Source organism: Paenibacillus sp. Paensp38 (assembly GCF_059491915.1).
Window position 1 is genome coordinate 4,088,015 of sequence record NZ_CP168516.1, and the last position, 230,686, is coordinate 4,318,700.

Below are 230,686 nucleotides of genomic sequence, written 5' to 3' on the forward strand. Positions count from 1 at the left end.
TGGCGCTTCACACTTGTACCGATTCCAGCCGCGGTCTCGTCACCCAACGACAGGTTATTCAGACTGCGCGTCTGCGACAGAACGTAGGGTAATACAATGACTAACCAAGGCAGCAAAGCTGCTGCATGTATCCAGTCCCGGCCCCAAACGCTGCCAGCCAACCAACGTGCGGTAAATGCGTATGTATCCTCATCCAGCCGCAAGGACCAATACAGCGTTATAGCGCTAAGGCCCGAGGCTACACCGATACCGGACAAAATCAGACGCACTGGCACGATTCCTCTGTTACGGCTATAGGACAACAAAACAATCAGCACCGCCGCAATGACACCTCCTGCAAAGGTAAACAAGGGGATCAGGACGGCGGCCGAACCGTCCAAGTCGCGAAAAAAGCTAACGAACATTACCAGTCCCAACGCAGCCCCTGCATGAAGACCGAGCACTCCCGGATCAGCAAGTGCGTTCCGCGACAAGCCTTGCATGACCGCCCCGGCTGCGCCTAGTCCCGCTCCAGCCAGCACCGTTACAGCAATACGAGGCAGACGATACTCGAACAGAACGATATGATCACGTCCGCTGCCACCGCCAAACAACGTATCCAGCACGCGTAGCGGTGGAATACGAATCGTTCCGGTATTCAAACCCAAAACAAGGACGGCAAAGCTGATTCCCGCCAATACCAAACAAACGAGCCAAGCCTTTTTCGTTCTCGTGTCTCCAATCCCTAAAGAGCGACTCACTATAAATCCCTCCTTTCCTTACGGGCGAGAAAGAGGAAAAAGGGTACTCCGATAAAAGACACCATAATTCCAATTGCTAGCTCCTCTGGCGGATTTGCCATTCTCGCTCCCAAATCTGCCAGCACCAGTAACACGGCTCCCAATAACGCAGACAGCGGCACGATCTGGCGATAATTTACACCGATTAGCTTGCGAGCGATATGTGGGATAACCAAACCTACAAAGCCGATGGCTCCAGCAGCCGATACAGAGAGTCCCGCCAGTACCACTACGGTCAGCAGACCCAAAAGCCGAATGCGCCTGAGATTCAACCCAAGGTTTAACGCCACCTCATCGCCCATCGAAATCAGCGAAATAGAACGTGCCAGCCCCATAGACCAGGCGATCACAATAAGCAAAATCGGTGCAAGAATCTCAAGCTGCGACCATTTGATCCCGGCTACACCACCCGCATACCAGAAGGCTAAATCCTGACTTAAATCAAAATAAATCGCAATCCCCGAAGTCATGGAACCTAACAGGGCAGCCGTCACAGCTCCAGACACCGTCAGTCTCATAGGTGTCAATCCACCAGGCGCAGATGCTCCCAGACCAAATACCAGTAAGGTACTCATCAGCGCCCCCAGGAACGACAATACTATTAACGTCCCATAAGGAAGATCGGGAAAAAAGGCAAAACTCACTGCAACTACAAACATCGCTCCTGCGTTAATGCCCAGCACACCTGTATCTCCCAGCGGGTTGCGCGTAATGCCCTGAATCAGAGAACCTGCAACCGCAAGCGCAGCTCCAATAACAGCTGCACCGAGTACACGCGGCAATCTCAACTCATGAATGATCTGATGTGTCATCAGCGAACGATCATAGTGAAATACTGCCGACCACACGGTGCTTACGGTCAAGTCCTTGGCTCCGAGAGAAATGGCGGCGAATATGGCCAAACCCAACAATACAGCCGAAGCTGTGAACAACAACGCCTGCCGAATCCTACCCGCTCGAAGTACTGGACGTGCTGTTATGACTACTTCAGGAACTGCCCTCTCTGTCCGAGCTGTATGTTTGTCCATGCTGTCTTTAGACTGCATTTGATGAGGTCACTCCCTCCGTACCTGAAAAAATCATTACGTTTTCCAAAATGATAACGATAATGATAATTATTATCAACTTGATACATAATAGCATGTTTCTATGACATTGCAAGCCAAAAACTGTTCCCCATAAGAGGAACAGTTTTTGAATATATCTATATGATTTTACTACATAGGTGACTCCAAACGGTCCTCTCTTTAGTACGTAGGCCAGCCTGCCGAATCCCATTTCAAATCACTAATCAGAAGTTTTGGATTTCCTTTATCAGTGGCATCATAGGCATGACGCGCAATGACACTGTTGTTATAGACGGATTGGCCGCCAGGTCCCTTCCAACGGTCATTCCCCGCATCCAGTATCGTTCCGCCGCCGTCCATCAGGCTTTCGCCGCTCTTGTCCACATACGGTCCGGTAATACTAGTAGAGCGCCCGTAAATAATCTTATAATTACTGTCTACGCCTTTGCAGCAGTTATCAATGGAAGCAAACAGATAATAATAGCCGTCCCGGTATGTAACATGTGGCGCTTCCAAACCACCAGCCGTACGCTTGGCGATAGAATAGATCTGGCCCGTAGGCTTCATCGTATTTTTATCCAGTCGAGTCACTTTCAAGCCTGAATTCCATGAACCAAAGGAAAGCCACGGGTTACCGGAAGCATCAATGACGAGATTCGGGTCAATCGCATTATAATCGTTGGCATCCGTCGTACGCAGCACGAGTCCATCATCTCTCCAGCTTCCCGCACCAATGCTTGTTGCTGAAGTTAATCCAATGGCCGAAGTGCGCGACCCGAAAGTTGAAATGGAATAGTAAACCCAGACACGTCCATTGTACTTCTGAGCGTCCGGTGCCCACACATCGTTAGGCTTTTGCTTAGGTACATACGATTTCCACCATGATGGCGGCGACAGGAATATTTGCGGCAATCTGTAAAAATTGCGTCCGTCGTCCGATCTTTGAACCTGTATCCCCTGCCCTGTGGAGAAAATATACCAAGCGTTGCCTTCCTTCGTAATGGACGGATCATGTACTGCCACATCACCAGTTAACGCCCAGTGCTCTGCGGATGCAGATGGCATCACTGAAAGTAACAAAGCAGCCGAGCTTACAGCAGCAAACGCCGTTCGGGTCAATTTACTCCGTACTGATTTTTTCCATGCTTTCAACATTTCTTTCGCACCTCCGAATGAGTATCTTATAATGAAATTCAGGTGACACACCTATTACATTAGTGTTTATACTTATGAAGTTACCCATATATTAACCTATCACATTCTGTTTTGTAAACGCTTTATTTCAAATAAAAAGAAATTTATAAACTACGCATAACGCTTTACATACGAGGATTTTGCAAAATCCTGATACAAAAAAAGGAGCCCGCAGGCTCCTTTTCAAATTAGCATATTAAATAGATTTTCGTTTTTATTCAGTTCCGTATATTTAAGCCCCTTGCGGTTCATTCGTTCAATTAAAGGAAAATAGTCTTCCTTGTGGAACAGCTCAATGCCGACCAGAGCTGGTCCATTTTCCTTATCATTCTTTTTCGTATATTCAAACCTAGTAATATCGTCGTCCGGTCCAAGCACATCCTGTAGAAACTCACGCAGTGCCCCAGCTCTTTGCGGGAAATTCACCATAAAATAATGCTTCAGTCCTTCGTAAATTAGGGACCGTTCCTTAATCTCCTGCATTCGATCTATATCGTTGTTACCACCGCTGACGATACAGACAACCGTTTTGCCTTGAATCTGCTCGCGGTACAGATCAAGTGCTGCAACAGGCAGTGAACCCGCAGGCTCCACAACAATCGCATTTTCATTATACAGCTCCAGAATCGCGGTACATGCTTTACCTTCCGGTACCTTCACAATATCGTCCAAGGTATGTTTACAAATATCGTATGTCAGCTGACCCACACGCTTCACCGCAGCTCCGTCAACAAACTTGTCTATTTGATCCAGTGTAACCACCTTGTGTAAACGCATCGCTTCCGTCATCGACGCCGCGCCAAGGGGTTCCACACCAATTACCTTGGTGGATGGACTCACGGTTTTAACATACGTACCTACGCCTGCCGCCAAACCGCCGCCGCCAATCGTTACGAACACATAGTCCATAGGTGTATCTAGACTCTCCATCACTTCCATCGCAATCGTACCATTGCCCGCAATAATTTTCGGCTGATCAAACGGATGGATGAAGGTCATTGCCTGCTCGCTACACACCTTCATGGCCTCATCATAGGCATCGTCAAACGTATCTCCAGTCAAAATGACCTCTACACTGCTTCCCCCAAAGCGACGAACCTGCTTCACTTTCTGATTAGGCGTTGTACTCGGCATAAATATTTTACCGTGGATACCAAGTGCATTACATGAAAAAGCCACACCTTGCGCATGATTCCCTGCACTCGCACACACGATGCCTTTTTCCATTTGTCCGGGAGTCAAGCTACGAATCATGTTGTAAGCACCACGGATTTTAAAGGACCGCACGACTTGGAGATCCTCTCTTTTCAGATACACATTACAGTTATATTTGGCCGATAGGACGGCATCCCTCTGTAAAGGTGTACGTACAATCACCTCACGCAGCATATGATGCGCCCGTACAATATCCTCCATGCCAACGGTTGACGCCATGTCCGGGTCAGTTTTCTGGGTTTCTGTTGGTTCCATAGGTTCTCCACGCTCCGCCTGAATATTTCTGTATTTGAAATCTTTCAAATATCATACCACGTTACCCATAGCTTGTGCAGATGATAGCATGAAAATGAGAATGAAAATCAATCGAATCTAAAAAAAGGCAGACCGGGATCAATGCCCGATCAGCCTTTTCTGACGTTGCACATTTCTTGTATTCAATCGCTCCATTGAATACCTTTCCGATTACCCTTTTACTCCACCTGCCGTCATTCCTTCAATAAAGTAACGCTGGAAGAATAGAAACACGACCAGAATCGGTAAAATAGCCAAAACGGAGCCCGCAATCAGCACATCATAATTGTTGCCATATGGCGTCAGCAGACTGGACAGTCCAATGGGCAGTGTCAGCATGTCGTTGGTCCGCAATACAATCATCGGCCACAGGAAGTTATTCCAACTGTTCATCGCCTGCAAAATAGCCATTGCCGCAAATGCAGGCGCCATTAGAGGCATCATAATGCGTACGAAAATGCCATATTCTGAGCAGCCGTCAACCCGCGCAGCATCCATAAAATCCTTGGGTACTCCACTCAAATATTGACGGAAGAAAAAGATTGGGATCGGCGCGACGACGAAGGGTAGAATTACACCCCATACTGTATTAATCAGCTTCATGCCGATCATTAGCTTGTAGAGCGGCAGCATGATAATTTCTACCGGAATCATCATTACAACCAGCACCAGTGTGAAAATCACATTTTTCAATCTAAAACGGTACATCTCCAGACCATAGCCCACCATCGCGGACAATATCAGACATAACACCGTAAACAAGACGGTAATAACAATACTGTTCCAGTACCATTGAAAATAATCCGTCGTCCCCTGAAAGATGAACGCATAGTTTTTCAAGGACATGATGTCCCACTCCAGCTTAAGATTCAAGCCGTAGCGCAACAGCTCCGTAGATGGCTTGAACGAGGCAAGCGTCACGGCAAATAGCGGAAACAGGGCAAACCCGGCAAACAGAATAAACAGGACAACGAGCAATGCGGATAATGAGCCTTTTTGTTTCTGAGCCATCGCTTAATCCTCCTTCCGGAACATGCCGAAAAATTTGAGCTGGATCAGGTTCAGCACGAGTGTAAATACGAGCAATACAATGCCCACCGCAGCTCCGAAGCCCATACTGTTCTGCTCCAGACCTTGGCGATAGAGATAGCCAACAATCGTTAAACCAATATCGTTCGGGGAGTTATTTCCGTTCCACAACATGTAGCTTTCCGTGAACATGGACAACCCCGCATAAATGCTAATCGTAAATACGTAGATCGTCACTGGTTTCAGCATAGGAATCGTAATCCGCCAAAATGAATCGAATCGACTGGCTCCATCAATCTGCGCAGCTTCATACAACTCGGGGGGAATGTTCTGGAGTCCCGACATGTAGTACAGCATATTTACGCCCAACCATCTCCACAAGGCCAGCACGATCAACGCTAAAAAGCCGGTGTTGGCGTTCATTAGCCATTTATACGGCTCCAGACCGAAGACCCCCAACAGGGAGTTCATCAGCGAACCATCCAATTCCCCGAACATGAGGCGGAAGATCGTTCCTGCTACCACCACCGAGGTTAGTGCAGGTATAAACATCACGGAGCGAAACAACCCTCTGCCCGGCATTTTAGGCGAATTCAGCAATACTGCCAATACCAGCGGCAGAGGAATCAGCACGACCAGTGTAAGCAGCGTGTACAGGACGCTATTCAATATCGCCTTTCCAAACGTAGGATTGATTAAGTCCTTATAATTTTCCAGTCCAACATAAGTTGTTATCCCTGGCAGGACTTCCTGGAAGCTCATAATGACCGTCGAGATGACCGGATAGGCAAAAAATAACGCAAAGGACAGTAAAAATGGAAGGACAAACACATACGGTGCCGTACGACTGGAATGAATAAATCGGCTCCATTGGCTTCTGGCCGGACGCTGAGTTTTTGGCGGCTGACCTGTCGGTACATTAGCGTTCGTATGAACGGGCGTTGCCATGAATCTCACTCCCTTTCCTGTTGGGGTCTATCTCAGTTCATCTGCTAGCTCATGCAGCACCGTGGCTGGATCTTCGCCACTCTGTAGTGTCCGATAAAGTATTTTATTGCGTACAGCACTGGCGATGTCAGGCGTTTTCGGTCCAATATGCACCGCATTGATCTCATCTTTGACTTCGATCAGCGTGTCAAAAATATTTGTTCCGAAATACTCCGTAAATTTGTTTTTGGCTTTGGCTTCCGGCATTGTCCACACTTCACTGCGGATGGGATCAAACCCTAGCTGCTTCCAAATCTCCACATTCCCTTGCTTGGACAGCTTGGCAAAGGCTAGAAAACGCATCGCCAGATCCTGGTGCTCTGATTGGTTCGTGACTACCGTTCCGGTTCCGCCCATACCCGCTGAGCGATAGCCGCCTTTTTCCCACGCCGGCATGGGTCTGATGATAATTTTACCTTTCAGGTCAGGCATGTAATCCGTAAAACGCCCCATGTACCACATCGGCATCCATACCGAAGCAGCCCCGCCTTTGTTCATAAACCCGTAGTATTCCTCCATATGATGCCCGCCGCCCGGTGAGGGAATAGCGACTTTGTCTTTTACCATCTGTTGAAGAAACTCAAGTGTTTTAATATTGGTTTCGTTATCCAACGTCAACTCGCCCTTGTCATCCAGAAAATCTGAATTTTGCTGGGAGATCATCGGCCAATAGCTCCACAGGTCATTCGTTTCTAAGGTCGCCATTGGCTTGCCTGTTTTCGCAAGTACTTGCTTGCCTGCAGCAGCATAGTCTGCCCAGGTGACGATGGAATCCGGGTTTACCCCCGCCTGGTCCATAATCTCTTTATTGTAATACATCACTTCGGCTCCAACGTGGAAGTCAATGCCGTAATATTTACCGTCTTTGCCGTAAATCTGTACTCTGGAAGGTACAATGTTATTGATCTCGGGGTCAATCACCGGATTGAGCGGGACCAGTTGCGGTATCCCTTTGAGGAAATTACCGATCTTGTTCACCTCAATATCCGCGATATCCGGCGCTCCCACCCCCGATTGCAGCGCAATCGACAGCTTGCTGTGATGGTTGTCATAAGGAAATGTATTCGCTTTCAAATTAATCAATTCATCAGGGTGCTGTTGGTTCCATTGGTCAGCCATTTGCAGAAAAAACTTCTCATGCAGTTCATTGAACGTCCATAATACAAGTTCTGTTCCCGGCCCTTCCTTTTCATCGGTCTTGAAAGAACAGCCTTGCAGCAGTCCAGCCATCAAAACCACCGCCATAAGCATCAAAGCCATGCTTTTTCTTCGCAGCAGCATATCCTTCCCCCTTCGCATGATGAAATCCTAATTCATAAATGATTGCGCTTTCTTTTATTATTTAACATCAATACAAATTAGTTTACAACAACATTATTTATAAAATTTTTATTTTCAACGAAGATTAGCGTCTCCACTGCATTATAGGGGGCAATTGAAATGAATACAGTTATGATGATTTTTGCATAAAAAAAAGGCCCCACCCGAATTAAAACTCGAAGTTGGGCCTCTCTATTTTTACTGCTCTTGGGAATGAGCTGCTTCGTCCTTCACTTCTTCGCGAAATGATCTAATACTTTCTTTACGACGATTATTTTTTTCTTCGATCTGCTGACGCTCCTCGTTGCTGATTTCAGAGGAAAATTCATTTAGATATCCTTCAGCTTCACGCAGGTTCTGCTGTGTGTTCTGAATACTTTGTTGCAAGTGTTCAACATTATCGGCTCGATTATCCGGTTTTGCCATTGGTTTGACGCCTCCTAATATAGAATCGCTCACGGGAGCGCTAAACCGTAGCTTGATCGTTATCGAGTTATTTTATACATTAAAATGCTTTCCAAACCATTGGCCTGCGGCGGCAGCTTCTGTACGGGTCAATTGATGACCATTGCGTTCCCAATATGCTTCCACCTGCGCTCCGGCTCCCTCCAATAATGCTTGCAGCTCCCGGGATTCCAAAGTCGGAACAATCGGGTCATTTTCACCGGAAGACAGAAATACAGGGACACCATTCAATTCAGGCAAGTCCAGCCCACGCAACGGCACCATTGCATGGTGCAAAATAGCTCCGCGTAACGCTTTTGCATCGTGAAAGAGCATGCTGGCGGCTATGTTTGCACCATTGGAATAGCCCAGAGCCACCACGTTATTACGGTCAAAATCGTATTGCTCTGCAGCTGTGTCCACAAATTCGCTCAGTTCTTTGGTACGAAATACGAGATCCTCAATGTCGAACACTCCTTCTGCCAAACGGCGAAAGAAACGCGGCATCCCATTTTCCAGCACATTTCCTCTTACGCCTAACACAGAAGCTCCCGGTGCTACCATCTCAGCCAAAGGTATTAAGTCTTGTTCATTCCCGCCTGTACCATGCAACAGCAAAATAACCGGGGCTTGCGGATCATTTCCTTTACGAAAGACGTGTTTCATATCTATTCCCTCCTCTAATTAAATTTAAATTAAGAATCTTATTTTTGTATAAATTGATTATAGCCCATTTCACTACTTTATACAAACATAATTGACCTCGTTAATTTTTTCTAAAATGATGTCTTGTTCCATTGACATGTAGTATAGCTGTATTTTACTATGGTGTTAGATATTTAGAATATTATCTAAATATCTAAAGGAGGAAATGTATTTTGAACGATGCCTTCAAAGCTTTGGCTGATCCGACCCGGCGTACAATCTTGCAGCTTTTAAAGGAAAAAAGCATGAGCGCAGGCGAAGTAGCTGAACATTTTCAAATTAGCAAACCCAGCATCTCCCACCATCTCAATATCCTAAAGCAGGCTGGGCTGGTGCTGGATGAACGACAGGGGCAAAACATTATATACACCCTGCATACAACGGTTGTGGCGGATGTCATCGGTTGGATGTTCAGTATAGCCCACTCCGATACCCCTGCCAGGAAAAATGTGAATCATATTAAGGATGGGGAGGAATCTGAATGAAATTTCGAACACCTTGGAGCTTGACGGATGTTTTGACAACTTTGATTGCCTTATCACCCGCCATAGGCGCTATACTGCTGTACGACCGGCTTCCCAATGTTCTAGCCTCGCATATTAACTTTAACAATACAGCAGACGGATATACGAGCAAAAGTGGTTCTATTATCATGCTCGTGTTGTTGGGCCTAGTCCCGCTGGTCATTCGATTGGCACGCCACATGGACCCCAACAGAGCTAATTATGAGAAATTTTCAAAAGCCTATGAAGTTACGCGTGCAGGTGTTTCTGTAGTTCTCGCTGTAGCTGGATGGGGAATGCTGCTGTATAACCTGAATATACGACTGCAAATGAATGCTATAATTTTAGGGTTAATAGGCCTGATGCTGATGGTGATGGGGAATTATATGACTCAGGTACAGCCGAACTATACGTTCGGTATCCGCACGCCGTGGACTCTGTCTAACCCCGAGGTATGGCGTAAAACGCACCGTTTCGGGGGGCCTATGATGATGCTTGGCGGTGCTTCAGCGTTGGTGGCGGCATGGATCGGTGGAATGGCGGGAGTAGTCATTTTCCTAACCGTACTGATCATATCCGTTATCTCTCCTGTACTCTATTCTTACTTGTTGTATCGTAAGCTAAGCAAGTAAATAGACAAAGCCACACCTGAACCTAAAAAAGGAACCTCCCAAACCGCGATAAACGCAGAATGGGAGGTTCTTTTTACAAGTGAATATTTATTTAAAACAACAGCTTATCGGGATGGGTGCCTACACGCTCATCCAGATGAAGACCATTAATTCGGTCAATATCCTCAGTCGTTAGTTCAAAATCGAATAAATCAGCATTTTCGCGAATACGATGCGCGGTTACCGATTTGGGAATCGTCACAATCCCCCGATCCAGATGCCAACGCAAAATGACCTGCGAAGAGGTTTTACCGTATTTGGCAGCAATCTCAACGATGTCCGCTTGCTCGGTTAATTTCCCCTTCATCAGCGGGCTCCACGATTCTAGCTGAATCTGGTGCTCCCGGCAGTATTGATGCAGCTCTTGTTGTGTCAGACGTGGGTGAAGCTCCACTTGATTGATGACAGGAACCATGTTGCTATCTTGGAGGAGGTCTTCGAGATGGTGAACTTGGAAGTTACTAACGCCGATAGCGCGTACACTTCCTTCTTCATACAAGCGTTCAAATGCTTTCCAGGTTTCCTTGTACTTATCCTTACCAGGCCAATGAATGAGATACAGATCAATGATATCCAGACCCAGCCGTTTACGACTTTCCTCAAAGGCACGCAGTGTTGAATCGTAGCCCTGATCCTGATTCCATAGCTTGGTGGTTACAAACAGATTTTCTCTAGCCGCTCCACTATCACGAATGGCTTGTCCAACCAGTTCCTCGTTGCCGTAGATCGCCGCTGTATCAATGTGACGGTAACCGACCTCAATAGCTGTTTTGACCGCTTCGTAGACCTCATTACCTTCCGCCTTGTAGGTACCAAAACCAAGCCAAGGCATCTGAACTCCGTTATTCAGTACAGTTGTATCTGCAATGTTCCCCATGTCTATTCCTCCTGTTCCTGATTATGAATTATCCAACGGGATGGTTACAGTTTAGTTGCATCCTGAAAAGCATTCACTTGAAGCGGAGCAGCCAACAATTCTTTAGCGGCGGCAACAAATGCCTGGAAATGGGCAGAATTATTATGGAAATCTACAGCAGCAGCATCTTTCCACTCTTCAACCATCGTAAATGCGTTGGGATCATTCAGATCCTGCATTAACGTGTAACGTACATTGCCTTCTTCAGCTTGGGATGCGCTGATCAGCCCTTTGGTTTGTTGCAAAAAAGTTTCTCTTTTCTCAGGTAAAACTTTCATATCGGCATGAATAATAATCATATTATGTTCCTCCTCGTATTATGTAACTATTTCTATTATAGACCATTCTTTCGATAGAATAAAAGTGCGGGCGTTTCTGTAATGCAGTAAAATGGATCGTATGAAGGAGATTATCGGCTGATTCGTTCCTCCTATATTTTGTTTAACGGCGGTGAAGGCATGTGCGTTTTCAGACAAAACTAATAGTATTTATATCCCTTTTAGTACTGGTAGTTACCGGGCTGTTGGGATTATCCTTTCGATATATGATCACCTCCGCTCTATATGATGAAATCGGAAAAAGGGCGCTAACCGTCGCCAATACCCTCGCCGTAGATGCGCAGGTCAGAGACGCTCTGGAGCGGACCGAGACGACGCAATTGCGTTCGCGTATCAACGAGGCCATAAAGCCCGTCCAAGCCAGCAGCGGAGCTGATTTTATTACTATTGCTGATCGCCATCTCATCCGGCAGTGGCATGTAAACCCGGAGCGCATCGGCACGCCTATGATAGACCCCATGAATGATAAGGTACTGCAAGGGCAGTCCTTGATCACTGAATCGACGGGCTCTCTTGGACCGTCAATACGCGCCAAAACAGCCGTTTATGATCAGCAAGGTAAGGCCATCGGGCTCGTCTCTGTAGGTTTTTTAATGACAGATGTGCAGCAAAATATTCGTACATACACATATGCATGGCTCTGGTTAATGGTGGGTGCTCTGATGATCGGCATATTGGGAAGCCTGATTATAGCGCAACGGGTACGCCGCGCACTGCATGGACTGGAGCCAGTGGAGATCGGACGGTTGTACCAGGAAAAGCAAGCCATTATTGAGTCCATCGGCGAAGGAATTATTGCGGTGAATAGCCATGGACAAATCACACTTGCCAATCCACAGGCAGCTCGCTTGATCGGACTCCCGTCGGAAACCTCTATCTACGGATGCGACCTTCGTCACTTGACTGGTGTTCCGGATGTACTGGTTGATATGCTTGTTGCCGATTACACAGTAGAGCATTCAACGACGGGGCCAGATCAGGGACAGTACATATGGAATGAGGAAATTGAAGTCCAGCAGCGAATTGTAGTCGTCAGCCGTGTGCCGATCCAGGATCGTTCCGGTCGCATCATGGGCACGGTTGCCAGTCTACGTGACAAGACCGAACTGCTCCACATGACACAACAGTTGACAGAGGTCAAAGATTACGCGGAAGTACTGCGATCACAAACACACGAATACGCCAATCGGCTGTATCTCATATCCGGCCTGATTCAGTTGGAGTGTTATGACGAAGCGGTGGACTTTATCACCCAGGAATCAGAGGAATATCGTGTACACAGGCCGATTGCCACTGCTCTCCTGCCCGATTCAATCATCGCCAGCCTACTGATCGGCAAGAAGAAACAGGCGCTGGAAAAAGGGATCTTACTCCATTCTGATATTAAAGGAGCATTCTCAACCCAGTCTCCTACGTTGGAGTGGTCCTTTCTCGCTTCCATAGTCGGAAACCTGCTGGACAATGCCATGGAAGCTGTTGCGATGTCCTCTATCTCTGATGGACAGGTCTGGTTCCGGCTTGAAGAAACGACTGAAGCCATCATCGTCGAAGTTGCAGATAACGGATCGGGAATTTCGGACGATATCCAAGAAAAGCTGTTTGTCAGAGGAGCTTCGACCAAAGCAGAAGCAGGACATGGATATGGCCTTGCTCTCGTGCAGGAGTACACTGAACGAATGGGCGGCTCTATAGAAGTGCACGAACGGCCTGGTGGTGGAAGTATTTTTGAGGTATACATTCCTTTACATAGAACTGATACGAGTAATGATGCAAAAGGAGATTATGCCCATGAATGAGCGGGTTTTATCGGACATTGAGGTTCTTATTATTGAAGATGATCCACGAATTGCGGAGATTAACCGCCGATTTATTGAAAAGGTGGACGGGTTCACCGTATGTGCAATCGCGACAAACGAATTTGAGGCAAAACTTCAACTGGACGTGCTCCGTCCTCCTCTAGTCGTGCTAGATGTTTATTTTCCTGATACGGATGGTCTAACCCTGCTATCGTTCATCAAGCAACACTATCCGGGTACAGATGTTATTATGCTGACTGCCGCCAAAGAAGCTGAAACAGTGGTACAAGCCGTTCGTGCAGGTGTGTTTGATTTTATCGTGAAGCCGCTTGTATTTGAGAGATTGCGTGCTACCTTGAAGGAATACGCCCGGTTTCGGCGACAAGTCACAACATGGCAGGAAGAACAATCCACGGTGGAGCAATCGGAAATTGACAGTTTGCTTCAAAGCGCGGGCACCGGTCGGATGGCAGGGAACGGAGTTGGAGAACTATGGGCCAAAGGCATCGATAAAGTGACTTGCGACAAAGTGCTAGATCTCCTGAATCGACGGGGTGAGGTGACTACAGGTACAGTGGGAATTGAGCTGGGTATGAGCCGTTCTACAGCCAGAAGGTATCTGGAGTACTTAGTGGAAAGTGGCGATGCGCACCACGATCAGGTGTACGGAACCGTTGGCAGACCAGAGCGTATCTATCGCCGACAGCGGGGAGAGGCATAAACCATCCATCTCTGATGTCGGTACTTCCCCCTCCTCTTATTCGTAATTTTAATGAATTTAATTCATTTAATCGATCAAAACGGTTTAAATGACCACATTATTTACGTCCTCCTTCCCGATTGCTAGAATGATCATCAGTTGGTTAATTGATAATGATTATCAGTTTCTCTGATAAGCATACTTGGAACGGGGGATAACATATGGCAACACCGAAACAACCACTGCGCACAGGCATGCTGCTTGCAGTGATCCTGGCACTACTGACGGTCATTATGGCGGGATGTGGAAGCCAGTCACAAGATAACAGCGCAGCAGCACCTCAAGCAACAGGCGACACTCGAATGATTAAACATGAGATGGGAGAAACCAAAGTTACGGGTACACCCAAAAGAATCGTAACCTTGGAATTCTCTTTTGTCGATGCTACAACCCAACTGGGCGTAACACCTGTCGGCATAGCTCAGGAAAATGACGATGATATTGAGGGGCTGCTCGGCAAGAAAATCGACTTCACACCAGTAGGCACGCGCAAACAGCCAAACCTGGAGACGATCAGCTCCTTGAAGCCGGATTTGATTATTGCCGATCTGAATCGTCATAAAAGCATATACAAAGAACTAAGCGAGATTGCTCCGACCATTGTTCTAAAGAGCCGCAATTCCTCCTATGAACAAAACCTGGCATCCTTCAGTGTCATCGCCGATGCGTTGGGTGAGAAGGAAAAAGGCGAGCAAATTCTCGCGGCGCATAAAGCTACAATGAAAAAGTTGAAAGAAGGCATCCAAGCGGGTGAGCCACGCAGCGTATTGCTAGGGGTATTCCGTTCTGATTCACTATCGGCTCACGGCGCTTCATCCTTTGATGGACAACTGCTGGAGCAAGCAGGTATCCACAACGCCCTTCAAAATACAAGCGAACCTACCGTCAAGCTTACGCTTGAACAGATTTCACAAGCGGATCCTGATGTGATCTTCTTGGTGGAAGCCGATGAGAAGCTGATTGCGGAATGGAAGCAAAACCCGCTTTGGCAAAACATTACGGCCGTCAAAAAAGGGGAAATTTACGAAGTAAACCGGGCACTGTGGACCCGGTACCGTGGACTCGGCTCAGCCGAAAAAATACTGGAGCAAGCCATTTCGCTTCTGTATCCCGCGCAAAGTAAAGGAGACGGCTCCCGTTGATCGGACAAGCCTCACGCGACCGGCTGAATAAGCCGGTCTTCTTTGCACTTATCGCTGCGTTGCTGGCTGGATTGCTGCTCAGCGTGGCGATTGGCCCAGTCAGGATGGACATCCCCACCATGCTGACTGCGCTGTTCACCGAGCACCCGTCCAAGGATCAGCTCATTGTCTTGACGGTACGCCTACCGCGTGCCGTTATTGGCCTAATCGTCGGGGCCGGGCTTGCCGTGGCAGGAGCCCTGATGCAGGCCATCACACGCAACCCGCTGGCTTCGCCGCAGGTATTCGGGGTCAGCTCAGGCGCTTCGCTGGCTGTCGTGCTGTCCGTCGTGCTGCTGCCGAATATCGGATCGTCCGGCAGCATTTATTTTGCTTTCGCCGGGGCCATCGCAGGCGGCTCCTTCGTATATGCGCTGGCCGGAACGGCGGGCATGACGCCGGTCAAGCTGGCCCTAGCCGGGATGGCCGTGCATCTGCTGCTGGCCTCCATCACCCAGGGACTGCTCGTGTTTAACGAGCAAATATCTGATGTGCTGTATTGGCTCGCCGGAGCCATCGACGGGTCGACTTGGGCCGACACGCGTCTGGTGCTGCCATGGTTCGCCGTGGGTATGATTCTTGCACTGGCGCTAGCCCCTTCGCTATCTGTGCTGAGCCTCGGGACGGAGGTCGCACAGGGATTGGGACAAAACGTACGTCTTGTCCGTCTACTGGCCTCGGCCTCAGTGATTATGCTGGCAGGCTCTGCCATAGCGGTAGCCGGGTCCATCGGCTTTGTGGGCCTGATGGTACCGAATATCATCAAGATGTTTACAGGCGACAATTACAGACGGATCATCCCCCTGTCTGCAATCTGCGGAGGTCTTCTGCTGACCTATGCAGACGTGCTTGGACGATTTATTGCATTTCCTTATGAATCGCCCGTTGGCATTGTAACCGCGCTGGTGGGTGCGCCCTTCTTTTTATATCTAGCGCATAAGAACGGGAGGGCTTCACGATGAAAAAACTGTGGATTTTACTCGCGCTCATTCTGAGTGTTGCTTTTATAGCTATAGGCGTAGGCAGCACCTACATTACGCCCTCTGAGCTGATCGCGGCTCTGACTGACCGGAATGCTTCTTCCTGGTTCATCGTTCACCATTATCGGCTGCCGCGCGGCCTACTGGGCATCATGGCAGGAGCTGGGCTGGCAGTAGCCGGTGTTCTGCTGCAAGGTATGATCCGCAACCCGCTAGCCTCGCCAGATGTGGTAGGTGTATCCAAGGGGGCTGGCTTTGCGGCGGTTCTCGTCATCGTACTGCTGCCCTCATCCCCAGTGGCGCTGTTGCCTGTAGCCGCCTTTGTCGGTGCCGGGCTAGCTGCACTGTTGCTCGTACAGCTTTCGATGAAGGGAGGCATGCGTCCCAACATGCTAGCCTTGACCGGACTGGCGGTGGGCGCTATTTTTCAGGCTGCGACCGACTATATACTGGTCAAGTATCCACTCGAAGCCAGCGACACGCTCACTTGGCTAGCTGGAAGTCTGTGGGGCAAAGGCTGGGACGAAGTGTATGGGCTACTGCCGTGGTTAATCGTGTTACTACCTCTCGCCTATGCACTACAGCGCAAGCTGGATATTATGAGCCTAGATGAGGAAAGCTCTGCTGGGCTGGGACTTAGCGTGAAGCGTGTGCGTACAGGACTGCTAGCCGTGTCAGTCGCCTTGGCTGCCTCCTGTGTCGCTGCCATCGGCTCCATCGGATTTATCGGACTGCTGGCACCGCATCTGGCACGACGGTTATTTGGCAATCGCCACCGCTATCTATTGCCCGGCTCGGCGATGATCGGCGCGCTGATTCTCGTCCTCTCCGACGCGCTCGGACGGGGTCTGAAGCCGCCGCTCGAAATTCCCGCTGGCATCGTGACAGCCGTCATTGGCGCGCCATATTTTTTGTATCTATTACTGCGGGAACGCAAACAGAAAGGCAGCGGATAGGATGAGGATCAGGAGTTGCGCATCGCAGTTAAACGCTGCATTATACCGTAGCGTTTAGCTGCGTTACCTTCTCACCTGTACACCGATACGCTGATTAATTTCTTTTGTAAACGATTTATCATGTAGTAATCTCTTTTTAAAATCATTTATCATTTCAGGCAAGCTGGCATTTGTGTTAGGATCCAAATCGTTAAAAAAGACAGCTAGCTCTGTCAAATGCCCTTCCTTATCTGTTGCATACATTGTCAGTGTCAAAACGTAAGCTGTGGTGCCACCTTTTTGCCCAGTATGTTTCAAAAATTGCTGGTTTTCAGGAAGAACCATAAGTGGTTTCTCCATGACCTCGGACAATAACTTTTGCTCAACTTTTGTGAACCCTTGACGGCGGTTCAGCTTACTCATTAAAAAGGCATAATCGGCTGTCGTTGAAGCTATAAAACGATCCGTATTGATACGGTCATAATCCTGGTCATACCAGTTCTTAATATCTGCGTTTCTCTTGTAAGAACCACTCACATCACGGCGCAGCTTGTTATGAATCACACGGGCATATCGGCGAAACTCCGTGCCAGACATCGCCTGGATGGCTTCTTTGGCAGAAATATTATTCTTTGTATTATTCCAATTCTCACCTTGGCTCTCCTTCATACGTTCGTAAGGAATCAGAATAGAGGATACAAAAGGATAAATAGGATCATGATTTTGCAAACCCAAGTTGGCTCTCGTCCGATTGATCGCTTCCAACCCCAGTTTGTCCATTAAATACTCCGCATTGGCGTTGGAACTGAATTGAATCATCCCCTTGGCAACCTCGCGTACAGATACAGTTTCATTCTGTATCCGCCCTTTAGCTTCCATATCCTGTAGCCACGCCGCATGAGCACCACCATCCAAACCCGGCAAATAAAACCTTTCCAGCGAAATCAGCTTCACTCTCTTATCCGGGTTAATCTGACCCACCGCCGCTTGCTTGGCATATTCAATCGCAATGATCGTTTTGACGGTGCTCGCCAAAGGCATCATACGGTTCTCTTCTTGGCCTGCCAGCTTTTTTCCATCTCTCAGAATCGTAATCGAAACCTTTTCTGCATTCGCCTCCACAAAATGAAGTAAACGCGTGGCAGCATCCTGTTCCTTCGTTTCTTCCTTAACGTCAGCTGCAATCGCAGTTGTGGGTCGGACGGTATTCGGGGGATTAGCCACTTGATTCTGCACGAAAGATAGTAATCCTGTTGTCACACCCATAACGATGAGCACTGTAGCCACAATAGTTGCTATTATGATAAGGCACTTTCGTTTCACTATAACCTCCCCCTGTATGCATTTCATACATAGGTTTATTTTCCCATTTTTATATTTCAATTTCTATTTTAAACGAAAACACAGTACAAAAAGTTTCATTACGTGTCATATTTTCAAATAACATAAAAAAGAGAGTCTCCTGTATATAACACAGGCTGACTCTCTTTCATTATTCTTCAACACTTATGCTGGATAGGGTACTTCGGTTCCATTCAAAATGAGGTGCATTCGAATTTCCGCTTTTAAGGAATCGGATACGGCACAATATTTTTCCTTACCCATCTGAATTGCTTTCCATACGCGGTAATCCGGAATATCTCCATCTACGTGGAATGTCAGATCAATCGCTGTAAAGCCTGTCGGCGTTTCTTCCTTGCGCGTACCTTCTGCGTCAATATCAATGCGAGTAATGTCTGACAAGAAACGATCCAAAATCATTGTGATATCGATACCCATACATCCTGCCAGACCTGCCAATAGCAGTTCCATGGGTGTCATTCCTTTACCATCACCGCCATAAGCCGCCGTAGCATCCATCCCTACAGAATAACCGGATGGTCCCTCCGAAGTAAACGCGCGTTTGCCGTGCCAAGTTGTAGATACTTTCATGTTCAAAGGCCTTCTTTCCATTTTAATAATCTATGATTCATCCTCGATCTTATTTTAAAATTCACTGATTTGGCGTAAAAATTTCTGTGTTCTCTCATGCTGGGGAGTATCAAAAAACGCCTGTGGCGCTGCCTCCTCCAAAATGATACCATCTGCCATAAATACGACCTTGTCCGCCACCTCACGAGCAAATTTCATCTCATGGGTAACCACGACCATCGTCATCCCGTCTTGAGCCAATTCTCGCATAACACCCAGCACTTCCCCTACCAGCTCGGGATCAAGCGCCGATGTCGGCTCGTCGAACAGCATAATCGTCGGGTCCATCGCCAGCGCACGCGCAATGGCTACCCGTTGCTGCTGTCCACCGGACAGACGTGAAGGATGTACATCCTGCTTGTCCGATAACCCCACCCGCTCCAACAACCGTTGTCCGATGGACATAGCCTTGTCGCGCGGCATTTTTTTTACGGTCAGCAGTCCTTCAATGACATTGCCGATGGCGGTTTTGTGCGGATACAGATTGAATTGCTGGAACACCATCCCCGTCTGTTTGCGAATATCACGAATGGCTGCTTGGCGGATACGAACGGGAGCTGTAGCATCGACCTCAATCCCATTCACCTCAAACTTGCCGGAAGACAGCTCTTCTAGACCGTTCAGGCACCGCAGCAAGGTACTTTTACCTGAACCGCTCGGGCCGAGTAATACGACGATTTCACGAGCGGCAACCTGAAAATCAATGCTTTTCAGAACCTCTACCTGTCCGAATCGTTTACCTAAACCGTTTGTTGTTATCATCATCTATCATCTCCACCTTAATAAGCTCGAGCCAGACGCTTTTCCACCCGCTCCAGTATAGCGGAGAATCCAATGCTCATAATCCAGTACATCAGGCCAATTTCGAGCAGAAACGGCATGTAGAGCAAATACTGTGCTTGTAAAAGCTGGGCCTGTCGCATCAATTCACTGACCCCGATCACCGACACCAGCGATGTTTCTTTAAGCATACCCACAAATGTATTCCCCATCGGTGCAATTGCAATGCGTACCGCCTGAGGAAGAATAATACGCCACATCGTTTGACCGGGCGACATTCCCGTCGCATAAGCTGCCTCAGTCTGTCCCTGGGGTACGGCCAAAATAGCTCCACGGAACGTCTCCGACAAGTACGCACCTGTATTAATACTGAGTGCCAGACAAGCAGCTGTCAGCGATCCGAATGATATTCCATAATCATCCAGTCCATAATAAATGACCGCAATCTGCACTAAAACCGGCGTTCCCCGAATGATCGATACATACATGCGCGCCAGCCATCGAACGGGTCGACTCCCCTTCAACCGGGCCACAGCAACAACCAAACCAAGGATTAGGCCAAAAAACATAGAGACAATCGTAATATATAGCGTATAATAAGCGCCCTTTAATAAAAAAGGGACGTTCTCCCACATTAATTCAAGCATCGGTTATATCCCCTTCTTTCAGACGAGTGGCCCCATGTCAGCTTAAAAGCCAAGACTGGAGCCAGACGCCTCTAACAGGCTTACGTTATTCTTTTGGCTCCTCGCCAAACCATTTTTTGAAAATTGTTTTGTAAGTGCCGTCTTCCTTCATTTCCTTCAAAGCCTTATTCAAGGCTTCTTTGAGCTCAGGAGTTTTCTGGTTAATGGCTACACCCGCTTGATCCGATTTAATTGGCTCGCCTACGGCTTTAATTTGAAACCCGTTTTTATCGATAATGGGCTTGAGAGCATACAGATTGTTAATGGTTGCGTCAATACGTCCAGAGTTTAGATCCTTCAAGGAAGTAATGACATCATCATACGTTTTAATCTCAAAATCGCCTACCTTCGGCAGTACCTCATTCCGCAGATAAGATTCATCATTCGTTCCCAGGCCGACACCAATGGTTTTGCCTTTAAAGTCCTCCAGCTTGGTAATATCATTTGTTTTGCTGTTTACGATAATGTTTACATTGTTTGTGATATAAGGCTCTGTGAAGTCAATGGCCTTCTTACGATCCTCTGTAATCGTCACCTGACTAATCACTGCATCGAATTTTTTCTTTTGCAAACTTGGAACCAGTCCCGAAAATTCTTGTGCCGTGAACTCCGGTTTCACTCCAATCCGCTTCGCCAATTCTTTGGCAATATCTACATCAAATCCGTCCAATTCCTTGTTATCGTTCAAAAAATTGTACGGCGGATAGGTGCCCATCATGCCTACCTTCATTACACCAGCCTTTTTGATTGCTTCGAGCTGGTTACTCGCTGCCACATTACTGCTACCCGCTCCATTGCTAGTATTAGAAGCTTCTGGCTTAGTACCGCAAGCGCTCAGCACAAGGCTGAACAATGCCAGAGCCATAAGTATAGTTACCAAGAACCCTTTTTTACGTGTTTTCATGTATCCTTCTCTCCTGTCTGGATGTAAATGATTGAGTTCATATATGTGATTTGGCTATATTATTTGTTGCCAACTACCCATTCATGCGATGTTGACCCTCTAGCTTTGACCTAATAATCCGTAAAATTCAAAATTAGCCGCTTCTTCTGCCAATCTTTTAGCAGTTATCTGCGTGATGTGGTCATGTGTTCCCTCTGAACCGAATAGCCAGCGTGTAATGACACCTTCGATCATGCTCATGAGTAGTGCCGCCCTTAATTCGACATCCAATTCAGCAGGCAACATGTTCAGCTCGATCGCTCTTTCCATATTGCGCCGGAATGCCAGCTCCATCGCAGCCCTTGTCTCTCGGATACTCTGGCGCACCGGTTCATCGACACCGCTGCCGATCAGCAGCAACCCCATCAGATAGCGGTTCTCCAATGCAAAATCAAATAATCGAACAAACAGCGCTTCCGAAGCCTTAACCATATCAGCCAGCGTTCCCGCATCACGGCGATATCCCTGTCCAATCGCTGACAGTAGTTGTTCACGACCGGTGGCGATAATCTCCAGCGCCAGTGCCTCTTTGCTTTTAAAATGCCAATAAAACGTGCCTTGGGCTACTCCCGCCTCTACCACGATATCTGAAATCTTCGTTTGGTGGTAACCCTGCTCGGCGAACCGCTTTAATGCAATGTGAAGAAGCTGTGTTCTGCGGTCTGTTTCTTCTCCCGCATGCTCAGCAGGTTGGTCATTTGAGTCAATCTCGGACTGCTTCGCCTTCCGTGGCTGCATGGATTTCCTCCTCCCGATTGATCAGTCAGTCAGTTTTGTATTTTTAATCCTATAGGATAAGTATACTTTTGTCAAAGAAAAAAGTGTCAGAAGAAAATAAAGTTTTGCTGCTCCAAGCGGCTTTTAAATTTTAAAAACCGACAGATCCCATAAAATAAGTATTAGACTGGCGCCAACAAAAAAGACAGCGGCAGTCTCAGACTACCGCTGTTTTATTAAACTAACGTTTCTCGTTAGCGTAATGGGTTCTGTCATTAGCCTCAACCGCTTACTTGTTTGCTCAGACTCCTGGCAACAGCTGGGGCATGATGCTTTTGCCATAATCCAAGACGTACTTATTAATCTCTGAGACAAGTTTTGTGTCCTTAGTTTTGTAGTGCATCTTGTTAATTACGAAGTAACCTGTACTAGAATATTGCTCATCACTCGAAAACATCAACGTAAAACGATAAAACAAAAAAGCCGCTAAAATAGCGACTTCAAATGGGACTATGCTCTTGTCCCCCGACAGTTAATCCAGATACAAAATCTCAATCTCGCCCGGAGCGAAGGATTGCTCTGCGTAATTCCCCCCCCAATCACAAAGCGATCTCAAAATGGGTTCAAGTGATTGACCCAGTTCCGTCGTTGAATATTCCACCTTAGGCGGTACCTGATTGTACATCTTTCTGCGAATTAATCCGTCTGTTTCCAGTTCCCGAAGAGTTTGAATCAGCATCTTTTGCGATATATTATGAACGAGTCGCTTAAGCTCTCCCGTCCGTTTAGGTCCTTTTATTAAATAGTACAGAACAAGCCCCTTCCACTTTCCTCCGATAACCTCTAGTGTAACTTCCAGTTCACAGAAAAATGTTTTCATATCAATACACCATCTCCCGATCTAAGAATATCCCCTTCATGTATCGCTTGATCCTTCAAGGATCACTGAAGGAAAAATTGAACGTTACATGGAGGGGATAATACAATCGCCTTTAAGTTGATTTAAAAATCTTTGTCGTTTGAAAATTACTATGTCCTGGTTAAACTTGAGCTACTCCGCCATCTACGAATAATTCAACGCCGTTCATATAGCTGCTTTCATTAGAGGCTAGGAACATGACAGCATTGGAGATCTCTTCAACCTGCCCCACTCTGCCGAGCGGAATATCATTTTTTGCCTGTTCCAGTAAATGATCTAGTTCAGAGCCAAATAACTCATCGTACGCCGGCGTTACGATTGTTCCCGGACTAAGGATGTTTATACGAATTTCGGTCCCTCTCATATCAAGAATCCAGCTGCGGACGAGCTGTCTGATCGCTGCCTTGGATGCACCATAGATACTAAACGCTGGCATTCCCGTCGAGCCAGCAGTGGATCCCGTTAGAATAATCGAACCTCTTTTATTTGGAAACAAAGCTAATGCCTTTTGTACTGTAAAGATGGTTCCTTTCACGTTGACATCGAAAGTCTTGTAGTATTGTGCTTCTGTAATTTCTCCTAATGGAAGCAATGACCCTAGTCCGGCATTTGCAAAGAGAATGTCCAAGTGTCCCTTTTCTCGCTTAACTGTTTCAAATAATATATCTAGATCTTCCGATTTAGATATGTCACCTCGGACACCTGTAACATTCTTTCCGATCTGCTTTACTGCTTCATCCAGTTCACGTTGTCTGCGTCCCGTGATAAAAACGTAAGCCCCTTCTTTTACGAACTGTTGTGCCGACGCGAGACCGATGCCGCTTGTACCTCCGGTTACAACTGCTACCTTCCCGTCAAATTTCCCCATTCTATTACACTCCTTTTATAATGATTTATATGGTATAGGATGCTCTGTCTGCTTCATGAACCTCCTATGAACGATAGTATGGGGGAAAAGTTACAAGAAAAACAGTACCCACTTTTTTGTGATATAGTCACCAAAAAGTGATAATTGAGGCGGCACAAGCGTTTGTTTTTACAGCCTAACAGATGGAAGTGAGCTCCATTAAGTTTGAGATTGTATATGTGCTTTTAATTTCTGCCGGACTTCTTTGTCCGGTTCTGTTGACCCAACAGGTGTCAATGCCCGACTGAAGACCACCATCTGAAATATGACTTATGACGTAATTGAAAAATTCTCCCTTCGGTTTTTGATAACCAATGCTTTGCGAATCAAAGATATCCTCGAAAAACTTATATAGCCCAGACTGCTTCAAGCGTTTGATTTGCGTGTGAGTGATACCATACGTGATTACGAACATTCGATGGGTCTTTGATAAGCGATGACAGACATCCATTGCGCCTTCCATAAGCAATTGGTTTCCATCTCCCAACAATTCTCTATACAAACCTTCCCATTCCAAGCCGACCACGATTTCCCTCATTCTCAACATTGTAAAAGAGGGCTCCATTAATTACTCACCACATGATACCACGTATTTGAACTATCCTGCCCGTTAGCTTAAACAAGTACCGGCAGTCTAATGTGGTGTAGTGCTTATGAAAAGTAAATAAGCCCATAACCGTATTTGGAAGCAAATGAATTTTCCAATTTATAAGGGTATGGGCTCTCTTTGATCCTAAATAAGGCAGTGTAGGTTCTTATCACTTATAAAACATCATCGTCTGCTAATATACATTAGCATGTTGCTCTTATATGGTAAAAGCAATTTGTTGAGATATCGTACCCGTCGTTCAATGCCAATCCCATTCCGAATAATGGTGATTATTAGGCCCTGTTAGAGCCTCGCGAACGTGATGTAATCGACTTGGACAGGCTCTACCGATTCGATCCGAAGCGCCCGGTTGATCTGTCCCCGGTGATATTGCCCATGTAAGAGGACCTGTGACAGGATGTCCCGGACGGACGTTTGGAACGGAACCCCGCTCTGATTCGCATAGTCGATCATCTCGTCCAACTCGGATTCCTCAAGTCCTTCGATATAGACGCGATATTGCTCGGCGTTTTCTTCGAACATCGTCCGGATCGCCGTCAGGTCTTCTGCTTCCTCCCACAACGAATATTGGGCGCTGCCCTTGCCCGGCAATCGGGACAGCCAGACTCGTTCCGCGACCGCGACGTGCCGAACCAGCTTCAGAAGGTCCTTGTTCTTCGTCTCACTCTTCTCGAGCGCGTCCAGGATGCGTCCGTCCGCCCAGTACAGGTGGTCCATCATGCACTTGATCGTCTTCATTTCGGTTTCCCCTCTTCGTCTCATCGATTACTTGAACCTACTATTAACCGTTAGTTTAAGCATTTAAATGAACTAAAACAACCTTTACACCAGCCTCATTTTTACGTTCAGCCTTGAAAAATCTTTGATACTTTAATTTCATAACTCTTCTCAGGCAGTGCCTTTTTTAAAAAAAATCATTTGGCTAGGTCTATTTTGTTATTGTCTTTTTCGGGTTTTTAGCTGCTTTAACTTTCATGGGAGTTCAATAAAAAAGGAAGCTCCAGCGCCAAATATTAATTAAAGAACATACGCGGGTAGCATGTAGTGCTTCTAAAGGAGCCTTATATTAATCCAAGCACTAAGAAAACGCTTTATTTGCTCAGTCTACAACTTTATTTTCTTTAAACAAAAAGAGAACCTCCACAGAGGTTCTCTTTATCCTATATGTTGCTGCTACAGCAATGCTTTTGCCGCAATATCCGTACGGTTTTGTTTACCTTCAAAGGTAATACGATCCGCCTGTTCGTAAGCTTTGTCACGTGCCTCGGCAATGTCACGCCCCAAGCCAACCACGCCTAGTACGCGTCCTCCGTTCGTTACCCACTCACCCTGTTCGTTGATGCCCGTTCCAGCATGGAATACAATAGCTTCGTCTACCTGTTCCAATCCGTGGATAGGTACGCCTTTGGCGTAAGCTGCAGGATAACCTCCGGATGCCAGCACCACGCACACCGCCGCTTCATCCTTCCACTCAATCTCCACCTGATCCAGCGTGCCATTTACAGCAGCGAGAAAAATATCGAGCAGATCGGATTTCAAACGAGGCAGAACTACTTGAGTTTCCGGATCACCGAAACGTGCATTAAACTCAATGGTCTTCGGCTTGCCGTCCGGCGAAATCATCAATCCGGCAAATAATACACCTCGGAATGGACGCCCTTCAGCAACCATGGCCTTGGCCGTCGGCTTAATAATCGTCTCAATAGCTTCCTCAATAATGGAATTGGCTATGTGAGGCAATGGAGAATACGTACCCATGCCGCCTGTATTTGGCCCTTTGTCATTATCAAAAATAGGCTTGTGGTCTTGCGCCGCGGCCATCGGACGAACCGTTTCACCATCGACAAAGGAGAGAATCGACATTTCCTGACCAGCCAGAAACTCCTCAATCACGACTTGTGCCCCGGCTTCGCCAAACACCTTGGCCACCATAATGTCAGAGAGAGCCTTTTCCGCTTCCTCCATCGAGTAAGCGACCGTTACCCCTTTGCCTGCCGCCAGTCCGTCTGCCTTAATGACGACCGGGATCGGTTGCTCCTTCAAGTATGCATGTGCTTCCTCGTAAGTATAAAACTTGCGATAGGTGGCTGTTGGAATATGATATTTATGGAGCAAATCCTTCATGAAGATTTTGCTACCTTCAATTTCCGCTGCATTTTTACGCGGTCCGAATACGGGAATGCCTTTCGCTTCAAAAGCATCCACAATGCCATCTGCCAGCGGATCATCGGGGCCAACCACGACAAGTCCGACCTTTTTGGATTCCGCCAGTTCTGTCAGCGCGTCAAAGTCACTCACCGGAATCGGCACACACTCCGCTAACTGTCCGATACCAGCATTGCCTGGTGCGCAATAGATTTGTCCGGCCTTGGGGCTTTTCTTCAGCGACCACACAATTGCATGTTCGCGGCCGCCCCCTCCGATAACCAAAATATCCATTCAGGTGATTCCTCCCGCTCCCATTAAGATTGTTCAGGTGAAAATGCTGCTGCATCCTCAACTCATACAAGTTAGTGCTTGAAATGACGTACGCCTGTAAAGACCATGGCAATGCCGTATTCGTTAGCAACCTTGATGGACTCTTCGTCTTTGATGGAGCCGCCGGGCTGAATAACTGCCGTGATGCCTGCTTTAGCCGCCAACTCCAATGTATCGCCCATCGGGAAAAATGCATCGGATGCCAGTACGGCACCTTTTGCTTTGTCACCAGCCTGCTCGATAGCAATCTTGGCCGCACCGACACGGTTCATTTGTCCAGCGCCTACGCCAATGGTCATATTATCTGCCGCCAGTACGATGGCGTTGGATTTCACATGCTTAACCACTTTCCAGCTAAACAAAAGCTGTTTCAGTTCTTCCTCGGATGGTGCCCGCTCCGTTACAACTATAAGTGCATCCGAGTCTACAGCGTGAATGTCATTTTGCTGAACGACCATGCCGCCTTCAATGGAAGTCACGACGAAACGGCTCTCTGCCTGTTCAGACCGGGAAAGCTCACCCAAATCAAGCAAACGAATATTTTTCTTTTTCGTTAAAATCTCCAAAGCTTCTTTCGTAAAGCCCGGTGCCAGTACAATTTCCAAAAAGATTTCACTCAGCTTATTTGCTGTATCACCATCAATAATCCGGTTAGCCGCTACGATGCCGCCAAAAATCGAGGTTGGATCAGCTGCATACGCCTTGCTGTACGCTTCATAAATACTGCCGCCAATTCCCACACCGCAAGGATTCATATGCTTAACTGCTACTACTGTAGGTTCGCTGAATTCTTTGACAATTTGCAAAGCTGCATTAGCATCATTGATGTTATTGTAAGACAGCTCTTTGCCGTGAAGTTGTTTCGCTGTTGTCAGTGTACCCTTTGCCGCCAATGGCTCACGGTAAAATGCCGCCTGCTGATGCGGATTTTCGCCATAACGCAAATCCTGGATTTTTTCATAGGTTACAGTGTAACGCTCAGGCAACGGCTCACCTGTCACATTCGACAAATAATCGGATATCAAAGCGTCGTATGACGCCGTATGGCGGAACACTTTTGCAGCCAAACGCTTACGGGTATTCAGCTCCGTATCGCCATCCTTACGGATTTCCTCCAACACTGTGCTATAGTCATCAGCATCAACCACCACACTGACAAAAGCATGATTTTTTGCCGCAGAACGAAGCATCGTTGGACCGCCGATGTCGATATTTTCAATCGCGTCCTCATAAGTTACACCGGGTTTGGCAATCGTTTCCGCAAAAGGATACAGATTCACAACGACCAGATCAATATAACCCAATCCAAGCTCTTTCATCTGACGCTGATGCTCTTCATTATCCCGAACAGCCAGCAAGCCGCTGTGTACCGCAGGGTGGAGTGTTTTAACACGTCCATCCATAATTTCAGGAAAACCCGTTACCTCGGAAATGCCGATGACAGGAATGCCCTCCTTCGACAACAAGCTGCTCGTTCCCCCTGTCGAAACGATCTCCACACCCAATTTGGACAACTCGCGGCAAAATTCCACGATCCCTCGCTTATCCGATACGCTGACGAGCGCTCTTTTAATACTCACCCTGTCTCCTCCTTTAGCTCTTTCAGAATTTTGCAAAATTCTCTTTTATCATTTTATTTCCCGAGAAATATCGGAAAATGCCTGTACAGCATCCTTGATATAACAATGATATGACAAATTACAATCATTCTTAGAGAAGTGAAATCACTTTGCGACCATTTAATTGGATTTTGCCTTGGGCCAATTTGCCAACTACTTCTGGATATAGCTGACGTTCTACGGATTGAATGGCTGCGGATAAGGATTCCGCAGTATCATGGTCGCTAACCTCCACGACACGCTGGGCAATAATAGCTCCCGTATCCATGCCCCCGTCCACAAAATGAACGGTGACGCCACTTACCTTGACACCATAGGTCAATGCCTGTCCAACAGCATCTTTCCCTGGAAATGCCGGAAGTAGTGACGGATGAATATTAATGATTTTTCCTGCGTAGGCATCGACCATGACGCTGGATAGCAAACGCATGTAGCCAGCTAACACGATGAGATCAATTGATTTCTGCTCCAGTAAAGCCACCAGTTCACGCTCATAGTCTTCTCGAGAAGGATATTCCTTGGGTCGAAAGGTATGGCACGCAACTCCAGCTTTCTGTGCTCTAGCTACGGCAGGAGCCGCAGGCTTGTCACAGATGAGCAATTCTACCGAGGCATCGCCCAGTTCTCCTCGCGCAGCGGCATCCACCAGTGACTGAAAATTCGTCCCTTCGCCTGATGCAAAAACAGCAATCCGGTACTCGTTCATTACACCTCGGCTCCCGTAAAGGTCACGATAGAACTGCCTTCCGTTACTTTTCCGATCACATAGGCAGCTTCGCCCTGTTCCTTCAGAACTTCCAGTGCAGTCTGTGCATGCTCTTCGCCTACAACGATTACCATGCCAATCCCCATATTAAAGGTTGTGAACATGTCTCTGTTGGAGATTGCACCTTTTTCCTGCATGAGCTGGAAGATTGGCAAAATCGGCCAAGTGCCGTATTCAATATCCACATTGACGTGATCCGGTAACACTCTTGGGATATTTTCAATAAAACCACCACCTGTGATATGCGCCATACCTTTTACTTTTACCTTGTCCAGCAATGCCAAAACGGATTTCACGTAAATTTTCGTCGGCTCCAGCAGTACATCGCCCAGTTTGCCGTTTAAGCCTTCGATTTCATCATGCAAATCATAGCCCTGCTGTTCCAATAACAGCTTGCGAACCAGTGAGAAGCCATTACTGTGAACTCCACTGGAGGCCAGCCCAATAACGGTATCTCCAGGGGCAACGGAGCTGCCGTTGATGATTTTACTTTTATCTACAATCCCTACCGTGAATCCGGCAATATCATATTCACCCTCGCTATACATCCCTGGCATTTCTGCGGTTTCACCGCCGACCAGCGCACAGCCCGATTGATGGCATCCCTCTGCGATTCCAGCGACTATAGCTTCAATTTTCTCGGGCACAACCTTGTCACAAGCGAGGTAATCCAGAAAAAAGAGTGGCTCCGCGCCCCCGACGACAATGTCGTTTACACACATCGCAACCGCGTCAATACCAATGGTGTCATGACGATCCATTGCGAAAGCAAGCTTCAGCTTCGTGCCGACACCATCGGTACCGGAAACGAGTACAGGCTCCTCGTACTTATCCTTATTCAGGCCGAACAACGCACCGAATCCGCCCAAGTCCGTCAGCACTTCGGGACGGAAGGTACGTTTAACGTGCTTTTTCATCCGTTCTACTGCTTCATTACCGGCAGCGATATCTACCCCTGCATTTTTGTATGCTTCGGACATTCATGAACACTCCTTCAAATGATTGACCCTCCTAAGTCCTCCCTAACAGAGAGGATTCCATGGGGCTGCTCCCCCTGGACCTCTCAAGAGTCGGTCAGATGCGTAGGGTTGGGTGCTGCTTGGTGTATGGTTCGTGCTGTGAGTCGCGTGCTTTCCTTTGTGAATTGCGGGGCATTCCCGCAATTCACAAGGACACGCTTTGGTGCGTTGCCGCCTTCACGGCGGCGGGGGCACGTCCCGGGCTGTTTGCTTCGCAAAGGCGGGGACGTGCCGGGCAAAGAAGTGAGCAGCGCCAACGGGCGGCTTACTTCTTTGCCCTTTGAGGCAGGCAGCTTTGCCTTGCCTGCTATTGAGCTTCGCTTCGCGGCTCAACCTTACAAGAGCAGGGTGACTTTTTACGAGTCACCGCTCCGCTAAAAACTCATGGCATGAAATAGTTATGCCATGAGTTTTTAACTGCCTTACCTATCCTCTTCTTGGTGGGAACCAAAGAGGTACAGGCACTGCTGCAATAATGCTGCATACCTGAGAAACGCAGCGGGTGGAAGGATTCTGGAGAAGCGAAAGCGTTCGCCTTTGCAGCTGGATTCCAACCCTGTAAGGGATTATTTCAATCCAGGAATCCAGCGGCAACAGCGATAGTAAGAACCTTCCACACGCGGAGTAGCCCCCTCAGAACCGCATTATATGGCGCTAGTACCTCTTTTGTTCCCTATACTAACAACTACATCCGAACTTCTCTTCGCCTTTGAAATCTACCTGAGTCGGGTAATCATTATCGAAACAAGCTAGGCACAAGCCGCCTTTGTAATCCTGTTCGTTATATCCACCTACAGCGGCAATCAAACCCTCGGCGCTCATAAAGTAAAGCGAATCCGCGTTAATTTCCTCACGAATTTCCTCGACGGTTTTAGATGAAGCAATCAGTTCCCGGCGATCCGGCGTGTCAATACCGTAGAAGCACGGGTTTTTGAAAGGCGGCGAGGTAATACGTACATGTACCTCCAACGCTCCCGCATCACGCAGCATATTCACGATTCGACGGGATGTAGTGCCCCGGACGATAGAATCGTCGATCATAATGACTCGTTTACCTTCAACAACGCGGCGTACAGCGCTCAGCTTCATTTTCACACCCTGCTCGCGCAGCTCCTGACTCGGCTGAATGAAGGTACGTCCAGTGTATTTATTTTTAATCATGCCCAGCTCATAAGGAATACCTGTCTGCTCTGCATAACCAATCGCAGCCGAAATACTGGAGTCCGGTACACCGGTAACCAAATCTGCATCAACAAAAGCTTCCAGCGCCATCTGGCTGCCCATTCTTTTGCGTGCAGCATGAAGATTAGAACCATTCAAGTCACTGTCAGGCCGGGCAAAATAAATATATTCCATCGCACATAGCGCTTTACGGTGCTTTTCTTCCGTGTAACGATCTTCATGCAGTCCATTTTTGTCCAACACCAACAGCTCACCCGGTTCGATATCGCGCAGCAACTCTGCCCCAATCGTTTCCAGGGCACAAGACTCGGATGCGAACAGATAAGCATCTCCCAGTCTGCCCATCGTGATTGGACGCAGACCATTGGGGTCGGAAGCCACGAGCAGCTTGTCGTTGGTCATAATAAGGAAAGCAAACCCGCCGACAATACGCTTCAATGCATCCTTAGCGGCCTCCACCAAATCCTTGGACGATCGTGCGATCAAATGTGCTACTACTTCTGTATCGCTGGTCGTTTGAAAAATAGACCCGCCCTGCTCCAGCTCATGCCGGATTTGCAAAGCATTCACTATATTCCCGTTCGTCGCTACTGCCAAATCGCCATCACGATACTTGAACACCAAAGGCTGTGCATTCGTCAGCTTACTGTCTCCACTTGTCGAGTAGCGCACATGTCCTATGGCAATATCGCCTGTCAGCGAAGCCATCAAATCTTTATTGAATACTTCTTTTACAAGACCCATACCACGATGATAATGGAACTCGTCACCACTGCTCACACAGATGCCTGCACTTTCCTCCCCACGATGCTGGAGCGCATGCAATCCGTAATATGCTAGGGAAGCGGCATCGGAGTGTCTATACACACCGAATACGCCGCATTCCTCTTTTAATTTATCAAACAGCCCCTCTTTACCAGAGCCTTCATTATAATAATCTCCAGTCCACAACGTCCGTGCTGTTATTTCATCAGACATGGAATGACATCCTCCCAGATTTGCTTCAAACTGGCGACTGCCTCGTTCAAAGCGGGTTGTCCGTTCACCTCAACTGTCAATTGTGATCCTTCAACTTTTCCTAATACGGTAACTGGCACTTCCAAACCACGTAGATGTGCTTCCAGCGCAGACGCTTTATCCGGCGATGCAGATAACAAAATACGGGATTGGCTTTCGCTAAACAAAGCATGGTCAGGACGCAAAGTCGTTTCTACGTTGACCTGTGCTCCCAATCCGCCGCTAATCCCGGATTCCGCAAGCGCTACAGCCAATCCGCCCTCTGCCAAATCATGCGCAGATTGTACCAATCCGCCCTGAATCGCTCCCAGTACCGCAGTCAACAGTTTTTTCTCTACGTTCAAATCCAGCTCAGGAGGGCGTCCCTCGGATACACCGTGTACGACAGCTTGGAACTCACTGCCACCCAGCTCGGCTTTCGTTTCCCCCACCAAGAAAATCACATCACCCTCGGCTTTGAAGCCTTGTGTCGTAATATGATCTGTATCATGTACCAGACCTACCATACCAACAACAGGCGTCGGATAGATGGAGCCTTTGGTATTTTCGTTGTACAAGCTGACATTACCCCCGATAACAGGTGTATCCAGTACACGGCAAGCTTCAGCCATACCATCTACGGCTTTTTCCATTTGCCAGAAAATATCCGGCTTTTCAGGGTTACCGAAGTTCAGGTTATCTGTAATCGCCAAAGGCTCGCCGCCAGAACATACAATGTTACGTGCTGCTTCGCTAACTGCAATCCGTCCGCCTACCTCTGGATCCAGGTATACATAACGTCCGTTACAATCTGTCGTCATGGCGAGCCCCTTACGAGTTCCACGCACGGTTACTACAGCTGCATCCGATCCCGGACGAACGGCTGTACTCGTGCGAACCATGTAGTCATACTGCTCGTATACCCATTTCTTACTAGCTACACTTGGTGAAGACAGCACCTTTTTCAGCGCACCGTTCAAATCTGTCACTTCTGCATAACGAAGTGTGTCAATAGCAGCATTTTGCTCATAATAAGCGGGGATTTCGGAAGGCTTGTCATAAATCGGGCATTCATCAACCAGTGCCGTCACTGGCATATCTCCGACCACTTCATTGTGATGGAACAAACGCAAACGACCGTCATCCGTCACTTTACCGACCTTGGCACAAATAACGCCCCAGCGCTCGAAAATTTCCAGTGCCTGTGCTTCATCCTTAGGCTCTACTACGAACAGCATCCGTTCTTGTGATTCAGACAGCATCATTTCATAAGGTGTCATACCCTCTTCACGCTGCGGTACCTGATCCAGATACAGCTCCAGGCCGTTGCCAGCTTTACTCGCCATCTCCGCGCTGGAGCAGGTAAGTCCTGCGGCACCCATATCCTGAATACCCAGCACAATACCACTATCGATCAGTTCCAGACATGATTCCATAACCAGCTTCTCCATAAAAGGATCGCCTACTTGAACCGCAGTCCGGTTCGCTTCAGATTCTTCTGTCAGCTCAACCGATGCGAATGTCGCTCCGTGAATCCCATCACGACCTGTCGGTGGGCCCACATAGAACACCGGGTTACCGACCCCTTTAGCAACACCACGCTGGATTTTATCATGGTCAATCAGTCCGACACACATTGCATTAACGAGCGGGTTGCCTTCGTAGCTTTCATCAAATACAACCTCGCCACCTACAGTCGGAATACCGATACAGTTCCCGTAGCCCGCAATACCAGATACCACATGCTCGAACAAATATTTCACACGGTCGCTCTCCAGCTTGCCAAAACGCAGAGAGTTCAACACCGCAACGGGTCTTGCACCCATGGAGAAAATATCACGGATGATACCGCCTACCCCAGTCGCTGCCCCTTGAAAAGGCTCCACAGCCGACGGATGGTTATGGCTTTCGATTTTAAATACAACCGCTTGGTTATCACCGATATCTACAATGCCTGCGCCCTCGCCGGGTCCCATCAGCACTCGTGGACCGCTCGTTGGAAAACGACGCAATAACGGCTTGGAGTTTTTGTAAGCACAATGCTCTGACCACATGACACTGAATACACCAATCTCCGTATAATTCGGCTGACGTCCCATGAATTCACAGATCAACGCATATTCGCTATCCGACACACCCATCTGCTGGTACAGTTTATGCTCGGCAACCTGCTCTGCCGTTGGTTCCTTAGCGGACACTTGCTGCGCCATGTCGATCCCTCCATGCGTTCAAAATAGATGTAAACATACGTTTGCCGTCATCCGTTCCGAGCAATGCGTCCACCGCGCGTTCAGGGTGAGGCATCATGCCCAGCACGTTTCCTTGTTCATTACAAATCCCTGCGATATCCGTCATGGAACCGTTTGGATTATCTTTATACGTAAATACGATCTGGTTATTCGCCTGCAAGCGAGCCAGCGTCTCATCATCACAGTAATAGTTGCCTTCGCCGTGTGCGATCGGAATGACGATCTTTTCACCAGCAGCGTAATCTTTAGTAAAAGGTGTTTGGTTATTCGCAACCTGCAACACCGTATCCCGGCATAGGAATTTCATCGACAGATTACGGCGTAAAGCCCCTGGCAACAGACCGGCTTCGGTCAGAATTTGAAAACCGTTGCAAATACCCAAAATATATTTGCCCTCGGCAGCCGCTTTCGCAACTTCCTTCATCACTGGAGCAAACCGGGAAATCGCGCCGCAACGCAGGTAATCCCCGTAGGAGAAGCCTCCTGGAACAAGAATACAATCATAAGGCGACAGATCCGTCGCAGTATGCCAAACATAATCGACAGGTTCACCGACCGTGTCCTCTACCGCCTTATAGCAGTCAATATCACAGTTGGAGCCCGGAAAAACCAGAACTGCAAATTTCATGGAATCAGCCCTCCAGTTCGTAGCGGTAGTCTTCAATGACCGTGTTGGCCAACAGCTTTTCACACATCTCAATGATGCGCTTTTCAGCACTCTCGCGGTCTGTTGTATCCAGATTCAATTCCATATACTTACCAATTCTGACGCTGTCCACTTCTCCGAAACCCATAGAATGCAGTGCGCCTTGCACCGCAACCCCCTGCGGGTCCAAAACGCTTTGCTTAATCGTGACATAGACTGTTGCTTTCATCATGTTCCTTCAGTTCCTCCTCCGAATGAGTGAATCCTATTGGTTGAATTATGATTACTATTTACTGTGCCGTCAGACGCCGCCAAATATCCGTATATCTTGCAGTTGTTTCTTCTACGACCTCAGCAGGCAATGGATCGGGCTCGCTATTCTTGTCCCAACCAGATGATGCCAAATAGCTTCGTACCGGCTCCTTGTCCATGCTGTCAATCTCAACATCCAGCTCATACTTTTCCTGGGCCCAAAAACGGGATGAATCTGGCGTGAAAATCTCGTCAATCAGAATCACCTTACCGTTAACAAGACCAAACTCAAACTTGCAATCGGCTAAAATAATCCCCCGCTTCTCGCAGAAAGCACGTGCAAATTCGTACAACGCCAAGCTCTTTTCCTCAAGCTCACCTGTTAGTTCCACCCCGACCAGTTCTTTCATTTGATGAAGTGAAATGTCCTCGTCGTGTCCAACATCATTTTTTGCAGCTGGTGTAAATAAAGGCTTGGGAAAGCGCTCATTTTTACGTAGCCCCTCTGGCAATGGAATGCCGTTCACCTCACCGTTCTGCTCATACTGACGCCAGCCGCCTCCGGTAATATATCCGCGCACCACACACTCAATGTCGATGCGTTCAGCCTTCAGCGTGACCATGATCCGGTCCTTCAGCAACTCTTTATTCTGTTCGTCGATCACATGCCCGAGCTTGTTCACATCAGTGTGCACGACATGGTTTTCCAACAAGTCTTTCGTCTGCTCAAACCAGAAAGCGCTGAGCTTATTCAGCACATTTCCCTTTTCGGGCACGGGTGGCTCTAACACATAATCAAAAGCCGAAATTCGGTCCGTCACGACAATCAGAAAATGCTCTCCGAGATCATACAGTTCACGCACCTTGCCTTTGTACAAGAGCGGCGCATGGATCAGACCTTCGGCAGTAGACAATGACATTTCATTACACCTCTTTCATAGAAGTTGCCCCTCCTAAATCAACCTTTGCCCCTCCTAAATCCTCCCCTCAGGGAGAACTCCCAGGGCTGCTGCCCTCGGGACTCCCGCAAGGTTGGCTGGTGAGCCGGGTGAGGGCGTTTATTATGTGACTCGAGTGGTATGAGCGCGTTTCGCCGGATGAAGGCTTGTTGGCACAAGCTTTCATCCAGCAACGCTTTTACGTCGGTACAAAATAGCGTTTTTACGCGTATGCCGCCGCAATACCATTCGGCCCGTGGCCGTAGCACGGCATGCCGTGCAGCGAGCATTCTGGCTTCGCCTGTTGTGCGCATGTGTTACGCTGCGCACGGATACGGTGGCTCAAGGCTTCACTTCTTGAGCCTGCGCGTTCTCGGGAGGGCAGCGGGCTGTTTGCTGCGCAAATTCGGCAGCCCTCCCGAGAACGTTGCCTGCGATAGAAAGCAGTGGAACGCGCTTTTCCATCGCCTTTGGGGAGGTGCGGCATCTTATGTGCCGCACCTTCCCAAGTTCTGCTCCCACACGAAGGTTGGTGCTGGAAGCAGCGGAGCGGACGGAATCGTTCTGGAGAAGCATTAGCGCTTGCCTTTGCCTCTGGATTCCAACCTTTGCAGGTTTTCCAATTCAGGAATCCAGGGGCAACAGCAATCGGAAGAATGATCCGTTCGCAGAGCGGCCTCACCACGCAGCAACCTTCCCTCCTACTCCCCTAATCCCAGCTTTTTGAAGATCGTATCCACGTTCTTCAGATGCCAGGCTGGGTTAAAAGCATCCTCGATTTCGTCTGCGCTGAGCACGGCAGTAATTTCCGGGGTCGCCTCGACGATATCGCGGAACTGGCGTTGCTCTTCCCACGCCTGCATAGCACGCGGCTGCACGGTATCGTAGGCTTTTTCACGACTAAAGCCTTTATCGATCAGCTTCGTCATAATACGACCGGAGAACGGTACGCCGTACGTACGCGCCATATTGCGCTTCATATTTTCAGGGAAGACCGTCAGATTTTTCACGATATTGCCAAAGCGGTTCAGCATGTAGTTCAACAGCATCGTGGCATCCGGCAGAATAATGCGTTCTACGGAAGAATGCGAAATGTCGCGTTCATGCCATAGGGTTACGTTCTCATACGCCGATACCATATGCCCGCGAATCACACGTGCCAGACCGGAGATGTTTTCACTTCCGATCGGATTGCGTTTATGCGGCATCGCGGAAGATCCTTTTTGACCCTTGGCAAAGGCTTCCTCCACCTCACGGAATTCACTCTTTTGCAGAGCACGGACTTCTGTAGCAAATTTGTCCAACGATGTGGCGATCAACGCTAACGTTGCCATGTATTCGGCATGACGGTCGCGCTGTAGCGTCTGTGTAGAAATCGGTGCAGGCTTGGTACCCAGCTTGCGGCATACAAATTCTTCTACAGACGGGTCAATGTTGGCGTATGTCCCAACTGCACCGGACATTTTACCGTATTGTACTTGGTCAGCGGCAAAACGAAAGCGTTCCAGATTGCGCTTCATTTCCTCGTACCACAATCCCATCTTCAGTCCGAATGTGGTCGGCTCGGCATGCACTCCATGTGTACGTCCCATCATTGGTGTATGCTTGTAAGCCAATGCCTTTTCCTTCAAAATTTCAATAAAATTCAAGATATCGCGTTCCAGGATTTCATTCGCCTGCTTTAACAGGTAGCCCAGTGCCGTATCAACTACGTCTGTAGAGGTTAGACCGTAATGTACCCATTTGCGCTCATCTCCAAGACTTTCAGACACCGTGCGAGTAAAAGCAATAACATCATGTCTTGTCTCCTGCTCAATTTCATATATCCGTTCAATATCAAAACTTGCATTCTTACGTAGAGCCACAGTATCCTCTTTTGGAATAACCCCTAATTCCGCCCAAGCTTCACAGGCACACAGCTCTACTTCCAGCCACGCTTTAAATTTATTTTCTTCCGTCCAAATCGCTCTCATTTCCGGTCTGCTATAGCGTTCGATCATGACTATTTATCCCCCCAAATATTGGTTTGTTCAATCCATTCCAGCGCTTGTTCCGCATCCTGGCACAGTAGATTAATATGTCCCATCTTTCGGCCTGGCTTGGCTTCACTTTTTCCATACAAATGCAGCTTGGGTACAACATCCAACCTTTCAGCTTCAACATCCGATTGCACAAACCGCCGAACCACATCCTCCAAATGCTCACCTAGCACATTGACCATCACGACGGAAGTCAGCAGCTTCGTGCTGCCCAAGGGTAAACCGCAAATCGCACGTATGTGCTGCTCGAATTGCGACGTGGCGCATGCCTCCATCGTGTAATGACCGGAGTTATGCGGTCGTGGTGCCAACTCATTAACGTACAATTGTCCGTCTTCGGTGACAAACATCTCCACAGCGAGCAGTCCCACCGCACCCAGCGACTCTGCCACAGCCAGCGCTAACTTTCGCGCTTCCTCCTGAACAGGTTCTGGCACGCGCGCAGGTACAATCGACGTGTGCAAAATGTTGTTCACGTGAATGTTTTCCGCAGGTGGAAAGGCTTTAGCTTCACCGTTCGTGCTGCGAGCTACAATCACCGAGATTTCGCAGCGAAAACGAATGAACTGTTCCAATACCAGTTCCGCACCGTCTCCTGCCAATTGTTCGTAGGCAGCTAAGGCTTCCTCCGGTTGGCGAATGACCACTTGTCCCTTGCCATCATAACCACCGACTGCTGTCTTGAGCACACACGGTACACCCAGTTCAGCTACCGCTTGGGCCATATCCGCAGGACTACTAATTTCACGATACGGAGCGACAGGGACACCAGCAACTTCAATAGAACGCTTTTCACGAAGACGATGCTGTGTTGTGTACAAAAGACTGCTGCCTTGCGGCACGCTGGATTCCTGTTCCAAAAGTGCAGCCACATCTGCGTCCACATTTTCAAACTCATACGTGATCACATCGCACCGACCAGCCAACTCTCTGGCCGCAAGCTCATCATCATAGGCAGCACGGATTTGTTCTGACACCTGTCCACACGGGCTATCAGGTGCAGGGTCCAGCGTCACAAAACGATATCCTAGGTTTGTCCCTGCTAGCACAAGCATTCTGCCCAGCTGTCCGCCTCCTAGAAGTCCAATCGTTGTACCTGGAGGACGGATGCGACCTGCAGATTCACATGCCTCATTCATAGTGAGTCACTGCCTTCCAGCACCTCATCACGGATACGGTCGCGTCTTGCCACAACCCGCTGACTTATCTTTTCGTCAAAAGCGCCTAATATTTGTGCGGCCAGCAGCCCTGCATTCGTAGCGCCTGCCTTACCGATTGCCACAGTGGCAACCGGAATACCACCCGGCATCTGCACAATGGAGAGCAAGGAGTCTAGACCATTCAGAGCCTTCGACTGGACAGGCACACCAATGACTGGCAAGGATGTCTTCGCAGCCACCATCCCTGGCAAATGCGCTGCCCCACCCGCTCCAGCAATAATGACCTTTAATCCACGCCCGGCGGCCTCTTCTGCAAAACGAAACATTAAATCCGGTGTACGATGGGCTGAAACTACCTTTTTCTCATATCCGATTTCAAGCTCGTCCAGCACAGCACATGCATGCTGCATGGTGTCCCAGTCTGATGTGCTGCCCATAATGACAGCGACCTGCACTGACATGTCCTTCACTCCCTGTTTATCAATAAGCGCCAAAAATCCGGCACTCGAAAATAACGTTATTTTCAAGACACCGGACTACGAAAAAACAAACGACAGAGCCTCTTAAAGGCAAGCCAAAAGCAAGCCTCTTCCACCGCATCCAATGCGGCTTCAGCCGTATGTCTCCCGTAGTCCGGAAATTTAAGGTTTCCAGGTAGAAACTTCCGGGCCATATCCCCGGCATTATACGAGTTAGCATTGTGCCTATTCCATACCCGACGATATTCTTTACAAGTATGATCGCGGTCTGTTTCGGCTCAAACATGTGTACCTTATTAAATTGTACCTAAAGTTCATTTTTTATCGACAATACACTTCCTAGTTTAACAATTCCCTACACCTTATGTCAACTTGAAAACGAACATTACAATAATCATGCAATAGAATGTTCGTGTTTAACAAAATCAACACCCTTATATACCCACAGGTCAGGACTATTGTATTACGTTTAGCTATCTATTACCTATCCTGATAACAGCGAGCGTACCGCATTCCACTGACAAAAATAAAAGTCGGCACTCCCTATACAGGCAGTAAACCGACTTTTACTTTCTTATTCAGTTATTTTACGACCAGCACAGGAATACGCGCATGCTGCACCACATTGTGGCTTACGCTACCCAATACAAATTCACGGATACCACCTAAACCGCGGCTACCGATCACAATCACATCGAAGCCATTCTCATTGGCATAATCCAAAATGACTTCGGCTGGTGAACCTTGAATGAGCTCCACCTTGGCATCTACACCTTGCTCAGCAAGCCGCTTTTTAACTTCTTCGGTAGTTTGTTCGGCCAAATCGTAATATTCTTTATTTATCGAAGCCGGAATTGGCGCCAAACCTTCGCCCATAAAAATCCGTGGAAAATCAAATGCGGTTACCACCTCAAGCTGCGAGGACGATGATGTCTTGACTAATTCGGCTGCCTTCAGCAAAGCCTTGTTGGATGCATCCGAACCGTCATAAGCAAGCAATACTTTTGAAAATAGCATAATACGCACCTCTTCCTCATTCGGTTTGTTGATTCAAAGCCTGAAATATGTACTCCTGTTGTTGTTCATTCCATGACATCACTGGATGGCTGGAATAGTCTTCTCACTCATCATTAAACTTCCCTATGAGAAGCTAAACTCCTCGCCTTACCTTAAAAAATAACCATACAACAATGCGTTCATGAATAGCAACGCCGGAATACCTAATCTGAAACTCATATGCCGTGTTTTATGGCGTTTACGGTACATGGCTATTAGCACGCCTAAGGCTCCCCCGATCAGGGCCAGGAAAAACAACGTCCGTTCAGGTACACGATCACGATGTTTACGTGCTCTCTTTTTATCTTCCGACATTACCAGATAGCCTACTGCATTGATAAACAGCAGCCATACCAACAAGCCTGTCTGCAATGTCTCTCCCCCTTTTGCACACCGTACCAAGTTCAGGTATTAGGCCTTATATATCGTTCTCCCCTCATTATAACCCCACCCCTTTTACAGAAACAACGCCTCCCTTGACTTGGATAGCGTTTTTGCGGAAATAGTAAGGTGGCATAAGGGCGATCCCCGAGTGCATCTATTTCGTCTTAAAGGAGGAACTGCAATGGAAAGCACCCATGAATACGTTGAAAAGCTGCGAGAAAATGCTAAAAAGGCAGAACGCAACCGTAAACAAGGAAAAGGAACTCCCAGCGCCAGCCTGCCGACAAAACAGCATAGCAAAAACCCCTGATCATGGGATCTGTATTCAGCTGTAGAACCATGTTATTAACGTAAAATATCAACTTTACCTTGTCGTTCTCATTGAATGAAGTTAAAGGTAAACTCAGTTGTTCACCTTTCAACAAAAACAACAAGCAGACTCCTTATGAGATTTCTGCTTGTTGTTTTGTTTTTGCAAACATTTTTTATTCAGCCGTGGTCTTTACCTTAAACAACCGACTGTTCATCTTACTACATACACCCACCATACAATAATAAGGCGGTTACATTGATAATGGATTGGTTTTAAAGTTATATTTTCTAACATAGATATTGACTAAAAACATTTTCACACTCTATAATTCGTGATATTAACTTAATCCGACAAAATATTTGTCAGTTAATCTATCATCATATTTGAGGTTTAAGATTGGAGAGGAGCTTTATATGACTAACATGAAAAAAATGACGATGATTCCCCTGTTGGCCAGCTTTATTCTCGGAGGTACCTTATGGAGTGGTGGATTTACCGCCAACGCTGCGGCAGCAGCTACAACCAGCACAACTGCACCTACTTCTACCACTATAACTTCGGACAAATCCGAAAAACCACAAACCAATCATTTACCCAATATTAAAATACTTGCCACAGGAGGGACCATTGCAGGATCATCTGCCGTCAACACGGATACAACCGGCTACAAAGCAGGCGCGTTGGGAGTGGAAACTCTAATCAATGCCGTTCCTGAGATGAAAAGTATTGCAAATGTCAGTGGTGAGCAAGTTGTTAATGTAGGTAGCCCCGATGTTAATAATGAGATCCTCTTAAAACTTGCCAAGCGCACCAATGAACTGCTTGCCAAAGACGATGTAGATGGCATTGTCATTACACATGGTACAGATACATTAGAAGAAACAGCTTATTTCCTCAATCTTGTTATCAAAAGCGATAAGCCAGTAGTTGTCGTTGGCTCCATGCGTCCAGCTACTGCCATCAGTGCCGATGGTCCCTTCAACCTCTATAATGCAGTGAAAGTCGCCGGGGCTTCGGCCTCTAAAGGTCAGGGCGTACTCGTCCTGCTGAACGACCGTATCGGTGCAGCAAGATACATCACCAAAACGAACACAACAGCAGTCGATACGTTCAAATCTGTGGAGCAGGGATACCTTGGAGCTGTTGTGGGCGATCAAGTGTACTACTACAACAAATCCACACACAAGCATACGACTTCTTCTGTATTCGACATCTCTAACCTGACTCAACTGCCACAAGTAGATATTTTATACGAATATCAAAACAATGGTCGCTATCTGTATGATGCAGCCGTAGCAGCTGGTGCCAAGGGTATTGTCGTAGCTGGTTCCGGTAATGGTTCCTTGTCCAAGACCTCCTCAGAAGGCGCAGAGGCCGCAGGTAAAAAAGGAATAATCATTGCCCGCTCCAGCCGAGTGGGAAGTGGAGTAGTGTCCCCGTCAACAAAAGACGCAGCTTCAAACTTTGTATCGACCGATTCGCTTAATCCACAAAAAGCACGGATTTTGCTCATGCTTGCTTTGACCCAAACACACGATGTTAACCAAATTCAATCCTTCTTTAATGAATACTAAGAACATTTATCCCAAATCAAATAAATACAACATCCTTATTATGAAAAAGAAGCAGCGATTACGGTTGATCACCGTAACTGCTGCTTTTTTTTGCAAGACAAGTCTAGCATTAATAACTACTTCATCTAATATCCAATCGTCTTGGTTCTATACAGTAATCCATCGTCCCTCCCACGCAGCATCAAGACTGCTGTTTGGGAATCCCATTCAAGCTTGGAGGATATTTCGCTTGCTTCTCTGGATGAGCAGCAATTTCCTCCTCCAGTATGCTTGATTTATTTTGCTGATTATTGATTTTAAGCGGTTTATGTTTGGGCATAAATACTCACCTCCTCGGATTACCATGCCAAGGAGTGATCGTTTTTATACCGACATGCACCTACTGATTATGTTGACTGCAGCGCTTATGGTCATCCGTTATTTGCCCTGCTTTTGTTCCATCGCTGCTTTTAGCAAATCACCCAAACTGGAGCCAAAAGATTCCTGCTTTTCAAATTGTCTTACTAGCTTTTGCTGTTCCCGTTTGTTTACCCGTTGCTTGTCCTCATCCAACGTCTCGGTAATGCCGCAGGGCAGGCATCTTACATACAATCCTGCTTTGCCCTCTTTCATTTCCATTTTCTTATGACACTGCGGGCAACGTCGATTGGACAAACGTTTTTCCCCTGAACGACGGTAACCGCAATCCGCACTTGGACATACAAGGAACTTGCCTTTCTTACCCTTCTTCTCCAATAGCTTTGTACCACAATCTGGACAATGACTATTCGTCACATTATGAGGCTTGTACTCCGCACTGCTATTTTTCACAGTGGAAACCAGCTCTTTCGCCATAGCACGAATAGAATTCAAAAACGGTTCCGGTTGTCCTTGACCACGAGCAATCCGTTCCAGCTCCGCTTCCCAACGTGCCGTCAGCTCAGGCGTTCGAAGCTGTGGAGCTGCCAGTTCAATCAGTTGCTTACCTTTCCCGGTTGGATGCATCACGTTCCCCTGACGCTCAATCGTATCCGAGCTGACAAGCTTTTCAATCAGATCGGCACGAGTAGCAGGAGTACCCAGTCCATGCTTTTCCATCTGAGCGAGCAGGGCTGCTTCCGTATACCGCTTCGGCGGCATCGTTCGCCCAGCTCGTACAAGACAACGCTGTAACCGGACGGAATCTCCTTTTTGCAGCTCAGGTAAAATAACGCCCCGTCCATTGTTTTCCCGATCCTCTGCTTCTTCATCATCCATATCATAATGGTTCGCGTCATATACAGCACGCCATCCGCTATCTTTTACCGTTGTGCCTTTTACGTGAAACGTCTCCTGCTCCACCGTAACTGATACGGCTACAGCATCATAACGTGCAGGTGGATAGAATAGACTGATAAACCGTCGTGCAATCAGATCATACAGCTTACGTTCCTCTGGGCTCAACTGATTAAGCAATAATGTCTGCTCAGTAGGAATAATCGCATGATGATCCGTGACTTTACTGTCATCCACAATTCGCTTTGTGATTGGTAGGTTGTTACGCAATAACGGACGTGCCAAGGAAGCATATGGACCTACTGCTACACTGCTGAGCCTTTCCTTAAGTGTGTCCACCATATCGGATGTCAGATAACAGCTGTCCGTACGTGGATAGGTCACCAGCTTATGCTGCTCATACAGACGCTGAAGCAGATTAGACGTCTGTTTAGCCGAAAAGCCATAGCGCTGATTAGCATCTCTTTGTAGTTCCGTTAAATCATACGCTAGCGGGTGAGGCTCGTTCTTTTCGCTCTTTTTAACACTGGCAACTGTGCCTTTGGCCCCCTCAAGTCTACGGCGCAAAGCCTCTGCTTGAGTGCGGTCAAACATGCGTGAATCCCCGCTTTCTGCCCGCCAAGTTGCCTGAAAATCGCCGAAGTCCGCCGTCAAAGTATCATATTCCTGAGAACGGAATTCGGTAATTTCTTTCTCACGCTCCATAATCATCCCCAGCGTTGGTGTCTGCACTCTTCCAGCCGAAAGTTGGGCGTTATAACGACAAGTCAACGCGCGAGTTACATTGAGACCAATCATCCAGTCTGCTTCAGCTCTACAGCGAGCCGATTCATATAAACGATCAAACTGCTGACCAGGCAATAGCTTTGCGAAACCTGCCTTAATCGCCTTGTCTGTCTGTGAGGAGATCCATAAGCGTCGGAAGGGCTTTTTCCAGTTTGCCATTTGAATGATCCAGCGTGCCAACAATTCTCCTTCGCGAGCAGCATCTGTTGCCACGATAAGCTCTCCAATGTCCTGCCGCTTCATGAGTTGCTGCACAGCTTTGAACTGATGATTACTTTCACGCAGTACCTTTAACTTTGAACTCTTCGGAAGAATAGGCAGATCCTCCAAATTCCAAGTCGCATACTTAGAATCGTAATCCTCCGGCTCTGCTAAGCCGACCAAATGTCCCAGTGCCCACGTCACTACGTACTGGGGTCCTTCTATATAACTTTTATGCTTCTCGCGGCTACCCATCACACGTGCTATCTCTCTGGCCACGGATGGTTTTTCTGCTAATACCAATACCTTCATGTTACGCTCCTTTCTCTCATAGTGTTAATTATACCATCCTGCCATGATCCGATAAATTCTAATGCAACGGCTCTTATTAACATGTTCGTACATACTATTGCAATTGCTTTACACCGCTTAGGACCAGCTTACAAATCAGGCACACTCCATTTTAATAGCAGACCTGCATAGGTAAGTCCTCCCCCAAATCCATATAACAACACATGTTGTCCATACCGTAAACGTCCATCATCCAAACCACACTGCAAAGCCAACGGGATGGATGCCGCCGATGTATTGCCATACAATTCTACGCTTGTCAGCGTTTTTTCCAAAGGTACTGTACTTCTTTCACATATGGACTCGATCATTCTCAAATTAGCACTATGAGGTACAAACCAGTCAAGATCCTCTTTCTGCATATTTGCCTTATCCAATAATCGTTCGATTCCCGTTGGAACAGAGCGAACAGCCCATTTATAAACCTCACGTCCATTTTGAGCAATAAATCCATGGTCTTGCAGCTTCTCTCCATCCAAATGATCAGATAATCCCACTCGGTAAAGATGTGCTCCCCCATGCCCATAAGTACCTATATCTGAAGTTAAAAATGATCCTTCATCCTCGTCATATTCAACAAGCGCAACCCCTGCACCATCTCCAAAAAGTATACACGTCGTCCGATCCGTATAATCTGTAATTTTGGACAACGTTTCGGCTCCCACTACTAGCACCTTACGATGCAGACCACCCGTAATAAGGCCATTTGCCAAATGAAGTCCATAGGAAAAACCTGCACATGCTGCACTAATATCCATTGACCCTGTATTCGGAATATCAAAATGAGCCTGAATACGTGAAGCCGTGCTCGGAAAGTAGTAATCAGGTGTACTCGTCGCTACAATGATCATCTCAACATCGTTTATATTTACGTCATACAGGTTAATCATACGTGTAATAGCTTGTATGCATAAATCAGATACATATTGATCTTCAGCCGCAATGCGTCTTTCATGCATACCCGTTCTCTGTACAATCCACTCGTTACTGGTATCCACAAGCTTCTCCAAGTCAGCGTTCGTCAAAATCCGTTCAGGTACATAAGTGCCAAAGGCCGTAAGCTTAGCTTTTGAATTCAACAATCTGACCACTCTCCTTTGTAATCCTTATTCACATTATAACACCAGATACTAATACCTGGTACTAAATTATTTTAAAACCGTCTTCTTATTACTAGTTAATATCCACTTATCCAGTTAAACTTATAACAAGCTCAATTTAAATAAAATCCCACTGCCTTTTAACGCAAAAAAAGACCATGATCTTATGAAGATCATAGTCTCTTTTGCTTGTTGCTTGGCGACGTCCTACTCTCCCAGGACCCTGCGGTCCAAGTACCATCGGCGCTGGAGGGCTTAACGGTCGTGTTCGGGATGGGTACGTGTGGAACCCCTCCGCTATCGCCACCAAACATGAATTTGCTACGCAAATTCTTCCGTACGGTTATTCGGTTCACCACTTATCGTGTGAATGAATAGCCATGCGCTTGTCGTATGTCACTTGTACATACCTTCAAGGTTACACCCTGAAAACTGGATCCGAAACTCTTTTGCGTTTTATCTTTAGGATAAGCCCTCGACCGATTAGTATTGGTCAGCTCCATGCATTACTGCACTTCCACCCCCAACCTATCTACCTCGTCGTCTTCAAGGGGTCTTACTAATTGGGAAATCTCATCTTGAGGGGGGCTTCACGCTTAGATGCTTTCAGCGCTTATCCCTTCCGTACATAGCTACCCAGCGGTGCTCCTGGCGGAACAACTGGTACACCAGCGGTACGTCCATCCCGGTCCTCTCGTACTAAGGACAGCTCCTCTCAAATTTCCTACGCCCACGACAGATAGGGACCGAACTGTCTCACGACGTTCTGAACCCAGCTCGCGTACCGCTTTAATGGGCGAACAGCCCAACCCTTGGGACCTACTTCAGCCCCAGGATGCGATGAGCCGACATCGAGGTGCCAAACCTCCCCGTCGATGTGGACTCTTGGGGGAGATAAGCCTGTTATCCCCAGGGTAGCTTTTATCCGTTGAGCGATGGCCCTTCCATGCGGTACCACCGGATCACTAAGCCCGACTTTCGTCCCTGCTCGACTTGTAGGTCTCGCAGTCAAGCTCCCTTCTGCCTTTGCACTCTTCGAATGATTTCCAACCATTCTGAGGGAACCTTGGGGCGCCTCCGTTACTCTTTAGGAGGCGACCGCCCCAGTCAAACTGCCCACCTGACACTGTCCTCGCACCGGATTACGGTACCAAGTTAGAACCTAGATACGATCAGGGTGGTATCCCAAGGATGCCTCCCTTCAAGCTGGCGCTCAAAGTTCGACGGCTCCCACCTATCCTGTACAGATCGTACCCAAATTCAATATCAAGCTGCAGTAAAGCTCCATGGGGTCTTTCCGTCTTGTCGCGGGTAACCTGCATCTTCACAGGTATTAAAATTTCACCGGATCTCTCGTTGAGACAGCGCCCAAGTCGTTACGCCATTCGTGCGGGTCAGAATTTACCTGACAAGGAATTTCGCTACCTTAGGACCGTTATAGTTACGGCCGCCGTTTACTGGGGCTTCGGTTCATAGCTTCGCCCCGAAGGGCTTACCACTCCCCTTAACCTTCCAGCACCGGGCAGGCGTCAGCCCGTATACTTCGCCTTGCGGCTTCGCACAGACCTGTGTTTTTGCTAAACAGTCGCTTGGGCCTTTTCACTGCGGCCCCCTCGGGCTATTCACCCTACCGAGGCACCCCTTCTCCCGAAGTTACGGGGTCATTTTGCCGAGTTCCTTAACGAGAGTTCTTCCGCGCGCCTTAGAATTCTCTTCTCGCCTACCTGTGTCGGTTTGCGGTACGGGCACCTTCTCCTGGCTAGAGGCTTTTCTTGGCAGTCTGAGATCATGACCTTCGCTACTACAATTTTCGCTCCCCATCACAGCCCAGCCTTAACGATGTGCGGATTTGCCTACACACCAGCCTCACTGCTTAGACGGACATCCATCAGTCCGCGTCACTACCCTACTGCGTCACCCCATCGCTCATAACGGATTACGGTGGTACAGGAATTTCGACCTGTTGTCCTTCGACTACGCCTATCGGCCTCGCCTTAGGTCCCGACTTACCCTGAGCGGACGAACCTTCCTCAGGAACCCTTAGGCTTTCGGCGGATCTGATTCTCACAGATCTTTTCGTTACTCATACCGGCATTCTCACTTGAATGCAGTCCAGCGCTCCTTACGGTACACCTTCAACCCGCATTCAACGCTCCCCTACCCCTGATGCAAAGCATCAAGCCATAGCTTCGGTGGTGTGTTTAGCCCCGTTACATTTTCGGCGCAGAGTCACTCGACCAGTGAGCTATTACGCACTCTTTCAATGGTGGCTGCTTCTAAGCCAACATCCTGGTTGTCTGTGCAACTCCACATCCTTTCCCACTTAACACACACTTGGGGACCTTAGCTGATGGTCTGGGCTGTTTCCCTTTCGACAATGGATCTTAGCACTCACTGTCTGACTCCCGGAACTAAATCTATGGCATTCGGAGTTTGACTGAGCTTGGTAACCCTTGCGGGCCCCGCACCCAATCAGTGCTCTACCTCCACGATTCTTCTTTCCGAGGCTAGCCCTAAAGCTATTTCGGGGAGAACCAGCTATCTCCGGGTTCGATTGGAATTTCTCCGCTACCCCCACCTCATCCCCGCATTTTTCAACATGCGTGGGTTCGGGCCTCCAGTGCGTGTTACCGCACCTTCACCCTGGACAGGGGTAGATCACCCGGTTTCGGGTCTACGTCCACGTACTCAGTCGCCCTATTCAGACTCGCTTTCGCTGCGGCTTCAGCTCTTCACCTTAACCTTGCACGGGAACGTAACTCGCCGGTTCATTCTACAAAAGGCACGCCATCACCCGTGATTTTTCCAAAGGAAAATATCATAGGGCTCTGACTTCTTGTAAGCACACGGTTTCAGGATCTATTTCACTCCCCTTCCGGGGTGCTTTTCACCTTTCCCTCACGGTACTGCTTCACTATCGGTCGCCAGGGAGTATTTAGCCTTGGCAGATGGTCCTGCCGGATTCATACGGGGTTTCACGTGCCCCGCACTACTCGGGATCCGTCTCGGAGAGAACCAGTTTTGAACTACAGGGCTTTTACCTTCTCTGGCGGGCCTTTCCAGACCTCTTCATCTAACCGGTTCCTTTGTAACTCCATGTGAGACGTCCCACAACCCCAAGGAGCAAGCTCCTTGGTTTGGGCTAATCCGCGTTCGCTCGCCGCTACTGACGGAATCACTATTGTTTTCTCTTCCTCAGGGTACTTAGATGTTTCAGTTCCCCTGGTCTGCCTCTATTCTGCCTATGTATTCAGCAGAAAGTGACTGTCGATGAAGACAGCCGGGTTTCCCCATTCGGACATCCCCGGATCAAAGCTTGCTTACAGCTCCCCGAGGCTTTATCGTTGTTCGCCACGTCCTTCGTCGGCTCCTGGCGCCTAGGCATCCTCCGTGTGCTCTTTGTAGCTTAACCTAGACTTTTCTTTGATAAAAGAAAATGTCGATGTTCGATAAAGAATGATTTTTGCCAAAGGCAAAAGATCTTTCCTTACCTGCTACCTTTATTTCACTTGTTTACACAAGATCAGCTTAAAGGAATATTCTAAAACGCAATTTCGTTTCGGTATCCAGTTTTCAAGGTGCAATTCGCTTCATCGAAGCGAAACCCGATGAATATTTCGGTTCCACACGGATGTGTGAATGAAGTATTCGTCGAAGCTTGAGAGTTTGAACTCTCAAAACTGAGCAACGAGTGAGTAAGTTCAGGATATTCATTTCATTCACACGAATGTGATGAACCGAATTGAATATCCGGTCGCAGGTACGTTATACCTGCTAATTTGAATGTTTCCATTGCAGGAAACGATTCTCCATAGAAAGGAGGTGATCCAGCCGCACCTTCCGATACGGCTACCTTGTTACGACTTCACCCCAATCATCTACCCCACCTTCGGCGGCTGGCTCCCTTGCAGGTTACCCCACCGACTTCGGGTGTTGTAAACTCTCGTGGTGTGACGGGCGGTGTGTACAAGACCCGGGAACGTATTCACCGCGGCATGCTGATCCGCGATTACTAGCAATTCCGACTTCATGTAGGCGAGTTGCAGCCTACAATCCGAACTGAGACCGGCTTTTCTAGGATTGGCTCCACCTCGCGGCTTCGCTTCCCGTTGTACCGGCCATTGTAGTACGTGTGTAGCCCAGGTCATAAGGGGCATGATGATTTGACGTCATCCCCACCTTCCTCCGGTTTGTCACCGGCAGTCTGCTTAGAGTGCCCAGCTTGACCTGCTGGCAACTAAGCATAAGGGTTGCGCTCGTTGCGGGACTTAACCCAACATCTCACGACACGAGCTGACGACAACCATGCACCACCTGTCTCCTCTGTCCCGAAGGAAAGGTCTATCTCTAGACCGGTCAGAGGGATGTCAAGACCTGGTAAGGTTCTTCGCGTTGCTTCGAATTAAACCACATACTCCACTGCTTGTGCGGGTCCCCGTCAATTCCTTTGAGTTTCAGTCTTGCGACCGTACTCCCCAGGCGGAATGCTTAATGTGTTAACTTCGGCACCAAGGGTATCGAAACCCCTAACACCTAGCATTCATCGTTTACGGCGTGGACTACCAGGGTATCTAATCCTGTTTGCTCCCCACGCTTTCGCGCCTCAGCGTCAGTTACAGCCCAGAGAGTCGCCTTCGCCACTGGTGTTCCTCCACATCTCTACGCATTTCACCGCTACACGTGGAATTCCACTCTCCTCTTCTGCACTCAAGCTCCCCAGTTTCCAGTGCGACCCGAAGTTGAGCCTCGGGATTAAACACCAGACTTAAAGAGCCGCCTGCGCGCGCTTTACGCCCAATAATTCCGGACAACGCTTGCCCCCTACGTATTACCGCGGCTGCTGGCACGTAGTTAGCCGGGGCTTTCTTCTCAGGTACCGTCACTCTTGTAGCAGTTACTCTACAAGACGTTCTTCCCTGGCAACAGAGCTTTACGATCCGAAAACCTTCATCACTCACGCGGCGTTGCTCCGTCAGGCTTTCGCCCATTGCGGAAGATTCCCTACTGCTGCCTCCCGTAGGAGTCTGGGCCGTGTCTCAGTCCCAGTGTGGCCGATCACCCTCTCAGGTCGGCTACGCATCGTCGCCTTGGTAGGCCTTTACCCCACCAACTAGCTAATGCGCCGCAGGCCCATTCACAAGTGACAGATCGCTCCGTCTTTCCTCCCTCTCCCATGCAGGAAAAGGATGTATCGGGTATTAGCTACCGTTTCCGGTAGTTATCCCTGTCTTGTGGGCAGGTTGCCTACGTGTTACTCACCCGTCCGCCGCTAGGTTATTTAGAAGCAAGCTTCTAAATAACCCCGCTCGACTTGCATGTATTAGGCACGCCGCCAGCGTTCGTCCTGAGCCAGGATCAAACTCTCCATTAAAGACCAACCGAAGCTGGTTTATAGAAAGAGCGATAAGCTCATTTTGAAACTGACGAGATAAAAAATATCTCTTGTTTGATTTTGCGAACAAAATCGTTTTACTCACTCGTTGTTCAGTTTTCAAAGATCAAACATTCATTTCGTTAATTCAGCACGTCGCTTCATCAACTCTTATATCATATCATGTCCGAACCAACTTAGCAAGCATTTTTTTAAAACGTTTTTTGTAACACTCGCTCGCAATATTGTATTTCTTGGCCGGAATTAGAATATACCATATACACATCCCGTTTGCAAGCATTTTTTATGTGAAATTCATAATACTTTATTTATTATTCATTTTCCTTCTATATAATAGCTCCGTTGTATCTATCTGCGTCTAACTACAAACAAAGAACCTCTTCCCTTAAGCAACAGGAAGAGGTTCTTTGTTCTATATCTACTAATTACTCAGAGCCCATAAAGGCAAAGCGGATCACTACAATAATAGCAAGCACCCACATGAGCCAGTGAATTTTAACTTTATTGCTGGTAAACAGATTACTGAACACAGCCAGCACAACGTAAGACAAAATACCAGCAGAGATACCATTCGCGATTCCACCTGTGAAAGGCATCAGCACGATAGTCAAAAATGCAGGAAACGCCAACAGGAAGTTGTCCCAGTCAATGTTACGAACCTGACTCATCATTAGGACCCCAACAATAATCAGAGCTGGAGCAGTAGCGGCAGAAGGCACAACCAGAGCCAACGGTGCAATAAACAGGGCCAACAAGAACAGAACACCTGTCGTTACAGCAGTCAGTCCGGTACGTCCGCCTTCTTCTACCCCTGCGGAGCTTTCTACGAATGCTGTAATCGTACTTGTACCCAATACAGCACCGGTACTTACGCCAACAGCATCCACCAGCATCGCTTTACCGATAATTTTCTCGCCTTTTTTCTTATCTTTCATTATACCCGCGCGAGTAGCCGTACCTACCAAGGTACCGAACGTATCAAACAACTCTACAAATGTGAAAATGAAAATGATATCAAACAGACCAATATGCAAAGCTGCTTTCAAGTCTAACTGGCCTACAGCCAAATTACTGAAATCAGGAATCCAGTTGCCTGTTGTCAAGCTACTCAGATTCGTTACTCCCATCGGAATACCGATTAATGTAGTAGCTACGATCCCAATCAGCAATGCACCTTTAACCCGAACGACCATCAGTGCTGCGATAATAAGCAATCCGATTAGGGCCAGCAGTGCATCCTTTTGATGTACCAGACTTCCCAAAATCAAATTAAAAGCATGCCCCGGAACCGGTTGACCAACATCTGTCCCTGGAACGATACTCACCATAACCAGATTACAAAGCTTGAAGCCGACAATCGTAATAAACAAGCCGATACCCACTGTAATAGCTGTCTTTAAATTTTCCGGAACCGCAACAAGCAGCATCTGTCTTACTCGTGTCACGGTTAAAATCAGAAAGACGATACCGGATATAAATACAGCGCCAAGTGCCGCTTGCCAAGTAATCATGCCATTAGAACTCAGGACTACAGTCATAAAATAAGCATTCAAGCCCATACCCGGCGCCATGCCGATCGGCACATTAACGAATAACCCCATCAGGATGGTAACCAAACCTGCACCTACGGCCGTCGCAAAAAAGACAGCTTCACTGGGCATACCTGCTCCAGTCGGACCTAAAAAGGTATTGTTGACCACCAAAATATAAGCCATGGTCATAAAAGTAGTAATCCCCGCTATAATTTCTGTGCGGACGTTCGTGCCATGTTCCTTTAATTTAAAGAAACGCTCCATGAGTCGTAATTCCTCCTACGCAAAGCATACTCGTATTGTTGTCGTTCGTTTGAAGTAATATTCGCATTCAATGCGCTATATTATTACATTCGTTATTTTAGGCTCTCACCTACTGCTTGTCAACAGAAAAAGCGAATGTTACAAATTAAACATATATGTATTGTTCGGAAAACAGAAAACCCGCAAGCTATTATGCAGCTAACGGGTTATCATTTAAGGGAATCAGATGTTTTTGTACTTATCAAATGCATTCGCTGTGTCTGGGATATTCTCCAGATAAACGATCTTACCTTCCGCATCCAGCCGGGCCTTGTCCACTCCAGTAAGTGTATAAACTTCGCCTGTTGCTTTTTTACCACACACTGCCCATTTGGTTTGATAGGTATCAGGTTCTCTGGGTACAGGTTTCCAACCTTCATACATATGCTTGATTTCGAGCGATCCCTCAAAGAACATATTCAAGAAGCTTTTCCAACTGTTCATACCTTGTTTTCGATCACCATTCAATACAAACTCAATCTTCTCAGAAAAAAGGCTAATTAATCGCTCTCTACTCTTCTCGTCATCTTTTGCTAAATCATAGTAGTGAAAATAATCTTCTAAAATCTTCATCGTGCGCAATTCCATTCGTGCTGTATATGTGTATTCATCCTTATGAGAAGGTTATTGCAATTTTTCCAACAGCATGGTGGGTTTCGCTTAAAGCGTGTGCATCATATAAGCCTTTTTGCGAAAAAGGAAACGTCGCTCCCACTACCGATCTTACTTTCTTTTGCTCCAACAGGTCGGCAATTTCCTGCAGTTGCTGTCCGTTGGGCTCCAGCCATATATTTTTGGCCGTTACGTTGGACTCCTTTACCAGCTCTTCGTCAAAATTGCTCACAATGGATATGATCCGTCCAGTGCCCCTTTTCATTACCTTAAAGCTATTCTTCTGAACATCCCCGCCCATCGTATCGAACACCACGTCCACATCAGATAAAACTTCCTCAAAACGAGTTGTGTGATAGTCAATGATTTGGTCGGCTCCCAATGAAGCAAGCAATTCATGATTACGCTCACTGGCTGTAGTAATGACATAGGCTCCGGCTTGTTTGGCAAACTGGATAGCAAACATGCCTACGCCACCTGCACCTGCGTGGATTAATACTTTTTCCCCTTTGGTCAGTTGACCATGTGTAAAAAGCGCCTGCCAAGCAGTCAACCCCGCCAAAGGTACAGAAGCGGCTTCCTCCCAAGAAATTGAGGCAGGTTTACGCGCCAACAGGTGATCATCCACCAAGGTATACTCGGCATAAGTACCGAACCGTGTGGTGTCCGGGCGTGCAAACACTTCATCTCCCACTTTCCAATCGGTGACCTCGCTGCCTACTTCCGAAATAGTGCCGGCTACATCCCAGCCTAAAATAATCGGGAACTCCCAATCCATCATTTGTTTTAAGTAACCTTCACGCAACTTCCAGTCAATTGGGTTGATGGAGGTAGCCGCCACTTTGACTACAACCTGATGAGCCAGTGGTGTAGGAGTAGGCACTTCTCTTTCTTTCAATTCATCCTTGCTTCCATACTGATCTATAACGATGGCTTTCATATTCATTTCCTCCTCACATTTATATATTCTTCACATTGTTGGACATACGCTGTAGTACATCTGTCAAAGCCACAATTTCCTCATCTGTAAACTTACATAGCAGCTTTTCCTGGAAGGCTTGTCTTTGCTCTGACAAAACTTGCAGCTCTTGAACCCCTAATTCGGTCAAACGTATATAGGTCACACGCTTATCCTGCTCTTTTTTACTACGTAAAATCAGACCTTCCTCTTCCAGCCTTCGTAGATGTCGAGTCACTGCTGCACCATCCAGAACGAGCAGATGTTGGAGCTCTAGCTGGCTTAGTTCCTGACGATGGTCAATATGATACAAAATTTCAACCTTGGTAAAACTGGTTTTTAACTGTGCTTCAAAAGCGTTATTCATTTCTTTACACAAAAGATGCATGCGATAAAACAACTGACTTTTTTCAGAGCAATGTTCGATGACAAACCATCCTCCTAATACTTGACCTATCAATTGATATATCAAGTATTATACACCCTCACTAAAAATAAACAAGTCCTGAGACAAGTCTATATAGACAAATCCTACAATTCAAGAATACTCAAGCTAAACAAATAGCCTGAGCATTCTTGAATTGTAGTTAAGGTCATTCGATGAAACGATGAAATAGTCCATACATTACAGTGTATTCATAAATCCGATAATACGAGCCGCCATCCGCTCGTGGCCTGCCTGATTCGGGTGCAGGCCGTCAGGGATACCATTTTCCCCTGTAAAGTACATCTGTTTATGCACAGGCAACAGTGGTTGAATTCCAGCGATATTCCACAGATCGCAGCACGGGAAAGAATACAGTGAGGCCACTTCTCTCACGGCCTGTGCATACGCGCTATAGACTTGACCTGTGATAGCATTAGGCAGATGCTCAGGAACGGTATCACTTGATCCGTGAGGCGGGGTCAAAAAGACGATCAGCTTGTCCGGGTAACGGTTAATTAATCCTTCGGCAATATGCTTGAGCGCACCATAAAACGTACGCGTTTCTGTCGATGGCGTATCCAAGCTACCGAACGATATTTCTCCCATCGAAAAATCGTTTCTTCCCCCCATAAAAAAGATCACGTCCGCATGAGGGTTCATTTTCTCATAACGCTCACACATCGGTTCAAAGCCACCGCTGGCTACACTGCTGCCGGATATGCCATGATTCTCAAAAGTTTGGAATCCTAATACATCACTCACGAGGTGGGGGTATGGCTTTTCTCCATCACGTAATTCATATCCAAACGTAATACTATCGCCCAGGAATACGGCATGGCTACCTTGGTACTTGCCCTGATTATTTGTCAATCTAATTCCACTCCTACTCTATTAGATCGTATTATTGATTTCGATAAATTTATGTTCAATCGCTGTCATTTCGTGATTTGGCCGGGTTATTAAATATGTATCCATGTAGCCAAAGGTTGGGGGAGCGGGCAAATAGGATGTTACTTTGAATTGCCGCGCCAGCCTTTTGGACATGAGGGTGATTCCCATTCCCATCAAGGAAAATTGTACCATCGTTTCAAACACACCAACCTCCACAACCTCGCCATGGGTCAATTGCATGTCCTGATACATCTTCTCTAAATACGTGAGGTACAGGCAGCCATCCGACAATATGATAATAGACGCTCCTTGGAGTACCTGTTTAAGATCCGAGCCTTCATGTATGCCTTTCCCCACCAGTACCAGTTCTTCACGGCATAATTTTTGATAATGAATATACGGGTTAGCGGGATACCCTGTAACAAAAGCAATATCGAGTTCGCCGTCGAGAATCAATCGTTCCATTCCCGTGGTGGTTCCGGTTTTTAATGTAACCGAGGCCTGCGGGTACAGCTCGTATACCTTCGTAAGCGCCCTTGTTGTTTCCCCCGCAACAATGGACTGCATCGTACCGATGCGCAGCTTTTCCTCCTGCGGTCTCATTTTCATCTCCGTGTCTTGCCACAGCAACAACATTTGCTTGAACTGAGCATATAGGATTTCTCCTGCAGGTGTCAGCTCCATACCCCGGGGCTTTCGGTAAAATAGCGCTGTGCCGTAATGGGCCTCCAGCTTCTTTATTTTAGCCGTCATATTCGATTGCAGATGATTCAGCTTTTGGGCAGCTTCTGTCAGGCTTCTCAGCTCTGCCACCGAAACAAATGCCTGCATATTTTCAATATCCATCCCTTCACCTCCCATCAAATAAAATGATACCTATATCATAAACAAGCATTATTATTTATGAGTTAAGTGTATTATATTGACCTTGGACGCTACTTTCCACCCTCATTTAAAAATTAGGAGGTATGGCAACATGGTAATAAAGAAGATTCGTGCAGGTATCGTAGGAGGTTCGATGAATAATAAATGGGCTAGTCAAACGCATATTCCGGCGTTGCTCAAGCACTCAAACCTGGATATCACTGCCGTCGGTACCTCCCGTATGGAGAGTGCACGACAAAGTGCAGAAGAAGTAGGTGCGGCACTGGCTTTTGATGATGCCAAAAAGCTCGCAGCTTCCGAGGATGTAGACATGGTCGTGGTGAGCGTAAAAGTTCCCCATCATTATGAGGCGGTGATGGCGGCAATTCATGAGAGAAAGCATATTTTTTGTGAATGGCCCTTGGGGGCAAACACTGCGGAAGCTGCTGAAATGGTCAAGGCGGCGGCACTGGCAGGCATTCATCATACCGTCGGCTTGCAGGCACGGCAAGATCTTGAAGTGCAAACGATGAAAAAGTTGGTGGAGAGCGGAGAGATTGGTGAAATTCTATCCTGCCATATGCAAGTAGCTACTTCCGGCAAAGGTGGACAAGTAAATCAGGACACTGCTTATTTGCTGAACAGAGCCAATGGCGCTAATCTACTAACGATTAACGGCGGGCATTCTCTGGATGCGCTGCAATACATCGTTGGCGAATTCCGCGAGCTATCGGCCATCACATCATCTCGCTATAATGAAGCCACTATTCAGGAAACGGGTGAAGTCATTTCCAAGGATACAGCCGATCAGATTCTGATTCACGGACTATTGGACAAGGGGGCGCCGATATCCGTTCACATTCAGGGCGGAGTGAATTCTAAGTTTGAGATAGAGATTCAGGGGAAAAAGGGCATTTTGCGTTTGACACAGAATCCTACGCTTGGGCATGTTCAATTTGGGAATCTGACACTCGAAAAACTTGCGTACGATCCAAGCAGTACGCAGAGTCATGGTCCTAATGGGGCGTTTGAACAAATAAGTGTAACTGCTGAGCCTGATGGCGGACTGGATTTTCCAAAACAAGGGGTAACCCTGAATGTAGCCAAGGCTCATCATGTATTTGCCGAGGATATTTTGACGGGCACCCGTCTCGCTCCTGATTTCAACCATGCCTTAAAGCTGCATCAGCTACTGGATCGCATCGAGGAATCGGCTGCAACCGGGAAAAAGATTGTATGGTAAGGTAGAATTATAAAAAAGAACATTCAGTACCACGATGATGTGGAATTGAATGTTCTTTATATTGTAATCAGTTAAAACCCTACTCCACTCGATGGTGGTAATGCAGTGGACTTCCCTCCAGAAAAATTACCTTTTTTTAATGAAGTCATGTGTTCTCAACTTTTATCCTGTCACCTTCAACCAAAATAACTTCCGCGTTGCTGATTGGATATAAATTTAATTGGCTGCCATATTCCTCAATGATGTTCTCCACCGCTTTTTTAAACAGGATGTTCGTATGGTGGGGGACTGGATAGAATTCAATGGTCCCGAGCGCAACAAAGGAATCCAAAGCAGGCGCCTCCTGCACATTGTCCATAAGTTGGGCATATTCGATATTCGGTGATAAAATCATCGAACCTGCCGATTCGCCTATGTATAACTTCCCTGCATTAACTTCATCAGCAATGATTTTGTCAGCCCCGGTTCTTCTTAACTCTTGAAGTAAATAAAATGTGTTGCCTCCGGTAATATAAATATAGTCATTTTCTCTAATTTTACTCTCTATTTCATTCAATGGTGCTGTGCTGATTTCGATTTCATCCACGACTAATCCTAAATTCTCTAATGCTTTTTTCCCTGAATTCACATAAAACTTAACTTTCTCTGGAATACTCGCGGTTGGGATGAAGGTGACTTTTTTTCCTTCTAAGTTTTCACCAGCGAAATGGACTAAGCATGGTGCAACATCCTTAAATGAGGACGACAGAAATAATTTTTTCATCTCTTTATTCTCCTTAGAACAACGTTTAATGAAACGAGATATGTAACAATTTAACCTAGGTACATTATAAAATATATTAGTATCAAAACATGACACCATTAGAGCATGACATGAAAAAGAGGTGAACGTTTAATTTCATACTTGATTTAAGCTATTTATAGCTTGAATCTAATAAAAACATATAAAAAAAGAGATACATTACCATTGAATAATATCTCCTTTTTTTAGCTTCATATTCCGTTTTGCAACCACAAATGACTTCATATCCCGTCCTTGCTTGCCCCCGTAAAAAAGACTCCAACCGCATAGCGATACTTCGCCGATACGGAGGAGTCTTGATGTTGTATTGGTAAATCTTAAAGGATTCATGGTTACGGCGCGGAAGTCTCCACGCTTATTCCCACTCAATCGTAGCTGGTGGTTTGGAAGTAATATCGTACACGATACGATTCACGTTATCCACTTCGTTTACGATACGAACGGAAATTTTCTCCAGCACATCCCAAGGAATACGTGCCCAGTCAGCAGTCATACCGTCGATGGAGGTTACTGCACGAATACCTACAGTGTAAGAATACGTACGAGCATCGCCCATAACGCCAACACTCTTCATATTCGGCAAAGCGGTGAAGTATTGCCAGATTTCCCGGTCCAGACCGGCTTTAGCAATCTCCTCGCGCAAAATGTAATCCGATTCACGAACAATGGTTAGCTTGTCCTCTGTCACTTCACCCAGCACACGAATGGCAAGACCCGGACCTGGGAATGGTTGACGCCATACAATCTCAGCTGGCAGTCCGCATTCTTCGCCGACTTTACGCACTTCGTCCTTGAACAGGGCATTCAACGGCTCGATTAGCTTGAACTTCATGTTCTCCGGCAAACCACCCACATTATGATGGGATTTAATGGTCTGTGCCGTTGCAGTTCCGCTCTCTACAATATCCGTATACAGCGTACCTTGTGCCAGGAAAGTAAAATCGTCGAATTGAGAAGATTCTTCCTCGAACACATAGATAAACTCGTTACCGATGATTTTACGTTTTTGTTCCGGATCATCGACTCCTGCCAGCTTGGACAAGAAGCGCTCACGTGCGTCAATTTTGACAACTTTCATATCAAATTTACCAACGAACGTCTCCATTACACTTTCGGCTTCACCTTTGCGCAGCAATCCATGGTCAATGAACATACACGTCAGTTGGTCACCGATCGCTTTATGAATAAGCATCGCTACAACGGAAGAATCCACGCCACCGCTTAAGGCACACAATACTTTCTTGTCGCCAACCTGTTGACGAATCTCACGAATCTGATCTTCAATGAACGACTCCATCGTCCAGTTGCCTTCACAACCGCACACTTCATATAGGAAGTTGCTGATCATCTCGTTACCTTGAACGGAATGACGTACCTCTGGATGGAATTGCACCGCATACAGATTCCGCTCCAGGTTACTCATCGCGGCAATCGGCGCACTCTCTGTTCCTGCATCCAGTGTAAAGCCGGTTGGCAGATCTGTTACGTGATCCCCATGGCTCATCCATACGGTTTGACGAGAATCCAGTCCTTTAGCCAAGCGGGCATCCTGATTGAATTGCACGTCTGCTTTGCCATACTCACGCTTGCCCGCACGTTCTACCTTACCATCCAGTTGGTGAGCCATCAGCTGCATGCCATAACAAATACCAAAGATAGGAATGCCCAGGTCATAAATTGCCCGATCCACCTGAGGAGCATTGTCTGTATATACGCTGGAAGGTCCGCCTGAGAAAACAATCCCTTTTGGCGCCAGCTCTCTCAGCTTCTCCGCAGGCGTATTGTATGGAAGGAGCTCGCTATATACGCCGAGATCCCGAATTCTTCTTGCGATTAACTGGTTGTATTGTCCTCCAAAATCAAGAACTACAACGATTTCATTAGGCTTATTCATTACCGTGCCTCCCTCAATTGTTCGTTTCATTATACGCAACGATAAAACAAGACGTCAAGAAATCAACCGGAGTTGAGTGGGCATGAAAAGATTGTTAAAATGAATTGATTCTAAAATACTCAATCTGTTCGTAGGAGTGTAAACGATGGATGTGCTGAAGTGGATCGCGCAATTGTTCGAAGAATACGGCTACGGCGTCCTTTTTTTCGGCTTGCTGCTTGAGTTTATTGCTTTACCATTTCCCGGGGAAACCACCATGGCTTATGCGGGATATCTCTCCTATGCCGGTACCCTGGATTTCGGTAAACTGATGCTGCTAGCTTTTTTGGGCACGACCATCGGTATGACTATTACCTACTTTATCGGAAAGTGGGCTGGACTCCCCTTTATTCAGAAATATGGTAAATGGGTTTTGTTATCGCCGGACAAGCTTCAGAAAACACAAAAATGGTTTCAACGATATGGATACTGGCTTATTTTCCTTGGATATTTCATCCCCGGTGTCAGGCATTTTACCGGTTATTTTGCCGGAATTATTGTTCTTTCTTTCCGTAAATTTGTCTTATATGCTTACAGCGGCGCTTTATTCTGGGTCATCCTCTTTCTAAGCATCGGCAAGCTGTTTGGTCCCCAATGGGATGCCATTTTCCATTTGGTAGAGCTGTATGCACTGCGAATTGCGGGAGTCGTTGGGTTCATAATCCTGCTGTATATTATTTACCGGTGGAGAAGCTTCCTATTTAGCTCGCTACGCAAATCCGAAAAGTCGGTGAAAACCAGCAACAAGGATGACACGAAGTAATCACACTCATGCTGCCTTGCGGCTACGAGTCCTTGCATAATAGATCAAAATCACGATAGATATCACAATAAACCCCGCACCTCCAGCCAAACCCAACGTACGCGGCTCCATCATTTCAATCGCCACCCCTGCACCAAGCATAGAACTCCGATGATTCCTTGACTCTACGCCGTCAGCATGCCCAACAATGGACCCTGTAAATACAATGGGGTCTCCCGTATTAATAATGTATCCAGACAAATGGCCCCTACCCCGCAAGCCAACTACCGCTTAATCCATAAGTAAAATCCCCAGCAACAAAAGACATACCAGTCCTCCCTTCACCGGAGCAAATCGCGAATGTCAGACTGCATTCGTTTCTATAATCGCAAGGCATAAATTCATATATTCAGAGCATACTAAGCCAACAAACTCCAATATCGGAGGATTTTACGTATGCCAAATCAGAATAAAAGTTGTCCACTTACTCATGTGTCCTCTAACTTGAAGGATAATGTGAATCATATCGAAAGCTCCTTTGGAAACAGCGGAGATGTAATCATTAAAGAGCTATTATGGATGCAAAAATGGCCAGCAGCTCTATTTTATATTGATGGTCTGGTCAATACTCAATTGCTCCATGATTCCGTTCTCCGTTCATTGATGCGAGTAAATGAACATCATGTACCGGAGGGCGCAGAACCATTCGACTATTTGAAGAATCAAGTTTTGATTGCAGGTAACTCAGGTAGTGTGGACGAAATGGATGCCTTATTCAACCAGATGCTATCTGGCGGTATTATCATTTTGCTGGACGGATACGCAAAGGGCATATGGATTGATGCGGTCGGTTGGGAGGATCGCAGTGTTAGCGAACCCCAATCCCAAAGTGTCGTACGGGGTCCAATGGAGGCTTTTACCGAAAATTTACGTACCAATACCGCTCTAATTCGTAGGCGAATCCGCGATCCGCGCCTGTGGATGGAAACAAGACAGATCGGTCAAGTCACTCATACCAATGTGTCCGTGATGTATATCAAAGGAATTGCTGACGAAGGGGTTATTCAGGAACTGAGAGAACGTTTGGACCGAATTGATATTGACGGAATTTTGGAAGGGGGTTACATCGAAGAGGAAATTCAGGATGAATCCTTCACTCCGTTTCCCACCATTTATAACAGCGAGCGTCCGGATTCGGTCGCTGCCAGCCTGTTGGAGGGGCGGATTGCTATCTTGGTGGACGGTACACCCTTTGTTCTGTTGATTCCTGCGCTATTCGTGCAATTTTTCCAGTCGGCAGAGGATTATTACCAACGTGCTGATATCAGCACGTTGCTGCGTTTGCTGCGTTTCTTTTCCTTTTTTATCGCTTTGCTTGCACCGGCAGTTTATATCGCGGTAACTACCTTTCATCAAGAGATGATTCCTACAAACTTATTGGTCAGTCTCGCTGCACAAAGGGAAGGCGTACCGTTTCCAGCCTTTGTCGAGGCGATGCTCATGGAAATTACTTATGAAATTTTGCGTGAAGCAGGAGTCCGAATTCCGAGGACAGTCGGACAGGCTGTATCTATTGTAGGCACATTGGTCATTGGGCAAGCAGCCGTGGATGCGGGGGTTGTCTCGGCGGCTATGGTCATTATCGTGTCAATCACCGCCATCTCCAGCTATGTTATTCCAGAAAACGGCCTGTCGATAGCGGTTCGTATTATACGCTTCGCCTTAATGATGCTAGCCGCAGCCTTTGGGCTTCTTGGAATATTGATGGGGTTAATCGTAGTTTTGCTGCACTTGACCAGTCTGAGATCGTTTGGAGTATCTTACATGAGTCCGTTTGGCCCCTATGTGGAAAGCGATATGAAAGATACGCTGTTTCGCTTGCCTTGGCCTCATATGACGAAGCGTCCTCAATCCATCTCTATCCAAAATACGATCCGCCAAAAAACGAAAAAAAGACGGATCGGTAATAAATCAAAAGCCAGAAGGGATCAACCATGAAGCAGACCATACATTTGTTCTTCGTCTGGGGACTGATTGCATTACTGTTAGGTGGTTGCTGGGATCGCACGGAATTAAATGAGCTGGGCATAGCTATTGGGATCGGGGTGGACATGGAAGGCGACCAGTATCAGGTAACCGCTCAGGTGGTCATTCCTTCTGCTGTAGCTTCCAAATCTTCACCAAGTGCAGGCCCTCCAGTCGTTACTTATCAGGCCACTGCACCCACGATTCAAGAGGCCATTGAAAAAATGACGAATACAAGTCCGCGCTCCATTTATTTATCTCATATTCGTATGCTGATTTTAGGTGAGGAGTATGCGAGAAAGGGAATTGCTGATGCGATTGAAGCCATGATGCGAGAGCCTTTTACAAGAAGTGACTTTTATATTGCGATAGCCAAGAATAACAAGGCTTCTACGATGTTAAAGATCCCCACTCCAATGGAAAAGTTGCCGGCAAATAAATTATTTGCTTCGTTAGATACCTTAACCAAAACCTGGGCTCCTGCTACCAAAGTAACGATGGATCAACTTCTTAGCGATCTGGTTAATCCCGACATCCAGTCCACTCTGCCCGCATTGGAAGCTGTGGGAGATATAGAGTCGACCAATGAAAAAGGTATGGATGCCACCAAAAGTATATCGCCTGAAACCATATTGCGGTTTTCGGGTAATGGTGTATTCAAAAAAGACCGATTGCTGGGATGGATCAATGAACTTGACAGTAAAGGGCTCAGTTACATCAGGGATAAAGTGGAGTCTACAACGGGGCACACCGATTGTCAGGGTGGGGGTAACATTGCCCTATTAACCTTGAGTAGCGACACTCAAAAAAAAGTAATCATTCGTGATGGAGAACCTGTTATCTCTATATCAGTTACCAACAACAGCACAGTACGAGAAGTCAACTGCCAGCATATGAAGCTAGACAGTATGGACGATATTAAAGAAATTGAAGCCGCAAGCAATGAAAAAATTGTTGAAATTATGAAACATTCCGTAGAGACCGTTCGGCATGAGTTTAAGTCAGACATTTTCGGCTTTGGTCAACTGATTCACCAGTCCAAACCCGAGCTTTGGAAAAGACTAAAAGAAGAAAAAGAAAATCCATTTATGGACTTACAGATTGAATATAAGGCACAGACAAAGATTAAAAAAATTGGTTCCTTGTTTGAATCATTCCAAAAACAAATGAAGGAGTGAGCTGGGTGGAGGAGAAAGGGCGTATCAGCATCAGAAATATAGCCGTACTCGTATTTTTGAGTATTATCGGAGACTGCGTATTGGTGTATCCCTCCCTCATTACAAGCATATCCAAGCAGGATGCCTGGATCAGCTCATTCCTAAGTATCCCAGCAGGATTGGCTGTATTACTGCTACTCCTGCGGGTACATCAGCTATATCCTGATCTCACCTTTATTCAACTCTGCCAGAGAATTTTGGGACCGTGGCTAGGCTCCCTCATCTCGATATGGTATTTGTTCCATTTATTAATGAATTCCGCGATTTATTTAAGAGAGGTCGGGGATTTTATGAACAGCCAGACTTATGTTATGACGCCTCTGCCTGTTATCAATTTACTCTTAATTCTTGCGCTTATGTGGGGGATGTATATGGGATTAGAGCCTATTGCTCGTACGGCTCAAATCTTATTACCATTATGCTTGGCTTTCACTTTGTTTTTAATCCTGTGCTTGCTTCCCCAATGTGAAAGTCAGCAGCTTAAGCCTATGCTGGAGCAAGGTATTCCCAAGATTATGGAAGGCAGCCTATTTGCACTGTCCTACCCATTCGGAGAATTAGCTTTTTTACTCATGATTTTTCCCTATGTGAACAAAAAACCGGGTCTAAAAAAATCGGTTTTGCTAGCCGGACTTACTGCCAGCGTTCTGTTAAGCGTACTACTCTTGGTTTCTCTCATGGTTCTGGGCCCTTTTGTAACCGAACATAGTGTGTATACCTCTTATACGCTATCTAAAAAAATCAACATAGGAAATTTCTTACAGAGAGTTGAATCCATGATGAGCATAGCCTGGATTATCACTACCTTTGTTAAAACCATTTTACACTTCTATGCCTTTACCTTAGGAATGACTCAGCTACTGCGATTAGACAATGTACGGACCTTTCTTGGCCCTAGCTTTATGATCCTGTTTGGTCTGATTATCGTGTCGGCACCCAACATTACTTATTATCTGGATACGATCGTCCACGCTTGGATTTATTGGGATTTGACGGATTCCGTTGTCCTGCCTTTACTGCTGCTTGTCGTATACAAGTTGAGATCGAAAGGCAATCATAGCCTGGGATCTGGTTGAGCCTCACCCTCAAAGGAAGGAGCATCGACATGCTGATTACCACTATCATTATCTGTATCGGCTTAGCCATCGCTGCCAAAGATTTGCCAGGCTTGTACCGAAAGCATCGCTTTAAGGATATGTTCGTGTACATCGTTATGCTCGGATTAGGCACATGGCTTAGTATTCTTGCTGCCAAATTAGAGGTTACGCCAAGTCCGCTGATTCTGATAGAGATCATCTATAACCCTGTTAACGCTTTTATTTCACATGTATTTGGCTTTTAGAAGGGAGGCAGCCACAAATGTCAAAAAAAGAACGTATCAGTGTTCGGCAAGTGACTGTCCTTATGTTTATGTGTTTAATCGGGGATATGCTCTTAATTTATCCGACTATGATTACGCATATTGCTCATCAGGATGCCTGGATCAGCTCTATACTGTCCATACCGTTAGGTTTAATTATTATTTACGTGCTCCTTCGTGTCCATGAACTCTACCCGGGCCTTACACTTATTGAAGCGATCCGTAAAATTTTCGGGCCTGTATTCGGAACCATTGTCTCCTGCTGGTATTTGTTTTATTTTTTAATGAACACCGCTCTTATTGCTAGAGAGGTAGGCGATTACCTGACTACCCAGTTATTTGTACAAACCCCTCTGCATGTCCTGCTCGTTATGGGAATTTCCCTAATGGTGCTTACTGCGCTAATGGGAATTGAAGTTTTCGGTCGTGTTAGCGAGATGCTATTACCAGCATATATATTAATCTTCTCCGGTCTGATCCTTGCACTCCTGCCACAAATTCAGCTTTCTAATGTACGGCCTGTTTTGGAAAACGGGTTAGCTCCTGTTGCTAAAGGAATGGTTCCAGGCGTGGCTATGCCTTTTGCCGAAATGTCTATTATGCTCATGGTTTTTCCTTATGTAAACAAAAAAGCCCATTTTAAAAAGGACATGTTGCTCGCCTCTCTTATAGGCGGATTCCTGATTAGCGTGTTTCTGCTTCTCTCTCTCCTTGTCGTTGGTCCCTTTGTGACCAATTATAGTCCATACATTTCTTCTGCTCTCACAACAAAGATTAACGAGCTCAATTATATTACACGAGTCGAATCGTTAGTAACTTTAACCTGGGCACTTGCTGCCTATTTCAAAGGTGTCCTTTTCTTTTACGCGTTTACTTTCGGAACAACCCAGCTATTCCGAATTTCTAATATCCGCCCCTTTGTCATCCCCGCAGGAGCGCTTGTGTTTGGTATGACCATTTTGATAACCCCAAATGTGTTTTATTATGTAAGAACTCTTGTTTATCCCATGTCTACCTGGCATTATACAAACGGCTTGATCATTCCGCTTGTTTTATGGGGTGTTTATTTCTGCAAGCAAAAGTGGAAGCATCGACAGGGCGTATCCAAAAATTAACAAAAACCTTTTGAAACCGATGCTTAAAGAAGCATAATCCGATTCCAAAAGGTTTTTTTGTTCTTCACTTACGCCATATCCTGAATGTATGCCAGCGCAGCATCAATGTGCCCTTTTACTCTTAAACCACGCCATTCGTGAACTAAGATACCATTTTCATCAATAAGGAACGTAGACCGAACAATGCCCATGTACTGCTTGCCATACATCTGTTTTTGCTGCCATACACCATACGTCTCAGCGACCTGATGCTCTTCATCAGATAACAACTGAAAAGGGAGTCCGTACTTGGCAATAAACTTGTCATGCTGCTTGAGTGGATCAGGGCTTATCCCCAGAATCACCGTGTTCAAACCTTCAAACTCCGTATGTTTATCCCGAAAATCACAAGCCTGTGTCGAGCAGCTAGAGGTCAAGTCCTTGGGATAGAAATATATCAACACCCTACTGCCTCGATAATCTGACAGCTTAACATGCTTTCCCTCACTGCCAGGCAATTCAAAATCCGGTGCCGCTTGTCCAATAACGGTAAATGCCGCGGACATCTCATCATCTCCTATCTTGTGGGGGTTCTTATATAACCTGACCTATGAGCCTGCCCCTCTGTAGCGGCGAATTCCCCAGTTCCATGCCAGTAAGCCCAAGGTCAGAAAGACAATTCCCATCACAGGAGTTAAGAGCGCCATATGGCGCATGTCCTCTCGGTGAAGGAACAGGGAGGCTGGATATACGCCAACAAAAGCAAACGGTAGTATCCAAGTTAGCACAACCTGAATGGCTCGGTTATAGATCGTTACTGGATAACGTCCGTAGCCCTGAATATTGTACATGAGCGGAATAATTCCTGTCGGCGCATCCGAAAAAAACGAAAGGGAAGTCAATATGGTGTATATCCCCGTATAGATCGCCACGGCACTTAGGCTCAAAATGATCAGCGCCGGTATGAACCACCACTCCATAGCCAAGTCCATCTGTGCCCCGCTGATCCCCATAATAATCAGACCGATCACTGAGCCGACCAGTGCGGGCGGGTCCACATTTTCAAGGAAAATCTGGAACAGATTATACGCAGGACGGGTCATTACCCGGTCGAGTTCACCTTTTACAATATAACGCTCGCTAAAGTTCCAAAGGTTGACGAAACAGCTGAATAGTCCGTAAGGAACCATAAAAAATCCATAAACGAACACGACTTCATTTTCACTCCAGCCACCCAAACTGTCTGTGTGCATAAAAATAACCAGGATAAAAATAAGATTCGTGGCCTGAAACAACAGATCTGAAATAACTTCTACCCAAAAGTCGGCCCGATAGGTGAGCCGTGACTTCATGTAATTTTTTAAATATTCGCTAATGAGGCCCAAATAGTACATCATCGGCTTACCCTCCCTGCACGAACAGACGTCTGCGCGCCAGTCGCCAAATGATGATCATCGGCACGAGCAGAACGACCAGCCAAATGATTTGGATACCCAGTACATTCCAAATGCCAACGCCTTTTACACGTCCCGTAAATACAGAGCCCGGCAAATAGGTAATTGCCTGAAACGGCATCCATTGGGCGATTGTCGCCAGCCAGCCTGGGAACAAACTAATTGGCAAAATCAATCCAGAAAACAGATCTACAACTACGCGCTTCATACGCATCATGCCCTCATTATTTTCGATAAAAAAGGCCGTTAATCCAGTAATAATATTGATCTGAGTGTTGATCATAAAGCTGAAAAACAGCATGACCAGAAAACCAACCCAGGCTACCGGATCCGTGGGAAGTTTCACCGGAAATAGCAGCAACGCAATCGCCATACCTGGAATCATAAACAACAGAAAACGGAACATTCCCTCGCCGAGTCCTTGCATAAATTTAACAAGTACATAGTTATAAGGTCGGATCATCTGAATTGCAATGCTTCCATCACGAATATCCGTCGATATCTCACGATCCAGATTGTTAAAATAAAAGGCTCTCGCCATCCACGATACGGCTACATACGTCGTCATCTGAGCAGCGGTAAAGCCTCCAATGCTACCCGCATCGCCATATATCGCTTTGTATGTGAAATAATACACGCCAATATTCATGCAATAAATAAGGATTCCTGAATAATAGTTCACACGATAAGCCAGCATCGTGAGAAATCGAATACGAATAAAATCGGTGTATACGCTAAGCATGAACTTTGGCCTCCACTACCGGATTGCCCTGGCGTTCCGCCGAGCCAGACTGATAGATACTGCGGACGATATCATCCGTGTTGGTTTCAATGATTTTGATATCCGTAATGTCCGTGCGACCGACTACGCAAGCGAGCACATCCGATACATTAATATGAAGAGGAATCCATACCTTGGCAGCCAAATCATTATCCACCGTCCAAGCCAATGGCATATCAGCAGTCCATGCCTGTAATTGCTCCAATTGGGTCGATGTGCCGAACTGGAACCGTACTTCTCGACCTGTACCCCAACGCGCCTTCAGATCCTCAAGACCACCATCATAAATGATATTCCCATCATCCAGCATAATGACGCGCGAGCACAGCGCTTCAATATCCTGCAAATCATGGGTCGTCAGCAAAATAGTCGTACCGTGATCCCGGTTCATGTCCTTCAGAAACTCGCGGATTTCGGACTTCACCATAATGTCAAGCCCAATGGTCGGCTCGTCCAGAAAAACAATAGACGGATTGTGCAGCAAGGCTGCTACCAACTCACAGCGCATCCGTTGCCCGAGACTAAGCTTGCGTACCGGGCGGCTTAGCAGATCCTGCAATTGCAGTCTCTCCACCAGCTCATCCAGCCTGCGTTTGAAGTCAGTAGCCGGAACCTGATATACTTTCCGCAGTAGTTGAAAAGACTCGATCACACCGATGTCCCACCAAAGCTGGCTGCGCTGACCGAAAACAACACCAATGTTGCCTACAAATTTCTCACGTTCCTCATAGGGGACATAACCGCCCACCTTGAGATGTCCCGATGTCGGCACGAGAATGCCTGTCAGCATCTTAATCGTGGTGGACTTTCCGGCGCCATTCTCACCGATATAACCGCATATTTCTCCTTGCGGAATACGGAAAGATATATCTTTGACCGCGGCTACCTCGTTGTATTCGCGGGCAAATAAATCAAGGAAGGCGCCTTTTAAGCCCTCGCGATTTTTTTGAACCTTAAATGTTTTGCGCAGATCCTGCACATCTATTGCCAGCATGTTATACCTCTCAATCAGGATTTGTAAAATCCATAGTTAAATTGATTGTGCTCCAAAAAGAAATTATAATGTAATGAACTGAAAAGCGAAAGGGAGAGCATCCATGACAAGCAGAACCAAAAGGACGATATGGTCGGTTCTAGCCGTGGTAATCGTCGCGATTGTCGGCTTTGCCGTGTACTATTTTACATCTATTTATAATCAGCTGGATAATCTGCATAAAGAGGGTGCTAACTCCCCCTTCAAAAATGTAAAGCAGGTCGATCAGGTTCGTACGCCAGAACCGCCCAAGTGGGAAGGTACCGATATGGTCAATATTTTGCTAATGGGTGTCGATGGGCGCGGTATCCAGAAAGGGGAAGTCCCCCGATCAGACAGCATGATGGTCGTGTCACTGGACCCCGTCAAGAAAAAAATCCACCTGTTCTCTATTTTGCGTGATACGTACGTGGATATTCCCGGTTACGGAAAAAATCGAATTAATACCGCCATTACTCACGGACCCAACACAGCCATGAAGACGGCTGGCGATCTGTTAGGCATTCCGGTGCAATATTATGTGTACACGGATTTCCAGGGTTTTATCAAACTGGTGGATGCCGTAGGCGGGATTGATTTTGAAGTGGAAAAGGATATGCATTATACAAGTAATGCAGATAAACATCAGTACGACATTGATTTGAAAAAGGGTATGCAGCATCTGGATGGCAACACGGCGCTTCAATATGTGCGGTTCCGCCACGATGCGATGTCCGACTTCTCCCGATCAGGACGGCAACGCGCATTTTTGGAGGCCGTAGCCCAGAAAATGCAGACCACGACTTCCATCGCCAACCTGCCGAACATTTTAGAGCAGGTTAACCCGTTCATTGACACGAATCTCAGTGTTAACGATATGTGGAAGCTGGCGAATGTGGGGTACCAAAGCAACTTTGCAGGCAGTGAACAGGTTCCACCGATGAAGATGCTCGGAGAAGAGAATGTGGGCGGCGCGGCAGTTCTTACTGTCCGCGATCCGGAAGAACTGAAAACGTATGTGCAGGATATTTTTAATAATCCACCCACACAAACACAGGAACAAAATAAGGATCAGACCGAAACAAAACAGCCAGACAGTGCATCGTCTACCAAGACGGATAAAGCTTCTTTTACAGGGGGCAGTAAAGCCAGTGATGAGAATGCTTCCAAACAATCAACAACAAAGACAGGTCAAAAAGAGCTATAATGATGTATGCAGGGGCAGCCGTGAACGCTGCCCTTTGGCGTGTGTATACCCTATTTTAATGAACGGAAAGGAAGTTTTTGATGATGAAACGGGAAAACTCCGAAGCACTATATAAAGAAGCCCTGGAGCATATTGTCGGGGGCGTTAACAGCCCTTCACGTTCCTTTAAAGCTGTGGGCGGCGGTGCTCCAGTATTCATGAAACGCGCCCAAGGCGCTCATTTCTGGGACGAGGATGATAATCGGTATATCGATTATTTGGCGGCCTACGGCCCTATTATTACCGGACATGCTCACCCCCATATTACCAAGGCGATCAGCGAAGCGGCCGCGAACGGCGTATTATACGGAACCTCAACGGTATTGGAAATCAAACTGGCCAAGATGCTGAAGGAAGCCATTCCTTCTATGGACAAGGTCCGGTTTGTGAATTCCGGCACAGAAGCAGTCATGACGACGATTCGTGTGGCACGGGCTTATACTGGGCGGAACAAGATCATCAAATTTGCCGGCTGCTACCATGGTCACTCGGATCTGGTACTTGTAGCTGCTGGCTCTGGACCTTCTACACTGGGCATACCTGACAGTGCAGGCATTACAACCAACATTGCGAGCGAGGTCATTACTGTGCCATTCAATGACCTCGACGCGTTGCGCCAAGCTTTGGAGCGCTGGAGCGACGATGTGGCGGCAGTCATGGTCGAGCCTATTGTCGGTAATTTCGGCATGGTTATGCCGCAGCCCGGTTATTTGGAAGGGTTGTGCTCCATGGCGCGTGCGAACGGCTCACTCGTCATTTATGACGAGGTCATTACCGCATTCCGATTCCACTTCGGCTCTACCCAAACGTATGCAGGTTTGGACAACCATGATGCGATTCAGCCAGATTTGACCGCGCTGGGCAAAATCATGGGTGGTGGTCTGCCAATTGGTGCCTACGGTGGCAGCAAACAGATCATGGAGCAGGTTGCCCCACTCGGCCCGGCTTATCAGGCGGGTACGATGGCAGGCAACCCGGCGTCCATCTCGTCAGGCATCGCCTGCCTTGAAGTCCTTCAAGGAGAAGGCGTGTATGAAGAGATGGAACGTCTGGCTGTGAGGCTGACGGACGGTATTCAGTCCTCTGCCGAACGCTATGGCGTGCCATTGACGATCAACCGTATTCGTGGAGCGTTCTCGACGCATTTCTGTGATCATCCGATCACGAATTACGCACAGGCGCAGGATACGGATAGCGAAGCATTCGCATCCTTCTTCCGTCACATGCTGGATCGAGGTATTCATCTGGCACCATCCAAGTACGAAGCCTGGTTCCTCACAACAGCGCATACGGACGAAGATGTAGATGCTACGCTGGAAGCGGCGGACGATTCGTTCCGGGCGATGTCACAAGGGAAGTAAACCCAGCAGTAAGTGATAGAATATGAATTTTGATAAGAGCTGGAAGTAGTCTTAGGGAAGGGTATTCGACCTCTGGGACTTCGTTCCGGCTTTTTTTATTTTACAACTGTACCCGTACAGTTTCAGATTTTATGGATTGTATCATGTTATGCCATCCGGGTATATTGAGAGAACCACAGGTTAAGGTCATGACTACGGAGGTTTATTATGCACAGTCGTTCCAGAAATGGAGCCGCCTATCTGGCAGCTCTCAGCTATGCAGCTATACTTGGATTTTCATTTTTATTTGTAAAATTGACGGTCACAGAGGCGAGCCCGCTGGATGTGATCGCCCACCGCTTTGCGCTGTCTTTTATCGCTTTGACCGTTCCAGTGCTGCTTGGTTGGATTAAGCTCAACATCAAATTGCGTGACATTCTGCGCATTTTACCACTGGCGCTGCTCTCGCCATTAGTGTATTTTCCACTGCAAGCCTTCGGGCTGATGAGCACTTCTTCATCGGAAGGTGGAATTATTCAAGCAACCGTTCCCATCTTTACGTTGCTGTTAGCTTCTTATTTTATTAAAGAGCGTACAACAGTAGTCCAAAAGATTTCCTTACTGCTCTCTGTCTTTGGTGTGGTTTTTATATTTGTAATGAAAAGCGGAGCACCGCTAGCGTCCAATAGCTATGGCGGTATTCTTCTGCTCGTGCTCTCTGCGATATGCCTATCCGGTTATAATGTACTGGCACGGCCCTTAACACAAAAGTACAGCCCCATGGAATTGACCTACGTTACCTCTATTTTGGGATGTATCGTTTTTAACGTGGTGGCACTGGGATATCATGCCATAGACGGCTCCATGAGCGCCTATACCGCTCCACTGGTGAAGCCTGGTTATTGGATGGCACTGATTTATCTGGGCATTCTGTCTACCCTCGTCACCTCACTGTTATCAAGCTTTGCCTTGAAGTGGATCGAAGCCTCCAAAATGAGTGTGATCGGTAATTTATCCACCCTCATTTCCATGATTGCCGGTGCTTACATTTTGAAGGAGCAGCTCGCCTACTATCACATTGTCGGGGCTGTGATGATCATTATCGGCGTGCTGGGTACCAATTTCGGGGGGCGAAAAAACTTCACGCCGATCAAAACAACTTCGGCAAAATCACAAAAAACGGGCTAAAAATAAACACTACATTGCCTGCAAAAAAAAGAAATCTCCCAGCTGCGCAATTCCAGCCGGGAGATTTCTTTTTTCACTTCTTAGTCTTCGTCGGATTAAATAGGGTACGCCATGACACTCATTAACGCCAATTCCGGCTGTGTCGTGTCCAATCTGCTATATTGTACGATGATGGGCACATCGCTAGTGACCGTAATTGCGTAAGGAATGCCTGTGGGAATCCGTTCGCCGGATTTCTCCAACGAGGCTGTTCGGATATGACGGGTTCGTCTTCCTTCCACCACCTCGATCAATCCCTCCAATGGCTCGCGGTCTTCAAAATAGATGTCTATACTTAGATTTGCCACACGGCTCCCACAATTCAGCACGCATATACTCTCATGACTGAGCAGCTCTCCCCGGCTTTCCGGTGGAATATACCCATCGGGGATGACCCAGAATAGGCCGCCTCGCGGCTGATTAGCCACCTTTTCCTGAGAAAGTTCAGCATTTCCCATACTATTGGCCTCCTTCCTTTACCCATAATACTTTTTGGCGCATATGCCCCTTCTTCTAGCCGTACGGATTCTCCTTGGTACGCAACAGTTGAGCCAGAAAAGCAAGCGCCAATCCCTGACCCCAGCCCTGAATGCGTTTGTAGGGGACGTTTCGATAGCCGTCAATATCGTTCATCACAGCGGTTCCAGCGGATACACCCGTTACTGTGCCGTCGTCCTTAATGCGGGAAAGAATACCGTCGATCGCCTTTTGTGTGTATTTGTTAAACAACCGCCCTTGCATAAGCAAGGCAGTCGCGATTCCTGCCGAGCCCGAGGTTTCCAGATAAGAGGTATCATCATTCAGCACCGTATGCCACAGCCCTTCCAGGGATTGCAGTCGCACCAGCGCATTGAGCTGGTCACGCAGCGAGCCATCGATGATCATATAAGATGGATGCTGCACCTCCACAAATTTCAGCGCTTTTGCCATCGTGAGAGCTGCCCATGAATTGCCGCGCGCCCAATATATTCCTGACATCCGGCTTTGATTCGCATGATCCCATCCGTGATAATACAGATTCGTATCCGGGTCCTGCAAAAATTCTTCATGCCCGTGATATTGACGAACCCCATCCTCCCAATACTCTTTGTTGCCCAACAGATGACCGATACGCAGCAAATAATAACCGGCCATAAACATCGTATCCACCCATGCTTGCTGCGGAAATACATCATGAAGTGAGTTCACCGTATGCTGGAAAATGCCGTCGGCAAACCGTTCCGCTTTTTTGGCCAAAAATTCTGCCATCTCGATGGCAATATCAAGGTATTTTTGCTCACCTGTGGCCTGGTAAAGCGTCAACAAACAGTGCCCGACAGAAACGCCGTTCACCGAGAGAGATGGAAGCCCATCCTCAATACTTTCGTCAACCCATTCTTTCAGCTTGATCAAATACTTTTCGTTCCCTGTCGCTTCATACGCTTCGCATACTCCGTAAAAGGCTACTCCACCCGGCCAATCCCAGCTGTAGTGCATTTGAAATGTGCGTTCAACTACCCGGTCGATCACCTGCTTAACTTGTTCTTCATCAAATATCAATGCAGGCATTTCCACGTCCCCCCCTTTGGTAAGTTTCACGTGAGTTACCTCCTTGACGTCCGTATATGAATAGGTCGTCCTTCAACGTAAATACATGCGTAACGGTTGCAAATCCAGTGCCCTCACAGCATCCACCACCATGTCTGCAATACGAACCGCACCATTCTCATGAAAATGTGTGTTATCCTCTAAGCCGCCGGAAAAGTTCATGTATTCACCAGGCAGCAGCCACATAAAAAGCTCTTTACTCTCTTCGGGACCCAGCTGCTCATATAACTCCTGCGTGCGGGCAGACAAATCAATCAGCGGTACATTCGCTTCTTCCGCCAGCTCACGAACCGCTGTTACATAGTCACCATGTGTGTCAGATAGCGTACCATCCTCATTAAAATAGCGACGATGTACGGGCGTGACCAGTACCGGGGTTGCCCCATGGCTTCTTGCGCCGTCGATGTAGAGGCGAAGATGCTCCTTGTAGGTTGTAAAAGGCTCTGTAGCCCGCTCCGGGTCAGGCTTCTGATCATTATGGCCGAACTGGATGAACAGGAAGTCTCCTGCCTTTATTTCGCCCAAAATGGCACCCAGCCGTCCTTCGTCCACAAAGCTTTTGGAGCTTCTTCCCGATACGGCATGATTATCCACGCAGACATCATGCTTGAACAGGGCGGGCAAAGCCTGGCCCCAGCCAGTATACGGATAACCGGATGCGTCCTGATCCGTAACCGTGGAATCTCCGGCTAGGAATAGCCGGAGGGTCTGTGGCGCTGGCGCAATCTCCAGCGCATTGAGCCGTGGCGCGGTGCCTGATACGGTGAGGCGCAGCTTGCCACCCCGGACTGGCACCGCAAACAGGGCTTCGGTGAACTGGCCCGGCAGCGTGTGTACCGGGGGAAGCATGTGCTTGCCTTCACCAGCCTTGAGTCGCGTGAACGTTTCCGCCTGCGAATCGCCGACCAGTATAGTGACGAGATACATTCCGTCCGGCACATCTGCAACAAATGCAGCATTCAGTGGAATACAAAAGCTGTTTCGCAGCCGCGTGAGTGCATCCTTGGCTGCACTCTGCCTTTTTCGACCGTACACATGCTCTGTAGTCTCGAAGCCATAGCCCTGTTCAGTTGTATATGAGCAATCCGGAGACACTCCCTTGTAGCCATCTGCAGGTTCCCCCGGACCAAAATCAAACTTCCACAATTTACTCACCTCTCAGCCATCGCCCTCAAATCCCGACCATTCAATTGTATAAACCCGGATGCCATCCATTTCCACTCGTAAGCTTCATATCCTCACGCTATGGATTTTGGATCTTATCCCTTCAAACCACTTGTACTCATTCCTTCTACAATTTGCTTCTGGAATGCGAAGAATACAGCGATAACTGGAAGCAGGCTTAGGATAGACATGGCGAACATTCCTCCCCAGTTGGAAGCCGACTCGCTATCGAGGAACATCTTGAGTGCAATAGATACGGTATATTTCTCCGGCGAATTCAGATACAGTACCGGACCAAGCAAATCCTCCCACTTCCAGTAGAAGGAGAAGATTGCCGCTGTAGCCAACGACGATTTGAGTAAGGGTAAAATAATTCTGAAATACAGCCGGAACTTGCCGCATCCGTCAATCGTCGCCGCTTCATCCAACTCTGCTGGAATCGTTCGTATAAACTGCACCATCAGAAAGATGAAGAACGGCATCCCGAAAAAGGAGGGTACCACCAACGGTAAGATCGTATTGATCCAACCGAGCTTGGTGAAAATAATATATTGCGGTACCAGTACCACATCCCCTGGTAGCATAAGCGTCACCATCATCAAAGCAAACCACAAGTTACGTCCTTTGAATTTCAAGCGCGCAAAGCCAAATGCGATCAATGAGGAGGAAAGCACGGCTCCAATCGTTGAAATCACCACGATCGTGAGCGAGTTCAGAATGTACGTGCCAAAGTTGTAGCCAGTCGTTCCTTTCCAGCCTGTTACATAGTTTTGCCAGATCCATTCTGTAGGGAAAAGCGAGGATGCCGTGACGAATATCGTCCGACTTTCTTTAAACGAGCTGAACAGCATCCAAAAAACGGGATACAGCATCAGGAGCGCCAGTGCAGCAACCAGTATGTGATAAATTGGCCATTTGACCGTTTTCCATGCCATCGTTATCAGCGCCCCTTTTCCGTTTCATAAAATACCCAGTATCTGGAGGTTATAAATAATATCGCTGTCAGTATCCCAATCATAATGAGCATGACCCAAGCCATGGCTGCCGCATATCCCATGTTGCTGAACATAAACGCCTGTCGGAACAGATACAGTGAATGCAGCATCGTTCCATCCATCGGGCCTCCTTCGCCCTTAGAAATAACATAAGCCGGGACGAAGGTCATAAAGGCGCTGATCGTCTGCATAATCAGATTAAATAGAATAATGGGGCTAAGCAACGGTAGCGTAATACTGAAAAATTTTCGTACTGGCTTAGCGCCATCTACACTGGACGCCTCGTACAATTCAACAGGAATGTTCTTCAAACCTGCCAGAAAAATCAGCATGGAGGAGCCAAATTGCCATACGGACAAGGTGATTAGCATCGTAAGCGAAGCATCCGGGTCACCAAACCACTTCACTGGAGTCGCCCCTAAGGTCGAAAGCAGGCTGTTCACTATGCCGTTATTACTGAAAATGTTCCGCCACATAATGGATACCGCAACACTGCCCCCGATAATCGACGGCAGATAGTACATTGTCCGATAGGTGCCGACCATACGCGATTTGGTATTCAAAATCATAGCCACAAACAGCGCGAAAATCAGTCGCAACGGTACACCGACCAATACATACGTAAACGTGACCCTGATCGAATTCCAGTATTTCGGGTCGCCTGTGAACATTTTTTCGAAGTTACCCAGACCAATCCATTTGGGCGGGGTGAACAGGTTGTAGGTGGTAAAGGACAGATACAGCGAAATAAACATTGGAATTAACGTAAACGCCAGAAAGCCCACAATAAACGGGCTGATAAACGCATATCCGGTCATATTGGCTTTCAAGCTCTGATGATTTCGCAAGCTCATCAAGCCTCCCTTCTGTTGCATTTTAAAGAATTAGCAAAACTTTATAATATTAATAATTCGTTGTTATGTGAATAATATTGTGATGTCTGCAAAGGGTGCTTATGCAGTTGGTTCGTCCAATCAACCGTGCGCAATCATGCTTTGGACTACGCACGGTTAACTTAACGAAACGTTCCTTCGATCTTATGCTAAACAGTATCAGATATCCTAAAGGTCACATTGCGCTCATTATTGCTTGTTATTCGCAAGGATAGTATTCGCATCAGCCCGGAATTTGGCCGCTGCGTCTTCAGGCGTCATCTGTCCGAAATTGACCTGTTCAATATAATCGGTCAGAGTCGCAATCACTTCCGGCGATCCGACTGGCGGCGGCGGGCTCATTGGAGAAGCCTTCGGCTCCATGGAAGCTACAAATTCAAACACCTGCTTCGTAGGCTCGCTCAACTCTGGCGCAACAGCCTCCTTGATTTTGGAGGAAATCGGCACGCCACGTTCGCCTTTAATCAATTTATTCGCTTCTACATCATTCATCCAGAAATCAATAAACTTTGCGGCCTCATCCTTCACCTGTGAACGGGAAGCAACCGTCCAGTACATCGTAGGCTGCATGTATACGCCTTTTTCCATATTCGGCCCAAACATTGGTGCCAGTGCCATGGGGCGGTTAACAACCTGCTGTAAACCTACATACTGATTGGACCACTGCCAAATACCGATGCCTGTTCCTTTTACGATATCGGATTCCTCAAGAATCCCCTTGGTCTGGTTCATAATTTCAGGAGGCGGGGTCGCTCCCTTCTTAATCAGATCAGCCAATCCGCTGAAGAAGTCAACAAACAGCTTATCATCGTCATACCCCAATCCTGTCCCTTCCGCATTGTAGAGAGTCTTTCCTTGCGTACGCAAATAATAGTGGAAGAAAATATCGGCAGCCATTGAGCTGTCAAAGTATACTTTATTGGAAGCTGCCTTTAAAGCCATTTCTTTGTATTGATCCCATGTCCAGTTGTCAGGAATTTTGTCTATGCCCGCTTTTTTGAGCAGCGCCGGATCATACTGGAAACCCAGAACATTGACACCTGTTGGAATACCATATTGCTTTCCTGCTATTACGCCGGTACTGAGTACATTTTCGTTCACGTCAGCGACCTGAATTTTTTGATTTAAGTAAGGCGCGAGATCCTCCAGTTGACCATTTTTTGCATATTGGCTAATGTACGAAATGTCCATTTGCACGATATCCGGTAACTGATTAGCCGCAGCCTGTGGGGCGAGCTTTTTCCAATAGTCATCAAAAGAGGCATATTCCACATCGATCGTTACATTAGGATTTTTCTGCTTATACAAATCAACGACCTTCTGCGTGTATTCATGACGCGTATCCGATCCCCACCAAGCGATACGTAACTTTACTTTCCCGTCTGCACTTGTGCCCGAATTGCCGCCGCCGTCCGCTCCGCTACATGCTGTCGTCAAAACGAGCAGCATAGCTATAATCAGAAACCATCCCTTTTTGCCCACCTATCTCTCCCCTTTTCGCTGTTCTAGAAAGGAGCCAAATTACAAGTGACAACGTATTTACGCATTTTTGATAGCGTTTACATTAGCTCCTGTTGTTATTTTCCCAAAAGCTGAGAAGCATTGGAATACACAAATCAGGTTTCCTGGGTTTAAAAAACAGTGGGACTCCATCAGCTCATCCCCTCTCGTGTGATTTAATGTACTCGGAAGGCGTCATACCTGCCCATTTTTTGAACACCTGGCTAAAATATTGCGCGTTCCCGCCAAAGCCGAACCATTCGGCCAGCTCAAACACCTTTACATCTCCTGTCTCTCGAATATGCTCAGCCGCACGTTCGATCCGATAACGATTGACGTAGTGTGAGAAGTTTTCCCCAGTCACCTTTTTGAAAATCTTCCCTAAGTAGTCGGAATTCATATACAGCATTTGGCCTGCCACTCCGTTCAGCGACAAATCGGATTTTCTGTAGTTTTGCTCAATAATAGTGATCATTTTATCAACGGTAGAAGATTGGCGATACACATTACTTTTATAATAGATTGCGGTCATTCGTTCGGCAGCTTCCTGTACAAAAGATTTGAGACATGCCAGCGTTTTTTGCTCTGCCAGCACCACCATTCGGCTCGTAAACGCCGCACGCTCTTCTTCAGGGCATATACGGATCATAGCGGCATAGAGCTGAAGCACATAAGAGCGGGTCACAGAGATTTCCAGCTTCATCCGGGACAAAATACCGAATAACCGATCCACTTCCTGTGCAACCTCCACCGTATTTCCAGCCTTGATCAGCAGACCGAACTTTTCCTCGTCCAGCTCCAAATCTGCCATCTCCCGGGTATCCTCAGTCGCTAAATCCTCTTTCGTAATCAGACTGCCCTCCCCGGTGTAAAAACGGTGATTCATACAATGCAGTGTCTCCCGGTACATCCCCCGTGAATGCTGCATACTATCCGACTCACTAACTGCGACCGTTACCTCCAGTTTGTAAAAGCGATGAAATGTCGCACGTACCGCTTCAATCTGTTTCATAAACCGTGACGTATCATCCTCGCTTTCCAGCACGATGAGCAATTGCCCCTGCATGGTCGTACTGAGCAAGACATCATCCATCAAATCTGCCGCTATATTTTGCAATGCAAACAGATGCTCCGGCTCATGGGATTCCTCCACCCGCAGCAGCAGCATTCGAACCTGCTTATCTTGCAATTCAATTCCGAATAACCGCTCATAAAATGCGATATCGCGGCTACCGTAAGTTTTATAGGAAATAAACTCCTTCAAAAAGTGTTCCTTCACATGAGGCAGCATACGCTGAAAATCTAGCTTCATCCGGTTTACAAACTGCTTGCGTTCTTCCTGCTCCTCCCGCTCCTGTCCCAACTCGGTCAGAGCCTCATGAATTTGCCGCTCATTGCATGGCTTCAACAAGTAGTGCTTCACCCCGTATTGCATGGCCCGACAGGCATAATCAAAATCTTTGTAGCCAGACAACAGAATGAAACGGACGTCTGGAAAATGCTCCGTCGTTTTGGCAACCAGTCCGATACCGTCTAGTCCTGGCATAGAGATGTCGCTAATCACAAAATCAGGTGGGCTGGCTTGAATCTGATCATAAGCCTCAATCCCGTTACGTGCCGTGCCAACCAATCTCGTGCCCGCTTTCCCCCAATCAACCACCTGTGATATGCCTTCCAAAATCATACGCTCATCATCAACCAGTAGCACCTTGTACACGACCCTGATCCCCTTTCACATATGGAATACAGACATGAATCGACGTTCCTGTTCCTGACTCGCTATGCAGCTCTATCCCCCAAGGTGTACCAAATGTCAGGTTAATCCGTTCCTGAATATTCGTAAGTCCAATGCCCTGCCCACGAGTCGTAACCTGCCCGCTTCGCAGCTTTTCCAAGAAATCCGGCGTCATTCCCGGTCCGTCATCTTCAACTCGCAGAAATAGAGCACCCTCGCTTTCTCTCGCAATAATAGCAATCTGACAGGGTTCAATTCGCGGCTCCAGCGCATAATGAATGGCATTCTCCACCAAGGGCTGAAGCGTTAGCTTCGGAATTTGTGCATCCATCAGTTCTTCCGGAATATCCAGATGGAAAACGAGACGTTCATCAAAACGTGTTTTTTGGATCGTTACGTAGCTCCTTACAATATCCAGCTCTTTTCGAAGCGGAATCAGCTGCTCCTCAAAACTGACCGCACTGCGCAGTAGAAAAGCAAGTGCTTCCACCATCTCTGAAATCCGGTCCTGTTTATTGGCCTTGGCGAGCCAGTTCACGGACTCTAATGTATTGTATAAAAAATGTGGATTAATCTGGGCCTGGAGCGCCTTTAGCTCTGTTTCCCGCAGTAATAGCTGCTTGGCAACATTCTCATTAATGAGCTCACGAATGCGGCGAATCATTTTCTTGTACGTTCGATGAAGCAAGCCTACCTCATCCTGTGTGGAAAGGGGGACCGCACCAAGTGCTTCCTCTTCCAAACGGTCGAGATCGCCTTTTTCTATTTTACGCATGTTCTGGATTAATTGAACGATCGGTTTGGTAATGCTCCCTGACAATCTAGCCCCCAGAGCCAATGCGATAAGAAGCATAATGACAAAAATAGCGCTTACAACTTCTTTGATAATCGTAATGCTGCGAAACATATCATCGAAGGGGGTCATATGCAAATACGTCCAATCCGTATAAGAAGATTTGATTTGAGCAGCGAAAAAGGTTCCTCCTGAGTAGGTCGCAATCCCGTAAGGCTGCTTCCGGCCCAGCTCGGCCTGAATATCACTCTCACTCAAAAGTGGTGTTTCGGGATAAATCATCCGCCTTCCATCTGTAATCATCAGTTGTCCATCACGACCGGAGGTTTGCACACGGTCCGCTACAATCCGGTCAATTCGTACACGAATCGCAAGCGTTCCGAGCCCATTCAGCGTAAAATTGGAATCGGTAAAGGATTTGAACTGCCGAGCTGCCAGCAAGGAGGAATGACCTGCGGCATACCATGCATTGGAACCGTCATGTTCGTCTGCCAGCTCCGACAGGGTGGATCGAAGCTCTTGGGGAATACCTTCGCGGTTGCCCGCACTCATGACCTGTCCCTCTTTGTCGATGACCATCATAGAATAGACATAGGTTTCAGAGCCGGCAAAGGCGACAAGCCTATTCGTTATTTTTTTACGCAGCACCATTTTGGCATAAGGGGATTTCTCTTTTTCCAATTGCAGCAAATAACGTTGAAGCTGCTCGTCCGTTGTTACCTTGAAAGTAACTTTTTCCACATCCTTCAGCTCATTTTCTATACCGATTGAAGAAATATTGAGTACTTCGGATGTTTTTTTGTACATTTGATTATCATAAATGTGAAATACGTACTTAAGTATGACTGCAACAACTGCAAAATTAACCAGCATAAGCACCGTGATCAGCAGTACCATTTTATGATGGATTCCAGCATTTTTGTAAGCGCTTTTAAAGTAGGTAATCAGTGATTGTCGCCTCCTTTATAACATACAAAATACCCCATGCCTTGGTCATTCGGCAAGAGGTATTTGCATTTGCTTAGCGTTGATCGGTTGGTTTCGATTTGTCCGCCTTGCTCATATATTCGTCGTATCGGTCATCAAGTTCCCGTGCCATACTCCGGTATTTACGCGTTTCCTCAACAATGGGATCGATATGAGTCTGAACCCGCACCTCATATTTAGGGCTGAGCCGTTCCCGCTTTTGGGCCTCATTCTCACGAATTTCGCCTTCCGTCAGCAGTTCACTGAGCTGGCGTTCCAATTCTTCGGATTGACTCATCGCGATTTCCTCCTTTAGGGTGATGGTCCCTACGTAGAATTATAACCCGGTTGCGTCAGCTTCTTTCAGCACTTGAATAAGTTGAGAATGAATAGCTGTATTCGTAGCTGCAATATGCCGTACACTCAGGTCATAAGGTCTGCCCAATGTATCGGTAATGGTACCGCCTGATTCCTGCACCAGCAAAGCGCCCGCTGCTACATCCCACGCATTCAAACCAATTTCGCAATAGGCCGATAACCGTCCCGACGCCACATAAGCCAGATGCAATGCTGCCGAGCCCAGCGCCCGAATGCCGCGTACCTGAGGTGTAAGAACCTGCGTGATTTTCATATTTAGCGGTTGTGCATACGTACGATCTGGCGGGAAGCCGATGCACACCAGACTATCTCCCAGTGTTTCTTCTCTTGAGGCTTGCATGCGATTACCATGCACATATGCGCCTTTTCCTTTTTCCGCTACAAACATTTCATCACGGGACGGATCATAAATAACCCCGACAATCACCTCTCCACGATGGGCCAAGGCAATAGACACACTGTAATACGGCAGACTGTGTACAAAATTGGTCGTGCCATCTACCGGATCAATAATCCATAAATATTCCTCTTCACGGGCAGCCTCTAGTGCGCGGGCCGAAGCTTCGGCTCCCGGCTCTACACCTTCTTCACCCAAAATCGCATGATCGGGAAAATGGGTCAGAATCAGTCTGCGAATCATCTGTTCTGCACCTTTATCTACCTCGGTCACTAGATCCGTAGGAGACTGTTTGGTATTCAAATGTTCAACAGTTCCCAGCTTGCTCTTAATCCATTCCCCGGCTTTGGATGCCGCGTTAATAGCCACGGCCGTATAGCTTTTTCCTGATACGATATAGGGAACCTTTTCGTTTTCATGTTCGTTCAACGTGTTCACTCTACTTTCTATATCATTGTTACGTGGTTTACGAAGCTGGCCTACAGCACAGTCTCTTAACCATCTCTGTTTCAGTACAAGTTTGCTAGTTTACACATTCTAGTATACACAATAAACTGCATAAAGTTTCCCCAAATGAGAGCTTTATCCGCAAAATACTACTTTCTAAGGCATAATTTCTACGGAAGCCCCATCCAGCACTTTGACCCCATTATCTTCCTGAAGACGCAGTTCATTCATCAATCCGAATAACGCTTCATCCTTAAGCTTGGCTTCAAGCATGACATCAATCCGATCCGTATATCCAGCAATATTGCGCAGAAAGGTCAGCAACGGCTCCACCAGAACACCGTCTGCATGACCACGAGGGTCTTTTTCACTTTTGGGACTGGAGGCATGAATTTTGGGCGGCAATGGATGATCAGTAGAAGATCCGGCTTGGGCCAATTCCCCTTTCCAGGTATTCAATATGTCCGGCCATAGCTCCCACGGCTTCTCACCCTCGTTATTGACCCATTGATGATGAATATCGAGAACCATCGGCAAGCCCGTTATTTTGCAAGCTTCCAGTGTTTCCACCGCATTGAATGTTTTATCATCATTTTCCAGCGTCAACCGTTCTCTTAACGAAAGATCCAGAGCACTAACCTGCTCTACAAAACGCTGGCCTGAGGTCACCTTATCTCCGTATGCACCACCAATATGAATGTTGTTCTTGGCTTCGGCACCGAGCCCCATGGCCTCCAGCATCGCTTTGTGGTACTTCAAGTCATTAATGGAGCTCTCCAACACCTCAGGACGGGGAGTGCTTAACACTGTAAAATGATCGGGATGAAACGATACCCTCATCCTATTCGCCTTGACATAGTTCCCAACCTCTGCGAAGTCAGTAGCAAGCGCCTGAAACGGGTCCCAATCCCGCAGATCCTGATGGGTCGCGAGCGGAATCAGCTTGGATGAGAAACGATAGACCTGGATATCACTCGCACGATTATGGCGCAGCAGCCTCAATGTATTATGGAGATTTTCGGCTGCTATCCGTTCTAGCTTGCGGATCGCAGCTTCTCGGTCTCCAATCTTGTTAAAGCTGGCCATCGTCATGGTTTTAGAGGGGGATGCATTTTGCACGGTAACCGACATGGCTACATAACCTAACCTTACGATCATAGGGTGTCTTCCTTTCAGTAGTTCGCAGTAGATGGTAAGGCCGCTTTCGTTCTGTGACCTAAAACCCTTTTCTACTGATCATACCCGGAAAAGCACATGCTGATTCGGTGTTATCGTACAAATTGCAAGAAGCAAACAGCTAGGATTGCTGCTGTGCTCCAAAAAACATTTCATCCGCCAATGCGGTCTGAATTCTTGATTCCTCTTCATTCAGCTTACGAATGAGGATCATTTCAACTTCGGTCACTTCATCGCCCTGGAAATTAATTTCGGCGATACAGCCCACAATCTGCACGATGGCTACTGCCACGTTGTCCACGCTGTAAGCAATGACCTTCTGGCCTGTCGGAAACACGCGCAGCCCGGATTTAACCATTTTGCCACGTCCGTATTCCAGCAGTTCGTAAAGCTCTTGTTCGCTCTTGAATTTGCACACGGAGTTAAATTCAGTTTGAAAGCCCATGTGTAGCCGCCACCTTTCATCATTAAGGGTTGAGTGAAATGCTCAAGTAAGTGCCATATATGAACAAAAAGGAGAGTGATCAGCTCCCCTTTGTTTCGTTTATGAGTTCTCGTAGTGCAGTGCCGACCTGCGCTCATAACGCTCCAGTGCAAGAGCAATCATGCGATCCAGCAGACTTGTATAGGATACGCCAGTTTCTCTCCACAGTAATGGATACATACTGAACGGTGTAAAACCAGGCATCGTATTCACTTCATTAATAAGAATATGTCCGTCCGAGCGTCTGACGAAGAAATCGGCACGGGAAATCCCGCAGCCTTCCAGCGCGCGGAATGCTTGTAATGCGGCTTCACGAATCCGATCTGCCACTTCCTCATCCAACGGTGCCGGAATAAGCATTTCCGATTGGCCATCCGTATATTTGGCAGCATAATCATAATAATCACTCGACGATACAATTTCACCCGGTACCGAGGCAATCGGCTCGTCATTGCCAAGTACGCTGACCTCAATCTCACGGGCATCGACGTACTCCTCGACAATCACCTTCAGGTCAAATTGCAAAGCCAGATCTACAGCCTTTTCCAGCTCTTCTCGGTTGCTGGCTTTGGAAATACCGACACTTGATCCCAGATTGGCCGGTTTGACAAAGCAAGGATAACCTAGCTCGGTTTCCATATTACGTACCAGATCATGACTGGTTTGGGCCCACTGTGTACTATTAAAATAACAGTATTTCACTTGCGGCAATCCTGCATGCTCAAACAGCTTCTTCATGACGCCTTTATCCATACCGGCTGCCGAAGCCAACACTCCTGCACCGACATAAGGCATATCCGCCATTTCGAACAGACCCTGAATCGTTCCGTCCTCGCCAAAGGTGCCGTGCAGCAACGGAAACAGCACATCCAGCGTCTGCTCTCCATACAGCTTGCCGAACAACGTATCTAATGCCGCCTTGGTACCGCCCTCTGCACGTTCCAGCTTCAATTGCTCTACAGAAGCCAGAGGAGCGCTTAATAGCGCCCCTCTACGCCAATCGCCAGCCTTCGTAATATAAAAAGGAATAATCTCGTATTTCTCATAGTTAAATGCGTTCATTACCGCATACGCCGTTTGCAGCGAAACCTCATGTTCGCCCGATTTGCCACCGTACACCAGCCCTACGGTCAATTTTTGATTTGCCATGCCTATCCTCCGCTTTCCTACTTTCGTCATTATGACTGATTTGCGTCACTATACCTGTTATCCATCATCTCATTTAAAAATAGTCGGCGATGTGATAAAAGCGATATACCGTGTTGTCGGTCCACGCATACGAATTTTTATAGTCCCAATAACGATGTCTGGAGCTTACCGTATGCGCATTGACTAGCGGCATGCCGCCCGCATCAAAGGCCGTTACCACCGTGCTGTGCTGAAAGGCTCCGTCACCATCCCAATCGTAAAAAATGACGTCCCCCAGCATGAGCTGCTCCGGTCGACTCACCTGCTCAGCAGTCAAACCCCATGAGCTGGAGCCCAAATACCGCTCCAGACTGTTGGAAACTGCCCAACTGTAGCTCCACAGCTCACGTCCGGCGACCCGTCCTTTATACCACCAGCCCGATTCTCTTTTACCAGTATAGTGGATCGGTGCGCCCCCTGCAAAGAGGCATTGCGAGATATAATTGGTGCAATCCACATCAAAACCTTCAAACTCTGGGTTAAAGCTATCCCACCACTGATCTGCATAAGCCGCTGCTTCTTCACGGCGATATCGGCTGGGACGTGCGGACGTACCAAAGCCCAGCACACCGCGATTCAGCAGCGGCAAACTCCCTCCCTGATTAAACGAAGCCTGTTCAAAAGGAACCTCTCCCCCCGCTGGCTTCCTTTCTGCCGGATCTCGCTCAATTCTCGCTACCTGCCAGGCTTCACCCTCGCGTGTGAACGTCAGACGCTCCCGTTCAATCCGATCCTCCCGGTGAGTCATCCCACCCTTCTCATAAAAGAGTCGGACATGCAGTTGTACATCTACCACAGCCTCATCCGGCGTATCCTGCACCATTCGTAGCGGCTTGGCGCGTGTCTCGCTGCGTAGGGGAACAGCATCCCGTTCGTTGTACCACTGCTCCAATCTGGCCGCACGTGCTGCTCGTTCCATCCGCTGCCCCACCTCCAGATACTCATCCGGCTGCGGTACACCATTCACTTCACTGCGATTGTATTGATTCACGTAAGCAAAAAGGGCCTGTTTCCATTCCCGCTCCCCCATCCCAATCCCTCCATATTCGTCCCGCTATCCTTTTCCGGGGATAACCGGAATGATGTATAACTTCCTTTCTTGCCTCTCTGGTCTGAAATGCTCTCTATCTATAAGTATGAATCTCTAAAGCTTGGTATGAACATCGAAACGCGAGGGAGCGGGACGTTTTATTTTCCAATCTGCAACGCATCATTTAGGCCAAAAAAACTTTACGGAACTGTCTGAAAACGGTATACTTAATCCAAAAGCAATCATTTTGAAATCACGTTTCATCTAATGAAACAAATTGCATTCATCACAACCTCTAACACGTTAAGAAGCACTGAAGATGTAATTGAGAACGCAACCAATTTAAACCAACTGGGCAAGACGTCGAAAAAACGACATCCCTATTTTCCCCCAAGCATTCACTTCAAGGAGGTAATACTTATGTCAGGAAAAGATCAATTCTCCATCGCCCGTAGTCTGGAAGTTAACGGGAAGCCTTATCGCTACTACAGTCTTAAGGCACTGGAGGAACAAGGAAAAAGCGGTATCGCCAAGCTGCCTTTCTCCATTAAAGTGTTGCTGGAAGCCGCGGTTCGCCAATTTGACGGACGCGCCATCACTGAAGAACATGTACAGCAGCTGACAGGCTGGGCTGAGGATCGGGACACCAACAAGGAGATTCCGTTCATTCCTGCACGCATCGTGCTACAGGATTTTACCGGTGTCCCCGTGGTTGTCGATTTGGCAGCTATGCGTGATACGGTGAAAAAAGCGGGCGGGGACCCGAAGCAAATCAATCCGCTCGTTCCCGTCGATCTCGTTATCGACCACTCGGTCATGGTCGATGCTTTCGGTACCAGTGATGCGCTGGATTACAACATTAATGTAGAGTTTGAACGTAACGAGGAGCGGTACCGTTTTCTGCGCTGGGCGCAAACGGCGTTCAACAACTTCCGCGCCGTTCCGCCATCCACAGGTATCGTCCATCAGGTCAATCTGGAATATCTCGCCTCCGTTGCCGCTACCAAAACCATTGACGGTGAAACGGTCGTCTTTCCAGATTCCCTCGTAGGAACAGACTCCCATACCACGATGATTAACGGCCTTGGTGTTGTTGGCTGGGGTGTCGGCGGGATTGAGGCAGAGGCGGGTATGCTGGGGCAACCGCTGTATTTTGTCACTCCCGATGTGATTGGCTTCAAGCTGACAGGCAGTCTGACGGAAGGCTCTACCGCCACCGATCTGGCGCTCACTGTTACACAAATGCTGCGTAAAAAAGGCGTAGTTGGCAAATTCGTAGAGTTTTACGGGCCTGGTCTGGCTAACATCAGCTTGGCTGACCGTGCGACAGTTGCCAACATGGCACCGGAATACGGCGCAACGATTGGTTTCTTCCCGGTCGATGCGGAAACACTGGCCTACCTGCGCAGCACTGGACGTTCCGATGAGCAAGTAAGCCTCGTAGAGGAATATTACAAGGCCCAAGGCATGTTCCGCACATCCGATACACCGGACCCTGTGTTCAGCGATACCATTGAGCTGGATCTAGCTTCGGTTGTACCGAGTCTCGCCGGACCCAAACGTCCGCAGGACCGTGTTGAGCTTGGCCGCATGAAAGAAACGTTTGAAGGCATTATTCGTACCCCGGTGGACAAGGGCGGCTATGGACTGAGCGATGAAAAAATCGCACAGAAGATTCCGCTGACCCATCCGGACGGCTCCACCAGCGAGTTAGGTACAGGAGCAGTCGTTATTGCGGCTATCACAAGCTGCACGAATACCTCCAATCCAAGCGTTATGCTCGGTGCGGGCTTGCTGGCCAAAAAGGCAGTGCAGCGTGGGCTCAAAAAGCCAGGCTATGTTAAAACAAGCTTGACGCCAGGCTCCCTCGTCGTGACGGAATACCTGCAAAAAGCGGGATTAATCGGACCGCTCGAAGCCCTCGGCTTCCATGTAGCAGGCTACGGCTGCGCAACCTGTATCGGTAACTCCGGCCCACTTCCTGACGAAGTGAGTCAAGCTATCACAGACCATGATTTAACGGTTGGCGCAGTTATTTCCGGTAACCGGAACTTTGAAGGCCGTGTGCATGCGCAGGTCAAAGCCAACTATCTCGGCTCACCGCCACTGGTTGTCGCTTATGCGCTGGCAGGTACAGTGAACATTGATTTGGTGAATGATCCGCTCGGTTACGATCAGGACAATCAGCCTGTCTACCTGAAAGACATTTGGCCCACTTCCGAGGAAATCAAGGAAGCCATCAGCCTGTCTCTCAGCCCGGATATGTTCCGTCGCAAATACGAAAATGTATTTACTGCCAATGAAAAATGGAACTCCATTCCGGTTCCTGAAGGCGAACTGTATGAATGGGATGAAAAATCAACTTATATTCAAAATCCACCATTCTTTGAAAAACTTCAGGATGGCGTGCAGGATATCAAGGAAATCCGTAATGCCCGTGTGCTTGCCCTGTTGAATGATTCGGTCACGACGGACCATATCTCACCAGCAGGCAACATTGCTCCTTCCAGCCCGGCAGGACTGTACTTGAAGGAGCATGGCGTGGAACGCAAGGATTTCAACTCCTACGGCTCCCGTCGCGGTAACCACGAGGTCATGATGCGCGGTACATTCGCCAACATCCGTATCCGCAACAATGTGGCTCCAGGTACTGAAGGCGGCGTGACCAAATACTTGCCAACGGATGAGGAAATGTCCATCTATGATGCGTCCATGAAATATCAGGCAGCCGATCAGAACCTGATCGTCATCGCTGGTAAGGAATACGGCACAGGCAGCTCTCGTGACTGGGCGGCCAAAGGTACGCTTCTGCTGGGCGTTAAGGCTGTCATTGCCGAAAGCTTCGAGCGGATTCACCGCAGTAACCTAGTCGGCATGGGTGTACTGCCTCTGCAATTCCAGGAGGGCTATGGCTGGTCCAGCTTGGGCCTCAATGGCCGCGAAACCTTCGACATCCTCGGCATTAACAATGACGTGAAGCCTGGTCAAGAGCTTACAGTTGTGGCTAAACGCGAGGATGGCACAAAGTTCGAATTCCCGGTAATTGCCCGTCTGGACAGCACCGTCGATATCGACTACTACCACAACGGTGGTATTCTGCAAACCGTATTGCGTCAAATGATTCAAGAGTAAAGAGCGTATAAATAACAAAATCCCCTCCAAATGCAGTGGAAACTGCACATTGAGAGGGGATTTTTTACATGCTTCAAGCCTTTAAAAGAAAACATATACCCAAGATTGCAAATACGAGGGTTATAAGAAGTGTGAAGAGACCAGGCAGGCTTTCCATGATTGCAGAGCCTTCTTCGCTCTTGAACTGACGACTGAAATAGGGTTGGAGCATAAGCATAATTATAAAAGATATGAGGCTAATTCCACACAACAACCATACCTCAGGGGAGGATTTGTCAACAAAACGGTCAGCCACATCATTGAAATTGTAGTGGATTGCTACATTCCTAGGCATTCTCGGATACATGAAAAGGTAGATAATGAAAGGCAAAACAGAAATAAGAAAAGACAATACATTAGAAAAATTTAATTTACTTCTCATGGAAATCCCCCTAATATGCCAAATCGATCCGCATTATACAGATATCAGCAGTCTATATTTTTATACCTATGGCTTAGAAAGAGAGAAGTAACAAAACTAATCATCGTCGGTAAACAAGAAGCGAGCACCATACACACATTAACTTCTTGTCCTAATCCTATAGCGATCCCGATTAAGCCAAAGGCTATCCAAATATAAGCAGAGATACGATGCGTCTTCTTCCATGCCTTTTCATTCGAAAGCAGCCATGGGAACTTCAAACCAATTAAACGGTTAGGTGTTAATTTAGTGAATGTGATACCTACTGTTAAGTGCGATATCGCTGAAACCAATAAAACTATATTTAAGGGACTGAAGTAAATAGCATCTGAATACAGTAACATTAAAAAAAGAAAAATAAAATTTAGAACAACAAACACACTGGAACATATTTTACGATATGGAACCAAATTATTTTCAGAAAATTGTTCTCTATGTTTCGAGAATTTTGGATACAAGACAACAATAAGAAAAGAGATAATCATCGCTCCTGATGACACAATAAAAAAAGCTAAAGGGAGCTTTAGCGGGTTCATTGAAGGCAATATAATAAATGAATTTATAAAATGCAATATAATAAATAAAATAGAAATCTGAATCCACGGCTTTTTAAATTCTTTTTTTAAATCATAGTTATTCTCCACTCAAAACAACCTCACTTGGAACTGTTTCTCAGTTGATTTTAGAAGTAAGTGTATTTATAATACTTCATTATAAAAAATGAATATATTTTAATAAAATATATATTATTGTCAGATCATAATGCATATTTTTCAAAAAAATAAGAGATCAAAGTCACATTCACAATATTTTTTTACAAAAAATAGCTTTTCTTCTGTTTCGAAAAGAAGTTATTATCTATCTACCTATTTCGATTATTAAAATAAACATCTCAAAGCAAAAAAGCCGATCCCTCAGGACCGACTTCCTACCCTATTCTCCTATAACCTTACCTTCACACCACCAGTTACTTCGAAATATCCAGAAAACCTTCTCCGAACACGTCCCGCACGTCATGAATGGTGATAAACGCTGCTGTGTCGATGGCTTTCACTATCTTTTTAAGCGCCGATACCTCTTGTTTACTAATGACGATATACAGCACTTCTTTTGGATTTTTAGTGTAATAACCGTGGCCTGACAGGACAGTAACTCCACGATCCATTTTCGTAATGACCATCTCGGCAATTTTATCTTGGTGCTCCGAAATAATCATGACCGCTTTTTTGGGGTTCAGTCCTTCGATCATGAAGTCCATCACCTTCGTACCAACGTACAAAATAACGATAGTTAGCATCAATTTTTCCGGGCCAATAATAAAATAGGAAGAGAATGCGACAATCAAATCAAAAAACAGCAGGCCATAACTGATATTCCAATCCAGATACTTGTTGGCAATCCGGGCTAAAATGACCGTTCCCGCCGTTGTGCCACCTACCCGTACGATTAAGCCAATGCCGACCCCCACCAAAACTCCGGCAAAAACGGCATTAATCGTCGGCTCATGCGAATCAATCCGCCAGTTGACTGTTAAATGTAAAAACAGCGAGTTAAAAGCGACCGCAATGATAGTGTACAAGGTCGTTCTCTTGTCTAAAAATTTATATCCGACAATCAGCAGCAAGCCATTAATCACCAGATTAACGATCGAGGGAGACCACTGAAACAGGTAGTACAGGATGATTGTGACCCCTGTAACACCTCCCTCACCAAACTCATTCGGGATCACAAACAGATTAACAGCTAGCGCGAAAAAAAACGCACCCAGAATAATAAATGCGATGTCTGCAATACATTTTTTCATATATGCTCTAATCCTCTCTCTAACATTTCAAAGGATGAATCGCCAGATCGATTGGCTGACTCTTGTTGTCAAAATACGCTGACAACCAGTTCATGGTATCTACTACCAAACATAAAGTCAATACAACTTTGACACTTTAATTCGCCACCAGACTGCCTCAATCCTGACTTGAGGAGTCCGCAAAACCCTCCTTTTACAAGGTTATTCGACAAAAAAAACACAATCCCGACTACTAAACTAAGAAAACGGGCCTCAAGCCCTTGTTTTAGACCTAGGCACATTTTCCCCTAAAACGACCATCCTCCTAATCGGCATTTTGAACACACATGACCATCTTCCTGTTTTATGTCAAAAGCGTTTTACTTTGAAAAAATGTGGGTATAATGATTGAAACATAACCAAGCAACCTACATAGCATTGCGACATCAAGTACATACAAATAGTCCTATACAGACGTCCTAAGCAACTCAATCTGAATTTGACAATATGGAATTGGAGGAATGATCTACATGAATACAATGAACTTAACCGTCCACACCCTGATGCCCTTTCACCACCAATACCAACGTGCCAACGCGGTGAGTATGCAGAAGAAAGAAGATAGCTCGGAGAAGAAGCTCAGCTTTCAGGACATTTTGAATGAAAAAATGGGTAAAAAATAAGGCGCCGTTTATCCGGTTGCATGACTCGCTTTACATAAGCCAAAAAGCCGTAGTTTCCTACATCGACTGTAGAGAACCACGGCTTTTTTTGATTCATGCGTTCCTAAACTCACACATTCGTTTTACTGACCGCCATCCCGATACTGCTCTGCCTTCTCACGCATCCCAGCGGCCACTGCTTCTTCGGTGTTCAGCCCCTTATCCGCTGCATAGGCGCGAATGTCCTGCGTGATGCGCATACTACAAAATTTGGGGCCGCACATCGAGCAAAAATGTGCTTCCTTGGCTCCCTCTGCTGGTAGCGTTTCATCATGGTAGGACAAGGCCCGCTCGGGATCAAGCGACAGATTGAACTGATCCCGCCAGCGGAACTCAAAGCGTGCCTTGGACAAAGCATCATCCCGCTGCTGCGCCCGTGGATGGCCCTTCGCCAGATCGGCAGCATGTGCTGCAATTTTGTAGGTAATGACACCCTCACGGACATCATCCTTATTCGGAAGACCCAAATGCTCCTTAGGCGTAACATAGCACAGCATGGACGTCCCGAACCAACCGATCATCGCCGCCCCGATGGCTGAGGTAATATGATCATATCCGGGGGCAATATCCGTCGTGAGCGGTCCCAAGGTATAGAAAGGAGCTTCCTTACAAATCTCCATTTGCAAATCCACATTCTCTTTGATTTTATGCATAGGGACATGTCCCGGCCCCTCAATCATGACCTGAACATCATGCTTCCATGCGATTTGCGTTAGCTCGCCCAACGTTTCCAGCTCTGCAAACTGTGCTTCATCATTCGCATCATAGATACTACCTGGACGTAGACCATCCCCGAGAGAAAAGGCCACATCATAGGCTTTCATAATTTCGCAGATTTCTTCAAAATGTGTATACAAAAAATTCTCCTGATGGTGCGCAAGGCACCAGGCTGCCATGATCGACCCGCCACGGGACACAATTCCCGTCATTCTATTCGCCGTCATCGGTATATACCGCAGCAATACACCCGCATGAATTGTAAAATAGTCCACTCCCTGCTCCGCCTGCTCGATCAGCGTATCGCGATACAACTCCCACGTCAGCGCTTCTGCTTCGCCGTTCACCTTTTCAAGTGCCTGATACAGCGGCACAGTTCCAATCGGTACAGGAGAATTCCGAATGATCCATTCACGTGTGGTATGGATATTACGGCCTGTGGATAGGTCCATAACTGTATCCGAGCCCCAACGCACAGCCCAGGTCATTTTCTCCACTTCCTCCTCAATCGAGGAGGTAACCGCAGAATTACCAATGTTCGCATTGATCTTCACATGAAAATGACGCCCAATGACCATCGGCTCACTTTCCGGGTGATTGATATTCGAAGGCAAAATGGCTCGTCCAGCCGCCAATTCCTGCCGTACAAACTCAGGCTCCACCCCTTCGCGGATCGCCGCAAATTCCATTTCGGGCGTAATGATCCCTTGCCGTGCATAATGCATTTGCGTCACTGTACGACCTTGCGAAGCACGAAACGGACGGTTGGTCACGCCGGGAAATTCAACTGTCTCCCGTTTGGAGCCAGGTTTCAGTCCATTATCCTCCGGTTTGACGGCGCGTCCCTCGTAAGCCTCCACATCGCCCCGTTCCAGTGCCCAAGCTCGCCGTAATGGAGGCAGGCCCTGACGGATATCGACCTGATAGGCTTCGTCAGTCATGGGACCGCTCGTATCGTACACACGCAATGGCTCATGATGCTCCGTGCCCTGCGGCGTATGTGTAGGATGAAGAGCAATTTCCCGCTCTGGGACGGCAATGTCCGGCCGCGAGCCTTGAATATATACCTTACGGCTCCCTGGAAAGGGCGTTACCCCACTGGCTTGCTCCCCGTTTGTTCTCTCTACCTCAACTTCTTTTGTTGCTTTTGTTCCTTCTACTTCTGTCGGCTTCATTGTCCATTCCTCCTGTTTCGATGAAATGACACACCGATCCGGAACCATTCCCAGGGTGGCGCTGATCTATGCAAAAAAGCCGGTTCCCGAGGGAACCGGCTAATCTAACGAGGCAGCTATCCAGACCGTGCACATGTGGAATAATCCTATTCCAATGCGTCACCGTAGACAGCAGCTGCGTATACATTTCAATGGCCGATTACTTCCCTACGCTGGTATGATCCAGATCAGGTGCAAAGGGTCCGGAATCTTGCACGATTCCATCTCAGCCCGGCATTACAGGCTCCCCCAGTAACTGTGATACTTCTATTCACATGAGGCGGACATAACAGACATCCCGCCATCCTTATCAGATTACTTCAAATTTATGGCTTTGGCAACCCTTCTAGGTTCCATTTAGCAAGGAGACGCTCCTCATCAAATCACTCTGCTTGCTTCAACTGCATTCATTCTTGTTACGGAAGCATAAGCCCCATTTCCTTCGCCGCTTCGATCAAAATCGGAGCAAAGTCATGTAGCGTCTCGGGTGCAAGCCGGCTGACCGGACCGGATACAGATAAAGCCGCAGTGACCTGTCCCTTCCGGTTCACAATTGGTGCGGCCACAGCAGCGGCCCCTGGCTCCCGTTCTTCATAGCTGGTCGCATAGCCCTTCTCGCGAATGTCCTGCAGCTGGGCTTTATAGACCTCCGCGTCTACCGAGGGCGGCCATTCATTCCCGCTTAGCAGGGCTTCCAGCTCCTGCGGCGGCATAAAGGCAGCCAGCACCTTACTGGAGGCTCCTACAGCCAGCGGCATACGCGCACCCACAGGCGCAACCCTGCGGATCGCCTGATTGCTCTGCACGGCTTGTATGCGAATACGCATGTTGCCGTCCCGTAAGTACAAGCTGACCGTTTCGCCCAGACGGTCACGCAGTCCTTCCATTGCAGGCTGTAACAACACCGCCGGCTCGTCACTTTGGGACAAATGTGTGGATAGCTCCCAAATGCGGAAGCCAAGTCGATATTTTTCCGTTTCGGCATTCCGAACGACAAAGCCCCGATCCTCCAACGTAGTCAGCAGCCGATGAACCGTGCTTTTATGTAGACCAATTTTGGAGGCAATCTCCGTTAGGCCAAGATCCGAATCTGCGGTAAAACACAGCAATATATCAAGTGCACGCTCTACAGCGCGAACGGTTAATTTACGGTCTTCCATTCGTGAACCGCTCCTCTTGTATCCATATTCGTTTCACACTATGAAACATGGTTACATAAATTATATAGAATAGTCGCGGCTACTGTAAACCGATGTTTTTGTGACAACCATATTACAGAACGAGAACAAACATCGACAATTCTTTGCATCATTTTTACTTTTCCGGTTCAGGCGTTGACTTTGGATAACCCCCATCATACGATAATAGGTATCTATACGGATATACACTATCATTTTCAAGTGGAATTATACCTAAATTCTATTGAAACGAAGATCAATTTTATATAAGGAGGCTCTTACATGATTTCTACATCCCAGCGCAACTCTCAGCTACAGACCGCTGTTCAGGAGCCGTCCACCCCACTCTTTAATCCCCGTCTGCTGCGGTTCAAGCACGTTGTGATTGCTCTGCTGCTGTCGGTCGTTTTTTTTCTGTTGTTTTGTTTTATTGCCTTGCATGCTTACATCGCATGGGTACTTACGAATCCTACCGTCGCGCCGCTGTACTCTAATCCGATGCAGGCCAAAAACATGCCTTATGAGGAAGTCAGCTTCCCTGCCAAGGATGGTAGCCGCATGGTACAAGGCTGGTATATCCCGGCGGATCAATCGCGGAAAACGATTATTTTCAGCCATGGTTATGGAGCTAACCGCGAAGAAAGCTGGATTCCCATGTATGATCTGGCGCATTATGCCCACAGTTTGAACTTTAATGTGGTCATGTTCGATTATGGATTCGCGTCACAAAACAGCAAATCAGTCGCAACCGGAGGCAAAGCGGAATCCCAGCAGCTTCTCGGAGCGATCCAGCTTGCGAAGCAACGCGGCTCGTCGGAGATTATCGTATGGGGCTTCTCCATGGGGGCAGGAACCGCTCTTCAGGCGGGCTTGCAAACCAAGGATGTGGACGCAATGATTTTGGACAGCACTTTCCTGTTGGAGCCGGATACGCTGTACCATAACATTCACAATCAAATTAACCTGCCAAGACATCCGTCTTTGGAAATTCTGGAGTTGCTGTTTCCAGTCTTGAACGGCACCAGCTTGCATCAGATTCCATATCAGGAGGTTAAAAAGGAAAACTATCCGTTCCCGATCATGTTTGTGCATGGTACACAGGATGAAAAGGCTCCTTATCCTATTGCGGAAAAGCTCGCTGCCAATCAAACCAACCCACTTTCCAGTGTATGGATTGTCAAAAACGGAATACATGAGCTTATTTTCAGAGAGCATCCCCGTGAATATCTACGGCGGGTATCGACGTTTCTAAGCAGTGTACAGGAGCTGGAGGACAAGAAAACGATCGCTGATGCCCACAAACAAACGACTACAAAGTAAAGAATTATTTTTCAAAAAAACTGTATTTAATTCTTCACCTTGAAGAAGCCTGCCTACGGACACTAACCCGTGCCGTAGCTGGGCTTCTTTTTCGTTTACCATGGTATTCTTGTTCTACGTAACAGATGTGACCAAATTAAGCGAGTTCATAGACATATTCCCGATAGGACAGCGAATATACTGGGTACGTATGCATCCAGGGCAGATCTGCCAGATCCGCCGGATAGCCATAGTGGGATACGGGAGGTATAAAACGATGCTGAGTACTTATGGGTCTTTCCTGCCCTTACGTGTGCTGGAGGAAATTCGGCATTGGAAGCAGCAGGAAAGTTGGCATGTGGAAGTGATTAAATCCGCTACCGAGGGACTGGAGCCTACTTATGTACGGCTGCTGGATGATTGGCGGACTGTATTCGAACAGACGGAACGCACCGCCATAGAGTTGCTTGAAGAGCAACGGAGCGCACTTGATCCGGCAGATCAGGCGTGGCATCAGGAATGGAAACAGCTGTCGGCTGCCCCACAAGCACATACACACGAATTCACTGAACCTCCAAAACAGTCAAGGGGATTAGACGCATCATCATCTGTAAAGATGCCATCGTCAGAGTCAGCATTAAACGCTCAGCCTGACTCACAAGAATTAAATCGTCGATTGGACGATTTGCTACAAACCGCAAACCGCCAGTCACAGGAGTATGTACGGCAGCTCGGTCTGCTGAGCGAGCACAGTCATGCATTGCGTCAGCAGCCAAAATCCGCTGGAGTTGTATTACACGCGGCACATGAAAGCCAATATTTCCTGATCTCGACAACCCCCTTTCAAGAACCTGGCTCCATCGCAAGGGCTGCTGGGTTGTATCATGTAGCGACAGAGGGTGAGAATTACCCAGAGGAAGCGTTTCGAGAACGTCAGGCAGGCATAAGGGGAGAAGGCACATGGACGACTAAAGGCGTCAAATCCAGCCAGGCTCAACCTTCGGCAACGGAAAAAACCTCAATCGGCCGGTCGGTTCCTATTGGAGGACATCGACTCCCACCGCTCCCTTACCCCTATAATGCGCTTGAACCGTATATTGATGAAAAAACGATGCGCATTCACCATGACAAGCATCATTTGAGCTATGTGAATGACCTGAATAAAGCGGAAAAGAAGCTGGAAGAAGCCCGAAAAACAGGTAATTTTGATCTCGTAAAACATTGGGAACGCGAACTGGCATTCAACGGCGCAGGCCATTATCTGCATACTCTTTTTTGGACGATCATGAGTCCTCAAGGCGGTGGAAACCCAAGCGGACCGCTGGCTGAACAGATTAAAAAAGATTTTGGCAGCTACGATGCATTCAAAAAACAATTCAGTTCGGCAGCCGAAAAGGTCGAGGGTGGCGGCTGGGCGATCCTGGTATGGAGTCCGCGCGCGGGACGGCTTGAAATTTTGCAGGCCGAAAAGCACCAGAATCTGACTCAATGGGAGTCCATTCCGCTGCTGGCGATAGATGTGTGGGAACACGCATATTACTTAAAGCATCAAAACGAGCGCAACAAATACATTGAGGATTGGTGGCATGTCGTTAACTGGCCTGAAGTGGAAGCACGCTACGATCAAGCCTCCAAGCTGAGATGGCAACCCTTCTAGAGGTTGTTCAAAAAGTCGTCTTTCCATAACGAAGCTATTCAAGAAGCGGATTCGACGTCGAATCTTGAATTCAGCCGGGCCTTCCGTTGCTCACGTAGATCTGTCTACGCTCCGCTACTCAGTCCCTAGCTTCATCCAACTTTCTCGGTCCTGAAAAGCCGACTTTTTGAACACGCACTAATAGGCTTCTAAGCTAAAGATAAACTACACCTGCAAATCGTATCGCTCTCTGAGCGATGCCATTTGTTCGGTCCATCCTTCCGGTTGTACCAGCCAGCTATCGGCAGGTAAAATGGCTGTCTGGCTCTCGACGACACGGCGCAAAGATGCCGTGTACGCCTCAACAGACGGCACTCCAGCCAGCTCTGCCAGGCTACCCATCGTTGCTGGATTCACCCGGGGGTAATCCTGCTGCTGCACGCCTGTCGACGTATCTCCGGCTGCCTCTGTATAGAATTGCTGTACCGCCTGTGCACGCTCTGCACCGCTGCCCTCAATCATCACGAAGGCTGTGATGATATACGCCTTGGCTTGACGTCGCTGTGCAATGCCGCAAAACTTGCGGCCCCGGACGCTGACATCGTAATCCCCGGGACAGAAGGACCCGGGGATTTCTCCGGTCTGCGCCTCGCCAGACCACGGAACCAGCGCATCGGCAATTAGCGCTGCCATGAGCCGAAAATCTTCATGCAGGCTGATGGCCCGCTGTGGATTCGGCAGGATCAAGGACAGGTTCAGCACCCCCCTGTCCAGCATGACGGCTGCTCCACCTGAGGGGCGTACGCATACCGAAGTTCCCGCGTTGCGCACTCGCTCCATCGCTTGTGGGGCGTAAGAGAGCCTGCGGTCCCGGTGACCGATCACAAGCGCTGACGGATGCCGCCAAAGATGCAAAATGGGTGCAGCTCCTTTCCCTACTTGCCGACAGGCCAGCTCCTCCCAAGCCAGCGGAGACAAAACGTCCTCCTGAGTGTCCGCAAGTGGTGCTTCAAACCACTGCAACTCAGGCAAAGCTGTTGTTTTTTCTGTTGATCTATGTACATTCTCCATACGTTATCCCCTATCTATAAAAATAACTGTTATCCATAGGCTAATCGTAATTTTAAGGCGGCTATCCCGTCGTTTATATCTGATGTTAACAAAAAAAGGTGGCTACGCCTATGCGTAAACCACCCTTTTTTGTTCATCACATAAACGTCTTGCGATGTTCGATCAATCCTTAAGCAGCGACAGAAACTCTGCGCGCTGCGCTGCATCATCACGAAACGTACCGCGTACCGCAGACGTTACTGTTTTGCTACCAGGCTTTTTGACACCTCTTGCACACATGCACAGGTGCTCGCCTTCTACGACTACCATAACCCCGTGAGCGGAGACCGCTTCATTTAAAATATCAGCGATCTGTGAAGTAATACGCTCCTGTACCTGCAATCGGCGGGTCACTGCCTCTACCAGGCGTGCAAGCTTGCTCAATCCTACAATTTTGCCGCTGGGTACATAGCCGATATGCACTTTTCCGAAGAAAGGAGCCATATGGTGCTCACACTGGCTGTAATAGACGATGTCCTTCACGATCACAAGCTCCTCGTGATTCTCGTCAAATGTCACACCCAGCGCATCCCGGGGATCAACCTCATAACCCGCAAATATTTCCTCATACATGCGCGCAACGCGTGCCGGTGTTTCCAACAACCCTTCACGCTTGGGGTCCTCACCGATCAGTTGTAAAATCTGCTCCACATGGTACTCGATTTTATCCCGGTTATCCGCAGCTTTGCGGTTAATATAATCTTTTACGCCAGCCACAGTAATCCTCCTCTATGCAGCAACCTCATGCGGCATCCGTACTCACGTTGCTCATTATTTCCGACGGCCCTGATTTTTACGCGGACCAGGCTGATTTTTGGAGAACTGTTGGTTCTTCATCATCTGCTGGGCTTTTTGCATTTGTTTCCCATTCAGGTTGTAACCCATCTGTTTGGCCATTTTTTGCAGCGTTTCAGGGTCGTTTTGCATCTTTTCAAGCTGTTTACGAAGATAATAAGCACCGATGAAAAATCCCCCAACCAAACCAGCAATCAGGGTAATAATCGGAATGACAATATTCCACACCACGAAGTCGTCACCTCTGTATATTTATATGAAACATCTTGAATTACACACGAACCTATCATAGCAAAACATGGGACAGCTAGCAAATCACTTTTTGCAAACATATGTCCTTATTGTTTCTCCAAATCCAGCAGCTTCGTCTTAACTGGCAAGCCTCCAGCATAACCGACCAAACTTCCATTAGCACCCGATACCCGGTGACATGGAAACAGAATGGGTAACGGATTTTTGTTATTGGCTTCACCCACAGCACGTACCGCCTTGGCTCGTCCGATCGATTCCGCAATATCTTTGTAGGACACACTTTGTCCGTACGGAATATTTTGCAGTGCACGCCATACCTGCTCTTGAAAAGGGGTGCCTCTCAAATCATAGGCTATACTGAATTCCCGTCGTTCTCCGGCAAAATATTCACGCAGTTGATCCGCGGCTTCGCACAGCTTTTCCGGCTCCTGCACATAGACGTATTCCCCAATCCATGTTCGGGCCCATTGCTGAAGCAGTGCTTCCTTCGCGTGAAAAACGCCATAGTCTATTCGACACACCCCCCGATCCGTAGCGCACAGCGTCAACGTGCCCACAGGTGTCTCCATCTCATCATAATAAATCGCCGTTGGACCCTGTGAATCCCCGGCCGTTACTTCTGGTTTTGATAATTCAGATGCCTTTTGCTCTTCTGCCTGCTCTTGTTCCTCTAGTTTGGAATGCGCTTGCGCGATCATTTCGCGTACTTGCTCATGTTGTTCCTTCTCTGATGCTTGCTTGATCGCTGTCATAGCGTTTTCCCCTCCTATTCGACTCAAAGCCCACGCCGCCGTGCCTCGCAGCTCGGGACGCGGATCATCCAATAAAACCTCCGTTAACTTGGGCACCGCACTGATATCCTTGAAATTGCCCAGTCCAATGACTGCATTGCGTTGAATGGGCTTCTTCCCCCGCCAAGCCGCCGCACTTTGACCAAATCGGTCTTTGAATTCACGGTTGCTCAAATCCAATAACGGCAGCAGCAACGGCTTCACAATTTCAGGATCGGGTGTAAGCTCGGGATGGTGATCCCAGTTGAGACCCCGATTTTTGGGGCATACCATTTGGCAAGTATCACATCCGTACAGCCGATTCCCTATCTTCCGCATAAACTCCTCATCCAGAAAGCCCTTCGTTTGCGTCAAAAAGGATACGCACCGCTGGGCATTCAGCTGTCCAGGACCCACAAGCGCGCCCGTAGGACAGGCATCCAAACATTTGGTACATTCGCCGCAACCCTCCGTTACCGGTTCATCTGGCTGGAAAGGAATGTTCGTCAACAGCTCACCTAGATAAATCCATGATCCCAGCGTCGGTGAAATCATCATCGTATTTTTGCCGCTAAAGCCAATCCCTGCACGTTCCGCAACGGCTCGATCCGACAGTTCTCCGGTATCCACCATATTTTTCATAATGGCATCAGGCACCCGCTCACTTATAAAAGCCTCAAGCTTTTCCATCGCTTCGCGTAGTACCAGATGATAATCTTTCCCCCAGGCTGAACGCGCCAAAATACCACGGTACTTCCCCTTGTCCGACTTCGGCGGGTCCTTCATTTTGGAAGGATACGCCACCGCAATAGCAATCAGAGATGCAGGCTGTGAGCCATACAGCTCCGGGTAGATCCGCTTATCAATATCTGGCTCCTCAAAGCCGGATTCATAGCCTTTCGCACGATGCTCTTCCAATATAGCTTTCAGAGACAGAAAGGGGTCGGCGGATGCGAACCCGATGGAGTCGATACCCAGCCCTGGAGCCGCCTCAATAATTTCCTGCTTGAGCGAAGCCCAAGTCGAAGCGGTTCCGGCAGCCGCCTGAGTCAATCCGCGTTGCATCCGATACTCACCTCTCTTCCACTTTTTATCATTACAGATATGAGGATTTGCAAAATTCTCATATCTCAAATTTCAACAGAAAATAGCAGCAGATGCTACCGTAAATTTTTAACAGCACTGGTCGCCAGAAAATCACAGCGATTATTCAGTTCGTTGTCACTGTGCCCCTTAACCTTCACATATTCAACCTCATGCTTACCCATCAGTTCCCACAGCTCTTCCCATAATTCCTTATTCTCCACTGGCTGATTTTTACTGTTGCGCCAGCCATTACGAAGCCAGTTCTTAATCCAGCCCTGTTTGAAGCAATTGACGACATAGGCAGAGTCACTGTGTACTTTCACATGGCAAGGCTCCTTGAGCAGCTTCAGTGCTTCAATCACGGACTTAATCTCCATACGGTTGTTTGTCGTCATTTTCTCGGCACCTGACAGCTCCTTACGATGCTCCCCATACAGCAGAACGATCCCCCAGCCCCCAGGACCCGGATTTCCCGAACAAGCGCCGTCGGTATATACCATCACTTCTTTCATCATCCTCTTCCTTTCCTTAATTTCAGACTTTAGTTGCTCTATAGCCATTTCCACTCAGATATCGGCCAAAATATAAATTCTGCACGTCCCAGTAAATCTTGAGATTTAATGCTGCCAAAATAGCGGCTATCCTTGCTTGCTGCAGTATGGCGATTATCTCCCATGACAAAAAAGTGCCCCGGTTCCACCGTAAAAGGACCATAATCACCATCCTCCACGTCAGAGTTAGTGTAAGGTTCATTTAGCAGTTCACCGTTCACATACAAATGATTATGTTCAACTCGGATTACATCTCCGGGAATACCTATGACTCTTTTCACTAAAAATCTTGGGTTCGACAGCTTGGAATCGGGATCTTTTAAAATCACAATGTCCCCCCTGCCCGGATCATGAAAATTATAAACCAGCTTGTTAACGAACAAATGCTGGCTTTCCATTAGCGTCGGCTGCATCGAATGTCCTCTAACCGTGGACAAGTTAAATACAAACAGGTTCAGAAGCAGCAAGACGACCATAGCGATCAGAAGAGTGACTAACCAATCGCGTATGTAACCAGAGCGACCTGCTTGTTTGGACGTTTCCGGCGAGGGAGGCGGGCCTGACGAAGGAGCCAAAGCGTCCATAATTAAACCTCCTCAACCCTGTTATAAATAGAAAAGCATATCCCGTACCCGATTGCAACGGTTACTCAGATATGCTCTAAATGTAAATATTATACTTAATGTTATTCAATTCTCTTTATTTCGATTCCCAATTAATGAGGCGCCAAAATACTCAGCTTCTGAAAAGCCTGTAAAATCTGGCTTGCTCCATAGCCCATCGCTTCGTACAAAGGCATGGCCACACTGTTATGCTTGTCCCCTGCTACCCAAATACGGCTAACCTTACGTTGCTGAAAACGCTGCTCCATGGACTCCACAAGCGATTTGCCGATTCCCATCCGACGACGATCCGGGTGAATAGCGATACGATAGTAACAACCATCATTCTGATCGATCGTGCCGATCAAAGCACCCACGATCTCTCCCTCTTCTTCTGCAACGATAATCAAACCGGAATCCCACGAAAGCTGACGGGCAAATGCTTTCACCGTCTCTTTGTAGCACTCCTCTGACAAGGCAATTTGCATGAGTTCCGTTACTGAGTTCACATCACTTAATTGAAAGGAACGAACGTGCATAAGTAATATCTCCCTTTTCGTAAGCATAATAAAAAAATTGAGACAGCACCGTCATTTTTACATAAATCCTTAAATTTCTTATCATGGTGTTAATCACAAGGCATTATGATAAAAATGCATACGATCTGCTATATATGAAATGAAGAACAGGAAAAGGGTGTATGCCCTCAAGTTCGTCATGTCATAGACATGACAGATTATAGCAGACGACAAAAAAGCCGAAATTTCTGCTTCCTTGACCATTAAACCATACTTTTTGACGGAATACATCCCTTTTTCTCGTGTAAGCGCTGTATATAAAGCGTTTACATTTTAATGTTCACAATTTACCTCTTATTACCTATGTATTGTGTATTCCAAGCGGGTTTTTGGACATGCTATCTACCAGGCCGTATTGCCCAGTTTGCTATTTTACAAACAAAAATGTTGATTAAATATGCTGAATGCGGTTTAATATAACTGTCGAGGGTATTATTACATAGGAACACTTACCCAACCATATAACCAGGAGGGATTTTACTATGGCATTTCAATTACCAGAACTTCCTTACGCAAAAGACGCATTGGAACCGCACATTGATGCACAGACAATGGAAATTCACCATGATCGTCACCATAACACATATGTTACGAACTTGAACGCAGCTCTGGAGAGCGCTCCCGAACTGCAAAGCAAAAGCCTGGAGGATCTGATCTCTAATCTGGACAGCGTTCCAGAAAGCATCCGCACTGCGGTTCGCAATAACGGTGGTGGACATCACAACCACAGCCTGTTCTGGGAAGTTATCGGTCCTAACGGTGGCGGACAGCCAACAGGTGCAATTGCTGAAGCAATCAACAATGAACTGGGCGGCTATGACAAATTCAAAGAAGACTTCACTAAAGCAGCTACAACTCGTTTTGGTAGCGGCTGGGCTTGGTTGGTTGTCGGCAAAGACGGCAAACTGGCGATCACTAGCACTCCAAACCAAGATAGCCCGCTGTTTGAAGGTCTGACTCCGGTACTTGGACTGGACGTTTGGGAGCATGCTTACTACCTGAAATATCAAAACAAACGCCCAGACTACATTTCAGCTTTCTACAATGTAATCAACTGGGATGAAGTCAACAAACGTTACGCGGCTGCAAAGAAATAAGCCAGTAGCAACATTCTTATCCTATAATAAGGGCTGTCTCAAAAGTAGATTTTCTACGAATGAGACAGCCCTTTTGGCATTCCATGGTAAACTGGTGGAGATGATTCTCAAATATGGCTCTGGAGGTTGATGGATGCAGACTTTTTTTCGTTACAACTGGTTGATTCGGGAACAATGGTACCGCTGGTGTGAAGAGGTGTCGCAGGAGGAATTACTGAAACAACGCGTCGGCGGAGTCGGCGGCATTCTAAAGACACTCTTTCATATCGTTGATGTGGAGTGGAGCTGGATTCAAACGATTCAGGGCAAACCCGACTTTCAGGAGGACTTCTCTCTGTATGATACGCTCGACAAGGTCCGTGAGCTGGATGCGAAGTTTCGACTCGATGTCGAGCCGTTCGTGCTCGCCTGGCATGATGGTCTGGAACGGAAAAGGTTTGAAGATCACCTCCCGGACGGCAGAATTGTAATGGATGCCTGGGGCGAGGTGATGCGCCATGTCATTGCCCACCAAATCCACCATATTGGGCAGTTGTCCATATGGTCTCGGGAGCTCGGCAAGCCTCCGGTTACGGCCAATGTAATCGGCAAAGGGCTGATTGAAAGCGATGGTGGCATCGATTAGCTTTAACGAATGTACATGCATACCTATGTAAAGTTAGGGCCATCCTCGGTCGTTTATAACGACGGAGGACGGCCCTTTTAATTTTTCATCTATGCTCTCTTGTCCATTCCACAAATATTCTCTTCCTTTAACCGTTTTCATAAAAGCTTAATTTTTTTCAACCTGCTAATGTTCTTTTGGTTCAGGCTCGTGACCTCTTGCTCTTGATAGCACCGTAAGCCAATGTAAATAATGCTCCACATAACAGGGCAATAAGATGAGCGACAAGATAATTGATATGACCGTGATTATCCGACGCTGCAATTGCAAAGCCCGGAAGAGCCGTGGTTCCGAATCCTATGGCTGTCAGTTTACTTAAATATACATATGCTCCCGCAACCATTCCTCCGAGGCATCCAGCAACTAAGGGGAACTTATACTTTAAAGTGACCCCAAAGATCGCGGGTTCCGAGATTCCAAAAAGTACAGACCCGAATGCAGAGTAACCCATTTCTTTAACTTTAGTGTCTTTGCGATTCAAAAGAATATACCCCAAAACGGCGCCCCCTTGAGCCATCAAAGCTACTGATGCCAATGGGTTGATAAAATTTCTGCCTGTATCGGTTAACAGCTGCGCTTCTACCGCACCCATAACATGATGTAAACCTGTAATAACAATGATCTGCTGAATGCCTGCAAAAAACATAAAACCGAATATTCCAAGATTTTGCGTCATCCAAAGCAGCGAAACGGTGACTAGACTGGCCAACTCTCGCCCAAGAGGGCCGATAATCGTAAACAATAGCAGGGAAGAAACAAAGACCGTCAGCAACGGAGCCAAAAATAATTTAATCATGTCTGGAACCTTTTTGTTAAAAAACTGATCCAACTTGGCTACCACGTATCCCATCATTAGAGCAATAATAATACCACCCTGAAATCCAACCAACTGTACGGGAAGGCCGAAAAGACTGATCGATTCCGGATTTTGACTCCCTTTAGCTACCTCAAAGGCATCCGCCAGGGCCGGATGCAGCATAATCGCACCCAGCACAAGCCCCAGAATAGGACGACCACCATATCTCTTGGTTGCAGAATAAACAACAAGCAGCGGCAGGATGGTGAAAATACCCGTGGAAACGATTTGAACAAAGCGATTAATCCCTTGAAAAATTGGATACATCTCCACAATCGATTTAGGACCAAATAACCCCTTCTGACCTAACAGCCCGGTTATCCCCATTAACAATGCGGCGGCGAGAATTCCCGGCATGATCTCAATGAAGACATCTGACAGCGATTTAATGGCTTTTTGAAAAGGATTTTGCTTTTGTGCGGACTTTGATTTGACATCACTTAATGACATATCTTCTGTTCCGGTCAGTTTGGAGAACACGGCATAGATATTATTGACCAACCCTGCTCCAAAAATGATCTGCAGTTGATCCCCCGCTATGAAAACACCTTTAACCAGATCAATATCTTCAATCTTCTTTAATTCCGCTTTTTCATTGTCCTCAAGTACAATTCTTAATCTTGTGGCACAATGGGCCACACCGATAATGTTCTCTTCACCACCGATATATTTTAAAATTTCTTGAGAAATGTGCTTATACCGCTTTTCTTTTGCTTCCATCTAGTAAACCCTCCTCTAGCTGAATCAGATCTCTTCTTTAACAAATCTCCAGAACATGCCTAAAAAGTCCTGCTTCACCCTGGCAAGCGTTATGCCAACATGCATTAATTCATCACCGCCGAACAGCTCACCGGTTTCTACATTTCTATAAACGTAGTCTGGATTCAAACCTTTGAATTTTAACGTTTTAATCGCGGCAGCGGGTTGGGATAAAACCTTGAAATAGCTGGCCGCCATTTCCGTTTGGTCCTCCGACACAAAGTTCCATGCGGCTTCATTTTCATCAAACGGATTAATCATTCTGTAAAAATTCCCAAACTGAATGAGCGATCTCATTTCTTTATATAGAGCTATCTGTTTTTTCACCACTTCTTTTTCTTCAACGGTTAATGTCGTCAAATCCAGCTCATATCCTAAATTCCCGGCCATGGCGACATAACCTCTTGTCTCCAAGGGAGTTATTCTACCCACTTGATGGTTGGGTACTGTGGAAACGTGTGCCCCCATGGTAATTGGCGGGTAGACAAGACTTGTTCCCCATTGAATTTTCAGTCGGCAAATGGCATCCGTATTATCGCTCGTCCAGGTCTGAGGCATGTAATAGAGCATGCCGGCATCAAAACGGCCTCCTCCACTAGAACAGCTCTCGAATAAGACATTGGGGAACTTTGATGTAAGCTCTTCCATAATATTATAGAGTCCCAGGATATAACGATGCGCAGTCTCCCTTTGTCTCTCAGGTGGCAAGGCTGCCGAACCCACATCCGTCATGTGACGATTCATGTCCCATTTTACATAAGTAATTGGAACATCCGATAAAATATCGGAAACCGATTTAATAACGTACTCACACACTTCCTTCCTCGATAAATCCAACATCAGCTGATTTCTTCCCAACGTATACGGACGATCAGGGACATGGATACACCAATCGGGATGCTTTCTGTATAAGTCGCTGTCTATGGATACCATTTCAGGTTCAAACCACAAACCAGACTCCATACCCAGATTTCGAATGCGGTTTGCAAGATCCGGCAATCCATCTGGAAGTTTGCGACGATCCACCACCCAATCGCCTAATGAAGTATTGTCATCATCTCGTTTTCCAAACCACCCATCATCCAATACAAACAGCTCCACTCCCACACTTTGAGCTTCCTTCGCCAACTGCTCAATCTTGTTGGCATCAAAGTTAAAGTAGGTAGCTTCCCAGTTATTAATCAGGATTGGCCGTTCCTTGTCACGAAATGGTCCACGACATAATCTGTTCCTGTATAATTCATGATAAATTCTCGACATGCCGCCCAAGCCATTTTCGGTGTATACCATGACCACTTCTGGCGTTTGGAACGACTCCTCCGGTCCAAGCAGCCATGTGAAATCAAAAGGATTAATCCCCATCGTGACTCTAGTGTTCCGATAGGAATCTACCTGCGTCTGGGCCGTAAAGTTCCCGCTGTACACCAGATTAAAGGCGTATACTTCGCCCTGATCTTCATCTGTCCCTTCTCTTACAAGTGCCATAAAGGGTGCCTGATGAGGGCTGCTAGCGCCACGGCAGCTGTCTACCATTTGAATTCCGGGTACAATTTTTCGCCTTGCTATATTTTTTTCATTGTTATGCGCACCATACAAGGTAATGAGTTCATATTCATCATCTCGAAAATCCACACTGGCACTTAACGCTCTAAGCAGTTTTAGCTGTTGCCGACCTTCATTCTCGAAACGGACTGAACGGGTAATGACATCCCGCTTTTGATATAGGCTATAGGATAGTACAACCTTTACATCAATTAATGGGTCTTCAAGGACGATTTCCAGTGTTGCTACTTCGCCATCTTCCTCTGCATACGTAGAAGGAAGCCCTTTCAATTTTGGTTTGCCTTGGAAAACCCGATGTTCTTTATACCGAAAATCGGTCACGGTAGAACCATTCTCCAATTGAATCTGATACGCAGGAATCCTGAAATCACTATTCCCAAATGACGGATATTCTTGTGGGATGGTATCCAGTGAAAAGGCTCGATCCTCGCCATCGGGATTGGGCGAAAATCCTCTATCCATAAAGATGATTTTATTGCTCCCCCGATAGTTCTGAATTTTCTTTCCCCAATACAAATGGGATAAATAACCACCTCGTATAACCTGCATGACATAACTTGTATTGCTACCTTGTAAATGGAATAGAAGCTTCTCTTTATCGATGTATATAGCCATAGCAACCCCCTTATAGCGCTAATAGTACGATTTCCCAAAATTATAAATTATGTTGTTTGCTTATCGTTTACATTCTAATAATAATTGAATAGTTTTAATAATTATATGGAATAATGTAGACTCTATATGAAACAGTGTGATAATATGCAGAGATGAATTAAGGGGTGAAACCAAATGAGTTCGCATTTTTCCAATCATTCCTATAACAATCTGGATCTCAATCTATACACATGTGGCAAAGAGAGCTGTACCAGCAAACACTCTTATGGTCCAGCCATTCGAAGCGGATATATGGTGCATTTTATTTTAAAAGGAAAAGGGATCTTTAAAGTCAACGATAAAATCTATCATTTGGAGAAAAACGATGCTTTCTTTATTGAACCGAAGGTTTTAATTTACTACGAAGCGGATGAGCTTGACCCATGGGAATATGCCTGGATTGGTTTTAATGGGGTGCAAGCAAAAGAATATCTAAGCCGGACCTGTATCCATAGGGACAATCCCATTTTCCGGTTTGAAGCGGAGGGCAGCCTTGCCCGCTGTATGGAGAGCATCGTGGTTTCTTCTACGCTGAAATCCAACAAAGACCTGTTGCTTACATCCAAGCTGTATGAATTTCTGTATCTGATGTTTGAACTTTACCCTAATCAGGAAGTCAACCCTGAGGTAAGACAGCAGCGGTATATTAAAGAAGCGCTTCTCTTCATTCAACAAAACTACTCACACTTCATTACCGTAAGTGATATTGCTAAGTACATTTCAATTGACCGTTCGTATTTGCATCGTTTATTTAAACAGCAACTAAATAAGTCACCGCAGGAATTTTTATTGCATTTGAGGATTGAAAAATCGTGCTCCCTATTAAGAAATACTTCCCTTAAAATCGGAGATATTGCTCGGTCTGTAGGGTATAAAGATGTACTCCTTTTCTCCAAAATGTTCAAAACGGTCAACAAGGTAACTCCATCCGAATACCGAAAAAATTCTCCAAAATAACACCTTCGCTCGCAAGTAAGTTAGGCATATTCGTTCCAGAAACAAAAAATAGCGGTAGTATGGATCAACCTCATGTCCATACTGTCGCTATTGTCAAAAGATAATAAAGTTCTAGACTGAAAAATAAAGTATTAGACTGACGTTGCTTCATTAAGCTAACGAGCAGATTAGCACAACCAAGATAAGATAAGTAGATTTCGTCTGCTATAATACCTACATCGACTATGAATGGAAGGGGATTGAGCAATCAATGCTTTTAGAAGAGGAAGCTCCCACATTATTGAGGGAGGTTTACTAGTTGAAAACTTCAAATTGAAACGGAAGAGAAAACATAAGAGCAGGTTAGATGAATTACGGAGGAATGAAAATGTATTTAGATAAATTCATATTGCCTATAGATGAAGAATCCTCATTGATAGAACAAAGAATGGCATACAATGGCGGTAGGTTTGGATATGTCGACGAAACTTACCCATGTGGCATTTTCTCAAAAAATCGGTTTTCCGAATTGAGCTTTTCAAAAATCACAATTTTATATGGAGGAAACGGCTCGGGGAAAAGCACACTTCTAAATCTCATAGCGAATAAATTGGAACTAAATCGTATTGCACCATTCAATTCAAGTGAATTGTTCAGTTCATATGTTGAACATTGTAAATTTGAACTTGGACTTGACGACGAGGGATTTAAACATCGAATTCCAAATGGAAGTAGGATAATCACAAGTGACGATATTTTTGATTATATGCTTACAGTCCGCACAAACAACGATGAAATCGTGGATAGCACAGAAGATATAAGATCGGAATGGGGAAATCTGAAATTCGGCAATACAGTGAAAATGAATAGCATGGATGATTATGAAGCATTGAGGTTACAGGTGCTCTCAAGAAAAAAATCAATTTCACGCAGGGAGTTTATTCGCAGAGTCGCCGGCACCGAAATTAAACTGAACAGCAATGGGGAGACAGCCCTGAGTTATTTTAATTCCAAATTTAAAAATGACACATTATATTGTTTGGATGAACCGGAGAACAGTCTATCTCCTAAAATGCAGCTTGAACTTGTCAAAATGATAGAGGAAATGGCTCACTATTGCGGATGTCAATTTATCATTGCAACGCACTCACCGTTTTTACTGGCGATGGAGTTTACAAAAATATATGATTTAGAAGCTAATCCAGTCGACATAAAGCAATGGTGGGAATTAGAAAACCCAAAAGTGTACTTTGATTTTTTCAATAAGCATAAAGGGCTGTTTCTACACAATAAGTAAAGAAACAAGATTTGAACAAAAATATATCCGCCGCGTATATTAAAAAAAATTTGAGCTTATTTATTTATCGCTGATTACGCTAACGGGGAAACGATAGCTCAATAAATTGGCTTTTACCACGCCTTATTTAATACCAAAGAGAGCCTATCCCTTTATTAATTGGAAATGATTTAACCTCCAAATCAAAGTGATGGGCTTATTTTCTTTCTCCTAAGCACTACACTACATTAGACTGACGCTATTTAATTAAGCTAACGAGCAGATTAGTTTAAAGTCAATCGATATGAACCTTATCACAGGTAAGGTTATTTTTTTGTGCGCATTCATCAATAAAGAACAAAGCTCGCTGTCACTTCAGCGAGCTTTGTTCTTTATATGTCAAAACCAAGTCATAGTAAACCCTATTCGAGGTCTCAAGTTATCGAAAGAAATAGCGCACTTAGGCGCGTTCTCATCCGCAGGTTAAACAATATTCTCGCTGTTTAAACAGATTTAATATACACATCTGCAAAAACTTTTGCAAAGTCTTCGACCTTGACTTTACCGAGGTGGTAGTCGGTGGCACGGAGGCTGACGTAGAACTCGTCGGCGTTCTCGCAGGCGCGGTTCATTTGGGCAAAGGCATTGGCAGTGTTTTCGTGGAAGCCGATTTTTTTCATATTCTCAGCAAGAGCTTCAACGGTGATTTGTTGGTATTTGGCCTCGATACCATTCTCAGCAAGGGCATTGAGCCAGTCGTTACCTGTGGCCCAGTCACTAACAATGAACTTCGCACTTTTACCCGATGGGGTGTGAGAAATCAGGGCGTAAGCGACGTCCGCGATATCAACGGGGCTGACCCAGCCTTGTGGGATGTCAACTGAAATTGGGCTGAAGATGGTCTGCTGGGTTTTTAGGCTTTGCATGTCGGCAAAAAGATTGCTGTAAAAGCCGACAGGGCGGATGTGGACAACGTTCACGTCTTCAAGCGAGTTTAGCGCTTCTTCTGCAAAATGATAGCTGTAGAGAATGCCGGCGTTTGGGTTGTCGGCGCCGACTGAGCTGAGGTTGACGACGTTTTTTACGCCTGATTTTAGCACAGCGGCCTTATAATTTTCAGAAAGATCAATGGCGGTCTGCCACATGTCGGTGCCAGAGGCATAATTGATACCTGATATCATGAGGTAGACGACGTCGCTACCTGCAAAAGCCTGCGCGAGGAATTCGACGTCGAGGTTTGAGCCGACCGCTGGTTTGGCACCGAGCGCTTTGATGTCGGCGATACGATCTTTGGAGCTTGTGATGACGGTAACATCGTGGCCGTCTGCGATTAGGGATGGGAGGTAGTTGCGGTTAATATTGCCGAGTGAGCCGAGAACTGTGATTTTCATTGTGTAATCTCCTTTTTTAATGTGATTTCGAGAAATGGATATCGCTTATTGGGACCGTTATCCCTTCCTTGATTGGATATTCATTACAAGAGAGATTATACATCGGATAAATAAACTAAGTAAACTAATTTAATAAAATTAGTTAATTTAATAATCTTTTTAAACATTGTTTATTGATACCTCTATTTTGATATAATATGATTTGACGAGCGGTAGAGGAGGCTTCAATCGTGAGAAAACCCATGAGCGCAGATCAATATCTTAATAAAATCAAACCTGTAATTAGAAGAACCAGATTCAGCCAACTGAAAATTGACGATATCGCAAAACATATGGATATTAGTAAAGTGACGCTTTACAAGCATTTTTCATCCAAAGATGAAATCATCGAACAGGTTGTAGAGTATGGAATTCAGTACTTGCAGCAGGCTGACACCGTTGTATATGATGATTCCGTTTCATATATTGATCGCTTTCAAAAAACGTTTCTGGAATCGTTAATAGGTGTTATTTATTTATCCGATTTGTTCCTGCAAGACCTTAAGGAATTTTATCCACGACTTTTTGAAAATATTTCCGTTGCTCAACAAAATAGAATTAAAAATTTACAATCTTTTTTTCAATCCGGTATGGATAAAAAGATTTTTAACAGAATGCACGTTGCGCTGTCCTTAGTTCAAGACGATGCTACGCTTCGGCGCATTATGGAACCGACCTTTAGTATTCAATGGTATGATCTCACCTTGAAACAAGCCGTTATGGAATTTTATAAGATGAAACAGTATCAAGTGATTAGTCCTGAGTATCTGGATACTGTTGACGATTCCGTTATCGAAAAAGAAATCATTCGTATTTTACAAACCATTTCGTGAACGCGTTCGTTTCTCCCGACTTGCTCTTATTGATGCTGTCGTCCGTTATCTGAGTAATCGTTGTAAAGTTTGTAGCTTATAACGCTAAGAAGGCCCTCCGTGTAGATGACCATTAAACTTGCCGTTACAAACAGCACGGTGAACCGTATCACAGTAAGTCATTATGCTAACGGAAAACGATAGCTCATAAAAGACAAGAAGGCAGCCGATCATAGTGATCGGCTGCCTTTGTTTAACTAACGGGCAGGATAGTTTAAAGCTTTCGATAAATCGTATGGCCTTACGAAAGACAATAAAAGCGCAGCTCATGATTGGAAAAGACCGTTTAAAAGAGCACCACCAATTCCACTGGCAATTATGCAAATTTATTAGCATTAGCGCTGCGCCACTAGGCGTACTCGTCCCATTGGGCACTGCGGAACTCATGCTGGTTGCTATACAAGAAGCGCGTGCCAATTGCGACGAGCCGTTCGCTCTATATCATTCAGCGGTTACTTTGTATATTTGGTGCAGCAGGTCGTATCCCATGCCGTCAGCCAATATGTGCACCCTGGGAACACATAATCGTCCTTTAAGTATGGCCAGATGAGATTCCCAGCAAACGCAAAGCGAGTTTCAAGCTGTGGCGTTCTTCGTGTATTCGGTCAAATAATACACGGGGAATGGGAAAGTCATTTTTTCAACTATAAACAGTTGCCTGAAAGGGCAGAGAGGATTTCCTGTGTTGTCCGGGTACGCCCGATGCGTGGAAAAATGAAATTTTTTACGTAATCATGCCCGGTTTCGGAAAATCCAGTCATAGCATCAATCGCCAAAATCAGCTGATACCCATGCATAAACGCTTCCCGCGCAGTCGTATCAACGCCCAACTCAGTAGCGATGCCGCATAAGACGATGGTATCAATTCCTCGGCGGCGCAACTGAAGGTCGAGCTCCGTTCCGTAAAAAGCCCCCCATTGCTTCTTCGTGATGATATGGTCTGTCTCGGTGACCCGCATTTCCGGGACGATTTGATCCCATCCTTCAGGCAGATTCAGGGGTGGTCCAGGCGAATCCAACTTAGGACGCGGGATATCCTTCAAATCTTTACTAGATACCCGGACCAGTGCAACCATTGAGCTTTGCTCACGGAAAGTATCTGCCAAGGCTGCGGCGTTAGACACTACCTGCTCAGCAGAATAAGGGGCGTATTGATTTCCTATCCACTTTTGCAAGTCAATAACAACCAACGCTGTTTTTTGTGGATCCCATAATCGTTCCATTCTGTATGTTCTCCTCATCTCTTCGATTTGACCGTATGTCTAATTACGCGAACATATAGTCATTTGACTTCATGTTCCGTATTTTGTACTATCATTCATGAATAGTCAAGGGGGAGATTTTTCTTATGAGTGTGACAAGGGAAGAGGTTTTAAAATCGGCGATGAAGCTTTTTAAGGAACATGGGTTTCTTTCGACGACGATACAGGATATTGCCGAGGATTGCGGTATTGCCAAAGGATCAGTCTATAAATATTTCCCTTCCAAGGAAGACCTCTTCAGCGAGGTGTTTGATCAATGCCATAACGCCTATTTTGATCAAGTCGATGAACTGAAACGCTTTCCCGAACTCTCGCCAGAAGAGCAGTTTCTGCAGCAGATCATTCTGCGATTCCGTTATTTTATGGAATACAAGCATATTCTGATCGAATTCACGGAGCTCCCCATCCAACAGGATCCCAAGTTCCAGCCGCTTAGACACAAGGTTAGAGGGCGGCTCATCCGATGGCATAAAGAGTGCTTGATACAGGTTTATGGCGAAGAAATTTATCCGTTCCTGTGGGATTTGGTTTCCATCTATCGTGCGATTCTGAAGGAGTACTTATTTTGGATCGTTTATGAAGAAAAGTCTCTATCGCTTGAGGAAACGGCAAGGTTCATTTTGGATAAGCTCAATGTGCTCGTTAAGCATATGATGGCCTCTAACCTGAAGCCTCTGCTGAAACAGGCTTCGTTCGAGAGGTATTTAAGCTGGGGGCTCGAGGACCGCCAAGGGGAGAGAGAGCAGTTCCTTACCGAGCTGTTCCGGGAGATGGATTCGGCCCTTAATGTTCTTCCATCCGGCGCAAAACATCGTTCGGAGTTGAAAGAGGTTTACCATTTTATCCAGAACGAAACTCGTAAAGCGGAACCGAACTTCCCGTTGCTGCAAGCTTCGCTCTACTTTTTGGAGAGAGAGAAAGAGCTTAAAAGTCAGGTCATCCAGTTAAGGAATATTATTTATTCAGGTAGGGGGAGATAGCTTGTTATGTGAAATCAAATCTAACCCCATTGGGGACAAGAGCGAAGACTCTAGGGGTGGAGAGAACAATACGCGAGAAAGGTACGTCTAATGTTGTTACGGTTAGCGAGCATCCCGCTAACGGGAAACGTTAGTTCAAGGGAAACAGCGACAGTCTAGGACTTTATTTTCTCGTCCTTAGTTGTCGCCATTTCCATTTTATAGGATAAATTAAATACTTTGTCTTTTGCTAACAGTTATTTCATTAACATCAGTTCTCTTTTTGCTTCGCATAATACTCGGTGATCAGATCGAGGAACACCTTGGGAAACGCCAAGGTGGCCATATCGGCTTCGCTGATCCAGCGGTACCCCGCTGGCAGCGCATTATGCGCGTGCTCCGCCTGCTCAGCCAGCGCAATCAACGCACCCGGCTTCGCTCCGGTGCTGTAGCTGGCCCGCTGCTCGGCAGCCAGCGGGGGGCCTCCCGCCTCCCCGGCAGGGGCGGCGACCTCCTCACACTGGAACACACGCAGGTTCCAGTGAATGTGGCTGAACGTGTGCTCCGCCTCACGTACAAACCGCACCGGGCGCGCAAGCACGCCCTCTGCCAGCAAATGAGCCGCCAGATGGTCCATGGCAGGCTCATCCGGCACCGGGCCGTTGTATCCGTCCGGCCCGGCAAGCTCATGCGGCAGCTCCCACATGCGGGCCAACAGGCCCTTGGCTGGTCGCTGCCGTACGAGCAGGCGGCCGGCGTTCGCTCCGCTGCCCTCGATGAGGGCTACGGAGCGCGGCTCCAGCCGCGGCGGCTTTGCCTTGGTCTTGACTGGCAGTGTCTCCTCGCGACCTGCCAGCCTGCCCGAGCAATGCTCCATGACCGGGCAGGTCAGACAATGAGGCGACTTCGGCGTACAGACCAGTGCGCCTAGCTCCATCAGCGCCTGATTAAAATCAGAGGCTCTTCCTTCGGGAATCAGCTCCCGTACCAGACTTTCCATATGTGCCCGCGTGCTGCCTTTCATAATATCCTCTTCAATGAGAAAATAACGCGACAGCACACGCATCACATTCCCGTCCACAGCAGGCTCTGGTCGATTGAAGGCGATACTCATAATCGCCCCCGTCGTATACGGGCCTACTCCTTTCAGTGCAGCAACAGCTTGTGTATCATCCGGCACCTGTCCGCCGTGAAGCTCAACTACTTGTTTTGCCGCAGTTTGCAAATTCCGGGCCCGCGAATAATAGCCCAGTCCTTCCCATAGCTTAAGCACATCCTCCTCGGGTGCTTCCGCCAGCGCTTCAATCGTAGGAAAACGTGCAATAAAGCGATTAAAATACGGAATGACCGTATCGACACGCGTCTGCTGAAGCATAATTTCCGAGATCCAGATATAAAAAGGATTCCGATGACGTCGCCACGGCAAATCGCGTTTGTTACGTGTATACCAATTCAACAGTTCAAAGCTGAAATAACGCTTTTGTTCCAATGTATTTGTAGTCATCACATCACGTCTCCTTATATTCGACAATCACAAAAGCAGAGGCAATGTTAGGCTGATGTGTAATACTCAAGTGAATGCTGTAATTTGAGTCACCTGTATTCGGCAATCTCAGTCGATCCCACGCGGATGAAGACAAATAAACTACTGGCTTCCCCCCAGGTTCCGGTAAAATATCCATATCGCCAAACCCGATGATTTGCCCAATTCCGCAACCGAAGGCTTTCGTTATCGCTTCCTTGGCAGCAAAGCGCCCTGCTACAAACTCCGTTAGTCTACCCTTGCGTTCCACAGCAAGCTCGCGTTCTGCCGGGGTCAGCACTCGATTCAAAAACGCATCTGCATATTTACCTGCCAAAATATGAGCCATACGGCTTATTTCCAGCACATCATGTCCAATTCCGTAGATCATTTGGGTATTCTCCGTCCTTTATACTTTACTGGATCTATTGTAACAGTGCGTCCACACCCTGGCGAGTCACAAAGGCGTAAAAACAGCACCAAAATATGTTAAAATAAGAAAGGCTATAGATGAATGTTTGAAATTCAGCTGATATGCCCATTTTAAAAAAATTCCCGTAGAAAGGAAGGATAGGATGTCAGAAACCATTATTGTTGAAGCAGGTACCGAAGCAGGAACAGATGCGGTGATCCGGGCTTCCTGGTTTCCCTCTAAAAATACAGCCAAAAGCCTGCTCATCATCGCTCATGGCTACAAAGGATTTAAGGATTGGGGCATGTTCCCCTATATAGCAGAAGCATTGAGTATGGATAACCATGTTGTGACCTTCAACTTTTCACATAATGGCATAGGTGAGGATCTGGAGAATTTTACCGAGCTGGAAAAGTTCGCACGCAACACCTATAGCCGCGAACAAGAGGATTTGGAACTATTGCTATCCAATCTGAGAGCCCGTCATGAGTTCAGAGAATTGCCGTTGTTTCTGTTAGGTCATAGCCGAGGCGCGGGAAGCTGCTTTGTATATGCTCTAGATCATCCCGGCGAGATTGCTGGCGTCATTTCATGGAATGGCGTGACAGATCTTGATCTGTTTACTTTACCGCAAAAAGAAGAAATGCGCGCCAAGGGACGCAGCTATGTGGAGAACGCCAGAACCGGGCAACAGCTCCCGCTGGATGCTATCATTCTGGAAGACCTGGAACAAAATCGCCAGCGTTTTGCCATTGTAGACAGACTTGCCAACAGCCAGCTCCCAGCTGTACTGATCCAGGGAACCGAAGATTCCAAACGTCTACGAGAAGGCTCTGCCCTGCTCACATCCGTTCGTCCCGACATCGAATGGGTACAAATTCAAGGCGGCAATCATACCTTTAATACCGTTCATCCATTCCAGGGAGGCAGTCTTCCACTGGATCAGGCGATTACCGAAACCCGCCGCTTCATTGAGTGGATCGCCAATTAATTATTACCCCTTCAATACAAACGGCGATCCGCCGGGCGGATCGCCGCATTTATTTACTTCAGAATTTTGCAAAATCCTCGCTTGAGCATTTTAAAATTACATAATGATTAATGCTTAGACTCCTGGGATGCTTGTCCGCTTATGCGCAGTACGTGTAAAGAAGCTTTCCAGCTTTTCGCGTGCCGCCGGGTCAATTTCCTTGCCTTCCAGATAGTCACTGTTTGCTTCGTAGGAGATCCCCAGTTCTTTTTCATCCGTCTGGCCTTCCCACAATCCAGCTGTAGGCGCTTTGTCCAAAATGGCCTGCGGAACTCCGAGATAGCTGGCGAGCAAGCGCACCTGACGTTTGTTCAGCGTGCTAAGTGGCGTAATATCGACCGCACCATCGCCCCATTTGGTATAAAAGCCTGTGATGGCTTCGGAAGCGTGATCTGTGCCAACGACGAGCAAATTCAGCTCATTCGCAAGTGCGTACTGAACCACCATCCGTGTTCTTGCCTTTACATTCCCTCTCACTTGCGGAGTAATCGAACGCTCAAGACCAATATCCTTTAACGTATGCTCCACTTCCACGGCAACCTTGTCCACGGCTTCCTTAATGTTCGTTTCCCCGGCATATTTCAGGTCGAACGCTTTGGCAACCGCGTAGCTATGCTCGATATCTTCCTGTTGGCCGTATGGCTGGAATACACCCAACGTTTTGTATTCGTCTCCTTGTTCCTGCGTCAATTCATCTGTAGCGCGCTTGCACAAAGCAGCTGCTACGGCACTGTCAATCCCGCCACTGATGGCGATCAACAGCCCTTTGCTTCCCGTTTTCGTTACATACGACTTGAGGAAATCCACACGCTTACGGACCTCTGCCTCTACGTTAATCGTAGGCTGTACTCCCAATTCAGCAATAATCTGTTCCTGCAAACTCATCAGATAAGCACCTCTTTTTTAGGAATTTCCTTCACAAGCCAACATGCAAAAGCCCCGGCAAGTTTCGCAGGCGAAAAATGCGGGGCATAGCTTGAGCAGTCTTACCGGCAAAAACGATCAAATGCACTGGTCAAATCAGCAGCAATCTGATCTGCCGAACGATCCTCCACCTGATGACGCTCGATGAAGTGAACCAACTCGCCGTCTTTCAACAGCGCGATAGAAGGGGAAGACGGTGGGTAAGGTGCGAAAAATTCGCGAGCCTTTGCCGTTGCTTCCTTGTCCTGTCCGGCAAAAACCGAATACAGATGATCTGGCGTAATATCATGCTTCAGTGCTTCACCCACACCCGGGCGGCATTGGCCTGCGGCACAACCACATACCGAGTTCACAACCACCAGCACTGTTCCTTTACTATTAGGCAGCTTGGCCTCCACATCTTCAGAGGTACGCAGTTCCTGAATCCCAAGATTCGTCAGTTCATCGCGCATCGGCTGAACTGAATCTCTCATATATTGATCGAAAGACATAGACATATTCTTTCACTCCTTTTCCGAAAATCATGTATAGTACGTTTCTAATTTCATCCTTTGCCGTAGTAAAGGCATGGACATCTAAATTTCATTATACAATCTTTTTCACGTAATTTGCAAAAATCCGGCTATATTTTTGAACGATTATTTCTGTATCGGACTCATGACAGGAGGCTCAGAATGATCCCGGTAAGTCGGGACGGTTCTGCGCAATCGAACTTTAAACTGCGTGCCCATTCCCTCCACCGAATCTACGGCAATCGTACCGTGATGACGCTCCACTATACTTTGACATAAGGCCAGACCCAGACCTGTACCTTTCGTTTTGGTGGTGTAAAAAGGTTGGAACAGCTTTTCAAGCTGTTTTTGCGAAATTCCAGGCCCTGTATCCTTTACTTCCAGTTCCACGAAATCCCCTTCCTCATGAGTAGAAATGGTCAGCACTCCCTTTTCCCCCATGGCTTCCATCGCATTACGCGATAAATTAAGCAGCAATTGCTTTATTTCCTTAGGGTTCAAATGCAGCATCGTCACATGATCCTCCAGCTTTAGATCAATCGTCTGCCCCCTCAGATTCGCATCTGCCCACAATAAAGGCGTCAGTTCGCGAATAATATCATGCAGATGACATTGCTCCTTCTCGACAATTCGATTCTGGGCCAGTGAAAGAAAATCGTTAATAATCCCGTTCGCCCGGTCAAGTTCCTCCATCACAATGCGGTAATAATGGTTGAGGGATTCTGGGCTTTTCTCACGCATAAGCTGTAAAAAACCACGCACAACCGCCATCGGATTACGTATTTCATGAGTAATGCCCGCTGCCATCTGTCCAACCAGGCTGAGCCTCTCGAAATTGCCCAGCTCACTGCGCAGCGTCTCAAGCTCTGTAATATCTTGCAGGGCGATAATGACGCCTGTCGTTTGGTTTACATGTTTATCCCGAATAGGAAGGAAACTGGAGAAGAATACTTTGGGAGTAACATTTATAAAATCAGCACCCGCCTCTCCTTCCAATGCTTTCGCAACTCGTTCGTTAACCACAGGTAAAGTGTCAAAACCATATAACGTGCTCAATGGACGACCCACTATCTCAGGCAGTGTAATGTAGGGATCGTAGTTTCGATAGAGTTCCAGCATCGTTTTGTTCATATGTATAACTCGTTCTTCGCTGTCCAGAGTAACAAGAGATAACGGCATCAAATCCATAACTTGACGCAGCTTATCCACTTCAATTAAGTATTTGCTCGTAAACTCAGTCACATCACGCCGAAGCGTCAGTTTCTCAAAGGCATTATGCATTAGACTCACGACCGTAAAACTTGCCAGCACCCCTGCACCCATATTCCAAAACGTTGTAAGTAAGTCAGGAATGTATACAGAAACATCCTGTTTGCCCCACAGTAGCGGAAATATCGCCTTAAACAGCATATCAGCCACAACATATGCAGAGATCAGGAGCTTTTTGTCCAGCAATGTTCCTCTTTGAAAAAACTTGACATGCAGGAGCATAAAAGGAAAAAGGATAAAACCAGTGCCCACATACATTGGGGACATTTCTGTCGACTGGGCTATAATCAGGACACCCATCAGTGCGGAAGCAGCGAGCACAAAGGCAGTGCGACGTCTACCGTACATGATGCCAACAGCAAGGGGAATAATACCGAGATTAGAAGGTAGACCATACGGAGACTGATATTGAAAGAGTGTACATAGCAATATGGCTGGTAAGCAACACAAATACAGTATTCCTTGAGTGGGTCCAGGAAGCAGATTGCCGCCCCAAACCTTTTTCTTATCCCCATAATCCGTTAATATAGAGAAAAAACCCGCCGATATAACGGCAAGGAGAACTTGGAGCACACTTTCCTTCAACGCAATTAACAAGGACTTCTCCCCCTCATCATCTTTCCTTGACGCCGTTAGTTGAATTAAAGCACAGGCTACAATATATTACAATATATGTGTTAAAATTCCGGTATAGAACGACAAAATCTGCTAAATACCAGATGTATATAAGAAGATCGTTTTTACGCGTTTTAAAATCCTGTAAATTGAAAAATATACACGTTTACCGTGCCCTTAGGTTATCTAAAATGACGGTATTGCGATATGATGAAAAATTGGTTACGCCGTTCTGAATTTTTTGAAAATTTGTCGACGAAAAGGAAGAGGTTTATGACTTACGACGTTATTGTGATCGGAGGCGGCTCAGCCGGATTAATGGCTGCTGCCGCTGCCAGCAGTGAGGGCGCCAAGGTGCTTTTACTTGAAAAAGGAAATAAACTCGGGCGAAAGCTGGGGATCTCTGGTGGAGGCCGTTGCAATGTCACGAATGCCAAAGAGCTGGACGAACTCATTCGGCACATCCCCGGCAATGGCCGTTTTCTGCACAGTGCACTGGCGACTTTTGGCAATCGGGATATCATCGCCTTTTTTGAACAGCTGGGTATAGCCTTAAAGGAAGAAGACAATGGGCGTATGTTTCCAGTGACGGACAAAGCCAAAACAGTAGTCGATGCTTTGATTAACAAGGTACGCTCTCAAGGAGTCGAAATTCGGACAAGTCGTCCTGTTCAAGAGGTTATTTACAAAGAAGGTCATACAGCTGGGGTACGGCTGCGTTCCGGTGAAATCCTACATAGCCGTAATGTCATTGTAGCCGTCGGTGGCAAGTCCGTCCCGCATACCGGCTCGGAAGGTGACGGCTATGCATGGGCAGAACAAGCGGGGCATACCATTACGGAGCTGTATCCAACAGAGGTGCCATTGACCTCAGGCGAAACGTTCATCCAGACGAAAGAGCTTCAGGGACTATCCTTACGCGACATCAGTCTGACCGTATGGAATGCGAAGCAAAAGAAAGTTGTCGTCCATGAAGGAGATATGATTTTTACACATTTCGGTCTATCTGGCCCAACTGCTTTGCGGTGCAGTCAATTTGTCGTCAAGGGAATGAAAAAAGATAAGGTAAACACGGTGTTATTGACTCTCGATTTGCAGCCTCATAAACATGCCGATGAAGTCTACCGTGAGACGCTGGAGTTGGCATCGGTCGATGCTAAAAAAGCGATCAAAAACGTGCTTAAGCCTTATTTACCGGAACGCTTGATTCCATTGTTGCTCCAGCAAGCCGAACTGCGTGAGGACTTGACCTATGATCATATTCCCAAGCAGCAATGGCAAGAACTTGCTCATCGCATTAAGGCGTTTCCAATCCGTGTGAACGGTACGCTCTCTCTGAAGGAAGCATTTGTTACCGGGGGCGGTGTGAATTTGAAGGAAATTAATCCGAAAACGATGGAGTCCAAGCTGATGCCTGGATTGTTCTTCTGCGGTGAGATTCTCGATATTCACGGTTACACAGGTGGTTATAATATTACAGCGGCGTTTACGACAGGGCATACAGCAGGGACACAAGCGGCCGTAAGCGATTAAGACGCTGCGCGTAGAACTTGATCTTACGATCGCTGTTGCCACGGGATTCTCTTGATTATATAAAACATTTAAGGGTAAGAATTCCGTGGCAAAGGCGAACGCTGTCGCTTCTTCAGATTCAAATCCTCCGCTGCGCTGCATACCACCACTGCATCCTCATTTTTTGGGGGAGATAGGAAAAGGAAATGAAAAAGACTTAAATCAGTTGAATTGCTGAGTTAAGTCTTTTTTTGAGTAATCGTGTATTGAACAAGCTCTATCTTGTTTTGACATTTGCCGCTATCTTAAACCTCAATAATGATAGGTAAAATCATGGGTCTTCTCTTCGTCTGATTGTAAATGAACCGACCAACATCATCTTTTAACATCTGCTTAATCAGTCCCCACTGACTCATTTCGATTTCTGTTAGCTCGTTCACTGTGGACATAATCGTGTCGTGGATCTGACTCATGAGCTCTTCGGAATCCTTAACATATACAAAGCCTCTTGAAATGACCTCTGGCGCTGCGAGCATTTGCTTCTCATTTTTACTCAACGTCATCACAATAATCAGCATTCCGTCTGAAGAAAGTTTTTTACGGTCACGCAGGACAATATTACCTACGTCACCGGTTACCAACCCGTCTACCAAGCTATTGCCGGCTGGTACTTTAGGCCCCAGGGATGCCCTTCCCTCTTCAATTTGAATCGTGTCACCGTTATGGACGATAAATACATTCTCCATCGGAATCCCCACAGACTCCGCTAGCTGACGATGCTGATACAGCATTCTGAATTCACCATGTATAGGAATCAAATACTGTGGTTTCATCAAAGTCATCATTAATTTCAGTTCTTCCTGGCTACCATGACCGGATACGTGCATTCCTGTAGAGCTGCCTGATCCATAAATAACCTGGGCACCCAGCACATACAGGTTGTCAATGACCTGGGAAAGGTTTCGCTCATTCCCCGGTATGGCTCCCGCAGCAATGATGACCGTATCACCAGGCAAAATTTCGATTTTGGGATGCAGAGAATTGGCTAAACGTGACAATGCGGCCATCGGCTCTCCCTGGCTTCCGGTACATAAAACTGCAATTTCTTCTGCGGGAAACCGCTCTGTTTCTCCCGCCTCAATCAGTAAATCCTCAGGCATATGCAAGAAGCCCAGCTCCTTGGCCACTGACACCACATTTATCATACTGCGTCCGAGTAAAACCAGTTTCCTGCCTGTTTCCACAGCCGCGTCAATGACTTGCTGGACACGGTTAACATTAGAAGCGAACGTGGAGATAAATACCTGCTGTTTGGCTCTGGCAAATGCATCTAGAATATGCCCGCCAACCAAACGTTCTGAAGGGGTAAATCCTGGCCTTTCCGCATTTGTACTTTCGGAGAGCAGCACTTTCACCCCCTTCTTTCCTATTTCAGCCATTCGATGAAGATCGGGAAAAGGTCCGCTTACGGGAGACATATCGAATTTGAAATCGCCGGTATGAACCACATTTCCTTCCGGTGTCTGAAAAAAGACACCCAAGCAATCTGGGATACTGTGGACCGTGGTGAAAAAGGATGCCTGAATCGTTCCCGCTTGAACGGTTGAATCCGCATCTATAAGATGAAGCTCGGCATCACGCAAAAGGTTATGTTCCCTTAACTTAATCTTAATTAATTCGATGGTGAGCTTTGTCCCATAAACAGGCATGTTAATCTGCTTGAGCAGATAGGGAATACCTCCGATGTGATCCTCATGCCCATGAGTCACAATGAGCGCTCTGACTTTATCCTGATTTTCCAGCAGATAGGTGACATCGGGCACAATAAGGTCAATACCAGGCAAGTTCTCATCAGGAAACTTCGAACCACAATCGATTACGACGATATCCTGATCGTATTGGATGAAATACATGTTTTTCCCGATTTCATTCACACCGCCTAAAGCAGCAATGAGTAATCTATTATCACCAAGCATCAAGTTTATTTCCTCCTTAGAAAAAGGCTATCCATATTATTCATTTTCCACGTAAACTTATACACAAAAAGAAACCCTTGTCTCTAAAGACAGGGGTTCTCACTTGATTTACTAAATACCCACCGCAGCCGAAATAGCAGCGAAAATAGCAGCAACTAACCACAGGATGGGGAATAGCTTGAAGATTACCTTCAGCCACTGTCCAAAGCTGATCCGGGCAATGGCCAATCCTGCTAGCAGAACTCCACCTGTCGGTGAAATGAGATTGGTTAACCCGTTACCAAACTGGTAAGCTGTGACTACGGCTTCACGATTGATGCCTACAAGATCGCCAAGCGGTGCAAGTACAGGCATAGTTAGTGCTGCTTCCCCCGAAGAAGATGGGACCAGGAAAGTAATAATATTATGTGCAACCAACATAATGGTTGTGAACAAGTAATTTGGCAATCCTTCCAGGATGCCTGCGAGTGCATTCAATACGGTATCGATGATCATACCCTGCTCGGCGATGATCAGAATTCCGCGAGCGAGACCTATAATCACTGCAGCGTAGATGAATTCTCCACACCCTTTTACAAAATTCTCAGCTATCTCCTTCTGGCTCATTTTGGTAACTACCCCGACAAAAAGACCGAGTGCGAAGAAAAGGGCGCCGATTTCAGTCATATACCAGCCTTTGGCCAAAATTCCCCAGACAATGGCTCCAAGCGTTACAATAAATCCACCTATAATTAATTTGTCCCGAAACGTGAAGACGACGTCCTCACCTGTATTTTCTTTTATAAATTGCTCACGATTTATAATATCACTCTGAAAAACAATGGATTTCTCCGGATTTCTCTTAACCCGGTGCGCATACCACATCGTAAAGGCAATAGAAATCATAGTAAATACAAGCCATTCAATAAATCTCAGCCAGAGCTGTGGATTCCCCTCCACTCCTGCGATCCCCTGGGCAATCAATACTGAAAATGGATTCACAGTCGAACCAACATAGCCAATTTGCGTTCCCAGAAATAGAATGAGAATAGCAGTCATAGAATCGAAGCCTAGGGCAAACATTAACGGAATAAAAATTGCATAAAGCGGAATAATTTCTTCGCTCATCCCAAAGGTAGAGCCTCCAAGACTGAATATAACCATGGCAATTGGAATAAGCAAAATCCCCTTATTCTTCAGTCGCCTGGCAAGAGCCGTCAGAGCACGATCGATGGCTCCCGTCTGCAGAATAATCCCGAAGGAGCCGCCTACAATAAGGACAAAAGAGACCACATCGGCAGCATTGATAATCCCTTCAATCGGGGCGCTAAGGATTTGGGGGATTCCCTGTCTTAAATCACCATTCTCACCCGTTTTGGGTACAGTGTGATAGGTTCCCGAAACGATTGCCGTTTTGATCACACCGTTCACTGTCACTTCATGACGCTCAAACTGTCCGCTGGGTACAATCCATGTCAACGTAGCGACCGTAATAATAATCAAAAATATTAAAGTATAACTATGGGGCAAGGATAATTTCCATTTCTTATTCTTGATGTTCATGTTTATCCCTCATTCCAAGAATGGTTATACGTAACCTTCCCTCCCATAATGGTCAATATCACTTGGGCATCCCTGATGTCCCCAGCGGATGCGTTAAGGAGGTCGCGATCAAAAACGGCGATGTCAGCATATTTTCCAGCCTCCAGCGTACCTGTAACCTCTTCCATATAACAATGTTTGGCTCCATTAATGGTCCATGCCCTTAAAACTTCGGATGGCGGCATCCCTTGGTCAGGATACCAGCCTCCTGCAGGCGAGCCATCCGGGAATAATCGGTGAGAGGCTGCATACAGTGAATCAGGGACACTAGTGATAAATAAAGGCAGATCAGTCCCAATGGTTATTGGCACGTTAGCCTCCAGCATGGATTTATAATTATAAAAGCGGTTTTCATTGTCTTTACCTACCACAGCAGACATATAAGCATCCTCGTAAGAAGGATTCAGTAGCAGGATTTGGGCGTAGACTTCGGCAAAAATTTCGTTCTCGCCCATTCTAATCAGATCATCTGAATGAGGATACTCTAGATCACTGATCGAATGTCTAATAAGGTGATTACCTTGTTGTTCGCGGCATTTTTCAATCATCGATACTGCCTGGCGAATTGCAGCATCCCCTTCTGCAGTTAGGCAGCATTTGATACCTTGGCTGTCTGCTTCCAGAACTGAGGCTTCAATTTTTTCATAATCAACCGTTCTTAAATTCGTGACTTCAGGCATATCTGCGTAAGGCTCCAACATATCCCCTGTATGATCGGCTACAACGCCGTCAAGCATCAGCTTGTATCCTTGGAAACGAATAAGGTCTCCATTATAAAGTGCTTTATACTTGATACCGGTGCCAACATCCAACGGTTCAACAACGGGTTCAAGCGAAAAATGAAATCGGAGTGGCAGTTCTCCTGCTTCTTTCAATTCTTCTAGAATCGGCAGTAGCTCGCTATGTCGGTCAAAGCCAATATCCTTTATGGAAGTAACTCCTCGTGCAGCCAGCAGGCGGCAAAACTCCACAAACTCTTGTTTGACAAGGCTGCGATCCTGCATCATGGCTTGGAGTAGCAAAGCGCGTGCCTCAGCACTGCATTGATCCGGCAAAAATTGATATTTCTCCTGAGCCAGTCGGTTCATCCAGCAGTAGCTTTTATTTAGGTTAATGGCAATTACCGCCCGATCAGGGAACATCTCGTCCAACAAGCTTTGTTCCGGCAGCTTGCCCCATCTTTCCTCGCTCCAACCGTAAGCGGTTACATCTTTCCCTGGCGGAAGATTGTTTGCCGCTTGCAGCATGGATTCCACTGCTTCTCCAATCGAGGCTGCATGAGTCAAATCCACGCCCCGATGCATCGACATATATCCGGTAAAAAATACATGATTGTCATGAACTCCTGGCATGATAAAAGCATCACCCAAATCACAGACAACCGTTTCAGTTCCTATCCAAGCTTGTGCTTCCTCGGGACGCCCCACTGCTGCAATACATTCTCCCCGCAGTGCAATAAACCCAGGCGAAGCTTCATTTTCTAAGCCATTAAAAATAGCATTTGACAGTAGAACCTTGTCCGCTAATGTGTCCTTCTTCCCTTGCACAGTTTCACCTCCTCATTATTTATCCGCTTCATAACATAACGTAATATAACGTTATAATATTGCTTCTGCTTCTCTCATGGAGTGGAAGCAGAAGCTGCGCCGTACCTGAATAACATTACGTAACAGGCAACGGATTTATATTGAGAATTGATAACGGTCCCCAATGATGTACTGCTTACCTACATGAACGGGGCTTCCATGCTGATCATAAATAATCGTATGCATGTAGAACAACGCCTGTCCGATGGCTGTCTCTAGCAGCTTTGCCTGGTATTCATCCGCCAAAGCGATTTGTAATATCGTCTCTCCCGGTTGGTTAGGATCGATGCTGTATTTATGACGCAATAGTTCGTATACAGAGCCCTCTAACTGCTCTTCCATTAGAAATGAAAATCGGTCATAAGGATAAAAATTATTCTCCAGCATGAGCGGTCGATCACCGGCGTATCTTTGGCGCTGAATAAATAACACTTTTTCTCCTTGTGGCAACTGCAACTGATGTGCAATTTCCTCATCTGCTTCTATGATTTCACGTTCTGTGACCACACTGTGTGAAGAGAGGCCGTTGGATTTGCAGGCAGCCGTAAAGCTGATCACATGTTCAATCTTCCGCCCAATTTTGGGTACATTGACAAAGGTTCCTTTTCCTTGACGTTTGGTCAGATAACCTTCATGAACCAATTCGGCAATCGCTTTTCTTACGGTAATTCGACTTACATTGTAGGTCTCGCTTAGCTCAGTTTCGGTCGGTATACGACTTCCCTGCGTATATGTTCCATTATGAATAGCAGTTTTGACCGCTTTTTGTAATTGAATATATAATGGCTCTGCTTGATCTGAATTCAACATAATGTACCCTCACTTGTCATATAACGTTATATTACTCCCACTTAGAGTATCAAATGTTACATATTCTTACAAGTGAAGATGTTTGAAAAAAGTTTATTAGTAACGGACGCCGTATCCGAATGAACCTTCTACCAGACAGCTCTGGGCGGCAACCCTCGATCCTTCTGCCATAGCGTCCTGAATATTATCCTTTTTCAAAAAACTCAGTAAAAAGGCGGTGATATAGGAGTCTCCTGCCCCCATCGTATCCACAGCGTCCACGGAATCAGGCGTTTGAAAATAGAACTTGGTACCATCATAGGCAATAGATCTATCTCCGCCGCGTGTGGCTACCAGAATTTGCCCCTCTTTTTTTCGATTGGAGCGGATATAGTTCTGTGTCTCTTCATCCGTCATATGGCTGCAAGAGAAGAATGCAAAATCGGCGTACGCAATATATCTCTCGACCTGTTCATCTACGAAATCATCTGAAAAGTCAAAAGAAAGAGGGATTCCCAGCGTCTCCAATTCAGGCAGCAAGTGCCCTGTATGACTGTACAAGCCCGTGTGAATAAGGTCGAACCCGCCAACATAGGCCTTGTCATCTTCACTCAGCTTCAGCGGGTGGAGACGTGTAACTCCTCCCTCATTGCTGCCCAGAAATACTCTGTCCCCGTCTTCCAGGGTTACACGTGCGCAGCCGTTCTCACCGCTGTGATATCTGCACCGTGAAATGTCGATTTCCAGCTCACGGAGAATGTGTTCTACATGCTGTGCTTCGTTATCATCCCCGAATACTCCAATAAAGGCTGCATCTACTCCCGCTTTTTTGGCAAACACACTGAAATTAAGCGCATTGCCGCCAGGATACATCATGCGCAGATGAACATATTTATCTACCACATTATCGCCAATGCCTAGAACTTTCATGATGGTTTCCTCCTGTTGGTAAGTGCGCTTAGTAAGCTACTTTGCCCATATAACGGCGAGTTTCCAGTGGGTGATTGCGTACATTTGCGAGTGCTTCACGATAAACACATACAATGCTATAAAATAAAACCGGGTTAAAGAACTCGACAACCTCGTCAGCAATGGTTCCAATTCCAAGCTCCTTCGCATCGATTACTTCTACTTTCTCGGCATATTGATTCAGGAAAGTCTGTGCCCGCTCATCCAATGCCCGTGTGCGTCCTTCGTTGATCATCAGAATAAATGGAGTTTCTTTATCCGTTACTTCAAACGGACCGTGGAAAAATTCACCGGAATGGATTGAAGCCGCATGAAGCCATTGCATTTCCATTAGAGAACAGATAGCAAATCCGTAGGCATGTCCATAAGAAGCTCCGCTGGTCAGGATATAGAAGAGATCTTCATTGCGGTATTTGTCAGCGAATACACTGGCACGCGGTTCGACTTGTATTTTGGCCCTGTTAATAATTCCATTGATTGCTCCCAAGCCGTTCTGGAAAGCTTGATAATGCACATAGCCTTCAGCGACTTGAAGCAGCTCAACAGTAAGCTCCAAAATAATAGCCATCGGGTTATTTTTGACATCGCTCTCATCTCCCCACTCGTAGAGGAATGAATAATCAGAATATTTGAGCAGTGTCGCTTCACTATTGTGGGTTAAGCCGATGGTGTAAGCGCCTTTCTCTTTGGCTGATTTAGCAGCCGCAACCGATTCCGGCGTGTTTCCTCCATGGGAACACACGATGACAACTGAGTTTTTACCTAATCGTTTTGGCAGCGCGTGCACAAATTCATTTGCTGTATACATGCCTGCTACCAGCTTCTTTGCTTCACTATCCAAGAAATATTTTGAGGGATACATATCGACTAATGAGCCCCCGCAAGCTACTAAATAAACCTCAGAAATCTCTCCACTTGATTGTTCATAAATCGTCTGAACCGTCTGTTGTACATTCATCATTTTTACCTCTCCTTTTTATATAACGTTATATAACGTATTGTTTATGGGATAAATATAAGCGCTTTCACCAAAAGTGTCAAGCCCATTTATTCAATGAACTTTTAATACTCTGCATTCAAAAAGCTCTAATCCTTTTGTCGAAGAATTAGAGCTCCTATTGGGATTTGATTTATTGAGTGTTTGGTCATAACGAGATTACACCTACAAAATACGCAAAAAATTGGTCTTACCCATGGGTTTGTCCGAATAAACTAAAGTAGACAAGTACATAACAGCCCATAAAAAATCAAGGAGGAAAACACCATTAATACATTTATCAGTTATATTTTTCTCGGTCTGTCACTTTCGGCCCCCATTGGGCCGATTAATGCTGCACAGTTGGATCGAGGTATTAAGAATGGATTTTGGCATGCTTGGTTTATCGGGCTTGGGGCAATAACCGCAGATATAATCTATATGCTGCTTGTCTATTTGGGAATGATCCACCTTCTCAATGCCCCGTTTGTTAAAGCTTTTTTATGGTTATTTGGTTTTTTCGTACTTGTGTATACAGGTGTTGAAAGCATCAAAAATGCAGGTGTGATTTCAGAATCTGAATTAAGGGGAAATGGCAATACCTTAACCAATTCATTTTTGGCAGGCTTCCTGATGTCATTATTTAATCCTTTCTCCATCCTTTTCTGGCTTGGCATTTACGGGTCCATACTGGCCAACGTCGCTAATACATATCCAGTACAACAGCTAATGATCTTTAGCGGAGCGATTGTATTAGGTGTGTTACTCTGGGACGTAACCATGGCAGCCGCTTCAAGTGTTTTCCGGAGGTTTCTAAAAACCGGATTACTCAAAACCATCTCTTGGATGTCTGGATTATCTCTTATCGGTTTTGGTTTTTATTTTGGTGTACAGGCATTTCAATTACTTTTTTTACACTGACGATTAACTCCCTGACAAAGTTAACGAGATTCCTTGGCGTGCTTTCGGCGAACCCATTGTACAATGAGGTCACATATTGCAATGAACAAGACCAGAAGTAAGCTGATGTAAACCCCAGGACGGCTAAGCTTATGAAAAAAGGATCCGACCACAGCCATAGCTATCAACAATAATCCAACCCAGCGTTTAATGTTGCTAGATGTGCTCGATTCCAGTAACTTACCTGAAGACAGCAAAATAAAGCACCAGTTATACAACAGCATTAACCCTGCAGCCGTTGTAATATATTCATACACTTTTCCCGGCAGCAGCAACGACATTACGATGGCTGAGATTAATCCAACGGAGATCAAACTAAGTGCATACAGAGGATATTTGCCCTTCCACTTCCGTGAAAACAATGTGGGCGCATCTCCCTCCTGTGCAAGTGTAATCATCATAGATGTCTCTGCATATAGGGAGGCTGTCATTGTTGAGAACCCTGCAATAATAAGCACTCCATTAAATAAATGAGGTACAAAAACCAGATGATCGCTGCTCAGCGCAAGCACAAATGGACTTTCTTTCGGGTTAAAGGCACTTAAGGGTACCATAGACACAGCCAGACCAATCGAAAGCACATATACTACAACGAGCGTCATCAACATTACTTTTCCTGCTTTAGGTGCATCCTCCGGTTTTTGAAGCCGATTAGACATTATTCCGAGCACTTCAATACCTCCGTATGCATAAAAGGCAAAAATAAAAGATGACCATAATCCCATACCGCCGGTAGGAAAAAAGTCTTTGTAACTGATGGGGAACTTTGGATTATATTTTCCTCCTCCGATCCAGCCTGCCAAAAGAGCAACGGCCAAGACCAGAAACATAACAATAGCTGCCATTTTAATAATAGCCAATACATTTTCAACTCGATCAAAACCCTTGTTACCAAAAAAAACAATCACAAGCCCTAAAATCCCGAAGCCTGCCGCAAAAATCCACATCGGTACCTGAGGAAACCAGAAGCGTGAAAATATAGATAGCGCCGTTAGTTGGCTCCCATTGATAAGCAATTCTGAGAACCAATACACCCAGCCACTACCGAAGCCTGCCCAATTACCAAATGCTTTTTGGGCATAGGAACGGAAAGAGCCCTGTTCTGGATGATCTGCCGTCATGCGCGAAAGAGCGTCAAACACCACATACGTTCCCACCGCTGCCAAAAAGTATGCAATGAGTACGGCTGGGCCACCGATGGAAATCGCTAAGCCGGACCCGAGGAAATATCCTGTACCGATGGTACCTGCAACTCCTAACAAGCTTAGTTGCCACCATTTTAGTTTTTTTTCTTTTTGCATACGATCCGAAGACTTACCCATAAAAGAGAATCACCCTGTTCCTGAATTTGAGACCGAGTTCTCTATTTTAAGATTGCCTATTTCACCATATTTCATGTGAAGCATGACTTGGCTTTATTTATGAATAAAGAAGCACCAGAACCCCGTTAAGGTTTACTGGTGCTTTGTAAATGTATAAAATTGTCCGAGGGGTTAAGTGAAACTCAAACGATCAAACTTTAGATAAAGAAAGGGCCTTATCGGCATTTTGAATATCCATTTGTAATTGCTGCTCCGGATCATAAGCGTTATAGTAACCGTTGTTCTTCATATAATTAAAGATTTGTTCATGAAGATTAACCGCTTTGCTCAATTGGTCACAAAGAACATTGCGAACTTCCGAACTGGTTGACTCTGTCAGCGCAAGAGCATAGTTCTTAATTCCGCTTTTAGCTGAAATTAATAAATCAGAAGCAATCACCTGATCGTTCATGGGACTCGTTCCAGTCATATTCTCAACAAAAGAGTTCACATTAATCCTCCTTTAAAATTACACAAGTAGATTTCTAAGCTGTTGAATATCTTGTGTACCACCGTTGACATCCTGCTGCAAAATGTTTTTTAAGTTTGTGTCTGACACTAAAGGAATCATGGTTTGGGCTTTTGTGAGACAAGTTGTTTTAAACGTAAGCAGCTCATGTAATTCCAATTTTTCGTGAACTCCTAATTTTTGCATGGTCAAAACCTCCTTTCTGAAATTGTTATTCCCTGCTGTCGCTGCTATTTATGCAAATCCTACAGAGTTTCAGTTCTGGCAAAAGTTCTAACTGAGTTTTTTTCACACAAAAAAAGCTCCTTCAAAGCCACAATAATCCATGGTCTTATAGGAACTTTTCCTTAAAATGTGCTGGACAGTGAAGACTCAAATTTCTAATCATGATTTTTAGGATAAAATTAGGTATGGATGCTTCCAGAAAATCCATCCACATCGTCCTCGGGTTGAGGATCAGAGCTGACGTTGTGCTCCTCCGTCGTATTAGTGTACATTTGAGAGGAGCCATTTTTATAAGCTTCGCTCCAGTCTTCGTTGATCGTATGTGCTGGGATAATCCAGTCTTCCGGGCTATAACCTGGATTATGTACACCTATATTTCCTTGCAAACCGGGATATTCATCCGGTTTAGAGAAAAGAGTCCCTACCTCAATCATGCTTCCTTCATAGGCTTGGCAAATTTCCAATGCAGACAGTACATCTTGGTTCTCAATATGTACATTGAGACCTGTGTCACCGTTCGTGCTGGCAGAGTATCCAATTTCCTTTAATGTTTCACAGGCTTGAACAGCTTGCTGCGGATCACGAAATTGAAAACGGAAAGAACCCGTATCCATGTGTTTCATCTCCTCTAAATTAGCTTATTTTGTTAATTTGTTCATTAGGTTAGGTATGTTCTTTTTTAATATAACCAACCAGAACAGTATTTTTACATTCAAATCCTTTATTTTTCAAAAATTTACTTTAATGCTTTGAAATTAAATAGTTAAAAAAGCAGCTACTGTGACAAATCGCATGTTTTCGCTATGTAAATCCCTTTATGCTAGTAACAAGGGTATGGTTGCCCGGTCATCCGAGCCGAGCGGTCAAAGGATGCCCAAATCCATACATAAAGGCGGAATGAAGATGATAGATTACCGAACATTGGTGACACAGCAATCCATGCATTTGTATAGCGTGTTTGCCAAGTCATTCAAAAGTGTAAACGAACATGCGGTTGCTGGCATCAAAACGGTGGGCTTCAACCCAACGGCCTTTGCCGTGATGGAAGTTTTATATCACAAGGGCGCGCAGCCAATCCAACAAATTGGAGCAAAGCTGCTTCTGCAAAGCGGAAATGTCACTTATGTTATTGACAAGCTGGAAAGTCGCGGTTATTTGCACCGTCACCCGTGCGACCAAGATCGTCGGATTATATATGCAGAATTGACGGACGAGGGACAACGTGTCATGGACGAAATTTATCCTGATTATACACGTCAGATTGAACGTGCCTTTAGCGGAATCAGTGAAACAGAAAGAGATCAACTCATCGGCTTGCTTAAAAAATTGGGTCGTAGCGCTGATAACCTGTCACCTTATCACAAATAGAATGTATAGTAATTTTAGCAAACAAACATTTGTGAAGAAATGAACAATCTTTAGCTGTGCTAAACGTAGATTAGATTTATACTAGAAAAGTCCACCCTTATATTCATGGGTGGACTTTTTATATACCTGAATAGAGCGAAATATGCCCAAGCTTACGAGCAGCATAAGTATCTGCTATCGACTAAAATGTTTGACCACTACATTGTTAAACATAGCCGGACCGCCATCGGAAAAAAGAGTAATTTTCTGATCCTCTAATCGTGGAAATATTAAGGAGGAATAAGCTACTTCTCCATCATCTACAAACACTTCAATGCTGGTTTTATCGACGAGAATGTTTAGGTGGACCTTTTTCTTATTAGCATCAAAAGGCGCCTTGCTCTCTACATATTTCCCACTCTGATCCGGATGTCCGGTATTGGCTCTATTTACGTAGGAGTATTGCCCATCCACCGAAACACCGACATCCACATGGCGCTTGCCATCTGCTGACTCTCGAAGCCTCAGTCCCGCATTTTTGATCGTTGACCAAGATACATCCGCCTCTAACTGATAGGTATCGCCTGCTACCGGAAGCGAGTAAACACCGTCTACTTTGATCTGTCCAAATGATTTCGTAGAAGTTTGGAATCGTTCCAAAGTTTTTACTGGCTGTGAAACCAAGCGATACCCAGCATCTGCTGTATGCTTCAACCGAATTTGACGAACAATCGAATCCATTCCATTAAAGCCTTCCTTTAGGGTAGGCGTGTTATTGGCATAATCCCAATTATTCATCCAGGCCAGAGCATAACGGTGACTGTATTTATCTTTGTCTTTTCCTTCCTCGAACGTAACTGCACCATACCAGTCAAACCCATAATCCAGCCACTCAGGTTCACTGTGATCAGGGAGAAATGCTTCTCCATTAAAATCTCCCGTCCAGTAGGCATACGTGTTGGGTCCGCCTGTTGGTTTGCTATTGGCGCTCGCGCCCAAAACCCATTGATAGGTTCCATCATCTGCACGCATCTGGTAAAGGTCAGGACATTCCACAAGCCCGATATTTTCCGTTTGAAAGCCACTCGTAAACTGCCAATCCTTTAAATTTTTAGACTTATAAAAGCCAATCTTCGTTCCCTCTGCCATGACCATCATCCATTGATTACGCCCAGTATCCCGGATGATTTTGGGATCTCTGAAGTCCTTTGTACCGGGATTGGACATCACAGGCTTGTTGCGGTAAGAAGTAAACGTCTTGCCGTTATCCTTACTGTACCACAAAAATTGTTCCTGCTTTCCGCCATCTGCGGAGGGCTGTGTCACAATGGCTACCAGCGTCCCTTTTCCAAAACCTGCGGTATTCTTATCATCGATCACGACCGAACCGGACCAAGGATCTCCATTCCGGTTCGTATATTTGGGAATCGCCACCCCTTCATCTTTCCAATGAACCAGGTCGGTTGATGTGGCATGTCGCCATTCTGTACCGTTCTTTTTGGGATAGTCACGATTGTATAAATAGTAATAATGATATTTTCCATCGAAATAAATGGGCCGTTGGGGGTCATTCTTCCACTTATCCGGAACGGTAAAATGATAGGCTGACCGATAGGTCGGTGTTGTATGCTTACTTTGTTTAGCTTGACTTTTTGGAGTTGCAGCAGATTTTGGGGGTTCGGCTGTATCCTGTTGGTACATACTCCAACCCATAGCTATGAATATAGTTAAGCCTGTGATGATTACAACGGATCGTATCCAAATGCTCTTGGGAGTTTTTTTTTTCATTATGACGATCCTCCTTACCTCTCATTGCATCGTTATGTACCGCCCGATGGACGACAGATCGGGTTGCTACCAATCTACCGCCTTCGGACATACTGCATTACATATACCTACTTATTTCTTTCCATACTCATTTGGAGATTCTTTTTTGTCATTCGTTGGATCAATCGTGATTTGCCCTTGCTCCAAAATACCGTTTTTCACAACAGAGGTTTTCGAGCCTTTAATATTCAGCAGGAAGCTTGGTGCGAAAGTAGATTTGTGATCCGGGAAAAGCCCGCGATTGGTCATATAACTCGAAACGACTACGTTATTGCCTTTGCCTTGCGGGATAGCAAAATGGGCATACGTCCAGGTAATATCATCACGATCCAGATCCTGATGAAGAACGAGACCGGTTCCATTCAAGGGTTTATAAGGCCCTGTCAAGGAAGTAGAAACATAACCCAGCATGTAAATATCATCGTCACCGATCGCATCTACAGTCACCTTGGAACCTCTCGTACTCGTAAATAAATACCACAAACCGTTCATTTTGAACACATTTGCCCGTTCAATTTCATCTGTTACCAAATTGGAAGCAATCAAAGGAGGCATTACATTTTTCAACGTATAATCATCATTCAATTCAACGATGCCCAGTGCGCCGTTAGCCAGCTCAGCTCCCTTTTTCTTGGGACTTTGCAACAAATTTTGTTGCTCTTCCGTGAAGAATTTCTTATTGCCGCCATAATAAGCTGGGTTTTGAAGCGAATCTTCGCCTTGGTAGCCGGTTTCTGTTCCTGTGTTGGCTTCAAATATAATATATTTGTGGCCTTGATCCTCGACATAGTGAGGGTCTCTAAACGTATGGTTGTCCATATCTATTCCGACGCTTTGCTGTACATTTTGATAGGTTTTCCCATCTCCACCGTCATAGATCGATTTCAAATCCTCCACTCCATCTACTTTCAGTGTCTTGTCATCAGGCTGAGAGACATTAATTTGAGCCGTGCTCAAGGTTTGTTTGCCGTATAGTTGGTTACTTGGCTCAAAGGGCTGTCTGCTGGTATAGAATAAACGTACTTGTCCATCAGAGGTTAACGTAGCAGAACCGGACCATTCTTCTGACTGATTTTTTAGAATCGGATCGTTGGCAAGTAATTTATCATTGTCTTTAAATACTCTTCCGGCATTTTTCCAGCCGCTCAGCGAGGTATTACCCGCTTTTTGATAGAACAGATATATAAATGTATCCTCTGCTCTTTTAGGATCGCCTGCCAATCCAAAAACGATATTATACCCTTTGTAATTGGCTACTGTGCCATCGGCATTTTGTAACGGCCAAGAGTCCCAGACATCAAAATCAGTCAGCTTGCCTGAGCTGTCGCGACCAATAGCAGAAGGAATATTCTTAATTGTAGACGCATCGAAGGACGGAACCTCATATTTCTCTTTGCCTTGCTGTTTGAAAATATTCAGCATGTCATTACGCGTAATTTGTGTAAATGCATTGTCTGTTTTGAGATCAGATGCATCATTTTCCTCGGCAAAAGCCTGAACGCCGCCTCCTAACAGCAAGGTAGTTGCTACTGTTGCAGTGGCTGCTTTACTGAACCATTTGTTAAACTTCAAGTACTCCATCTCCCTTAATCTAATTATGCTTCTAGATTTGAAAACCAACTTTTTGGTTGGTAGGGCCATTTTATATGGTATGTCAAACGATTGATATAGACTGAAAAGCCCTATTATGTGAGATAAGAAAACAGGTTACTCTATGAATTTCATCCTCATATTTTCCTAGTAATTTTCTGAAAATCCCTTTTTTTTCATTCTTATTACATTCAGAAAAATTTGCTGCTTGATTTTTTTCCGTGTTTCATATTGCTAGCTTGGTTGCTTCATTCACATGCAAAATCATTCTAAAATAAATCATACAAAGCCCAATTTGTAAGCGGGTTCAAAAAAATAGTTCCTTAGTACCCTACAGCTCCATCCAGAAACAAATTTTTTGTTACAATTTCTTAAGACTTTTTTACTATTTTGTTACCTATATCATATGAATATATCGCAGTCTCAAGGGGATTTTTATTTCCTTTTTGTATGCTGGGAAATTTATTGGTCCTATGCGAGGTGTTTTTTTGTTGAATCATTAGGAGGAGAGACCTTTGAATAAAGAGATAGCCCGGACTTTTATTCAAAGGTCCGGGCTATCTCTTTTATAATGAAAGATTTATATTATTTTTTATGCGTGTTCTCTTTGTGGTGTCTTTACGCGCTGATCTGCCTCTTCTTCCGTACCCGGCGGACGGTTCCGCAGTCCGAGCACGACAAACCAGCTAATCACTGCAATAACGACCATGATCACGAACAGGGAATGCAGACTGTTTTCCAGTACAGAACGAAGCAATCCGGCAACCTTGTCACTTAGACTCTGTGAAGCATGAGGTGCAAGCAGACCGTTAATATCCTCCTGCGTAACCCCTTGCTGTGTAAGCTGTCCGTCTGCTGTCTGGGCAGCAATGCGATAATTCAGCCATGAACCGAAGGCAGCAACCCCGATCGTTTGCCCCAACGTGCGCAGGAATGTATTCAAAGCTGTAGACGCGCCACGCAACTGGAACCCGACCGAGGACTGGGCAATAATCGTAAACACAGTTATCGAGAAACCGAATCCCAGTCCATACAACAATGTAGACAGGAAGAGCAGCCAGATCGGAGCCGTTTGGCCCATCAAGGTCATGACGAAGGCTCCCAATACAATCAGGGTCAGTCCAATCAATGAGGTTCGACGCGAGCCCAGCGTCAGCAAAATGCGTCCTCCGATCATAGAGCCAAATAGCCAGCCTATGGACATTGGAGCCAATGCGAGACCAGATGAAGCGGCATCCCCACCGTATACACCTTGAATCCATAGTGGAAGATAGCTAGTCAATCCGATCAGCAGGGTGCTGACTAACAGGGCTGCGGCACAGGAAAAAGCGATATCCCGTATCCGAAATAACTTTAGTGGCACCATCGGTTCCTGAGCGCGTTTTTCGATAACCAAAAACAGAATCAGGAACAAAATGGCTACGGCAGCCAAGGCCAGCAATTCAGGAGAAGCCCAACCGATATACTGTCCGCCCAGTGCCAATACGAGCAAGAGAGCCGTCATCCCGATGGTAAAGGTAACCGCTCCGGGTACGTCGATACGTGCGGTACGCTTGCTTACCTGTTCATGCAAGTAACGGGCGATGAAGAACATAGCCAGCAATCCAAAGGGAACGTTAAAGCCGAAAATCCACTCCCAACCAAAATAGGTGACCACATAACCGCCCAAGAGTGGCCCGATCAGGGAAGAAATTCCCCATACTGAGCTGATCATGCCTTGGACTTTGCCACGTTCCTCCATTTTGTATATATCACCGATGATGGTAAAGGTAACGGGAATGACACCACCCGCACCAATCCCCTGAATGGCCCGGTAGATAATAAGCTGCTCCATAGTACCAGCTATCATACAAAGTAAAGAGCCAAGTACAAACAACGAACAACCGATTAAAAAAATGGGTTTTCGTCCAAACAAATCGCTAAGCTTTCCGAAAATAGGTGTGGTCACAGCCATCGTCAGTAAATATGCCGTAAAAATCCAGCTGAGCAAATTCACGCTGCCCAGTTCACTAACAATCGTCGGTCCCGCTGGACCGATAACCGTTCCTTCAATTGCGGCCAAAAAAGTGGCCAATAGAACACCTGTCAGCACGAGTCCGCGCTTCATAGGTTTATCATTTCCCAAGCAAATCACAAATCCTTTCCTTATAAAAACTGTGTTGTATCTGTGCGGCAAGCCTTTCCTGAATGGATTATAACCCTCACTGCATAATCGTAAACAGGCGGCCTATATAGGCCGCCTGTTTTGTACGATGTATATATATTATTGTCTACATATCCTTAATTTTTGTCAACTGTAATCGTATGATCATTCCAGCTATTTTCCGTTTTATAGAGATACCCCTCTTCCATACGAAGAACATGGCTGGCAAAGCTTTCAGCTACCTGTATATCGTGGGTGATGATCAGGAAAGCCGAGCTTTCGGCAGACTGCTCTGTGCACATACGGAGCAGAATATTGGCCCCTTCGTAATCCGTTCCTGCGGTAGGCTCATCCAGAATGTAGAGCTTTTTGGGCAAGATAAACTGTGCTGCAACGCTCAAGAGCCTTTTTTCGCCTCCACTTAGCAGATACGGGGAGGCATCCAGTCTGTGCTCCAGCCTAGCGGCAGCCAGCAAGTGATGCGCCCGTTCCACATATGCGGCGGGAACTGGCTCCCCGGTCCGTAAACCAAGCTTGGCGCGAACGCTGTACAAGCACTCTTCCCACACCGTTGCAGCTGCAAACTGATGCTCTGGCTGCTGGAACACATAGCCGATTTCGGTAGCCAGCTGGTGAATGGGCAGCTTCGCCATATCCTGCCCCTCCCACCACATGCACCCCTTCGGTGCGGGGAGTAGGCCCATGAGCAGCTTGCCGAGCGTGGTTTTACCTGAGCCGTTCTCGCCCAACAGCACGGCTCGTTCGCCAGGCGCAAGGGCAAGACTCACGCCCTTGAGCGCCGGGCGCTGGCTGCCGGGGTAGGTGAAGGGCAATCCCTTCACCTCCAGCAACGGCTGTCCAGCGCGGTCCGCCGCTGACCCGGGCTTCGCGCCCGGCTCACACGGCACGTCTCCCCTCTCTGCGGAAGAGGGGAGCAGCCCCAAGGCGGCCAGCTGCGCACCATGTTCGCGCAGCAGCGTTTCGGGCGGACCCTGCAGCTGCACGGTCCCGCCCTTCAGGACGATGATGCGCTGCGCTGCGCGTGCGCCATCGTCTATGCGGCCGGACGCGGTAACTACCGTCCGGCCTTCGGCATGGAGCCGCCGACATAACAGGACGAAGTCGCAGACAGCCGGCGGGTCTAACTGCGCAGCTGCGTCGTCGAACACGACCAGCGGCGCTTCCAACGCCAGTACCGCAGCAATCGCGGTGCGTTGGCGCTGGCCTCCCGAGAGGCGCCGCACGAAGGAGTCGCGCTCGGGAGCTAGGCCGACGGCCTCCAGCGCAGCGGCAATGCGCTGCGCTATTTCTGCCGGAGGCACGCGCAGGTTCTCCGGCCCAAAAGCAATCTCGTCTTCGACGATTCCCTGCACCAGCTGGGCATCCGGGTCCTGAAGCACGACGCCGACAGTGGTGGCGACAGTAGCCAAATCAGCGGTATCGGGGTCCATCCCGTACACGGTCAACTCACCCGTTCGTTCGCCCTCGCCAGAACGGGATAACCCGCCATGAAGCAGCTGGCATAGCGTAGACTTTCCACTTCCGCTGGCTCCGACAATGGCTACATGCTCGCCCACCGCAATGTCCAGTGTCAGGCCATGTAACGCTGGCTCCACCTGATCATCATACCGATAGCCAAAATTCTTCAAGGATACGGCTATTTTACTGTTCGAATTATAATCGCTATGTTCATTCATAACTGAAATATCCTCGATCCCCATTGTTGAAGATATAACCACATGCATAGCCACCCACGGCTATGCACGTGAAGCGCGTCCCAGTTCAAACCGTTTTAACAGTCCCGTACGATTTAAGGCATCGCCCAGCACTTTCGTCAGCAGACCACACAGGACAATGCCGCTCAGGATACGAACGACCAGTGCAATCGTCAGCACCTTCCACCCCCAATGCATATAGCCAAACATATTGGCTGCCACAATAAACCACAGCGGAACCATAGCCCCACCCACTAGCATCAGCGAAACTGCGTTCCAGCGCCGATACCGCAACAAGGCAAATACCAACTCAGCCGCAATCATATAGCAGACAGCCGCCGCAATAATAGAAGCAATTCCATAGGCAGAGCCCATAAAAGACTGCACTACCGCACCAAAAGCATAAGCAATAACCGCCGTACCCGGCTTACGAATAATATAATAGGCCAACAAACCGTATATCATGTACAGACCGACAATAGTGGAAGTTGCGATAGGCCCTCCCAGACTGTTTAATGTTTTGTTAATGAGCGACAAATACACGGTCATGACGCCGTTCAACGTGGCCAGCATCGCCATGAGTACGATATCCAGCGTTGTAAACTTTGCAAACATACGAGATTCCTTCATATGTATTCTTGACTCCTCTCCCTATCTAATCTATAAGATTGCAGCTCTGATCCTTATACAAGCTGCTACTGTATAAATGTATTCATCTGCAGTCTTATTGTCAACCTAATTATATTTCATAGGTTGACAATAAGACTAAAAATAAGAGGCTTCACTTTATAAGCTCCACCCTAAAACAGCCGTAGCTACTACAGCAGTCACAGCACATAAGTTGCCTAAACGCCCATTCTTCAGTGTACGAAGATAAGTCCGTTCCGCATAAGCACCGAAACCTTTGCCCTCCATAGCCAGCGCCGTCTGCTGAACCCGTCTTACAGCATTCACCAACACGGCAGCCGCATACCCGCTCCACCATGATAACCGATGGCTCCACCCTCGTGGTGGTTCCTGTCCACGAACACGCCGTGCTGCCATAATGGTTCGCCCTTCTTCTTCCAATAAGGGGAGAAACGTCAGTGCCACTGAAATACCGAACGCAAACCGATAAGGAACACGCAAGCGCAGATTCAATGCCTGCACAAAATCTCGGGGATCGGTCGTCGAGAGATAGATATAAGACGCCAAAAACAACACAAAAATCCGCAACGTTAACGCCCCTGCGATGTCCAGTCCCTCTGCTGTAATGACAATGGGTCCCCATGAAGCCACGGGATGTCCTTCTCGAATCGCTAGGATAGACAATATAAAATATGGGATGCCTAACCCAATCAGGAATGACATAGCCCGAAGCTGGCGTGCTAAGGTCAAACGTGCGCCCAAGCCAGCCACAGCAATCAGTACAGCCAAGAGAACTGCTTCCCGCAGCGTCGAATCCCAAACCATCGACAGGAGGCTAAAGCATCCCACCCATATTAGCTTACTTAACGGCCCTAGTCTGTGCAGTGGTGATGAACCGCCGTTATACTGAAACAGCATTTCGTTGTGCCTCCAGTCTGAGCCATTCTTCATGCAGTAAAGAATACATCAGCATATCCTTAAAGCCTGTAGATGTATGCTGTACCTGCCGCAACAGTCCTTCCTGTGTCCAGCCCATCGAGGACAGCAGAGCTTGCGAGCCTGTATTGCGCGGGTCCACCAGCGCTTCGATCCGATTCAACCGAATCGTGTTATACCCGAATGACAGCACCAAGCTTAGCGCCTCGGTCATGTAACCCTGTCGCCAATAAGGCTTGGCTATCTCATAACCAATCTCAGCTTTATAAGCTCCCTCTGTCTGCCAATAATTAAAACCACAGCTTCCAATCAACTTCCCGTTCTCCTTCAGCTCTATTCCCCAGCGCAGCGCATCCTCTGTCTTCGCCAGCTCATTCAACAGCTCAATCATATCCTCTGCGTCCTCACGCCCTGACATACCAGAAAGGTTCATATAACGGTGAACCTCCGGGTCAGACCAGCAAGCGAACATCGTAGCCGCATCCCCGCTTTCCATCCTTCGCAGCCGAAGACGCGAACTTTCCTGCGGTGGTATATGCCCCTTACATGCATATGCACACATGTTCAATCATCCTTCCAGCATTTAAAATGACAATAAATATACGCTACATTTAAGCACACACCTTCAACAAACACAACCTTATTTAAAGCTGAGAAGCTTATATATATAGAAGATGCCCTTCTGTTCCTAGGATTAGGAATTAGAAGGGCATCTTCTATTTTATAAGAGATTAAACCGTTTGAGAGCTTGTCTTCCGAATCAAAAGTATTGAGCATCTAAGCCCTTTAAGAAGAGACACGGGTAGTGGTGCGTGTCGTTTTCTTCACAACATCCTTGTACAGTACGTCCAGCATCGACTGAACTTCCTGTAATTCATCGATCCCTGCGCCGGTAATGCTGAACATATCATCATGCGGTGTCAGAAAGTTTTCCTGCGTCAGGTTTTCAAGCTCCTGCTTGACCTCACGTTCTCCTACACGGTAACCGCGCTCTTCCAACACAGGTTGAATATCTCTTATCGTGAGATCGTTCTGATGTGCATAAGAAAGCATCTGTATACGGATAAACAAGTTCTGAACATCTGCATGCATAATTGTAACTCCTCCCTGGCCTAGGCCAACCATGTTACACTGTTTTTACCCATAGAGGATAAGCTGGAAACAGATGAGGGCAACCCTTGCTGAATTACTTTCGATATTGTTTGCCCCGCTAAAACGTATAGTTTTCCACTTGACTGAATATACACAATCGTTATATCTTAAATTAATTAACCAATGGTAAAAGCGAATTGCATAATTACCTATTTTCGGCGATTTATACAGCACTTCATGTGAAAATTTAATGTTAGGAGCGTGAACTCTACATGTTTCAAACTATACCTTACGAAGGCACACGTCATGAACAATTCGAATCCGTTCTCGGACAACTCCGGGCACTGATTCATGATGAATCCAATACCATTGCTAATCTGGCAAATGCTTCAGCATTACTCGGTCACTTCCTTCCAAATATTAACTGGAGCGGTTTCTATCTTTATGATGGCACTGAGCTTGTACTTGGTCCTTTCCAGGGCTTACCTGCATGTATACGGATTCCGTTGGGACGTGGCGTATGCGGTACCGCAGCAGCAGAACAACGAACGCTTGTTATAGATGATGTACATGCGTTTCCAGGACATATTGCCTGTGACGCTGCTTCCAATAGTGAAATCGTTATTCCCCTTGTCAAGAATGGGGAGCTGATAGGAGTGCTGGACATTGACAGCCCACTTAAAGGTCGTTTTGATCACGAAGATCGTGTATTCCTAGAGGAATTTACGGCTATTCTGTTAGCCAGCCTATAACCAAAAATAGCGCATATATATCGTCTTCCTTCGCCACAATATAGGAGGGTCTGAAACCCAAAACTATCCGGCGAAGGAGATTGATGATCAATGTTCAACAACATGGCTCCACAACAACAACTTCATCAATGTGAACAAATTATTCAGCAATTGGCACAACAAACACAGCAAGGAACCGCCATGTATCAGCAGTTGCTGCAACAAGAGCAACAAAATGCATCCAGCCTTGAAAACCTGATGCAACGTGAACGTAATGCAGCTCAAATGATCCAAACCGCAATCCAGGACCACCAAAAAGCTATGCAACAATACCAACAAGTTATTCAACTGTGTAGTCAGCTGGAAAACACTATCCGCTCGAGCAGCCAAATGACTCAGCCTGGATTTGGCGATAACTATGCTTCCCGTAGTATGCAACCATCCACCTTTAGTGCAGGAAGCCACATGAATCACAGCTTTCCGCAGCATATGGGGTCGACCGGACAGCATTTTGCAGGCAGTGGTAACATGCAGCAGTTCGGAAACAGCAGTCAGCAAGGCATGAGAACAGTACCAAGCAGCATGTAAGCTGTTTTACACAAAAAAAGGGTGAACAGCAGGCCGTCAAATCGGCTTGTTGTTCACCTCTTTTTCATATCATTTAAGCCCTTTCATCAGCTGTTGCTAGTTTAATTCCCGTTCGGCCAGCACCTTCATTCCGTCTCGCAAATACTCAGCCAGCCCGGGGCGATAGCCTTCATACATTTTATTGAAATCCTCATGCTCGACATACAAGTCTCCCAGCCCGCTATAAATTTCTGCGGTAGGAGTATAAAATCGGCTTACCCATTGAAGATGACGGCGGATCAGCGCCTGTACTTCTTCACTGTTATGCTTCAATCCTTTATTCATGGCTTCAGCCAGCCGTCGATGAATCTGGTCAGCCTCTGCCTGTGAATCCAAATAATCCTCTTTGCTCCAGTTCTCCGTCGCCGTCTTGCTCTCCTGAATTGTTTTCTGAGCCTCTTGACCATAACGGTCTGTCAAATCATGTTCATACATTTCCTGCTTTTCCGGGTTAAACCCTTGGTACATTTGCTCTGGTTTCATTGCTTGTTCCCCTTTCAAATGAGCCACCGTTTCGTCGATGGTTTGTAGGAGAGTATGCAAGCGGAAGACTTTGGCCTCGACCTTGGCTCGATGCTCTTGCAAAACCTCGGCCTTTTGTTCCTTGGTTTGCTCCAGCATATTTCCAATTTCAGATAAAGGCAAATCCAGTTCCCTATATACCATGATTTGCTGAAGCCTCAACAGTTGTTCCTGTTCGTAATAGCGATATCCATTATTTCCAATATGATGCGGTTTCAGCAATCCTATTTCATCATAATAATGCAAGGTTCGTACGCTGATTCCCGACAGATTAGATACTTCCTTCACCGTATAAGCCATTCCGCTTCACCTCCCTTGCTTGACAGTCTACAGTCTCACGTGGCGTGAGAGTCAACGCCCCCACTTGCCCACCTTGGTACTACACTTTTACCCTATAAGCGCATTGTGAACCGCTCATTTACCAACCATTTTTCATACTTGCGACCTACAATCGGCATCTTTAGATAACTATGCAAAAAAAAGCCCACCAACGAGCATTTTCAAATATGCTGGGGGCTCCATATATTCGATTTGACTTAACCACTATTTACAGATCAAACGATACCTAAGAGAGGCTTTTTCCCATAACCACACGATCATAAAAAGCTATCTTTTGAATAATTTTCTCCAAATTGTGCTGCGTTTGTGCCACATGTTCCTCCACCTTCTTTTTGTGGGCTACAAGGAAATCTCTTCTCTCTTGGATTGTGGCTTCTCCTTTTACATTTAGCTCAAGGTATGCCTTAATTTCTTCAATGGTCATCCCTGTATCTTTCATAGCCATAAGGAACCTGATCCAATCGATTTGTTTTTCGGTATATACCCTTCTTCCCCCTTCATCCCGACCGACATCAGGTAATATGCCTTCTTTTTCATAATAACGAAGGGTAGATGCGGGCAATCCGCTCTTGATTTGAACTTCTTTAATGGAGTACATGGTTATTCCCCTCCTCATTCTTATATTTTCTCTTCAAGTCAGCTTTAACGATAAGTATAAGTTTTCATAGTAAAGAGTGCAAAATTAAGATTCCTACTACCTTACAGCAGCGAGGCAACCTTCTTATTGCCCGTCAGTCCGGACAGAAAATAGAACGTGGGCATTTGTGCCTCATAACCAAAATCGTCAACATGGCTGATAATATCGTCCACAATCTGGTCGGTCTGAAGACCTTCACGTGCTAATCGAGTTCATACCCGCACCGCCTTATATTGCATCCAATTCTACACACCAAACGCCACCTCATACAGCATGGGAATCGATTGCCTCCACAGCTTGCTCCTTATCCCGTATTACTAAAAATTTTATTGCCAACTAGAATATTATTTATGAATATATATCGGTAATTCTTTATAATTACCCTCACACACCCCTCAATAAATAAACACATATTGGTAATTACTTGTATACTTTTCAACAGTTTACTAAATATATGCGATTGCTTCTCTAAGCCTATTCTTTTTTATCATAACTATTTAGTATTATAAGGATATAAAAAAGGAGGTTATCATTTGAAAAGTACAGGTATGACACGTCCCCTAGATGCGTTAGGCCGTATCGTTATTCCCAAAGAAATGCGAATTTCCATGGATTATAATGTGGGTGATCCTGTTGAGATTTTTGCAGATGAGGAAACCGGTATTCTCGCCTTTCGAAAATATACTGGGGTGACGTGTAAAATGTGTGGTTCAACAGAACAATTAACTTATTTTAGAGACAGCTTTATTTGCGGGGAATGTATTGAGAGTTTAAAGAAGGGGGTAAATTTCAGCCCAGTCCTAAGACCAGCCAAATCAGCTTTATCCAACTCACAACGATCTAATAAAGAGTCCAAACGTCTGCGGCGATCGACACAACAGATGATCGAAAGTCTAAAAGAATTAATGCAAAAGCACCCCAATGCAGCACAGCACGAATATGCCAAAATACTTGAGGTTTCCCAAGCCCGTATATCCCAGCTCAAAAAAATGCTATAACCACAGCTTGATACCCTACATAGATATACACCAGTGATTTCATCATGTACAGCTACTTTTGAACCGTGATACGCAGCATCATAGCTAACCGACAAAATGCAAAAACGTTCATGCGAAAATTCCAAACCAGGTATAAAGACCCACTGAATGACTTACAAGCGAGAACGCCTATAGCAAAAGGCAGTGCTACATTTAATATTGGTTCCTGAATTAAAAAATGGCCTTCTTTAATTAGAGAAGGTCATTTCATTTATTTATTCATTTTTCTGTAGTAAAACATCCTATACTTTTCCTTTTCGTCGGCTTTTCGTCAATTCATTACATCTTCTCCTCATAAAAAATAATATTCGTTTTATAGATAGAGAAAGGATGTGTGAACCTAATATGAACAAACCTGCTCAAATTTTTTCTATTCTTATACTTTCCGTAAGTGTAAGTGTGTTTGCTGGTTGTGGAAAGCAGGAAACAACAGATACATCTACCAATGAAACAGTACCAACAACCTCAGAAACGGTAGTCAAAGAAGGAACAGATCAACCAGCCGCCCTGGAAAGTTTCCATTCCTTCTCATTGCGGAACTTTTCAGAGCCTCGCGAACGTGATGTAATCGACTTGGGCAGGCTCTGCCGATTCGATCCGAAGTGCCCGGTTGATCTGTCCCCGGTGATATTGTCCATGTAAGAGGACCTGCAACAGGCTGTCCCGGACGGACGTTCGGAACGGAACCCCGCTCTGGTTCGCATAGTCGATCATCTCATCCAACTCGGATTCCTCGAGCCCTTCGATATAGACACGATATTGTTCGGCGTTTTCTTCGAACATCGTCCGGATCGCCGACAGGTCTTCAGCTTCCTCCCACAACGAATATTGCGCGCTGCCCTTGCCCTGCAATCGGGACAGCCAGACTCGTTCCGCGACCGCGACGTGCCGAACCAGCTTCAGAAGGTCCTTGTTCTTCGTCTCACTCTCCTCGAGCGCGTCCAAGATGCGTCCGTCCGCCCAGTACAGGTGGTCCATCATGCACTTGATCGTCTTCATTTCGGTTTCCCCCTCTTCATCTCATCGATTACTTGAACCTACTGTTAACCGTTAGTTTAATCATTTGAATGAACTAAAACAACCTTTTTTGGGGTGAATTCCTTGTTGCTGTAAACTTCCAAGGAGAAACGTGCAATTTCAAAGGGTTTAGTGGCTTGTCGCTCCCTTTTGGGAAGAACTCATGGGAGATTAAGCCTACTCTGGTTGCTGCACCATCCTCATTTTACGTTTAGCCTTGAAAGATCTTTGATACTTTAATTTCATAACCCTTCTCAGGCACTGCCTTATTTAAAAAATCATTTGGCTAGGTCTATTTTGTTATTGTCTTTTTGGGGCTACGACCATCCTTCATTATATTCCATTTTTAAATATTAATTAAAGAACATACGCGGGTAGCAGTAGTGATTTAAAAGAGCCTTATCTTAATCTAGCACTAAGAAAACACTTTATTTTCATCTGACAATCACGTAGAAGGTGCCAAAAAAGCCTATCTAATGAACAGACATACGCAAAACGTATTATCTATGTCCATCAGATAGGCTTTTATATAACTACTACCGTTTAATAACGATCAGCTTTGTTTCCAGCATTTCTTCCATGGCATACTTTACGCCTTCGCGTCCGGTGCCACTTTGCTTCACACCACCATACGGCATATGGTCGACACGGAAGCTTGGAATGTCATTGATCACCACGCCGCCAACCTCAAGCTTGTCTGCTGCATCCAGCGCAGTCGTGATATTACGTGTGTAAATTCCCGCCTGCAGGCCATAGATCGAATCATTCACATGGTTTACGGCTTCATCTATAGAGCTAACAGAATGAATCAGCACAAGCGGGGCAAACACTTCACGACAGGACACCTTGGAAGTCGGGTCCACATTAAGCAAAACCGTCGGCTCCAAAATACCTCCCTTGGCTTGGCCACCCAGAGCGATTCTCGCACCTGCTTGAACCGCTTCTTCCAGCCATTCACGGACACGTTCGACATCCTTGGCTGAAATAAGCGCGGATACATCCGTGTCCGGCTCTAGCGGATCTCCCATTTTTAAACGTTGAGTTGCTTCTATAAACCGGGATACAAAGGTATCATACAGTTCATCGACAACGTAAATACGTTGAACTGATATGCACACCTGCCCTTGATTGGCAAAGGCTCCACTCACACAACGGTCGATGACCCCGTCCACATCCGTATCACGGTCGATAATAACGGCCGCGTTGGAACCCAGCTCCAGCGTCACCCGCTTCAAGCCAGCCTTGGAGCGAATTTCTGTACCGACCGCCGGGCTACCGGTAAAGGTGATATAGCTGACGCGCGGATCAGTGACAAGTACGTCGCCATTGGTTTTACCATCGCCGCTGATCACGTTAAGAGCGCCCGCAGGCAATCCAGCCTGCTCCAGCAGCTCCGCAATCAAGTAAGCCGACAACGGCGTCTGCTCCGCAGGCTTTAATACGACTGTATTGCCTGCTGCCAGCGCGGGACCCACTTTATGAGCGACCAGATTCATCGGAAAGTTAAATGGTGTAATAGCTCCTACTACTCCGACAGGTTCTTTGAGCGTGTAGGCCATACGGCCCTCGCCGCCCGGTGCGGCATCCAGCGGAATGGTTTCCCCGTGAATCCGTTTGGCTTCTTCAGCTGCGAACTTGTAGGTTTGCACCGTCCGGTCAACCTCCGCCAGCGCAGCTTTCCATGGTTTTGACGCTTCGCGTGCAATGATGCGCGCTGCATCCTCACGCCGCTCTTCCAGCAGGTCAGCCAGCTTCTCCAAAATGGCTGACCGCTGGTGCGCAGGCATGGCCCGCATCTCCGAGCGTGCATCAGAGGCCGCCTGAATAGCAGCCTTGACATCTTCTGGCGTGGCCTCTGCCACCTCAGCAATGATTTCCCCGGAATACGGTGATTTCAACGTCGTGTACGTTGAAGCTACCTTCCATTCTCCTCCAATAAATAAATGCTGCTGCATGCTTTTTCCTCCTTTTCTCTATATTAGCGTCTCTTTTACCATCTATTTTACCGTCAGCACCGGACAAGGTGCATGCTGAATCACATGATGGCTCACGCTGCCCAGTATCATTTCAGAAACAAGTCCTTTTCCCCGTGTTCCCATAATGATCAGATCCACCTTTTCCTGATCTGCAATTTCACAAATGATACTCGCTGGATTACCATGACCCGCTAGCATACGGCAAGGGATGTCCGCGTTCTTTAAATAGTCGGATGCAGGTTCTAAGATATGACGCCCCTCCTCTTCGATCCGTTCATCCACATCCACCCCAATCGGGGGCTCATTCATGGATAGAGCTGGGTTTACATGCAATACAGTCAGATGCGGATTCCCCTGAAGCTGTTTAGACAACGTTTTGGCTGTCTCCAACGCCTTCATCGCGTGTTCCGAACCATCAATCGCGACCAGAATATGTTTGTATTCGTTCATACTCTTTTCCTCCTCAGAAGTTCGATATTAGTGTGCATCCACCTGAATATCCTGCATATGTCGACGACGTACGATCAGCACAGCTACACCAATCAGTACCATAAATGCTCCAAAATAAAACGGGGTTTCTGCTGAGTACCACTCTGACAGCTTCCCTGCAAGCCACGGCGAAATGGCCCCACCCAAAAAACGCATGAAGCTGTAGGCCGCAGATGCTGTCGAGCGCTCCACTGGAGCAGCCTGCATAACAGCAGTTGTAATCAATGTATTGTTAATCCCCAGAAAAATACCAGCTACAATGACGGCGACAATGACAGTCGTTGGCGAGCCAGCTACCGTCCCAATCGCCATAACACCTAAATCAATGGCAAATAGCGTCAGCATGATACTAATGGAAGATACCACGCTCAAGCGTGCTTGAATCTTTGGTGCTACAAACACCGAGGTAAAGGCTAGCATAATTCCCCAGCCAAAAAATACATAACCCAAACCATGCTCGTCCAGATGCATTACATATGGAGAATACGCCATCAACGTAAAAAATCCAAAGTTATATAACAACGCTACAATACCGAGCGTGAGTAAAGCTGGATAACTAAGCGCTTTGAACGGATCGGCAATGGAACCGCGTTTTTTGGGCTTTGGAATCGAAGGCAGCATAAACGTAATGAACAAAAATCCCACGACCATTAGCCCGGCTACACCGAAAAACGGACCACGCCAGGAAATGGAGCCTAACTCACCGCCCAGCAGCGGACCCACTGAAATCCCGAGGCCCAAGGCCGCTTCATACAAAATAATTGCTTTAGCTGTTCCAGAAGTAGACAGACCTACAATCGCAGATAACGCTGTTGCGATAAACAAAGCGTTCCCCAAGCCCCAGCCTGCCCGGTAGCCCACAATTCCGCCAACTGTATTGGCCGTGCCGCCAAGTCCAGCAAACACAATAATAAACAAAATCCCGGTTAGTAACGTCCATTTGACACCCAATCGACTAGATACGACGCCCGTAATCAGCATCGCAACGCCTGTTACCAGGTTATAGCTGGTGAACAGCAATGACACTTGGCTTTTCGTAGCATGAAGCTGATCGGCAATGGCCGGAAGAATCGGATCGACCAATCCCAGGCCCATAAATGAAATAACACAAGCAAAGGCGACCGCCCATACCGCTTTAGGTTGAGACAGCAAGCCTGAGCGTTCTTTTAGCTCTTCAGGTAATGCATGTTGTGAACTCATATTATGATGTTACCTCCACATCTGAATGTAAATGTTCTTGTTATGATGGGTTGTGATCAAGTTCCTCATCCAAAAGGGTTTTGCGTTCACGAACCCTGACCCGCAACTCCTCCAACTCAGTCTGGAGCAAACGGATGCTGTTGATTTTTCCCTCCATTAATTCCAACTGTTCGTTCAGTGTACCTTCCATATCCTCCAACATGGCCCGTCGCTCGTTCGGTTGCAAATGCTCCGTTCGCTCGCGATATTCCTCCCGCTGACCCTTGAGCATTTCCGCTGCGGACATGTAACGCTGAAGCTCTTGCAAGGAGAATCCAAGTACTTCCTTGGCACTCACTATTTTTTTTAGTAAATCCACATCCTCCTGCGTATACAGGCGCATATTTCCTTCACTGCGTTGCGGGGAGGGCAATAATCCGATCTCCTCATAATAACGAATAGTTCGCTTCGTCAGACCACTTTGCTTGGCGACCTCATCAATTTTATACGTAACCATGACACCCACCTTATGAAAAAGATTATATATAAATACTACGCCTATATAACGTTAACGTCAACGTAAACTTTGATATAAAAAGAAACCGCCTCTATTGGAGACGGTTCCTGTTTTGACTAGCACGGTCATAGACCCGAAGCATCGGCGCTCAAGCCCATGAATATAGCTTTAGATGAAAATGGTACGTGTGATGATAACCAGCAAAATGAAGAGTACCAGAATAACACCAGTGGAAGTAAACATGTTGTAGCCGCCACCACCGCAACCTCTTTCTACTTCACCCATCTTAAGTTCCTCCTCCCTCTGTCGATTACAACAAATCGCCCGAAATCAGATTCATGAGCTACGAATTAGATGACGAATGCTTTGGAAATAATAACGAGCAGAATGAAAAGTACCAGAATCGCTCCTGTAGATGTAAAAGCTCCATAACCAGCGCCTACTCCAGACATGGTGATTCCTCCCTTCATGGTTTACAAGAGCATCTTATGCTTATGCCATCATTCATGATAGGGACAAATGCCGCGCCTGCCGCCCAAATCTAGGTTTGGTATTGTATAGTCCTGTTATTCTTCGGACCCGAGCATGCCGTGATAGAGGAGGTTTCGTGCCTGCTTGGCAAGTACAGACGGACTTTCACGTCCAGGCAACAATTTCGTTAACGTCAGCCGTTCAATCAAGCCGATCACGCATTCTGCTATCAGTTCAGGGTCCAGTTCCTCACGGCACGAGCCCCATCGTTGCGCAGCCAGCAGATGCTTTTTGATATGCTCGGCCATTTCTGCCTTAATGCGCACCGAGTCTGCCGCCTGGTAAAATCCGACACGGGTGATCGCCGGATTGTTAGACAACACGCGAAAAATAGCCTCCAGAAACACTTGTCCCCGTTGCAAAATTTCAGCTTCGCTTTGATCCGGACCTATCTTCATGCTTTGAACCGTTTCATTCACCAAAGTACGAAAGCTCTCCACAAGCTCATCATACATCTGTTCCTTGCTTTCAAAATGAATATAAAAATCCGGCTGCGTCAATCCTGCGCGTGCCGCGATCGAACTTACCTTTGTCTGATAAAACCCCGTCTGAGCGAACTCTTCAGCCCCTGCTTCCAGTAACAACCGTCGACTCTCCCGACTTCTGACTCCTGCTCCCATCACGGTCTTGCCCCCTTACGCCACAAATCTATCGTATTATAAAGTTCCTTTGCAGTAAGAACAACGGGCTTGAGGATGATATATACCTGTCCTTCAAAAGTCCTAATACAGAAGGACTGAAAGTTTTGGAAAATCAAGGGCATCTCCCTACAAGGTATAATTAACCAATCTGACGGTGAGCGAGCAGGAATTTATTACGCTCAGTGATGAGGACAATATTTGCGCATCATCTCAATCGTCGTCAGATCATCATCCAGCCCCCGTTGTTGCAAGCCGTCGATAATTTGCTGACGTTCCTGATCTTTGACATTTTGACCGAATTTAAACTTGGCGGTCCAATCCTCCGGTACAATTTTGATCAGAGCGACCCCTTTCAAACGTGAGGCATACCGAGAATCGCTAGCATCAATCGTGTCATACCCGCCTTCCGGTTGCAGCTTACTCATAAAAATGGAAAAGGCCGATGCTTTTTCTTCCAAATCCACTACATGCTCCGCATGACCACGAACGGTAATGCTTTTAAAAAATGAAGTCGCCGGACATGCCATATGTTCATCCGTAAAATAAGATGGAATGAGCGCATATTCTTTGGCGGCTGAAAAAGTAACCCGATTATCCTCTTTCATCTGTTCCATCTTTTCTCCAGCACGGCTGCCATGAATATAAAAAACGCCATTTCCATAAGCGAAATTCAAGGGAACCACACGCGGAAAACCATCCTCGCTGTTCATGCCTAAAAATCCGAAACTGACCTCGCTTAGAAACTGCTCTATTTCCTCTAGTTCTGCCACCGCAAATTCTTTCCTTCTCATAGAGAACTCTCCCTCCATCTATTGACCAATGATACATTTCAGATTATGTTGAAAATGGATTCATAAAAAGACCCAATATGAACGAAAGTGAGTGGCCCAATCGAAGGAGAAGAGTATGGATATTACGATTGCATATCAGCGCGCGCTTCAAAAATATCATCTAAAATACTTGGCATTGTATCATGCTCTTCGTGAGGGAATCCTCAATGGTTCCCTTGCGAGTGGTACGCGTCTGCCTTCCACTCGTGATCTGGCTGTGATGTATGGAATTTCGCGAGGGAGTGTTAAAGAAGCATACGATATGCTGCTGGCAGAAGGATATGTAGACTCGGCAGTAGGCAGAGGAACCTTTGTTATGCAACAGACAGCGGTGCTACCAAACCCATCTCAAATCGGCCTGCAGAATCAGAATCCACCCGTTTCCAAGCAAAAATCCCCTACGCTGTCAGCATGGGGACAACGAATCATGCAGATCGAAAGGGAACGAAACTTACAGTCGTCTCCTGTTTCTGCTACAGATAGAGACCGTGCACAACAGCCTTTGATTTCTTTTCAGGCAGGAGAAGTTGTATTGGAGGGCAATTCACAGATCGCATGGAAAAGCGCACTGACTGCCGCTGGAAAAGATCTGCAAAAGCCCTCGGCTGACGAAACTACTGCGCCAGTGAGCGGTGATGAATGGCTACGTGAAGCGATTTGCCATCATGTTGGCAGAACACGCGGAATTACGGCCAGCCCGGATCAAGTCGTATTATGCAGTGGTTCCATGGAAGTAATCACGTTATTAAGTCAGTTGCTTATTCATGAACAAGATCGAATTGTATTGGAGAATCCTTGTTATTCCGGCATCTACCGTGCAGTTACTGCCTCAGGCGGACAGATACTCGCTGCCGAAATGGATCAACACGGAATTGTCCCACAGGATTGGGATTCCAAATTGCTGTTTGTTACACCTGGACGACAGTTTCCAACCGGGGCAGTTTTGCCATTAACACGACGTCAACATATTTTGCAATGGGCAGCATCCAAGGGAGCGTGGATCATTGAGGACGATTATGACAGTGAATTCCGCTGGGCAGGACGACCCATTGAACCGTTAAAAGCACTGGATTGCGCAGAATGTGTCATCTATGTCGGTTCCTTTTCCAAAAGCATGTTCAGCAGCCTTCGGCTCGGGTTTGCAATCCTGCCCGTTGAATTAGCCCAAGCGCTGACAGCTGCCAAACGACTATACGATCCCCTGCCGCCTGCCCGCTTGGAACAGCGCGCACTGGCACGTTTTATGATGCGCGGCGACTACGTTCGCCATGTGCGTCGGATGACTCGCATATACAGGTCTCGCTACGACGTGTTCCAGCGGGAAATACAGCAGTTGAATGAACTGTTTCACTGGCATCAGAACAATTGCGGACTACATGCCTATGCCATCTGGAAGCATGATTCTGCCCAGTATCATCATTTGATGCAGACAGCACGATTTTACGGAGTCACATGGCGTGATGCCGCTGATTACCAACTGACACCGGGACCTCCATCAGCTTGCTTTATCTTTGCCCATCTATCGGAGCAACAAATTATTGAAGGGTTTAACCGTCTGCGCCAGGCATGGGACAGTATCAAACATGAGTATCACGGAGCAAAGCTGAGGCTTTAAAAAGGTACTCCATTCGCGCTTTGTATATAGCAAATTAGACTAACGATAAAGAAGAATTGCCCTTTCCATTCCCTTACTTTTTCATATGATGCTAGTAACTTAAAAGAATTGGAGTGAGAGAAATGGCAATTAGTCCGCTTTGTAGACAGTTTGCAGCTATATTAAAAGCAACACCTCAAATCATCAACGGAGTTTGTACTGCATCTACAGTCAGAAATAACATCAAGCCGATCATTTTAGGGAAAAGGGCCAGATCCTTTCTTGCCATACCCCAAGCTTTTTCTTTCGAAAGTATTGGCCGTAACGGAAAAGGATTATGTCTTGGTGAAACCGTGATTTTGACCGCAGAAATTAATCCGTTTATTTCTCGACTTCGTAAACACGATATCAAAGTGACGGCACTGCACAATCACTGGCTATTTGATAACCCCAATCTCTGGTACATCCACTTCGAAAAAGTAGAAAAACCGCTTGTTTTCGCCACAGAAGTGCGTGACGCGCTTAATGTCTTGACAACGAAGCCTGTACGGCCGGTTATTAAGAAAAAGTAAGCTATCAATAAATGCAAAGATCCGCTTTGGCGGGTCTTTTTTTGTTATGGGCGGAACATAGGACAAAACAGATTAATATTCTACATTAGCCCATTTATCTAAAAGGAGAGCTTTATGAAAAACAAATTAATCTTTGATTATATTGTCGTAGGAACAGGTCCTGCGGGTGCTGTAATAGCGAAAACCCTTACGGATGATAAGCAAACATCGGTTCTTGTGCTGGAAGCAGGGGAAAATAACGATAAAGATAAACCCATTAGGGACTCTACCTTTGCCCCGGAGCTGGAGGAACAATTTTTCCCTGAATACTTTTGGCAAGGGGAAGGCATTCCACAAAATGGAGTAGACGATCGGTCATTCGAATGGACCACAGGACGGCTGCTAGGCGGTGGCTCTTCAATTAACGGCGAGCAGTATGTACGGCCTACTTCGGCTGTATTTAGAGAATGGGAAAAACTTTTAGGCCCATTATGGTCACCTAGAAGAGCCATTCGCCGATTCAAAAAACTAGAAAAATATAATGGAGAAACGAATAATCCAAGGGTTCACGGATATAGCGGACGGATTGATATCAGGCAAGCTCCCGTAAATCCCACGTCTATGGCGCAAAAACTAACCTTGGCCATTGAACGTGCGACAGGGTTTCCGGAAATCCTCGATTATAACGATCCTAAAACTCCCCTTGGTCCCTTTACCCGATGGCAGTTGTTCCAAAAACCAAATGGACACAGGGAAAGCTCTTCAACCGCTTTTCTCTCGCCAGGCATCATGACTTCTTCCGGACAGGGCGTAAACGGCCGGAAGTTGAGGGTTTTCTTTAAATCAACAACTTTGCGCGTTCTTTTTACTAATAAGCGCGCTGTAGGAGTGGAATTCCTCCGTGAAGGAATATGTACACGAGCTTATGCGCGGAAGAAGGTTATCGTCTCAGCAGGCATTAACAGCGCCCAGTTATTAATGCTATCCGGAATCGGACCTGAAAAATCGCTTAAAGACAAAGGGATTCATGTAGTATTTAATAATCCCAATGTAGGCAAACGCCTGCGTAACCATACTCTGAACTTTGCCTCCTTCTCAACCAATCCCAAGGATCGCGCACTGCCTTCTAATGATCCAAGTGCTCTATATACGGGTGGAGCCTTCTTGCCTGATCCCAATGGAACGGAGGACCATCGTCGGGCGGTTCAAATGCTAGGTATAGGTTCGGAAGGCATGCTTACCTTAGGTTTGATTTACTTACGCCCTGCAAGCCGGGGATCGATCAAACTGCAAAACAACGACCCTCTGAAAATCGTGCTTGCAGATGAAGGCTTTCTCTCGAATCCCGAGGACATGGAAGCGGTGAAAAACATATATAAAAATTATGTCAAAAACATAGCGGCAGAGCTGACGGCCATTGATCCATCATATCAGCTCGTTTCTCCTACGCTTGACGTTATTGACAACGACTCTAACCTGGAGGAGTTTATCAAGCAAAATTTTGGCCATAATCATCACCAGCAAGGCTCTCTTCGCATGGCCCCATTAAATAGAGGAGGCGTCGTGGATCGTAGAGGTAACGTGCATGGAGTCAAAAATTTAATCGTTGCCGATGCTTCCATCATCCCCTTCACGGTCGATGGCAACACCTCTGCTGCTGCATACCTGATAGGGTATACCATAGCACGACAATTAAAGCTGCTGGATAAAAATATACGCGCTCGAAAGTTAAGACGGCAACGATATGAAGAATATGAAGAGTAGCCTGAGACTCGTTCGTCATTTGCGGCGGATGACTCGAATATATCCCCTTATTTAATTACTAGCCCCAAAAGGCCCACAAAGGATGAAGCCTGATGCGGTGAGATGATGCAGCCATTCAAGTCTTCTATCTCTACTTGTAATCCATCAAATTCGCAATCACTGAGATCAATTCCCTTGAGCTTAGACCCCGACAGGGTGGCTTGATCCAGATTGCAACGGGCAAAAGAGGCTTTTTGTAGTGTTAAATGATACAGATCTGCACTTATCAAAGAACAATCCTCAAAACCAACTTGCTTGAAATTAGCAAAACGGAACATCGAATAATCCCCTAAGCAATTCGAAAAGCGAACGTTTTGGAGCCTGCTTCTGGAAAAATCCGTTCCGAGCAATTTGCAGTTTCTGAACTCTACCCGATGGATAAAGGAACCTGAAAAATTAACATTCGATAGATCGCATTTATCAAAAATAACGTCTGTCCATTCACTTTCCGGCAATGACGATTCCATGATCGTTACATTTTTAAAAGTCATCTTCTCTAATGAAACCTTAACCGCTTCCATATTGTCCAAAATGATATCCTCTACAGACCCTATACTGAGTTCGTCTTTGGATCGTATGGAGCGCATTTCTTCATTTAATACGGGTAAATCCGCAGGAATCTTTGGCAACTCCATTTTATTTTTCATTATATCTCTACCTCCACGATTGAGAGCCCTCTAGGATATCTATATGAATCTATTTTCTATCAATTCTCATACAAAGGTAGCAAAAGTATTTCTCACACATATATTAACGTAGTGAGTACGCTCACGAACCTTTGTTAGGAGGTTGATAGCATGGCAGTACAGCTATCTAATCAAGTGTTCTCCATCTCTATCGGAGATTACGGGAATCTCTCTTCCTTGCGACTGGTAGGGGACACTTTTAATACCAACTATGTTATGAACAGCTCCAACGCACCTAAACAGAATACGTCGGATCATCAATGGCTGGGTGAACTCATGTTCACCTATCGTCTCGGTAACGGAGCGTGGACTCGGGCATGGACAAGCAATTCTGCTGATGCGCGCCAGATCACCTCTTCTGGAAACAGTGTCCAGGTAGCCTATCAGAATTCATCAAACCATCAGGGAATACGTAATTTCATTTTACATGAAACTTATTCGTTGGTTAACGATTATTTGCACTGGCAAATGAAAGTAACGAACAGCTCTAATCAAACGCTGGAGATCGGAGATTGGGGACTGCCACTTCCGTTTAACGAGTATTGGTCCGGTGGCAATAATGAACAAATTTATGAAACCAGAGTACTCTCACACTCCTTTGTAGGCCATAACAGTTCCTTTATTACCGCTGGACGACCTAGCGGCATCGGACCGTATGTACTACTAATCCCTGATGCCTCAACGGGGGCTGGTCTCGAATATCAGGACCATTGGAGAACTGAGGAGCATCCCGGCAGCACATGGGCTATGGAGCAAGGGGGCTGGTCTGAAGGACTGAATGTGTTCTATATCCACTCCAATGTCATCAAGAGCACCAACCGTGGCTATCTTGGAAGCACCAGTCTGTCGCTGGCTCCTGGTGAAAGCAAAACGTATGCTTTTAAATTTTACAAGGTAGCGGACGAGCAGGCCGTAAAGGACAGGCTGTACAGTGAGGGACATGTGGATGTGACCGTGGTTCCGGGTATGATCTTCCCAACCAATCTCAAGGCTAAATTCGATCTGCATACCAGCAAATCCATTACCTCTGTCACCGCGCAATATCCGTCGGAAACGACCATCAGCTATCTGGAAACAGCCCCTACAAACCATAAAATATATGAACTTACACTGGGACGACTGGGACATAACAATATTACGGTTAACTATGGTAACGGCGAAAAAACCGTTCTCCAGTTCTATGCCATCGAGCCAATCGAAGCTGCACTTCAGCGTCACTCTACCTTCATGGTCAACAGCACCCAATGGAACGTTCCGGGCGACCTGAGGGATAAGGTCTTTGATGACTGGATGATGCAGTACAAGGCCAAACGCAACAGCTTTGCTGGTTACTGGGGCTGGGGTGACGATTGGGGGCTAACTCACGGTCAGTTTCTGGCGGAGAAAAACGTTCAGAAGCCCGTGGCATCTGAGATCAAGGCAGTCGATGATTATTTGGAAGTGGCCATCTGGACGAATTTGATGGAAGGCCATCATAGCGATTATCTGGTTCCTGATTTCCTGATGCCGCAGCCTAATACGACACCAACGTACCGGGGCTATGCCTATCCGCACATTTATAATACGTTTTTTAGCATGTATAAACTTGCCAAGCTGTATCCCAACCTGATCAGCTATCGCAATAGCAAAAACACATATTTGCTACGTGCTTATCATATTTTTAAAGCGTTGTATGAAGGCCCTGTTGCCTATAACTGGAACACGGGACTCATGGGTGAGCTAACTACACCTGATATTATTAAAGCGCTTCAGGAAGAAGGCTTGACCACCGAGGCTAACGACCTGATTGCCAAAATGGCTACCAAGTACAACAATTTCAAGAATACCACCTATCCTTATGGCTCTGAGTATAACTATGACAATACAGGCGAAGAAGCCGTATATACACTCGCCAAAATGAACAACAACACGACGATGATGAGCAAAATCAACGCCAAAACGCGTGCTGCACGCGGTCATATGCCTGTCTGGTACTATTACGCCGATCCGGTCACCATTACCGGAGAGAATTGGTGGAACTTCCAGTACACGACCTCACTGGCCGGCTATGCGATGGATGACTGGACACGTCGTTATTCGTCCAAGCCTGAAGTGGATCAGCGTCTATCCTATGCCGCCAAGCTGGCGAACATCGGGGCGATTAACTCGGGACAGATCAGCTCTGATCCTGCCAATATCGGGGCGGTATCGTGGACATATCAGGCGGGCAAAGGCAATTATGGCGCACTCGGTCTGGACGGCGGCCCTCTCTTTAACGGATGGCGTGGCATGTCCGGGGAAGCCGATCTAGGGCTGTTTGGAGCCATTAAAATTCTAAGCTCGGATGTTGCTGTCGATCCCATATTCGGTTTGTTCGGTTATGGCTGTGACGTTACAGAAAGCAATAACAGCTATACGGTTACTCCAAAAGACGGCGTATTCCAACGTCTGCATCTGATCACCCAGAAGCTGAGTCTGGAGTTGAACCGGGATCAATATAGCTTGGCCATCGTGTCCAAGTCCAAGAACAACATGCGCCTGACACTGAAAAATATGACCCCAGGCACGACTCATACTACCGTTATGAGCTTGACCGGACTCGCGGCAGGTACGTATGACGTGCTCGTAGACGGCACAAAAACCGGATCAGTCACGGCTGCTAACAGCTCTGCGATCACGGTCAGACTGAATATCGGTACGGCAGCCAAATATGATATCCGTATTCAGTCGAGTACAGGTAATCCGTCTCCCGCTGGAGACATCATAGCCCGTTATGAATTTGACGAAACGGCCGGATCTACCGCAGCCGATTCGTCAGGTTATGGACAGCAGGCCAGTGTAAATGGAGGCGCGTGGGGAGCCGGACGGAAAGGCAATGCCCTGCACTTTAACGGTACAGACGCCTATGCTAGCCTGCCCGGTGGTATCGTTAGCAGCCTCAATGACTTTACCATTGCCGCATGGGTACGAGTGAACACGCATAATGGCTGGGCACGCCTGTTTGATTTTGGAGCAAGCACGGATCGGTATATGTTTTTGACACCTAAGGCCGAGGGAACTGGTATGCGCTTCGCTATCACTATCTCGGGGAACGGAAAGGAACAACAGTTGAATGCGCCGGAGCTAGCAACAGGGGTTTGGAAGCATGTCGCCGTGACTTTGTCAGGCAATACTGGAACGATGTATGTGGACGGTGTAGAGGGGACGCGTAACACGAACATGACGCTGAATCCTTCCAGCCTTGGACTGACAGACCGGAACTATATTGGAAAATCCCAGTTTGATGATCCCTATCTGAACGGCGCAGTAGATGAACTGATCATTTACAACAGAGCCCTGACCGCTCAGGAAATCCGGGGCTTGGCCTCGGCAAGTAGCATCATTACAGCCCCTGATGTGGGAGTCCAAGCATATGCTGAGGGGGCAGATTAGAATGCATTATGCATTCATTTCATGCCATTAACGTTTTAGATTGTGAATGATTTGTACCGTGAATCATCTGTGTCGTGAATCATTTGCGTCGTAAATGATTGGGATCGTGAATTACTTCTGCTGGTGCTTCTCATTGCCTCCACCCCGGATTTCTTATATTAATTCTGTAATCAGGGGTGAAATCCGGGGAGGTGATGCTTCCGAAGTGAGCCGCCCTATGGAAAGCATTTAATTTGACGCCTTACCGGGACGATCAGCGGCAATTTTTCCATCGGGAGGGCGTTTAGCTCCGTCTAATGCGTGTCGTTCTTGGTCTTAAGCGAGCCAGTTCCTCACTGGTGAGTTGTCTAGTATAGGAGCGAGGGGAAGATCCTGTATCTACCCTCAGCACCCTGCCTGCCCCGTTGGGGCGGGCTACCCGTGTGTTGAATACCTGCATGGCCCACTGCACTGGAAAGGCTATGGATAAGCGACCATCTGCCGTGCCTGCATAATTAACCGCAGCTGCATAATTATCAGACTGTCTGAGCCATACAGAGCCAGAATCCCCGGGTAGTGATACAGGAGTCGTACCTCTAATAACCGTCTGATCTTCGAAGGTCAGTAAGCCCAACTCTCCACCATAATTGATTTGCAGGTCCGTATAGACGGACTCTACCGTGCCATTGACCCGCCCGGTCGTACGCCCTACCTTCTTCAACCTATCCCCTATGCGATAAGCGGTCACATGACCCGGAATCGCTCCTACTGTGGCATAACGCGGATTGAGCAGGTTGTTACGGGTCGGAAGCGAAAGCGCCCCATCAATCAGGTTCGTTCCGGTGGGATTCAAGCGTACGTAACGATATAGCCGTCCTATACGATCCTGAGCAACCGTCCCCCCATCGGCTCCGCCTGGCTGAATTGTAGCCTCCCGATTGTCTGTATTGGAGGGATTGAGGACATGGTTGTTGCTAAAAAGATAACGTGTAGCCGGCGCTCCAGTTGGGGCAACGATGAGTCCGGTTGTACCGGAGCCTTCAATCGTCCCGACACTGTAGCCGGCGATGACCGGGCGTATGCGCATTCTGTAGTCCGTAGCATTGGCTCTGATCTTTCCAGTCTTTACAATTCGGACTGGAACGTTCGTTTTCTTTCCTAATGCGGTGGCCGACAGGAGTCCAGTAGAGGCCGACGCTAAACGGTCCGTGTACACAATGACAGCGGCTCCCTTTTTGGGATGGGCAGGGTCCCTGTATCCTACGCCAATGCCGTGGACACCGGACATTTTTAAGACTCGCTTGGCCATCCGCTTTTTTACTTGAAGCGCGGCCGAGAAGGTAGCCAACATAATCATCTCCTTTTACATTCAGATGAAATATTGTATGGCTAAGGCCGCTTCGCGTTCCATTTGATCTTACGATCGCTATATTGAAAGGCATATGAAAACATACCATAAAATGGTACACTTATTTCCGAAATTGACATCTTATCATTTGATTCTGATGTTCAAGGAGGTACTTTATGTTTTCAATCATGTTGACATACAGCATACAAGCAATTGCAATTTTACTAATTATCTTTGAATTGTTGAGAAAAAACAGAAAAAAAGTAGGCTGGGGATCACTTTCACTGCTGTTATCTCTTCTTGGCATGGCTGTTTCTTTTGAATTTGGCGATTACATATTGGGAGACCAGTTGCTTTCCTTTTTTGGATTGTCCGCATGGTCCAATCCTGTCGATAATACTAGGTTTCACTACACCATTTATCTATCCAGTATTTTTTTTATTCCCAGTTTAATCATTGGATATAAAAATCCTAAAGAGTTTGGAGCTACAATCGGAAAACGGGTTTCTAGTATATATCTAACTTTGATCATCATTTCGCTTTTATTTTTTATTATAAGTATTTTCTCGAAGTAACGTTGGATGTGCGTCGTTCCAAAACAAAAGCCTTCCTTAATTATAGGAAGGCTTTGGTATTTATGTCATGGGGATGATGGGAAGTATGATCCGCCTACCCACATCTCCACCTTATCCCTTAACCGCTCCCTCCGCGATTCCTTCCATAATGAATTTCTGAAAGAATGCATAGATCAGGATAACCGGGATGGAGGTCAGCACGAGTGCGGCCAGGATAAGTGACCATTCCTTGTTGTACTCTCCAAACAGCATATTGGTCGAGAGAATCAGGGTGTAATGGTTCACATCCGTCAGCATCAACAATGGAAGCAAAAAGTCATTCCAAATCCACAAAAAATCCAAAATCGCGATAGTAACTGTAATCGGCAGCAGCAAAGGAAATATAATGCGAAAGAACGTCTGAAACTCATTACAACCGTCCATTTGCGCGGATTCTTCCAGCTCACGCGGGATGGATTTGACAAATCCATGATACAAAAAGATCGCCATATTCACACCCAAGCCGATATAGATCAGGGCCAAACCGTACGTACTACCCTGAACGGACAAATCTTTTGCCATTCGTGTAAGCGGTATCATAATGGAGTGAAACGGCACCAGCATCGACGCGACAAACAGGAAGAAAATCGCACTGCTCAGTTTCCCCTGTGTACGAGACAGCTTGTAGCCTGCCAGCGCCGAACAGATCACAATGCCACCAATGCCGATAAAAGAAATAATCGTGGAATTCAGAGCGCTGTTTAGCAAATGAGTCTGATGAAAAGCCTGACTGTAATTTTCAAAATGAAGCTTTGTCGGCAGCGCTGTAAAGGATGCAAACATCTCACCCTGTGTTTTAAACGAATTAATTACCGCCATGTAGATCGGGAAGAAGGACACGACTGCGCCCACGCACAAAATCAGCGTAATCAGCAAGGAATTGGCTTTCTTCAACCTCATGCCTCCACCTCCCTCTTCTTCATGACACGCAGCTGAATCAGGGTGAAAATGAGAACAATCGCGAACAAAATAACAGATTTGGCGCTCGCATAACCATAACGGAAGTTGTTGGAGAACGCCTCCTCATAAATGTTCATCGTAATCACCTGTGTACTGCGTCCCGGACCCCCGCCAGTCAAGCCGTATACGACCTCATACACCTTGAAGGCACCATTCAGCGTCAGGAAGAAACAGATCGTAATCGCATGAGTAATCATCGGCATCGTCACACTTCGCAATGTCTGAAATGCGTTCGCCCCGTCAATAATCGCAGCTTCCTTCAAGCTTTGTGGTACACCTTGAAGCGCAGCCAGATAGATGATCATCATATAACCGACGCCATTCCAGAGCGACACGATAATAATAGCGAAGAAAGATACTTTCGGATCGCCCAGCCACGATTGGCCCAAAAAGGCGATAGCCGTCTTTTCGGCGATCTGTGGCAGCACGGAGGAAAAAACGAATGTCCACATAAATGCGCTAATAATGGTACTGATCATATTGGGCATAAAAAATATCGTCCGGAAAAATCCTTTGGTACGTGTACGCGACTCAATCAACACTGCCAGTGCCAGCGCCAGTACATTTTGCAGCACAATCATGACGAATACGTATTTAAGGGTAAACCAAAGGGAATTGAGAAAATCGGGGTCTTCTTTCAACGATTCCACAAAGTTCCCCAAGCCGATAAAGCTGTAATTGGGATTCAATCCGTTCCAGTCTGTAAAGCTGTAGTACATGCCGCTGATCGTTGGAATGAGCAGGAAGATGGCATAAAAGATCAGCGCCGGGGCTGTAAACGCCAGTAGCATGACGTATTTTTTATAGATTTTAAAAGGCATGGAGTCTCTCCCTCCTGGTGTAATTCTGTAGGTTACCGTTACTTGTTCACTTTGTTATACGATTTCCATGCCTTATCCAGCGCCTTAATGACATCATCCTGCGAGAGCTGACCCGCATAATAGGATTGTAGCGATTTGCCTGCCTCGTCCTTGACCGCTTGCGGGATCGATGGATCTTGGTACGACTTGCCTGCTTTTACGTATTCGGTAGCGTCATTAACCCAAGGATAGCTTTTAAACGTATGCACTTTGGAGATCGGGTTAAATTTCAATGCTTCATAGAACGCACTGGAATCCTTGTCATCCAGCACATAGTTAACAAAATCGAGCGCAACCTCCTTATTCTTGCTTGTAGAGGATACAGCCAGCGAAGTCGAAGTGGACAAATTAATCAGTGTCGCATTGGGATCGTCATTGATCGGCAGCGGTGCTACCCCAAAATCCATCTTCGGATCCGATTTTAAAATCGTTTCTGCAAACCACGGTCCCTGAATCCACATCGCCGCTTTACCCGAGGCAAACGCAGCCGATCCATCATCCCCACCGATTTCCAGCGCCTTGTCCGTACCGTTACTATTCACCAGATCAATAATATCGAACATGCTTTTCATTTCGGAAAAAGAGCCTTTATCCTGATTCATCCGGTCGATAAAATCCTTATTCTGTGTGTTCATCATCGCACCCGCTGTCAGCGGCACGAACAGCTGTGGAATCCAGGATTCCTTGTAGGACAACAGGAACGGTTTCACATTATTCGCTTTCAGCTTCTCGACCACTGCCTTCATTTCGGTTAACGTTCCCGGCGGCTGCAAATCCAAATCCTTAAATATCTTTTTATTGTACAAGTAGCCCCATGAGATCGTCTCCAAAGGAACCGCTACGACCTTTCCGTCTTTGGTTGTTACCGAAGGCTTCACACTATCCATCAATTTGTTAACAAAAGGCTGACCGGACAAATCCTCCAAATAGCCCGCTTTATAAAACGGAGGGATTTCATTCACCGCGTGCAATGCAAATACGTCCGGCGCATCGTTGGATGCGAGTCTTGTCTTCAAAATTTGTGCAGCGTTGTCCGCAGGCGGCATCTCCAGTTGAACCGTAACGTCGATATTTTTATCTTTCTTCTCTTTCGCTACGAACGCATTAATGTATTTATCGTAGTGCTCCTTCAAACGGGGCTGAGCAATAAACATTTTGAGATTCACCGTTTTGCCGTCTCCACCGGAACCGCTGCTGTCACTGCCTGAAGAATTCGCTCCACACCCGGCCAATAACGTGCCAACCAGCATTGTGCTCAATACACCTTTCCACATTTTCATAAAAAATGACCTCCCCTATTTTGAAAATAACTGCTACCCACCGACAAATCAGTTGTTATTCAAAGCAGCTATGCCGCCGGTCTTCAACCTCTATTCAGCTCTGTGCGAACTTCATAAAGGCCAAATTCCTTTGTACAACTTGTTTTGTATACGCTTTCATTATAGAATGGGAGGTCACTTCTGCCATTGGACACCCTTAGCTTATTGGATTGGACTTTTTTAAACTTCCTTCCTCATTTCACCGGGTGCCATGCCAAAATGCTTTTTAAATACCCGATAGAAATAAGACACATCCTCATATCCTGCCATCTCCGCAACTGCTTTAATTGAGACCTGTTTATTGACCAGCCATTCTCGCGCCTTTTCCATTCTTCGCGCTACAATATAGTCCGTTACATTTTGACCATACTCCTGCTTAAATACCTTGCTCATATACTCCTTGCTCACAAAAAAGTTTTTCGCCAACTGCTCCAGTGTAATCGGCCCAGCAAAGTGACTGTCGATATATCGCCGTACCTCTTCTAAATTCAGCTTGTTTTTGTATTTCCGCTGCCGAATGAGCTGATCCAGTTCCTGAACATAGCACGACGATACGAATTCCAGCGCATGTTCTACAGAGGATACGGCATCCTGCGACAGTAGAAATCCTGCCTTTGCCGTAGAAGTATCCAGCCCGTTATCCGCTGCCAGCTCTTTCAGCAGGGAAAGAAGCTCCTGCACCAGCCTGCCCAGCATAGGTGGACTCGGCGCTCCATAACTCTCCAGCTCCTGCATAACCTGTCTGCAGGTTAGGTTCACCCCGTCACAGTTCAACTCATTAAAATAAAGACGCAGCAGTTGCTTATACCGGGTCAGCTTGTGAAAAAACTCATAATCCAGCTCCGTCGCTTCTTGCTGCTGTTCAGCAGCCTTGACCTCCAGATCGTTTTTGCATTTGAGCAACACTGCATTCAGCTCGGCAGGATTGACTGGCTTTAACAAATAATCGACGGCCTTGTAACGGATGGCATGTTTGGCATACGCAAAGTCATCATATCCGCTCACGACAATGATTTTTACATCAGGACAATGGTTATTTAGCGCTTGCAGCAGCTCCACTCCGTCCGCACCCGGCATGTGCATATCCGTAATCACAATATGGGGAGCTAACTCCCCGACTAGTCTGAACGCCTCGTCTCCGTCCTCAGCCTCACCCACTACCAACATTCCGAGTTTTTCCCATGTGCCAAATGTCTTCAGAATATCGCGATTCCACGGCTCATCGTCCACAATTAATACTCTGATCATACTTTTCCCTCCTCTGCTGAGATGAATGGAATGCGGATGGTAACACGTGTACCAACACCCTGCTCACTATCTATCATCACTCCGTAGTGCACTCCAAAATTCATCCGTATGCGTGAAGACACATTGCTCAATCCGATATGACTACCCTGCGCCCAGATCGGTTCCTCCGACGCGTTTTCCAGCTTTGCCCGTACTTTTTCCAGCTTGTCCGGGGTCATGCCGTTTCCATTATCGCAAACCGTAATACACACATCTTCTCTCATAATCTCCACTCGAATTCCCATTAGCCATGCCCCTGCCTTACGGTCAAGACCGTGCTGAAACGCGTTTTCTAACAATGGCTGAAGCGATAGCTTAGGCAGACGAATATCCATCGCCTGTTCTTCCGTCTCCACCTGAAACACTAATCTTTGGGGAAATCGACGTTGTTGGATGCGCATATAATGCCCTACATGGTCGAGCTCTGCGCGTAAAGAGGCCAAATCCTGAGGCTCCCGTACCACGTAACGGAACATCTCACTCAGCGACCGAATAACTTCATAGGTGTCCTCCGGCTTTTGAGAAAATACCATACTCCCGATCATTTGCAGTGTATTTTGCAGAAAATGTGGATGAATCTGTGCCTGGAGCGCTTTCAATTCAGCCGTCTTTTTTTGCAAATTGATACTGTATTCTGTCTGGATATGCTCGCGGATTCGGCCTGCCATCCCATGCAGACTTCTTTCCAGCAGTCCTATCTCATCCGGACGTGTACTTGGCTGTCCAACCGGCCCTTTGATCATATCCAGCTCCTGTACGGAACGTGCCAAATGAACAATCGGACGTGCAGTCCGCCATGCGATGAAAACGGCAATGCAGATGGAAACCAGGATTGAAATCACGCCGACGATGATACCATACAGCATGGTTGAAAAGGCGCTGTGGTTAATGGAGGAAGTGGGTACGATTTTGACCAGCTTCAGCCCAACTACATCCAGATCATTATAGAACACATAATGTTCAGCAGTTTGAATCATCCCGGGGCCCGGCTTAACGTCACGCAGAGCTGTCAGCACTCCTGCAGGAGGAGGCGACTGAAGAGCCTGTGCTGGATACATAACCCTGCCATCTGCATCTGTAATCAACACTTGATGCTGATCCCCTCGTCCCAGCAGGCCCAGCGTCTGATCGAATTGAGACCACAATACATCCAAAGAAATAGCTCCCGTCTGCTTTTGGTCTTCAAAACGCCGAATACTGCGCGTCAGAGTAAAGCGTTCCGGGTCAGTAGAGCTTGGGCGAATCAAATAATCCTTATTCGCTTGCCACATCTCGGCATACTGTGGGGGAATACCGCTCACCGTCGTAATTTCATTTTGCATGCTATTGAAGGTAAACAAGGTTTGCGATTGCTTCGAATAAAGCTGGATGCCGATCACATGACTTCCGGCCGAATAATACACATTCGCCATCGTATTCAGCATTTTTCGCTGGGCATTAAATTGGCTTGAAAGATTGTCAGGCTCGCGCTCATTCAAATAATCGCTCAGATCAGGACTGATCTGAATGCTGTAAATCAGATGATTCAGACGATCTAGCTGATCGCTGATATAGATCCCCGTCCATTTCATATTGGACATGTTCGTCTCTACCACTTCCGTTTCCATGGAAGCTCTGCTTTTCTCCGCAGCCAGCACCGTGACAGCAATGACCGGCAGCACAGACAAAACAACCATCGTCAAGATCAGCTTGAGCTGAATGCTACGTCGATACGGGGCCGTCAGCGCCCGGAACCAGCGAACTGCTCGGGTTGGCATAGCGATGCACTCCTCTTTCAGCCATATGCGAAAACGCCCCGCAATTCGCAGGGGCGCTTCATGTACCGGATACTCCCGGGGAAAACCTATATGATATTATTCGTAAGTTGGTTTCAGCTCATTATTCATCATTTACGCTTCTTCGATAATTATAACACCCCAAGGCTCTAATGGAAGCGTTTCTCCTTGGGTAACCGCATGCTCCCCAATCAGCTCCTTGCCGTCTCCATGCGGATAGACCACCGAGCCTGCTTGTTCAGAATAGTTAAAATAGTACCGGATTGTCCGTCCTAGCTCATTCGTGCCGGATTTAACAATGATCGGATAAGACGTTTCCTGATCCAGTCCCCATACTCCTGCCTTTTTGGCTACAGAGCTGAATAGTTCGCGGATGACCGCCGGGCTGACGATACAGCCGATATAGGTCGCTGTTCCCTGACCATAGCGGTTTTGCGTAATTGCTGCATATTTGCCCCAATGCGGGTGATCGTAATAGGCCAATACTTCGGCGGTCGTCGGGGTAATCAGCTCCATCCACGTATCTACCTGATTGTCCTCTGGTGCCACCCCAAAAGGATTATTCTTAAGCGTCACTTTCTTCGGCTCCACGAACAAGCTGTAATGAATGCCGCAGGCTTCGCTAATCACGCCCGGCTGTCGGGACGTTCTCACCTGCACATGCTCGTTGGTAAATCCGCTTCGGAATGTGTATACTACATGACCACCTTTTTCCACATATCGGTTCAGCTTCTCCAGTAGTGCATCTGGGGCAGAATAGAGAACCGGGACGATCAAGAGATCATAGTCGTCAAACGATTCTGTACCTGGATGAACAATATCTGTCCCGATATTCAGTTTATACAACTCGTCATACAAACGACGTACGATGTCATTGTAATTCAACGGACTACTCATATTAAATTTAAACCAGTCAATTGACGTCAATGCTTCGTTGCTGACCAGAATCGCCGTTTTATTTTTCTTTTTCAAGTTGACCAAATGCGGAGACAATCTTGCAAAATCCTTCCCTATGGTCTGTGCTTCCTCATACACTGGATTCGGCTCAAAATCATGGCTCAGCAGACCCTTCCAGTAGGTTTCGAAGGAATTATGGATGGAATGCCAGTGCCAGTATGCCACCATATTGGCCCCTGAAGCCAGATGGCTGAACGCTTGCAGACGCAATTGCCCCGGATAGGGAACCCAGTGGGTAAAAGCCTGCGCTTCCGTTTCCAGCACTAGATAGTTGTTATTTTTCGTCGAACGTGCCACATCGCCACCGAAGGAAATTTCAATACCAGTCAGGTCATCCTGTGATGGATGGTAAATATCCACCCCAGTCACATCAAAGGCTTGCGATGCCGCAAAGTGATCCACGTCTGGCTGAACACCAAAGGAATGACCTCTCCATTCAAAATCAAAGTTTTGCGTAATAAATTGGTCCTCCCGCTTATATTCCTTCACCAGCGCGACCTGCCATGCCAGAAAGTCCGTCACCAGCTTGCGCTGGAATTGGGAAAAGGCTGCGCCCAAACTTCCATTAATCGTTCCGACCACTGAAGGAAAGTCCTCCCAGCTATTGATGCGATTACTCCAATAGTCCAGACCAAATTTGCGGTTTAGCTCCTCCAGCGATTCGAACCGCTCTCGCAGGTACTTTACAAATTGCAATTGCACATTAGGCCCACTCGTGTTGTAATGCTTGGTCTCATTATCCGTCTGAAAGCCAATGACCGCCGGATGCTGACTCACCCGTCCGATCAGCTTGCGTATGATTCGCTCGGCATGAAACAGGTACACCGGGTTCGTAATGTCCATAATCTGGCGAGCACCATATTTGCCCGGCCCTTGAGGCGTTGTCGCCAATACATCAGGATGCTCCTTCACCAGCCACGTGGGTACGGCATAGGTGGGCGTCCCCACAATGGCTTCAATGCCCGCCTTATGCATGGCGTCCAGCACCCGATCCACAGAAGTAAAATCAAACACGCCATTTTGCGGTTCATGCGTACTCCAGGTGGATTCCGCAATCCGCACCACGTTGATGCCCGCATCCTTCATCATTTGGATATCCTGGTCCAAACGGTCATATGGCATATATTCATCATAATAGGCAACACCGTACAGTAGCTTTTTCATCAAGTCGTCCTCCAATTAGGTTCATCAGGATTTTGCAAAATTCGATTCCAGCCACTCCGAAGATCGGAGCACTAAGTGCATTCCATATACGGGCTAGTACAAATAGAGTACTGATAATTGAAACAGATATGTCAACATAATCCGCATCACTTTCAAAATGTCTATATATAAGCACTTTCTTTTATATAAAAGCTTATACAATAGTATTTGTAAGCGCTCTTTTATTATAGTTAAATGTTAGATACAATGAGATTGTCTAAGCGGTGTAAAATTTGCCCTAATCGAAGGTGATCTGATGATATTAAATCCTGATGTTGATCCATCTCTATTTCATGATTGCCAATGGCTGCCCATTATTGACTGGAATGTGAAATTTTTTGGCGCCCATATTCACCGGGTCCAAGCGGATTGGTGCATGCCGGAGGAATCTCATATCGGTTTTGAAATTGCACTCATTTTAGAAGGTCGTCAGGAAACGATTATGGAAAATAACGTATATTCGGTTGGAGAAGGTGATATTTTAATCATTCCGCCGGGTTTTAAACATGTGAGTCAGTGTGTTTCCCCAAACGGCATGTACTATTTTAGCTCTCATTTTAATGTCGATGATCCATTATTCCGTCAGGAAATGATTAAAAGCAATCAGCTCTTTTTTCCGGCGGGTACTGAAACGAATGCCAAGCTGCAAAAGGTTGTTCATAGCTGGATTGGCATGGTGCGGGAAAGCGGAGAATATACGACAGCAGACCGTTTTCGCATGCAGATTGCCTTATTTGAGCTATTCGGGATATTCTCGCAAATGATATCTACCAGTTTGGAGCCCAGAATTGCGCCTTCATCCGTTCAATATGCCAAAGCCATCATGGAAGCTATTCAATCGAGGTTTAAGCCTTATCGGGAAGATGAATCTGGCGAGCAAGCGTTCCGACTTGAAGATGTGGCGGCTTCTCTCGGGATCAGTCCTGGCTATGCCCAGGAAGTGTTCCGTAAGGTATACGGCTATTCACCACGTCACTATCTATCGGAGACCAAGTTGCATGAAGCTAAGGTGTTGATCCAGCAGGCCAATCTACCACTCAACAAGGTAGCTTCCCTGCTCGGATACTCCAGTCTGGCTCATTTCAGCAGACAGTTCAAGCGCTGGACAGGCACCAGCCCACTTAAATACCGCCAAACGTTAAAGCCGATTACTGATGAACAAAGGATTAAGATATAAGGACGGAGTGTAAAGGCTCCTCCGTGTTATTCAACAAAAAAAGAGCGTGACACCGAATATTGCGGTTGTCGCGCTCTTTTGACTCTATTTTCTATAAGCTGTACCCGTTGCCTTAATGATCTAAAATCTTGACCAAGCTCTCATCATCGGATCACAGCCTAATATCCCCTATATGCTGGTGCACCACATACATCATCCCCATCAGGAATACGGCCAAAGCCAAGTAACCGATGCCGAATTTCCAGCGCGATGATGCGGGTACTTCGTAATACTTATCATTTTCAAACGGAATATAATCAATCCCACACAGCAATCTGAGCTGGTACGCATCCGGCGTCGGTATATGTTCCACACCGTTCAGCCATACATCCTGGACAAGACACTGCTGTGGCAGCAGAAGTGTCTGCTCCACATCCAGACTTTCCATATACACCGTCACATATTGCTGCCCCTCTAAATCCGAGTAGGTATTAAAAGATAATCTGCGCGTGTGCTCCGGTCCAGGCAGCGGATATCCTTGTTCATACAGATGCTGTACGTTCACCAGTGGCTTTTGCAAAAAGGATTGGACCTTAGCCTCTTCTTTATTGCGTTTAACATATTTTTTGTACAAATCGTAGGCAAAGAACGCCCATATCAAGAAAAATAAAAAGGATTTTAAATATACTACGACTACAATTCCACCCAATAGACCCACCAGCCACAGCCAACGCGTCACTGCCGTGGAAATCCGTCCTCCGTCGAGCGGATGAATCGGCAGCAGGTTGATCAGGTTCAGGAAAAAGCCGACATACGAGAGCGCATACAACAGGGGACTGTCTGTTGCATAGGCTCCTGCGTATACTGCCATAGCCCCAATCGTCCCCAGTAACGGGCCGCCCATGGCCACATAAGCCTCTGTCTGCGCATCCAAAGGTTGACGTTTCATGGTGATCAGCGCACCGAGAAAAGGAATAAATAATGGTGCTGATACGGGAAGCCCCTTGCGCTTGGCGGCCAATACATGTCCCAGCTCATGTACAAACAACAGCAACACGAAGCCGACCGCAAATCCCCACGGGTAAATGATCGCATATGTGCTAATCGTTATCGCCATAGATATCAGCGCACCGCCAAATTTACTGAATTTTAAAAGGGCAAGTAACGACTTGCCTTTCAGAAGAAGCAATGCTGCTGCACTACCAAGGTACCATTTGGATGAGCCGGATTTGGAATCGGTCTTTTTCTCTTCATTTTGCAAAAGTATCCGTCTCCTTTCTCTAACACTTCCATTGTATCCTGCTATGTGCAGCTTGTAAAAACTTCTCTACCTTCATTACTGTACAGCGTCTGTACGTTTCATCAATTCAACATACTGAATTAACTCTGCCTTTTGTTGCTCTAAAGTATGAATTCTGTTCGTTAACCCGACAAAAAAGCTTCAATTTGGTCTCTGATAGCATTGGCCGAATGCCCAGTCCATTCATGCAGACGCCCATATAATACACGTGCCGCTTGTTCATCTGTGCGAAGTTTGGCGAGTAGCCAGGTCAGCTCCTTTTCGGCAAGCAATAGCTCTTCCAGTTCGACCCGTAATTGTCCGTTCAAATTACTGGCCACCTCCTATGTATTCATTTTTCTATATCGTTAGTACCTTGTTATTAGCGTTATTAGCTAATATCTGCCTGGATAAACTGCTCTATTTTGTACTCGAGATTGTAAAGGAATTCATTAGTCGTCCGTAAATGCCACTGACTAAATTCCATCATGGAGGAGTCAAGCTGTGTTACAATCGGCTGCAACCGCCGACTCTGACTACTGTGCAAATAGCGTGAAAGCCTGGCTCTGACACGTTGGAAATCTGCATCACATTGTTGTGCATTCGCCTTCCATTTTTCAGCTACAGCGAGTAGATGCTCCGGCATGACTTGAATCGTACCTGCTGAAGCAGATGTTGCCGCCGTTACCAGCGCTGCCTTTTGGAATTGAGTTAAGGTCTGTCCTAATTGATGTATCCAGCCGTCCACCGTTTCCATTAGGTTAAAGTCAGATGGAATACGCGGAGATTCCGCGATTCGTTCGCCTGTTACAGGATCATATAGCGGGTTGGATACATAGCCATTCTTATCAAACTTATAATGATTGAGTGAGTGATAGGAAGGCCCACCCAACGTGTTGTCCACTCTCTCTTTTAGTCCTGAGCCTTCATTAGCTGTTTGATAATTATTGTCAATATGGTAGGAAGCTCCTACGTGAAGATCGTACCCTCCCCCAATAAAGCTAGCTATCATATCACTGGGATGCAGAAAATTCGTAATTTGATGGTCAAACTCACCATTTTCTGCTTTCTCTCTGTACTCCGGTGTCAGACTGGAAATGACCGAAGGCGCACAGAATGTAACCGCATTTAACCCTGTATAAGCAGCTACATATTGTGCATTCCCTCCTCCCAGCGAATGTCCAGTTAGCGAGAAGTTGTAGTTTTTGTACTTGTTTTGTATATCCTTCGCATAGTCCTCTGCCTGATAGAACTGGTTCGAGCTGCCGAACAAAGCCTTATCTACGCTTTTTTCTTTCTCTCCCATCCAGTTGTTAAACGCCGTGAACCCTAAAGCGCCGTCCATTTTTTTCATTTTTTCATTATATTCATCTGAATGAATATTCAAACTACCGTGAATTTTGCGGTTAATTTCAGGAAGTGCAAGAGTCACATCGTTATACAGATCCTGTGGATCATCCGTTTCCGTCCCACGATAGGCGATAACGGCCTGTTCCGTTTCTTCGTTGTAAAATGTGACAGCGGCAAGTCCCGAATCCTCGCGATCGAGCGTGTCTAACACTTTCCAGCCGGGGAGTTCTTCTGATGGTTCAGCACCTTTTTTCATTTTTTTATAGGCCATTTCAGACATTATTTTATAAGTTTCGTCACTTACTTGAAGTGAACTCATACTATTTACACTCCTCTGATCTAGTGATTTTTCTTTTTATCTTGAAAGCCTGGATAAGTCCCATTTTCAATAAGCACCTTTTTTAGCTCGGGACTTATAGCAAAATTCGAAGTTTCCTGATTTTCATAGTTTACAGAAATCGTAAAATCCTCTTCTGCATGACCTATTACATTGCCACTTATATCTACCTTGTTTGTTACATAAGGAGGAAATTTTTTTGCATATGTGATTTCAACGTCTAGTTCGTATTTTTCCTTCAAATATTGAACAGCCGTAGCTTTCGCCTTACTGATCAGTTCAGCATCTTCGTCTTTATTCACCTTGTGGCATCCTCCCAGTATTAAAATAAGGGCTATCAACACCATCATTCCTTTTAGATATCGGTGACTGATCCTAATCATCCCTTTCATATGCGTAACATCCATTTTATATCCACAAAATCCCTTTTATAAATTGTACCTTTTCTTTCCAAAGACAATCAATACGCCATAAGACATGGGATAGGGTTAAGTCTACGGTATCAAATCGGTGTGGAAACCTTCCGTTCTTAGCTGATAAGTTTTATTTCTCGTATTACATTCCCCACATGTCCATCCTCCTGTCTGTTCTGTTATCATGTAGGAAAACGGAATAACCCAGGAAAGGATTACGAACCATGAGTTTTGAACTTACCCGACGAGCCATCAGACAACTATGCAGTCAAGCCGCTTATGACGACGGGGATGCCTATTACCGGGCCAAAAGAGTGGCCTTTACACAAATAGATCATGATGAAGGTGTATACGAAGCTACGGTCAAAGGAAGCAGCTTTTATGCTGTTGCGGCGATGATCCGATCCAATGGAAGTATCCGAGCAGAATGCACCTGTAGCACATTTCAGAACACCGGTCGATATTGTAAACATATCGCAGCTGTTCTCCTTAACGCCCATGATATACGCCGTGGAAAGAGTCTGTCTGTGCGCTCCTATGCCTCCAGACTTCATCCCGGTACTGCCCCAGATACAGCAGGAAGCCTAGATTCAGACGGGATGTACACATCTACAGATGCTTCATATGATCACACTGCTAGAACAGCACGATCCTCTGACATCACACAAGGCGATCTCCAGCTGACCGACAGTATGTTAAAACTATTTGAACGCAAGCGACCGCTTCGCAGCACGCCTACCCTGCTGGATACTCGTGCGGTCTTGGATTTTCAGTTCGTGATCCGACCTTTTGCCTACGGTTACCAAAAATATATGTTTGGTGTAGAAATGAAGGCTGGTCCCAAACGATTATATATCGTCCAGAAAATTCGTCCGTTTCTGGATAGTATTGACCGTGGGGATAGCTACATGTTCACGAAAAGCTTCTCGTACGAGCCTGAGCTGTACCGCTTCCGACCTGAACATGACGCTATTCTCCAGCAATTATCCCAGGTGTGCCACCATGAGCGTATGATTCGGGAAACCTCAGGTACATATTCATCTTCAGGTAGTCATATGAGCGGTGAACGAATGCTCCTCATCCCGCCTGCGGCTTGGGAAAAGCTGCTCCCCTTGCTGACAGCAGCACAGGGCGTCTACTTTGAAATTCACGGAAACATGAACGAGGGTATTCCCCAGTCCGACCTGATGCTTCCGCTGCAATTTGAATTTGATGAGGTTGAGGCCGAAACCGAAGGCTACCAGCTAAGCATACAAGGATTGGATGACTTGACCATCATGGAAGACTATGGTGTCGTCATTGCCGATGGCAAGCTTGTCAAACAGAAAGCCGACCCCTTACGGCGTTTGTCCGAGCTAAAACGGATGGTAGAAGTACACCACAGGCGAAAAGTTCAGATCGCGCCAGAGCAGATGGAATCTTTTATGGACAAGGTTGTACCCGGGTTAATGAAGCTCGGACGTGTTCATATGACACGTTCCGTCTCAGATCGGGTCACACAGCAGCCATTGAAGGCCAAGCTGTATCTGGACCGAGTAAGAGACAAGCTGCTGGCAGGGCTGGAGTTCCAATATGGGGATATCATCATCAACCCGCTGGAAACAGATGCACGAACGCCTGGTAACGACCGAATTCTGATACGTGATGGGGAACAGGAGCAACGGATTTTGGAGCTGATGGAGCATAGCTCCTTTGCCAGAACAGACAGCGGATATTTTATGGAAGATGAAGATGCAGAGTATGATTTTTTGTACCATACGGTTCCGCAACTGGAAAAGCTGCTGGACGTCTATGCTACAGGTGCAGTCAAAGCAAAAATAAACAATACTCTGCCTACCCCAAGGATACGCGCGGAGTGGGATGAACGTACAGATTGGCTTGAATTTAAATTTGATATGGAGGGCATACCGGAACCGGAAATTCGCAAACTGCTCAAATCGTTAGAGGAAAAACAGAAATATCACCGTCTGCCGAATGGTGCCTTGCTGCCGCTGGAAACAGAGGAATACAAGGAATTGATTCGATTCATGAATGAAACAGGTATCCGCAAAAGTGATCTGGATGCAGCCCAAATTCGTGTTCCCGTCACGCAAGGACTGTACTTAATTGATCCTCACGATCATGGGAAAAACCTGACTTTGGGTAAAACCTTTCGCCAGCTACTGGAAAATATACGCAACCCAGACCATCTCGACTTTCCAGTTCCAGACATGCTTGCCCCAATCTTAAGAGATTATCAGGTTTACGGCTTTCAATGGCTTAAGACATTGGCGCATTACCGTTTTGGGGGCATTTTGGCAGATGATATGGGGCTGGGTAAAACGCTGCAAAGTATCGCCTTTCTCGTCTCAGTATTGCCGGAAATCCGCAGCCAGCAGCTTCCAGCCATGATCGTGTCCCCTGCATCACTGGTGTACAACTGGCGGAATGAGCTGGAGAAGTTTGCTCCACATATCCGCGTTACTATCGCAGATGGCAGCCCGGAAGAACGCGGCCGGATCATACGGGATGCCGCCAGTTATGACGTCGTCATTACGTCCTACCCGCTGCTACGACGCGATGCAGATGTGTACAGCAAGCCATCGTTTCATACGCTCATTCTGGACGAGGCACAGGCTTTCAAAAATCATGCCACCCAGACGGCACAGGCTGTTAAGGATGTAAAAGCTCGTTACCGTTTTGCCCTGACAGGAACGCCAGTAGAAAATACGTTGGAAGAGCTGTGGTCCATCTTTGACGTTGTATTTCCTGCGTTATTTCCCGGCGGGAAAAGAGCGTTTCACAACCTGCCTCGAAATGTGATTGCCAAGCGGGTTCGTCCTTTTTTGCTGCGCCGTCTCAAGAGTGATGTCCTCAAGGAGCTGCCGGAAAAAATCGAATCCGTGCAGGTATCCCGGCTTCTGCCAGATCAGAAAAAGCTGTATACGGCCTATCTGGCCAAGCTCCAGCATGAAACGTTAAAGCATCTCAACGAGGAAGGATTTCAGAAAAATCGGATCAAAATTCTCGCAGGTCTAACCCGGCTTCGTCAGCTCTGCTGTCATCCTGGCTTGTTCATCGAAGGATATACGGGAAGCTCCGCCAAATTTGAACAGCTGTTGGAGATCATTACGGAATGTCTCAGCTCCGGGAAACGGATGCTCATTTTTTCACAGTTCACCACGATGCTTCAAATGATCGGACGCGAGCTTGCTCGAGAAGGAGTGTCCTACTTTTACCTGGATGGGCAGACTCCCGCTCTGGAACGAGTCGAACTGTGCAATCGCTTCAACGAAGGAGAACGCGAGCTGTTCTTGATTTCCCTAAAGGCAGGAGGTACTGGCCTGAACCTCACCGGCGCAGATACAGTCATACTGTATGATCTATGGTGGAATCCCGCTGTAGAGGAGCAGGCTACCAACCGTGCACACCGAATGGGCCAGAAAAAAGTCGTGCAGGTTATTCGTCTCGTCGCCCAAGGCACAGTAGAGGATAAAATGTATGAACTGCAACAAAAAAAGAAAAACATGATCGACCAGGTCATTCAGCCGGGGCAAGAAACCCTTTCGGCACTGACCGAGCTGGAGATTCGCGAACTGCTCATGATCTAGCTAATTCCACATGCACAAAAAGGTCCAATCACGGTAGAAATCTTCCCGTATTGGACCTTTTTGCTTCTAATATGATTGTTTGGATCGAGCAGATTAATCCTGTTTTAATACTCTAGGTTCAATGGGAACCAGGTTAGACTCAATCTGGGTGCGCTGAGGCTCATACCATTCAGGCAGCATCAGCTTGTGCCCCAACTCATTCAATTCCTCATCCACCGTAAATCCGGGCGGATCGGTTGCGATCTCGAATAGAATACCGCCTTGCTCGCGGAAGTATACGGCATTGAAGTATTGGCGATCTACAATGCCACTAGTCCCAAAACCCTGCTGGTGAACCCATTCGTTCCACGCTTGATGCTCCGTATCATCCTGCGCGCGCCAGGCAATATGGTGAACCGTACCGGCACCGCCATTCCCCCACGGGACATCTTTGACCGGAATATCGATCAGGTTGCCCAGATCACCTGTCGTCTGATAGCGGATGTAGCCTGCATTTGCGTCTTCTCCGATGAGAGTCATCCCCAGGACGTTCTCCAACACCCCTTGCGTATGTTTGGAATCCGCACTGTACAGTACCGCCCCGCCAAAGCCCTTGATCGCTTTATCCGTAGGCACACCCCCGGCTGTCCACTTGTTCAACGGGCCACCTTCCCGCTCCACCAACTCCAGATGTAAGCCCTCGTTGTCTCGGAACTGGATGAATGACTCGCCAAAACGATTAGCCTTCGTGAAAGATACCTTCAAGCTGTGCAGACGGTTTTCCCAGTATTCCAAAGCACCGGATGGCACGACATACGTCGTAATCCCAACCTGTCCGCCTCCAATCTTACCCTTGCGTGTACCCGGAGCTGGAAAAAAAGTAATGATTGTTCCCGGGCTGCCCTCTTCATTACCAAAGTACAAATGGTATACTTCTGGAGCATCAAAGTTGATCGTCTTTTTAATCAATCGCAGACCAAGTACGCCTGCGTAAAAATCAACATTGCCCTGCGGGTCGCCTGCAAAGGACGTGATATGGTGAATTCCAGCGGTTTTCAATGACATCTTTATCACTCCTTCATTAACATGTTGATTTATTTACACAAATGATTTACAAATTTCAAAATCCATTGTAGCTGACAAATTGTCCAACCGGCTTGCGGTATCCCCGTGCCCGCTGACCCGATTCGTCCTCTTTACCCAAGGTAATCATCATCACGGGTACAAATTGCTCTGGAATATTCAATACTTCCTGCACCTTCGCCGGATCAAAACCGATCATCGGGCAAGTATCCCAGCCTTTGTCCTTGGCAATCAGCATAAATTGCATAGCCGACAGGCTGGCATTACGGATCGCTTCTTCTCTCTGGAAGACAGGTCCCCGCTCGCGATAAAACTGAGTTACCGATTCCACTGTACTATCATATTCCTGCTTGCTCAGGACACCTAAATTCAGGAATCCTTCGTTGAGGTCAGCTACCTTGGTATAAGCTTCTGTATCCCCCAACACTACAATGGTCGCCGAAGCCGTTAATATTTTATACTGCTTACTTGCCTCATCATGCAGTCTTTGTTTGGTATCCGCATCCTGCACTACGATATAACGCGCATGCTGTAAATTAAAAGCCGATGGAGCAAACTTCACCAACTGAAATATTTCTTCTAGTTCTTTTGCATCTATAGTAACATCAGGAATAAATTTAGAAGCTGATCTTCTCTCTTGAATAATATTCACCAGTTCGCTCATGTTAAGTTCCACTCCTTGATATTATTTTCAAATGAATTATCTCTAAATTAAGAATATATCTATTTGTGATTTCTGTCAAGTAAAACTATAAGTATTTTTGGATACAAAAAAAGGGCTTCACTCAGCCCTTTACAGATCCGTTGCCCGTATTCTCATCGTAATCGCTTCACGTTGCGCTTTGGTTAAGCTCTTGAAGACCAGCTCATACGAATGGTCGATCATGCTGTACAAATCCTCCAGTGGGAAGGTAGCATCAACCTCAATCGTATTCCAATGCTTTTTATTTAAATGATAGCCTGGCTTAATCGCCTTGTTTTGTTCACGCAAATTTACCGCAATGACTGGATCACATTTCAAGGATACATGGCTAATACCATCCTTTTCAGTCAGGAGAGCAAACATCTTGCCCCCTACTTTGAGTACCAGGGGATCAGCACCAAACGGGTAATCCTTAACGGCCTCTTTTTGGCTCAAACCATATGCTACAATTTGCTCAAACACCAGCCTTCTCTCCTCTGTTCCGAGTTATTTGTTCTACGAACCTACCTATTTGCGCCCTATTATATCACCTTCATACGCTACATATACACTAAGTCCGTGCTACATTTAGGGGAACTGTGCTAAAGGTGAACCACTACGGATACCGTCGCACACACTGTTCGGATTGGCTCTATATGGGACAGGATAGCTGGTTCGCGAAAAATAATAATGACTACTGTTAGGCGCAATAAGGTAGCGCCTATTTTCCTCTTAATTCACTTCATCCCCCTTTAATCATCCATGTAAAAAAGTGTTTTATTTATATAAGCTTATACGGAAGCGAAAGCTTTTTTAAGCGGCAAAAAATAAATAAAGGAGATTTTTTTCGTGAACTCAAACACTGCTCTTATAAGAAAAGGCGGTGCAAATGTGTCGTCTTCCAACCTGTCAACACGAAAAACGGACGCTGTCCTTGAAGAGACGGCATCCGTGTGAATATAAGAAGCGCTTTAGATCGAAAAGCTCGTTTTCTTCAATTCTTCCGTGCTGAACAGAATATCGTAATCCTTGATGTCTTCCCGCCGAACAAATTGCTCCGCAACTTTCCGAACAGACGCTTCATCGGGTCCATGAATCATGGCGTATAAATTATACGGCCAATCGGGGTGCGTCCGGCGCTTGTAGCAGTGGCTGACTTCCGAATAATCGGCCAGCCTTTTTCCTGCCTCAGGTATATGCTCCTCAGGAAGTACGCAGATGAACAGGCCATTTGCTGAAAATCCCGCTTCCCTATGCTTTAGAACGGCTCCGATTCGTTTGAGTGCTCCTCCTGCCTGCAGTGCCTGCAAGCGCAGAAACACCTCTTCCAAGCTGCAACCTGTCTTATTGGCAATCTCGGTATACGGTTCAGTTGACAACGGAAGATCTCCCTGCAGTTCGCGGATCAGCTGCACATCCGTTATTTCTATTTTGCATGGTTCCTGTTTGGAGGTTGCGACTCCATTCAAGTTCGGGCTGGGTGTAATGGCTGATGCATCAGCCGTTTCTTCCATATTCAGAAAGACCTTTAGTTTGAATAATTGCTCGGAGGGAAACTCATATAGCAGCGGCCCTCCCGCCGCTTCACGGATCGTTTCAAGAATAGCCCCCCGTTCTTCCTCGGTCCGGGAAGTCAGCGTGAACCACATATTGAGCCTGCTGCGCCGGCGGTAGTTATGGGTTACGCCTCTATACCTGTTGATGACAGCAGCGGTCTGGTAAAAAAGCTCCTCCCTGACTGCCATCGCATACAAACAGCCTCTAAATCCCAGTCCCGCCGGATTAAACACCCCGCCGATCCGCCGGATGAATCCCTCTTTCTTCAGCCTTTCAAGCCTTTGAAGCACATCTTCCTGGCGTAATTCCAGTTCCTCCGCAATGGCATTCCAAGGGCGTCTGACCAGAGGAAGCCCGATTTGCAGCCGATTCAGCAGCTTCCGGTCGTTCGAATCCAGGTCCACTATTCCCACCTCCCCAGCTTACAGCGCCGCCGATCTTTTGTAACACCACGGCTCTTCGGCCATGAAATTGCCGCCGCTGTAATAGTACGATCTCGCCCGGCAGCCGCCACAAATGCCCACATCGGGGCAGGAGCCGCATTCTCCTTCATATTTCTTGAAGTCCCTTAAATCCCGAAACACCGGATTATCCCGCCATATTTCATCAAAAGGCTGCTCGCGAACATTCCCCACCTTGACCGGCAGGTACGGACAAATATGCACCTCGCCATTCGGCAGCACAGAACAATAGGAGACCCCGGCCAGACAACCGCGCGTGTACCGCATTTCCAGCCCCATGCTCTTGGCAAGCGGCATGAACTGGGGAGCGCATGTCGGTTTGATTTCAAGGGATGTTGACTTCTGTTTGGACAGAACACTGCGCAGAACCGAGTAATACCGTTCCCGCTTCAGCCCGTCTTCTTCGATATGGACGGCCCGTCCGGTCGGGACGAGAAAGAACGGGTGCAGAGAGGACACATGAAGCTCCTCGGCAAGCTGGGCAACCTGCACGAAGTCATCCATATTTCCCTCGGTCAGCGTCATGTTAATCTGCACTCTCAGCCCGGCTTCCCGGGCATAACGAATGCCCTCCAATGCTTGCTGCCAGCCTTCTGGCGCATTCCTGAACCGGTTGTGATACTCAGGCGTGGCGCTGTCTATGCTGATCGCAATGCCCCCCAGCCCTGCTTTTTTCAGCTCCGCAGCTTTGGCAGCGGTCAGAAGCGTGCCGTTGCTGCCAAGTGCGGGACGAAGGCCGATAGACGAGGCATACGCGATCAATTCGCAGAGATCTTCACGGATCAAGGGCTCGCCGCCGCTGAATATGAGAAGCTTGAATCCAGCCTGCTTGATCTGATCAATGAGCCGGATGCCTTCCTCCGTGGTTAGCTGGTCTTCTACAGACGATGTCGGCCCCGAGTCACGATAGCAGTGTTCGCAGTATAAATTGCATTTCTTGGTCACATTCCAGGAAACGAGCATGCGTATTCAGCCTTCCTTTCCAGTGTTATACGATTCCAATTTCACGGTCACTTAAATAACAGGATGGGTCCTCCGCCCAGAAATCACCGCTTACCGAAGCCCGGGCCCGGAAATTCCCGTTACAGATATCCAGCCAATTGCATTCTCTGCAGCGTCCCTTTAGCAGCGGTTTACGGTCGCGCAGGCCGACCATTAGCGGATGAGCGGCATCACGCCAAATCTCGCTGAATTTCTGCTTGCGGATATTACCGATTTCGATATCTCTCGTGAACTGATCGGGATAGACGTTGCCATGCCAATCCACGCAGCCGATGGCTATTCCGGAACGGTTGCCGCCGTTTCTCTGAAGCAAGCCAAGCAGTTCAGCTGCGCGCTCCGGGTCGCGCTCCATCATCCGCTGGTATAAGTAAACGCCATCCGCATGGTTATCAACGGTGAGCAATTCCACCGGTTTGCCTTTGCCATGCAGGTCCATCGTTTTAGCCATAATCCGGTCAAGAGCATGCCGGGATTGTTCATGGGTAACATCCTCTTGCTGCAGGGCGCTCCCGCGGCCGGAATAGACGAGATGGTAGAAGCAGGCCCGAGGAATATTTTCCCGCTCGATCAAATCAAGGACACCATCCAAGTCTTCATATGTATGTCTGCTGATCGTGAACCGGACCCCTACCTTCTGGCCGATGACCAAGCAGTTTCGGATACCCTGAAGCGCCTGCTTAAAGGCTCCTTTTCGCCCGCGAAATTCATCATGGCGCTCTTCCAGCCCATCCAGGCTTACACCGACATATTTAACCCCTGCTTCTTTTAGCATCTTCGCTCTGTCCATGGTAATCAATGTGCCATTGGTCGATACTACCGGCCGAAGCCCTTTGCTTGACGCATAAGAAATCAGCTCATAAATATCTTTGCGGATCAGAGGCTCTCCACCGGAAAAAAGCAGTACCGGCACCTGGAAGGCGGCCAGATTATCAATAAATACCTTAGCTTCCTCCGTCGACATTTCATCGGGATCATGGGCAGGACAGGCATTCGCATAACAATGTTTACAGGTTAAGTTGCAAGCCCGTGTCGAATTCCATACGACGACAGGCCCTCTGCCCGCGGAAACGCCATGAGGTTTGTGGCCCGGCTTAATGGTATAACGAAGGTCATCGCCTTCTCCCTTCATACCGGTAAGTAGTTTCGTTACATTAATCATTTCCGTTCCCTCATCTCCCTATAATTAGATACCCGTTCTTTTTATCTTAAGATAACTTGTGAGAATAAGGATATGCGCTATTATCTTGCTCTCGCGCCGCATTAATGCTTGGGTCTGCAATAAGAAGATACGTCTGACGGCGTCTTATTAGAGCTTATGCTTCCGAAGTAGCGATATGAGTATCGCTTTTAGGTACGTTTACCCGTAATGCTGCGGGTATCAAAAAGGTCGTGGCCGAAATGATTTTTTCTTACAGCTGAAAAAGTGCTAGCAGGTTTCACCGTTACACACAGCCATGACATTCAGCGTGGAATTTGGCAAAAGTATATATTTATATGTAGTAGGTGGCCATTCAAATAAGCAGATCCTTCTATGATGAAGGATCTGCTTTGGATTTTCCTATACCTGTCCTCTGCATGCTTGCTCAAGCCCTTGAAGTAATGCCTCCATTTCCTGTCTAGTTTCAGCGTTTGTAATGATGCCTTCTGAGTTCAGCTTTAATGTGATATGCGGAATAATGACCTTTCCATTCTCCACAATCTCTGCGTTGATCATTTGCAATGTGAGCAGCAGCGAGGCATGCGCCAGATGGCCGCCCATAGGAGACGGTGACGCGCTAATGACCGCTGTTGGTTTATTTACAAATTCACCTGAAGATACGAGCCAATCCAAGGCATTTTTCAAAGCACCCGGCACCCCATTTCCATATTCCGGTGTACAGATCAGCACTCCATCCACTTGTTTCAATTGTTCCCGTAGCCCTCTTACGGAAGCTGGCCCCTCATCTACATCCAAGTCAGGGTTAAAATGCGGGAGATCTTCCAACCCATCATAGACTGTGAACATCATATTTTCAGAAGCCAGCCCCATAGTAGCCTTCATAAGTGCTGTATTGGAGGACTTTTGACGAAGACTCCCCGATATAGCCAATACCTTAATTTTCTGTTCCAACCGTATCATCTCATTTCTCCGAACTTGATCTGATCTTGCATATTCAGTGTACTATAGCTAACAAGAGAATTAAAAAGTGGATGAGCGTCAGCGATTTTTCCTGTGAACAAAAGGGCAATAAAAAAATGCCTGCGGTTTCGCAGGCATTTGTGATACATCAATAGTCACTATACTAGGGCGGAATCTGTATTGCTGAATTAAGTATCCTTCTCTTGCTTGCGTTTTATCCCAATCAGATCAAGGAAGAAAACAAACAACGGAATACCTACAATCAAGCCCCAAATTCCAATCAGATGCTCAGAGAAAATAAGTACGACAAAGGTAAAGAAGATCGGTAAATTCGTTTTGGATGACATCAGCTTCGGATTTAAGAAATAGGCCTCAATCGCATGAATCACCACGATCAATATAACCAGATAAATTACATATTGAATGCCACCGACACTGAAAGCGATCAGGCCGAGCGGTGCCAGTGAGATAAACACACCTGCCACCGGAACCAATCCCAGTACGAAAATGATGAGCGCAAGACCGAGCAGATTAGGGAAGCCCATAATCCAGAGCGCAATCGTGGTCAATATACAGTTAATAAGTGAAATCAGCAGTTGAGCCTCCAATACCTTCCCGAACGTACCCAGGAACATACGGCCGAAATGACCCACTTCCTTGAAAAACCAGCCCAGCTTGCTATCTACAAACGTAGCTGTAAAGCGTGTAATATAGGATTTTTCCATCAGGAAGAACAAGCTCAAAATAATTGACACCAGAAGCTGTGTTCCCAATTGACTGACCTTCATCACTGCACTCAGGCCAGGCTCAAATAGCCGCTGAACATTCAGTGTGTCCATAAATTCGATAATCGTTTCGTTCCATTGATTACGATCAGGATACATATACGCTTGCTGAATCATGAGATACACCTGCTTGACCTGTACAATGATTAGCGGCACCATTCGGTAAACGCCCCACACCATAATCAGGATCAGCAGCCCATACACCAGTAGCAGCACGACCATTGACGGTACATTGACGAACCGCTTGACCAGCTTATTCACTCCGTTATATATACTGCCAATCAAGATCGTAAGCAGCAGTGTTAACAACATAATATTCATCATGCTTCTTAACATAAACAACAGCAAAACGATTATCGCAAGGACGGCTACCCGCCTGACGCCCGCATGATTCATCCAGTTTCTTACCATTCGTCTTTATTCCCTCTCTCCCACTTGACTGTCACCCTTTGCAATCTTCCCCGGTATTAACTTTCTCTTTTTAACAATTTACTGTTAGCGATCAATAGAGAACCTACCATGACTAGAATAGCAATGGACCACCAGAATGTATTTTTAGCATCATCATGGTCCACAATAATGAGCCTGATGACGGCCGTAATCCCAATATAGATGAAATAACGTAATGGAAAATGAAAATTGGTTTTAAAGTACTTAACTATTAATGCTATGAATTCAAAATACAAGAAAAATACAAGCAGCTCTTCCGTGAATTCATAGTAATTTTTGTCGGCCTCTGTGTACAAAAAAACATAAGAAAAAATGGACCATGTTTCTTTTAGAAGTAAGAAGCTTAAAATCAGCCCGACCAGAAATAGCGAGATATTTAAGATCATTTGCAGAAAACCAGGTAACTTCTCAATATACTTCATTAATGCATTCAATACAGATCCCCTCACTGGTTGTACAATATCATCTTTATTTATATTATCGGTGGTATACGTGAAAAATGCTACATTACTTTTGGGGTCACCTTAATGAAAGTTTATATTCGCCCCTGCAATATAACCAATGGAGATAAAAATAAGCGTCCATATCAGAGAACCTGCGCTTGCCACCAGCATATATTTTCGGACAGGCATCGCACTAATGCCCGACAAATAGCTTGTCGCATGTCTGACTCCTGGGATAAAATAACCGAACAAAATGGTCCACAACCCAAAGCGCGCAAACCACCCCTTAACTCTTGCAAATCGCTTCGGTGTCAATCCAACCCACTTGCCGTGCTTATCCACCAAGGGCTGGCCCAGCTTTTTGCCTAGCGTGTAGCTGATCATCATCCCTGTCATTGCACCGATGAAGCTGACTAAGATAGACACCGAATAATTCAGTACCATAATAGAAGATAAATAGCCGACAAACACCATAATAATTTCATCTGGAACCGGTAGGCCAATAATCCCAAGAGCAAGAAGAGCAAAAATAGCGATATATCCGTATTGTGTAATCATGCTGATGGCCCATTCCATAGGAGCGCCACCTCCTGACCGATTATTTTTTGAAGGACGGGAAGGGAATACGGCTAACCATCAGGAACGACAGCACTACCATTAACGCAAGCAACAACCCCGGCTTCAAATGCTCACTCCATAAAAACATAAAGGACAAAATCACTCCCGCCGCCGTAATCGGCATACCCACAAAGCCTTTACTAAAAGCCATTAGGTTGAATCTTGCCAATCTTACCGCACCACATATGACAAACAAAACAGCCACAAGTGGTCCTACCCAATGGGTATCTCCCAGCTTGTATAACAAGATCAAGAAAGCAGGGGCAACCCCAAATGAGACCACATCCGCCAGCGAATCGAGCTGTTTGCCAAAATCACTGGAACAATGCAGCAGCCTTGCCAGTAAACCGTCTAATACATCCCATAAAGCAGCCACCACCACGAGAATAAAGGCGGTCATGTATTGCTCATGAATCGTGAAATACAGGGATAAGACCCCTGCCCCCAGGTTTGCAATCGTGCATAGTGAGGGCAACCAATTCCATTTCATACTCTTAACTCCTTTGCCATAGCTTAGCCTCCGAATATAACAACAAAACGGACGCCGTCCTTGGTATTCTCCACCTTAAAGTGGAATTCGTGCAAATCCAAAATTCGTTTGACGATCGACAGCCCGAGCCCTGTCCCACCTGTCTGGCGGCTTCGGGACAGCTCAGCCCGGTAAAAGCGATCCCATATCTGCTCCAGTTGATCATCAGGAATGGTCTCACCTTTATTTTCAATGGAAAAGGAACTGATTTCCCCATCACCTTCGATACGAATCGTGATTGAGCTTCCTTCCTCAGCATGTCGTATGGCATTGACAACAAAGTTGATAATCACCTGTTCCATCCATCCTACATCGGCATGGATCGGCATCTCATTGGCGGGGATAATGACTACTTCCAGCTTTTTCTCCTTCAACAAATGGAATAGCTTGTCCACGACCTCCTCCACCAGCTCACTCAAGATAAAGGTCATCTTGCGAAGCTTGAGAGTACCCGATTCCAATTTGGCGAGGTCCAGCATATCTTTGACCAATCGCTCCATTTTGTCCGCTTCCTCTACAATGACTTTCATATAATGATCCTGCTTCCCGGCGCTAACCCCATCTTGTAATCCTTCTGCGAAGCCTTTAATGATACTCAGCGGAGTTTTCAGTTCATGAGAAGCGTTGGCAAAAAAGTCTTGTTGCACAGCCTCCATCCTCTGCTTCTGTTCCATATCCTCCACTAATTGCTGATTGGCCTCCTGAAGCTCGCGCAAAGCGGTGTCCAGGTTCTGGGACAGGGTATACATGCTGTAGGACAAGCTGCCCAGTTCATCATTCTGCCGGATTGGTGTATGGGCTGTAAAATCGAGCTTAGCCATCCGCTTGGCGGTATTATTCAAAGCAATGAGCGGGCGGGTCACCATCCGAGAATAGAACAGAGACAAAATTAGAATGAGTGCAAATCCTCCGATCCCTAAGTACAGATAAAACCAGCGCAAAGCCTCATTCGTCTCACTGATTTCCTGCAACGATGTCACAGTGAACAGGAGGTCGATCTCGCCTGTGCTCTGACGAACAGGATGGACTATAACTGCATTGCGTACCCCTGTCCAAGGTTCCGTCCAATCTTCCTCCAACACTTCGAAATTCTTAAGCTTCTCCAGATGCGACTGTGATAAAGGGAACCATTCCTCCAGCGCACTAAACAGTAAACCTTGTCGCTGACTCCATGTTTTCAGATCCGGCAGTACAATCTCTGTCACCGTACCGGAAAACCTTACACTGCCACCTGTGCTTGCCTCTTCCAAAGTTGATCCTATACTTTTGAAGCCAAGCTTCTGTATGCCGGTTGGATAAATTAAATTGGCGGAGGATATGCCTTCCGTTCCCAATCCCTCACCTTCAACCGTTACCGTATCGCCAGGCTGAAGCCGGGCAGCTCTCAGCTCATCTCCATACTCACTCATAAACAGAGACAGCGATATTTTAACGATTTTACCATCTGCTTTTCTTACATTGATATGAAACGCATCATCCAGCTTTACTTTGCCGTCCAGCGTTACAATCGCCAACTGGTTTTTATTCTGAAGCATAAAACGAGCTGCCTCACGCGAAACCCTGCCCGATCCCCAAGCCTCCTGGACATAACTTTGACCGAAGCTATGCAAACGACTTTCCACACGCCCAATCTTCTGTTTCTGATAAAAATTTTCAAAAAACAACAATTGACTTAAAATCACCATACCGTAAAAACACAGGAAAAACACAACCGTCATAATGAACAACTTAAAGGTAACTCCCCGTTTGTTCATTCTTCCTCCTCAAACCTGTAGCCAGTACCAAAAATAGTGCGGATATGGCGTGATTCACGTCCCAGCTTACTTCTCAGCTTTTTGATATGCGTATCGACAACTCGTGTATCTCCTTCAAAGTCGATGCCCCACACTCGGTTCAGTATCGCATCCCGTGAAATAACGATGCCTTTATTATGTATAAGCAGCCGCAGCAGCTCATACTCCTTGGGCGTCAGCTCGACTTCTGCCTGATCCACCTCAAGCCGATGAGCCATCGTGTTGAGAATGGCACTACCGAACTGCAAGATATGCGACTCTGGCTGCACATGTCCTTCCACCCGTTTCATCAGCGCGTTGGCGCGGGCGATCAGCACCTTGGGGCTGAAAGGTTTGGTCACGTAATCATCGGCTCCCAGTTCAAAGCCTAATATTTTATCATCATCACCGGATTTGGCTGTCAACAAAATGATCGGCACACCTGAACGGCTGCGCACCTGGCGGCACACCTCCCAACCATCCAGTTCCGGCATCATAATATCGAGTATAATCAGGTCAGGCTGCACCGAATCAAACCAGATAAGTGCATCTTTTCCATTGCCTGCTTCATAGACTTCCCAATTATTTTGTTTAAAATAATCCGCAATCACTTCACGAATACGTATTTCATCCTCGACAAGAAGAACTCTTTTCTTCAATCGACTTCCCTCTTTCGGTCATTCTAGGACACCAGTATATCAAAGACATGTGTTCTTTATGTGTTCTTGACACTTCTTATCAGCAAAAGTTCTCATCCGCAAATTTCACCTTGGATTAGGGCAAATTTGTCATCGCTCAGACCATCTCTTCCTCTAAGATCCTACCCTATAATAAGTTGAGATACAAAAAGCCTGACAGGAGGGTAACACATGAGCAATCAAACCATTCAGTGGTTTTCCACTTCCAAAGCTAAAGCTTGGCAATCCCAAGCTCACCATTTGACCGATACCCAAGAGAGTGCCAACCTAATCCTTACAGGAGAAACATATCAGCTTGTAGAAGGCTTTGGTGGCTGTTTTAATGAATTAGGTTATGTGGCCCTGAATCATTTGGAAAAGGACGACCGAGATCGGGTGCTTCATTCTCTCTTTCACCCAGAGGGCGAGCACAAATTCACGATATGCCGACTTCCTATTGGAGCGAGTGACTACGCGCTGGAATGGTATAGCCACAATGAAACAGACGGCGACGTGGAGATGAAGCATTTTTCCATTGAGCGCGATCAGCAATATCTCATTCCTTTTATTCGAGAAGCGTTACAACTCAATCCGGACTTAAAGTTGTTCGCTTCACCCTGGAGTCCGCCGACATGGATGAAATCACCAAAAGCCTACAATTACGGCACGCTGCGCTGGGAAAAGGACATTTTGAAAGCGTATGCATTGTACTTTGTCAAATTTGTTCAGGCATACCACGAGGCAGGTATTACGATCCATCAGATTCACGTTCAAAATGAAGTCATTGCCGATCAGAAGTTTCCTTCCTGTGTATGGACCGGAGAGCAACTGCGTGAATTTATTCGCGACTATTTGGGTCCTGCTTTTGAGGAACACGGACTGGATACGGAAATTTGGCTGGGCACCATTAACGCACCCGATCCGTGGGAGGAATTAATGAAAAAGACTTCGACCGGATTCGATGAGTATGCCCATACCGTGTTGAGTGACCCCGAAGCCTACAAATATATTAAAGGTGTAGGCTACCAGTGGGCAGGCAAAAATGCCATTCAGCGCACCGTTGCCAGTTATCCTGAGCTTCGTTACATGCAAACCGAAAATGAATGCGGTAACGGAGAGAACTCATGGGACTACGCCAAATATGTATATAATCTGTACCAGCACTACTTCACCAATGGTGTGAATGCTTATATTTACTGGAATATGGTTTTGGAACCAAAAGGCAAGAGCACATGGGGCTGGGAGCAAAATTCGATGATTACGGTTGATCCAGCGGATCGAAAACCTGTCCTGAATCCAGAGTATTATGTCATGAAGCATTTTTCTCATTTTGTATTACCGGGTGCCCAACGCTTCGGACTTCGCGGCTCATGGACTGGAGATGCAGTCGCTTTTCAAAATACAGACGGGCAAAAGGTGCTAGTCATCGCCAACCCCTTCAGGGAATCTCGGGTACTGAACCTGTCTATCGGAGAAACAACACACCGTTTGGAACTGGAGCCAGAGTCCTTTAATACGATCGTGATTCCTTCTTAACGCCGCAGTTTTCTTGAATTATGCATATATTAGGAATATTACGTTCCTGTTTTCCGGTCCTACGTAATCATCATGCTTCACTGTCCAGTCGATCTGTATCCATATACGTATGCATAGTTTCCAAAATGGATGTATATCCTTTTGCGTATAGTAACTATAAATAGTATACTTGGAATAACTACGGACAGGAGGTCGATGAATATCACTACTGTAAAAGACCGGATTGATTTGAAGCTGATTAATTGTGATAAGGAATTGACTCTCGCCGTCATCGGTGGAAAATGGAAGCTGATTATTTTGTGGCATCTCGGTATGGAAGGCACCAAGCGGTTTGGTGAATTGAAGAAGCTGATTCCCCATATTACGCAAAAAATGCTGACCAACCAATTGCGCGAGCTGGAAGAAGATAAACTCATTCTACGTAAAGTCTATCCTGTCGTCCCTCCGCATGTGGAATATTCACTGACAGAGCATGGCGAAAGCCTGATTCCGGTACTGAGAGCAATGTACGATTGGGGATCAAACTATCGCGAGAACGTGATTTGGAAAGAAGAAGAAGCGGTTCAAGACGTCACACCCGTGTGACCAGCAAACAAGCATTTTGCGAAATGCTGAACTATATTTCACGTAGAAACAGCCTCGGGAGATCTGGGGTTGTTTTTTTATGATATAAAGACGTTCCCCAAGATAATAAGAGATATGGATGCAAGTATCCGTTTCCATTGGCATTAAAGCTCGTTTTCCGCTACATATCCTCATTTTACACTTGTATTCGTGATTTACATTACATCCGCTGTGACGTATGATTCTTCCATCCCTATTTACAGTGAACTCGAGAAGGAGGCCATTCTAGCATGAGCATGACGCTTGCCCAGCCCACAACGTCCCAAGCGACCCAATTACGCATTGGTTCCATGGAAATGATTCAATACGATTATCGTCAATTTCCTGACTCGAAACCCTATTAATACCCTTGCTGTGGCTTGCTTACTATGTCGTGTAACGGCGCTCAAGGTCTGGCAGAATATGAGTTACCTGAAATTAAAGGAGCCTTTGACCTCGTCCGCTGGGCTTCCGTGTTTACCTCACTCAAGGGTCTGTCCTTAACCGAGGCTGAGCAATATATTCAGCACCACGCTGATCACTGGGGGCCTGATAAAACAGAGCTGGCTCTATCTGCCTTATCCGATCTGACTACCCATGCAAACTTGCACATCTTCTCTCCATCAGCGACCATCCTCCCCTCTCGGATTAGTCGTTCGTATCTTATCGAGCATGGTCTGGTCTACTATTCATTCTAAATATCGTCCACCACTCCATTAGCAATCTACTTTCAGTTCATGCAAAAAAGCCTGAGACTGTTTATCACAGGCTAGGCTTTTACACTTTCAGCACAGAGTTAATTACACTTGCAGTTTACCTGCACGAATATCGTCTGTCATTCCTTCATAAGGTGCTTGGGAAATCAATTTTTCGTTGTTCACACCTGCATTTTCGATGAATGTAATATTTGCAAATTCAGGCACCACATACTTTGGATACGTTTCATACTTTTCACGCGATTCTTCCATTAGCGGAATAAAATCGTTTTGGTAGCGCACAGTGATTTCCGGATGCTCATGAACCCATTTAGGGAAGAAAATAATGCCGTGCATACGTTTTTCCTCAGGCATAAAATTCAGAGAAACGTCAGTGCCTGTCGGTTCGGTCCACGATACTTTATACACATTTTCCACCAGTTTCGCCAGATTGACCTTCTGATCACGTACCCAGCGGCCACCTACCATACCACTATGAATGCGATAATCGATCGTATCTTCATTTTTAATATATATTTCATACTCCCAACCATTCTCATAGGTGTAAATCATGTGGCTGCCGATAAACTTGTCCATCTTGCATCCTTCTTTCCTAAATTATAATTTTTCATGAATTGAATGGGATACCAAAGATAATAAATATTCAATTCAAACATGTAAATATAAACATGTTTTTAACTACATATAAATTGTAGCACTGTGGTATACTAGTGTCAAATACCGTTTTACGAGGAGAGCTACGTTGAAACGCACATTAAAATATGCCATTTTGGGTCTGATTCACAAAGAGGAAATGAGCGGCTACGATATTACGAGCCAATTCAAGCAGGAAATCGGACAATTTTGGAGCGCCAAGCACAGTCAGATTTATCCCGAGCTCAAAAGGCTGACCGAAGAGGGACTCATTGAATATCGGACCTCCATTACAGGAGCCAAGCTGGAAAAAAAATTGTACTGCATTACCCCCAAAGGAACCCAAGAGCTGACCGAATGGCTGCTAAGCCCCAAGGAGTTACCGGAAACGGAAAAAGATGAGTTTATGCTTATGCTGTATTTCTCAGCGGCCATCCCCAAGGAAGAGAACAAGCGATTGTTCGAGGACCAGATTGCCAAACGTAAAGAAAAGCTGGAGTATCTGTACGAAAGTAAAAAATCCCTCCAACAGCTGGACGAGAATCTTCAATCCCCCGGCTCTAACCAATTCGGGCATTATCTGGTGCTGAGCCGTGCCATTAATCGGGAAGAAAGCTATATTACGTGGCTGGAAGAAACACTGTCCCTGTTTGAATAGCCTAAAAAACCTTCAACGTCACGTAGATTCGTGGTATTGAAGGTTTTTCTAAAATAAGTACGTGCAAACTAGTCTGCCGTCGTAATCGAAGAGCCGTAATCTTCAATATGGATATCTGTGCTAAACCGTACAGGAATGGTACTAAAAGTGGTATCCCAATCCTCTTTGACCTTACGCCAAACTTTAGGATGCTGAATCCTCAAGGCCTCTCCGAAACCTCCGACGTCAACCTTTAGCTTTTGCATTTTAGCTAACGTTTGTTCAGCTAATGAATTCACTTTCTCCTGAAAGAGACTCTCTTCTTGTCCAAGCACATTGTTGCTACGCAAATTTTCATTCTTTATATGCACCTCCGAAATGCGTCCCTCTGAGGTCATTTTTACCTGAAAGGAAATGTCATCCCCCTGAACGATGGCCTTGATCTTGCTTTTCACCGCTTTGATCTCATATGCTATATTTTTACCGGTTTTCGGATCGCTGCTTTTCAGCACGCCTCCATCCAATTGGCCTTTGATCCACATAAGACCCTCGACCTCCGACTCATTCAGATAACCACCGTAGGTTTGTGTCTTTCCCTTGATGATTCCCGCACCTGCGAGCTTGATTTCATTCTCCGCCGTAATGACATTAGGTAATATAAAGCTTCTTTCACCCTTCATGGGTCCGATCACTTTAGCCAAAGCCATGGGCTTTATCAACCGCGCGTTCCGTTTACGGTTTTGGAATATATCCTTTAATATATAAGCAGGAATCTGACCAGGAATTTTCTCCTGAAGCGCATTCCCCGCCTTGTCTGTACTAATCAGTAGCTGTACGCTGGGCCGAATGTCATTATCCCCCAAGAAAAAGTCCAGCAGCTCATACAACGGAATCTTGCGAAGCAGACTGGAGCTGATAATAATCGTTTTCAAATGTTGCCCGATGGGAGGTCGATTGGTCCGCAATGAAATTTCTCTGAGCATTTCAAAAACGGAATCCCCCGTTTCCGTAATATTAAAAAATTTTTTAGCTTGCGGGGAGGAGCTATTGGAGCCTCCGCTTTCCTCTGGGATGACAAATTGGAAGGTTCCAGTGATTAACTCTTTTTTTGGATAATCTCCTCCTTTTCGATTAATTTGCTCTTCTTGCGAAGATTCTGCCTCTACATCCATAGCAATACCTGTCATCAGATTTAGATCCTCCACCGGCGAGCTGCTCCAACAACCTGAAAGTGTACAACATACTAGGAGTGCGGTCATTCCGAGTAATCCCGACCGTGCCCTCATCATGACCGCACCTTCCTCCAGCGAGAAATAAGCAGAAGTGGCAGTGGAAGCAGAGCGAATAAAACAAAAGCTCCATTCCCCAGGATCGTTCCAAAAGAAAATAACTCATTCAGATTTTTGGGAATTTGGGATAGGAAGTAGATGATCGGAAGCAAAATGAACAGCGTCTTGGAATAAGAGCTATTCAAAATTTGAGAAACTCCGAGCGAAGCGCAATAAAAAGCAATACTAAATGTGGAAAAAATTTGCATGATCCAAATGGTCAACAACAAGGATTCGAACCGTTCCAATAACAGGTACTCCACTTCAAAACTGCGAGCCAAATCTAAAAATGGCCAGGTTCTGCTCAAGACTCCTTCGAACGAAAAAGCGCCAATGCACAGGATCAGCGTTGCTGTATAAAAAGCGACCGCGATCCCGATCGCCAGTCCGATTGCCTTGGTTGCTTTCTCGGGTTTTTCCATCCGACAAAAAATAATCAGCAAGGACTCTGTCCCCGTTAATGTCAGGATTGTAGTCTTGAGCGTTCTAACCACTGGCATCACCCCCTCCGACAAGACAGGACGCAAATTATTCAATTCGAAAATATTTAAACTCAGCAAGCATATCAACAAAAAGATAGCCGTCGTAATCGGGAATATTAATTGGCATATTTTCCCTAACGAGCTTACTCCTCCCATGCATAGGTACAGAGAGAGCCACATAAAAGGTGCTGAAATTGCCCACGCCGGAGTGCCTTCAAGCAGAAAGAACGACGTTACTTCCTCCACAGATCGGATTTCAAATGCGGCTATACAAACAAAATAAATAACAATCAGCATACCAATCCCTTTGCCAATGACTTTGCCTGTTATCCGCTGAACATACTGGTAAAAGGTACTTTCTGGAAACCTTGAACTTAGTTTGATCATAATCCATCCGAGCAGGAAAGTGCCCCCCCCTGCTAAAATGACAGATATCCACGCATCCGGTGTTTTTGCAACTTCAGTTGCTACTCTGGGAAGGGTAAGCAACCCGGCAGCCAGCATAAAGGAAACCACAATTGCCGTTGTCTGCAACGTTGTAATTTTATCCGCTTTTTTCCCACGGGCCATCTTGCTCCCTCCTGTGTTGAGCTCATCCTTGTCGCTTAGGGTCTTTATGCTTCAAAAGAATGGGTCTATTTTTCATAAATTGCAGCGGTGCTCGTATGAAGTAATCTTTCCAGTCCTTCAACGAACGGGGGACCGTTAGACTCAGGAACGGCACACCGAAGCTGTGTAATTTAACCATATGAATACTCAGCATTAGGAAAAACATGATTACGCCATACAACCCGAAGGTGGCCGCCGTAAACATGGCTCCAAAGCGCATGACACGCATGGAAATCCCAGCGCTGTATACAGGGGCTGAAAAGGAAGAAATCGCTGTAACGGCCACCACAATTACGAGAATCGGGCTTACAATCCCGGCGTTAACAGCGGCCTGTCCAATAATCAAACCGCCGACGATGCCCATCGCTGGACCGATGGGTTTGGGGAGCCGAAGTCCCGCCTCACGTAAAATTTCGATAGAAATCTCCATAATCAGGGCCTCAACCAGCGTCGAAAACGGAACCCCTTGTCTCGCACTGATAATGGAAATGACCAGCTTGGTTGGAATCAATCCGGGATGAAACGAGATAAAGGAGATATAGAGCGCCGGGGCGAACAACGATATGAAAGTTGCCATAAAACGAAGGAATCGTATAAGCGAACCCGGTATCCATCGTTCATAATAATCTTCGGGGGACTGGAGCATCATCCCATACGTTACAGGCATAAGAAGCGCAAAAGGTGTACCGTCCAGCAGAATCGCCACACGTCCCTCCAGCAATGCAGCCATGACCCGATCCGGTCTCTCCGTATTTTGAATTTGCAGAAAGGGGCTAAGAAAATTATCCTCAATAAGCTGCTCCACATAGCCCGACTCCAATACCTCATCCATATCAATGGTTTGGACCCGCCGCTTCACCTCATCCACAAGCTCCGGGTCGGCAATGTCTCTGAAATACACCACCATCAACTGCTTCTCCACTCTTTTTCCAACTTTGAAGGACGACATGGCCAGTTCCGTACTTTCTCCATGTCTGCGCAGCATTGCCGTATTATCGCTGAGGGTCTCGGTAAAACCGACTCGCGGTCCTCGCAGCACCGATTCCGATATCGGGTCCTCCACCCCTCGTGTATTCCCTTTGGGTGTACCCAGCACAAAAGCGCCGGGTATGCCCTGAATTATAAGTATGACAGAACCGAACAGCACCTTTTGCAAGGAGAACTGCACCTCTAACGTATACTCTGTCTCCGATACCAGCATGACCTGACGAATAAACATATCCCGAAGCTCTTTTCCTCTCGGAAGATCCTCCCCGCCTTGTCCTGAACTGCCCCAATCCATCAGTGGCTTTAAAATGTTCTGATCCATGCCAACCTTGTCTGTTAATCCATCCACAAAAAAAAGTGTACCTACAGCGTTCAGTTTTCCCAGGAAAATAGATCGTTCGTTCACATCTGCCATATCCGCGACGGCTTGTCTGACTTTTTCTATATTCGCCTCATAATCTTCGGTAAAGGTTCCCTTTTCCTTCTCTGCCTCACTTACAGACGGGTTGCGATCTGCCTGCTCCGAACGGTCTTCTTCTTCTAGAAGCTTTAATCGTTCCATACGTCTGCTCTCTCGACCATCCATCGCTTTAATTTGTCGTACCGTCAGAAAAATAATCAAAGGTATGATGAACAAAAAGACAGCTTCTATCCATACGTTCCATTTGGGTATATGAGTTCCGATGACCTGCCACACGTTCTTTCCTCCTTTACTTCCATAGGATTTGTATATAGATTTACCTGGATTAGAAAAAAGATGCATGGACGATAGGTGGGATGGAATAAATTTCTTTGCTCACAAAAGGAATAAAAAGGTGAATTTGATAGATGAACTGTAGTGTCAAATGTAGAAATCCATGATAATATCTATTCATTCTATGACTAATGTCACAAATTTGTTGAATTCGTGGTCCATTATTCGAATCTAAAAAGGAGTTGTAGGTATGAAGAATCATTTTTGGAAGAAAACCGCTGTGTTGAGTTTGTTAGCGGTCATTTTGTTAGGTGGAACGGCAATCAGTCCCAAACAGGCACATGCAGGTTATGAGCCTTATATTGGGGAAATTACGGTGTACCCGTACATGTTCGCTCCTAAAGGTTGGCTAAAATGCGAGGGCCAGATCTTGAGCATTGCTCAGAATTCAGCATTATTTAGCCTGCTGGGCACTAATTTTGGCGGCGATGGAGTGAGCACATTTGCATTGCCTGACTTGCGCGGAGCTTCCCCGTTGCCAAATGTAAACTACTACATCGCAACCGAAGGGGCATACCCGTCCCGCCCATAAGATGAATACGCTCAATAGTGTGCTATTTAATAAAGAAGAGGTGATAGCGTGCTCGAAGGCAATAACTTCACACGCAACAAATTGAAACCCTATCGGTTGCTGGTTCCATTGCTGCCATTCATCGGCGGTGCGTTCCTGCTCATAGGGACGAATGAGGCACATGCTGCCGGTTGGGAAAATGTAGTGTTGCACAAGCCTGTAAGCTCAAGCGGTTACACGCAACCCTATGATCCCTCCAGAGCGGTAGATGGGTCAATCGAGCCAACAAGCCGCTGGTATCAGGCAAGCAATGGTGAAAAATGGATCCAGGTAGATCTGAGAGATTGGTATACCGTAGATCGATATGTTGTTACAGGTATGGGTGTCCATTATGGATGGAACGATCAACGTGATCCATACAGTTTCCGATTGCAGACAAGCAGCAACGGAATTAATTGGGTGACTGTAGATACCGTCCAGAATAATGAAAGCTCTAATGTTGAAAAGAGCATCGCCCCTGTAACTACACGATACTTGCGATTAACTATTGATCAAGGAAATGCAAGAAACAATCAATGGACTTCCATCATGGAATTCGCAGCTTATGGGGAGCAATTGCCTATTCCACAGGCTCCGGGCCATTTTGCAGGAACCAAAAATGGAAATACAGTGGAGTTAAACTGGGATGCTGTTCCTTATGCAACATCATACAAAGTCATACGAGATAGCGTAACGCTCTATACAGGCAGCTTAACCCAATTCATAGACACTTCAGCCTTGCCGCCAGGTGAAGCAATTTATACGGTTCAGGCTGTGAATGCTAAAGGGGAGAGCACTCCCTCAGAGGTTAAAGTGATTATACTTACCGATGCCGAGAGAGTTGCACAGGCAAAAGCCGCTCTTGCTTTAGGCTTTGCATCTGGAGATACAGCTGATTCGGTATCTCAAAATCTGACACTACCCCTCACTGGATTGAATGATACGACGGTGAGCTGGAGTTCGGATACTCCTGACGTCATTACGAATGAGGGGGCTGTCACACGCCCGCGGTACGATCTGGGTGACCGAAAAGTAAAACTTACAGCTACGATTGCAAAAGGAACCGCCTCGGATACTCAAACTTTCGAAGTTACCGTACCGAAGATAACTGCACATGATACATTGGATCAAGCAGCAGGTGCCCTCTCGCTTGGCGATTTGTCTGCGCTGACAGAAAATATATCTCTCCCATTATCCGGTTATGGTGGTACGCAGATCGAATGGTCCTCGTCCAAACCTCTTGTCATTGCATCAGATGGAACACTCACCAGACCCTCTTATAGTAGTGGAGATACTGACGTTATCCTAACGGCTACCCTGCAACTTGCAGGCTTAACGAAAACAAAGAATTTTACTGCGCATGTATTCCGTCTGCCCATGAGCGATACAGAAGCCGTTGACGCAGCATACAGGGCGCTTGAGTTGCCAATGACTACAGTAACCGGAGACGTATATTTGCCAAAAGACGCATTGAATGGTGTTCAGGTGTCATGGTCATCGACTCAGCCCCAGTTCCTGGATCATACGGGGCATGTAACATTCCCAAGCTATGTGCAAGGCGATCAGACCATCACGCTGGAAGCAGTTGTGTCACGTGGCGGGGTTGATCTGCGAAAAACATTCAGCCTGCTCGTGCCCGCACTGCCCGTAAGTGCTGATGAAGCCGTAAATTTGGCAGCAAATACTCTAAATTTGGATTATCCGCAAGGGATTAAGGATTCTATTGCTCTGCCTCGTACAGGAGCATTTGACACCCAGATGGACTGGTCTTCGGATCAACCAGATATCCTCAGCAACAGCGGTCAGGTGAATCGGCCTAAATATACAGACGGTGATGCGAATGTACAATTAGTTGCCATTATTTCTAAAGGTGCAGCTTCTGTACAAAGAACATTCACGATCACAGTGCTGAAGGCATTGCCGAATACACCTTACGTACGATTGAACGGCAGTAATCCAATTGTTCTGGAAACCGGCGACAGCTTCACTGATCCAGGAGCCAGCGTACTGGACAGTGTTTACGGCAATATCCTGCTCCCTGAGCTTTCAGGTAGCGGGAATGTTGATACAAATGTACCTGGTGTATATGTATTGAACTATGCTTATAGCGACAACGGGGGTTGGACGGCAGAGCCTGCAGAACGCCATATAAACGTGCTGCCTCGTGCTGTTACAGCCGCAGCAGGCAATGAGGATATAGCCTCTGTGATCGTTACAGGCGCCTTACCGAACGCACGGCTTGAGCTGTACAATGCTCAGCAGGAGCTTATAGCGGAAGGAATTGCTTCCGGAGAGGGTAGATATACATTTATACCCGTTCCTGAAGGAGCCACCTACTATGTGCTACAGAACGTAAATGGCATGAAGAGCGCTCCGTCAGGGCTAGTGTATCCGCAAGGGTTAACCGCGCAGCGCGTTGCCGATTCCATCACAAGCATAACACCTCCTACAACAAGTGATACATTGCTCAGGTTGCCTGTTGTACCTGATGGTTTCCGTGTGACCATCAGCAGCAGTAGCCAGCCAGACATCGTGCGTACAGACGGAACTATTGTTCAAGCAGGTACTCCTTCCGTTGTAACTATCATGCTGGATGTTATGAGGGTAAGTGATGGTTCTCATGCTTTGACGCAAGCCATAGAAGTGACCGTTCCTGCCAAGGTAATTGCGAATACAGGCAAATCTAACAAAGATAAGACTGAGGATCTATCTACTTTCGTGCCACAGATCGGATTTTCTGAACAAGGGAAAGAGTTCTCCCTCTTTGTTCCTTCGCCGGCATTTCTGGATGAGCAGATACAGCAAGCACTTCGTGAGGGCAAAGCATACGCAGACATTCGTTTGGAGCAGGAAAAACAAATGAGTCGTGTTCTCCTTCCTCATTCTTTACTGAATAAGTGGGATAAGATGGGTGCATCGGTAATATCCCGATATGGAACACTGAGGATATCCAGTGACACCTTAACCAGCATGGCCTCAGGTCAGCAGGACGTTACATTGTCATTCCAGCAGGTAGATGTACAGCGTGCACAGCAGATCCGTGATTGGGCTGAGCAACAATCCAGCCTGACGCTGATGGGTCCGGTTACAGACATCAAAGCTAATGTGACAGGGACATCGACCATCATTCTACCGCTGGATAACGAATCCTTAGGTGAGTTACACAATGCAGAGCCCCAGTTCTCCATTCTTGTTATTCATGAGAATGGCGAGCGTGAGATTCTAAAAGGTACTGCTGTAATGGATTCAAAAGGGATTTTGTCGGGTGTGAGTCTGAATACGACCGGGTTAGGTACCTTTGCCATCGCCACAGATGCAAAGCCTCAAACCGGTCATACCCGTGTGCAAAATGCCCCAATCAATTCGTCAGATTCGCAAGAGCTAGCTCAAGTATGGCCAGATGTACAAGGCCATTGGGCTGCGAAGTCCTTGCAATCTCTTGCAGACAAAGGCTGGATACAAGGCTATAAAGACGGCAACATACGTCCTGAGCGCGCTGTAAGCCGTGCAGAATTTGTAGCCATACTGACCAGAGCATTGGGAACTGCTGGAGATGAGAGCCCTTCTACCTCATTTACAGATATGAAGGGACACTGGGCTGGATCAGCTGTGGATTCTGCTTACCGTCAGGGATGGATTCAAGGGCTAACCGCTCAAACTTTCGGACCTGATGAGAGCCTTACCCGTGAACAGGCGATGGTGATCCTGTCACACGCGATGCAGAATCAGACATCCATTTCCAGCACTACTGCACTGCAATCCTACAAGGATGAGCAGCAGATTTCAGCATGGGCCTCCGCAGCATTCCAAAATGCAGTATCCTCCGGCTGGATCAGCGGTTATCCAGATGGAACGCTCAAGCCAAAAGCGGCTATCAGCAGAGGTGAGATGGCTGAACTGTTAGTACGTATGCTTAAATAAGAATTTTCAAGTTTCATAGATCAGATGAGTATAGCCAATACAACGCGGCCTCCAAGCTTTTCGGGGGCCGTATTTTTTATGTGTATTTTACGTACGAGCCTTCAACAATCATTTTTGCTTGGTTATTCACCCTTTTCGCTTCAGAAAATATATTATGAGTATCTGCGAAACGGGGCGATGAACCACCTGTCACCTCTACTGTAGGAAGAACGATCAGGAGGAGATATTTGAGCATGAAACATAAAAAACCGTTCAGGTTCAGTGGTGCATCAAAAAAAGATGAAGACTGTAAACCAACAAGAGTAAATAGAAGTATCGAAGATCTTCTCAGGCTGATTAATGAAATGACCGCGATTATCCCCATCGTGTTCGCAAACCCTTCTGCGGCTAATGTATCTTCCTTGCAACAGGTTTTAAGACGTCTGTTGTCTCTGGCGAAAAGCTTAAGGCTTCGCGGCGGGGCCAAGGCAGACATACTGGCAGCGCTGGAGCTTGCTATTGTTGCGTTAGAAGCTACACCTTTCTCGCCGATCGGCGTAGGTACTGCACTGCAACAATTGCTGGATGCGCTATTGTCCATCGTTTTACAAGAATCCCTCGATCCTGCTCTTAAGGACAGCTTAATCAACGCGATCAGAATCACTGGAACGATGGTTAGCAACGTATTAGGTGAAACATACTTGTCAGGGGAGCCCGGTGCACAAGGAGCCCCAGGGCCTCCAGGGCCTCCAGGACCTCCAGGACCGGTGGGACCCGGCGGTGCGCCTGGACCAGCAGGTGGACCAGGGCCACAAGGACCTCCAGGACCTATCGGAGCGGCCGGACCTGTGGGCCTTGACGGGCCTGCGGGACCTGTTGGAGCGACTGGACCTGTGGGCGCCGCTGGGCCCGCTGGGCCTATCGGGGCCGCTGGACCGGAAGGCCCTGCCGGACCAGTCGGCGCTACGGGTGCTACGGGAGCCGATGGTCTACCGGGCGCGGTTGGCGCTGTCGGACCCGCTGGGGCCACGGGTGTTACGGGCGTTACAGGGATTACCGGAGCCACCGGCTCGGGAGCCATCATCCCGTTTGCTTCCGGAGGGCCTGCTACACTGACAACTGTTCTTGGTGGGCTGGTAGGAACCACAAGTTTGATCGGCTTCGGAAGCTCAGCTACAGGTATTGGCCTCGTAGGCGATACCATTGACCTCACAGGTACGCTTGTAGGACCGCTTATTAACTTTGCTTTTTCCGTACCACGGGATGGCGTAATTACCTCTATTGCTGGTTACTTCAGTACAACAGCTGCTCTGACCCTCTTAGCATCATCCGTTAGCATTACTGCCCAGTTGTTTAGTTCCCCAACACCTAATAATTCCTTCACAGCGATTCCCGGAGCTACCGTTATATTGACTCCCCCACTGACTGACATTGTTGCTTTGGGAACGATCTCTAGTGGTATTACTACCGAATTGGCTATACCCGTAACCGCGCAGACCCGTCTACTTATGGTCTTCTCAGCAACGGCTACAGGAGCCTCCCTCCTCAACACCGTGGTGGGTTATGCGAGTGCAGGCATTACCATTACCTGATCCAAGCCGAAAAGGGCCCAACAGGATTGTACTGTTGAGCCCTTTTTATTTGTATTCCATCAGATGAACTAAACCGTTTCGAGCGATATTTTTACTTCTTCTCCCTCTTCACAAACAGCGAACGTTTTAACTTGTCCGTGATCAGGCTCTTGAACGATGCCTGTCTGCAGGTCAATTTTCCAGTCATATAAAGGATCATAGATATAATGACCAGATACTATCGCCTCTGTAAGAGGACCTCTTTTGGGATGAGGATTGATATTTTCAACGGCATAAAGCTCATTCTCCGAAGTGCGAAAAACAGCAATTTCGACACCTTTGGTGTGGATGGTACGTCCTATTCTGATCGGAAAATCCTTACTGTGACCGACGACAAGCCATTCGGCATTTTTGATCATTTGCTTGATTGCTCCCTTCCTCAGGCATTTTAGATACAATTACACAATAGACGGGGTGACAACCTCGAATAAATTCTTGCGTGAATCCTCATCATTGATGATCTTTTTCCAAGGGTCTTCGACCTGTTGCAGTGCAAATTCAATACGTTCTACTAAAGCTTGGCGATTAGCTGTATCCTGAACGACTGCTTTCTGAATCTCTTCCAGACCGATCCGTTCCACCCACTCCGAAGTACGTTCCAGGTATTGTCCTGTTTCGCGGTAGAGTTGCATTACGCTACCTACAATATCAATCAACTCGGCGTCGGTTTTCACTTTACAGAGTGAATCAGCCAACCGTGCTTTAATACCGCCATTACCACCGATAAAGATCTCCCAGCCCCCATCATTACCTACGATTCCGATATCTTTGGTACATGATTCCGCACAGTTGCGTGGACATCCATTAACCGCTAATTTGAATTTTGCCGGGAAGTCCAGTCGTTCGAATTTCCGTTCCAACACTTCTCCCATTCCCATCGAGTCCTGTGTGCCAAACCGGCAAAATTGCGATCCAACACAGGTTTTAACCGTACGAAGTGACTTCGCGTAGGCATACCCCGACGGCATATCGAGTTCTTCCCATACTTTAGGCAGATCCTCTTTACGGACACCGATCAAATCAAGCCGCTGTCCTCCTGTTACTTTAACGACCTTAACGTTGTATTTAAGAGAAACATCTGCTATCTTCTTCAAATCTTCTGGGGTCGTTACACCGCCGTACATTCTAGGAACAACTGTAAACGTTCCATCCTTTTGAATGTTCGCGTGCAATCGCTCATTTACAAAACGGGAATCCCCCTCATTTTCATAGGTGTCCGGGTTAATCATTCCCAGATAGTAATTCAGCGCCGGCCGGCATTTGGAGCAACCTTCATCATTATGCCAACCCAGTACATTCATAACTTCACGCGTTGTTGTCAGCCCTTTGGTTTTGATCGCTTCCACAATCTCGTCCCGGCTCAATGTTGTGCAGCTACATATTCCTTGCTTGGCTGACGTCTTGAAGCTGTCTCCAAGAACATATTGTAGAATCTGCTCCACGACCGGCTTACATCCTCCACAAGAACGAGTTGCTCCGGTACATGTCTTAATTTCATCGACTGTAGTCAATCCATTGTCATTAATTGCATCAACAATGGCCTTTTTAGTTACACCGTTACAGCCACACACAATTTCATCATCGGCCATCGTTTCAGCGGATGATGTTTTCGACCCGTGATTGCTGCATCCAGTACCCATGAGCTGTCCATATATTTCATCTGTCATCAATGTTTGCTGACGCACATATTTTTGCAGGCTAGCAGATTCGCTCACATCGCCAAACAGTACAGTTCCAACAATCTTATTTTCACGAAGCAGCACTTTTTTGTAGGTCCGCTTCCACTCATCTTTTGCAACAATCACCGTATGTTCAGGCTGGGTTATGAATTCGCCAGCTGAGAAAACATCCACCCCTGAAATTTTGAGCTTGGTGGAAACCACCGATCCCATATAACCTTCAGTTTCCGCGCCTGCCAAATGTTTGGCAATGACACTTCCCTGCTCAAACAGCGGAGCTACCAGACCATAACAGATTCCGCGGTGTTCAACACATTCCCCTACAGCATATACATCCGGCACAGAGGTTCTCATCAAATCATCGACTACAATACCACGGTTCGTTTCCATACCACTTTGCACAGCTACCTGAATATTAGGCTTGATCCCAACCGCCATAACGACCAAATCCGCTTCCAGCTCGCTTCCGTCTGAAAACCGCAATCCTTGTACGCGATCTTGACCGTACACCTCCGAAGTTTGCATTTGCATAGCAAACTTGATTCCTTGGCGTTCTAGTTCTGCTTTTAGCATCGCAGAGGCTTCCCGGTCTAGCTGACGTTCCATCAAATCTTCCATTAAATGAACGACCGTAACATCCATCCCCAGATTGACCAGGCCTTTAGCTGCCTCCAGCCCCAACAGACCTCCACCAATGACAGCGGCCTTTTTATAGGTCTTTGCCGCTTCCAGCATTGCCGAGCAATCGGCGATATCTCGGAAACCAATAACTCCCGGTAATTCTTTACCCGGAATAGGCAGAATAAACGATTGTGAACCAGTAGCCACCAAAGCCACATCGTAATCAATTTCCAGTCCGTCTTCGGTGAGAATCTTCTTGTTCTCACCGTCGATACTTTTAACCATTTTTCCTGTATATAAAGTAATCCCTTGATCCGCATACCATTGCAAATCGTTCAGTATGATATCATCTATTGTTTTACTACCTTCCAACACATAAGAGAGCATGATCCTGTTATAGTTCGGATGCGGCTCACTTCCCAGGACTGTAATTTCATATTTATCTGTTAATTTTAAAATTTGTTCGACCGTATTGATACCAGCCATCCCGTTCCCTATAACCACAAGCTTCTTTTTACTGTTTATCATATACCGGTTCCTCCATTCATTCGACGCTACTTCCTATCCGACGACATCTCTACGTTTCTAATGAATATTGTTTATGCTTCTATTTTAATACAGCAGATAGAGCTATATGTGACTAGAATCACAATGTAGTTAAAATTAAGAATATTTAGGGATTTCCCTATTCCGTTTCAAGGGATTTTGCTCCATTCTCTACACTGGCTCTCAGTGCTAGATAGCTCTATAACAACAACAGAAGTGTTTCGTGTGAGATCTGCCGTAATGATTAGATTTAAAAATAGTGTAGTTGATGATCATTTGCTCTGGTCATCGAACGAATCTTTCCAGTTCATGTGTAAATACAACCTTTATAAGGAATACTTTAGGGACAACTTGTATCTTAGAATTGATTCGTTTGGAGGTGGTCATCTTGTGGTCTAAAATAATTTCTTATATTCCGAGCTGGAGTATACTCTTTCAAGCAGGCCTCGCGTTGATTATTCCTTTAGGGATTTATTATATAAACACCTCGATTTATTCGTTTGTCGGTAGTAAGGGAGCGAAATCCAAACATTCTTCCGGTCGGCCGCTCTCCGATGAAAATAACGAAGGGCACCTTGATCAACAGAATAAACCAAACTCTAAAATTACAGGGAATTACGATTCCGATTTAAATTCGATCCGAGAGTCTATAGGCGGAAATAGTGATGTGCATTTTCGTGAGTTTATGTTGAAAAAATTTCATGCTCGGTCCGTATTAGTCTTCATAGAAGGCATGCAGGATGAAAAGCTTATGAGCAATCAGGTATTGGAGGTCTTGATGTTTGAGGGCCAGCAGGACCAACAGGAACAGCCGGAAAGTATAAGTAGCTCTTTTATAAAAGATAGCTTGATGCCACTTACGCAAATTAGTGAAGTTACCAGTATGGAGGAACTGCACGAGTTCATCCTTTTAGGTCATACTGCCTTATTAATTGAAGGAATGAAGGAAGCACTACTGGTAGGCTCGCCTAATGGCGCCATTCGCTCCGTCAATGAACCAACCTCTGAAGCACTACTTCGGGGTCCCAGAATCGGTTTTACGGAAGTATTAAGTGAAAATACTTCGATGCTTCGACGCCAGGGCTTAAATAAAAGTCTGGAAATGAAGAAATTTCAAGTGGGAAGCCGAATCAAAAAGGATCTGGTTGTCGCGTACATCAAGGATATTGTGAATCCGGATCTTCTTGAAGAAGTAAACCGCAGAATATCAAAAATAGATATGGATTTTTTGGCTGAATCCGGTTATGTGGAGCAACTCATCGAAGACAATTATTTAAGTCCGTTCCAGCAGGTTCACAACACAGAGCGACCCGACCGTGTCATTAATGCATTACTGGAAGGAAGAATAGCCATTCTTCTGGACGGGACTCCCTTTGCACTTATTGTCCCGGTGACCTTCAGTATGCTGCTTCAATCTCCCGAGGATTATTATGAACGCTGGATTCCAGGTTCACTTTTACGTTTGCTGAGATTTTTTGGAGCTTTCATAGCGCTGATGGGCCCTGCTTTGTATATCTCTTTTATTTCATTTCATCCCGGTTTGATTCCGACCAAGCTGGTCATTAGCATCATTCAGACCCGTCAAGGCGTCCCTTTTCCTTCCGTCATTGAAGTCATGATTCTGGAAATTTCGATTGAAATCCTGCGGGAAGCCGGCATCCGATTGCCCAAACCCATTGGTCCTGCAATGGGCATTGTGGGAGGCTTGGTCATCGGCGACGCTGCTGTAAATGCGGGCATCGTCAGCCCCTTCCTGGTGATTGTGGTTGCGGTAACTGCCATTTCTTCATTTTCGATACCGACATACAGTGCGGGCATTACCTTGCGCCTACTGCGTTTCGTCGGCATGCTCTTTGCAGCAATCCTGGGGATGCTCGGAACCATATTGTTCTTTCTGTTGATTTGTATCCATCTGACGAAATTGAAAAGCTTCGGCGTCCCATATGTGACTCCCTTTTCCCCGATGCGTCTAAGCGACTTGAAAGATATGTACATCCGAGCTCCTATATCTCTAATGAAACGAAGACCTGTTATGATGAAAACGCAGCAAAAAAGGCGTAGACCATGATGCCAAGACGAAGGAGGAGCTACTGTGTTTAGACGCTCTGATGACAAGATCACAACGAAGCAGGCGGCTGTATTCCTGACCAATACCGTATTGGGCGCAGGGATTTTGACACTGCCGAGGGGTGTAACTGAACAAGTACAGACTCCTGATGCATGGCTTTCTGTCCTCATCGGTGGAGGTATTGTCATATTCGTCGTCTGGGTCATGGTGAAATTAAGTCAACAGTTTCCCGGAAACACCATATACCAATACTCCAGAAGAATTGTAGGCACTGTTCCGGGAGGAATCTTAAGCGTGCTATTGATTATATACTTTATAATCATTGCCGGCTTTGAAATACGTGTGTTAGCTGAAGTGACCATGTTTTTTCTACTCGAAGGCACACCCATCTGGGCGATTGTGATTCCATTTATCTGGGTAGGGAGTTATTTAGTTTTTGGAGGCATTAATTCTATCGCGCGACTGTACCAGATTGTACTTCCGATCAGTCTCTTCTTTCTGCTTTTCTGTTTTCTCTTTAGCTTAAGGATTTTTGAAATTGATCATCTTCGTCCCGTATTGAGTGAAGGGGTTTTACCCGTCATCAAGGGACTGAAATCAACTATCCTTGTTTTCAGTGGATGTGAAGTCGTCATGACACTGGTCGCTTTTATGCAACACCCCGAGAAAGCATTTAAGGCCATGGTAGTGGGGATCAGTATCCCTTTAATTTTGTACTTTTTGACCGTAGTTATGGTCATCGGTGGGCTATCGGTAGATTCCACTGTGACAAGTACTTGGCCTACCATTAATTTGATGCGCAGTTTTGAAATCCCCGGATTTCTTTTTGAACGTCTAGAGTTTCCACTGCTAGTGATCTGGATGATGCAAATGTTTTGTAATTCCTGCAGTTTTTTCTTCAATGCATCCTTAGGTGTTTCACAGGTGTTTGGTTTTAAATATCGTTATGCGGTTTTCGGTTTAATCCCGCTAATCTTTATCTCCACAATGACTCCTGTTCGTATGATGGAAGTGTTTAGCCTGGGCGATGCGATCGGATATATGGGAATCCTATTATTTATTTTGATTCCGGTATTTCTCTCCATTGTGTTCATGATCAGGAAGAAGGGAATGAAGCAAAATGTGTAGACGACCTATCCTATCTGTACTGCTTGCCTTTATTCTTCTGGTGACTCAAGTCGGTTGTTGGAGCAGCAAAGAAGTAGAGGAACTTAGCATATATACAGGACTTTCTCTGGATAAGGGAGAGCTCACTCCATTGGAACAGGATCTGGAGAAGAAAGGCAGCCGTTACTTCAAGAAAAATAAAATTACGGCCAGCGTACAAATCGTCCCCAAAAAATCATCTGGAAGCCCAAACCAACAAGGCGGAGGAGGGGGACAAGAGCCAAACTATAACAACATAACTGGCACAGGAGATTCTTTGCTTGAAATCTTCCGCCAACTCTCTCTCCGTTTGGATCGCCCCGTTATTGGCCACCATCTAAAGGTCATGGTGGTTTCCACCGAACTGGCAAAACAACAGACGATGCAGCAATTGATGGATTTTGTGCTTCGTGATAATGATATTCGCCCGAGTTGTTTGGTCTTTTTAAGCAAGGGACGAGCAGATAGTACTTTAGTTACCAAATATAAAGAAGAAGTCCCATCCATTCATATTCTGTATATGCTTCGTAACCATTTCAGAACCAGCAAGGTAATGAAGGGAGTAAATTTGTCTGAATTGGATGGGTTGATGCATTCCAAAAAAAGCTATATATTGCAAAACATCACTGAATCCGATGGAGAATTAGAATTTTCAGGTGCCGGCATTATTAAAGGAGATACCGGTCACTGGATCGGTACTTTGGGACAACAAGACGTGGAGAGTATTGGATGGATTACAGGGGATGTTAAGGGCGGAGCTGTCAAAACGTATGATAAGCGGAATGAAGCCATAACTTACGAAATCAAATCGGTAAAAAGCAAAATAACAACGAAGGTGACTGAGAGTAACGATATCTCGTTTCACGTAAAAATTGAATCCAAAGGACGTTTAATCGAAAACTGGGATGATAAAGCCGACCCGACTGAGACACAAAACATGAAGGAGGCTGAGAAAGAGTTTGAAGAACAAGTGACTAGCAGGATTAAGTCTCTTATGCACAAATTACAGTCAGAATATAAAGTCGATGTTGCCGGTTTTGGTGATCATTTGCATATTGAGGAACCGCAGGTGTGGAAAAAAGTAAAGGATGATTGGGATTACAAATTCAGCAAAACACCCGTAACCTTTGATATAAAATTATCCATTACGGATTTAGGTTCATCTGCTGAATGAAATAGTCGCTCCTGAATTTACAGAAGCGACTACACACTTAATTCAAATTGATTTTAAATACATCCCCTGCATTGCCACCCAAAACGATCAAGCCACCTTTGGGCAGTACAACCGAATTGTTATTGCTAGCAGTTGAAAATTGTACAACCGCTCCGTTTTCATCATAGACAGCGAACCCTCCGCTTGTTGGAAAATCAACGGTCATCGTTTTATTGGCTGAGTTTTTATCTATTTTATACCATGTGGCTTGGCCATTAGATGGTATGGTATACACTGATTTTCCTCCCAAGATAGGTTTAACAGCATCTTCACTGATATAGGATTGTCCATCTATGGTTAAATACTCCGAACCATCCTTGGTATAAAAATTCAGATCAAATGCATCTCTTCCACTCATAACAGGAATCTCAACGGCATTTACTGCTTTATTCTCATCCACAATTTTAGTTCCACTTGCGTATCCATTATGATCAACGGATATTTTTTTCGTTATAAATGAGGGAGCCAGATAAAATATGGAAGATATCTTTTCATCCAAAGCATAATAATTTTCCCCGTTTCTGTTTTCCCATGCCTTTTTAACTGTGGGATTTACAGGATTGGCATCTAGCTTTTGATATTCATAAGTCACCATAACCATTTGACCTAATCCCGGAAAGTCTAAATATAGGTTAGCCTTAATATACGTTTTCCCGTTTTTTTGTTTGTCAAAGCTTATGGCTACACTGCCATCACTGCTTTTGAATTGTCCATTGCCTGTATACACATATTTTTGCGCCGGGACGAATCCATCCAAGAAAGCAGGTAAATCAAACTCACCGTTTTTAATCTCTACATTGATGGTTGTACCCACAGAACCGTATAATCCCGAATAAGAAAGTAAATCAGATGGCATTTCCACTTTTACAGGAGGCTCAAATGTTTTCTCAGGTATGATGTCTTTAATGATGCCCTTATCTTTTAAAAGTTCCAATAAAATGTTAGAAGCAAAAATACTATCTAAGATGGAAGACCCTCCAGATGAAAGCACAGCCATAGAAATATGATGCTCTGGTATGGTGATCAAAGTAGAGTGATACAAAACAGTATCCCCACCCTTGGATAACGCAGTTATTCCGTAATCACTAAACGGTGCCAACTGAACCGCATCCCAACCAAGTCCATAATTAAAGCTGTTTGTCTCTTCAGGTACCCATATTCCTTTTCGATATTCATGACTTTGCATGGACTTCGCCGATTGGGCAGATAGAATATCGGGTCTGTTCCCCGTTAACACTTCTGAAAACATAGCCACCTCTTCTGCGGTGGAGTATAAGCCCCCTGTCCCAATGACATTGGCATTTTCAACCGGTAAGGCCCCCTCAATCGCAGGAAAATAAGTTTTGGACAGCTTTTGTCTATCAAATTGATCGAGAGGTGTTTTGGTAGATTTCAAACCTAAAGGGGTACTCATATGCTTTGCCAGGAAATCGGTGTAACTTAGACCGCTCACCCGCTCAACTAATATTTCAAGCAATTGAAATCCATCATTGGTATATACGGAATATTCGCCAGGGTTTGATTTTAAAGTTTCTGATTGCAACCTTAGCAAGAGCTCATCATGATTTTCTGTATCATTGTTATTAAATAACATACTATTTTTATAGTGAGCACCATAAAGACCTGACGAATGATTTAACAGCATACGCGGTGTAATTTGTTTGTATCTTTCATCAGACATTTTAAAGTCCTTAATGTATGTTGTTAATGGCTGATCAATATCTACCTTATGGGCATCCACCAGCATCATCGTTGCAGCAGATACATACATTTTGCTTGTAGAGCCTATACCGAACATCGTATCTTTGGTGATCGGCTCTTTGGTTGCTTTATTCTTTACACCCACGCTATCCGATAATACGATGTTTCCATGATCCATAATGGCATACTGCACACCGCTAACACCGTATTTGGATACCAGCTCCGAGGCCAGACTGCGAGCCTTTTCCTTGATAGGTTCAACAGTGCCTTGAGCAAAAGTATTCGTCATCGGCAGTACAAAAAGCATAGCAGAAACGAACACAGCTATTATTTTCTTCATTCCATATTTCCTCCTCTTATAACTTCACCAGATTTTATGACTGACCTGATCATACAATGAACGAGGATTCTATATAAAAAAACACCCTTAAACGAAAAAAACAATCCCTAAACAACATGATGTCTAAGGAATGTCCTTATAAAATGGCAATAAAACCATATTATTGAATACTTTATTTTTCGTTTCAATGGTCATATTCCCACCATATTTGTCACATATTCTAGATATATTGGTTAAGCCAATGCCATGAACATCTGGGTTTGATTTTTGACTATGCAAATGAGCCACTTCATTCTCCACATGATTAAGGATGTGAATGAAAAGCGCGGACTCATTGGAATGTATTTTAATAAGAATGTACCTGTCATCAGCAATCTTGACCTTTTTAGATGCTTCTATGGCATTATCCAGCATATTCCCTAGAACTACACATAAATCATAACGTTCAATATTTACTTTCTGTGAATATAAGTTAAGTTGGGTATCTATCTTTATGCCATTGGCTTGCCCAATATTAAGACTATTCGTGACAAGAGCATCTATAACCAGATTACCGGTATTAACCCTTTGATATGCTCCTTCGATTTTATTTAAGGTAACCTTAATATGTTCACTCGCCTCAGCCAATTCATTTCTCTTGATACATTCTTCAATATACAAAAACTGTTGGTGTGTATCATGAATGATTCTTTTTATATTTTTGAAGCTGTGAACCGTTTTTTCATAATTGGCATCTTGGTAGTCCATCTGATCTTGTAATTGAGCATTTTCATGCATTAATTGAAATTTTTCAATGACATTATCAAAAATATATATGATAAAAACATTTAAGGAAATAAAGCCAATAATAGAACCAAAATAATACATATTCTTTTCACTATAAACAGATAAAACATTGACCTGGTATAAACTTATGATGGGAACGATTAAAAATAAAATATAGTAACGATGCTGCAAAGGGAAGGTTCTTCGTTTGGCAAATAACCGTATAATCTGAATGACAGCAAACATGATAATGCAGCTGAGTAACATAACCTTAGAGAATATCAAGTGATCTTGTTCACTCAAATGGATAAAGTTGCTAATTTTAACAGAGCCTACAGCATATAAAATATAAAGAGATATAAAATTAACGATGGTTATCAATACAGCATAAAGGATAGAAAAGATGATCTTTGTCTTTATTTCCACTGTATACGATTGCGCTAAACTAAATATGACAAGTAATGCTAAAATCGAAGATATCGTAGGAGCCAAATAAACACTTAAATATAGGGAATCCAGCAACCCAAAAATAATGAAGTACACGAATCTGTTCGGCTTTCGATTGGACTTATCAAAAACCGAGTTAAAGTAAAAATTCACTTGGAAGCACATAACAAGGACAACGCAAAGATTAAGAAACAGGGAGTTATATTCCATCATATTAATGCATCTTCATGATCATAAATTTGGTATATAGATCTTTAACTTCTTTTATTTTAGAACGCCCAATAGGTAACTTCACATCATTTGACATCAAAACATCACCGCCAGCAAATTTTTTCACATGAATTAAGTTTATAATAATCGAACGATGAATTTGTAGAAAATTATGTTCTTTTAATGCTGAAGCATAGTCCGAAAGAATCCCTTTGCTATCATAGGTTTGAGTAGAGGTTACAAAATGCAGTTTGTTTTTTATGGTTAAGCTTTTGACCACTTCAATACTAATGATATCGTCATATTTTAAAAGCACTTCCTCATAAGCTGACTTGATGATAACGAATTTTTTATCGAGAGATTGAAAATATTGACACAGCTTTATCATTTTTTCCTCAAAGATATGGGGAGCAATCGGTTTTATTAAATACTGAAATGTGACTACGTCAAAACTTTCCACCATATATTCAGGGTAGCTCGTTAAAAAAACAATCTGTTCATCCAGGTGATTTAAACTTCTTATTTTTTGGGCGGTTTGAATTCCGTTCATGCCATTCATTTCAACATCCAATATTAAGATATGGAATGGAGACTCATGGTTTTGATAATGAGATACCAGCTGTTCTCCGGAGTCGAATAATTCAACTTTAAATTCTATACTGGTCTTTATCGACAAAGTAATCAGCATATTTTTAACAAGCTCTCTCTGCTTGTGCTCATCATCGCAGATAGCCACTCTATACATAAATAACATACACCTCCTTCCCATTGCATTGATCATGGAATTGTATTTTAAATAGTATATAACCTTTTAACATTCTATAAATAGCTTTTGGATAAAACGCAAATTCAAATCCCTCAAATGCCAGTATAGAAGCTGCTCAGCAGTTGCATCCAAGGTAAAAAAGAAACCCTCGTCTTAAAAGACGGGGTTTCTTAACTATATTATTGATCGTTATTTTAGAAAATCTGCTCTCTTGTCTCCACCGTGGGAACGTCTGGCAAAGTCGACAAATTGGAATTTGTCCAGCCGATGCCTTGACTCGGTATACTGGAACAACGTGGTGTCCTCCAGATAAACATAGTTACGTACTACGACCACATGAGTGTAGTTCTGAAGGTCCATCAGCCTATGATCTTCTTCGTCTGCATTTTCTACGGAAACGACTTTTTTGGCATAACTGATTTGAAGATGGAGCTCTCCCTCCAAATATTCGTAGATGGATCCACGACTAATTTCCTCAGTAAGCACAGATACAATGTCTGATCGAAAGTAATCTTTGTCCAATATGACGCATTCACCTTCAATTTCACGTGCACGAACGACTTTCCAGACCAAATATTTGTCTTTGTCAATCTCAAGATGATTGGCTATGTCATCTGGAACTGGAAGTAGTTGATTTTCATGTACAATGGTTCGTGATGTACGCCCAATCCGTTCGGACATTTCCTTAAAACTGACCAGACCTCCTATAGGAAAATCCATCCGTCCCATATCCAGAACAAAAGATCCTTTAGCTTTTATTTTATGGATATACCCATTTTGTGCAAGCAAATGGAGTGCCTTACGTACGGTTTCGCGAGAAGTGTTATACTCCCGGGCCAGTTCATTTTCAGATGGCATTTTCGTACCTGGAGCCAATTCGCCTGTCTGAATCTGTCCCGAATAATCCTGATAAATTTGCAAAAATATATTCTTTGTCAATTTTCATCACCACGTTCATTGTAGCATTCTTTCACTTCCCTGTTCACTATAATAGACTGTGCGAATTGAAACTGAATTAATTCCTATGACCTGATGAAGAATTCAAATGAATTCTCATTAAGGTATACTGCAAATCGTCTGCCTCACCTGGCAGTTCCTCAACCGATTTAATCATACTTTGGCCATCCGGGACAATGACAGGTGTAATGATGGGATATCCGGATTTCTGAATCAGATCACGGTCAAATTCCATCAATAGTTGTCCTTGCTTCACAGTTTGATCTGTCTCCACATGTATAGTGAATCCCTCACCCTTCAGTGACACCGTATTGATCCCCACATGTACCAGAATCTGTACACCTGTCGGATGCTCCAAAATCAAGGCATGCTTGCTTTTCATCATGATATGAATAACTTTTCCGCTGAAAGGGGCAAGAATCTTGCCATCCTTCGGTTCCACTGCGATACCGTGTCCCATCTGCCGTTCGGCAAAAGCCGGATCAGGAACCTGCTCCAATGGCACAACACGTCCCAGTACCGGAGTCTTTACTTCAAGCACATCCAGTGCAGAATTTTGACGGCCCGAATCTTTCCGTACGGAGTCGTTAGCTGGTGTAGCTGGAGTCTGACGGCGCTTATTTAGCAGTTTTCCATACATAAAGGTTAAAGTGAACGGTACAATCAATACGATCGCCATCCCAATGAAGAATACACCCCAGTTGTTTGGGAAAATAGACAAGAAGCCTGGAATCCCTCCCACACCAATGGAAGAAGCCATCACATGATTTACGGTAAGCAGTATACCTGCGATACCCGAACCGATCATTCCAAATACGAACGGATATTTATATCGGATATTCACCCCGAATATGGCAGGCTCGGTTACACCCAGAAAAGCAGACACAGAAGAGGTAAGAGCCAACCCTTTTCCCTTTTGCTCCTTCAATACCAGCATCATGGCCAATGCTCCGGCCCCCTGAGCGATATTGGACAGCGCCAGCATCGGCCAGAGGAACGTCCCACCCTGCGTACCAATTAATTGCACATCCACCGCCAGGAAAGTATGGTGCATTCCCGTAATCACGAGCAAGGAGTACAAGCCTCCATAGATCAAGCCTCCCACCGCAGGAGCCCAATCGAAAACGTATACAAGACCAGACGTAATAGCATTACCAATCATAAAAGTAACCGGACCGATCACTGTAAAAGCCAGAAATCCCGTTATTAATAATGTAATCGGTGCCACGAGTAACAGCTTAAATGAATCCGCTATCTTTTTATTTAGAAATTTTTCAATTTGTGCAAGTACGTAAGCGGATACTAAAACAGGTAAAACCTGTCCTTGATAACCAATCTTGTTCACTTCCCACCCAAACAAATTCCAAACCGGAACGGTTCCTTTGGTAACGGCATCCGCATAACCGTATGCACTTAATAGATCTGGGTGAACCAGAATCAGACCCAGTACAATCCCGAGTAAAGGACTGCCGCCAAACCGGACAACGGCTGACCATCCAATTAAGGCAGGTAGGAATGTAAAAGCGGTGCTGGCAATGGTGTTAATGATAGCAGCAAAGTCAGTCCATTGAGGATAGACCTGAACCAGAGCCATACCTTCGAAGAAAATCCCCTTGCCTGTCAAAATATTATTTATTCCAAGTAATAAACCTGCAGTCACGATTGCGGGCAAGATGGGGATAAAAATATCTGCCAGCGTCTTGATGGCACGCTGAATTGGATTTTGTTTTTTGCTTGCTGCATTTTTGACATCGTCTTTAGAAGCCCGACTACCTCCTGTAATGGAGATCATTTCGTTATATACCTTATCCACCAGGCCTGGACCAATCACGACCTGATACTGTCCTTGTGAAGAAAATTGGCCTTTGACCAAATCATTTTGTTCCAGTGCATCTTTATCTACCAGCTTATCATCATAAAGGGCAAATCGCAGACGAGTTACGCAATGCGTAGAGGCCTCTATGTTGTCTTTGCCACCAACGGCTTTTATAATGTCTTCTACCTGTGATCTTTCAATCGCCATCTAGCCCACTCCCTTAACGTTTGCTCTTTTTTAGCAGCAACCCCGGTTATAAAAAATAACGTTCCCGGGGTACTACTAGTTATCTCCATACTATTCACTAAGACTACGGACAATCCACATATATGAAGCATATGGGGCCAAAGTGATCTCTTGTTTTAGCTCCGGGACGTGCTGGGTATTACCTATTAAAAGCTCAGCCGCACCCAACGCTTGATTTTTTAATGATGAATAAAATGAATCCGGTATACGGAATTGCGCATCCTGTCCGCTAAAATTAGAGATGACGATCAAAGTCTCCTCTTCATTGCTGCGTTGATAGGCGTAGACCTGAGGATGAGCTTCGTCCAAACGTTGATAACTCCCGTCAGTAAGGACCTGCACCGTCTTACGCAGGTGAATCAGCTGACGGTAATGATTGTAGATCGAGTTCGGGTCCTCTAACTGAGACTGAACGTTGATCTGTGGATATCGTTCATCTACCTTAATCCAAGGCGTGCCTGTAGTGAAGCCCGCATTGCGAGTGTTATCCCACTGCATCGGTGTCCTCGAATTATCACGAGACCGCTCTCGAATGATATTCAATGCTTCTTCTGCACTTTTGCCTTGTTCCTGTAAGATACGATACATATTCAGAGATTCAACATCCCGAAACTCTTCAATATCTGCCCACTGCGGGTTGGCCATCCCAATCTCTTCACCTTGAAATATATAGGGTGTTCCTTGAAGACCATGTAACGTGGTTGCCAGCAGCTTGGCGCTTTCCGCATGGTATTCGCCATCATCCAAAAAGCGAGAGATCGCCCTTGGCTGATCATGATTGTTAAAAAACAATGCACTCCAGCCGCCACCTTGTTGCATGCCCGTTTGCCAATCCGAGAATAGCTTCTTCAACAATTCAAAATCATATGGCATCAATTCCCACTTATGTCCATTTGGATAATCTACCTTCAAATGATGAAAATTAAAGGTCATGGACAATTCTTTTCTTTCTGGATTGGAATAACGGATACAGTGATCCAGTGAGGTGGAGGACATCTCCCCTACAGTGACACTGTTATACGCTGAGAATACTTTCTCATGTAATTCATGAAGGTATTCATGCACACTTGGGCCGTCCGTATAATACTTACGCCCGTCCCCAGGAGCCGTGCTTCCATCGTCGTCCGAGAATTGCTGATCTTTGGAAATCAAATTAATGACATCAAGTCGGAAGCCACTAACTCCCTTCTCTGCCCAAAATTCCAGCACATTAACAACTTCCTGACGAACTTTGGGATTTTC

At 46.3% G+C, this 230,686-nt stretch carries 206 protein-coding genes, 3 rRNA genes and 2 riboswitches (2 of these 211 cut by a window edge); of the genes, 54 read left to right on the forward strand and 155 right to left on the reverse strand.

Features of this window, described 5'->3' with window-relative positions; genetic code table 11:
- From ACEN8J_RS18075 to ACEN8J_RS18115, 9 genes are all read right to left on the reverse strand, one after another.
- Window positions 1-740, reverse strand: partial view of a FecCD family ABC transporter permease gene (locus ACEN8J_RS18075; protein ID WP_069012875.1) — the 5' portion only. The gene continues 286 nt to the left of window position 1, outside the view; the window shows 740 of its 1,026 coding nt (coding positions 1-740); the start codon lies at window positions 738-740; the stop codon falls past the left edge of the window.
- Entirely contained in the window at window positions 740-1,825 is a 1,086-nt protein-coding gene (locus tag ACEN8J_RS18080; RefSeq protein WP_495593814.1) for a FecCD family ABC transporter permease, read from the reverse strand. Before ACEN8J_RS18080 ends, ACEN8J_RS18075 begins: the two co-directional genes overlap by 1 nt.
- 201 nt (window positions 1,826-2,026) lie before the next feature.
- Entirely contained in the window at window positions 2,027-3,001 is a 975-nt protein-coding gene (gene abnA, locus ACEN8J_RS18085; RefSeq protein WP_495593815.1) for an arabinan endo-1,5-alpha-L-arabinosidase AbnA, read from the reverse strand.
- Between the two features lie 222 nt (window positions 3,002-3,223).
- Entirely contained in the window at window positions 3,224-4,510 is a 1,287-nt protein-coding gene (ilvA, locus tag ACEN8J_RS18090) for a threonine ammonia-lyase IlvA (RefSeq protein ID WP_495593816.1), read from the reverse strand.
- A 210-nt stretch (window positions 4,511-4,720) separates the two neighbouring features.
- Window positions 4,721-5,560 (reverse strand): carbohydrate ABC transporter permease, encoded by an 840-nt coding sequence (locus ACEN8J_RS18095; protein WP_029517136.1) that lies wholly within the window; start codon window positions 5,558-5,560, stop codon window positions 4,721-4,723.
- A 3-nt stretch (window positions 5,561-5,563) separates the two neighbouring features.
- Window positions 5,564-6,526 carry a carbohydrate ABC transporter permease gene (locus tag ACEN8J_RS18100; RefSeq protein ID WP_029517137.1) on the reverse strand — a complete coding sequence of 321 codons (963 nt, stop codon included), beginning with the start codon at window positions 6,524-6,526 and terminating at the stop codon, window positions 5,564-5,566.
- A gap of 27 nt (window positions 6,527-6,553) precedes the next feature.
- Window positions 6,554-7,846: an ABC transporter substrate-binding protein gene (locus ACEN8J_RS18105; RefSeq protein WP_069012873.1), complete on the reverse strand. Its 1,293-nt coding sequence runs from the start codon at window positions 7,844-7,846 to the stop codon at window positions 6,554-6,556.
- A gap of 237 nt (window positions 7,847-8,083) precedes the next feature.
- The gene (gene tlp, locus ACEN8J_RS18110) at window positions 8,084-8,311 is read right to left on the reverse strand and encodes a small acid-soluble spore protein Tlp (RefSeq protein WP_318628215.1); all 228 of its coding nucleotides are present in this window, start codon (window positions 8,309-8,311) and stop codon (window positions 8,084-8,086) included.
- 72 nt (window positions 8,312-8,383) lie between these two features.
- A complete protein-coding gene (locus tag ACEN8J_RS18115; RefSeq protein ID WP_318628214.1) occupies window positions 8,384-8,995 on the reverse strand; it encodes an alpha/beta hydrolase in 612 nt (203 codons plus the stop codon).
- Window positions 8,996-9,207: 212 nt separating this feature from the next.
- Here ACEN8J_RS18115 and ACEN8J_RS18120 point away from each other — a divergent pair, with 212 nt between their 5' ends.
- Together ACEN8J_RS18120 and ACEN8J_RS18125 are read left to right on the forward strand one after the other, a co-directional pair.
- Entirely contained in the window at window positions 9,208-9,519 is a 312-nt protein-coding gene (locus ACEN8J_RS18120; protein ID WP_029517140.1) for an autorepressor SdpR family transcription factor, read from the forward strand.
- A complete protein-coding gene (locus ACEN8J_RS18125; protein WP_318628213.1) occupies window positions 9,516-10,169 on the forward strand; it encodes an SdpI family protein in 654 nt (217 codons plus the stop codon). The genes ACEN8J_RS18120 and ACEN8J_RS18125 overlap by 4 nt, the downstream gene beginning before the upstream one ends.
- A gap of 91 nt (window positions 10,170-10,260) precedes the next feature.
- On the opposite strand, the gene ACEN8J_RS18130 is transcribed toward ACEN8J_RS18125, so the two are convergent.
- Window positions 10,261-11,085, reverse strand: coding sequence for an aldo/keto reductase (locus tag ACEN8J_RS18130; RefSeq protein WP_318628212.1), 825 nt, complete (start codon window positions 11,083-11,085; stop codon window positions 10,261-10,263).
- A gap of 44 nt (window positions 11,086-11,129) precedes the next feature.
- Window positions 11,130-11,423 carry a putative quinol monooxygenase gene (locus ACEN8J_RS18135; RefSeq protein WP_029517143.1) on the reverse strand — a complete coding sequence of 98 codons (294 nt, stop codon included), beginning with the start codon at window positions 11,421-11,423 and terminating at the stop codon, window positions 11,130-11,132.
- Window positions 11,424-11,584: 161 nt separating this feature from the next.
- Here ACEN8J_RS18135 and ACEN8J_RS18140 point away from each other — a divergent pair, with 161 nt between their 5' ends.
- The 5 genes from ACEN8J_RS18140 to ACEN8J_RS18160 all read left to right on the forward strand — a co-directional run bounded on the left by ACEN8J_RS18140 (window position 11,585) and on the right by ACEN8J_RS18160 (window position 17,135).
- Window positions 11,585-13,258: an ATP-binding protein gene (locus ACEN8J_RS18140; RefSeq protein ID WP_495593818.1), complete on the forward strand. Its 1,674-nt coding sequence runs from the start codon at window positions 11,585-11,587 to the stop codon at window positions 13,256-13,258.
- Window positions 13,251-13,979, forward strand: coding sequence for a response regulator (locus ACEN8J_RS18145; RefSeq protein ID WP_495593819.1), 729 nt, complete (start codon window positions 13,251-13,253; stop codon window positions 13,977-13,979). The genes ACEN8J_RS18140 and ACEN8J_RS18145 overlap by 8 nt, the downstream gene beginning before the upstream one ends.
- Window positions 13,980-14,179: 200 nt before the next feature.
- Window positions 14,180-15,160 carry an ABC transporter substrate-binding protein gene (locus ACEN8J_RS18150; RefSeq protein ID WP_495593820.1) on the forward strand — a complete coding sequence of 327 codons (981 nt, stop codon included), beginning with the start codon at window positions 14,180-14,182 and terminating at the stop codon, window positions 15,158-15,160.
- Window positions 15,157-16,161 (forward strand): FecCD family ABC transporter permease, encoded by a 1,005-nt coding sequence (locus tag ACEN8J_RS18155; protein WP_322252443.1) that lies wholly within the window; start codon window positions 15,157-15,159, stop codon window positions 16,159-16,161. Before ACEN8J_RS18150 ends, ACEN8J_RS18155 begins: the two co-directional genes overlap by 4 nt.
- Window positions 16,158-17,135, forward strand: a complete 978-nt coding sequence (locus ACEN8J_RS18160; RefSeq protein ID WP_495593821.1) for a FecCD family ABC transporter permease — start codon at window positions 16,158-16,160, stop codon at window positions 17,133-17,135. Before ACEN8J_RS18155 ends, ACEN8J_RS18160 begins: the two co-directional genes overlap by 4 nt.
- Before the next feature lie 63 nt (window positions 17,136-17,198).
- Here ACEN8J_RS18160 and ACEN8J_RS18165 read toward each other — a convergent pair whose 3' ends face one another.
- The 14 genes from ACEN8J_RS18165 to purM form a co-directional block, all read right to left on the reverse strand.
- Window positions 17,199-18,437, reverse strand: coding sequence for a serine hydrolase (locus tag ACEN8J_RS18165; protein ID WP_495593822.1), 1,239 nt, complete (start codon window positions 18,435-18,437; stop codon window positions 17,199-17,201).
- Between the two features lie 183 nt (window positions 18,438-18,620).
- Window positions 18,621-19,046 carry an OsmC family protein gene (locus ACEN8J_RS18170; RefSeq protein ID WP_029517152.1) on the reverse strand — a complete coding sequence of 142 codons (426 nt, stop codon included), beginning with the start codon at window positions 19,044-19,046 and terminating at the stop codon, window positions 18,621-18,623.
- A 54-nt stretch (window positions 19,047-19,100) separates the two neighbouring features.
- Complete coding sequence (locus ACEN8J_RS18175) at window positions 19,101-19,850, reverse strand: amino acid ABC transporter ATP-binding protein (protein WP_080658616.1); 750 nt, start codon at window positions 19,848-19,850, stop codon at window positions 19,101-19,103.
- A gap of 14 nt (window positions 19,851-19,864) precedes the next feature.
- A complete protein-coding gene (locus ACEN8J_RS18180; RefSeq protein WP_495593824.1) occupies window positions 19,865-20,512 on the reverse strand; it encodes an amino acid ABC transporter permease in 648 nt (215 codons plus the stop codon).
- A gap of 85 nt (window positions 20,513-20,597) precedes the next feature.
- Entirely contained in the window at window positions 20,598-21,455 is an 858-nt protein-coding gene (locus tag ACEN8J_RS18185; RefSeq protein ID WP_039272370.1) for a transporter substrate-binding domain-containing protein, read from the reverse strand.
- Between the two features lie 99 nt (window positions 21,456-21,554).
- A complete protein-coding gene (locus ACEN8J_RS18190; RefSeq protein WP_029517156.1) occupies window positions 21,555-22,232 on the reverse strand; it encodes a TetR/AcrR family transcriptional regulator in 678 nt (225 codons plus the stop codon).
- A 511-nt stretch (window positions 22,233-22,743) separates the two neighbouring features.
- Window positions 22,744-23,091 carry a winged helix-turn-helix transcriptional regulator gene (locus ACEN8J_RS18195; protein WP_019685981.1) on the reverse strand — a complete coding sequence of 116 codons (348 nt, stop codon included), beginning with the start codon at window positions 23,089-23,091 and terminating at the stop codon, window positions 22,744-22,746.
- 160 nt (window positions 23,092-23,251) lie between these two features.
- Window positions 23,252-23,998 (reverse strand): SDR family NAD(P)-dependent oxidoreductase, encoded by a 747-nt coding sequence (locus ACEN8J_RS18200; RefSeq protein ID WP_165149917.1) that lies wholly within the window; start codon window positions 23,996-23,998, stop codon window positions 23,252-23,254.
- Window positions 23,999-24,173: 175 nt separating this feature from the next.
- Window positions 24,174-24,584, reverse strand: a complete 411-nt coding sequence (locus tag ACEN8J_RS18205; protein WP_318628208.1) for a YjjG family noncanonical pyrimidine nucleotidase — start codon at window positions 24,582-24,584, stop codon at window positions 24,174-24,176.
- A 345-nt stretch (window positions 24,585-24,929) separates the two neighbouring features.
- Complete coding sequence (locus tag ACEN8J_RS18210; RefSeq protein ID WP_165150840.1) at window positions 24,930-25,385, reverse strand: DinB family protein; 456 nt, start codon at window positions 25,383-25,385, stop codon at window positions 24,930-24,932.
- A 435-nt stretch (window positions 25,386-25,820) separates the two neighbouring features.
- Window positions 25,821-27,086: a phosphoribosylamine--glycine ligase gene (gene purD, locus ACEN8J_RS18215; protein WP_495593825.1), complete on the reverse strand. Its 1,266-nt coding sequence runs from the start codon at window positions 27,084-27,086 to the stop codon at window positions 25,821-25,823.
- A 71-nt stretch (window positions 27,087-27,157) separates the two neighbouring features.
- Window positions 27,158-28,705: a bifunctional phosphoribosylaminoimidazolecarboxamide formyltransferase/IMP cyclohydrolase gene (purH, locus tag ACEN8J_RS18220; protein WP_495593826.1), complete on the reverse strand. Its 1,548-nt coding sequence runs from the start codon at window positions 28,703-28,705 to the stop codon at window positions 27,158-27,160.
- A gap of 130 nt (window positions 28,706-28,835) precedes the next feature.
- The gene (gene purN / locus ACEN8J_RS18225; protein WP_209950367.1) at window positions 28,836-29,450 is read right to left on the reverse strand and encodes a phosphoribosylglycinamide formyltransferase; all 615 of its coding nucleotides are present in this window, start codon (window positions 29,448-29,450) and stop codon (window positions 28,836-28,838) included.
- Window positions 29,450-30,490 carry a phosphoribosylformylglycinamidine cyclo-ligase gene (gene purM / locus ACEN8J_RS18230; RefSeq protein ID WP_209950368.1) on the reverse strand — a complete coding sequence of 347 codons (1,041 nt, stop codon included), beginning with the start codon at window positions 30,488-30,490 and terminating at the stop codon, window positions 29,450-29,452. The genes purN and purM overlap by 1 nt, the downstream gene beginning before the upstream one ends.
- Before the next feature lie 126 nt (window positions 30,491-30,616).
- Here purM and ACEN8J_RS18235 point away from each other — a divergent pair, with 126 nt between their 5' ends.
- Entirely contained in the window at window positions 30,617-30,907 is a 291-nt protein-coding gene (locus ACEN8J_RS18235) for a hypothetical protein (protein WP_341038756.1), read from the forward strand.
- 300 nt (window positions 30,908-31,207) lie between these two features.
- On the opposite strand, the gene purF is transcribed toward ACEN8J_RS18235, so the two are convergent.
- The 11 genes from purF to ACEN8J_RS18290 all read right to left on the reverse strand — a co-directional run bounded on the left by purF (window position 31,208) and on the right by ACEN8J_RS18290 (window position 41,898).
- Window positions 31,208-32,689, reverse strand: a complete 1,482-nt coding sequence (gene purF / locus ACEN8J_RS18240; protein WP_029516033.1) for an amidophosphoribosyltransferase — start codon at window positions 32,687-32,689, stop codon at window positions 31,208-31,210.
- Entirely contained in the window at window positions 32,674-34,917 is a 2,244-nt protein-coding gene (purL, locus tag ACEN8J_RS18245; protein ID WP_039272360.1) for a phosphoribosylformylglycinamidine synthase subunit PurL, read from the reverse strand. The genes purF and purL overlap by 16 nt, the downstream gene beginning before the upstream one ends.
- Window positions 34,895-35,584, reverse strand: coding sequence for a phosphoribosylformylglycinamidine synthase subunit PurQ (purQ, locus tag ACEN8J_RS18250; protein WP_029516035.1), 690 nt, complete (start codon window positions 35,582-35,584; stop codon window positions 34,895-34,897). The genes purL and purQ overlap by 23 nt, the downstream gene beginning before the upstream one ends.
- A gap of 4 nt (window positions 35,585-35,588) precedes the next feature.
- Window positions 35,589-35,834 (reverse strand): phosphoribosylformylglycinamidine synthase subunit PurS, encoded by a 246-nt coding sequence (gene purS / locus ACEN8J_RS18255; protein WP_013308797.1) that lies wholly within the window; start codon window positions 35,832-35,834, stop codon window positions 35,589-35,591.
- Between the two features lie 58 nt (window positions 35,835-35,892).
- A complete protein-coding gene (locus ACEN8J_RS18260) occupies window positions 35,893-36,774 on the reverse strand; it encodes a phosphoribosylaminoimidazolesuccinocarboxamide synthase (RefSeq protein ID WP_029516036.1) in 882 nt (293 codons plus the stop codon).
- A 241-nt stretch (window positions 36,775-37,015) separates the two neighbouring features.
- Window positions 37,016-37,477 (reverse strand): hypothetical protein, encoded by a 462-nt coding sequence (locus ACEN8J_RS18265; protein WP_318628461.1) that lies wholly within the window; start codon window positions 37,475-37,477, stop codon window positions 37,016-37,018.
- A 16-nt stretch (window positions 37,478-37,493) separates the two neighbouring features.
- The gene (gene purB, locus ACEN8J_RS18270; RefSeq protein WP_340884366.1) at window positions 37,494-38,792 is read right to left on the reverse strand and encodes an adenylosuccinate lyase; all 1,299 of its coding nucleotides are present in this window, start codon (window positions 38,790-38,792) and stop codon (window positions 37,494-37,496) included.
- Between the two features lie 2 nt (window positions 38,793-38,794).
- Window positions 38,795-39,970 carry a 5-(carboxyamino)imidazole ribonucleotide synthase gene (purK, locus tag ACEN8J_RS18275; protein ID WP_495593828.1) on the reverse strand — a complete coding sequence of 392 codons (1,176 nt, stop codon included), beginning with the start codon at window positions 39,968-39,970 and terminating at the stop codon, window positions 38,795-38,797.
- Window positions 39,967-40,452, reverse strand: coding sequence for a 5-(carboxyamino)imidazole ribonucleotide mutase (gene purE / locus ACEN8J_RS18280; protein WP_014279837.1), 486 nt, complete (start codon window positions 40,450-40,452; stop codon window positions 39,967-39,969). The genes purK and purE overlap by 4 nt, the downstream gene beginning before the upstream one ends.
- A gap of 148 nt (window positions 40,453-40,600) precedes the next feature.
- Window positions 40,601-40,702: riboswitch (purine riboswitch) on the reverse strand.
- Between the two features lie 350 nt (window positions 40,703-41,052).
- A complete protein-coding gene (locus tag ACEN8J_RS18285; RefSeq protein ID WP_029516040.1) occupies window positions 41,053-41,487 on the reverse strand; it encodes a universal stress protein in 435 nt (144 codons plus the stop codon).
- 147 nt (window positions 41,488-41,634) lie between these two features.
- Window positions 41,635-41,898 carry a DUF1294 domain-containing protein gene (locus tag ACEN8J_RS18290; protein ID WP_025719814.1) on the reverse strand — a complete coding sequence of 88 codons (264 nt, stop codon included), beginning with the start codon at window positions 41,896-41,898 and terminating at the stop codon, window positions 41,635-41,637.
- Window positions 41,899-42,091: 193 nt separating this feature from the next.
- Here ACEN8J_RS18290 and ACEN8J_RS18295 point away from each other — a divergent pair, with 193 nt between their 5' ends.
- Together ACEN8J_RS18295 and ACEN8J_RS18300 are read left to right on the forward strand one after the other, a co-directional pair.
- On the forward strand, window positions 42,092-42,220 hold the full coding sequence (locus ACEN8J_RS18295; RefSeq protein WP_013369463.1) for a DUF4023 family protein: 129 nt from the start codon (window positions 42,092-42,094) through the stop codon (window positions 42,218-42,220).
- 416 nt (window positions 42,221-42,636) lie between these two features.
- A complete protein-coding gene (locus ACEN8J_RS18300) occupies window positions 42,637-43,797 on the forward strand; it encodes a type II asparaginase (RefSeq protein ID WP_165150835.1) in 1,161 nt (386 codons plus the stop codon).
- A gap of 181 nt (window positions 43,798-43,978) precedes the next feature.
- On the opposite strand, the gene ACEN8J_RS18305 is transcribed toward ACEN8J_RS18300, so the two are convergent.
- The 12 genes from ACEN8J_RS18305 to ACEN8J_RS18360 all read right to left on the reverse strand — a co-directional run bounded on the left by ACEN8J_RS18305 (window position 43,979) and on the right by ACEN8J_RS18360 (window position 58,450).
- A complete protein-coding gene (locus ACEN8J_RS18305) occupies window positions 43,979-44,116 on the reverse strand; it encodes a hypothetical protein (protein ID WP_016819760.1) in 138 nt (45 codons plus the stop codon).
- A gap of 98 nt (window positions 44,117-44,214) precedes the next feature.
- On the reverse strand, window positions 44,215-46,350 hold the full coding sequence (locus ACEN8J_RS18310) for a DNA topoisomerase III (RefSeq protein WP_495593832.1): 2,136 nt from the start codon (window positions 46,348-46,350) through the stop codon (window positions 44,215-44,217).
- 128 nt (window positions 46,351-46,478) lie between these two features.
- The gene (locus tag ACEN8J_RS18315) at window positions 46,479-47,471 is read right to left on the reverse strand and encodes a ketoacyl-ACP synthase III (protein ID WP_029516043.1); all 993 of its coding nucleotides are present in this window, start codon (window positions 47,469-47,471) and stop codon (window positions 46,479-46,481) included.
- A 212-nt stretch (window positions 47,472-47,683) separates the two neighbouring features.
- Window positions 47,684-47,800, reverse strand: a 5S ribosomal RNA gene (gene rrf, locus ACEN8J_RS18320).
- Window positions 47,801-47,952: 152 nt separating this feature from the next.
- Window positions 47,953-50,901: ribosomal RNA gene (locus ACEN8J_RS18325) — 23S ribosomal RNA — on the reverse strand.
- Window positions 50,902-51,304: 403 nt separating this feature from the next.
- Window positions 51,305-52,860 (reverse strand): 16S ribosomal RNA (locus ACEN8J_RS18330).
- Together the 16S, 23S and 5S rRNA genes form the textbook arrangement of a ribosomal RNA operon.
- A 446-nt stretch (window positions 52,861-53,306) precedes the next feature.
- On the reverse strand, window positions 53,307-54,677 hold the full coding sequence (locus tag ACEN8J_RS18335; protein WP_023987039.1) for an NCS2 family permease: 1,371 nt from the start codon (window positions 54,675-54,677) through the stop codon (window positions 53,307-53,309).
- Window positions 54,678-54,899: 222 nt separating this feature from the next.
- A complete protein-coding gene (locus ACEN8J_RS18340) occupies window positions 54,900-55,289 on the reverse strand; it encodes a nuclear transport factor 2 family protein (protein ID WP_220027006.1) in 390 nt (129 codons plus the stop codon).
- Between the two features lie 40 nt (window positions 55,290-55,329).
- Window positions 55,330-56,268: an NADP-dependent oxidoreductase gene (locus ACEN8J_RS18345; RefSeq protein ID WP_449291961.1), complete on the reverse strand. Its 939-nt coding sequence runs from the start codon at window positions 56,266-56,268 to the stop codon at window positions 55,330-55,332.
- A gap of 19 nt (window positions 56,269-56,287) precedes the next feature.
- On the reverse strand, window positions 56,288-56,758 hold the full coding sequence (locus ACEN8J_RS18350; protein WP_039270704.1) for a MarR family winged helix-turn-helix transcriptional regulator: 471 nt from the start codon (window positions 56,756-56,758) through the stop codon (window positions 56,288-56,290).
- Window positions 56,759-56,911: 153 nt separating this feature from the next.
- Window positions 56,912-57,583, reverse strand: coding sequence for an SGNH/GDSL hydrolase family protein (locus tag ACEN8J_RS18355; protein ID WP_069011295.1), 672 nt, complete (start codon window positions 57,581-57,583; stop codon window positions 56,912-56,914).
- 21 nt (window positions 57,584-57,604) lie between these two features.
- Window positions 57,605-58,450: a LysR family transcriptional regulator gene (locus ACEN8J_RS18360; protein ID WP_069011293.1), complete on the reverse strand. Its 846-nt coding sequence runs from the start codon at window positions 58,448-58,450 to the stop codon at window positions 57,605-57,607.
- A 130-nt stretch (window positions 58,451-58,580) separates the two neighbouring features.
- Here ACEN8J_RS18360 and ACEN8J_RS18365 point away from each other — a divergent pair, with 130 nt between their 5' ends.
- A complete protein-coding gene (locus ACEN8J_RS18365; protein WP_039270697.1) occupies window positions 58,581-59,711 on the forward strand; it encodes a Gfo/Idh/MocA family protein in 1,131 nt (376 codons plus the stop codon).
- Window positions 59,712-59,856: 145 nt separating this feature from the next.
- Here the strand turns inward: ACEN8J_RS18365 and ACEN8J_RS18370 are convergent, their stop codons facing one another.
- Together ACEN8J_RS18370 and guaA are read right to left on the reverse strand one after the other, a co-directional pair.
- On the reverse strand, window positions 59,857-60,474 hold the full coding sequence (locus tag ACEN8J_RS18370; protein WP_322251831.1) for a Type 1 glutamine amidotransferase-like domain-containing protein: 618 nt from the start codon (window positions 60,472-60,474) through the stop codon (window positions 59,857-59,859).
- Between the two features lie 394 nt (window positions 60,475-60,868).
- Window positions 60,869-62,407: a glutamine-hydrolyzing GMP synthase gene (gene guaA / locus ACEN8J_RS18375; RefSeq protein ID WP_013308777.1), complete on the reverse strand. Its 1,539-nt coding sequence runs from the start codon at window positions 62,405-62,407 to the stop codon at window positions 60,869-60,871.
- Window positions 62,408-62,552: 145 nt separating this feature from the next.
- On the opposite strand from guaA, the gene ACEN8J_RS18380 reads away from it, so the two are divergent.
- Window positions 62,553-63,209, forward strand: coding sequence for a DedA family protein (locus tag ACEN8J_RS18380; RefSeq protein WP_029515749.1), 657 nt, complete (start codon window positions 62,553-62,555; stop codon window positions 63,207-63,209).
- 6 nt (window positions 63,210-63,215) lie between these two features.
- Here the strand turns inward: ACEN8J_RS18380 and ACEN8J_RS18385 are convergent, their stop codons facing one another.
- Entirely contained in the window at window positions 63,216-63,449 is a 234-nt protein-coding gene (locus ACEN8J_RS18385; protein WP_495593833.1) for a hypothetical protein, read from the reverse strand.
- Window positions 63,450-63,644: 195 nt separating this feature from the next.
- On the opposite strand from ACEN8J_RS18385, the gene ACEN8J_RS18390 reads away from it, so the two are divergent.
- Genes ACEN8J_RS18390 through ACEN8J_RS18410 form a run of 5 tightly spaced genes read left to right on the forward strand, consistent with a single transcriptional unit; the run spans window position 63,645 to window position 68,905 of the window.
- Window positions 63,645-65,186: a spore germination protein gene (locus tag ACEN8J_RS18390; RefSeq protein ID WP_495593834.1), complete on the forward strand. Its 1,542-nt coding sequence runs from the start codon at window positions 63,645-63,647 to the stop codon at window positions 65,184-65,186.
- A complete protein-coding gene (locus tag ACEN8J_RS18395) occupies window positions 65,183-66,391 on the forward strand; it encodes a Ger(x)C family spore germination protein (RefSeq protein WP_069011289.1) in 1,209 nt (402 codons plus the stop codon). The genes ACEN8J_RS18390 and ACEN8J_RS18395 overlap by 4 nt, the downstream gene beginning before the upstream one ends.
- Before the next feature lie 5 nt (window positions 66,392-66,396).
- On the forward strand, window positions 66,397-67,506 hold the full coding sequence (locus ACEN8J_RS18400) for a GerAB/ArcD/ProY family transporter (protein WP_029515753.1): 1,110 nt from the start codon (window positions 66,397-66,399) through the stop codon (window positions 67,504-67,506).
- A 29-nt stretch (window positions 67,507-67,535) separates the two neighbouring features.
- A complete protein-coding gene (locus tag ACEN8J_RS18405) occupies window positions 67,536-67,772 on the forward strand; it encodes a hypothetical protein (RefSeq protein WP_029515754.1) in 237 nt (78 codons plus the stop codon).
- A 17-nt stretch (window positions 67,773-67,789) separates the two neighbouring features.
- Window positions 67,790-68,905, forward strand: a complete 1,116-nt coding sequence (locus tag ACEN8J_RS18410) for a GerAB/ArcD/ProY family transporter (RefSeq protein WP_495593835.1) — start codon at window positions 67,790-67,792, stop codon at window positions 68,903-68,905.
- A 68-nt stretch (window positions 68,906-68,973) separates the two neighbouring features.
- Here ACEN8J_RS18410 and bcp read toward each other — a convergent pair whose 3' ends face one another.
- Genes bcp through ACEN8J_RS18430 form a run of 4 tightly spaced genes read right to left on the reverse strand, consistent with a single transcriptional unit; the run spans window position 68,974 to window position 72,113 of the window.
- Window positions 68,974-69,450, reverse strand: coding sequence for a thioredoxin-dependent thiol peroxidase (gene bcp, locus ACEN8J_RS18415; RefSeq protein WP_029515756.1), 477 nt, complete (start codon window positions 69,448-69,450; stop codon window positions 68,974-68,976).
- Window positions 69,451-69,492: 42 nt separating this feature from the next.
- A complete protein-coding gene (locus ACEN8J_RS18420; RefSeq protein WP_025718032.1) occupies window positions 69,493-70,281 on the reverse strand; it encodes an ABC transporter permease in 789 nt (262 codons plus the stop codon).
- Between the two features lie 4 nt (window positions 70,282-70,285).
- On the reverse strand, window positions 70,286-71,080 hold the full coding sequence (locus ACEN8J_RS18425) for an ABC transporter permease (protein ID WP_025718034.1): 795 nt from the start codon (window positions 71,078-71,080) through the stop codon (window positions 70,286-70,288).
- A complete protein-coding gene (locus ACEN8J_RS18430; RefSeq protein WP_029515757.1) occupies window positions 71,073-72,113 on the reverse strand; it encodes an ABC transporter ATP-binding protein in 1,041 nt (346 codons plus the stop codon). The genes ACEN8J_RS18425 and ACEN8J_RS18430 overlap by 8 nt, the downstream gene beginning before the upstream one ends.
- A 103-nt stretch (window positions 72,114-72,216) precedes the next feature.
- Between ACEN8J_RS18430 and ACEN8J_RS18435 the strand changes: the two genes are divergently transcribed.
- The 3 genes from ACEN8J_RS18435 to ACEN8J_RS18445 all read left to right on the forward strand — a co-directional run bounded on the left by ACEN8J_RS18435 (window position 72,217) and on the right by ACEN8J_RS18445 (window position 75,905).
- A complete protein-coding gene (locus ACEN8J_RS18435; protein WP_340931315.1) occupies window positions 72,217-73,338 on the forward strand; it encodes an LCP family protein in 1,122 nt (373 codons plus the stop codon).
- Between the two features lie 83 nt (window positions 73,339-73,421).
- The gene (locus ACEN8J_RS18440) at window positions 73,422-74,738 is read left to right on the forward strand and encodes a glutamate-1-semialdehyde 2,1-aminomutase (RefSeq protein WP_274386683.1); all 1,317 of its coding nucleotides are present in this window, start codon (window positions 73,422-73,424) and stop codon (window positions 74,736-74,738) included.
- Window positions 74,739-74,945: 207 nt separating this feature from the next.
- On the forward strand, window positions 74,946-75,905 hold the full coding sequence (locus tag ACEN8J_RS18445; protein WP_029515760.1) for a DMT family transporter: 960 nt from the start codon (window positions 74,946-74,948) through the stop codon (window positions 75,903-75,905).
- Between the two features lie 95 nt (window positions 75,906-76,000).
- Here ACEN8J_RS18445 and ACEN8J_RS18450 read toward each other — a convergent pair whose 3' ends face one another.
- The 14 genes from ACEN8J_RS18450 to ACEN8J_RS18515 all read right to left on the reverse strand — a co-directional run bounded on the left by ACEN8J_RS18450 (window position 76,001) and on the right by ACEN8J_RS18515 (window position 90,677).
- On the reverse strand, window positions 76,001-76,402 hold the full coding sequence (locus tag ACEN8J_RS18450; protein WP_250243183.1) for a sensory rhodopsin transducer: 402 nt from the start codon (window positions 76,400-76,402) through the stop codon (window positions 76,001-76,003).
- A 55-nt stretch (window positions 76,403-76,457) separates the two neighbouring features.
- Entirely contained in the window at window positions 76,458-77,492 is a 1,035-nt protein-coding gene (locus ACEN8J_RS18455; RefSeq protein WP_495594557.1) for a glycoside hydrolase family 88/105 protein, read from the reverse strand.
- 72 nt (window positions 77,493-77,564) lie between these two features.
- Window positions 77,565-78,677 (reverse strand): rhamnogalacturonan acetylesterase, encoded by a 1,113-nt coding sequence (locus ACEN8J_RS18460; protein WP_495594558.1) that lies wholly within the window; start codon window positions 78,675-78,677, stop codon window positions 77,565-77,567.
- A 113-nt stretch (window positions 78,678-78,790) separates the two neighbouring features.
- On the reverse strand, window positions 78,791-79,630 hold the full coding sequence (locus ACEN8J_RS18465) for a carbohydrate ABC transporter permease (protein WP_023987016.1): 840 nt from the start codon (window positions 79,628-79,630) through the stop codon (window positions 78,791-78,793).
- Between the two features lie 5 nt (window positions 79,631-79,635).
- Window positions 79,636-80,544 (reverse strand): carbohydrate ABC transporter permease, encoded by a 909-nt coding sequence (locus ACEN8J_RS18470; protein WP_023987015.1) that lies wholly within the window; start codon window positions 80,542-80,544, stop codon window positions 79,636-79,638.
- Window positions 80,545-80,772: 228 nt separating this feature from the next.
- Window positions 80,773-82,065: an ABC transporter substrate-binding protein gene (locus tag ACEN8J_RS18475; protein WP_029515765.1), complete on the reverse strand. Its 1,293-nt coding sequence runs from the start codon at window positions 82,063-82,065 to the stop codon at window positions 80,773-80,775.
- Between the two features lie 175 nt (window positions 82,066-82,240).
- Window positions 82,241-83,800 carry a response regulator transcription factor gene (locus tag ACEN8J_RS18480; protein WP_340931313.1) on the reverse strand — a complete coding sequence of 520 codons (1,560 nt, stop codon included), beginning with the start codon at window positions 83,798-83,800 and terminating at the stop codon, window positions 82,241-82,243.
- Complete coding sequence (locus ACEN8J_RS18485) at window positions 83,778-85,508, reverse strand: sensor histidine kinase (protein WP_209018226.1); 1,731 nt, start codon at window positions 85,506-85,508, stop codon at window positions 83,778-83,780. The genes ACEN8J_RS18480 and ACEN8J_RS18485 overlap by 23 nt, the downstream gene beginning before the upstream one ends.
- Window positions 85,509-85,632: 124 nt before the next feature.
- Window positions 85,633-85,875 (reverse strand): hypothetical protein, encoded by a 243-nt coding sequence (locus ACEN8J_RS18490; protein WP_029515768.1) that lies wholly within the window; start codon window positions 85,873-85,875, stop codon window positions 85,633-85,635.
- Between the two features lie 39 nt (window positions 85,876-85,914).
- Window positions 85,915-86,781 (reverse strand): inositol monophosphatase family protein, encoded by an 867-nt coding sequence (locus tag ACEN8J_RS18495; RefSeq protein ID WP_029515769.1) that lies wholly within the window; start codon window positions 86,779-86,781, stop codon window positions 85,915-85,917.
- Window positions 86,782-86,955: 174 nt separating this feature from the next.
- The gene (gene uvsE / locus ACEN8J_RS18500) at window positions 86,956-87,957 is read right to left on the reverse strand and encodes a UV DNA damage repair endonuclease UvsE (protein WP_029515770.1); all 1,002 of its coding nucleotides are present in this window, start codon (window positions 87,955-87,957) and stop codon (window positions 86,956-86,958) included.
- 139 nt (window positions 87,958-88,096) lie between these two features.
- Window positions 88,097-88,420, reverse strand: a complete 324-nt coding sequence (locus ACEN8J_RS18505) for a hypothetical protein (protein WP_007428793.1) — start codon at window positions 88,418-88,420, stop codon at window positions 88,097-88,099.
- A gap of 99 nt (window positions 88,421-88,519) precedes the next feature.
- Entirely contained in the window at window positions 88,520-89,608 is a 1,089-nt protein-coding gene (locus ACEN8J_RS18510) for a D-alanine--D-alanine ligase (RefSeq protein ID WP_029515771.1), read from the reverse strand.
- A gap of 73 nt (window positions 89,609-89,681) precedes the next feature.
- Complete coding sequence (locus tag ACEN8J_RS18515) at window positions 89,682-90,677, reverse strand: amidase domain-containing protein (RefSeq protein WP_495593836.1); 996 nt, start codon at window positions 90,675-90,677, stop codon at window positions 89,682-89,684.
- 420 nt (window positions 90,678-91,097) lie between these two features.
- On the opposite strand from ACEN8J_RS18515, the gene acnA reads away from it, so the two are divergent.
- Window positions 91,098-93,809 carry an aconitate hydratase AcnA gene (gene acnA, locus ACEN8J_RS18520; RefSeq protein ID WP_029515773.1) on the forward strand — a complete coding sequence of 904 codons (2,712 nt, stop codon included), beginning with the start codon at window positions 91,098-91,100 and terminating at the stop codon, window positions 93,807-93,809.
- A 73-nt stretch (window positions 93,810-93,882) separates the two neighbouring features.
- On the opposite strand, the gene ACEN8J_RS18525 is transcribed toward acnA, so the two are convergent.
- From ACEN8J_RS18525 to ACEN8J_RS18535, 3 genes are all read right to left on the reverse strand, one after another.
- Window positions 93,883-94,230 (reverse strand): DUF1648 domain-containing protein, encoded by a 348-nt coding sequence (locus tag ACEN8J_RS18525; RefSeq protein ID WP_069011282.1) that lies wholly within the window; start codon window positions 94,228-94,230, stop codon window positions 93,883-93,885.
- A gap of 44 nt (window positions 94,231-94,274) precedes the next feature.
- Entirely contained in the window at window positions 94,275-94,913 is a 639-nt protein-coding gene (locus tag ACEN8J_RS18530) for an SdpI family protein (protein WP_495593837.1), read from the reverse strand.
- Between the two features lie 323 nt (window positions 94,914-95,236).
- Window positions 95,237-96,073, reverse strand: a complete 837-nt coding sequence (locus ACEN8J_RS18535; RefSeq protein WP_029515776.1) for a YitT family protein — start codon at window positions 96,071-96,073, stop codon at window positions 95,237-95,239.
- Between the two features lie 509 nt (window positions 96,074-96,582).
- Between ACEN8J_RS18535 and ACEN8J_RS18540 the strand changes: the two genes are divergently transcribed.
- Window positions 96,583-96,735, forward strand: coding sequence for a hypothetical protein (locus tag ACEN8J_RS18540; protein ID WP_010348453.1), 153 nt, complete (start codon window positions 96,583-96,585; stop codon window positions 96,733-96,735).
- Window positions 96,736-96,857: 122 nt separating this feature from the next.
- Here the strand turns inward: ACEN8J_RS18540 and thiC are convergent, their stop codons facing one another.
- Window positions 96,858-98,666, reverse strand: a complete 1,809-nt coding sequence (gene thiC / locus ACEN8J_RS18545) for a phosphomethylpyrimidine synthase ThiC (protein ID WP_340931311.1) — start codon at window positions 98,664-98,666, stop codon at window positions 96,858-96,860.
- Between the two features lie 187 nt (window positions 98,667-98,853).
- A riboswitch (TPP riboswitch) is annotated at window positions 98,854-98,966 on the reverse strand.
- Between the two features lie 155 nt (window positions 98,967-99,121).
- Window positions 99,122-99,865: an IclR family transcriptional regulator gene (locus tag ACEN8J_RS18550; RefSeq protein ID WP_165150762.1), complete on the reverse strand. Its 744-nt coding sequence runs from the start codon at window positions 99,863-99,865 to the stop codon at window positions 99,122-99,124.
- A 300-nt stretch (window positions 99,866-100,165) separates the two neighbouring features.
- Between ACEN8J_RS18550 and ACEN8J_RS18555 the strand changes: the two genes are divergently transcribed.
- Both ACEN8J_RS18555 and ACEN8J_RS18560 read left to right on the forward strand, forming a co-directional pair.
- A complete protein-coding gene (locus ACEN8J_RS18555; RefSeq protein ID WP_029515779.1) occupies window positions 100,166-101,203 on the forward strand; it encodes an alpha/beta hydrolase in 1,038 nt (345 codons plus the stop codon).
- 256 nt (window positions 101,204-101,459) lie between these two features.
- The gene (locus tag ACEN8J_RS18560) at window positions 101,460-102,839 is read left to right on the forward strand and encodes a Fe-Mn family superoxide dismutase (RefSeq protein ID WP_029515780.1); all 1,380 of its coding nucleotides are present in this window, start codon (window positions 101,460-101,462) and stop codon (window positions 102,837-102,839) included.
- A 204-nt stretch (window positions 102,840-103,043) separates the two neighbouring features.
- Here ACEN8J_RS18560 and ACEN8J_RS18565 read toward each other — a convergent pair whose 3' ends face one another.
- The 7 genes from ACEN8J_RS18565 to ACEN8J_RS18595 form a co-directional block, all read right to left on the reverse strand.
- A complete protein-coding gene (locus ACEN8J_RS18565; protein ID WP_340931310.1) occupies window positions 103,044-103,889 on the reverse strand; it encodes a lipoate--protein ligase family protein in 846 nt (281 codons plus the stop codon).
- 162 nt (window positions 103,890-104,051) lie between these two features.
- Window positions 104,052-104,645, reverse strand: coding sequence for a GTP cyclohydrolase I FolE (gene folE, locus ACEN8J_RS18570; protein ID WP_013308743.1), 594 nt, complete (start codon window positions 104,643-104,645; stop codon window positions 104,052-104,054).
- A gap of 54 nt (window positions 104,646-104,699) precedes the next feature.
- On the reverse strand, window positions 104,700-104,954 hold the full coding sequence (locus tag ACEN8J_RS18575; RefSeq protein ID WP_013308742.1) for a YneF family protein: 255 nt from the start codon (window positions 104,952-104,954) through the stop codon (window positions 104,700-104,702).
- 107 nt (window positions 104,955-105,061) lie between these two features.
- Entirely contained in the window at window positions 105,062-106,810 is a 1,749-nt protein-coding gene (gene queG / locus ACEN8J_RS18580) for a tRNA epoxyqueuosine(34) reductase QueG (RefSeq protein ID WP_165150759.1), read from the reverse strand.
- Between the two features lie 95 nt (window positions 106,811-106,905).
- Complete coding sequence (rnhA, locus tag ACEN8J_RS18585; protein ID WP_023986996.1) at window positions 106,906-107,343, reverse strand: ribonuclease HI; 438 nt, start codon at window positions 107,341-107,343, stop codon at window positions 106,906-106,908.
- Between the two features lie 38 nt (window positions 107,344-107,381).
- Complete coding sequence (gene lepB / locus ACEN8J_RS18590) at window positions 107,382-107,966, reverse strand: signal peptidase I (RefSeq protein ID WP_165150757.1); 585 nt, start codon at window positions 107,964-107,966, stop codon at window positions 107,382-107,384.
- A 131-nt stretch (window positions 107,967-108,097) separates the two neighbouring features.
- Window positions 108,098-108,523, reverse strand: a complete 426-nt coding sequence (locus ACEN8J_RS18595; protein ID WP_029515785.1) for a GNAT family N-acetyltransferase — start codon at window positions 108,521-108,523, stop codon at window positions 108,098-108,100.
- Between the two features lie 521 nt (window positions 108,524-109,044).
- Here ACEN8J_RS18595 and ACEN8J_RS18600 point away from each other — a divergent pair.
- Window positions 109,045-109,659: a superoxide dismutase gene (locus ACEN8J_RS18600; protein ID WP_029515786.1), complete on the forward strand. Its 615-nt coding sequence runs from the start codon at window positions 109,045-109,047 to the stop codon at window positions 109,657-109,659.
- A gap of 133 nt (window positions 109,660-109,792) precedes the next feature.
- Window positions 109,793-110,284: a DinB family protein gene (locus tag ACEN8J_RS18605; RefSeq protein WP_318627573.1), complete on the forward strand. Its 492-nt coding sequence runs from the start codon at window positions 109,793-109,795 to the stop codon at window positions 110,282-110,284.
- A 181-nt stretch (window positions 110,285-110,465) separates the two neighbouring features.
- Here ACEN8J_RS18605 and ACEN8J_RS18610 read toward each other — a convergent pair whose 3' ends face one another.
- Together ACEN8J_RS18610 and ACEN8J_RS18615 are read right to left on the reverse strand one after the other, a co-directional pair.
- Window positions 110,466-111,899, reverse strand: a complete 1,434-nt coding sequence (locus ACEN8J_RS18610) for a PTS transporter subunit EIIC (protein ID WP_307352471.1) — start codon at window positions 111,897-111,899, stop codon at window positions 110,466-110,468.
- A gap of 24 nt (window positions 111,900-111,923) precedes the next feature.
- Window positions 111,924-114,116 carry an alpha-galactosidase gene (locus ACEN8J_RS18615; RefSeq protein WP_495593838.1) on the reverse strand — a complete coding sequence of 731 codons (2,193 nt, stop codon included), beginning with the start codon at window positions 114,114-114,116 and terminating at the stop codon, window positions 111,924-111,926.
- Between the two features lie 174 nt (window positions 114,117-114,290).
- On the opposite strand from ACEN8J_RS18615, the gene ACEN8J_RS18620 reads away from it, so the two are divergent.
- On the forward strand, window positions 114,291-115,112 hold the full coding sequence (locus tag ACEN8J_RS18620) for an AraC family transcriptional regulator (RefSeq protein WP_340931308.1): 822 nt from the start codon (window positions 114,291-114,293) through the stop codon (window positions 115,110-115,112).
- A gap of 346 nt (window positions 115,113-115,458) precedes the next feature.
- The gene (locus tag ACEN8J_RS18625) at window positions 115,459-116,388 is read left to right on the forward strand and encodes an AAA family ATPase (protein ID WP_090738462.1); all 930 of its coding nucleotides are present in this window, start codon (window positions 115,459-115,461) and stop codon (window positions 116,386-116,388) included.
- 482 nt (window positions 116,389-116,870) lie between these two features.
- Here the strand turns inward: ACEN8J_RS18625 and ACEN8J_RS18630 are convergent, their stop codons facing one another.
- The gene (locus tag ACEN8J_RS18630) at window positions 116,871-117,758 is read right to left on the reverse strand and encodes an NAD(P)H-binding protein (protein ID WP_069011272.1); all 888 of its coding nucleotides are present in this window, start codon (window positions 117,756-117,758) and stop codon (window positions 116,871-116,873) included.
- Window positions 117,759-117,988: 230 nt separating this feature from the next.
- On the opposite strand from ACEN8J_RS18630, the gene ACEN8J_RS18635 reads away from it, so the two are divergent.
- Window positions 117,989-118,630 (forward strand): TetR/AcrR family transcriptional regulator, encoded by a 642-nt coding sequence (locus tag ACEN8J_RS18635; protein ID WP_029515793.1) that lies wholly within the window; start codon window positions 117,989-117,991, stop codon window positions 118,628-118,630.
- Window positions 118,631-119,313: 683 nt separating this feature from the next.
- Here the strand turns inward: ACEN8J_RS18635 and ACEN8J_RS18640 are convergent.
- Complete coding sequence (locus tag ACEN8J_RS18640) at window positions 119,314-119,892, reverse strand: hydrolase (protein ID WP_029515795.1); 579 nt, start codon at window positions 119,890-119,892, stop codon at window positions 119,314-119,316.
- 125 nt (window positions 119,893-120,017) lie between these two features.
- Here ACEN8J_RS18640 and ACEN8J_RS18645 point away from each other — a divergent pair, with 125 nt between their 5' ends.
- Entirely contained in the window at window positions 120,018-120,911 is an 894-nt protein-coding gene (locus ACEN8J_RS18645) for a TetR/AcrR family transcriptional regulator (RefSeq protein WP_165148399.1), read from the forward strand.
- Window positions 120,912-121,161: 250 nt separating this feature from the next.
- Here the strand turns inward: ACEN8J_RS18645 and mutY are convergent, their stop codons facing one another.
- A complete protein-coding gene (mutY, locus tag ACEN8J_RS18650; RefSeq protein WP_495593840.1) occupies window positions 121,162-122,394 on the reverse strand; it encodes an A/G-specific adenine glycosylase in 1,233 nt (410 codons plus the stop codon).
- A 4-nt stretch (window positions 122,395-122,398) separates the two neighbouring features.
- Window positions 122,399-122,803: a holo-ACP synthase gene (gene acpS, locus ACEN8J_RS18655; protein WP_029515799.1), complete on the reverse strand. Its 405-nt coding sequence runs from the start codon at window positions 122,801-122,803 to the stop codon at window positions 122,399-122,401.
- A 184-nt stretch (window positions 122,804-122,987) separates the two neighbouring features.
- Here acpS and ACEN8J_RS18660 point away from each other — a divergent pair, with 184 nt between their 5' ends.
- On the forward strand, window positions 122,988-123,815 hold the full coding sequence (locus tag ACEN8J_RS18660; protein ID WP_029515800.1) for an alpha/beta hydrolase family protein: 828 nt from the start codon (window positions 122,988-122,990) through the stop codon (window positions 123,813-123,815).
- A 114-nt stretch (window positions 123,816-123,929) separates the two neighbouring features.
- On the opposite strand, the gene nadE is transcribed toward ACEN8J_RS18660, so the two are convergent.
- From nadE to ACEN8J_RS18675, 3 genes are all read right to left on the reverse strand, one after another.
- On the reverse strand, window positions 123,930-124,739 hold the full coding sequence (gene nadE, locus ACEN8J_RS18665; protein WP_025722646.1) for an NAD(+) synthase: 810 nt from the start codon (window positions 124,737-124,739) through the stop codon (window positions 123,930-123,932).
- 101 nt (window positions 124,740-124,840) lie between these two features.
- Window positions 124,841-125,275 carry a BrxA/BrxB family bacilliredoxin gene (locus tag ACEN8J_RS18670; RefSeq protein ID WP_029515801.1) on the reverse strand — a complete coding sequence of 145 codons (435 nt, stop codon included), beginning with the start codon at window positions 125,273-125,275 and terminating at the stop codon, window positions 124,841-124,843.
- A gap of 141 nt (window positions 125,276-125,416) precedes the next feature.
- The gene (locus tag ACEN8J_RS18675) at window positions 125,417-127,156 is read right to left on the reverse strand and encodes a two-component system sensor histidine kinase NtrB (protein ID WP_039270619.1); all 1,740 of its coding nucleotides are present in this window, start codon (window positions 127,154-127,156) and stop codon (window positions 125,417-125,419) included.
- 291 nt (window positions 127,157-127,447) lie between these two features.
- Here ACEN8J_RS18675 and ACEN8J_RS18680 point away from each other — a divergent pair, with 291 nt between their 5' ends.
- Window positions 127,448-128,707, forward strand: a complete 1,260-nt coding sequence (locus ACEN8J_RS18680; protein ID WP_176715743.1) for a BaiN/RdsA family NAD(P)/FAD-dependent oxidoreductase — start codon at window positions 127,448-127,450, stop codon at window positions 128,705-128,707.
- Window positions 128,708-128,991: 284 nt separating this feature from the next.
- On the opposite strand, the gene ACEN8J_RS18685 is transcribed toward ACEN8J_RS18680, so the two are convergent.
- The 6 genes from ACEN8J_RS18685 to ACEN8J_RS18710 form a co-directional block, all read right to left on the reverse strand.
- The gene (locus tag ACEN8J_RS18685) at window positions 128,992-130,662 is read right to left on the reverse strand and encodes a ribonuclease J (RefSeq protein ID WP_029515804.1); all 1,671 of its coding nucleotides are present in this window, start codon (window positions 130,660-130,662) and stop codon (window positions 128,992-128,994) included.
- Window positions 130,663-130,773: 111 nt separating this feature from the next.
- Window positions 130,774-132,204: a YfcC family protein gene (locus ACEN8J_RS18690; protein ID WP_341071642.1), complete on the reverse strand. Its 1,431-nt coding sequence runs from the start codon at window positions 132,202-132,204 to the stop codon at window positions 130,774-130,776.
- 2 nt (window positions 132,205-132,206) lie between these two features.
- Window positions 132,207-133,790 (reverse strand): amidohydrolase, encoded by a 1,584-nt coding sequence (locus tag ACEN8J_RS18695; protein WP_342425641.1) that lies wholly within the window; start codon window positions 133,788-133,790, stop codon window positions 132,207-132,209.
- Between the two features lie 135 nt (window positions 133,791-133,925).
- On the reverse strand, window positions 133,926-134,639 hold the full coding sequence (locus ACEN8J_RS18700) for a GntR family transcriptional regulator (RefSeq protein WP_318627582.1): 714 nt from the start codon (window positions 134,637-134,639) through the stop codon (window positions 133,926-133,928).
- A gap of 96 nt (window positions 134,640-134,735) precedes the next feature.
- The gene (locus ACEN8J_RS18705) at window positions 134,736-135,548 is read right to left on the reverse strand and encodes a fructoselysine 6-kinase (protein ID WP_165148393.1); all 813 of its coding nucleotides are present in this window, start codon (window positions 135,546-135,548) and stop codon (window positions 134,736-134,738) included.
- A gap of 28 nt (window positions 135,549-135,576) precedes the next feature.
- Window positions 135,577-136,548: an SIS domain-containing protein gene (locus ACEN8J_RS18710; RefSeq protein ID WP_340931304.1), complete on the reverse strand. Its 972-nt coding sequence runs from the start codon at window positions 136,546-136,548 to the stop codon at window positions 135,577-135,579.
- A gap of 303 nt (window positions 136,549-136,851) precedes the next feature.
- Between ACEN8J_RS18710 and ACEN8J_RS18715 the strand changes: the two genes are divergently transcribed.
- On the forward strand, window positions 136,852-137,484 hold the full coding sequence (locus ACEN8J_RS18715) for a LysE family transporter (protein WP_495594559.1): 633 nt from the start codon (window positions 136,852-136,854) through the stop codon (window positions 137,482-137,484).
- A gap of 20 nt (window positions 137,485-137,504) precedes the next feature.
- Here ACEN8J_RS18715 and ACEN8J_RS18720 read toward each other — a convergent pair whose 3' ends face one another.
- The 4 genes from ACEN8J_RS18720 to ACEN8J_RS18735 all read right to left on the reverse strand — a co-directional run bounded on the left by ACEN8J_RS18720 (window position 137,505) and on the right by ACEN8J_RS18735 (window position 140,192).
- Window positions 137,505-138,845, reverse strand: coding sequence for an amino acid permease (locus tag ACEN8J_RS18720; protein WP_069012138.1), 1,341 nt, complete (start codon window positions 138,843-138,845; stop codon window positions 137,505-137,507).
- A 190-nt stretch (window positions 138,846-139,035) separates the two neighbouring features.
- Window positions 139,036-139,335, reverse strand: coding sequence for a spore coat protein (locus ACEN8J_RS18725; RefSeq protein ID WP_318627584.1), 300 nt, complete (start codon window positions 139,333-139,335; stop codon window positions 139,036-139,038).
- Window positions 139,336-139,353: 18 nt separating this feature from the next.
- Window positions 139,354-139,539 carry a hypothetical protein gene (locus ACEN8J_RS18730; protein WP_029515813.1) on the reverse strand — a complete coding sequence of 62 codons (186 nt, stop codon included), beginning with the start codon at window positions 139,537-139,539 and terminating at the stop codon, window positions 139,354-139,356.
- A 218-nt stretch (window positions 139,540-139,757) separates the two neighbouring features.
- Window positions 139,758-140,192, reverse strand: a complete 435-nt coding sequence (locus ACEN8J_RS18735; RefSeq protein WP_495593842.1) for a hypothetical protein — start codon at window positions 140,190-140,192, stop codon at window positions 139,758-139,760.
- Between the two features lie 289 nt (window positions 140,193-140,481).
- On the opposite strand from ACEN8J_RS18735, the gene ACEN8J_RS18740 reads away from it, so the two are divergent.
- Window positions 140,482-140,946 carry a MarR family winged helix-turn-helix transcriptional regulator gene (locus tag ACEN8J_RS18740; RefSeq protein ID WP_013369372.1) on the forward strand — a complete coding sequence of 155 codons (465 nt, stop codon included), beginning with the start codon at window positions 140,482-140,484 and terminating at the stop codon, window positions 140,944-140,946.
- A 174-nt stretch (window positions 140,947-141,120) separates the two neighbouring features.
- Here ACEN8J_RS18740 and ACEN8J_RS18745 read toward each other — a convergent pair whose 3' ends face one another.
- The 8 genes from ACEN8J_RS18745 to ACEN8J_RS18780 all read right to left on the reverse strand — a co-directional run bounded on the left by ACEN8J_RS18745 (window position 141,121) and on the right by ACEN8J_RS18780 (window position 150,855).
- Window positions 141,121-142,713 (reverse strand): glycoside hydrolase family 32 protein, encoded by a 1,593-nt coding sequence (locus tag ACEN8J_RS18745; protein WP_029515815.1) that lies wholly within the window; start codon window positions 142,711-142,713, stop codon window positions 141,121-141,123.
- A gap of 111 nt (window positions 142,714-142,824) precedes the next feature.
- On the reverse strand, window positions 142,825-144,324 hold the full coding sequence (locus tag ACEN8J_RS18750) for a levansucrase (protein WP_029515816.1): 1,500 nt from the start codon (window positions 144,322-144,324) through the stop codon (window positions 142,825-142,827).
- 610 nt (window positions 144,325-144,934) lie between these two features.
- Window positions 144,935-146,449 (reverse strand): MDR family MFS transporter, encoded by a 1,515-nt coding sequence (locus ACEN8J_RS18755; protein WP_318627683.1) that lies wholly within the window; start codon window positions 146,447-146,449, stop codon window positions 144,935-144,937.
- Window positions 146,450-146,622: 173 nt separating this feature from the next.
- Complete coding sequence (locus ACEN8J_RS18760; RefSeq protein ID WP_495594560.1) at window positions 146,623-148,182, reverse strand: ABC transporter ATP-binding protein; 1,560 nt, start codon at window positions 148,180-148,182, stop codon at window positions 146,623-146,625.
- Between the two features lie 60 nt (window positions 148,183-148,242).
- Window positions 148,243-148,830: an ECF transporter S component gene (locus ACEN8J_RS18765; protein WP_029515820.1), complete on the reverse strand. Its 588-nt coding sequence runs from the start codon at window positions 148,828-148,830 to the stop codon at window positions 148,243-148,245.
- 156 nt (window positions 148,831-148,986) lie between these two features.
- Entirely contained in the window at window positions 148,987-149,745 is a 759-nt protein-coding gene (locus tag ACEN8J_RS18770) for an energy-coupling factor transporter transmembrane component T family protein (RefSeq protein ID WP_029515821.1), read from the reverse strand.
- Window positions 149,729-150,325, reverse strand: coding sequence for a GNAT family N-acetyltransferase (locus ACEN8J_RS18775; RefSeq protein ID WP_029515822.1), 597 nt, complete (start codon window positions 150,323-150,325; stop codon window positions 149,729-149,731). The genes ACEN8J_RS18770 and ACEN8J_RS18775 overlap by 17 nt, the downstream gene beginning before the upstream one ends.
- Window positions 150,326-150,549: 224 nt before the next feature.
- On the reverse strand, window positions 150,550-150,855 hold the full coding sequence (locus ACEN8J_RS18780; protein WP_495593843.1) for a hypothetical protein: 306 nt from the start codon (window positions 150,853-150,855) through the stop codon (window positions 150,550-150,552).
- Between the two features lie 272 nt (window positions 150,856-151,127).
- Here ACEN8J_RS18780 and ACEN8J_RS18785 point away from each other — a divergent pair, with 272 nt between their 5' ends.
- Window positions 151,128-151,607 carry a GAF domain-containing protein gene (locus tag ACEN8J_RS18785; protein WP_029515824.1) on the forward strand — a complete coding sequence of 160 codons (480 nt, stop codon included), beginning with the start codon at window positions 151,128-151,130 and terminating at the stop codon, window positions 151,605-151,607.
- A 90-nt stretch (window positions 151,608-151,697) separates the two neighbouring features.
- Window positions 151,698-152,174: a hypothetical protein gene (locus ACEN8J_RS18790; RefSeq protein ID WP_029515825.1), complete on the forward strand. Its 477-nt coding sequence runs from the start codon at window positions 151,698-151,700 to the stop codon at window positions 152,172-152,174.
- A 96-nt stretch (window positions 152,175-152,270) separates the two neighbouring features.
- On the opposite strand, the gene ACEN8J_RS18795 is transcribed toward ACEN8J_RS18790, so the two are convergent.
- Window positions 152,271-153,035, reverse strand: a complete 765-nt coding sequence (locus ACEN8J_RS18795; RefSeq protein ID WP_165148360.1) for a MerR family transcriptional regulator — start codon at window positions 153,033-153,035, stop codon at window positions 152,271-152,273.
- 265 nt (window positions 153,036-153,300) lie between these two features.
- Window positions 153,301-153,672 carry a MerR family transcriptional regulator gene (locus ACEN8J_RS18800; RefSeq protein ID WP_029515827.1) on the reverse strand — a complete coding sequence of 124 codons (372 nt, stop codon included), beginning with the start codon at window positions 153,670-153,672 and terminating at the stop codon, window positions 153,301-153,303.
- A 572-nt stretch (window positions 153,673-154,244) separates the two neighbouring features.
- Here ACEN8J_RS18800 and ACEN8J_RS18805 point away from each other — a divergent pair.
- Entirely contained in the window at window positions 154,245-154,709 is a 465-nt protein-coding gene (locus tag ACEN8J_RS18805; RefSeq protein ID WP_029515828.1) for an AbrB/MazE/SpoVT family DNA-binding domain-containing protein, read from the forward strand.
- Window positions 154,710-155,291: 582 nt separating this feature from the next.
- Here the strand turns inward: ACEN8J_RS18805 and ACEN8J_RS18810 are convergent.
- The 8 genes from ACEN8J_RS18810 to ACEN8J_RS18845 all read right to left on the reverse strand — a co-directional run bounded on the left by ACEN8J_RS18810 (window position 155,292) and on the right by ACEN8J_RS18845 (window position 161,889).
- Entirely contained in the window at window positions 155,292-155,747 is a 456-nt protein-coding gene (locus tag ACEN8J_RS18810; protein WP_029515829.1) for a DinB family protein, read from the reverse strand.
- Window positions 155,748-156,301: 554 nt separating this feature from the next.
- Window positions 156,302-157,720: an aldehyde dehydrogenase family protein gene (locus ACEN8J_RS18815; RefSeq protein WP_495593844.1), complete on the reverse strand. Its 1,419-nt coding sequence runs from the start codon at window positions 157,718-157,720 to the stop codon at window positions 156,302-156,304.
- A gap of 42 nt (window positions 157,721-157,762) precedes the next feature.
- The gene (locus ACEN8J_RS18820; RefSeq protein WP_069010959.1) at window positions 157,763-158,191 is read right to left on the reverse strand and encodes a universal stress protein; all 429 of its coding nucleotides are present in this window, start codon (window positions 158,189-158,191) and stop codon (window positions 157,763-157,765) included.
- 27 nt (window positions 158,192-158,218) lie between these two features.
- On the reverse strand, window positions 158,219-159,430 hold the full coding sequence (locus ACEN8J_RS18825; RefSeq protein WP_495593845.1) for an MFS transporter: 1,212 nt from the start codon (window positions 159,428-159,430) through the stop codon (window positions 158,219-158,221).
- Window positions 159,431-159,470: 40 nt separating this feature from the next.
- Complete coding sequence (locus tag ACEN8J_RS18830; protein WP_069010957.1) at window positions 159,471-159,926, reverse strand: MerR family transcriptional regulator; 456 nt, start codon at window positions 159,924-159,926, stop codon at window positions 159,471-159,473.
- 350 nt (window positions 159,927-160,276) lie between these two features.
- Window positions 160,277-160,378: a hypothetical protein gene (locus tag ACEN8J_RS18835; protein WP_014599460.1), complete on the reverse strand. Its 102-nt coding sequence runs from the start codon at window positions 160,376-160,378 to the stop codon at window positions 160,277-160,279.
- 114 nt (window positions 160,379-160,492) lie between these two features.
- Entirely contained in the window at window positions 160,493-161,077 is a 585-nt protein-coding gene (locus ACEN8J_RS18840; RefSeq protein ID WP_069010956.1) for a TetR/AcrR family transcriptional regulator, read from the reverse strand.
- A gap of 200 nt (window positions 161,078-161,277) precedes the next feature.
- Window positions 161,278-161,889 carry a pyridoxamine 5'-phosphate oxidase family protein gene (locus ACEN8J_RS18845; RefSeq protein ID WP_069010955.1) on the reverse strand — a complete coding sequence of 204 codons (612 nt, stop codon included), beginning with the start codon at window positions 161,887-161,889 and terminating at the stop codon, window positions 161,278-161,280.
- A gap of 115 nt (window positions 161,890-162,004) precedes the next feature.
- Here ACEN8J_RS18845 and pdxR point away from each other — a divergent pair, with 115 nt between their 5' ends.
- The 3 genes from pdxR to ACEN8J_RS18860 all read left to right on the forward strand — a co-directional run bounded on the left by pdxR (window position 162,005) and on the right by ACEN8J_RS18860 (window position 165,837).
- Window positions 162,005-163,543: a MocR-like pyridoxine biosynthesis transcription factor PdxR gene (gene pdxR / locus ACEN8J_RS18850; protein ID WP_069010954.1), complete on the forward strand. Its 1,539-nt coding sequence runs from the start codon at window positions 162,005-162,007 to the stop codon at window positions 163,541-163,543.
- Window positions 163,544-163,665: 122 nt separating this feature from the next.
- Window positions 163,666-164,094, forward strand: a complete 429-nt coding sequence (locus ACEN8J_RS18855) for a DUF1259 domain-containing protein (protein ID WP_039270545.1) — start codon at window positions 163,666-163,668, stop codon at window positions 164,092-164,094.
- A 114-nt stretch (window positions 164,095-164,208) separates the two neighbouring features.
- Window positions 164,209-165,837, forward strand: coding sequence for a GMC family oxidoreductase (locus tag ACEN8J_RS18860; protein ID WP_029515838.1), 1,629 nt, complete (start codon window positions 164,209-164,211; stop codon window positions 165,835-165,837).
- 47 nt (window positions 165,838-165,884) lie between these two features.
- On the opposite strand, the gene ACEN8J_RS18865 is transcribed toward ACEN8J_RS18860, so the two are convergent.
- On the reverse strand, window positions 165,885-166,523 hold the full coding sequence (locus ACEN8J_RS18865; protein WP_495593846.1) for a pentapeptide repeat-containing protein: 639 nt from the start codon (window positions 166,521-166,523) through the stop codon (window positions 165,885-165,887).
- Between the two features lie 150 nt (window positions 166,524-166,673).
- Between ACEN8J_RS18865 and ACEN8J_RS18870 the strand changes: the two genes are divergently transcribed.
- Window positions 166,674-169,973 (forward strand): DUF5695 domain-containing protein, encoded by a 3,300-nt coding sequence (locus tag ACEN8J_RS18870; RefSeq protein ID WP_495593847.1) that lies wholly within the window; start codon window positions 166,674-166,676, stop codon window positions 169,971-169,973.
- A 283-nt stretch (window positions 169,974-170,256) separates the two neighbouring features.
- Here the strand turns inward: ACEN8J_RS18870 and ACEN8J_RS18875 are convergent, their stop codons facing one another.
- The gene (locus tag ACEN8J_RS18875; protein ID WP_318627591.1) at window positions 170,257-171,303 is read right to left on the reverse strand and encodes a hypothetical protein; all 1,047 of its coding nucleotides are present in this window, start codon (window positions 171,301-171,303) and stop codon (window positions 170,257-170,259) included.
- A 173-nt stretch (window positions 171,304-171,476) separates the two neighbouring features.
- Here ACEN8J_RS18875 and ACEN8J_RS18880 point away from each other — a divergent pair, with 173 nt between their 5' ends.
- The gene (locus ACEN8J_RS18880; protein ID WP_029515842.1) at window positions 171,477-171,875 is read left to right on the forward strand and encodes a hypothetical protein; all 399 of its coding nucleotides are present in this window, start codon (window positions 171,477-171,479) and stop codon (window positions 171,873-171,875) included.
- A 111-nt stretch (window positions 171,876-171,986) separates the two neighbouring features.
- Here ACEN8J_RS18880 and ACEN8J_RS18885 read toward each other — a convergent pair whose 3' ends face one another.
- The 6 genes from ACEN8J_RS18885 to ACEN8J_RS18910 all read right to left on the reverse strand — a co-directional run bounded on the left by ACEN8J_RS18885 (window position 171,987) and on the right by ACEN8J_RS18910 (window position 180,236).
- Window positions 171,987-172,814 (reverse strand): carbohydrate ABC transporter permease, encoded by an 828-nt coding sequence (locus tag ACEN8J_RS18885; RefSeq protein WP_029515843.1) that lies wholly within the window; start codon window positions 172,812-172,814, stop codon window positions 171,987-171,989.
- Window positions 172,811-173,695, reverse strand: a complete 885-nt coding sequence (locus tag ACEN8J_RS18890) for a carbohydrate ABC transporter permease (RefSeq protein WP_029515844.1) — start codon at window positions 173,693-173,695, stop codon at window positions 172,811-172,813. Before ACEN8J_RS18890 ends, ACEN8J_RS18885 begins: the two co-directional genes overlap by 4 nt.
- Before the next feature lie 38 nt (window positions 173,696-173,733).
- Complete coding sequence (locus tag ACEN8J_RS18895) at window positions 173,734-175,014, reverse strand: ABC transporter substrate-binding protein (protein ID WP_069010949.1); 1,281 nt, start codon at window positions 175,012-175,014, stop codon at window positions 173,734-173,736.
- Window positions 175,015-175,233: 219 nt separating this feature from the next.
- Complete coding sequence (locus ACEN8J_RS18900; RefSeq protein WP_341038686.1) at window positions 175,234-176,301, reverse strand: response regulator transcription factor; 1,068 nt, start codon at window positions 176,299-176,301, stop codon at window positions 175,234-175,236.
- Window positions 176,298-178,097, reverse strand: a complete 1,800-nt coding sequence (locus tag ACEN8J_RS18905) for a sensor histidine kinase (protein ID WP_340931293.1) — start codon at window positions 178,095-178,097, stop codon at window positions 176,298-176,300. Before ACEN8J_RS18905 ends, ACEN8J_RS18900 begins: the two co-directional genes overlap by 4 nt.
- 132 nt (window positions 178,098-178,229) lie before the next feature.
- Window positions 178,230-180,236: a beta-galactosidase gene (locus ACEN8J_RS18910; protein ID WP_165148306.1), complete on the reverse strand. Its 2,007-nt coding sequence runs from the start codon at window positions 180,234-180,236 to the stop codon at window positions 178,230-178,232.
- 295 nt (window positions 180,237-180,531) lie between these two features.
- Between ACEN8J_RS18910 and ACEN8J_RS18915 the strand changes: the two genes are divergently transcribed.
- Window positions 180,532-181,452, forward strand: coding sequence for an AraC family transcriptional regulator (locus ACEN8J_RS18915; RefSeq protein ID WP_342425627.1), 921 nt, complete (start codon window positions 180,532-180,534; stop codon window positions 181,450-181,452).
- 151 nt (window positions 181,453-181,603) lie between these two features.
- Here the strand turns inward: ACEN8J_RS18915 and ACEN8J_RS18920 are convergent, their stop codons facing one another.
- The 4 genes from ACEN8J_RS18920 to ACEN8J_RS18935 all read right to left on the reverse strand — a co-directional run bounded on the left by ACEN8J_RS18920 (window position 181,604) and on the right by ACEN8J_RS18935 (window position 184,699).
- Window positions 181,604-182,692 carry a site-2 protease family protein gene (locus tag ACEN8J_RS18920; RefSeq protein ID WP_029515850.1) on the reverse strand — a complete coding sequence of 363 codons (1,089 nt, stop codon included), beginning with the start codon at window positions 182,690-182,692 and terminating at the stop codon, window positions 181,604-181,606.
- Between the two features lie 161 nt (window positions 182,693-182,853).
- Window positions 182,854-183,039, reverse strand: a complete 186-nt coding sequence (locus ACEN8J_RS18925) for a hypothetical protein (RefSeq protein ID WP_340884302.1) — start codon at window positions 183,037-183,039, stop codon at window positions 182,854-182,856.
- A gap of 62 nt (window positions 183,040-183,101) precedes the next feature.
- Window positions 183,102-184,379 carry a Tle-like phospholipase domain-containing protein gene (locus ACEN8J_RS18930; protein ID WP_495593848.1) on the reverse strand — a complete coding sequence of 426 codons (1,278 nt, stop codon included), beginning with the start codon at window positions 184,377-184,379 and terminating at the stop codon, window positions 183,102-183,104.
- A gap of 20 nt (window positions 184,380-184,399) precedes the next feature.
- Window positions 184,400-184,699 carry a hypothetical protein gene (locus ACEN8J_RS18935; protein WP_029515853.1) on the reverse strand — a complete coding sequence of 100 codons (300 nt, stop codon included), beginning with the start codon at window positions 184,697-184,699 and terminating at the stop codon, window positions 184,400-184,402.
- Between the two features lie 335 nt (window positions 184,700-185,034).
- Here ACEN8J_RS18935 and ACEN8J_RS18940 point away from each other — a divergent pair, with 335 nt between their 5' ends.
- Window positions 185,035-188,400: a DEAD/DEAH box helicase gene (locus ACEN8J_RS18940; protein WP_495593849.1), complete on the forward strand. Its 3,366-nt coding sequence runs from the start codon at window positions 185,035-185,037 to the stop codon at window positions 188,398-188,400.
- A 93-nt stretch (window positions 188,401-188,493) separates the two neighbouring features.
- Here the strand turns inward: ACEN8J_RS18940 and ACEN8J_RS18945 are convergent, their stop codons facing one another.
- From ACEN8J_RS18945 to ACEN8J_RS19005, 13 genes are all read right to left on the reverse strand, one after another.
- Window positions 188,494-189,444: a ring-cleaving dioxygenase gene (locus ACEN8J_RS18945; RefSeq protein ID WP_029515855.1), complete on the reverse strand. Its 951-nt coding sequence runs from the start codon at window positions 189,442-189,444 to the stop codon at window positions 188,494-188,496.
- Between the two features lie 55 nt (window positions 189,445-189,499).
- Window positions 189,500-190,126, reverse strand: coding sequence for a nitroreductase family protein (locus ACEN8J_RS18950; RefSeq protein ID WP_029515856.1), 627 nt, complete (start codon window positions 190,124-190,126; stop codon window positions 189,500-189,502).
- Between the two features lie 129 nt (window positions 190,127-190,255).
- On the reverse strand, window positions 190,256-190,627 hold the full coding sequence (locus ACEN8J_RS18955; protein WP_029515857.1) for an MmcQ/YjbR family DNA-binding protein: 372 nt from the start codon (window positions 190,625-190,627) through the stop codon (window positions 190,256-190,258).
- A gap of 488 nt (window positions 190,628-191,115) precedes the next feature.
- Window positions 191,116-192,105 carry a siroheme decarboxylase subunit beta gene (gene ahbB / locus ACEN8J_RS18960; protein ID WP_340954134.1) on the reverse strand — a complete coding sequence of 330 codons (990 nt, stop codon included), beginning with the start codon at window positions 192,103-192,105 and terminating at the stop codon, window positions 191,116-191,118.
- Between the two features lie 18 nt (window positions 192,106-192,123).
- Window positions 192,124-193,125, reverse strand: a complete 1,002-nt coding sequence (locus tag ACEN8J_RS18965) for a radical SAM/SPASM domain-containing protein (protein ID WP_029515860.1) — start codon at window positions 193,123-193,125, stop codon at window positions 192,124-192,126.
- 25 nt (window positions 193,126-193,150) lie between these two features.
- Window positions 193,151-194,323, reverse strand: a complete 1,173-nt coding sequence (locus ACEN8J_RS18970) for a radical SAM/SPASM domain-containing protein (RefSeq protein WP_039270521.1) — start codon at window positions 194,321-194,323, stop codon at window positions 193,151-193,153.
- A gap of 399 nt (window positions 194,324-194,722) precedes the next feature.
- On the reverse strand, window positions 194,723-195,283 hold the full coding sequence (locus ACEN8J_RS18975) for an NADPH-dependent FMN reductase (RefSeq protein WP_029515862.1): 561 nt from the start codon (window positions 195,281-195,283) through the stop codon (window positions 194,723-194,725).
- A 188-nt stretch (window positions 195,284-195,471) separates the two neighbouring features.
- The gene (locus tag ACEN8J_RS18980) at window positions 195,472-196,479 is read right to left on the reverse strand and encodes an AI-2E family transporter (RefSeq protein WP_250243085.1); all 1,008 of its coding nucleotides are present in this window, start codon (window positions 196,477-196,479) and stop codon (window positions 195,472-195,474) included.
- A gap of 56 nt (window positions 196,480-196,535) precedes the next feature.
- The gene (gene psiE / locus ACEN8J_RS18985) at window positions 196,536-196,952 is read right to left on the reverse strand and encodes a phosphate-starvation-inducible protein PsiE (protein WP_029515864.1); all 417 of its coding nucleotides are present in this window, start codon (window positions 196,950-196,952) and stop codon (window positions 196,536-196,538) included.
- Between the two features lie 90 nt (window positions 196,953-197,042).
- Entirely contained in the window at window positions 197,043-197,537 is a 495-nt protein-coding gene (locus tag ACEN8J_RS18990) for a DedA family protein (RefSeq protein WP_340954123.1), read from the reverse strand.
- Window positions 197,538-197,559: 22 nt separating this feature from the next.
- Window positions 197,560-198,069 carry a CDP-diacylglycerol--serine O-phosphatidyltransferase gene (gene pssA / locus ACEN8J_RS18995; RefSeq protein WP_029515866.1) on the reverse strand — a complete coding sequence of 170 codons (510 nt, stop codon included), beginning with the start codon at window positions 198,067-198,069 and terminating at the stop codon, window positions 197,560-197,562.
- Window positions 198,070-198,092: 23 nt separating this feature from the next.
- Window positions 198,093-199,862, reverse strand: coding sequence for a sensor histidine kinase (locus ACEN8J_RS19000; RefSeq protein ID WP_165148282.1), 1,770 nt, complete (start codon window positions 199,860-199,862; stop codon window positions 198,093-198,095).
- Entirely contained in the window at window positions 199,859-200,539 is a 681-nt protein-coding gene (locus ACEN8J_RS19005; RefSeq protein WP_341038680.1) for a response regulator transcription factor, read from the reverse strand. Before ACEN8J_RS19005 ends, ACEN8J_RS19000 begins: the two co-directional genes overlap by 4 nt.
- A gap of 210 nt (window positions 200,540-200,749) precedes the next feature.
- Between ACEN8J_RS19005 and ACEN8J_RS19010 the strand changes: the two genes are divergently transcribed.
- From ACEN8J_RS19010 to ACEN8J_RS19020, 3 genes are all read left to right on the forward strand, one after another.
- Entirely contained in the window at window positions 200,750-202,093 is a 1,344-nt protein-coding gene (locus ACEN8J_RS19010; RefSeq protein WP_495593850.1) for a glycoside hydrolase family 30 protein, read from the forward strand.
- 195 nt (window positions 202,094-202,288) lie between these two features.
- Complete coding sequence (locus tag ACEN8J_RS19015) at window positions 202,289-202,678, forward strand: winged helix-turn-helix transcriptional regulator (RefSeq protein ID WP_029515870.1); 390 nt, start codon at window positions 202,289-202,291, stop codon at window positions 202,676-202,678.
- Between the two features lie 407 nt (window positions 202,679-203,085).
- Entirely contained in the window at window positions 203,086-203,394 is a 309-nt protein-coding gene (locus ACEN8J_RS19020; protein ID WP_495593851.1) for a hypothetical protein, read from the forward strand.
- Between the two features lie 102 nt (window positions 203,395-203,496).
- Here the strand turns inward: ACEN8J_RS19020 and padC are convergent, their stop codons facing one another.
- The gene (gene padC / locus ACEN8J_RS19025; RefSeq protein WP_322251883.1) at window positions 203,497-203,988 is read right to left on the reverse strand and encodes a phenolic acid decarboxylase; all 492 of its coding nucleotides are present in this window, start codon (window positions 203,986-203,988) and stop codon (window positions 203,497-203,499) included.
- A 166-nt stretch (window positions 203,989-204,154) separates the two neighbouring features.
- Here padC and ACEN8J_RS19030 point away from each other — a divergent pair, with 166 nt between their 5' ends.
- The gene (locus ACEN8J_RS19030) at window positions 204,155-204,703 is read left to right on the forward strand and encodes a PadR family transcriptional regulator (RefSeq protein ID WP_029515873.1); all 549 of its coding nucleotides are present in this window, start codon (window positions 204,155-204,157) and stop codon (window positions 204,701-204,703) included.
- 68 nt (window positions 204,704-204,771) lie between these two features.
- Here ACEN8J_RS19030 and ACEN8J_RS19035 read toward each other — a convergent pair whose 3' ends face one another.
- Genes ACEN8J_RS19035 through ACEN8J_RS19045 form a run of 3 tightly spaced genes read right to left on the reverse strand, consistent with a single transcriptional unit; the run spans window position 204,772 to window position 208,785 of the window.
- Window positions 204,772-205,971, reverse strand: coding sequence for a Ger(x)C family spore germination protein (locus tag ACEN8J_RS19035; RefSeq protein WP_029515874.1), 1,200 nt, complete (start codon window positions 205,969-205,971; stop codon window positions 204,772-204,774).
- Window positions 205,968-207,062, reverse strand: a complete 1,095-nt coding sequence (locus ACEN8J_RS19040; protein ID WP_029515875.1) for a GerAB/ArcD/ProY family transporter — start codon at window positions 207,060-207,062, stop codon at window positions 205,968-205,970. Before ACEN8J_RS19040 ends, ACEN8J_RS19035 begins: the two co-directional genes overlap by 4 nt.
- Window positions 207,063-207,084: 22 nt before the next feature.
- Window positions 207,085-208,785 carry a spore germination protein gene (locus ACEN8J_RS19045; RefSeq protein WP_029515876.1) on the reverse strand — a complete coding sequence of 567 codons (1,701 nt, stop codon included), beginning with the start codon at window positions 208,783-208,785 and terminating at the stop codon, window positions 207,085-207,087.
- 247 nt (window positions 208,786-209,032) lie between these two features.
- Between ACEN8J_RS19045 and ACEN8J_RS19050 the strand changes: the two genes are divergently transcribed.
- The 3 genes from ACEN8J_RS19050 (at window position 209,033) to ACEN8J_RS19060 (ending at window position 214,884) form a co-directional block, all read left to right on the forward strand.
- Window positions 209,033-209,374, forward strand: coding sequence for a phage tail protein (locus ACEN8J_RS19050; RefSeq protein ID WP_209949403.1), 342 nt, complete (start codon window positions 209,033-209,035; stop codon window positions 209,372-209,374).
- A gap of 48 nt (window positions 209,375-209,422) precedes the next feature.
- Window positions 209,423-213,313 carry an immunoglobulin-like domain-containing protein gene (locus ACEN8J_RS19055; protein WP_495593853.1) on the forward strand — a complete coding sequence of 1,297 codons (3,891 nt, stop codon included), beginning with the start codon at window positions 209,423-209,425 and terminating at the stop codon, window positions 213,311-213,313.
- Window positions 213,314-213,546: 233 nt separating this feature from the next.
- Window positions 213,547-214,884, forward strand: coding sequence for an exosporium glycoprotein BclB-related protein (locus ACEN8J_RS19060; RefSeq protein WP_495593854.1), 1,338 nt, complete (start codon window positions 213,547-213,549; stop codon window positions 214,882-214,884).
- Window positions 214,885-214,952: 68 nt separating this feature from the next.
- On the opposite strand, the gene nirD is transcribed toward ACEN8J_RS19060, so the two are convergent.
- Together nirD and nirB are read right to left on the reverse strand one after the other, a co-directional pair.
- Entirely contained in the window at window positions 214,953-215,282 is a 330-nt protein-coding gene (nirD, locus tag ACEN8J_RS19065) for a nitrite reductase small subunit NirD (protein ID WP_495593855.1), read from the reverse strand.
- 39 nt (window positions 215,283-215,321) lie between these two features.
- Window positions 215,322-217,751 (reverse strand): nitrite reductase large subunit NirB, encoded by a 2,430-nt coding sequence (gene nirB, locus ACEN8J_RS19070; protein ID WP_495593856.1) that lies wholly within the window; start codon window positions 217,749-217,751, stop codon window positions 215,322-215,324.
- A 406-nt stretch (window positions 217,752-218,157) separates the two neighbouring features.
- Here nirB and ACEN8J_RS19075 point away from each other — a divergent pair, with 406 nt between their 5' ends.
- Genes ACEN8J_RS19075 through ACEN8J_RS19085 form a run of 3 tightly spaced genes read left to right on the forward strand, consistent with a single transcriptional unit; the run spans window position 218,158 to window position 222,157 of the window.
- A complete protein-coding gene (locus ACEN8J_RS19075) occupies window positions 218,158-219,837 on the forward strand; it encodes a spore germination protein (RefSeq protein WP_029515882.1) in 1,680 nt (559 codons plus the stop codon).
- Window positions 219,838-219,861: 24 nt separating this feature from the next.
- Complete coding sequence (locus ACEN8J_RS19080) at window positions 219,862-220,965, forward strand: GerAB/ArcD/ProY family transporter (protein WP_069010932.1); 1,104 nt, start codon at window positions 219,862-219,864, stop codon at window positions 220,963-220,965.
- Window positions 220,958-222,157, forward strand: a complete 1,200-nt coding sequence (locus tag ACEN8J_RS19085) for a Ger(x)C family spore germination protein (RefSeq protein WP_340931284.1) — start codon at window positions 220,958-220,960, stop codon at window positions 222,155-222,157. The genes ACEN8J_RS19080 and ACEN8J_RS19085 overlap by 8 nt, the downstream gene beginning before the upstream one ends.
- A gap of 37 nt (window positions 222,158-222,194) precedes the next feature.
- On the opposite strand, the gene ACEN8J_RS19090 is transcribed toward ACEN8J_RS19085, so the two are convergent.
- The 6 genes from ACEN8J_RS19090 to treC all read right to left on the reverse strand — a co-directional run.
- The gene (locus tag ACEN8J_RS19090) at window positions 222,195-224,237 is read right to left on the reverse strand and encodes a serine hydrolase domain-containing protein (protein WP_449291939.1); all 2,043 of its coding nucleotides are present in this window, start codon (window positions 224,235-224,237) and stop codon (window positions 222,195-222,197) included.
- A gap of 123 nt (window positions 224,238-224,360) precedes the next feature.
- Window positions 224,361-225,662 (reverse strand): GHKL domain-containing protein, encoded by a 1,302-nt coding sequence (locus ACEN8J_RS19095; RefSeq protein ID WP_449291938.1) that lies wholly within the window; start codon window positions 225,660-225,662, stop codon window positions 224,361-224,363.
- A 1-nt stretch (window position 225,663) separates the two neighbouring features.
- Window positions 225,664-226,404, reverse strand: coding sequence for a LytR/AlgR family response regulator transcription factor (locus tag ACEN8J_RS19100; RefSeq protein WP_069291031.1), 741 nt, complete (start codon window positions 226,402-226,404; stop codon window positions 225,664-225,666).
- 210 nt (window positions 226,405-226,614) lie between these two features.
- On the reverse strand, window positions 226,615-227,364 hold the full coding sequence (treR, locus tag ACEN8J_RS19105; protein WP_069010927.1) for a trehalose operon repressor: 750 nt from the start codon (window positions 227,362-227,364) through the stop codon (window positions 226,615-226,617).
- A 76-nt stretch (window positions 227,365-227,440) separates the two neighbouring features.
- Window positions 227,441-229,405 carry a PTS system trehalose-specific EIIBC component gene (treP, locus tag ACEN8J_RS19110; protein ID WP_449291937.1) on the reverse strand — a complete coding sequence of 655 codons (1,965 nt, stop codon included), beginning with the start codon at window positions 229,403-229,405 and terminating at the stop codon, window positions 227,441-227,443.
- A gap of 90 nt (window positions 229,406-229,495) precedes the next feature.
- Window positions 229,496-230,686, reverse strand: the 3' portion of a protein-coding gene (treC, locus tag ACEN8J_RS19115) for an alpha,alpha-phosphotrehalase (protein WP_165148214.1). 549 nt of this gene lie beyond the right edge of the window; 1,191 of the gene's 1,740 nt are visible here — the last part of the coding sequence; its start codon lies off the right edge, out of view; it ends in the stop codon at window positions 229,496-229,498.

Excerpts from the sequence above, each read along its gene's own strand:
- ACEN8J_RS18080 (WP_495593814.1), bottom strand. The coding sequence starts at position 1,825 with ATGCAGTCTAAAGACAGCATGGACAAACATACAGCTCGGACAGAGAGG.
- abnA (WP_495593815.1), bottom strand. The coding sequence starts at position 3,001 with ATGTTGAAAGCATGGAAAAAATCAGTACGGAGTAAATTGACCCGAACG.
- ilvA (WP_495593816.1), bottom strand. The coding sequence starts at position 4,510 with ATGGAACCAACAGAAACCCAGAAAACTGACCCGGACATGGCGTCAACC.
- ACEN8J_RS18095 (WP_029517136.1), bottom strand. The coding sequence starts at position 5,560 with ATGGCTCAGAAACAAAAAGGCTCATTATCCGCATTGCTCGTTGTCCTG.
- ACEN8J_RS18100 (WP_029517137.1), bottom strand. The coding sequence starts at position 6,526 with ATGGCAACGCCCGTTCATACGAACGCTAATGTACCGACAGGTCAGCCG.
- ACEN8J_RS18105 (WP_069012873.1), bottom strand. The coding sequence starts at position 7,846 with ATGCTGCTGCGAAGAAAAAGCATGGCTTTGATGCTTATGGCGGTGGTT.
- tlp (WP_318628215.1), bottom strand. The coding sequence starts at position 8,311 with ATGGCAAAACCGGATAATCGAGCCGATAATGTTGAACACTTGCAACAA.
- ACEN8J_RS18115 (WP_318628214.1), bottom strand. The coding sequence starts at position 8,995 with ATGAAACACGTCTTTCGTAAAGGAAATGATCCGCAAGCCCCGGTTATT.
- ACEN8J_RS18125 (WP_318628213.1), top strand. The coding sequence starts at position 9,516 with ATGAAATTTCGAACACCTTGGAGCTTGACGGATGTTTTGACAACTTTG.
- ACEN8J_RS18130 (WP_318628212.1), bottom strand. The coding sequence starts at position 11,085 with ATGGGGAACATTGCAGATACAACTGTACTGAATAACGGAGTTCAGATG.
- ACEN8J_RS18135 (WP_029517143.1), bottom strand. The coding sequence starts at position 11,423 with ATGATTATTATTCATGCCGATATGAAAGTTTTACCTGAGAAAAGAGAA.
- ACEN8J_RS18145 (WP_495593819.1), top strand. The coding sequence starts at position 13,251 with ATGAATGAGCGGGTTTTATCGGACATTGAGGTTCTTATTATTGAAGAT.
- ACEN8J_RS18150 (WP_495593820.1), top strand. The coding sequence starts at position 14,180 with ATGGCAACACCGAAACAACCACTGCGCACAGGCATGCTGCTTGCAGTG.
- ACEN8J_RS18160 (WP_495593821.1), top strand. The coding sequence starts at position 16,158 with ATGAAAAAACTGTGGATTTTACTCGCGCTCATTCTGAGTGTTGCTTTT.
- ACEN8J_RS18170 (WP_029517152.1), bottom strand. The coding sequence starts at position 19,046 with ATGAAAGTATCTACAACTTGGCACGGCAAACGCGCGTTTACTTCGGAG.
- ACEN8J_RS18175 (WP_080658616.1), bottom strand. The coding sequence starts at position 19,850 with ATGATGATAACAACAAACGGTTTAGGTAAACGATTCGGACAGGTAGAG.
- ACEN8J_RS18180 (WP_495593824.1), bottom strand. The coding sequence starts at position 20,512 with ATGCTTGAATTAATGTGGGAGAACGTCCCTTTTTTATTAAAGGGCGCT.
- ACEN8J_RS18185 (WP_039272370.1), bottom strand. The coding sequence starts at position 21,455 with ATGAAAACACGTAAAAAAGGGTTCTTGGTAACTATACTTATGGCTCTG.
- ACEN8J_RS18190 (WP_029517156.1), bottom strand. The coding sequence starts at position 22,232 with ATGCAGCCACGGAAGGCGAAGCAGTCCGAGATTGACTCAAATGACCAA.
- ACEN8J_RS18195 (WP_019685981.1), bottom strand. The coding sequence starts at position 23,091 with ATGAAAACATTTTTCTGTGAACTGGAAGTTACACTAGAGGTTATCGGA.
- ACEN8J_RS18200 (WP_165149917.1), bottom strand. The coding sequence starts at position 23,998 with ATGGGGAAATTTGACGGGAAGGTAGCAGTTGTAACCGGAGGTACAAGC.
- ACEN8J_RS18205 (WP_318628208.1), bottom strand. The coding sequence starts at position 24,584 with ATGTTGAGAATGAGGGAAATCGTGGTCGGCTTGGAATGGGAAGGTTTG.
- ACEN8J_RS18210 (WP_165150840.1), bottom strand. The coding sequence starts at position 25,385 with ATGAAGACGATCAAGTGCATGATGGACCACCTGTACTGGGCGGACGGA.
- purD (WP_495593825.1), bottom strand. The coding sequence starts at position 27,086 with ATGGATATTTTGGTTATCGGAGGGGGCGGCCGCGAACATGCAATTGTG.
- purN (WP_209950367.1), bottom strand. The coding sequence starts at position 29,450 with ATGAACGAGTACCGGATTGCTGTTTTTGCATCAGGCGAAGGGACGAAT.
- purM (WP_209950368.1), bottom strand. The coding sequence starts at position 30,490 with ATGTCCGAAGCATACAAAAATGCAGGGGTAGATATCGCTGCCGGTAAT.
- ACEN8J_RS18235 (WP_341038756.1), top strand. The coding sequence starts at position 30,617 with ATGGTTCGTGCTGTGAGTCGCGTGCTTTCCTTTGTGAATTGCGGGGCA.
- purF (WP_029516033.1), bottom strand. The coding sequence starts at position 32,689 with ATGTCTGATGAAATAACAGCACGGACGTTGTGGACTGGAGATTATTAT.
- purL (WP_039272360.1), bottom strand. The coding sequence starts at position 34,917 with ATGGCGCAGCAAGTGTCCGCTAAGGAACCAACGGCAGAGCAGGTTGCC.
- purQ (WP_029516035.1), bottom strand. The coding sequence starts at position 35,584 with ATGAAATTTGCAGTTCTGGTTTTTCCGGGCTCCAACTGTGATATTGAC.
- purS (WP_013308797.1), bottom strand. The coding sequence starts at position 35,834 with ATGATGAAAGCAACAGTCTATGTCACGATTAAGCAAAGCGTTTTGGAC.
- ACEN8J_RS18260 (WP_029516036.1), bottom strand. The coding sequence starts at position 36,774 with ATGTCATTGTCTACTGCCGAAGGTCTGATCCATGCGCCGCTCTTGTAC.
- purB (WP_340884366.1), bottom strand. The coding sequence starts at position 38,792 with ATGATCGAACGCTATAGCAGACCGGAAATGAGAGCGATTTGGACGGAA.
- purK (WP_495593828.1), bottom strand. The coding sequence starts at position 39,970 with ATGAATGAGGCATGTGAATCTGCAGGTCGCATCCGTCCTCCAGGTACA.
- purE (WP_014279837.1), bottom strand. The coding sequence starts at position 40,452 with ATGTCAGTGCAGGTCGCTGTCATTATGGGCAGCACATCAGACTGGGAC.
- ACEN8J_RS18285 (WP_029516040.1), bottom strand. The coding sequence starts at position 41,487 with ATGCTATTTTCAAAAGTATTGCTTGCTTATGACGGTTCGGATGCATCC.
- ACEN8J_RS18295 (WP_013369463.1), top strand. The coding sequence starts at position 42,092 with ATGGAAAGCACCCATGAATACGTTGAAAAGCTGCGAGAAAATGCTAAA.
- ACEN8J_RS18300 (WP_165150835.1), top strand. The coding sequence starts at position 42,637 with ATGACTAACATGAAAAAAATGACGATGATTCCCCTGTTGGCCAGCTTT.
- ACEN8J_RS18305 (WP_016819760.1), bottom strand. The coding sequence starts at position 44,116 with ATGCCCAAACATAAACCGCTTAAAATCAATAATCAGCAAAATAAATCA.
- ACEN8J_RS18310 (WP_495593832.1), bottom strand. The coding sequence starts at position 46,350 with ATGAAGGTATTGGTATTAGCAGAAAAACCATCCGTGGCCAGAGAGATA.
- ACEN8J_RS18335 (WP_023987039.1), bottom strand. The coding sequence starts at position 54,677 with ATGGAGCGTTTCTTTAAATTAAAGGAACATGGCACGAACGTCCGCACA.
- ACEN8J_RS18340 (WP_220027006.1), bottom strand. The coding sequence starts at position 55,289 with ATGAAGATTTTAGAAGATTATTTTCACTACTATGATTTAGCAAAAGAT.
- ACEN8J_RS18345 (WP_449291961.1), bottom strand. The coding sequence starts at position 56,268 with ATGAAAGCCATCGTTATAGATCAGTATGGAAGCAAGGATGAATTGAAA.
- ACEN8J_RS18360 (WP_069011293.1), bottom strand. The coding sequence starts at position 58,450 with ATGGATATTGAAAATATGCAGGCATTTGTTTCGGTGGCAGAGCTGAGA.
- ACEN8J_RS18365 (WP_039270697.1), top strand. The coding sequence starts at position 58,581 with ATGGTAATAAAGAAGATTCGTGCAGGTATCGTAGGAGGTTCGATGAAT.
- ACEN8J_RS18370 (WP_322251831.1), bottom strand. The coding sequence starts at position 60,474 with ATGAAAAAATTATTTCTGTCGTCCTCATTTAAGGATGTTGCACCATGC.
- guaA (WP_013308777.1), bottom strand. The coding sequence starts at position 62,407 with ATGAATAAGCCTAATGAAATCGTTGTAGTTCTTGATTTTGGAGGACAA.
- ACEN8J_RS18380 (WP_029515749.1), top strand. The coding sequence starts at position 62,553 with ATGGATGTGCTGAAGTGGATCGCGCAATTGTTCGAAGAATACGGCTAC.
- ACEN8J_RS18390 (WP_495593834.1), top strand. The coding sequence starts at position 63,645 with ATGCCAAATCAGAATAAAAGTTGTCCACTTACTCATGTGTCCTCTAAC.
- ACEN8J_RS18395 (WP_069011289.1), top strand. The coding sequence starts at position 65,183 with ATGAAGCAGACCATACATTTGTTCTTCGTCTGGGGACTGATTGCATTA.
- ACEN8J_RS18405 (WP_029515754.1), top strand. The coding sequence starts at position 67,536 with ATGCTGATTACCACTATCATTATCTGTATCGGCTTAGCCATCGCTGCC.
- ACEN8J_RS18410 (WP_495593835.1), top strand. The coding sequence starts at position 67,790 with ATGTCAAAAAAAGAACGTATCAGTGTTCGGCAAGTGACTGTCCTTATG.
- bcp (WP_029515756.1), bottom strand. The coding sequence starts at position 69,450 with ATGTCCGCGGCATTTACCGTTATTGGACAAGCGGCACCGGATTTTGAA.
- ACEN8J_RS18420 (WP_025718032.1), bottom strand. The coding sequence starts at position 70,281 with ATGATGTACTATTTGGGCCTCATTAGCGAATATTTAAAAAATTACATG.
- ACEN8J_RS18425 (WP_025718034.1), bottom strand. The coding sequence starts at position 71,080 with ATGCTTAGCGTATACACCGATTTTATTCGTATTCGATTTCTCACGATG.
- ACEN8J_RS18430 (WP_029515757.1), bottom strand. The coding sequence starts at position 72,113 with ATGCTGGCAATAGATGTGCAGGATCTGCGCAAAACATTTAAGGTTCAA.
- ACEN8J_RS18435 (WP_340931315.1), top strand. The coding sequence starts at position 72,217 with ATGACAAGCAGAACCAAAAGGACGATATGGTCGGTTCTAGCCGTGGTA.
- ACEN8J_RS18440 (WP_274386683.1), top strand. The coding sequence starts at position 73,422 with ATGAAACGGGAAAACTCCGAAGCACTATATAAAGAAGCCCTGGAGCAT.
- ACEN8J_RS18445 (WP_029515760.1), top strand. The coding sequence starts at position 74,946 with ATGCACAGTCGTTCCAGAAATGGAGCCGCCTATCTGGCAGCTCTCAGC.
- ACEN8J_RS18450 (WP_250243183.1), bottom strand. The coding sequence starts at position 76,402 with ATGGGAAATGCTGAACTTTCTCAGGAAAAGGTGGCTAATCAGCCGCGA.
- ACEN8J_RS18455 (WP_495594557.1), bottom strand. The coding sequence starts at position 77,492 with ATGCCTGCATTGATATTTGATGAAGAACAAGTTAAGCAGGTGATCGAC.
- ACEN8J_RS18465 (WP_023987016.1), bottom strand. The coding sequence starts at position 79,630 with ATGGCATGGAAAACGGTCAAATGGCCAATTTATCACATACTGGTTGCT.
- ACEN8J_RS18470 (WP_023987015.1), bottom strand. The coding sequence starts at position 80,544 with ATGAGCTTGCGAAATCATCAGAGCTTGAAAGCCAATATGACCGGATAT.
- ACEN8J_RS18485 (WP_209018226.1), bottom strand. The coding sequence starts at position 85,508 with ATGGTACTGCTGATCACGGTGCTTATGCTGGTTAATTTTGCAGTTGTT.
- ACEN8J_RS18490 (WP_029515768.1), bottom strand. The coding sequence starts at position 85,875 with ATGAGTCAATCCGAAGAATTGGAACGCCAGCTCAGTGAACTGCTGACG.
- uvsE (WP_029515770.1), bottom strand. The coding sequence starts at position 87,957 with ATGATCGTAAGGTTAGGTTATGTAGCCATGTCGGTTACCGTGCAAAAT.
- ACEN8J_RS18505 (WP_007428793.1), bottom strand. The coding sequence starts at position 88,420 with ATGGGCTTTCAAACTGAATTTAACTCCGTGTGCAAATTCAAGAGCGAA.
- ACEN8J_RS18510 (WP_029515771.1), bottom strand. The coding sequence starts at position 89,608 with ATGGCAAATCAAAAATTGACCGTAGGGCTGGTGTACGGTGGCAAATCG.
- ACEN8J_RS18515 (WP_495593836.1), bottom strand. The coding sequence starts at position 90,677 with ATGGGGGAGCGGGAATGGAAACAGGCCCTTTTTGCTTACGTGAATCAA.
- acnA (WP_029515773.1), top strand. The coding sequence starts at position 91,098 with ATGTCAGGAAAAGATCAATTCTCCATCGCCCGTAGTCTGGAAGTTAAC.
- ACEN8J_RS18525 (WP_069011282.1), bottom strand. The coding sequence starts at position 94,230 with ATGAGAAGTAAATTAAATTTTTCTAATGTATTGTCTTTTCTTATTTCT.
- ACEN8J_RS18535 (WP_029515776.1), bottom strand. The coding sequence starts at position 96,073 with ATGAAAAAATGTATTGCAGACATCGCATTTATTATTCTGGGTGCGTTT.
- ACEN8J_RS18540 (WP_010348453.1), top strand. The coding sequence starts at position 96,583 with ATGAATACAATGAACTTAACCGTCCACACCCTGATGCCCTTTCACCAC.
- thiC (WP_340931311.1), bottom strand. The coding sequence starts at position 98,666 with ATGAAGCCGACAGAAGTAGAAGGAACAAAAGCAACAAAAGAAGTTGAG.
- ACEN8J_RS18550 (WP_165150762.1), bottom strand. The coding sequence starts at position 99,865 with ATGGAAGACCGTAAATTAACCGTTCGCGCTGTAGAGCGTGCACTTGAT.
- ACEN8J_RS18555 (WP_029515779.1), top strand. The coding sequence starts at position 100,166 with ATGATTTCTACATCCCAGCGCAACTCTCAGCTACAGACCGCTGTTCAG.
- ACEN8J_RS18560 (WP_029515780.1), top strand. The coding sequence starts at position 101,460 with ATGCTGAGTACTTATGGGTCTTTCCTGCCCTTACGTGTGCTGGAGGAA.
- ACEN8J_RS18565 (WP_340931310.1), bottom strand. The coding sequence starts at position 103,889 with ATGGAGAATGTACATAGATCAACAGAAAAAACAACAGCTTTGCCTGAG.
- queG (WP_165150759.1), bottom strand. The coding sequence starts at position 106,810 with ATGCAACGCGGATTGACTCAGGCGGCTGCCGGAACCGCTTCGACTTGG.
- rnhA (WP_023986996.1), bottom strand. The coding sequence starts at position 107,343 with ATGAAAGAAGTGATGGTATATACCGACGGCGCTTGTTCGGGAAATCCG.
- lepB (WP_165150757.1), bottom strand. The coding sequence starts at position 107,966 with ATGGACGCTTTGGCTCCTTCGTCAGGCCCGCCTCCCTCGCCGGAAACG.
- ACEN8J_RS18595 (WP_029515785.1), bottom strand. The coding sequence starts at position 108,523 with ATGCACGTTCGTTCCTTTCAATTAAGTGATGTGAACTCAGTAACGGAA.
- ACEN8J_RS18600 (WP_029515786.1), top strand. The coding sequence starts at position 109,045 with ATGGCATTTCAATTACCAGAACTTCCTTACGCAAAAGACGCATTGGAA.
- ACEN8J_RS18605 (WP_318627573.1), top strand. The coding sequence starts at position 109,793 with ATGCAGACTTTTTTTCGTTACAACTGGTTGATTCGGGAACAATGGTAC.
- ACEN8J_RS18610 (WP_307352471.1), bottom strand. The coding sequence starts at position 111,899 with ATGGAAGCAAAAGAAAAGCGGTATAAGCACATTTCTCAAGAAATTTTA.
- ACEN8J_RS18615 (WP_495593838.1), bottom strand. The coding sequence starts at position 114,116 with ATGGCTATATACATCGATAAAGAGAAGCTTCTATTCCATTTACAAGGT.
- ACEN8J_RS18620 (WP_340931308.1), top strand. The coding sequence starts at position 114,291 with ATGAGTTCGCATTTTTCCAATCATTCCTATAACAATCTGGATCTCAAT.
- ACEN8J_RS18625 (WP_090738462.1), top strand. The coding sequence starts at position 115,459 with ATGAATTACGGAGGAATGAAAATGTATTTAGATAAATTCATATTGCCT.
- ACEN8J_RS18630 (WP_069011272.1), bottom strand. The coding sequence starts at position 117,758 with ATGAAAATCACAGTTCTCGGCTCACTCGGCAATATTAACCGCAACTAC.
- ACEN8J_RS18640 (WP_029515795.1), bottom strand. The coding sequence starts at position 119,892 with ATGGAACGATTATGGGATCCACAAAAAACAGCGTTGGTTGTTATTGAC.
- ACEN8J_RS18645 (WP_165148399.1), top strand. The coding sequence starts at position 120,018 with ATGAGTGTGACAAGGGAAGAGGTTTTAAAATCGGCGATGAAGCTTTTT.
- mutY (WP_495593840.1), bottom strand. The coding sequence starts at position 122,394 with ATGACTACAAATACATTGGAACAAAAGCGTTATTTCAGCTTTGAACTG.
- acpS (WP_029515799.1), bottom strand. The coding sequence starts at position 122,803 with ATGATCTACGGAATTGGACATGATGTGCTGGAAATAAGCCGTATGGCT.
- ACEN8J_RS18660 (WP_029515800.1), top strand. The coding sequence starts at position 122,988 with ATGTCAGAAACCATTATTGTTGAAGCAGGTACCGAAGCAGGAACAGAT.
- nadE (WP_025722646.1), bottom strand. The coding sequence starts at position 124,739 with ATGAGTTTGCAGGAACAGATTATTGCTGAATTGGGAGTACAGCCTACG.
- ACEN8J_RS18670 (WP_029515801.1), bottom strand. The coding sequence starts at position 125,275 with ATGTCTATGTCTTTCGATCAATATATGAGAGATTCAGTTCAGCCGATG.
- ACEN8J_RS18680 (WP_176715743.1), top strand. The coding sequence starts at position 127,448 with ATGACTTACGACGTTATTGTGATCGGAGGCGGCTCAGCCGGATTAATG.
- ACEN8J_RS18685 (WP_029515804.1), bottom strand. The coding sequence starts at position 130,662 with ATGCTTGGTGATAATAGATTACTCATTGCTGCTTTAGGCGGTGTGAAT.
- ACEN8J_RS18690 (WP_341071642.1), bottom strand. The coding sequence starts at position 132,204 with ATGAACATCAAGAATAAGAAATGGAAATTATCCTTGCCCCATAGTTAT.
- ACEN8J_RS18700 (WP_318627582.1), bottom strand. The coding sequence starts at position 134,639 with ATGTTGAATTCAGATCAAGCAGAGCCATTATATATTCAATTACAAAAA.
- ACEN8J_RS18705 (WP_165148393.1), bottom strand. The coding sequence starts at position 135,548 with ATGAAAGTTCTAGGCATTGGCGATAATGTGGTAGATAAATATGTTCAT.
- ACEN8J_RS18710 (WP_340931304.1), bottom strand. The coding sequence starts at position 136,548 with ATGATGAATGTACAACAGACGGTTCAGACGATTTATGAACAATCAAGT.
- ACEN8J_RS18720 (WP_069012138.1), bottom strand. The coding sequence starts at position 138,845 with ATGGGTAAGTCTTCGGATCGTATGCAAAAAGAAAAAAAACTAAAATGG.
- ACEN8J_RS18730 (WP_029515813.1), bottom strand. The coding sequence starts at position 139,539 with ATGCAAAAATTAGGAGTTCACGAAAAATTGGAATTACATGAGCTGCTT.
- ACEN8J_RS18735 (WP_495593842.1), bottom strand. The coding sequence starts at position 140,192 with ATGGATACGGGTTCTTTCCGTTTTCAATTTCGTGATCCGCAGCAAGCT.
- ACEN8J_RS18740 (WP_013369372.1), top strand. The coding sequence starts at position 140,482 with ATGATAGATTACCGAACATTGGTGACACAGCAATCCATGCATTTGTAT.
- ACEN8J_RS18745 (WP_029515815.1), bottom strand. The coding sequence starts at position 142,713 with ATGAAAAAAAAAACTCCCAAGAGCATTTGGATACGATCCGTTGTAATC.
- ACEN8J_RS18755 (WP_318627683.1), bottom strand. The coding sequence starts at position 146,449 with ATGAAGCGCGGACTCGTGCTGACAGGTGTTCTATTGGCCACTTTTTTG.
- ACEN8J_RS18760 (WP_495594560.1), bottom strand. The coding sequence starts at position 148,182 with ATGAATGAACATAGCGATTATAATTCGAACAGTAAAATAGCCGTATCC.
- ACEN8J_RS18765 (WP_029515820.1), bottom strand. The coding sequence starts at position 148,830 with ATGAAGGAATCTCGTATGTTTGCAAAGTTTACAACGCTGGATATCGTA.
- ACEN8J_RS18770 (WP_029515821.1), bottom strand. The coding sequence starts at position 149,745 with ATGCTGTTTCAGTATAACGGCGGTTCATCACCACTGCACAGACTAGGG.
- ACEN8J_RS18775 (WP_029515822.1), bottom strand. The coding sequence starts at position 150,325 with ATGTGTGCATATGCATGTAAGGGGCATATACCACCGCAGGAAAGTTCG.
- ACEN8J_RS18780 (WP_495593843.1), bottom strand. The coding sequence starts at position 150,855 with ATGCATGCAGATGTTCAGAACTTGTTTATCCGTATACAGATGCTTTCT.
- ACEN8J_RS18785 (WP_029515824.1), top strand. The coding sequence starts at position 151,128 with ATGTTTCAAACTATACCTTACGAAGGCACACGTCATGAACAATTCGAA.
- ACEN8J_RS18790 (WP_029515825.1), top strand. The coding sequence starts at position 151,698 with ATGTTCAACAACATGGCTCCACAACAACAACTTCATCAATGTGAACAA.
- ACEN8J_RS18795 (WP_165148360.1), bottom strand. The coding sequence starts at position 153,035 with ATGGCTTATACGGTGAAGGAAGTATCTAATCTGTCGGGAATCAGCGTA.
- ACEN8J_RS18800 (WP_029515827.1), bottom strand. The coding sequence starts at position 153,672 with ATGTACTCCATTAAAGAAGTTCAAATCAAGAGCGGATTGCCCGCATCT.
- ACEN8J_RS18810 (WP_029515829.1), bottom strand. The coding sequence starts at position 155,747 with ATGAAGACGATCAAGTGCATGATGGACCACCTGTACTGGGCGGACGGA.
- ACEN8J_RS18815 (WP_495593844.1), bottom strand. The coding sequence starts at position 157,720 with ATGCAGCAGCATTTATTTATTGGAGGAGAATGGAAGGTAGCTTCAACG.
- ACEN8J_RS18820 (WP_069010959.1), bottom strand. The coding sequence starts at position 158,191 with ATGAACGAATACAAACATATTCTGGTCGCGATTGATGGTTCGGAACAC.
- ACEN8J_RS18825 (WP_495593845.1), bottom strand. The coding sequence starts at position 159,430 with ATGAGTTCACAACATGCATTACCTGAAGAGCTAAAAGAACGCTCAGGC.
- ACEN8J_RS18830 (WP_069010957.1), bottom strand. The coding sequence starts at position 159,926 with ATGGTTACGTATAAAATTGATGAGGTCGCCAAGCAAAGTGGTCTGACG.
- ACEN8J_RS18835 (WP_014599460.1), bottom strand. The coding sequence starts at position 160,378 with ATGTCTGGAGTAGGCGCTGGTTATGGAGCTTTTACATCTACAGGAGCG.
- ACEN8J_RS18840 (WP_069010956.1), bottom strand. The coding sequence starts at position 161,077 with ATGGGAGCAGGAGTCAGAAGTCGGGAGAGTCGACGGTTGTTACTGGAA.
- ACEN8J_RS18845 (WP_069010955.1), bottom strand. The coding sequence starts at position 161,889 with ATGAGAAGGAAAGAATTTGCGGTGGCAGAACTAGAGGAAATAGAGCAG.
- pdxR (WP_069010954.1), top strand. The coding sequence starts at position 162,005 with ATGGATATTACGATTGCATATCAGCGCGCGCTTCAAAAATATCATCTA.
- ACEN8J_RS18855 (WP_039270545.1), top strand. The coding sequence starts at position 163,666 with ATGGCAATTAGTCCGCTTTGTAGACAGTTTGCAGCTATATTAAAAGCA.
- ACEN8J_RS18860 (WP_029515838.1), top strand. The coding sequence starts at position 164,209 with ATGAAAAACAAATTAATCTTTGATTATATTGTCGTAGGAACAGGTCCT.
- ACEN8J_RS18865 (WP_495593846.1), bottom strand. The coding sequence starts at position 166,523 with ATGAAAAATAAAATGGAGTTGCCAAAGATTCCTGCGGATTTACCCGTA.
- ACEN8J_RS18870 (WP_495593847.1), top strand. The coding sequence starts at position 166,674 with ATGGCAGTACAGCTATCTAATCAAGTGTTCTCCATCTCTATCGGAGAT.
- ACEN8J_RS18875 (WP_318627591.1), bottom strand. The coding sequence starts at position 171,303 with ATGTTGGCTACCTTCTCGGCCGCGCTTCAAGTAAAAAAGCGGATGGCC.
- ACEN8J_RS18880 (WP_029515842.1), top strand. The coding sequence starts at position 171,477 with ATGTTTTCAATCATGTTGACATACAGCATACAAGCAATTGCAATTTTA.
- ACEN8J_RS18885 (WP_029515843.1), bottom strand. The coding sequence starts at position 172,814 with ATGAGGTTGAAGAAAGCCAATTCCTTGCTGATTACGCTGATTTTGTGC.
- ACEN8J_RS18890 (WP_029515844.1), bottom strand. The coding sequence starts at position 173,695 with ATGCCTTTTAAAATCTATAAAAAATACGTCATGCTACTGGCGTTTACA.
- ACEN8J_RS18895 (WP_069010949.1), bottom strand. The coding sequence starts at position 175,014 with ATGAAAATGTGGAAAGGTGTATTGAGCACAATGCTGGTTGGCACGTTA.
- ACEN8J_RS18900 (WP_341038686.1), bottom strand. The coding sequence starts at position 176,301 with ATGATCAGAGTATTAATTGTGGACGATGAGCCGTGGAATCGCGATATT.
- ACEN8J_RS18905 (WP_340931293.1), bottom strand. The coding sequence starts at position 178,097 with ATGCCAACCCGAGCAGTTCGCTGGTTCCGGGCGCTGACGGCCCCGTAT.
- ACEN8J_RS18910 (WP_165148306.1), bottom strand. The coding sequence starts at position 180,236 with ATGAAAAAGCTACTGTACGGTGTTGCCTATTATGATGAATATATGCCA.
- ACEN8J_RS18915 (WP_342425627.1), top strand. The coding sequence starts at position 180,532 with ATGATATTAAATCCTGATGTTGATCCATCTCTATTTCATGATTGCCAA.
- ACEN8J_RS18930 (WP_495593848.1), bottom strand. The coding sequence starts at position 184,379 with ATGAGTTCACTTCAAGTAAGTGACGAAACTTATAAAATAATGTCTGAA.
- ACEN8J_RS18940 (WP_495593849.1), top strand. The coding sequence starts at position 185,035 with ATGAGTTTTGAACTTACCCGACGAGCCATCAGACAACTATGCAGTCAA.
- ACEN8J_RS18945 (WP_029515855.1), bottom strand. The coding sequence starts at position 189,444 with ATGTCATTGAAAACCGCTGGAATTCACCATATCACGTCCTTTGCAGGC.
- ACEN8J_RS18950 (WP_029515856.1), bottom strand. The coding sequence starts at position 190,126 with ATGAGCGAACTGGTGAATATTATTCAAGAGAGAAGATCAGCTTCTAAA.
- ACEN8J_RS18965 (WP_029515860.1), bottom strand. The coding sequence starts at position 193,125 with ATGCTCGTTTCCTGGAATGTGACCAAGAAATGCAATTTATACTGCGAA.
- ACEN8J_RS18970 (WP_039270521.1), bottom strand. The coding sequence starts at position 194,323 with ATGATTAATGTAACGAAACTACTTACCGGTATGAAGGGAGAAGGCGAT.
- ACEN8J_RS18975 (WP_029515862.1), bottom strand. The coding sequence starts at position 195,283 with ATGATACGGTTGGAACAGAAAATTAAGGTATTGGCTATATCGGGGAGT.
- ACEN8J_RS18980 (WP_250243085.1), bottom strand. The coding sequence starts at position 196,479 with ATGGTAAGAAACTGGATGAATCATGCGGGCGTCAGGCGGGTAGCCGTC.
- ACEN8J_RS18990 (WP_340954123.1), bottom strand. The coding sequence starts at position 197,537 with ATGGAATGGGCCATCAGCATGATTACACAATACGGATATATCGCTATT.
- pssA (WP_029515866.1), bottom strand. The coding sequence starts at position 198,069 with ATGAAATGGAATTGGTTGCCCTCACTATGCACGATTGCAAACCTGGGG.
- ACEN8J_RS19000 (WP_165148282.1), bottom strand. The coding sequence starts at position 199,862 with ATGAACAAACGGGGAGTTACCTTTAAGTTGTTCATTATGACGGTTGTG.
- ACEN8J_RS19010 (WP_495593850.1), top strand. The coding sequence starts at position 200,750 with ATGAGCAATCAAACCATTCAGTGGTTTTCCACTTCCAAAGCTAAAGCT.
- ACEN8J_RS19015 (WP_029515870.1), top strand. The coding sequence starts at position 202,289 with ATGAATATCACTACTGTAAAAGACCGGATTGATTTGAAGCTGATTAAT.
- ACEN8J_RS19020 (WP_495593851.1), top strand. The coding sequence starts at position 203,086 with ATGTCGTGTAACGGCGCTCAAGGTCTGGCAGAATATGAGTTACCTGAA.
- padC (WP_322251883.1), bottom strand. The coding sequence starts at position 203,988 with ATGGACAAGTTTATCGGCAGCCACATGATTTACACCTATGAGAATGGT.
- ACEN8J_RS19035 (WP_029515874.1), bottom strand. The coding sequence starts at position 205,971 with ATGATGAGGGCACGGTCGGGATTACTCGGAATGACCGCACTCCTAGTA.
- ACEN8J_RS19040 (WP_029515875.1), bottom strand. The coding sequence starts at position 207,062 with ATGGCCCGTGGGAAAAAAGCGGATAAAATTACAACGTTGCAGACAACG.
- ACEN8J_RS19050 (WP_209949403.1), top strand. The coding sequence starts at position 209,033 with ATGAAGAATCATTTTTGGAAGAAAACCGCTGTGTTGAGTTTGTTAGCG.
- ACEN8J_RS19060 (WP_495593854.1), top strand. The coding sequence starts at position 213,547 with ATGAAACATAAAAAACCGTTCAGGTTCAGTGGTGCATCAAAAAAAGAT.
- nirD (WP_495593855.1), bottom strand. The coding sequence starts at position 215,282 with ATGATCAAAAATGCCGAATGGCTTGTCGTCGGTCACAGTAAGGATTTT.
- nirB (WP_495593856.1), bottom strand. The coding sequence starts at position 217,751 with ATGATAAACAGTAAAAAGAAGCTTGTGGTTATAGGGAACGGGATGGCT.
- ACEN8J_RS19085 (WP_340931284.1), top strand. The coding sequence starts at position 220,958 with ATGTGTAGACGACCTATCCTATCTGTACTGCTTGCCTTTATTCTTCTG.
- ACEN8J_RS19090 (WP_449291939.1), bottom strand. The coding sequence starts at position 224,237 with ATGAAGAAAATAATAGCTGTGTTCGTTTCTGCTATGCTTTTTGTACTG.
- ACEN8J_RS19095 (WP_449291938.1), bottom strand. The coding sequence starts at position 225,662 with ATGATGGAATATAACTCCCTGTTTCTTAATCTTTGCGTTGTCCTTGTT.
- ACEN8J_RS19100 (WP_069291031.1), bottom strand. The coding sequence starts at position 226,404 with ATGTATAGAGTGGCTATCTGCGATGATGAGCACAAGCAGAGAGAGCTT.
- treP (WP_449291937.1), bottom strand. The coding sequence starts at position 229,405 with ATGGCGATTGAAAGATCACAGGTAGAAGACATTATAAAAGCCGTTGGT.